The organism is Variovorax sp. FW301-JW7, assembly GCF_058788795.1.
Genome location: NZ_JBYTBC010000002.1, coordinates 273181 through 499256 on the forward strand (window position 1 = coordinate 273181; position 226076 = coordinate 499256).

General features: G+C 67.5%; 208 protein-coding genes (2 of these 208 only partly in view). 105 read left to right on the forward strand and 103 right to left on the reverse strand.

Going from position 1 to position 226076, the window contains the following annotated elements:
• The 4 genes from AC3WQM_RS06310 to AC3WQM_RS06325 form a co-directional block, all read right to left on the reverse strand.
• A protein-coding gene (locus AC3WQM_RS06310) for a hypothetical protein (RefSeq protein WP_492677363.1) crosses the window boundary here: on the reverse strand, window positions 1-388 show its 5' portion. It extends 128 nt beyond the left edge of the window; the window shows 388 of its 516 coding nt (coding positions 1-388); the start codon lies at window positions 386-388; its stop codon lies off the left edge, out of view.
• 72 nt (window positions 389-460) lie between these two features.
• On the reverse strand, window positions 461-1336 hold the full coding sequence (locus AC3WQM_RS06315; RefSeq protein ID WP_492677364.1) for a PIN domain-containing protein: 876 nt from the start codon (window positions 1334-1336) through the stop codon (window positions 461-463).
• A gap of 5 nt (window positions 1337-1341) precedes the next feature.
• Window positions 1342-3078 carry a UvrD-helicase domain-containing protein gene (locus AC3WQM_RS06320; RefSeq protein ID WP_492677365.1) on the reverse strand — a complete coding sequence of 579 codons (1737 nt, stop codon included), beginning with the start codon at window positions 3076-3078 and terminating at the stop codon, window positions 1342-1344.
• On the reverse strand, window positions 3075-4991 hold the full coding sequence (locus tag AC3WQM_RS06325) for an ATP-dependent nuclease (RefSeq protein WP_492677366.1): 1917 nt from the start codon (window positions 4989-4991) through the stop codon (window positions 3075-3077). The genes AC3WQM_RS06320 and AC3WQM_RS06325 overlap by 4 nt, the downstream gene beginning before the upstream one ends.
• A gap of 585 nt (window positions 4992-5576) precedes the next feature.
• Here AC3WQM_RS06325 and AC3WQM_RS06330 point away from each other — a divergent pair.
• Window positions 5577-7601 (forward strand): AAA family ATPase, encoded by a 2025-nt coding sequence (locus AC3WQM_RS06330; RefSeq protein WP_492677367.1) that lies wholly within the window; start codon window positions 5577-5579, stop codon window positions 7599-7601.
• Window positions 7602-7747: 146 nt separating this feature from the next.
• Window positions 7748-8494, forward strand: a complete 747-nt coding sequence (locus tag AC3WQM_RS06335; RefSeq protein WP_492677368.1) for a hypothetical protein — start codon at window positions 7748-7750, stop codon at window positions 8492-8494.
• Between the two features lie 1115 nt (window positions 8495-9609).
• Here the strand turns inward: AC3WQM_RS06335 and AC3WQM_RS06340 are convergent.
• The 10 genes from AC3WQM_RS06340 to AC3WQM_RS06385 all read right to left on the reverse strand — a co-directional run bounded on the left by AC3WQM_RS06340 (window position 9610) and on the right by AC3WQM_RS06385 (window position 24488).
• Window positions 9610-10182, reverse strand: coding sequence for a hypothetical protein (locus tag AC3WQM_RS06340; protein WP_492677369.1), 573 nt, complete (start codon window positions 10180-10182; stop codon window positions 9610-9612).
• 146 nt (window positions 10183-10328) lie between these two features.
• Window positions 10329-11210 carry a phage Gp37/Gp68 family protein gene (locus tag AC3WQM_RS06345; protein ID WP_492677370.1) on the reverse strand — a complete coding sequence of 294 codons (882 nt, stop codon included), beginning with the start codon at window positions 11208-11210 and terminating at the stop codon, window positions 10329-10331.
• A gap of 122 nt (window positions 11211-11332) precedes the next feature.
• Window positions 11333-12529: a phage/plasmid replication protein, II/X family gene (locus tag AC3WQM_RS06350; RefSeq protein ID WP_492677371.1), complete on the reverse strand. Its 1197-nt coding sequence runs from the start codon at window positions 12527-12529 to the stop codon at window positions 11333-11335.
• Window positions 12530-12860: 331 nt separating this feature from the next.
• Window positions 12861-14150, reverse strand: a complete 1290-nt coding sequence (locus AC3WQM_RS06355) for a hypothetical protein (protein WP_492677372.1) — start codon at window positions 14148-14150, stop codon at window positions 12861-12863.
• A 216-nt stretch (window positions 14151-14366) separates the two neighbouring features.
• Window positions 14367-14765, reverse strand: a complete 399-nt coding sequence (locus AC3WQM_RS06360) for a helix-turn-helix transcriptional regulator (protein WP_492677373.1) — start codon at window positions 14763-14765, stop codon at window positions 14367-14369.
• A gap of 196 nt (window positions 14766-14961) precedes the next feature.
• Complete coding sequence (locus AC3WQM_RS06365; protein ID WP_492677374.1) at window positions 14962-15930, reverse strand: transcriptional regulator domain-containing protein; 969 nt, start codon at window positions 15928-15930, stop codon at window positions 14962-14964.
• 18 nt (window positions 15931-15948) lie between these two features.
• Window positions 15949-17196, reverse strand: a complete 1248-nt coding sequence (locus tag AC3WQM_RS06370) for a tyrosine-type recombinase/integrase (protein ID WP_492677375.1) — start codon at window positions 17194-17196, stop codon at window positions 15949-15951.
• Window positions 17197-17452: 256 nt separating this feature from the next.
• A complete protein-coding gene (locus AC3WQM_RS06375; protein ID WP_492677376.1) occupies window positions 17453-20467 on the reverse strand; it encodes a transglycosylase domain-containing protein in 3015 nt (1004 codons plus the stop codon).
• Window positions 20468-20863: 396 nt separating this feature from the next.
• A complete protein-coding gene (locus AC3WQM_RS06380) occupies window positions 20864-23668 on the reverse strand; it encodes an ImpA family metalloprotease (protein WP_492677377.1) in 2805 nt (934 codons plus the stop codon).
• 277 nt (window positions 23669-23945) lie between these two features.
• Entirely contained in the window at window positions 23946-24488 is a 543-nt protein-coding gene (locus tag AC3WQM_RS06385; protein ID WP_492677378.1) for a helix-turn-helix domain-containing protein, read from the reverse strand.
• A 96-nt stretch (window positions 24489-24584) separates the two neighbouring features.
• Here AC3WQM_RS06385 and AC3WQM_RS06390 point away from each other — a divergent pair, with 96 nt between their 5' ends.
• Genes AC3WQM_RS06390 through AC3WQM_RS06405 form a run of 4 tightly spaced genes read left to right on the forward strand, consistent with a single transcriptional unit; the run spans window position 24585 to window position 28035 of the window.
• The gene (locus AC3WQM_RS06390) at window positions 24585-25601 is read left to right on the forward strand and encodes a Bug family tripartite tricarboxylate transporter substrate binding protein (protein WP_492677379.1); all 1017 of its coding nucleotides are present in this window, start codon (window positions 24585-24587) and stop codon (window positions 25599-25601) included.
• A gap of 5 nt (window positions 25602-25606) precedes the next feature.
• Entirely contained in the window at window positions 25607-26254 is a 648-nt protein-coding gene (locus tag AC3WQM_RS06395; protein WP_492677380.1) for a glutathione S-transferase family protein, read from the forward strand.
• Between the two features lie 33 nt (window positions 26255-26287).
• Window positions 26288-27085 (forward strand): aldolase, encoded by a 798-nt coding sequence (locus AC3WQM_RS06400; protein WP_489059626.1) that lies wholly within the window; start codon window positions 26288-26290, stop codon window positions 27083-27085.
• A 44-nt stretch (window positions 27086-27129) separates the two neighbouring features.
• Entirely contained in the window at window positions 27130-28035 is a 906-nt protein-coding gene (locus tag AC3WQM_RS06405) for a dihydrodipicolinate synthase family protein (protein WP_492677381.1), read from the forward strand.
• Between the two features lie 362 nt (window positions 28036-28397).
• Here the strand turns inward: AC3WQM_RS06405 and AC3WQM_RS06410 are convergent, their stop codons facing one another.
• The 5 genes from AC3WQM_RS06410 to flgA all read right to left on the reverse strand — a co-directional run bounded on the left by AC3WQM_RS06410 (window position 28398) and on the right by flgA (window position 31329).
• Window positions 28398-29222 carry a response regulator transcription factor gene (locus tag AC3WQM_RS06410; protein WP_492677934.1) on the reverse strand — a complete coding sequence of 275 codons (825 nt, stop codon included), beginning with the start codon at window positions 29220-29222 and terminating at the stop codon, window positions 28398-28400.
• 123 nt (window positions 29223-29345) lie between these two features.
• Window positions 29346-29777: a YadA-like family protein gene (locus tag AC3WQM_RS06415; protein WP_492677382.1), complete on the reverse strand. Its 432-nt coding sequence runs from the start codon at window positions 29775-29777 to the stop codon at window positions 29346-29348.
• An 8-nt stretch (window positions 29778-29785) separates the two neighbouring features.
• Window positions 29786-30241, reverse strand: a complete 456-nt coding sequence (locus AC3WQM_RS06420) for a flagella synthesis protein FlgN (RefSeq protein WP_492677383.1) — start codon at window positions 30239-30241, stop codon at window positions 29786-29788.
• Window positions 30238-30534, reverse strand: a complete 297-nt coding sequence (gene flgM / locus AC3WQM_RS06425; protein ID WP_492677384.1) for a flagellar biosynthesis anti-sigma factor FlgM — start codon at window positions 30532-30534, stop codon at window positions 30238-30240. The genes AC3WQM_RS06420 and flgM overlap by 4 nt, the downstream gene beginning before the upstream one ends.
• A gap of 96 nt (window positions 30535-30630) precedes the next feature.
• Window positions 30631-31329, reverse strand: coding sequence for a flagellar basal body P-ring formation chaperone FlgA (gene flgA / locus AC3WQM_RS06430; protein WP_492677385.1), 699 nt, complete (start codon window positions 31327-31329; stop codon window positions 30631-30633).
• A 221-nt stretch (window positions 31330-31550) separates the two neighbouring features.
• Here flgA and flgB point away from each other — a divergent pair, with 221 nt between their 5' ends.
• The 18 genes from flgB to AC3WQM_RS06520 all read left to right on the forward strand — a co-directional run bounded on the left by flgB (window position 31551) and on the right by AC3WQM_RS06520 (window position 50462).
• Window positions 31551-31958 (forward strand): flagellar basal body rod protein FlgB, encoded by a 408-nt coding sequence (gene flgB, locus AC3WQM_RS06435; protein ID WP_492677386.1) that lies wholly within the window; start codon window positions 31551-31553, stop codon window positions 31956-31958.
• Entirely contained in the window at window positions 31955-32350 is a 396-nt protein-coding gene (gene flgC, locus AC3WQM_RS06440; protein WP_492677387.1) for a flagellar basal body rod protein FlgC, read from the forward strand. Before flgB ends, flgC begins: the two co-directional genes overlap by 4 nt.
• A gap of 44 nt (window positions 32351-32394) precedes the next feature.
• Window positions 32395-33081 (forward strand): flagellar hook assembly protein FlgD, encoded by a 687-nt coding sequence (locus AC3WQM_RS06445; protein WP_070061527.1) that lies wholly within the window; start codon window positions 32395-32397, stop codon window positions 33079-33081.
• Between the two features lie 82 nt (window positions 33082-33163).
• The gene (flgE, locus tag AC3WQM_RS06450) at window positions 33164-34378 is read left to right on the forward strand and encodes a flagellar hook protein FlgE (protein ID WP_095747489.1); all 1215 of its coding nucleotides are present in this window, start codon (window positions 33164-33166) and stop codon (window positions 34376-34378) included.
• A gap of 13 nt (window positions 34379-34391) precedes the next feature.
• Window positions 34392-35138, forward strand: coding sequence for a flagellar basal body rod protein FlgF (locus AC3WQM_RS06455; protein WP_492677388.1), 747 nt, complete (start codon window positions 34392-34394; stop codon window positions 35136-35138).
• A 23-nt stretch (window positions 35139-35161) separates the two neighbouring features.
• Window positions 35162-35944, forward strand: a complete 783-nt coding sequence (flgG, locus tag AC3WQM_RS06460) for a flagellar basal-body rod protein FlgG (RefSeq protein WP_070061530.1) — start codon at window positions 35162-35164, stop codon at window positions 35942-35944.
• A complete protein-coding gene (locus AC3WQM_RS06465; protein ID WP_492677389.1) occupies window positions 35944-36639 on the forward strand; it encodes a flagellar basal body L-ring protein FlgH in 696 nt (231 codons plus the stop codon). The genes flgG and AC3WQM_RS06465 overlap by 1 nt, the downstream gene beginning before the upstream one ends.
• Window positions 36639-37760: a flagellar basal body P-ring protein FlgI gene (locus AC3WQM_RS06470; protein WP_492677390.1), complete on the forward strand. Its 1122-nt coding sequence runs from the start codon at window positions 36639-36641 to the stop codon at window positions 37758-37760. The genes AC3WQM_RS06465 and AC3WQM_RS06470 overlap by 1 nt, the downstream gene beginning before the upstream one ends.
• A gap of 10 nt (window positions 37761-37770) precedes the next feature.
• Entirely contained in the window at window positions 37771-38763 is a 993-nt protein-coding gene (gene flgJ, locus AC3WQM_RS06475; RefSeq protein ID WP_492677391.1) for a flagellar assembly peptidoglycan hydrolase FlgJ, read from the forward strand.
• Between the two features lie 70 nt (window positions 38764-38833).
• On the forward strand, window positions 38834-40399 hold the full coding sequence (locus AC3WQM_RS06480; protein WP_492677392.1) for a methyl-accepting chemotaxis protein: 1566 nt from the start codon (window positions 38834-38836) through the stop codon (window positions 40397-40399).
• Between the two features lie 9 nt (window positions 40400-40408).
• The gene (locus tag AC3WQM_RS06485) at window positions 40409-40690 is read left to right on the forward strand and encodes a hypothetical protein (protein WP_492677393.1); all 282 of its coding nucleotides are present in this window, start codon (window positions 40409-40411) and stop codon (window positions 40688-40690) included.
• 177 nt (window positions 40691-40867) lie between these two features.
• Window positions 40868-42448, forward strand: coding sequence for a methyl-accepting chemotaxis protein (locus AC3WQM_RS06490; protein WP_492677394.1), 1581 nt, complete (start codon window positions 40868-40870; stop codon window positions 42446-42448).
• A 16-nt stretch (window positions 42449-42464) separates the two neighbouring features.
• Window positions 42465-44087 (forward strand): methyl-accepting chemotaxis protein, encoded by a 1623-nt coding sequence (locus AC3WQM_RS06495; RefSeq protein ID WP_492677395.1) that lies wholly within the window; start codon window positions 42465-42467, stop codon window positions 44085-44087.
• 16 nt (window positions 44088-44103) lie between these two features.
• Window positions 44104-44631, forward strand: a complete 528-nt coding sequence (locus AC3WQM_RS06500; RefSeq protein ID WP_492677396.1) for a chemotaxis protein CheW — start codon at window positions 44104-44106, stop codon at window positions 44629-44631.
• Window positions 44632-44641: 10 nt separating this feature from the next.
• Window positions 44642-46360, forward strand: coding sequence for a methyl-accepting chemotaxis protein (locus AC3WQM_RS06505; RefSeq protein ID WP_492677397.1), 1719 nt, complete (start codon window positions 44642-44644; stop codon window positions 46358-46360).
• Between the two features lie 124 nt (window positions 46361-46484).
• On the forward strand, window positions 46485-48437 hold the full coding sequence (gene flgK, locus AC3WQM_RS06510) for a flagellar hook-associated protein FlgK (RefSeq protein WP_492677398.1): 1953 nt from the start codon (window positions 46485-46487) through the stop codon (window positions 48435-48437).
• Window positions 48438-48466: 29 nt separating this feature from the next.
• Window positions 48467-49678, forward strand: coding sequence for a flagellar hook-associated protein FlgL (flgL, locus tag AC3WQM_RS06515; RefSeq protein WP_492677399.1), 1212 nt, complete (start codon window positions 48467-48469; stop codon window positions 49676-49678).
• 160 nt (window positions 49679-49838) lie between these two features.
• On the forward strand, window positions 49839-50462 hold the full coding sequence (locus tag AC3WQM_RS06520) for a pentapeptide repeat-containing protein (RefSeq protein WP_492677400.1): 624 nt from the start codon (window positions 49839-49841) through the stop codon (window positions 50460-50462).
• Window positions 50463-50559: 97 nt separating this feature from the next.
• Here the strand turns inward: AC3WQM_RS06520 and AC3WQM_RS06525 are convergent, their stop codons facing one another.
• Window positions 50560-51216 carry a dihydrofolate reductase family protein gene (locus AC3WQM_RS06525; protein ID WP_489059588.1) on the reverse strand — a complete coding sequence of 219 codons (657 nt, stop codon included), beginning with the start codon at window positions 51214-51216 and terminating at the stop codon, window positions 50560-50562.
• A 199-nt stretch (window positions 51217-51415) separates the two neighbouring features.
• Between AC3WQM_RS06525 and AC3WQM_RS06530 the strand changes: the two genes are divergently transcribed.
• Window positions 51416-51787: a hypothetical protein gene (locus tag AC3WQM_RS06530; RefSeq protein ID WP_489059587.1), complete on the forward strand. Its 372-nt coding sequence runs from the start codon at window positions 51416-51418 to the stop codon at window positions 51785-51787.
• A 73-nt stretch (window positions 51788-51860) separates the two neighbouring features.
• On the opposite strand, the gene AC3WQM_RS06535 is transcribed toward AC3WQM_RS06530, so the two are convergent.
• Both AC3WQM_RS06535 and AC3WQM_RS06540 read right to left on the reverse strand, forming a co-directional pair.
• Entirely contained in the window at window positions 51861-52808 is a 948-nt protein-coding gene (locus AC3WQM_RS06535) for a Bug family tripartite tricarboxylate transporter substrate binding protein (protein WP_492677401.1), read from the reverse strand.
• 94 nt (window positions 52809-52902) lie between these two features.
• A complete protein-coding gene (locus AC3WQM_RS06540) occupies window positions 52903-53739 on the reverse strand; it encodes an IclR family transcriptional regulator (RefSeq protein WP_492677402.1) in 837 nt (278 codons plus the stop codon).
• Between the two features lie 348 nt (window positions 53740-54087).
• Here AC3WQM_RS06540 and AC3WQM_RS06545 point away from each other — a divergent pair, with 348 nt between their 5' ends.
• The 4 genes from AC3WQM_RS06545 to AC3WQM_RS06560 are packed head-to-tail and all read left to right on the forward strand — an operon-like array spanning window position 54088 to window position 58859.
• Window positions 54088-54924, forward strand: a complete 837-nt coding sequence (locus AC3WQM_RS06545) for an alpha/beta fold hydrolase (protein ID WP_492677403.1) — start codon at window positions 54088-54090, stop codon at window positions 54922-54924.
• Window positions 54915-55850, forward strand: coding sequence for a VOC family protein (locus AC3WQM_RS06550; RefSeq protein ID WP_492677404.1), 936 nt, complete (start codon window positions 54915-54917; stop codon window positions 55848-55850). The genes AC3WQM_RS06545 and AC3WQM_RS06550 overlap by 10 nt, the downstream gene beginning before the upstream one ends.
• A gap of 9 nt (window positions 55851-55859) precedes the next feature.
• Window positions 55860-57689, forward strand: coding sequence for a gamma-glutamyltransferase family protein (locus AC3WQM_RS06555; protein ID WP_492677405.1), 1830 nt, complete (start codon window positions 55860-55862; stop codon window positions 57687-57689).
• A gap of 42 nt (window positions 57690-57731) precedes the next feature.
• On the forward strand, window positions 57732-58859 hold the full coding sequence (locus tag AC3WQM_RS06560; RefSeq protein WP_492677406.1) for an FAD-dependent monooxygenase: 1128 nt from the start codon (window positions 57732-57734) through the stop codon (window positions 58857-58859).
• A 19-nt stretch (window positions 58860-58878) separates the two neighbouring features.
• Here the strand turns inward: AC3WQM_RS06560 and AC3WQM_RS06565 are convergent, their stop codons facing one another.
• The 14 genes from AC3WQM_RS06565 to fliF all read right to left on the reverse strand — a co-directional run bounded on the left by AC3WQM_RS06565 (window position 58879) and on the right by fliF (window position 70919).
• On the reverse strand, window positions 58879-59757 hold the full coding sequence (locus AC3WQM_RS06565) for a hypothetical protein (protein ID WP_492677407.1): 879 nt from the start codon (window positions 59755-59757) through the stop codon (window positions 58879-58881).
• A gap of 110 nt (window positions 59758-59867) precedes the next feature.
• Window positions 59868-60665 (reverse strand): flagellar biosynthetic protein FliR, encoded by a 798-nt coding sequence (gene fliR, locus AC3WQM_RS06570; RefSeq protein WP_492677408.1) that lies wholly within the window; start codon window positions 60663-60665, stop codon window positions 59868-59870.
• Window positions 60662-60931: a flagellar biosynthesis protein FliQ gene (gene fliQ, locus AC3WQM_RS06575; RefSeq protein ID WP_062469313.1), complete on the reverse strand. Its 270-nt coding sequence runs from the start codon at window positions 60929-60931 to the stop codon at window positions 60662-60664. The genes fliR and fliQ overlap by 4 nt, the downstream gene beginning before the upstream one ends.
• The gene (gene fliP, locus AC3WQM_RS06580; protein ID WP_062469318.1) at window positions 60928-61686 is read right to left on the reverse strand and encodes a flagellar type III secretion system pore protein FliP; all 759 of its coding nucleotides are present in this window, start codon (window positions 61684-61686) and stop codon (window positions 60928-60930) included. The genes fliQ and fliP overlap by 4 nt, the downstream gene beginning before the upstream one ends.
• Window positions 61683-62153: a flagellar biosynthetic protein FliO gene (gene fliO, locus AC3WQM_RS06585; protein ID WP_492677409.1), complete on the reverse strand. Its 471-nt coding sequence runs from the start codon at window positions 62151-62153 to the stop codon at window positions 61683-61685. Before fliO ends, fliP begins: the two co-directional genes overlap by 4 nt.
• Window positions 62150-62578 (reverse strand): flagellar motor switch protein FliN, encoded by a 429-nt coding sequence (gene fliN, locus AC3WQM_RS06590; RefSeq protein WP_354343156.1) that lies wholly within the window; start codon window positions 62576-62578, stop codon window positions 62150-62152. Before fliN ends, fliO begins: the two co-directional genes overlap by 4 nt.
• The gene (fliM, locus tag AC3WQM_RS06595; RefSeq protein WP_095946623.1) at window positions 62571-63572 is read right to left on the reverse strand and encodes a flagellar motor switch protein FliM; all 1002 of its coding nucleotides are present in this window, start codon (window positions 63570-63572) and stop codon (window positions 62571-62573) included. The genes fliN and fliM overlap by 8 nt, the downstream gene beginning before the upstream one ends.
• A gap of 30 nt (window positions 63573-63602) precedes the next feature.
• On the reverse strand, window positions 63603-64118 hold the full coding sequence (fliL, locus tag AC3WQM_RS06600; protein ID WP_070061553.1) for a flagellar basal body-associated protein FliL: 516 nt from the start codon (window positions 64116-64118) through the stop codon (window positions 63603-63605).
• Between the two features lie 117 nt (window positions 64119-64235).
• The gene (locus AC3WQM_RS06605) at window positions 64236-65570 is read right to left on the reverse strand and encodes a flagellar hook-length control protein FliK (RefSeq protein WP_492677410.1); all 1335 of its coding nucleotides are present in this window, start codon (window positions 65568-65570) and stop codon (window positions 64236-64238) included.
• Between the two features lie 19 nt (window positions 65571-65589).
• Window positions 65590-66048 (reverse strand): flagellar export protein FliJ, encoded by a 459-nt coding sequence (fliJ, locus tag AC3WQM_RS06610; RefSeq protein WP_062469337.1) that lies wholly within the window; start codon window positions 66046-66048, stop codon window positions 65590-65592.
• Window positions 66045-67472, reverse strand: coding sequence for a flagellar protein export ATPase FliI (fliI, locus tag AC3WQM_RS06615; protein ID WP_062469466.1), 1428 nt, complete (start codon window positions 67470-67472; stop codon window positions 66045-66047). Before fliI ends, fliJ begins: the two co-directional genes overlap by 4 nt.
• A 4-nt stretch (window positions 67473-67476) precedes the next feature.
• The gene (gene fliH, locus AC3WQM_RS06620; protein ID WP_492677411.1) at window positions 67477-68241 is read right to left on the reverse strand and encodes a flagellar assembly protein FliH; all 765 of its coding nucleotides are present in this window, start codon (window positions 68239-68241) and stop codon (window positions 67477-67479) included.
• Entirely contained in the window at window positions 68228-69229 is a 1002-nt protein-coding gene (gene fliG / locus AC3WQM_RS06625; protein WP_062469343.1) for a flagellar motor switch protein FliG, read from the reverse strand. The genes fliH and fliG overlap by 14 nt, the downstream gene beginning before the upstream one ends.
• Entirely contained in the window at window positions 69222-70919 is a 1698-nt protein-coding gene (gene fliF / locus AC3WQM_RS06630; RefSeq protein ID WP_492677412.1) for a flagellar basal-body MS-ring/collar protein FliF, read from the reverse strand. Before fliF ends, fliG begins: the two co-directional genes overlap by 8 nt.
• Window positions 70920-71199: 280 nt before the next feature.
• Here fliF and fliE point away from each other — a divergent pair, with 280 nt between their 5' ends.
• The 24 genes from fliE to AC3WQM_RS06750 all read left to right on the forward strand — a co-directional run bounded on the left by fliE (window position 71200) and on the right by AC3WQM_RS06750 (window position 95173).
• Window positions 71200-71517, forward strand: coding sequence for a flagellar hook-basal body complex protein FliE (gene fliE / locus AC3WQM_RS06635; protein WP_095744078.1), 318 nt, complete (start codon window positions 71200-71202; stop codon window positions 71515-71517).
• Between the two features lie 166 nt (window positions 71518-71683).
• Window positions 71684-73330, forward strand: coding sequence for a flagellin N-terminal helical domain-containing protein (locus AC3WQM_RS06640; protein ID WP_489059560.1), 1647 nt, complete (start codon window positions 71684-71686; stop codon window positions 73328-73330).
• 163 nt (window positions 73331-73493) lie between these two features.
• Entirely contained in the window at window positions 73494-73859 is a 366-nt protein-coding gene (locus tag AC3WQM_RS06645; RefSeq protein WP_492677413.1) for a flagellar protein FlaG, read from the forward strand.
• Window positions 73860-73913: 54 nt separating this feature from the next.
• The gene (gene fliD / locus AC3WQM_RS06650) at window positions 73914-75362 is read left to right on the forward strand and encodes a flagellar filament capping protein FliD (RefSeq protein WP_492677414.1); all 1449 of its coding nucleotides are present in this window, start codon (window positions 73914-73916) and stop codon (window positions 75360-75362) included.
• 14 nt (window positions 75363-75376) lie between these two features.
• Window positions 75377-75796, forward strand: a complete 420-nt coding sequence (gene fliS, locus AC3WQM_RS06655; protein WP_062469360.1) for a flagellar export chaperone FliS — start codon at window positions 75377-75379, stop codon at window positions 75794-75796.
• Entirely contained in the window at window positions 75796-76161 is a 366-nt protein-coding gene (locus AC3WQM_RS06660) for a flagellar protein FliT (protein ID WP_223301366.1), read from the forward strand. The genes fliS and AC3WQM_RS06660 overlap by 1 nt, the downstream gene beginning before the upstream one ends.
• Before the next feature lie 31 nt (window positions 76162-76192).
• Window positions 76193-77413 (forward strand): flagellar hook-length control protein FliK, encoded by a 1221-nt coding sequence (fliK, locus tag AC3WQM_RS06665; RefSeq protein WP_492677936.1) that lies wholly within the window; start codon window positions 76193-76195, stop codon window positions 77411-77413.
• On the forward strand, window positions 77410-77694 hold the full coding sequence (locus AC3WQM_RS06670; RefSeq protein WP_489059556.1) for an EscU/YscU/HrcU family type III secretion system export apparatus switch protein: 285 nt from the start codon (window positions 77410-77412) through the stop codon (window positions 77692-77694). Before fliK ends, AC3WQM_RS06670 begins: the two co-directional genes overlap by 4 nt.
• 350 nt (window positions 77695-78044) lie before the next feature.
• A complete protein-coding gene (flhD, locus tag AC3WQM_RS06675) occupies window positions 78045-78413 on the forward strand; it encodes a flagellar transcriptional regulator FlhD (RefSeq protein WP_370680118.1) in 369 nt (122 codons plus the stop codon).
• Window positions 78410-79000 (forward strand): flagellar transcriptional regulator FlhC, encoded by a 591-nt coding sequence (gene flhC, locus AC3WQM_RS06680; RefSeq protein ID WP_070061562.1) that lies wholly within the window; start codon window positions 78410-78412, stop codon window positions 78998-79000. The genes flhD and flhC overlap by 4 nt, the downstream gene beginning before the upstream one ends.
• 62 nt (window positions 79001-79062) lie before the next feature.
• Window positions 79063-79923 carry a flagellar motor stator protein MotA gene (motA, locus tag AC3WQM_RS06685; RefSeq protein ID WP_492677415.1) on the forward strand — a complete coding sequence of 287 codons (861 nt, stop codon included), beginning with the start codon at window positions 79063-79065 and terminating at the stop codon, window positions 79921-79923.
• A 13-nt stretch (window positions 79924-79936) separates the two neighbouring features.
• Window positions 79937-80845, forward strand: coding sequence for a flagellar motor protein MotB (gene motB, locus AC3WQM_RS06690; RefSeq protein ID WP_062469377.1), 909 nt, complete (start codon window positions 79937-79939; stop codon window positions 80843-80845).
• Window positions 80846-80908: 63 nt separating this feature from the next.
• Window positions 80909-82924, forward strand: a complete 2016-nt coding sequence (cheA, locus tag AC3WQM_RS06695) for a chemotaxis protein CheA (protein ID WP_492677416.1) — start codon at window positions 80909-80911, stop codon at window positions 82922-82924.
• Window positions 82925-82946: 22 nt separating this feature from the next.
• On the forward strand, window positions 82947-84233 hold the full coding sequence (locus AC3WQM_RS06700; protein ID WP_492677417.1) for an EAL and HDOD domain-containing protein: 1287 nt from the start codon (window positions 82947-82949) through the stop codon (window positions 84231-84233).
• 91 nt (window positions 84234-84324) lie between these two features.
• Window positions 84325-85152, forward strand: a complete 828-nt coding sequence (locus tag AC3WQM_RS06705) for a CheR family methyltransferase (protein WP_492677418.1) — start codon at window positions 84325-84327, stop codon at window positions 85150-85152.
• On the forward strand, window positions 85149-85742 hold the full coding sequence (cheD, locus tag AC3WQM_RS06710; RefSeq protein ID WP_095946640.1) for a chemoreceptor glutamine deamidase CheD: 594 nt from the start codon (window positions 85149-85151) through the stop codon (window positions 85740-85742). The genes AC3WQM_RS06705 and cheD overlap by 4 nt, the downstream gene beginning before the upstream one ends.
• A 2-nt stretch (window positions 85743-85744) precedes the next feature.
• A complete protein-coding gene (locus tag AC3WQM_RS06715; RefSeq protein ID WP_487850382.1) occupies window positions 85745-86836 on the forward strand; it encodes a protein-glutamate methylesterase/protein-glutamine glutaminase in 1092 nt (363 codons plus the stop codon).
• A gap of 37 nt (window positions 86837-86873) precedes the next feature.
• Window positions 86874-87266: a chemotaxis response regulator CheY gene (cheY, locus tag AC3WQM_RS06720; protein ID WP_056582361.1), complete on the forward strand. Its 393-nt coding sequence runs from the start codon at window positions 86874-86876 to the stop codon at window positions 87264-87266.
• Window positions 87263-87907 carry a protein phosphatase CheZ gene (gene cheZ, locus AC3WQM_RS06725; protein ID WP_062469395.1) on the forward strand — a complete coding sequence of 215 codons (645 nt, stop codon included), beginning with the start codon at window positions 87263-87265 and terminating at the stop codon, window positions 87905-87907. The genes cheY and cheZ overlap by 4 nt, the downstream gene beginning before the upstream one ends.
• A gap of 134 nt (window positions 87908-88041) precedes the next feature.
• The gene (flhB, locus tag AC3WQM_RS06730; protein WP_095744088.1) at window positions 88042-89184 is read left to right on the forward strand and encodes a flagellar biosynthesis protein FlhB; all 1143 of its coding nucleotides are present in this window, start codon (window positions 88042-88044) and stop codon (window positions 89182-89184) included.
• Window positions 89181-91283, forward strand: coding sequence for a flagellar biosynthesis protein FlhA (gene flhA, locus AC3WQM_RS06735; RefSeq protein ID WP_492677419.1), 2103 nt, complete (start codon window positions 89181-89183; stop codon window positions 91281-91283). Before flhB ends, flhA begins: the two co-directional genes overlap by 4 nt.
• Window positions 91280-93604, forward strand: coding sequence for a flagellar biosynthesis GTPase FlhF (flhF, locus tag AC3WQM_RS06740; RefSeq protein WP_492677420.1), 2325 nt, complete (start codon window positions 91280-91282; stop codon window positions 93602-93604). The genes flhA and flhF overlap by 4 nt, the downstream gene beginning before the upstream one ends.
• A 5-nt stretch (window positions 93605-93609) precedes the next feature.
• The gene (locus tag AC3WQM_RS06745) at window positions 93610-94413 is read left to right on the forward strand and encodes a MinD/ParA family ATP-binding protein (protein ID WP_492677421.1); all 804 of its coding nucleotides are present in this window, start codon (window positions 93610-93612) and stop codon (window positions 94411-94413) included.
• A 25-nt stretch (window positions 94414-94438) separates the two neighbouring features.
• Window positions 94439-95173, forward strand: coding sequence for an RNA polymerase sigma factor FliA (locus tag AC3WQM_RS06750; RefSeq protein ID WP_070061574.1), 735 nt, complete (start codon window positions 94439-94441; stop codon window positions 95171-95173).
• A 6-nt stretch (window positions 95174-95179) separates the two neighbouring features.
• Here the strand turns inward: AC3WQM_RS06750 and AC3WQM_RS06755 are convergent, their stop codons facing one another.
• The 5 genes from AC3WQM_RS06755 to AC3WQM_RS06775 are packed head-to-tail and all read right to left on the reverse strand — an operon-like array spanning window position 95180 to window position 101485.
• Window positions 95180-96043: an isocitrate lyase/PEP mutase family protein gene (locus AC3WQM_RS06755; RefSeq protein WP_492677422.1), complete on the reverse strand. Its 864-nt coding sequence runs from the start codon at window positions 96041-96043 to the stop codon at window positions 95180-95182.
• Window positions 96044-96072: 29 nt separating this feature from the next.
• The gene (gene prpF, locus AC3WQM_RS06760) at window positions 96073-97263 is read right to left on the reverse strand and encodes a 2-methylaconitate cis-trans isomerase PrpF (RefSeq protein ID WP_492677423.1); all 1191 of its coding nucleotides are present in this window, start codon (window positions 97261-97263) and stop codon (window positions 96073-96075) included.
• Between the two features lie 2 nt (window positions 97264-97265).
• Window positions 97266-99860, reverse strand: a complete 2595-nt coding sequence (gene acnD / locus AC3WQM_RS06765) for a Fe/S-dependent 2-methylisocitrate dehydratase AcnD (protein ID WP_492677424.1) — start codon at window positions 99858-99860, stop codon at window positions 97266-97268.
• 60 nt (window positions 99861-99920) lie between these two features.
• A complete protein-coding gene (gene prpC / locus AC3WQM_RS06770) occupies window positions 99921-101078 on the reverse strand; it encodes a bifunctional 2-methylcitrate synthase/citrate synthase (RefSeq protein ID WP_062469421.1) in 1158 nt (385 codons plus the stop codon).
• The gene (locus AC3WQM_RS06775) at window positions 101075-101485 is read right to left on the reverse strand and encodes an acyl-CoA thioesterase (protein ID WP_492677425.1); all 411 of its coding nucleotides are present in this window, start codon (window positions 101483-101485) and stop codon (window positions 101075-101077) included. Before AC3WQM_RS06775 ends, prpC begins: the two co-directional genes overlap by 4 nt.
• Window positions 101486-101605: 120 nt before the next feature.
• Between AC3WQM_RS06775 and AC3WQM_RS06780 the strand changes: the two genes are divergently transcribed.
• Together AC3WQM_RS06780 and AC3WQM_RS06785 are read left to right on the forward strand one after the other, a co-directional pair.
• The gene (locus tag AC3WQM_RS06780; RefSeq protein WP_492677426.1) at window positions 101606-103033 is read left to right on the forward strand and encodes a short-chain fatty acyl-CoA regulator family protein; all 1428 of its coding nucleotides are present in this window, start codon (window positions 101606-101608) and stop codon (window positions 103031-103033) included.
• A 58-nt stretch (window positions 103034-103091) separates the two neighbouring features.
• Window positions 103092-104147 (forward strand): hypothetical protein, encoded by a 1056-nt coding sequence (locus AC3WQM_RS06785; RefSeq protein WP_492677427.1) that lies wholly within the window; start codon window positions 103092-103094, stop codon window positions 104145-104147.
• A 28-nt stretch (window positions 104148-104175) separates the two neighbouring features.
• Here AC3WQM_RS06785 and AC3WQM_RS06790 read toward each other — a convergent pair whose 3' ends face one another.
• From AC3WQM_RS06790 to AC3WQM_RS06805, 4 genes are all read right to left on the reverse strand, one after another.
• Window positions 104176-105627, reverse strand: a complete 1452-nt coding sequence (locus tag AC3WQM_RS06790) for an efflux transporter outer membrane subunit (RefSeq protein ID WP_492677428.1) — start codon at window positions 105625-105627, stop codon at window positions 104176-104178.
• Window positions 105627-108791: an efflux RND transporter permease subunit gene (locus AC3WQM_RS06795; protein ID WP_492677429.1), complete on the reverse strand. Its 3165-nt coding sequence runs from the start codon at window positions 108789-108791 to the stop codon at window positions 105627-105629. Before AC3WQM_RS06795 ends, AC3WQM_RS06790 begins: the two co-directional genes overlap by 1 nt.
• A 9-nt stretch (window positions 108792-108800) precedes the next feature.
• The gene (locus AC3WQM_RS06800) at window positions 108801-110027 is read right to left on the reverse strand and encodes an efflux RND transporter periplasmic adaptor subunit (protein WP_492677430.1); all 1227 of its coding nucleotides are present in this window, start codon (window positions 110025-110027) and stop codon (window positions 108801-108803) included.
• A gap of 197 nt (window positions 110028-110224) precedes the next feature.
• On the reverse strand, window positions 110225-111175 hold the full coding sequence (locus AC3WQM_RS06805) for a LysR substrate-binding domain-containing protein (RefSeq protein ID WP_492677431.1): 951 nt from the start codon (window positions 111173-111175) through the stop codon (window positions 110225-110227).
• Between the two features lie 182 nt (window positions 111176-111357).
• Between AC3WQM_RS06805 and AC3WQM_RS06810 the strand changes: the two genes are divergently transcribed.
• Window positions 111358-112725 (forward strand): amidohydrolase, encoded by a 1368-nt coding sequence (locus AC3WQM_RS06810; protein ID WP_492677432.1) that lies wholly within the window; start codon window positions 111358-111360, stop codon window positions 112723-112725.
• 10 nt (window positions 112726-112735) lie between these two features.
• On the opposite strand, the gene AC3WQM_RS06815 is transcribed toward AC3WQM_RS06810, so the two are convergent.
• The gene (locus AC3WQM_RS06815) at window positions 112736-113497 is read right to left on the reverse strand and encodes a glucose 1-dehydrogenase (RefSeq protein WP_492677433.1); all 762 of its coding nucleotides are present in this window, start codon (window positions 113495-113497) and stop codon (window positions 112736-112738) included.
• Window positions 113498-113676: 179 nt separating this feature from the next.
• Between AC3WQM_RS06815 and AC3WQM_RS06820 the strand changes: the two genes are divergently transcribed.
• Together AC3WQM_RS06820 and AC3WQM_RS06825 are read left to right on the forward strand one after the other, a co-directional pair.
• On the forward strand, window positions 113677-114630 hold the full coding sequence (locus tag AC3WQM_RS06820) for a 2-hydroxyacid dehydrogenase (RefSeq protein WP_492677434.1): 954 nt from the start codon (window positions 113677-113679) through the stop codon (window positions 114628-114630).
• 14 nt (window positions 114631-114644) lie between these two features.
• Entirely contained in the window at window positions 114645-115712 is a 1068-nt protein-coding gene (locus AC3WQM_RS06825; RefSeq protein WP_492677435.1) for an L-idonate 5-dehydrogenase, read from the forward strand.
• Between the two features lie 118 nt (window positions 115713-115830).
• Here AC3WQM_RS06825 and AC3WQM_RS06830 read toward each other — a convergent pair whose 3' ends face one another.
• Window positions 115831-116742, reverse strand: coding sequence for a LysR family transcriptional regulator (locus AC3WQM_RS06830; protein ID WP_492677436.1), 912 nt, complete (start codon window positions 116740-116742; stop codon window positions 115831-115833).
• Between the two features lie 142 nt (window positions 116743-116884).
• On the opposite strand from AC3WQM_RS06830, the gene AC3WQM_RS06835 reads away from it, so the two are divergent.
• Window positions 116885-118087: an MFS transporter gene (locus tag AC3WQM_RS06835; protein WP_492677437.1), complete on the forward strand. Its 1203-nt coding sequence runs from the start codon at window positions 116885-116887 to the stop codon at window positions 118085-118087.
• A gap of 36 nt (window positions 118088-118123) precedes the next feature.
• Here the strand turns inward: AC3WQM_RS06835 and AC3WQM_RS06840 are convergent, their stop codons facing one another.
• Window positions 118124-119134 carry a LacI family DNA-binding transcriptional regulator gene (locus AC3WQM_RS06840; RefSeq protein ID WP_492677938.1) on the reverse strand — a complete coding sequence of 337 codons (1011 nt, stop codon included), beginning with the start codon at window positions 119132-119134 and terminating at the stop codon, window positions 118124-118126.
• Between the two features lie 76 nt (window positions 119135-119210).
• Window positions 119211-119612: a phage holin family protein gene (locus AC3WQM_RS06845; protein ID WP_492677439.1), complete on the reverse strand. Its 402-nt coding sequence runs from the start codon at window positions 119610-119612 to the stop codon at window positions 119211-119213.
• 203 nt (window positions 119613-119815) lie between these two features.
• On the opposite strand from AC3WQM_RS06845, the gene shkS reads away from it, so the two are divergent.
• Window positions 119816-121231 carry a surface-behavior sensor histidine kinase ShkS gene (gene shkS / locus AC3WQM_RS06850; RefSeq protein WP_489059525.1) on the forward strand — a complete coding sequence of 472 codons (1416 nt, stop codon included), beginning with the start codon at window positions 119816-119818 and terminating at the stop codon, window positions 121229-121231.
• A gap of 103 nt (window positions 121232-121334) precedes the next feature.
• The gene (locus AC3WQM_RS06855) at window positions 121335-122525 is read left to right on the forward strand and encodes a hypothetical protein (RefSeq protein ID WP_492677441.1); all 1191 of its coding nucleotides are present in this window, start codon (window positions 121335-121337) and stop codon (window positions 122523-122525) included.
• Between the two features lie 91 nt (window positions 122526-122616).
• Here AC3WQM_RS06855 and AC3WQM_RS06860 read toward each other — a convergent pair whose 3' ends face one another.
• The 8 genes from AC3WQM_RS06860 to AC3WQM_RS06895 form a co-directional block, all read right to left on the reverse strand.
• Window positions 122617-123219, reverse strand: a complete 603-nt coding sequence (locus AC3WQM_RS06860; RefSeq protein WP_056578680.1) for a LuxR C-terminal-related transcriptional regulator — start codon at window positions 123217-123219, stop codon at window positions 122617-122619.
• A 76-nt stretch (window positions 123220-123295) separates the two neighbouring features.
• Window positions 123296-124627: a tryptophan--tRNA ligase gene (locus AC3WQM_RS06865; protein ID WP_492677443.1), complete on the reverse strand. Its 1332-nt coding sequence runs from the start codon at window positions 124625-124627 to the stop codon at window positions 123296-123298.
• Between the two features lie 17 nt (window positions 124628-124644).
• Window positions 124645-125316, reverse strand: coding sequence for a site-2 protease family protein (locus AC3WQM_RS06870; protein ID WP_489059521.1), 672 nt, complete (start codon window positions 125314-125316; stop codon window positions 124645-124647).
• 43 nt (window positions 125317-125359) lie between these two features.
• Window positions 125360-125995, reverse strand: a complete 636-nt coding sequence (locus tag AC3WQM_RS06875; protein WP_492677445.1) for an L-threonylcarbamoyladenylate synthase — start codon at window positions 125993-125995, stop codon at window positions 125360-125362.
• Between the two features lie 18 nt (window positions 125996-126013).
• A complete protein-coding gene (locus tag AC3WQM_RS06880) occupies window positions 126014-126991 on the reverse strand; it encodes a DMT family transporter (RefSeq protein WP_492677447.1) in 978 nt (325 codons plus the stop codon).
• Window positions 126988-127845: a 3',5'-nucleoside bisphosphate phosphatase gene (locus AC3WQM_RS06885; protein WP_062482136.1), complete on the reverse strand. Its 858-nt coding sequence runs from the start codon at window positions 127843-127845 to the stop codon at window positions 126988-126990. Before AC3WQM_RS06885 ends, AC3WQM_RS06880 begins: the two co-directional genes overlap by 4 nt.
• 120 nt (window positions 127846-127965) lie before the next feature.
• Window positions 127966-129540 carry a GMC family oxidoreductase gene (locus tag AC3WQM_RS06890; protein ID WP_492677449.1) on the reverse strand — a complete coding sequence of 525 codons (1575 nt, stop codon included), beginning with the start codon at window positions 129538-129540 and terminating at the stop codon, window positions 127966-127968.
• A 7-nt stretch (window positions 129541-129547) separates the two neighbouring features.
• Window positions 129548-130534: a Bug family tripartite tricarboxylate transporter substrate binding protein gene (locus AC3WQM_RS06895; protein WP_492677451.1), complete on the reverse strand. Its 987-nt coding sequence runs from the start codon at window positions 130532-130534 to the stop codon at window positions 129548-129550.
• Between the two features lie 106 nt (window positions 130535-130640).
• On the opposite strand from AC3WQM_RS06895, the gene AC3WQM_RS06900 reads away from it, so the two are divergent.
• Window positions 130641-131582, forward strand: a complete 942-nt coding sequence (locus tag AC3WQM_RS06900; protein ID WP_492677453.1) for a LysR family transcriptional regulator — start codon at window positions 130641-130643, stop codon at window positions 131580-131582.
• 13 nt (window positions 131583-131595) lie between these two features.
• Here AC3WQM_RS06900 and AC3WQM_RS06905 read toward each other — a convergent pair whose 3' ends face one another.
• Both AC3WQM_RS06905 and AC3WQM_RS06910 read right to left on the reverse strand, forming a co-directional pair.
• Window positions 131596-132636 carry a transporter gene (locus AC3WQM_RS06905; RefSeq protein WP_492677455.1) on the reverse strand — a complete coding sequence of 347 codons (1041 nt, stop codon included), beginning with the start codon at window positions 132634-132636 and terminating at the stop codon, window positions 131596-131598.
• Window positions 132637-132645: 9 nt separating this feature from the next.
• Window positions 132646-134289, reverse strand: coding sequence for an inorganic phosphate transporter (locus tag AC3WQM_RS06910; RefSeq protein ID WP_492677457.1), 1644 nt, complete (start codon window positions 134287-134289; stop codon window positions 132646-132648).
• A gap of 157 nt (window positions 134290-134446) precedes the next feature.
• On the opposite strand from AC3WQM_RS06910, the gene ppk2 reads away from it, so the two are divergent.
• The 12 genes from ppk2 (at window position 134447) to AC3WQM_RS06970 (ending at window position 147384) form a co-directional block, all read left to right on the forward strand.
• On the forward strand, window positions 134447-135373 hold the full coding sequence (ppk2, locus tag AC3WQM_RS06915) for a polyphosphate kinase 2 (RefSeq protein WP_489059508.1): 927 nt from the start codon (window positions 134447-134449) through the stop codon (window positions 135371-135373).
• Window positions 135374-135422: 49 nt separating this feature from the next.
• Window positions 135423-136457, forward strand: a complete 1035-nt coding sequence (locus AC3WQM_RS06920) for an extracellular catalytic domain type 1 short-chain-length polyhydroxyalkanoate depolymerase (RefSeq protein ID WP_492677459.1) — start codon at window positions 135423-135425, stop codon at window positions 136455-136457.
• 71 nt (window positions 136458-136528) lie between these two features.
• Complete coding sequence (locus tag AC3WQM_RS06925) at window positions 136529-137962, forward strand: MFS transporter (RefSeq protein WP_492677461.1); 1434 nt, start codon at window positions 136529-136531, stop codon at window positions 137960-137962.
• Between the two features lie 43 nt (window positions 137963-138005).
• Window positions 138006-138338, forward strand: coding sequence for a nucleotide pyrophosphohydrolase (locus tag AC3WQM_RS06930; protein WP_492677463.1), 333 nt, complete (start codon window positions 138006-138008; stop codon window positions 138336-138338).
• A gap of 127 nt (window positions 138339-138465) precedes the next feature.
• Complete coding sequence (locus tag AC3WQM_RS06935; RefSeq protein WP_492677465.1) at window positions 138466-139149, forward strand: hypothetical protein; 684 nt, start codon at window positions 138466-138468, stop codon at window positions 139147-139149.
• A gap of 117 nt (window positions 139150-139266) precedes the next feature.
• The gene (gene urtA / locus AC3WQM_RS06940; RefSeq protein WP_176659534.1) at window positions 139267-140535 is read left to right on the forward strand and encodes an urea ABC transporter substrate-binding protein; all 1269 of its coding nucleotides are present in this window, start codon (window positions 139267-139269) and stop codon (window positions 140533-140535) included.
• A 193-nt stretch (window positions 140536-140728) separates the two neighbouring features.
• Window positions 140729-142276, forward strand: coding sequence for an urea ABC transporter permease subunit UrtB (gene urtB / locus AC3WQM_RS06945; RefSeq protein ID WP_492677467.1), 1548 nt, complete (start codon window positions 140729-140731; stop codon window positions 142274-142276).
• Complete coding sequence (gene urtC, locus AC3WQM_RS06950; RefSeq protein ID WP_492677469.1) at window positions 142273-143496, forward strand: urea ABC transporter permease subunit UrtC; 1224 nt, start codon at window positions 142273-142275, stop codon at window positions 143494-143496. Before urtB ends, urtC begins: the two co-directional genes overlap by 4 nt.
• Window positions 143493-144371 carry an urea ABC transporter ATP-binding protein UrtD gene (gene urtD, locus AC3WQM_RS06955; RefSeq protein ID WP_095744117.1) on the forward strand — a complete coding sequence of 293 codons (879 nt, stop codon included), beginning with the start codon at window positions 143493-143495 and terminating at the stop codon, window positions 144369-144371. The genes urtC and urtD overlap by 4 nt, the downstream gene beginning before the upstream one ends.
• A gap of 263 nt (window positions 144372-144634) precedes the next feature.
• A complete protein-coding gene (gene urtE / locus AC3WQM_RS06960; RefSeq protein WP_492677471.1) occupies window positions 144635-145327 on the forward strand; it encodes an urea ABC transporter ATP-binding subunit UrtE in 693 nt (230 codons plus the stop codon).
• 109 nt (window positions 145328-145436) lie between these two features.
• Entirely contained in the window at window positions 145437-146693 is a 1257-nt protein-coding gene (locus AC3WQM_RS06965) for an MFS transporter (RefSeq protein WP_492677473.1), read from the forward strand.
• Window positions 146694-146766: 73 nt separating this feature from the next.
• Entirely contained in the window at window positions 146767-147384 is a 618-nt protein-coding gene (locus tag AC3WQM_RS06970) for a hypothetical protein (protein WP_492677475.1), read from the forward strand.
• An 82-nt stretch (window positions 147385-147466) separates the two neighbouring features.
• On the opposite strand, the gene AC3WQM_RS06975 is transcribed toward AC3WQM_RS06970, so the two are convergent.
• The gene (locus AC3WQM_RS06975; RefSeq protein ID WP_492677477.1) at window positions 147467-148144 is read right to left on the reverse strand and encodes an anti-sigma factor family protein; all 678 of its coding nucleotides are present in this window, start codon (window positions 148142-148144) and stop codon (window positions 147467-147469) included.
• Entirely contained in the window at window positions 148131-148709 is a 579-nt protein-coding gene (locus tag AC3WQM_RS06980; RefSeq protein WP_492677479.1) for a sigma-70 family RNA polymerase sigma factor, read from the reverse strand. The genes AC3WQM_RS06975 and AC3WQM_RS06980 overlap by 14 nt, the downstream gene beginning before the upstream one ends.
• A gap of 154 nt (window positions 148710-148863) precedes the next feature.
• Here AC3WQM_RS06980 and AC3WQM_RS06985 point away from each other — a divergent pair, with 154 nt between their 5' ends.
• The 4 genes from AC3WQM_RS06985 (at window position 148864) to AC3WQM_RS07000 (ending at window position 153957) form a co-directional block, all read left to right on the forward strand.
• Window positions 148864-150108 carry a YVTN family beta-propeller repeat protein gene (locus AC3WQM_RS06985; RefSeq protein WP_492677481.1) on the forward strand — a complete coding sequence of 415 codons (1245 nt, stop codon included), beginning with the start codon at window positions 148864-148866 and terminating at the stop codon, window positions 150106-150108.
• A 115-nt stretch (window positions 150109-150223) separates the two neighbouring features.
• Complete coding sequence (locus AC3WQM_RS06990) at window positions 150224-151768, forward strand: alkaline phosphatase D family protein (RefSeq protein ID WP_492677483.1); 1545 nt, start codon at window positions 150224-150226, stop codon at window positions 151766-151768.
• A gap of 89 nt (window positions 151769-151857) precedes the next feature.
• The gene (locus AC3WQM_RS06995) at window positions 151858-152868 is read left to right on the forward strand and encodes an aldo/keto reductase (RefSeq protein ID WP_369631804.1); all 1011 of its coding nucleotides are present in this window, start codon (window positions 151858-151860) and stop codon (window positions 152866-152868) included.
• Between the two features lie 150 nt (window positions 152869-153018).
• Window positions 153019-153957, forward strand: coding sequence for a VTT domain-containing protein (locus AC3WQM_RS07000; protein WP_062472168.1), 939 nt, complete (start codon window positions 153019-153021; stop codon window positions 153955-153957).
• A gap of 16 nt (window positions 153958-153973) precedes the next feature.
• On the opposite strand, the gene AC3WQM_RS07005 is transcribed toward AC3WQM_RS07000, so the two are convergent.
• The 3 genes from AC3WQM_RS07005 to AC3WQM_RS07015 form a co-directional block, all read right to left on the reverse strand.
• Window positions 153974-154282: a hypothetical protein gene (locus AC3WQM_RS07005; protein WP_492677485.1), complete on the reverse strand. Its 309-nt coding sequence runs from the start codon at window positions 154280-154282 to the stop codon at window positions 153974-153976.
• A gap of 116 nt (window positions 154283-154398) precedes the next feature.
• Window positions 154399-155142 carry a LysM peptidoglycan-binding domain-containing protein gene (locus AC3WQM_RS07010; protein ID WP_492677487.1) on the reverse strand — a complete coding sequence of 248 codons (744 nt, stop codon included), beginning with the start codon at window positions 155140-155142 and terminating at the stop codon, window positions 154399-154401.
• A 174-nt stretch (window positions 155143-155316) separates the two neighbouring features.
• A complete protein-coding gene (locus AC3WQM_RS07015; RefSeq protein ID WP_492677489.1) occupies window positions 155317-155742 on the reverse strand; it encodes a hypothetical protein in 426 nt (141 codons plus the stop codon).
• A 214-nt stretch (window positions 155743-155956) separates the two neighbouring features.
• Here AC3WQM_RS07015 and AC3WQM_RS07020 point away from each other — a divergent pair, with 214 nt between their 5' ends.
• From AC3WQM_RS07020 to AC3WQM_RS07040, 5 genes are all read left to right on the forward strand, one after another.
• Window positions 155957-157321, forward strand: coding sequence for a cache domain-containing protein (locus AC3WQM_RS07020; protein WP_489059478.1), 1365 nt, complete (start codon window positions 155957-155959; stop codon window positions 157319-157321).
• Between the two features lie 5 nt (window positions 157322-157326).
• Window positions 157327-158004 (forward strand): response regulator transcription factor, encoded by a 678-nt coding sequence (locus AC3WQM_RS07025; RefSeq protein WP_492677491.1) that lies wholly within the window; start codon window positions 157327-157329, stop codon window positions 158002-158004.
• Between the two features lie 766 nt (window positions 158005-158770).
• Window positions 158771-160798 (forward strand): DUF262 domain-containing protein, encoded by a 2028-nt coding sequence (locus AC3WQM_RS07030; RefSeq protein ID WP_492677493.1) that lies wholly within the window; start codon window positions 158771-158773, stop codon window positions 160796-160798.
• 127 nt (window positions 160799-160925) lie between these two features.
• Window positions 160926-161573, forward strand: a complete 648-nt coding sequence (locus AC3WQM_RS07035) for a DUF938 domain-containing protein (RefSeq protein WP_492677495.1) — start codon at window positions 160926-160928, stop codon at window positions 161571-161573.
• A 105-nt stretch (window positions 161574-161678) separates the two neighbouring features.
• Window positions 161679-162236, forward strand: a complete 558-nt coding sequence (locus tag AC3WQM_RS07040) for a C40 family peptidase (protein ID WP_492677497.1) — start codon at window positions 161679-161681, stop codon at window positions 162234-162236.
• A 22-nt stretch (window positions 162237-162258) separates the two neighbouring features.
• Here the strand turns inward: AC3WQM_RS07040 and AC3WQM_RS07045 are convergent, their stop codons facing one another.
• From AC3WQM_RS07045 to AC3WQM_RS07085, 9 genes are all read right to left on the reverse strand, one after another.
• Complete coding sequence (locus AC3WQM_RS07045; protein WP_492677499.1) at window positions 162259-163551, reverse strand: FAD-dependent oxidoreductase; 1293 nt, start codon at window positions 163549-163551, stop codon at window positions 162259-162261.
• A gap of 106 nt (window positions 163552-163657) precedes the next feature.
• Complete coding sequence (locus AC3WQM_RS07050; RefSeq protein ID WP_492677501.1) at window positions 163658-165043, reverse strand: DUF5666 domain-containing protein; 1386 nt, start codon at window positions 165041-165043, stop codon at window positions 163658-163660.
• Entirely contained in the window at window positions 165040-165888 is an 849-nt protein-coding gene (locus tag AC3WQM_RS07055; RefSeq protein ID WP_492677503.1) for a DUF6502 family protein, read from the reverse strand. The genes AC3WQM_RS07050 and AC3WQM_RS07055 overlap by 4 nt, the downstream gene beginning before the upstream one ends.
• Before the next feature lie 114 nt (window positions 165889-166002).
• The gene (locus tag AC3WQM_RS07060) at window positions 166003-166527 is read right to left on the reverse strand and encodes a GspH/FimT family pseudopilin (protein ID WP_492677505.1); all 525 of its coding nucleotides are present in this window, start codon (window positions 166525-166527) and stop codon (window positions 166003-166005) included.
• 17 nt (window positions 166528-166544) lie between these two features.
• Window positions 166545-169613 carry a pilus assembly protein gene (locus AC3WQM_RS07065; RefSeq protein WP_492677507.1) on the reverse strand — a complete coding sequence of 1023 codons (3069 nt, stop codon included), beginning with the start codon at window positions 169611-169613 and terminating at the stop codon, window positions 166545-166547.
• A 26-nt stretch (window positions 169614-169639) separates the two neighbouring features.
• The gene (locus AC3WQM_RS07070) at window positions 169640-170260 is read right to left on the reverse strand and encodes a pilus assembly PilX family protein (RefSeq protein WP_492677509.1); all 621 of its coding nucleotides are present in this window, start codon (window positions 170258-170260) and stop codon (window positions 169640-169642) included.
• The gene (locus tag AC3WQM_RS07075) at window positions 170257-171402 is read right to left on the reverse strand and encodes a PilW family protein (protein ID WP_492677512.1); all 1146 of its coding nucleotides are present in this window, start codon (window positions 171400-171402) and stop codon (window positions 170257-170259) included. Before AC3WQM_RS07075 ends, AC3WQM_RS07070 begins: the two co-directional genes overlap by 4 nt.
• On the reverse strand, window positions 171399-171959 hold the full coding sequence (locus AC3WQM_RS07080; protein WP_492677514.1) for a prepilin-type N-terminal cleavage/methylation domain-containing protein: 561 nt from the start codon (window positions 171957-171959) through the stop codon (window positions 171399-171401). The genes AC3WQM_RS07075 and AC3WQM_RS07080 overlap by 4 nt, the downstream gene beginning before the upstream one ends.
• The gene (locus tag AC3WQM_RS07085) at window positions 171953-172357 is read right to left on the reverse strand and encodes a type IV pilin protein (protein WP_492677516.1); all 405 of its coding nucleotides are present in this window, start codon (window positions 172355-172357) and stop codon (window positions 171953-171955) included. The genes AC3WQM_RS07080 and AC3WQM_RS07085 overlap by 7 nt, the downstream gene beginning before the upstream one ends.
• A 220-nt stretch (window positions 172358-172577) precedes the next feature.
• On the opposite strand from AC3WQM_RS07085, the gene AC3WQM_RS07090 reads away from it, so the two are divergent.
• Together AC3WQM_RS07090 and AC3WQM_RS07095 are read left to right on the forward strand one after the other, a co-directional pair.
• Window positions 172578-174650: a carbon starvation CstA family protein gene (locus AC3WQM_RS07090; protein WP_095744137.1), complete on the forward strand. Its 2073-nt coding sequence runs from the start codon at window positions 172578-172580 to the stop codon at window positions 174648-174650.
• A gap of 17 nt (window positions 174651-174667) precedes the next feature.
• Window positions 174668-174874, forward strand: coding sequence for a YbdD/YjiX family protein (locus AC3WQM_RS07095; RefSeq protein WP_492677518.1), 207 nt, complete (start codon window positions 174668-174670; stop codon window positions 174872-174874).
• Window positions 174875-174928: 54 nt separating this feature from the next.
• Here AC3WQM_RS07095 and AC3WQM_RS07100 read toward each other — a convergent pair whose 3' ends face one another.
• Complete coding sequence (locus tag AC3WQM_RS07100; protein ID WP_492677520.1) at window positions 174929-175813, reverse strand: LysR family transcriptional regulator; 885 nt, start codon at window positions 175811-175813, stop codon at window positions 174929-174931.
• Window positions 175814-175883: 70 nt separating this feature from the next.
• On the opposite strand from AC3WQM_RS07100, the gene AC3WQM_RS07105 reads away from it, so the two are divergent.
• The 3 genes from AC3WQM_RS07105 to AC3WQM_RS07115 all read left to right on the forward strand — a co-directional run bounded on the left by AC3WQM_RS07105 (window position 175884) and on the right by AC3WQM_RS07115 (window position 178017).
• Window positions 175884-176936, forward strand: coding sequence for a YeiH family protein (locus AC3WQM_RS07105; protein ID WP_492677522.1), 1053 nt, complete (start codon window positions 175884-175886; stop codon window positions 176934-176936).
• A gap of 114 nt (window positions 176937-177050) precedes the next feature.
• Window positions 177051-177470: a sel1 repeat family protein gene (locus AC3WQM_RS07110; protein ID WP_492677524.1), complete on the forward strand. Its 420-nt coding sequence runs from the start codon at window positions 177051-177053 to the stop codon at window positions 177468-177470.
• A 91-nt stretch (window positions 177471-177561) separates the two neighbouring features.
• Entirely contained in the window at window positions 177562-178017 is a 456-nt protein-coding gene (locus AC3WQM_RS07115) for a hypothetical protein (protein ID WP_492677526.1), read from the forward strand.
• Window positions 178018-178037: 20 nt separating this feature from the next.
• On the opposite strand, the gene AC3WQM_RS07120 is transcribed toward AC3WQM_RS07115, so the two are convergent.
• Genes AC3WQM_RS07120 through AC3WQM_RS07130 form a run of 3 tightly spaced genes read right to left on the reverse strand, consistent with a single transcriptional unit; the run spans window position 178038 to window position 180443 of the window.
• Window positions 178038-178868 carry an urease accessory protein UreD gene (locus AC3WQM_RS07120; RefSeq protein ID WP_095744141.1) on the reverse strand — a complete coding sequence of 277 codons (831 nt, stop codon included), beginning with the start codon at window positions 178866-178868 and terminating at the stop codon, window positions 178038-178040.
• 22 nt (window positions 178869-178890) lie between these two features.
• The gene (locus AC3WQM_RS07125; protein WP_492677528.1) at window positions 178891-179418 is read right to left on the reverse strand and encodes a nucleoside deaminase; all 528 of its coding nucleotides are present in this window, start codon (window positions 179416-179418) and stop codon (window positions 178891-178893) included.
• Complete coding sequence (locus AC3WQM_RS07130) at window positions 179415-180443, reverse strand: ABC transporter substrate-binding protein (protein WP_492677530.1); 1029 nt, start codon at window positions 180441-180443, stop codon at window positions 179415-179417. Before AC3WQM_RS07130 ends, AC3WQM_RS07125 begins: the two co-directional genes overlap by 4 nt.
• A gap of 350 nt (window positions 180444-180793) precedes the next feature.
• Here AC3WQM_RS07130 and AC3WQM_RS07135 point away from each other — a divergent pair, with 350 nt between their 5' ends.
• A complete protein-coding gene (locus tag AC3WQM_RS07135) occupies window positions 180794-181867 on the forward strand; it encodes an aromatic ring-hydroxylating dioxygenase subunit alpha (RefSeq protein WP_492677532.1) in 1074 nt (357 codons plus the stop codon).
• Window positions 181868-181878: 11 nt separating this feature from the next.
• On the opposite strand, the gene AC3WQM_RS07140 is transcribed toward AC3WQM_RS07135, so the two are convergent.
• The 8 genes from AC3WQM_RS07140 to AC3WQM_RS07175 all read right to left on the reverse strand — a co-directional run bounded on the left by AC3WQM_RS07140 (window position 181879) and on the right by AC3WQM_RS07175 (window position 190922).
• Window positions 181879-183378: a carotenoid oxygenase family protein gene (locus AC3WQM_RS07140; RefSeq protein WP_492677534.1), complete on the reverse strand. Its 1500-nt coding sequence runs from the start codon at window positions 183376-183378 to the stop codon at window positions 181879-181881.
• 12 nt (window positions 183379-183390) lie between these two features.
• On the reverse strand, window positions 183391-183828 hold the full coding sequence (locus tag AC3WQM_RS07145; RefSeq protein ID WP_159278020.1) for a DUF2141 domain-containing protein: 438 nt from the start codon (window positions 183826-183828) through the stop codon (window positions 183391-183393).
• A gap of 145 nt (window positions 183829-183973) precedes the next feature.
• Window positions 183974-185083 (reverse strand): AI-2E family transporter, encoded by a 1110-nt coding sequence (locus tag AC3WQM_RS07150; RefSeq protein ID WP_492677536.1) that lies wholly within the window; start codon window positions 185081-185083, stop codon window positions 183974-183976.
• Window positions 185084-185244: 161 nt separating this feature from the next.
• On the reverse strand, window positions 185245-185952 hold the full coding sequence (locus AC3WQM_RS07155; protein WP_192195479.1) for a GntR family transcriptional regulator: 708 nt from the start codon (window positions 185950-185952) through the stop codon (window positions 185245-185247).
• 5 nt (window positions 185953-185957) lie between these two features.
• Window positions 185958-187289 (reverse strand): C4-dicarboxylate transporter DctA, encoded by a 1332-nt coding sequence (locus tag AC3WQM_RS07160; protein WP_492677538.1) that lies wholly within the window; start codon window positions 187287-187289, stop codon window positions 185958-185960.
• A 172-nt stretch (window positions 187290-187461) separates the two neighbouring features.
• On the reverse strand, window positions 187462-188661 hold the full coding sequence (locus tag AC3WQM_RS07165; protein ID WP_492677540.1) for a dihydrolipoamide acetyltransferase family protein: 1200 nt from the start codon (window positions 188659-188661) through the stop codon (window positions 187462-187464).
• Window positions 188662-189675 carry an alpha-ketoacid dehydrogenase subunit beta gene (locus tag AC3WQM_RS07170; RefSeq protein WP_062472230.1) on the reverse strand — a complete coding sequence of 338 codons (1014 nt, stop codon included), beginning with the start codon at window positions 189673-189675 and terminating at the stop codon, window positions 188662-188664.
• 5 nt (window positions 189676-189680) lie between these two features.
• Window positions 189681-190922, reverse strand: a complete 1242-nt coding sequence (locus tag AC3WQM_RS07175; RefSeq protein ID WP_492677542.1) for a 3-methyl-2-oxobutanoate dehydrogenase (2-methylpropanoyl-transferring) subunit alpha — start codon at window positions 190920-190922, stop codon at window positions 189681-189683.
• A gap of 184 nt (window positions 190923-191106) precedes the next feature.
• Here AC3WQM_RS07175 and AC3WQM_RS07180 point away from each other — a divergent pair, with 184 nt between their 5' ends.
• Window positions 191107-192081: a metallophosphoesterase family protein gene (locus AC3WQM_RS07180; protein ID WP_492677544.1), complete on the forward strand. Its 975-nt coding sequence runs from the start codon at window positions 191107-191109 to the stop codon at window positions 192079-192081.
• Here the strand turns inward: AC3WQM_RS07180 and AC3WQM_RS07185 are convergent.
• The gene (locus tag AC3WQM_RS07185) at window positions 192050-192664 is read right to left on the reverse strand and encodes a DUF308 domain-containing protein (protein ID WP_492677546.1); all 615 of its coding nucleotides are present in this window, start codon (window positions 192662-192664) and stop codon (window positions 192050-192052) included. The genes AC3WQM_RS07180 and AC3WQM_RS07185 overlap by 32 nt on opposite strands.
• A gap of 149 nt (window positions 192665-192813) precedes the next feature.
• Between AC3WQM_RS07185 and AC3WQM_RS07190 the strand changes: the two genes are divergently transcribed.
• Window positions 192814-194283 carry an HD domain-containing phosphohydrolase gene (locus AC3WQM_RS07190; RefSeq protein ID WP_492677548.1) on the forward strand — a complete coding sequence of 490 codons (1470 nt, stop codon included), beginning with the start codon at window positions 192814-192816 and terminating at the stop codon, window positions 194281-194283.
• Window positions 194284-194299: 16 nt separating this feature from the next.
• On the opposite strand, the gene AC3WQM_RS07195 is transcribed toward AC3WQM_RS07190, so the two are convergent.
• Window positions 194300-197845, reverse strand: coding sequence for an indolepyruvate ferredoxin oxidoreductase family protein (locus AC3WQM_RS07195; protein ID WP_492677550.1), 3546 nt, complete (start codon window positions 197843-197845; stop codon window positions 194300-194302).
• A gap of 263 nt (window positions 197846-198108) precedes the next feature.
• Between AC3WQM_RS07195 and AC3WQM_RS07200 the strand changes: the two genes are divergently transcribed.
• Both AC3WQM_RS07200 and AC3WQM_RS07205 read left to right on the forward strand, forming a co-directional pair.
• On the forward strand, window positions 198109-198996 hold the full coding sequence (locus AC3WQM_RS07200) for a LysR family transcriptional regulator (RefSeq protein ID WP_062472076.1): 888 nt from the start codon (window positions 198109-198111) through the stop codon (window positions 198994-198996).
• 494 nt (window positions 198997-199490) lie between these two features.
• Complete coding sequence (locus tag AC3WQM_RS07205; RefSeq protein WP_492677552.1) at window positions 199491-199763, forward strand: hypothetical protein; 273 nt, start codon at window positions 199491-199493, stop codon at window positions 199761-199763.
• Window positions 199764-200104: 341 nt separating this feature from the next.
• Here the strand turns inward: AC3WQM_RS07205 and AC3WQM_RS07210 are convergent, their stop codons facing one another.
• Entirely contained in the window at window positions 200105-201055 is a 951-nt protein-coding gene (locus AC3WQM_RS07210; RefSeq protein ID WP_492677940.1) for a class I SAM-dependent methyltransferase, read from the reverse strand.
• 228 nt (window positions 201056-201283) lie between these two features.
• Here AC3WQM_RS07210 and AC3WQM_RS07215 point away from each other — a divergent pair, with 228 nt between their 5' ends.
• The 7 genes from AC3WQM_RS07215 (at window position 201284) to AC3WQM_RS07245 (ending at window position 205918) form a co-directional block, all read left to right on the forward strand.
• A complete protein-coding gene (locus AC3WQM_RS07215) occupies window positions 201284-201631 on the forward strand; it encodes a hypothetical protein (RefSeq protein ID WP_492677554.1) in 348 nt (115 codons plus the stop codon).
• A 3-nt stretch (window positions 201632-201634) separates the two neighbouring features.
• Window positions 201635-202348 (forward strand): energy transducer TonB, encoded by a 714-nt coding sequence (locus tag AC3WQM_RS07220; RefSeq protein ID WP_492677556.1) that lies wholly within the window; start codon window positions 201635-201637, stop codon window positions 202346-202348.
• Window positions 202323-202973: a hypothetical protein gene (locus tag AC3WQM_RS07225; RefSeq protein WP_492677558.1), complete on the forward strand. Its 651-nt coding sequence runs from the start codon at window positions 202323-202325 to the stop codon at window positions 202971-202973. The genes AC3WQM_RS07220 and AC3WQM_RS07225 overlap by 26 nt, the downstream gene beginning before the upstream one ends.
• Before the next feature lie 84 nt (window positions 202974-203057).
• A complete protein-coding gene (locus AC3WQM_RS07230; protein ID WP_492677560.1) occupies window positions 203058-203318 on the forward strand; it encodes a hypothetical protein in 261 nt (86 codons plus the stop codon).
• 578 nt (window positions 203319-203896) lie between these two features.
• Window positions 203897-204718: a S1 family peptidase gene (locus AC3WQM_RS07235; protein ID WP_492677562.1), complete on the forward strand. Its 822-nt coding sequence runs from the start codon at window positions 203897-203899 to the stop codon at window positions 204716-204718.
• A gap of 219 nt (window positions 204719-204937) precedes the next feature.
• The gene (locus AC3WQM_RS07240; RefSeq protein WP_492677564.1) at window positions 204938-205612 is read left to right on the forward strand and encodes a tRNA-uridine aminocarboxypropyltransferase; all 675 of its coding nucleotides are present in this window, start codon (window positions 204938-204940) and stop codon (window positions 205610-205612) included.
• A 72-nt stretch (window positions 205613-205684) separates the two neighbouring features.
• On the forward strand, window positions 205685-205918 hold the full coding sequence (locus AC3WQM_RS07245; protein WP_354348206.1) for an ATP-binding protein: 234 nt from the start codon (window positions 205685-205687) through the stop codon (window positions 205916-205918).
• Between the two features lie 129 nt (window positions 205919-206047).
• Here AC3WQM_RS07245 and AC3WQM_RS07250 read toward each other — a convergent pair whose 3' ends face one another.
• From AC3WQM_RS07250 to AC3WQM_RS07265, 4 genes are all read right to left on the reverse strand, one after another.
• On the reverse strand, window positions 206048-206428 hold the full coding sequence (locus AC3WQM_RS07250) for a cupin domain-containing protein (protein ID WP_492677566.1): 381 nt from the start codon (window positions 206426-206428) through the stop codon (window positions 206048-206050).
• Between the two features lie 529 nt (window positions 206429-206957).
• Entirely contained in the window at window positions 206958-209087 is a 2130-nt protein-coding gene (locus AC3WQM_RS07255) for a tripartite tricarboxylate transporter substrate-binding protein (protein WP_492677568.1), read from the reverse strand.
• Between the two features lie 144 nt (window positions 209088-209231).
• Window positions 209232-209645: a hypothetical protein gene (locus tag AC3WQM_RS07260; RefSeq protein ID WP_492677570.1), complete on the reverse strand. Its 414-nt coding sequence runs from the start codon at window positions 209643-209645 to the stop codon at window positions 209232-209234.
• Window positions 209646-209844: 199 nt separating this feature from the next.
• Window positions 209845-210168, reverse strand: a complete 324-nt coding sequence (locus tag AC3WQM_RS07265) for a winged helix-turn-helix transcriptional regulator (RefSeq protein ID WP_492677572.1) — start codon at window positions 210166-210168, stop codon at window positions 209845-209847.
• 58 nt (window positions 210169-210226) lie between these two features.
• Here AC3WQM_RS07265 and AC3WQM_RS07270 point away from each other — a divergent pair, with 58 nt between their 5' ends.
• The 4 genes from AC3WQM_RS07270 to AC3WQM_RS07285 all read left to right on the forward strand — a co-directional run bounded on the left by AC3WQM_RS07270 (window position 210227) and on the right by AC3WQM_RS07285 (window position 212832).
• Window positions 210227-210769, forward strand: coding sequence for a carboxymuconolactone decarboxylase family protein (locus tag AC3WQM_RS07270; RefSeq protein ID WP_492677574.1), 543 nt, complete (start codon window positions 210227-210229; stop codon window positions 210767-210769).
• Window positions 210770-210829: 60 nt separating this feature from the next.
• Window positions 210830-211156, forward strand: a complete 327-nt coding sequence (locus AC3WQM_RS07275) for an EthD family reductase (RefSeq protein WP_492677576.1) — start codon at window positions 210830-210832, stop codon at window positions 211154-211156.
• Between the two features lie 26 nt (window positions 211157-211182).
• A complete protein-coding gene (gene pyrF, locus AC3WQM_RS07280; RefSeq protein WP_492677578.1) occupies window positions 211183-211908 on the forward strand; it encodes an orotidine-5'-phosphate decarboxylase in 726 nt (241 codons plus the stop codon).
• Between the two features lie 528 nt (window positions 211909-212436).
• The gene (locus tag AC3WQM_RS07285) at window positions 212437-212832 is read left to right on the forward strand and encodes a hypothetical protein (protein WP_139702724.1); all 396 of its coding nucleotides are present in this window, start codon (window positions 212437-212439) and stop codon (window positions 212830-212832) included.
• A gap of 53 nt (window positions 212833-212885) precedes the next feature.
• On the opposite strand, the gene AC3WQM_RS07290 is transcribed toward AC3WQM_RS07285, so the two are convergent.
• The 9 genes from AC3WQM_RS07290 to AC3WQM_RS07330 all read right to left on the reverse strand — a co-directional run bounded on the left by AC3WQM_RS07290 (window position 212886) and on the right by AC3WQM_RS07330 (window position 223176).
• A complete protein-coding gene (locus tag AC3WQM_RS07290) occupies window positions 212886-213776 on the reverse strand; it encodes an NAD(P)-dependent oxidoreductase (protein WP_492677580.1) in 891 nt (296 codons plus the stop codon).
• Between the two features lie 9 nt (window positions 213777-213785).
• On the reverse strand, window positions 213786-215234 hold the full coding sequence (locus AC3WQM_RS07295) for an aldehyde dehydrogenase family protein (RefSeq protein WP_492677582.1): 1449 nt from the start codon (window positions 215232-215234) through the stop codon (window positions 213786-213788).
• A 35-nt stretch (window positions 215235-215269) separates the two neighbouring features.
• Window positions 215270-216670 (reverse strand): amidase, encoded by a 1401-nt coding sequence (locus AC3WQM_RS07300; RefSeq protein ID WP_492677584.1) that lies wholly within the window; start codon window positions 216668-216670, stop codon window positions 215270-215272.
• A gap of 7 nt (window positions 216671-216677) precedes the next feature.
• Window positions 216678-218171, reverse strand: coding sequence for an ABC transporter substrate-binding protein (locus AC3WQM_RS07305; RefSeq protein WP_492677586.1), 1494 nt, complete (start codon window positions 218169-218171; stop codon window positions 216678-216680).
• Between the two features lie 52 nt (window positions 218172-218223).
• Window positions 218224-219051, reverse strand: coding sequence for an ATP-binding cassette domain-containing protein (locus AC3WQM_RS07310; protein WP_492677588.1), 828 nt, complete (start codon window positions 219049-219051; stop codon window positions 218224-218226).
• Window positions 219048-220040: an ABC transporter ATP-binding protein gene (locus tag AC3WQM_RS07315; protein WP_070061677.1), complete on the reverse strand. Its 993-nt coding sequence runs from the start codon at window positions 220038-220040 to the stop codon at window positions 219048-219050. The genes AC3WQM_RS07310 and AC3WQM_RS07315 overlap by 4 nt, the downstream gene beginning before the upstream one ends.
• Window positions 220041-220046: 6 nt before the next feature.
• Entirely contained in the window at window positions 220047-220931 is an 885-nt protein-coding gene (locus AC3WQM_RS07320) for an ABC transporter permease (RefSeq protein WP_159274476.1), read from the reverse strand.
• The gene (locus AC3WQM_RS07325) at window positions 220928-221878 is read right to left on the reverse strand and encodes an ABC transporter permease (protein ID WP_070061679.1); all 951 of its coding nucleotides are present in this window, start codon (window positions 221876-221878) and stop codon (window positions 220928-220930) included. Before AC3WQM_RS07325 ends, AC3WQM_RS07320 begins: the two co-directional genes overlap by 4 nt.
• Window positions 221879-222084: 206 nt before the next feature.
• A complete protein-coding gene (locus AC3WQM_RS07330) occupies window positions 222085-223176 on the reverse strand; it encodes a tartrate dehydrogenase (RefSeq protein ID WP_492677590.1) in 1092 nt (363 codons plus the stop codon).
• 273 nt (window positions 223177-223449) lie between these two features.
• On the opposite strand from AC3WQM_RS07330, the gene AC3WQM_RS07335 reads away from it, so the two are divergent.
• Window positions 223450-224307 (forward strand): aldo/keto reductase, encoded by an 858-nt coding sequence (locus AC3WQM_RS07335; protein WP_492677592.1) that lies wholly within the window; start codon window positions 223450-223452, stop codon window positions 224305-224307.
• A gap of 17 nt (window positions 224308-224324) precedes the next feature.
• Here AC3WQM_RS07335 and AC3WQM_RS07340 read toward each other — a convergent pair whose 3' ends face one another.
• Both AC3WQM_RS07340 and AC3WQM_RS07345 read right to left on the reverse strand, forming a co-directional pair.
• Window positions 224325-225815: a nucleobase:cation symporter-2 family protein gene (locus AC3WQM_RS07340; protein ID WP_492677594.1), complete on the reverse strand. Its 1491-nt coding sequence runs from the start codon at window positions 225813-225815 to the stop codon at window positions 224325-224327.
• A gap of 233 nt (window positions 225816-226048) precedes the next feature.
• Window positions 226049-226076, reverse strand: partial view of a GntR family transcriptional regulator gene (locus AC3WQM_RS07345; protein WP_489061959.1) — the final stretch only. The gene runs 731 nt beyond the window's last position; the window shows 28 of its 759 coding nt (coding positions 732-759); its start codon lies beyond the right edge, outside the window; its stop codon occupies window positions 226049-226051.

Sequence of the window (226076 nt, forward strand, 5' to 3'; positions counted from 1 at the left end):
GGAGACCATTGCGAGAAAGGTACTGCGCATCCTCCTCACGCGTGAGGGTGGCTCGTAGGCCGAATTGGCGCAGAGTTGTCTGCAGATACTCAAACGTGACATTCGGCTCCGCACAGATCATCTTGTAGACGAACGCGTCGAGTATGACGTGTTCATGCGCGAGCTGAGTCTTGCAGGAGCTCTGGTATTGTGCCCTGGTTTTTGGCGCGGACTCCCGAATGCGAGCGGCCGCCGCCTGAGACTGAAAGTGCGTCGTGAGATTCCAGTGATTGGTCTCCGACGCGTTTCGGATGAAACGAGTTACGGGCTCCTTGAAATCGATGTCCTTGAGGAAGCCTTTTTCATGGAGCGCGAAAAGTGCTTGTGCCGTCTTGTCGACATATGGCATGCCGAGTGCCCTTTGAATGCGCCAGATTGCAGGGCAATAAATCCGTGTCGCTAATGGGCTGCGTCCCTGCAGTCAGTTTTCATTGTCGATCTCAATCTCCGTGGTTTCGATCATCGCCGCATCAGCCTTGTTCTGGAGGTTGATGTCGCCAGTCACCAGAATCACATGGTCTGATGGAAAGGCCGACTGGAGCTGGAGCACACTGGCAACGATGCGATCGTCGGCATTGTCTGCATCGAGCCATGACAAACTCTCTGCGATTTTGGGTTCCGCGTGAACTGCGCGCACCCTGATCGTCTTGTCGACGACAACCCCGTTCAATAGTGGGCCTTGGGCGCGCCAGCCCTTGATACGGGTGATGACCTTCTTCGCTTTTTCGCGAACGTCCTGGTTCCGGTGCAGTATCTTGAGCTGGTCGAGTTCCGCAAGCACCGTTGGCAATAAGACGAACTCGAAAGCCCTTCCCGCAGAAATGCTTCGATAGGCGATCGGATCGGCGCTGGCGATCAGCGAGTTGGTATCGGGGATGAGAACAAGCTTGTCTCGCCGTCCGGCCGCTAGAACCGAGACGACGGCATGCAGGCCGTCGGCGGCCTTGCGCATTTCCGTTTCATTACTTTTCTTGTTGGACGTGAGCGACCAGTTTGAGCCGAGTTCCAGCCATGTCAGAAACTCTTTGTCCGCATCCTCCAGTTGCTGGGCCAAATCCGGCGGCGCGCCTTTGATCAAAACAGAGATCAGCTCGGCGACCTGCCTGTAACGACGCATCAGCCCAAGGTGCTCGTGCTGCTGGCTTGACGTGCGCTCGCTCCAGTGATGGTCAGGTGCAACTACAAAGAGACCGTGGCTGCTGTAGTTCACGTAGCGAACATCGAGTGACTCGCAAAGAATCACCAGATCCTCGACAACAGCGTTGAGGGCATTCGTGAGCCGATCGGTTATTGGCATGAGTGCTAGAGTTGCACGATGGCAAGCATGTTGGGTTCGGCGCCGCTCGAAATAATCCGGGTCAGCCGATTGCGTTGTGAGTTCGGTGCAGCGATCGCCAGTAGTCGCTGAGCACGAGACGCACCGACATAGACCTTGCGAAGTTCCTCCGCTGCATCGATTGGAGAGCCTGCTTCCAGGAAGTCAAAAGTGGATTTCGCCGTCGCTGGAGAAATCACGAGGCAAACCGCCGGAAATTCGGCTCCCTTCACGCTGTGGATGGTGCGTGCTGGATGACCATGGCAAAAAGGTACCGACAGCGCGCCCTTGAGTGTTGCGTGGTTTCGCAGCACCTGCCCAATCGTCCGATTGCCGTCTTTCGGGAGCCGAGGTGCCAGGAGGGCTCTTGCCTTGGTCAGCCACATGTCCGCCGATGCATAGACTTCAGGGTCGTAGCGTAGTTGTTGTCCCAGTGCGAGGATCGGTGGGCGCCACGTCAGACTGGCGTCTCCGAGTCCTTCCATGTGTTGACGGTAACTCTTGTTCGGCAGATGCCCTTCTATGCGTAAGACAACTTTGTGAAGGTCTTCAAGCGCCTCTCGTCGACCGCCAAGTTCGAACGACGCGTGGAATGCCCCCACGGCAGCCGCTAGGCGACATACCAAATGATCCGAGTCGTCGTCGATCGGAATGCCCAATGCCCTTGCACTACTTTTTCTTGTCGCCGCGACGATTGGGCAATCTTCGGGCTTGATGTCTAACTTGCCCACCAGTGCGCGAAAGTAGGCGCCCACAGTTGCAGGCACGCTGGAACCCGGATAGAACAGAAGGTGCACGGGATGAGGCGTACTTCGATGGCGCCCTAGTGCTTCATCAGTTGGCTCGGGTCCGTCGTCTCGCTTCAACCGATTGACAGCGTGAACAATGGCTTGGCTCGAACGAAAGTTTCCTGACATCGAGAACCTCTCGTGCTCGGGAAAGGTTTTGGCAAACGCCGCAAGCTCGTCGGTAACTCCGCCACGAAAGCCATATATCGACTGATGGGGATCGCAGATGACCTTCACTGGCATGCCAACCTTGCGAAACCAGTTGATGATCTCTAGGTCATCCGGATTGCAATCCTGCGCCTCGTCTACGATAAGTTCAGCGAATCGTGCGCCCAGTGCCTTCGCCAGGGCCGGTGAAGCGTCTGGACTCCTGAGGCGCGAAAGAGCGATGGTGCGCGCATCGGCGTAATCGATCTCGCCACGGCCGCGAAAGCGACGCCACATCTCGAGCGCAGTCTTTTGATGTTTGCGAACGTCGTCGGGCGTCAGCTTCCCTCTCCGCAACTCCTGCGCGTCGGCCACTCCGGTGACTCTGTCAAAGACTTTCAATGGAAGCGCTCTTGCATTCGGGTAGGGAACGACGTCGCGAGAATCGAGGTCAGGAATCAGGCGCGGCTTTATGTCTGAGCCCGGGATGCCGAATGGCGCGATGAAAAAACGCCAGAGAAAGCTATCAAACGTTCCGACAAAGCTCGGCATCGTAGGTGGCAGCAGTAGTTTTTCGTGACGCAGCCGCTCGTCTAGTTCCGAGATTGCCACCTCCGTGAACGAAAGGAACGCAATACCCCGACGCGTTTCACGAGTTCTCAGCAGGTACCGTGCTCTCTCGACGAGCACTCGAGTTTTTCCGGCGCCGGGGCACGCAGTTACGAAGGCAGAACCGTCTCGCTCAACGACGGCCTTCTGCTCGGCTGTCGGGAGAAATTCGTGGCTCATCGGACGACTGCCCTGATAGCGGCGCTTAGATATTCAGGGACCTTAAAGTCCGTCGATTTGAGTATCGCCTCAGCAAGCATCTGTGCAAAGTCGCCTTTTGGGGTGTCACCAAAGAGCTGCTGTATTTCCCATGCTTTGTCTTCTTGCGTGGTGGCGGCCATGGCGGATGACCATTTGGCCTCGGACCTGCTATGAAACTTTAGATAAACGTCCTTGAGCAATGCTTCATTGCCCGCGAGGACCAGCTCGGCCTCCAACGAGAAATTGTTGACCGCAACGTAGAGTTGCGAGGATGCATCTTCCTTTTTTGCGAATGCGTCCAGGCTGGTCTTTCGGCGCGCTCCGGGGCTGTGCTCGCCGGCTTTCAGATTCCAGCCATCTCCATCGGTAATGACAACAACGCGGTCTGCGATCCGAGTGCCACCGTACAAAGTGAGCAAGAGTTTGACGTAGGGTTCGAAATCAACGCCATCGATAGGCACAAACACCGAAGAACGAAAAATGCGCAGCTTGTTGGCTTCGCCGCTCAAGACGTATTTCTTGGCGATGACCGGCAATAGAAGCGCTTCGGCAATACCCTCTACTAGTAGAGCCCGTCCGCCGAATAGCAGTGCCGATTTGGTCACATCGAGATAACGGTCCACCTTTCGTCGATCGGCGGGGTCGAGAGCCAAGGCCGCTAGCGGAATGCACTTGGTCGCACGACGTTCCGGGGTAGCCGCAGCGTTCCCCCTTACCTCCGATAGGTTCGCTTCCACCACCTCGTGCGCCGCCTTGGCCACGGGTGTGACGATTCTGGGCGGTGGGTGAACTTCCGCTGTAACGGGCCCTAGTTCGGAAGCCGTTATCGCCGAAATCGCCGCTTCGGTAGAGCCGGCCGCAGCGACGATGGCCTTGAAAAAAATCATCTTCTCACTGGACACCCATGCGGAAAGATTTGGGGAGTGCGTCGCAACAACGACTTGAACTCTCCCAGCCGGTGCATGTTCTTCAACCTGCCGGGCTTTTGACTTTTCCGCTTGGTCTTCCAGAAAACCCAGCACGGCGGCTTGCAATTGGGGGTGAAGATGGGCTTCTGGTTCTTCAACCAGGAAGAGTGTGAGGTCCACACCATTTGCGCGCTCAAGCTCGATCGCAATCGTCGCCATGAACAGCAAGTTTGCGTAGCCGTGGCCTGAATACCTGAGATCCTCCGGCTCAATGCCGTGGTCGGCGAGCTTGAATCGCAGGTCGCGGGCGATGTCGATGAGCTTCTCGTCGGTGGAAAAGCCCAACGACGTTCCTTGTCGCCGAACTCCTGCGGTTAGGTCGCCGAGGTTACCTTCGACAGCTTTACTCACTTTGGTCAGCACTTCAGATGAAGAAGTGCGGCTCAGCTCTTTCGCGACATCCTCGGATCCCAGGTCGCCGAGGAAATGCTTGAGGAGGGCATGGATTCTTGTCGGATTTCCTGACGCCAATGCTCTCCTTGCATCACGCAATGGTGGCAAATAGACGTGGCGAACCATGTCGTGGCTGCCCGGTTCAGGTGATTCCTTGTGTGTGCCCGCCCAGAGTCTTGGACGAATGGGAAATCGTCCGCCGCTCTCGTCGTACTGCAGACCGAAAATGCAGTTGGTCAGGGTATGGCTCGTCACTGCACTAAGCATGCGGCCTGACTGTGCTGGACTCAGGTCACCGAATTCCGCCTCCAGTTCGAATTCTGGTTTGGCGCTTCCGAACCTGATATCCGTAGTTTCGCAGTAAAGCTCTCGACGACCACTGAGCGGCACGGTGAGGAGACGCATCGCGTCTATAGCGTTGCTTTTACCGCCATTGTTTTCCCCCACGAAGATGGTGAGGTCCTCATATAGAGGGACGTCTATCTGATCGAAAGAACGAAAATTTCTCGCCGAAAACCGCTTCAAAAACATCTTCTTTTCCTCGATCTTTTTGTTCTTTGCTTCTGCTTTTCTCTTGACTTGATGCCGTGATCTAAGCGTGTTCGCTCGACAAGACTCGCTGCGACGCCCCCTGGTGTCTGGTCTATTTTTGTTCTACAGCATCTTTGCCCGCGCTCAACTTTCACAGCCTGCCAACAGTTTGCTTCAGTTTGAACCTCGGCAGACAAGATTCGGCATTGCATTCTTGTATGGTTGGCGGGAATGTGATCTTGCTGTATCCCCCGATTTGGGGAGGTCAGTGCCCCTGGCGAAGGCGCGGCATGTAAAGGCCGACGGCCGCGAAGGTGGCGCGCGCACGAGCTGGTTGGCCGGAGAACTTGTGCAGGGCTCTGTAGCGTACCCCGTTAGACTTCGCTTCCAAAAGAGGAGCGGAGCAGCGTTGTGAGGAAAGTGACAAGAAAGCCGGCATCGATTCCAGAAACCCTGCATAGCGCCGATGCGCGCGCAGCGAGGGAGGCACTGGCGAGCCACTTTCGAATTCCCCCTGAGGAGCGCGCTCGTAGGCGTCCACCGCTGAACTCGAAGATCTGGTCTTCTGAGCTTGTGCGGGCACGATTGACCGAGGTCTTCCACCGGAAATGCGCGTATTGCGAAACGCCATTGAGTGAGTATCAGCCCGGCGATGTGTCGCACCATCGACCAACCGGACAAGCGGCGGGAATTTCAGAGCGTGTACCGCCAAGCCCGGATCACTATAGTTGGTTCGCGTACGAATGGGAAAACCTGTTCCTCGCTTGCCCGGAATGCAACCGAGCGAAGCGCAACTTGTTCCCGGTGGATGGCCCTCGCGCAAGGGTGCGTTCCACTTGGTTGGAGGCGGAGGCGGGCGAGCAGGCGCTCATCGTCAATCCCTGTCGCTCGGAGCCACGCAAACATCTACGCTTCTGGATGGATGGCGCGATCACGGGCGTCGATGACATCGGCCACATCACGATCGAGGCCCTGTCGCTGGATCGACCGGAACTGACCGCCCAGCGAGCGCGGAAGTTTGAACGTTGCTTAAGTGCATTGGAGCGGGGACGTGAAGATCGCCGCGTGTACGAGGACTTTCGGGAGGAGCTTCTAGACCATGCACCATTCGCTGGCGCCGCGCGCATCGCATTCTTCTATCTGCTGTCGCAGGTCGCGATCTTGGACAAGCTCCCGAGACCCTTGTTTAAAAACATCATAGAGGACGCGATTCGAATCGCAACGACTGCCGATGGTGGACATTGGGCGCAGCTGCGGGGATTGATGGCGGCCGCTGTCGACACTCGCGGCGAGTATGTTGCAGAGTCGATCGCAAGCAACTTGCGGATGGGACCGAGAAGATTGCAGTCAAAGCCGCGAACTTCTCAACTTCGGCATATCCGCATTCAAAACTTCAAGGGTATCTCTCGGCTCGAGCTTGAGATGCCGTCAGTACGATCCGATGATTACGGCGTGCCCTGCATGATGCTGCTCGGCGAAAACTCCACCGGCAAAAGCTCGACACTGCAGGCGGTCGCGCTTGCCCTCATGAGCGAGCCCATGCGCGCGCGCATGGGGGTTTCGCCCGAGGATTTCCTGCCGCGCGAGGTCTCCGGATGGCAGCTCAACGACACCGTAGAACCCGAGGTCACGCTCGAATTCGATACTGGTGAACCCATCTCGCTTCGGATCGACCCAGTGACACGGCGCTTTATCGGCGAGGCGCCCGATATGGTGGTGTATGCGTTTGGCGCTCGCCGCTATTTTGGCAAGGAAAGTGCTCCACGGCTGCTGGCTTCGACCTTCAAATCCCTATTTGATCCTTTTGCTAAGCTAGGTCATCCAGGTCGCTGGCTTGAAGGGCTCGGAAACAACGCTTTCGACGCATTGGCTCGCGCGATGCGGGAAATTCTGGTCCTTCAGGCGCAGGACGCTATTGGGCGCGATGAGCATGGACGCCTTTTTGTGCGCGCTCACGGACGCGATACGCCGCTAGAGCGCCTGAGTGACGGCTATCGCTCGCTCATGGCGATGGTCCTCGATATCGCGCGCGGCATGATCAGGACGTGGGGTGACCTAGAGAATGCACGGGGACTGGTGTTGATTGACGAGATTGAGACGCACCTGCATCCGCGATGGAAGCTGCGAGTTGTATCGGCGCTACGCCGCGCAATGCCGAACGTGCAGTTCATCGCGACCACGCACGACCCACTGTGCCTCCGAGGCATGCGCAGTGGGGAAGTCCAAGTTCTTGTGCGAAACGACGACCACCGCATCGACGTCCTCAGCGACTTGCCGGACGTGCGCGGGCTGCGAGCGGAACAGTTACTAACCTCCGACTATTTCGGTCTATCGAGTACCGCCGACCCGGATGTGGAAGCGGCACTTCAGCGTTTAGCCTTGCCTGCCAATGCCCGCGAAGGATCATTTGGCGGCGCCGATCAAGGAGCGCTTCGGGCGTTTAAATGGCTCGGAGACACGCCATTCGAGCAGGTGGTCCACGAGGCGTTGCGGCGATTTGTCGCAGAAGCTTCGGAAGTGCCCCCGCCTGACCGAAGTCGGGTGAGGGAAGAGGCTGTCAATGACGTTCTGGCGCGGTTGCGTGCAATGCGGGTGGAACGCCGCTCATGAGGCGCGTGGACAGAGTCACGATCGCGATCCCTGCGTCGCTCGATGGGCCGGGCAGTCCAGCGGCTCGGGAACGTACGCGGGCGGCGCAGCATTTCCAAGTCACTCCGACTCTGGCTTTCACCTTCAGTGCGTACAAGCGAGACGACGTGGCCGGCGCGCTGAACGCATTGTTTCATGGCAAGTGTGCGTACTGCGAGTCGAGCATCCAGGCGGTGCAACCGACTGATGTTGAGCATTTCCGGCCGAAGGGCCGTGTGGCCGAGTGCCCCGAGCATCCGGGCTATTGGTGGCTCGCCGGTAGTTGGGACAACCTGCTCGCGAGTTGCATTGACTGTAACCGTAGGCGCTACCAGGATGCACATCAGTTGGCTCACGATCCGCTGGGCAATGAGGTCGGCGGTCAGTTCTATCTCGGTAAAGGGGATCTGTTCCCTATCCTGGGTCCAGATTACGCGCGAGCAGAGGCTGATGATCTGGAGGCGGAAGACGCCGCTTTGATCGATCCGACACGGCGTGATCCGAAAGACCATCTGACGTGGCTGGAGGAGCAGGGATGGAGCCTGATTGGTCCCCGCGTGGAGGGGCAGGCGCTCGATCCCTACGGCCGACATACTTACCGCGTGTTCGGCCTGAACCGCCAGGGCCTCGTGGAGGCGCGCACCATGCGGCAGCTGGAGATCAAAGCGCAGCTGGTGCTCATTGAGAACAGAATTAACAAGGCGATCGAGATCCCCGAGCCGTACTCGTCCGAACTGCGCCACGTCGCGTTTGATGAGTTTCAGTCGCTCTACCGATATGCCGAGCCTGATCAGCCCTATTCCGCGATGGTGGAGGCCCTGTTGGACGGCGAGGCGTTGCGCTTGCTAGCTAAGTACGAGGGGCTGGCACCCTAGGTCACGCAATAGCCGCGGATGACAGTTTGTGGCTATTCAGGGAAATCATGACCGGCCGTGCCGGGCTATCACTACCAAGCATTCTGCTGGGGCGTGACTGATGATTCCAGGTTCAATGTGACAGATTTCTGGAAGGTCCGGAATCACTGGCCGTCGTTTGTGGCTCTATCCACGATGGCGTCAACAATCTAAGGGGAGAACTATGGACGGATGTGGGGCGCGAGCTGGCCGAAGCTCACAAGCGCATCGACAGGTGGTCCCTTCGTCTCCAACGCCTAGGGTGTATGTTTGCGTCTATCGCCAGTTCCTCCCTGAGAACAAGCGACTGCTGCGAATCGCTGCGGAAGCCGCCACCAAAAATCCCGACCTCGGGTCGTTGCTGGACAAGCTTCATGCGGGGAATACTGCATACGACTGGGGCGACGATCCCTCATTCTTCAGCGCTACCTACCATCAAGGTCGGCCGACCCTTGCGGGATGGGGAGTATGTCGAGCCAACGTCCGAAGGTATTTGTATCCAGGCGACATGGTGATCTACTTCTGTGCGCGACGCGGGAACAAGCAGTCGGGGATCCAATATTTGTTTGTTGGCTACGGCACGGTGGGCCAGAGGATCGATGATCGTCGTTTGATCTGGACCGACCCTTCGCTCCATTCTTACCGAAGTCACTTGAACGTCTTGGTGCGTTACGAAGCGGGTCAAGCCTTACAGCATGAGCGCTTCGAACCAGGGCATGATGATTGGGAGCATCGTGCTCGAAGTCCGTATTTGATCTTTGATGAGGGGGCGTCGAGCTTCAATTTGATAACCCCTTTGCATGTTGCGACCGCGGCGCCTGGCGCTAAGAAAGAAACTTGGCATCGTCGCAAAAGTCAGAAGGTGCGCGCGCTGCATGACTTACTTTTTAGAGACCTAGGAGTCCAGCGAACCCTTCGGACGAGCTTCATCGGGACTGCACATCCACCCATTAATCTGACTGCGCGTTTGATGCAGCGATCAATCAGCATTGGACAGCTTCGCACCTCTCTGCATCCTTTCACAGTGGCTCGATGAGCCTCTCATCTCATCACGTGTCTCGATTTTGTCTAATTGAGAATCCCGATGAACTGGACCGCTATTTAGGTCGCGCAAGGTAGGCTACTTCGTGCACCCTTTGCTTGGCCAAGAGGTCTTCCGCCTCCACCGTCAGCTCAGAGAGGCCTTTGTATGCTTCGCATAAGAGCAGCATCAGCTCGATGGTTGGAGGACCCGACTGAATGCCCGCGAGGAACTCGTCCAATGCCATCAAGATTTCGATCGCAAGTCCCTGAAACTTCAGTTTGTCGCTGGAGCAAAGAAGCTCGTTGTGATACGTCGAGAGAATGGCGGGGCGTTCTCCACATCCCATCTTCCGCAACGCGTCGACAACGAGATCGAGTTCAGCTTCTGACGGCGCGCGCCAGCGCATGTCACCCTTTGGGTCGCATCGCAAAAACTCCGCGTTCCAAGGTAGTACGCGCCCAGCGCCCCAAAAGAAGTACGGCGCTTCGACTGGATAGATTCCTCGGAAAAACAGCGACGCTGCGTAGGCAAGTCCCTCCACTTCGCAGAGGATATCGTGCTCGGAAGAGCTGATTGACGGATTCGTAAAACGCGGGCTCAGGCAAACAAGTTCGCCTGACGGGGCGATATATTGAAAGTGCTCCATGTCGTTATCCAATCTAAGAAAATGTGTGGTTGAGAAATCTTGGTGCTGAGTCGGAATCGGTCCGCGACTCGGAACATCGATAGGCCCGCAGAAGTCAGGTCGATGCGGAGGAGTGCGGCCGAAGATCGGGTCGTCGCTGGTGCTCTTTACACGGCCCGTTCGAGCTCAGGGAACTGCATCCAGGTCTGCCCGTTCAGCTTGCAGCCTGCAACCTTCTTGCTGACGCGGACCATCTCCTCTGGGCGGCCGTCATACCGCCACATGTCAATCACTTCACGGTTGCCGACGGCCGCTAAGCCGACGTTTTCGACCGGAGCCCAGATGCCCCACTGCTTGAAGAAGAACGGCACGCCGGCTTCCTGGCACTGCGCGAGCAGGTTCTCGGCCCATTCAGGGTTCATGGGGCGGGCGCCGTGCTCGGACTCGCCGCCGCAGATGACCCAGTCGATGCGCACGCCGTTGCGACCAGGCTGCAGGTAGCGACGAATGTCGATGGGTCCAAGCAAAGGCTCGCACGACAGAAAGCGCACGGCCGGAGTGGGAAAGGCTTGGAGGTAGGGGATGCGCTTGTCGGCGCGCTCCTGGTCTTCGACGCTGACGCCAAGCCAGACGTTGCGCGGGAACTGGTAGTCCACCGGGAGCAGCTTTTTGATCGAGTGCGGCCGCTTCGTCAGCAGCAGCCAGTCGAGGTTACGGGTGCCCTTGATCAAGGTGAGGAGCCGCAAGCGATGGCGAGCGAGGTCGTCGCGCACCTCGAACACATCCGCCATCGACGCGCAGAAGACGCGTTCGCGTTGGTTCCGAGCCGCCGCCTCGTTGTTCCACACGATGGGCGTGTCCCAGTGTGCATGGCTCATGAAGCGGCGCTTCGCGTGCGGCCCCCAAATTTCTTCAGAGTGGTACCGCTTCGACAGGTTCGCCGCGTAGCAGTTGTCGCAGCCGGCCGAGATCTTGGTGCAGCCCCACCAGGGGTTGAAGGTGTGGTGGGTCCATTCGATGGATGAATTCTTCGACATATGTTCTTTCATGCAGTAGCGTTGGCCGTGCGCCAACACGGAGCCTTTACAGCTCGGGTCTGGGGAGAGGGGAGTGCGAGGGGGTCGCGGTCTAGGCCAGGGCAGTCCGCACGATGTGACCGCAAGCGACAACCTCAAATGGTCCAGGGGCGCGACCAGCGAGGGCCGGGGTGCTTGCGCTCAAGTGCCATGTCGCACTGGAAGAACAGCTCGCGGTCTGCCGCGATCTCGGCCGGCACCGGCATGAAGTTCTTCGGCGAGAGGATGTCGCCCAGCTCGACGCGGTCTTCGATCTCCCGCGGAGGAGGGCCGTCGATGTTGAGTGAGTGCTCGCGGGCGAGGTAGGTCTTCGCGCGGGAGTACTCCGTCGGGTCCTTCGCCTGAAACTGCTTCATATCGTGGCCGTGTTGCCACAGCAGTGCGAAACGCTGAAACCTAGCGGGAATCGCCATCAGCGCGTCGTGATTCAGCGGCCTACGGATGTCGCGGCGCAGGTCGTATTTGTCGAGCAGGCCGGCGAGCATGTGCGCCAGCACCCCGGGCGACAGTTCTGCAGGCGTGGGAGGACGACCCTTAAACCTGCGTTCAAGCCACTTCAGGCGGTACACGGGCTCGAGGCGAATAGTCGCTGCAGCCAAGTCCAGCAAAGCTGCCGTTTGAGGCGTCTCGGGGACTTTCAGCTTTCGCTTCTTCTTGAGTTCGGCGTCCTTGTCGTAGGCCTTCAACGCTGCAAGCTGAGCCTGCTGGTCGAAGTACACCGTCTCGTTGACGTACAGGCTGGTGTTGAGGCCGGCAAGGACGCTGGAGAGCGCAATGCCGTTGATAACTGCGGCACTCGAAAGTCCTGCAGGCTTGCGCAGCAGAACTGGCGTGTCGATGCGCGTCACCTCCATACCGGCGCCTTGCAAGAAATCCTTGGCCCGGTCAGTTTTGAGACCGAGCTGCAGCCCGAGGTTGCAGTCTTTCGCCATTGCGTAAGCCAGCATGGTGACGTCGCCCGAGGAGACGATGTTGTGACCCTGTCGGAGGAGCGCGGGCGAGCCCTCGATCTCGAAAGCCTTACGCGCCTTGTTCGCCTTCACTTTCAGCGACTTCTTGCCGGCGGCCGTTTGCAGGCTGCCCTTGGCCCATTTCTTCTCATCGCCGCCGCCCACCAAGGCGTACTTGTTGGGAAGCTTTGTAGGGTCTACGTTGTGAATGCGCAGGCCGAGCGTGTCGACCATCATGCAGTGGGAGAAATCAACGCCATCGAAATTCATGTCTGTTCCAGTGTTTTCGGGCGCACCGATCCACACCATGACAACCACGCAGTTTTCGCTGCCGGCGTACACGGTGAAGACAGTGCTACGTGAGAAAGGTCGATCTACCGAACTAATCGGCTGTATGGCTGGTAAGCCTGCTGGCTGTGCATGGCACAAGCAGCACGGTCTACCGGCGTAGAGGGCGTAGTCGGCATGTATCAGCTAGGCCTGCACCAGTTAGGCTGATCAACAGTTAGTACGGTCTACGGCTATGTCGGCTGGGTAGACCATGTAGCTGTTGCCACTGGTGGGCTGGTAGGCCTAGTACTGTTTACAAGCTGTACGGTATTACGCTTAGCCCGCGCCGCCGGTCGGCACACACGACCCCCTCGGGCCGAATGTGCCTCCTGCGTGTGCCGAACTACGCCTCCGGAGCCTCTGCGGAGCCCTCTTGGGCCATCGGGAAGGTGGCCGGCCAAGGATCCTCCTTCATGACGAACGGCGGCAGTTTTTCCAACAGGGCGTCAATCTTTTCATCCACATTGAGCGCCGACAGGCAATGCGGCTGCAGCACTTCATCCTCACTCGGGCGGAAGCGGTTCTCATAGGTGAGCTGTTCGCTCAGTTTGCTGCTTTTGTTGAGCTTGGCGATGGACCACGGCACCAAGATATCGACTTGAACATTTGCCAACAGCTTCTTGCGGTATTGAAGGAGCGACTCGGTCCCTTCGATCCACTCGTTGTGACGCAGGTTCTTTTCCTTGAAGTAATCGGCCAAGACCTCGCGCTCGCCCTGATCCAGCTTGTCCAAGTCAATATCCTCTTCGGAAGTGGGCGTCACGTGGTTGAGGAAAGTGGCGTACCTCGTTGCCTCGAAGGCAATCCAGAACGGATCGTGCGGCAGGTTTTCTTGCGTCCACTTGCGGTAGTCCGTGGGCAGTTGGTAGTTCTGGTTGTCGCCGAAGTGCAAGTTCTTGCTGACATCGACGGTGACCTCGAAGCGGAGAAGGCGACGCGCACTCGCGCGCAGCAGTTCTCGCTGCGAAGGGGTTTCGGATGCAAACCCTGCCGGCTGATCTTCGATGTCTCGCATCAATGAGACGCGCGCTTCTCCGAATTTTTCCTGTGCAGGCAGATGGATGAGGTCCACGGAGAGTGCATGGCTAGCGTCTTCAGCCGTGCGAATACGAGGCGCAATGACCTTGCCACGACTTTTCGAGCCAGGGTACAGATCACTGCTGTTCAGGCAGACGAGGCCATGCTCAAAGAAGTCGCAGAAGGCTTTGAATGCTTGCGTTTCGGAGGGATAGGTGAAGTAGTAGGACGCGGTAATCTCGCGAATTTCGCAGTCATCCGCGGTGATGCCTGAAAGCACGTCGAGAGGCAGGCCCGGCATGAGTTCGTGCAGCCAGGCTCGGAACAGCGCAAGCACGCGTTCGGACGGCTTGAAGAACGTGTTTTCGACCAGCGCAGATCTGCCAACAAGCACCGATTCCATGCGAACCCGGAGGGTGAAACTGATATCCTGAGCGCCCGACTTCTCGCCGGGCTGATTCACGATGATTTCCATCGGTGCGCGAGTCAGGGGCGTCGGCCAGGTGAACGACGTGCGACGCATCTTCGAGCCAGGATCGCCGGGCATGACTTGCGAGAGGTACCGGGCCAACTGTTGCGACGTTGCTCGGTTCGGTTTGATGTCTACGGTCAGCATGTAAGCTCCGTTTGGTTAATATGCGGCAAAGAGAAGTCCTCCGGGCTGCTGCTGCAGTTCGGATTGCGGAGGTTGGATCCGGCGACGGAAGCTCCTGAGGCGAGCCTCCAGTGCCGTGTGAGGCGGCACCGAACTGTTGGGCTTTCGGTGTTGCCTACGCGCAAGCTCTTCGTTTGACGGATCGACCTGCGACAGCTCAGTTGGGATGGAGGGCGGCTAGTTCATGCGGCCTCCCTGATTCACCGCCGGTGCCGTCAGAGGCAGGTTGCGTTCGGCGATGCGCTGTGCGATCCAGTCGGAAACTTCGCCGTCCACAAAACGTGCGGCGGCGCGACGGCTTTTGCTCGCACCGAGCTTTACGGGCCTGGGAAAGCGGCCGGCTGCAATCTTTGCATGGATGAACGAAGTTCCCATACCAGTGCGCTCGCAAACTTCTTGAATCGCGATGAGTTTCTGGCGCTGAGCGAACGCGACGGCCAGCAAAAGATCGTCGATGAGCGCGCCGAAGTCTTGTCTGAGGGCAACCTCCAGCGACGCGCGGCTTTTCGCCAAGCTTTTCTCGTTTGAGCGGCTTGAGGCGAAAACCTGCGGGTCGGGGGGGGCTACCTGTTCCATCTTCGTGCATCTGCATTTGTGTGCGATAGCCGAATTAGAAAATGGAACTCAAGATCGCCGTTTTCCCTTACCGGAGATACGAATTTATTTAAGGAGATGAGGACGAGAAATCAGCATCTATCAAGGGGGATTGTTGATTTCTAATCTCGCGAGATGCGAAAAATATGAGGCTCCATCTCGGAACCTCCAGCTCGCCCTACCACGATGGCCCGGAGATGTAGTCGCCGACTTGCTCGAAGATCCCTTCGCCTCGCGCTCGCTTCTTGGACGGCGAATATGTCTTCTTTCTTGCGGAAGGCCGGATGCCTGATACGGTCAACAATCTGTAGCCGTTTTCGTAGACGAGCGAGTACGCCCGTTCGATCTGTGAGCCGACTTCTTTGCTATAGCGCTTTGCGAGTTGCCTCCAGCGCTCAGCCTGAATTTCTTTCTCGGCCTCGATCAAGGCTTTTACTTCCTTGGGATCACGGTCGCGATATCGTGCGCCAGCTTTTGCAACGATTTCTTTCTCGGACCAAGCGAGTTGATGTTCGGCGAGGATGAGCCCCTCCTTGTGGAACTGCTGGCCGATTTCTTGACGAGAGACGGGTGAGGCTTGACTGAGCGCGTCTATTACTCTGAGGTGCCTTCCGATCTTGCCCGTCCATACGCCACGCCGTTGAAGGCTGCGCTGCTCGAATTTCTTCGGTACGTACTGCTGGACAACTTCTCGTAGCGAGAGAAAATTTTCGTCGTCGTGCGTCATCGACTGCCCAAGCATTCCTAGGTTCAGTTCTAGAACTAAACGATTGGGGCCAGCTAGACGACTTGCCGCAACGAACAACGAGGAGTTCTTACTCGAAGGTTTAGTCATCTCTTCTTCAAACAGCTGCTCGGTCGCGTTGTGTGCCTTCCAAAACGGCTTGAAGCGACGCAATCCCCAAGTCTGGACAAGGGCGGCCTGTGCGGTAGGCGAGTCGACGGCGTTCATGCAGTCTTGCTGGAAATGGCGGTTTCTCCTCAGGAGTTCCCAGGCTAGGTGGGCGTTCGTTGCAGCCTCATCTGGATACGCAGAACTGTCCTTCCAATCCGGAAGCCATTTCATATGCCTTCGAAGAGGAGGCACGCTGTCTTTTGGATGAAACTCCGAAGGGATTGGGCTGGACTTGAGTTTTGTTGAGGTCATACCGTTAACCGTCACCGGCTAGTCCTTGAGTCCACTCGAAGTGGTGCAGTAGGTTTCCCAATCCCGCATCATTGCAAAGCGTTTCTCAAACAGGTCGGAGCGAGCGTAGGCTGCGGCAACCCTGTCTGGCAACTGATGTGCCAAGGCCGCTTCAGCCGTGCGGAAGTCATGGGTGGTTTTCTCGCCGACCCAGTCACGGAACGTGCTCCGCATGCCGTGCACGGTGATATCGCTGCGGCCCATCCGCCTGAGAAGCGCGGTCATGGTCATGTTCGACATGGGCTTGTCTTTGTTCTGACCGGGAAAGATGAACGTCTTGCCGCTGAATGCTTTGACCGTTCGGAGGATGGTCAGCGCGCGGGCGGTCAGCGGGACGCGGTGTTCCTTGCGGGCTTTCATGCGTTCGGCCGGTACGGTCCACAACTGCGCGGTTTCATCGATCTCGTCCCATTGCGCGCCGGTGATCTCTGAAGTGCGGGCTGCGGTCAAGATGAGGAACTCAAGCGCCCACCGAGCCATGCCCTCTTGAGCAGCCAGTTTCGCCATGAACGCCGGAATGTCCGCGTGTGGAAGGGCTGCAAAATGCTTGTCCGCACGCTGTTCGGGTGTGGTCTTGGCCAGAAGATGCTCGAGGTGCCCTTTCCAGCGGGCAGGATTCTCGCCGGTACGCAGTTCGTGGGCTGTTGCCCAGTCAATGATCGATTCGATGCGGCCGCGTAGGCGTGACGCTGTTTCGTTCTTGGTCGACCAGATCGGGTTGAGGATGCGTTTTAGGTCGGCTGTGGTGATTTCACCGATGGGGCGTTGGCCAATGATCGGCGATGCGTAGGTCTTGAGCGTGTTTTCCCACTGCTGAATGTGCTTCGGGTTCTTCCATTCGGCGCGGTGGTCATCAATGTATTCAGTTGAGCAATCGTCAAAGGTCTTGCCTTTGGCGCGAGCCAGCTTGGCCGCGGTCTCGGCGGCGCGCTTGTCGGTCAGAGGATCACGACCCTCGGCAAGCATGCGCCGGCATTCTTCCGCCTTGGCGCGCGCCAGCTTCAAGCTGACTTCGGGGTAGCCGCCAAGCCCCAGGCCAACTGCCTTGCCCAAGCGCATGTAGCGGTGCAGCCAGGAAGCGGCGCCGGTCTTGCTGATCTGTAGGGTCAGACCACCGCCGTCGCCAAGCAGGATGGGCTTGCCTTGTCCGGCGACAACTGCTTTGCGAGCGGTCTTCAGCGTCGCTTCGATCTTGGTGTCGGATAGTTTATTGATGGGGCCGCGCACGGCTCACCTCCTCGTTGAGCCTGCAAGCATACTGGGCGTCGACTATCGACAACGCTATCGAAAGCGGTGCGGTTCCCGGCGGCGAATGATGGACATTCACGGCCGTTTTATCTGCGCTAAGCTATTGTCAGTGTTGAAGAAACGGTCATTGGCGGGCAATGATGGGCATTTCTCAAACTGACTCCCTCTCCTCCAGATTCAAGCCCCTGTAGCAGCCCTGCTACAGGGGCTTTGTCTTTGGGCCGCCCATGTCGCCTCATGGCGCCCGCTGCGGTTCCCCACACCCCCTGCGCTGCAGCACCGGCAGCAACTGCGGCCCCAGCGACTTCAGCAGCTGGGTCGGCAGCGCGCTCGTGAACCGATAGCGAGCGGCATGGGGTTCGCGCACATACGCCAGGATGGTGCCGAAGTAGCGGTCGCCGATCATGAACACGAAGGTGGCCGAGCGGCTGATCTTGCGCTCCGAGAGCATCCGTCCGCCGCGGCCGGTGTGTCCGTAGCGATGGTCGCCGGTGCCGGTCTTGCCGCCGATCTCGAGGGCGCGGCCGTTCTCGTCCACCAGCGCGCCCTTCAGTCGCCGTGCGGTGCCGTCGTTCACCACCTCGACCAAGGCACGGCGCACCGTGGCGGCCACCTCGGCGGGCAGCACCTGCTGTGCGCTCGCATGGCGCGGCTCCAGCCTTGTCTCGTAGGGCGTGTCGCGCGCGAAGTGCAAGGCGCCGACCCGTTGCGTGGGCAGCCGCACGCCGTTGTTCGCGAGGATGCCCATCAGCTCCGCCAGTGCGGCCGGCCGGTCGCCCGACGCGCCGATCGCGCTCGCGTAAGACGGCGTGAGCGACGCGAACGGGTAACCCACGCGCTGCCATGAGCGGTGAATCTGCGCAAAGGCGTCGAGTTCGATCAGCTCGCGCAGGCGCCTGTCTTGCGCGCTCTTGTGGCGCGTCTTGAAGAGCCAGGCGTAGACCTCCTGGCGTTCGCGCACGCTCGCGTCCAGCACCTCGGTCAGCGAGGCGCCGGGGTGGCGCCGCAGGTAGCCGACCAGCCAGAGCTCCAGCGGATGCACGCGCGCGACGTAGCCGCGATCGGCCAGCGACAGGCCGGCGTAGGTGCGGCGCAGCGCCCCCAATGCGCGCGGCGAATCGGCGCCGCGGCCCAGCCGCTGCAGCAGGAGCGCGTCGAGCCGTGCGTCGTCGGCCTCGGGCTCGATCGTGAAGAGCACGCTCGCCAGGCGCGGTGCCGATGGCCTTAGGCCGCGCAGCAGCAGCGCTTCGGCGTCCGCGGCCGGCAGGTGCTGGTACTTGCGATGGAAGCGGGTGAGGAAGGCCGAGCCTTCGCGGTCGGCAAAGCGCGCGAGCAGCTCGCGCCGGCCCGGGTCGGCAGGGTCCTTCAGCAGGCGCTCGGCGCCCGACGCGCCGCCGAACATGCGGTGGCGCACCAGGTCGCGCATCAGGCGGATGAACACCAGGTTGACCGAATGCTTGAAGCCTTCGCGCACCGTCATCGAACTGCTGTTGCGTGAGCGCTCGAAGTTCTCGAACTGGTGCAGGCCGCCGCCGGTGAAGAAGGCCTCGCCGGGGTTCGCCGAGTACTTGCGCTCCATGGCCGCCTCCAGCATCGGCGCAAGACGGCGATCCTTGGCGCGCAGGAGGTACTGCCGCGCCCACGCGCCCAGCGGGTCGCGCGGGTTCGGCGCCAGCGCCGACAGCTGGGCCGGGCTCAGGTCGACCCAGCCCGCGTGCAACTCGGCCACGAGCTCCAGGTAACTCACCAGGGTGCGCAGCTTGGCGGTCGAGCCCAGGTCCAGCCGCGCGCCCTGGTTCACGTCGAACGGCTGGTCGATGTTGTCGGCCTGGATGCGCAGCAGGTTGGTTCCGGCGCTGCGCTCGAACAGCGTGAAGCTGTAGATCAGCGGGCTGGGGTCGGCACCCGGGTCGAGCATGTGGGAGCCCACCAGCCCCGCCGCCTTCGTCGCGGCGGGCGTGCGCAGGCCGGCCAGCACGCGCGCCACGAGCGCCTGCGCCTCGCCGTCCAGGCTGGTTTCGGCCTCGAGGTCGAGGCGCTCCAGGTCGTAAGCCCTCGGCACGTCGAGCAGCGTGGCGATGTGGGTGCGCAGCGCGGTCGCGGCCTTGCGCTGCACGAAGTCGGGCCGGGGTGCTGGGGGCAGGTCAGGCTGCAGGTGCAAGGGCAGCGGCAGCGCCGCGTCGCGCAGCGTGGGCGTGATCAGGCCGGCCTCGGCCATCAGCCGCAGGTAGCTGTCGGTCAGCCGCGCCAGGCCGGCGCCGTCGCCGAGCAGGTGCTGCGATGGGCGGCGCTGCGCGATCATCAGCGACAGCGCCTGCTTGAAGGCCTCGGCCTGCTGACGGAGCGCCTCGTCCGTGGGCGCCGCCGCCTCTTCCGCGGGGTCGGCGAGCAGGCGGTTGATTTCACCGAAGTCGCGCCCGTACCAGGCCCACAGGCCGTCGCCCAGCCCGTGCACCTCGCCCATGCCCGGTCGCGCGGCCAGCGGCACGGTGTCGAGGTAGTCGACGACGATCTGGCGGCGCCGCGCATGCGTGTCGTCGCCGTCCTGGTAGGCGCGCAGCGAGGCCGACGCCATCTGGCGCAGCTTGTCGCCGACCGACCCGGTGCGGCCCTGCGGCGAATGGCGGTACTTCTCGATCTGCGTGGCCAGCGTGCTGCCGCCCGTCGCCGTCTGGCCCAGGCCGACCGCGCGCAGCGCCTGCTCGAGCGTCGCCTTGGCAAAGCGTTCCGGATCGATCGCGGGGTTGCGCTGCAGTGGCTGCGCGTCCAGCAGGTGGCGGTCCTCGACGAACAGCAGGGCGCTCACCAGCAGCGGCGGTACCTCCTCGAAGCGCTCGTAGGCGCGCTTCGGCACGCGGGTGTGCAGCAGCGCCGCGTCCCGGCAGTCGCGCACGGTCAGGCCGGCCTGGTTTTTCTCACGGTAGGGCGCGAAGAGCCCGTAGTCCTGCAGTTCGAGCAGCCGCGGCGACATGCGGGCCTGGCGGGTGACGACATAGCCCTGCGGCGCCAGGCGCTCGATGTAGTCCGGCAGCTGGTGATAGCCCAGCCGCTCGTCGTAGGGCCCGGTCCGGGGAAAGCGGATGGCGTCGCTGGCACCGTCTTCGACGCTGAAGCGGGCGCCCTCGGCCAAGTCGCGCCACAGGGCCGATTGCAGCCGGGACGTCTTCAATTCGTCCAGCACGAACACGGCAAGCCCGCCTCCCACGGCGAGTCCCGCGCCGATCCAGAAAAGCTTCTTGAACCAAGTCATGCTCTGCCTCGCGAACAGTCTGCACCGTGGGTTCGTCAGTGAAGATGATGCGCTTTTTGAGGCGATTTGGCTTGCGTGCGACGGGGCCGTCGGTCGCATGTCTGGGCGGATGCACAGAGCGCAGGACGACGATCGCAACGTGGAAAGGCAAAGCAGGCGCTCGCGGATGGAACCGCCACACACGTGCCGGGAGCGAGGCTTGCGCGGGAACGCGGCGCATCGCGGACCCTGCACGCTCATCGTGTGGCAGAAAGAAGGCGTGCCTCGGTCCCCTGGCGCATGTCGATCTGTACGGACGTGCGGGTCGCTCGACGGCCATCAACGACCTGCAGTTTCCGAGTGATGCTGAAGACAAGGCATGGTCACGACGGGGCGCCGTGACCATGCCCCGCCCGCTCAGAACGGATACACCGGCGTCTGCCCCTGCACCGACAGCCACTGCCCCGTCGACAGCTGGTTGGCCTTGTTGGCGCCCAAAGCATAGAACCGTTGCGGTGCTATCGGCAGCGTCAGCGCCGCCACCGAATTCAGCGCGGTCTGCGTGAGCGGAACGCCGTACATGGCGAAGACATTGCGCAGGTCCTGGCCGATGATCTTCGAGCTCAGCACGTACAGCAGTTCGTGGTTCGAAATGTCGTTGCTGGCGTAGCCGCTCATGCCGTAGTTGCCCGCCGTGTTGGTGCTCCACTTCTTGGCGACCAGGCGCCCGCCCTTCGACAGCAACGTGAGGAACTCGATCGTGCTCGCGGCGGTGGGCTGGGCTTCGCTGTGGCGGGCCTGCGTGTAGAGAAACGCCAGCTGGAAGTACATGGCGAGCATGGGGCTTTGCTCCGGGCCGCCCCACAGCCGCGCCTGCATGTCCGCGCGCTGCGGCTCACCGCTGAGCGCGAGCGCCCGGTTGTCCTGGATCATCCTGTACAGGGCCGCGTGGGCGGTGCGGGTGCCGCTGTCGTCCTCGCCGAGGACGGCGTAGCGGCGCAGCATGTGCGCGCTGGACAGCGTGTTGTTGTCGCACTCGGTGCTGCAGCCCTTGCCGTCGATCACGATCTGCATCCAGGGCTGCACGGTGTTGTGGCCCAGCTCGTGCGGCCAGCCCCAGCCGATGTCCATGGCCCAGTTGTCGGAGTCGATCGGGTGGCCCGAGCAACCGCTGCCGCACCTCGGCAGCCAGCTCACGAAGTGCTGCACGCCCGGCGCGTTGTGCACGGCGTCGTCGCAGGCCCACGCGAAGCTGGTGCACAGGGTCGACACGGTGCTGGGCATCTTCATGTCGTTGTAGCCGTTGGACATGTGGTTGGTGTCCATGAGGATGCCTTCGATGCGCCGCGTGACGAGGTCTTGCGGCGTGCGCAGCGTGCCTGACGGCATGCCCGACTTGAAGCTCTTGAGCGCCACGGCGATGGTCTGCTGCAGCTCGCCGCCGCGGAACTTGAAGGTGGACCAGCCGTAGTCCTGGCGCTGCAGCGCGGCCATGGCGGCGTCCAGCTCGGCCTGCGCGGGCGTGCCCTGGCTGAAGTCGAAGTGGGCGTACCTGACCGTGCCCTTCACGCGCAGCTTGACCTTCTGCCCGGCCGTGGCGCCGCTGTAGCTCAGGAACAGCGGGCCTCCGAACGGCGTGACGAAGTCGTTGACGGCATCGCGCTGCAGCGGCACGGTCCATGACGGCGCCTGGCGCGGGCGGAGGTAGTTGCCGGCGTCTGTCAGCGGGTTGCCGTAGGTGCGGATGTGGCTGGTCTGCACGCCGAGGTTCACGCCGACGGGTGCCTCGGCGATCTCGAGTGCCACGGCCTTCGCCGGAATGGCGCCCCGGCCGATCGCCGTCTTGCCGCTGCCTTGCGGGAGCGTGAGCTCGATGGTTTCGTAGTCGCTGCTCGTGGCGAGCTTCTGCGCGCCGGCGGGCATGTAGTCGCCCTGGCCGCCCGGTTGCGTCGTGGTCGCGGTGCGGCCGAAGGCCTGCCACGAATCGGACGCATAGGCGCGCAGGAAGTTGGCGGCATCGCTGGTGCGGCTGATCTTGCCGTAGGCGATGTCACGGCGCCATTCATCGGCCCACAGCACCAGCAGGCGCTGCAGTTCGGTGTTCTCCGTCTTGAAGAGCGGCCGGCCTGCCAGCTCGGTGCTCGACAGGTCACGGCGCGCCGCATCGATCCCGACGATGGGTTGGTTGTCGACGGCGAAGTCCTGCGTGTACGTGTCCCTGGCGAGCCACTCGAGCGTGTGCACCAGGCTGCCGAGCTGGTCGCCGCGCGCCAGGGCGTCGACGGCGGTGCGGCCTGCGGTCACTGAATAACCCGAGGCGGGCGCAAAGAAGTTGCCGGGGTCGGCGGCGAGGTCCATGCCCAGGCTGGACAACAGCCGCGTGCCGCCCGGGGCGGTCCACCAGCTGCTGTGCATGTAGATCACGGCCTTGCCGGCCTTCACGTAGCTTCGCACCAGCTCGCCCAGCGCGGGGTTGTCGGCCACGCTGGCGCCGAAGACGAGCAGGTCGGCGTCGCGCCAGCAGGTGTTGGTGGGCGAGGCGATGTCGCACGCGATCTCTTGTGTCTTCTTCTGCAAGCGGGTCGCGAAGTTCTTGATGGCGCCCGCGTTGTAGCCCGCCTGGCTGAACTTGAGCGTGGCCGGCAGCGTGCCTTCGGCCTGCCCTGTCATCACCCACGTGAAGGCGCGCGTGAACAGCGGCAGGTGCTGCTGCTCCTTCGTCGTGCCGGCCATCCAGCCCAGCACGTCGGCACCGTAGGCCAGCGCGCGGCCGTCGCCCAGTTCGGCGATGGCCGCGATGCCTGAACCGTCGTCGGCAACGATGAACGGAATCGCCTGCGTGAGGCTGGCCGGGGTCAGCGCGGCGCTGTTCTTTCCGATGTCGAGCGCGAGGTTCGGCACCTGGCCCTTCGTGTTGTAGATGTCGGCCAATACCTGCTGCGGGCGCGCACGCAGTTCGATGGCTTTGCGCGTCGCACGCTCCAGCAGCGTGGCGCGGTCCTCGGGCCGCAGGCCACTCGGGTCTCCGCTGTCGAGTGCAGCGTCGATGGGGCTCGCCGGCGGGGTGGTCGTGTCATCGTCCGGCGCACCGGTGGACGTGCCCGGCGTGCCGGGCATGCCCATCCCGGCAAAGCCGCCGCCGCCGGAGTCCCCGCCGCCGCCACCACAGGCGGACAGGACGAGGCAGGCGATCAGGGTCACGAGCTTGCGCGCGTGCGTCATGGTTCTTCTCCTTTGTAGTTCTGGCTTCTTGGGTATGAGGCCGGAGGCGCGAGCGGGGTCGCGCCTCCCTGTCGCGATGAGACGCGACGCGCTGCGGTGGCGTGTGTGTACTGCCGGCGGCGGGCGACGGATTGTCGCCAGCACAGGCTGGTTTTCGACAGGTCTTTCAGCGACTGTCGGCTGGAAGAAACAGGCGGATGTGTGTGCGCTCGATCGTCAGGCGCATGAAGCGCATCGCGTGCAACGCGACAGGCTTCGTCGCTGTAAGCACATCGCCTTACGAGGCGGTGGAGGGGCTCGCAATCACCAACAGAACTTGCGCCGCTTTCTTGCTCGTGCAGATCAGTCGGTGCGGCACGGAGGCGTTGAAATGCACGCAGTCTCCGGCGACCAGATCTTCGGTCTTGTCGTCGAGTTCGAGGCTGACCTCGCCGCTCAGGACATAGATGAGCTCTTCGCCCTCGTGGTCGCTCTTCAGGTGCTTCGCGCCTTTGTCACGACCGGGCTGCAGCACGAATGCGACCACGCGCTGACCGGGTGCCGTGCCCGCGACCAGCCGCGGGGCGCCTTCGTCTTTTTGCTTCGCCTTGGCGTCGGCGGCGCGCGTGATCGTGACCGAGCTGCTCGTCGATGCCTGGCCGAACAACTCGTCCACCGGCAGCTTCAACGCCTTGGCGAGTTTCAGTGCAACACCCACCGATGGGTTCGCCAACCCACGCTCCACCTTGGAGACATAACTGCGCGTGAGCTCCGCTGCTTGCGCAAGCTCTTCCAGCGTCATTCCCGCCTGGGTGCGCAGGAGTTTCAACTTGATCGTCATGGTTTCTTGCAGGACACATGAGTCCTATCGTACATTTGAGTCCTGAGCCGCGACACCGATTTGTCGCCGCACCGTTGGGTTCTTTTGGAGTATGTCATGTCGAATTTCCCGTCTTTTCGCTGGAAAAATCCATTTCTCACTGCCGCGGCCCTGCTCGGCGCGGTGCTGTGCGCGGCCACGGTCGTGGCCCTTCCCCGGCCCGCTTTGGCGCAGGCGGCCTACCCGGCCAAACCCATCAAGCTGATCGTGCCGTTCGGTGCCGGCGGCATCACCGACGTCGTGGCGCGGCTGGTGGGACAGAAGCTGGGCGAAGAGCTCAAGCAGTCGGTGATCATCGACAACCGCGCCGGCGCGGGCGGCAACATCGCGGCGCAGGCGCTTGCCCAGGCCGCGCCCGACGGCTACACGCTGCTGCTGGGCACGGTCGGCACGCAGGTCGTCAACAAGATGATCTACAGCAAGCTCGCCTATGACGCGAGCGCCTTCGCGCCCGTCTCGCTGGTGAGCAACTCGCCGTACGTGCTGGTCGTGAACGACGCGCTGCGCGTCGACGATGTGAAGGGCCTGGTGGCCTATGCCAGGGCCAACCCCGGCAAGCTCAACGCTGGCTCCGCGGGCAACGCCAGCTCGCCGCACCTGGGGCTGGAGCTTTTCAAGATCGCCACCCACACCGAGATCGTCCATGTGCCGTTCAAGAGCGGTGCCGAAGCCATCAACGCCGCGTTGGGCGGGCAGGTGCAGATCGTGATCGACGCCATTCCCGTCATCCGAAGCCAGGTCCAGGCCGGGCGCCTGAAGGCCCTGGTCATCGCCGACGACGCGCGCAGTGGTGCCATGCCGAAGGTGCCGACCAGCGCCGAAGCCGGTGTGCCCACTTTCCTGATCGGGTCGTGGAACGCCTTGCTCGCGCCACCGGGCACGCCCAAGCAACAGACCACGCTGTTGTCCGAAGCCCTGGCGCGCGCCCTGGCCCGCCCCGAGCTGCAGGCCAAGCTGGCCGAGATCGGCGTCGAGCCGCTGCCCACGGGTGAAGCGGCCTACCTGAAGCATGTGCGCAGCGAGACCGACAAGTGGACGCGCATCACCAAGGCCGCCGGCACCAAGGTGGACTGACCGCCATGCGCATCATCGACACGCAACGCTCCGGCAACTGCTGGAAGGTCCGGCTCCTGGCGAGCTTCGTGGGCATCGATCTGCAGCGAACCACGCTGTCGATCGACCGCGGCGACCTGCAGTCCGCAAGCTTCCTCGCCCACGCGCCGATGAAGCGGGTGCCCGTGCTCGAACTGGACGACGGCCGCATGCTGAGCGAGTCGGGCGCCATCCTTTTCTATCTGGCGCAGGGCACGCCGTGGTGGCCCCAGACGCTCCACGAGCAAGCGCAGACGCTCGCATGGATGCACTTCGAGCAAGAGCAGCACATGCGACCGTTGGCCCAGCTGCGGCTGCACCTGGCCCTGCGCAAAGACCTCACGCCTGCCGACGCCCCAGTGCGCGCGTGGCTGCAGGAAGGCCACGACGCGCTGGCGATTCTCGAAGCGCGCCTGGCAACAGGCCGGCAGTGGGTCTCCACGGAAACGGCGCCGAGCATTTCGGACATCGCCTTGTATCCGTACACCCGCATGGCGCCGATGGGCGGCGTCGATCTTGCGCGCTACCCGCAGGTGCAGCGCTGGATCGATCGCATCGAAGGCCTGCCGGGCTACGCGCCGCTGTTCCCTGGGCAACCGGACCTCACCCTTTCCACGCTCGAGACCTCGGGCTGACTTTTTCTCAACGCTGATACGGGAGCGATTGCTATGTCAGAAGACACTTTTTCCCTCAACAAGGAAGCCTTGATCGACAAGGCGAATGCCGAGATGGAAACGACCCTGTTGCCATCGGAGTACACGCTGCGCCAGAAGCTGGCGCTGACGTGCCGCATCCTCTTCGAGAACGGCCACGACTCCGGCCTCGCGGGCCAGATCACCACGCGCACCGAGGTCCACGGCACCTACCTGACGCAGCGCCTGGGCCTGGGCTTCGACGAGATTTCGGAAGACAACCTGCTGGTCGTCGATGAAGACCTGAACGTCAAGTCCGGTTCAGGCATGGCCAACCCCGCCAACCGCTTCCACTCGTGGGTCTACCGCGCGCGGCCGGACGTCAACTGCATCATCCACACGCACGCACTGCACGCGGCGGCCCTGAGCATGCTCGAGGTGCCGCTGGAGGTTTCCCACATGGACAACTGCGTGCTGTACGACGACGTGGCTTTCGTTCCGAAGTGGCCCGGCGTGCCGGTCGGCAACGAGGAGGGCGAGCTCATCTCGACGGCATTGGGCAGCAAGCGCACCTTGATGCTCTCGCACCATGGCCTGCTGGTGGCGGCTGAAAGCGTCGAAGCCGCCTGCGTGCTGGCGATCGCGTTCGAGCGTGCGGCCAGGATGCAGCTGCTGGCCGCCGCTGCAGGGGCGATCCAGCCCATCGATCCGGCCCTGGGCCGTGAAGCGCACGACTGGATCCTGCGTCCCAAGCGCAACGAGGCGGCCTTCGCGTACTACGCGCGCCGCACGCTGCGCACCGGTCGCCACGCGGACTGCCTCCGTTCGCGCTGAACGGCGTGCATTCGATCCCTTCACCGAAAGATTCCCAAGCCATCATGAGCACTCCCTTCAAAGGCATCATTTCCTACCCCGTCACGCCGTTCGACAAGGCCTCGGGCCGTGTCGACCTCGCGGCTGTGCGCGGCCTCATCGACCGTCTCGTCGAACGCGGTTCGCACGGCATCGCCCCGCTGGGCAGCACCGGCGAAAGCGCCTACCTGGACGACGCCGAGTGGGACGCCGTCGCCGAAGCGTCGATCCAGCAGGTCAACAAGCGCCTGCCGGTCATTGTGGGCATCTCCGACCTGACGACGCGCAATGCGGTGCGCAAGGCGAAGTTCGCGGAAGCGGCGGGCGCCGATGCCGTGATGGTGCTTCCGGTGTCGTACTGGAAGCTCTCGGACGACGAGATCTTTCGCCACTACGCCACGATTTCAGAGGCCGTGGGCGTGCCGATCATGGTCTACAACAACCCGGCCACCAGCGGCGTCGACATGAAGCCGGAGCTGATCGTCCGCATCGTCAAGGACATCGCGAACGCCACGATGGTCAAGGAAAGCTCGGGCGACATCCAGCGCATGCACACGCTGATGCAGCTGTCCGATGGCCGCATTCCGTTCTTCAACGGCAGCAATCCGCTGGCGCTCGAAGCCTTTGCGGCCGGCGCCGTCGGCTGGTGCACCGCTGCGCCCAACCTGATCCCCGAGTGGCCCCTGGCGCTCTGCGACATCTGCGCCGCAGGCGACCTGGACCGCGCGCGCCGTGTGTTCTACGCCCAGCTGCCGATCCTGCGCTTCATCCTGCAGGGCGGCCTGCCCACGACGATCAAGGCCGGCCTGGGCCTGCGCGGCTTCGAAGCGGGCGTGCCGCGCGCGCCGCTGCTCGGACTCGACAGCCAGGGCACCCAGACGCTGCAGGCCCTGCTGAAGGCCATCGACGCGAAGCCGCTGGCTGCGCTGTAGTCCTGCGCAGCCGCGCAAGGTCTCCCGACGGCTTACTCCGGGTCGTCGGGGTGTTGCGGACCGGCCAGCAGCCCGAGCACCAACCCGCCGAGGGCGATGGCCAGGGCCAGAATCAGCGATGCCTCTGCGAGTAGTCTCATGGTGTCCTGCAATGAATCTCCCCCCTCACCGTGTGTCCTGTCATTGAACCCACGTTCGCTGACCGGCGGCTGAGTACGGAAGCAGAAGGGTTTTATGTGGGGCTTCAGCCTGTCTTCAGCCAAGGCGCGGATACTGGCGGCGACGGTCTTCTGGCGTTGGTAGAGGTCGCTTCGGCACCCGCCCTTCGGGGTGGTTCCTCGAGGCCGGAGGTCGTCACAGTTTCATGCCCGCGCGCTTTCGCCGAGCCACACCGGCTCGTTCGAGGTGTCCGGGAAATCCGCGGTGTCGATCAGCGGCGCTTCGTCGACTTCGGACGCCGCCGGCGCCATGTGCCGCAGCTCGTAGCCACGCCCGTACACCGAGACCAGCACGAACTCGCCGCCCTTGTGCAGCGACAGCTTGCGACGGATGCTGGCCACGCAGCAGTCCAGCGTGCGGCTCGTGCGTTCGATGCGCGCGTCCACCCACAGCGAGGCCAGCAGCCAGTCGCGCTCCAGCAGCCGGCCGGCGTTGCGAAACAGCAGCAGCGCCAGTTCGAACTCGCGCGGCTTCAGCCGCACGTCGACGCCGTGGCACACCACCACGCGGCGCTCGCCGAGGAACTGGTAATCGCCGAAGCACGCGGCCGTGGCCTGCGGCTGCAGCAGCGTGCGGTTGCGCCGCAGCGATTCGCGCACGCGCAGTTCCAGCTCGAACTCGTCGACGGGCAGCACCGCGAAGTCGATGCTCGCGCCCTGCGTCTCGCCGCCCGCGGCCGACAGCACATCGACCAGCAGGTTGCGCTGCGAGGCGCGCGCCACCAGAAAAATGGGAATGCGCAGCGCGCGGCACATCGCCGTGAGGATCGGCCAGGCGCCTTCGTCCTTCAGCACGACCAGCAGCAGGCCGAATTGCTGGCCCTGGGTGACGGCCAGCAGGAACTGCGTGCTGTCGCCGAAGGACACGGGCTCGCAGCCCATCAGGCGCAGGCGGTTGCCCCAGCCGGCCTGCTGCGCCTCGTCGCAGCCCACCATCGCGATGCGGCGCGCGCCCTGCTGCGCGGCCATCACGCGCGGGCTCCTCGGGGTGCGACCTTCTGGTGACGGGACGTTGGCGTGGAAGGAAGGGTCTTCATGTCGGTGGCATCCATGCGAAGGTGGTGAAGGGCGTCCCGGGGCAATGGCATGGGCTCAGGGGCGGGCGGCGCCGGTGCTGCGCGGCAGCTTCCAGCCGATGCCCGCGTTGAAGCCCCAGTCCCGGCCCGTGCTGGACACGCCCATGCCCCAGGCCGTGTCGCCGTCGTCCGACGTGCGCTTGAAGCCCAGCGCCGCGGCCGTGTAGCCCTGGTAGGTGCCGAAGGCCAGGCCGAGGGACTGTTCGCCGGGCCGGTACGACGGCACGTAGGCGGCCGACATGGCGATGGCCATGGCCGCGCCCGAGTACGCGATGCGCGCCGTTTCGCCGACGGCCGTGCGCACCGGGTGCAGCTGCCCCAGGTTGATGGCGTCGTCCGAGCGCACGGCGGGGGCGAGCTCGAAGGCATGGGCGCCGGTGCACGCGAGCCACAGCAGCACCAGCGGGATCGCGGTGCGTGCGGGGGCGAAGCGTGCGGATGCGTTCACGAGACGGCTCAGCCGGCGGCCAGCCGGGTGCCCGCGCCGGCTTGCGTCTTGCGCACGCCGTCGGGGCCGTAGAAAGGTTGGGCGCGGGCCTGCAGGAAGTGCAGCGCCTGCTGCGTGAAGTCGAGGTGCGCGTACACCAGCGTGCCGTTGTGCAGGTTGCGGTTGCGCGCGTCTTCGGCGAGCGCGAGCAGTTCGCGCCAGGCCTGGCGCGTGGGTTCACCGCCTGCTGCAGCGGCGGCATCCGCGCCCGCTCGACCGGGCCCGAAGCCCAGCGCTGACTGCAGCGATTCGCGCTGCCGGTCGAGTTCGGCCATGCGGTCCAGCAGCGTGGTCTTGCGGCCGGCGATGGCGTTCAGCGCGTCGAAGTCGCTGGCGGACATGGCCTGCGCCTCCTGGTCCAGCGCCACGAGAAACTCCCCGATGCAGCCCGCTTCCGCGCGCAGGTGCGCCAGCAAGGTGCTCATGCCTGGCCCTTTGGTGCGAGCAGCTCGCGCACGCTGGCCAGCAGGCCGTCGGCGATGCGCTCGGGACGGATCTCGTAGCGGCCGGCGCGAATGTCCTCGCGGATCGCGGCCACGCGCGCCGCGTCGAAATCGCTGCCGCCCACGGCGGCGGGCATCGCATGGACGAGCGCGGAAACGGGCGCCGCTTCCTTCGGGCGCTGCACGGCCTCGGCGGACGTCGACGGAGCCGGCGCGCCCGGTGCGGGCGTGCGGTGCAGGGGCGTGGCCGAAGGGGCGGTGGGATCGATTTTCAAGGTGATTCCTCAGGGGCTGACCCGTATATCGGCAGCCGGTGCAAGAACTTTAGGAAGGGCGTGCATGAAGTGAAGCCTGCGCCGACGCGGCGGCCGCTACTGCACCAGCCGGACCTGTCCTTCCTCGTCGGCCACGCCGCGGATCACCCGGCCGTCCAGCGTCCTGGCCTGCACCACCGCGCCCACCGCGGCGCCGCTCAGGGCCTTGGCTTCGGTGCTGACGACAAAGCCCGGCCCCTGCGCCACCACCTTCACGGCCTGGCCCTGCTGGATCACGGCGACGCCGCGCAGCAGCTCCTTGCGGATCGGGGCGCCGGGCGCGACGCGGTTGGCGCTCACCACGCCGACCAGTTCGGCCGCGCTGGTGACCACCGAGCGCGGCAGCCGCGTGAGGTCGCCGGTGCGCTCGACCACGTCGCCGGCGCCCAGTGCCCGGCCCGCGTCGATGGCGCGCGCCGCCACCAGGTAGCGGCCTTCCACCGCGACACGTGCCTGCACGAAGCGCGTCCACGGCCGTTCGGCATGACAACGCACGCCCACCGAGATGCGGCCCCACGGCGTGACGCCCGGCGGCAGGAACACCTCAGGCGCTTCGCACGGGGGCAGGGCCTCGGTGCCGCGTCCTTCGAGGCTGACCGTCACCTGGCCCGGCAGGCCGGCGCTCTGCACCTGGAGGTAGGTCTCGACCGCCTTCGCGGCCACGTCGCTTGCCATTGCACCGGTCGACATCGCGCACGACAGCCCCACCGCGCAGGCGGTGCGCAGCAGGCGTTGGCGAAGCGGCGAGAGGGTCATCGAAAGCGAAAGAAGAGGGTCAGAAAAATGAGGGCGCCGGTGCAGGAAGGCCGCAACCGGCGCCCCTGGATTCTTATGAATTCACCCCGCCGGCGAAGGTGCGAGCAGCAGGCGAAACCCCCCTTTGTTCGGGCGATTGCCAACGCGCCGCATGCATAGACTTGCTTTCCATCGGTCGCTGCGCCCCGTGCACTGGCGACGCCTCAACAGATGGAACAAAGATGATCGACAAGCTGGATGCGGCGTTTCGCTTCCACCGCGAAGCGCTCCATCTCCGGGCCCAGCGCCAGGAGGTGCTCGCGGCCAACATCGCCCATGCCGACACGCCGAACTACAAGGCGCGCGACTTCGACTTCGGCGCGCGCCTGAGCGAGGCCGTCGAGCGCGGCCGTGCATCGTCGTCGGTGTCGATGGCCACCACCTCGTCGCGCCACCTCGCGGGCCAGGCGCAGGCCACGGCCGGCGACGCCCTGCTGTACCGCGTGCCGCACCAGTCCAGCCTCGACGGCAACACGGTCGAGATGGATGTCGAGCGCGTCGCGTTCGCCGACAACGCGCTGCGCTACGAGTCGAACCTCACCCTCATCAACGCCAAGATCAAGTCGCTCCTGTCGGCGGTACAGCCATGAACATCTTCGACGTGGCGGGCTCCGCCATGACCGCGCAATCGCAGCGCATGAACGTGACCGCGAGCAACCTCGCCAACGCCGAGAGCGTGGCCGGCCCCGACGGCCAGCCCTACCGCGCCAAGCAGGTGGTGTTCGAGGTGGCGGCTTCGGGCCGACGCGACATCGGTGGCGTCAAGGTGTCCGGTGTCATCGAAGACCCGTCGCCCGCCAGGCTGGTGTTCGACCCGAAGAGCCCGCACGCCAACGCCGAAGGCTACGTGGCGATGCCCAACGTCAACGTGGTCGAGGAGATGACCAACATGATCTCGGCCTCGCGCAGCTACCAGGCCAACGTCGAGGTGCTCAACACCGCCAAGACGCTGATGGTCAAGACACTGACCATCGGCCAGTAACCCCCGCACGCCCACGCGCCTCCCGCAGGAAGAACACCGACCCCATGGCCCTTTCCGACACCTCGTCCATCAGCGGGCTGAACGCGCCCACGGCGGCGAACAGCAACAACAACGTCTCCAGCGCCGACAGCGAGCAGCGCTTTCTCAAGCTGCTGGTCACGCAGCTGAACAACCAGGACCCGCTCAACCCGATGCAGAACGCCGAGCTCACCTCGCAGCTCGCGCAGATGAGCACCGTGAGCGGCATCGAGAAGCTCAACGCCACGCTCTCGGGCCTGGTCAACCAGACCGGTGCCAACCAGCTGCTGCAGGCCACCTCGCTCATCGGCTACAACGTGCTGTCGCCCGGCGACGTGCTCACCACCAAGAAGCCCGAGGACGGCAAGGACCCCGCCACGCAGGCCTTCGCCGTGCAGCTGCCGGGCACCGCCGCCGACGTCGAGATCAAGATCGTCGACAGCACCGGCAAGGTGATCCGCACGCTCGACGCGGGCGCCATGAAGGAAGGCGTCAACGCCGTCACCTGGGACGGCAAGGACGACCTGGGCGTGGCGGTGCCGCCGGGTGCCTACCGCTTCACGGTCGATGCCAGCAACAACGGCACCACGGTGAAGGCCACCGCGCTCACCTTCTCGCAGGTGGCCGCCGTGAAGCAGGGCGCCGGCGGCGTCACGCTGGAGCTGGCCTCGGGCGCCAGCATCGGGCTGGGCGACGTGCGCCTGTTCCTCTGAGCTTTCGTCTTCGTCTTCGACGCGGCCCGTGCGGGCCGCGCCCTTCGCACTCTTCTTCCTCGCACCGAACAAGGACCCCCTCATGAGTTTCTCCCAAGGCATCAGCGGACTCGGCGTGGCCGCGGCCAACCTCGACGTCATCGGCAACAACATCGCCAACTCGGGCACGGTGGGCTACAAGTCGGCCGCCGCCACCTTCCAGGACGTGTACGCCGGCTCGCGCGTGGGCCTGGGCGCCTCGGTGTCGGGCGTGACGCAGAACTTCACGCAGGGCGTGACGCAGTCGAGCACGCGCCCGCTGGACGTGGCCATCCTCAACGGCGACGGCTTCTTCCGCCTGGCCAGCCCCAGCGGCGAGGTCTTCTACTCGCGCAACGGCCAGTTCACGCGCGACAAGGACGGCTACATCGTCAACGCGCAGGGCCTGCAGCTCACCGGCTACGGCGCCAACGCCAGCGGCGGCATCAGCGGCGGCACGCCGGGCCCGATCCAGGTGCAGGGCGGCATGATGCCGCCCAAGCCCACGGCCAACATCGACGCGCAGTTCAACCTCGACGCGCGCAGCACGGTGCCCGCCAAGACGCCGTTCAACCCCACCGACGCCGCCACCTACAACTACCCGAACGCCATCGGCCCCATCTACGACTCGCTGGGCAACCCGCACGACGTGGCCGTGTACTTCGTGAAGACCGCGGCCAACACCTGGAACGTGTACGGCACCTCCGACGGCGCGCCGCTGAACGGCGGCGCCGCGCTGTCCAACGTCACGTTCGACGCCAAGGGCGTCATGACCGCACCGGCCTCGGGCGCGTTCAACATCGGGCCGCTCACCTTCACCAACGGCGCCTCGCCGCTCACCGCCTCGGTCGACCTCACGGGCACCACGCAGTTCGGCAGCGCCAACGGCATGAGCAAGCTGGGCCAGGACGGCTACAAGTCGGGCGAGCTCACCGCGTTCTCGATCAACCCCGACGGCACCATCACCGGCAAGTTCTCCAACGAGCAGACGCGCCTGCTGGGCCAGGTCGTGCTGTCGTCGTTTGCCAACCCGAACGGCCTGGAGCCCAAGGGCAACAACGTGTGGGCCGAGACGCAGGCCTCGGGCAATGCGCTCACCGGCACGCCGGGCGAAGGCACCAAGGCCGGCTCGCTGGCCTCGGGCGCGCTGGAGTCGTCCAACGTCGACCTGACTTCCGAGCTGGTGAACCTCATCGTCGCGCAGCGCAACTACCAGGCCAATGCGCAGACCGTGAAGACGCAGGACCAGGTCATGCAGACGCTCATGAACATCCGCTGACCGGGAGCATCGCGTGGATCGAATGCTGTATGTCGCCATGAGCGGCGCCAAGCAGGCCATGGAGCAGCAGGCCGTGGTCGCCAACAACATGGCGAACGTCTCGACGCCGGGTTTCCGTGCGCAGATCGCGACCTTCCGCGCCGTGCCCGTGGTCGGCGAAGAAGCGCCCACGCGCGCCTTCGTGGCCGCCACCACGCCCGGTGCCGACTTCACCCACGGCCCGCTCACGCAGACCGGCCGCGCGCTCGACGTGGCCGTGGGCGGCCAGGGCTGGCTGGTGGTGCAGGCGGCCGACGGCAGCGAGGCCTACACGCGCGTCGGCAACCTGCAGGTCGGCGCCGACGGCCAGCTCACGACGATGGGCGGGCGCCCCGTGGTGGGCGACAACGGCGCGCTCACCGTGCCGCCGGGTTCGGCCGTGAGCATTGCGTCGAACGGCCTCGTGGGCTCGCGCGACGCGGCCTCGACCACGCTCACCGGCATCGCCGAGGTGGGGCGTCTCAAGCTCGTCAACCCGCCCGCGACCGACCTCGTGCGCGGCGACGACGGCCTGTTCCGCATGCGCGCCGACCTGCCGCCGGCCGAGGCCGACGAGGCCGTCACGCTCATCTCGGGCGCCATCGAGGGCAGCAACGTGCAGCCGGTCGATGCCATGGTGGCCATGATCGCCAACGCCCGCAGCTTCGAGATGCAGATGAAGTCGCTGCAGACCGCCGACATCAACGCGCAGACCGCCAACAAGCTGCTGGCCTACGGCTGACCCTCTTCCAGGAACTCCTTTCAATGATCCGCTCCCTCTACATCGCCAAGACCGGCCTGGACGCGCAGCAGACGCAGCTCGACGTGGTCTCCAACAACCTGGCCAACGTCGGCACCACCGGCTTCAAGCGCAGCCGCGCCGTGTTCGAAGACCTGGTCTACCAGAACCTGCGCCAGGTCGGCGGCCAGAGCTCCGACCAGACGCGCCTGCCTTCGGGCCTGCAGGTGGGCACCGGCGTGCACGTGGTGGCCACCGAGCGCATCCACTCGCAGGGCAACCTCACCAAGACCGACAAGCCGACCGACGTGGCCATCAGCGGCAGCGGCTTCTTCCAGGTGCTGATGCCCGACGGCACCACCTCGTACACGCGCGACGGCTCGTTCCAGACCGACCGCGACGGCCAGCTGGTCACGGCCAGCGGCTTCCCGGTGCAGCCGGCCATCACCATCCCGGCCAACGCCACCAGCATCACCGTGGGCCGCGACGGCATCGTGTCGGTGGTGCAGGCGGGCGGCACCAACACCGTGCAGGTCGGCCAGCTGCAGCTCGCGACCTTCGTCAACCCGACGGGCCTGCAGAGCAAGGGCGAGAACCTGTACGCCGAGACCGACGCCTCGGGCGCACCCAACCAGGTGAACCCCGGCGTGGACGGCGCGGGAACGCTGAGCCAGGGCTATGTGGAGGCCTCCAACGTCAACGTGGTGGAAGAGCTGGTCAACATGATCGCCACCCAGCGTTCGTACGAGATCAACAGCAAGGCGGTCCAGACCTCGGACCAGATGCTGCAGCGCCTGGCCCAGTTGTGATGCGGGCGGGGGTGCATCTTCTTCGCCGGGCGGCGGCGCTGCTGCTCGCGGCCACGTTGGCCGCCGGCTGCGCGCAGGTGCCGCGCGAGCCGCTGGTGCACCAGCCGATGACGGCGCGTGCCGACCAGTACGCGGCGGTGCAGGCGCGGCGTGCCCCGGGCGCGATCTTCCAGGACGGCCCCGGCGCCAACGCGCTGTTCGAAGACCGCCGTCCGCGCAACGTCGGCGATATCCTCACCATCCTCATCAGCGAGAAGGTCAACGCGACCAAGAACTCGGGCGCCAATGCCAGCCGCACGGGCAACACGACCAGCGTGTTCGCGGCCATTCCCAAGCTCATCGGCGGCCTGCTCGACGGGCAGGACACCAAGCTGTCGGGCACCAACACGCTCAACGCCAAGGGTGGCGCCAATGCCAACAACACCTTCAACGGCGTGATCACCGTCACCGTGACCGACGTCATGGCCAACGGCAACCTGCTGGTGAGCGGCGAGAAGCAGATGGGCATCAACCAGGGCACCGAGTACATCCGCTTCTCGGGCGTGGTGAACCCGCGCACCGTGTCGGGCAACAACACCGTGCCCTCGACGCTGGTGGCCGATGCGCGCATCGAGTACTCGGCCAAGGGCTACATCGATGAGGCCCAGCACATGGGCTGGATGCAGCGCATCTTCTTGAACGTGATGCCGTTCTGATGACACACCTCCAGGCTTCACCTAATTCGAATCGCTGGCGCATCGCGGCGTTGTGCGCGTTCCTGTTCATCGCGCCCGCGCACGCGGAGCGCCTGAAGGAGCTCGCCAGCATCCAGGGCGTGCGCGACAACCCGCTCATCGGCTATGGCCTCATGGTCGGCCTGGACGGCACGGGCGACCAGACGATGCAGACGCCGTTCACCACGCAGAGCCTGAACAACATGCTGCAGCAGCTGGGCATCACGATCCCGCAGGGCGTGAACATGCAGCTGAAGAACGTGGCGGCCGTCATGGTGACGGCCACGCTGCCGTCGTTCGCGCGGCCGGGGCAGAACATCGACGTCACCGTGTCGTCCATGGGCAATGCCAAGAGCCTGCGCGGCGGCACGCTGCTGATGACGCCGCTCAAGGGCGTGGACGGCGCGACCTACGCGGTGGCGCAGGGCAACATGGTGGTGGGCGGCGCGGGCGCCGCGGCCAACGGCAGCAAGGTGCAGGTCAACCAGCTGAGCTCGGGGCGCATTCCCGCCGGCGCGCTGGTGGAGCGCACGGTCGAGGCGCCGGTGGGTGCGGAAGGCGCGTTCACCCTCGAGCTGAACCGCTCCGACTTCGGCACCGCGCAGCGCGCCACGGACGCCATCAACCGCCAGTTCGGCGCCGGCACCGCCGAAGCCATGGACGCACGCGTGATCCGCGTGCAGGCGCCCGAGCCGCAGCGCCGCGTGGGCTTTCTCGCGCAGCTGCAGGAGCTCGAGGTCACGCCCACGCAGGCGGGCGCGCGGGTGGTGGTGAATGCGCGCACGGGCTCGGTCGTGATGAACCAGGCGGTGCGCGTGAAAGACTGCGCCATCGCGCACGGCAACCTGTCGGTGGTGATCAACACCGAGCCGGTGATCAGCCAGCCGGGCGCGTTCTCGGGCGGCAGCACGGTGGTGGCGCAGACCTCGCAGATTTCCGTCAACCAGGGCGGCGGCGCGATCCAGATGGTGCGCGGCGGCGCCTCGCTGGCCGATGTGGTCAAGGGGCTGAACAGCCTGGGCGCCAACCCGCAGGACCTGGTGTCGATCCTGCAGGCCATGAAGTCGGCCGGCGCCCTGAGCGCCGAGCTCGAGATCATCTGAGGCCGCCGTCATGACCATCTCTGCCAACACCGCATGGAGCGGCGCCGACGCGGCCAGCCGCAGCGGCGCGCTCGACCAGCGTTTTGCGCTCGACGTGCAGGGCGTCGATGCGCTGCGGCGCACCGTGCGCACCTCGCCCGAAGAGGGCCTGCAGCAGGTCTCTCGCCAGTTCGAGGCGCTGTTCATGAACATGGTGCTCAAGAGCATGCGCGAGGCGACGCCCTCGAGCGGCCTGCTCGACAGCCAGGACCAGAAGGTCTACCTGTCGATGTTCGACCAGCAGCTCACGCAGAACCTCTCGGGGCGCGGCGTGGGGCTGGCCGAGGCGATGCTGGCGCAGCTGCGGCGGCAACTGCCTTCGGCGGCGACCGAAGCCGATGAGGGCATCGGCACGCGGCCGATGTCGCTGGAGCCGCCCCCCGGCTTGCCGTACGGCCCGCGCGCGGGCATTCCCATCGGCTCGTCGCCTGGTGCGCGCGTGTCGACGGCGGCCGACCTCGGTGTCTATCAAGTCAGGAGCAGCCCCGCACCCGCCGCGAACGCCTCGCTGCAAGGCCAGGTCGATGCGTTTGTGGACCGCATGGGCACTTCGGCACAGGCGGCCAGCGCCGCCAGCGGCGTGCCTGCGCCGCTGATCCTGGCGCAGGCCGCGCTCGAATCGGGTTGGGGCAAGCGCGAGATCCGCGCCGACGACGGCACGCCCAGCTTCAACCTCTTCGGCATCAAGGCCGACAAGGGCTGGAAGGGCGCGACCGTCGAGACCACCACCACCGAATACATCGACGGCGAGCCGCAGAAGGTGCGCGCGAAGTTCCGCGCCTACGCCTCCTACGAGGAGGCCTTCACCGACTACGCGCGCTTCATCACGCGCAACCCGCGCTACGCGAATGTGCTGGCCACCGCCGACCCGGCGCAGGCCGCGCACGGCCTGCAGCGCGCGGGCTATGCCACCGACCCGAAGTACGGCGAGAAGCTGGTTCGCATCATGCAGAAGTTCGGCTGAGCCCTTCGCACAGCCTGACTGCCCGGACCCGAGAACAACGACACGAGAGGCCCCGAGAGGAGACAAGCGAATGACGGTAAAAAATTGGACGATCGGAATGCGGCTGGGCGCCGGCTTTGCGCTGGTGCTGGCGCTGCTGGTGGCCGTGGCGGGCATCGGCGTGCTGCGGCTGCAGGACGTGGGCGAGGCCACGAAGGAGCTGGCTTCGCGCACCTTGTCGAAGGAGCGCCTGGCCACGGCCTGGCAGCTGGGCACCGCCACCAACAGCGTGCGCACCTTCTCGCTGCTCAAGAGCGACGACGCGCAGGTGCAGGCGCACCTGCAAAAGCAGATCGTCGCCACCAGCGCCACCATCTCCGAGACGCAGAAGGCGCTCGAGGCGCTGCTCACCACGCCGGAAGAGCTGGCACTGAGCGCCGACATTCAGAAGCGGCGCGGCGAGTACGTCGCGCTGCGCCAGCAGATCCTCCAGCTGAAGACCGAAGGCCGCAAGGACGAGGCCGCGACGCGCACCGACACGCAGCTGCTGCCGATGCTCGACGGCTACGACGCGGGCATCCGCGCCATGGTGGCGCACCAGCAGAAGCACATCGACAGCACCGCCGCCGCCATCGACGCGCAGTACCGTGCGGGCCTCATCTACATCGTCGCGCTGGCCGTGGCCGCGCTGGCGCTGGGTGCGGTGCTCGCATGGCTGCTCACGCGCAGCATCGCCGATCCGGTGGCCGAGGCGCTGCTGATCGCCGAGACCGTGGCCTCCGGCGACCTGAGCCAGGAGTTCGAGACTGAGCGCGGCGGCGACTTCGGCCGGCTGCTGCGCGGCATGGGCGAGATGGAAGACACGCTCACCGACCTCGTGACGCGCATCAAGGCCTCGACCGATTCGATCGCGGTGGCGTCGCGGCAGATTGCGGCGGGCAACCAGGATCTTTCTTCGCGCACGGAAGAGCAGGCGAGTTCGCTGGAGCAGACGGCGGCGTCGATGGAAGAGCTGACTTCGACCGTGAAGCAGAACGCGGACAACGCGCGGCAAGCCAATCAATTGGCGGTGTCGGCTTCGGAAGTGGCGGTGAAGGGCGGTGCAGTCGTGTCGCAAGTGGTGGACACGATGGGCTCGATCAACGCCTCGTCCAGGAAGATCGTCGACATCATCGGCGTGATCGATGGCATCGCGTTCCAGACCAACATCCTTGCGCTGAACGCTGCTGTTGAAGCAGCGCGTGCGGGTGAGCAAGGCCGAGGCTTTGCCGTCGTGGCTTCCGAAGTTCGCAGCTTGGCTCAACGCTCGGCCGCAGCAGCCAAGGAAATCAAGACCCTGATCGGCGACTCGGTAGAGAAGGTCGAAGAAGGCAGCAAGCAGGTCGCAGAAGCGGGCCGCACGATGGAAGAGATCGTGGGCAGCGTGAAGCGCGTGACGGACATCATGGGCGAGATCACGGCCGCCAGCCAGGAGCAGACCTCGGGCATCGAGCAGATCAACCAGGCGATCACGCAGATGGACCAGGTGACGCAGCAGAACGCGGCGTTGGTCGAAGAAGCCTCTGCGGCGGCGCAGTCGCTGCAGGAGCAGGCGGGCGCCCTGGTGGAGGCCGTGAGCACCTTCAAGCTCGAAGCCGACGAAGCCGTTGCGGCCTGAGAACGCCCCGTGTCCACGCATTTCCATCCGAAAGCTCTGCGCCGCGTCGGCATGGGCTTCGCCGCATTGCTCCTGCTGCTGGCCGTGGCGCTCTTCCTCGGCTTTCACATCGGCACCGGCTGCGCCTGGGCGCTCCATGCCGTGTGGGCGCTGGCGGGCGCCGCTTGCCTGACGGGCCTGGGGCTCGCAGGCCTCGCAGCGCATGCACGGGCCCATTCGAGCCGTCACGACGCGAAGGTCGCCGAGCGGTTGGACCGGGTGTTCCAGCACGTCAACGCCACCGACGCCTGACAGAGCACGCATGCGCCCGCGCCCCGATTCGCACCGATATTCAGAAAAAAGACTCAAGTCTGGCGGCGCGCTGCCGATAACAGGGAGACGGGGTGGCGCAGGCCGCCGTCCCGCCATGCCGGTGGCCCGCCGCGCGATGCGGCCACCGCTCCCCGTTATTGAAGGAAGAAAAGCGCAATGAGTTTGAAGGATCTGAAAATCGGCACCCGCCTCGGGCTCGGCTTCGCGGTGCTGCTGCTGCTGATGGCGTTCATTGCGGGCACCGGCGTGCTGCGCCTGACGAACGTGGGCGAGGCCACCGACGAGATGGTGCAGGGCGCGCTGGTCAAGGAGCGCCTGGCGGCCGAATGGCTCAGCCTGCTCAAGTCGAACACGGTGGCCAACTACGCGATGGTCAAGACCACCGACCCCGAGGTGGCGGCCTATTTCGCCAAGCTCCAGGCGGCGGGTTCGGCGCGCATCACGCCGGCGCAGAAGCAGCTGGAAGCCATGCTCGCCACGCCGGAAGAAAAGGCGCTCTATGCCGCGGTGGTCGCGGCGCGCGTCGTCGTGCTCGAGACCGTGGGCATGCTCAACAAGCTCAAGGACGAGAAGAAGATCGACGAAGCCAATGTGCTGGTCGACACCAAGTTCAGCGCGGCGCTCGCCGTCTATGCAGGCGCCGTCGAAAACCTGGCCAACCACCAGCGCGAGAAGATCGACGCCGCCGCCAAGGGCATCGCGGCCGACCACACCGAGGGCCGCACCACGCTGCTCGTGCTGTCGGCCATCGCGCTGGCGCTGGGCGCGCTGTTCGCCTGGCGCCTCACGCTGGGCATCGTGCGTCCGCTGGGCCATGCACTCGAAGTGGCCGAGACCGTGGCCGCCGGCGACCTGAGCGCGAACATCCGTGTGGACAGCCGCGACGAAGCGGGCCAGCTGATGCAGGCGCTGAAGGACATGAACGCGAATCTCGCGAAGGTGGTGGGTGAAGTGCGCACGGGCACGGAGACCATTGCCACGGCCTCGGGTCAGATCGCCTCGGGCAACCAGGATCTGTCGTCGCGCACCGAAGAGCAGGCGAGTTCGCTGGAGCAGACGGCGGCATCGATGGAGGAGCTGACTTCGACGGTGAAGCAGAACGCGGACAACGCGCGGCAAGCCAATCAACTGGCGGTTTCTGCTTCTGAAGTGGCAGTGAAGGGCGGTGCCGTGGTGTCGCAGGTCGTGGACACGATGGGCTCGATCAATGCGTCGTCCAAGAAGATCGTCGACATCATCGGCGTCATCGATGGCATCGCGTTCCAGACCAACATCCTGGCGCTGAACGCTGCTGTTGAAGCTGCGCGTGCCGGTGAACAAGGTCGCGGATTCGCCGTCGTGGCTTCCGAAGTTCGCAGCTTGGCTCAACGCTCCGCAGCCGCCGCCAAGGAAATCAAGACCCTGATCGGCGACTCAGTGGAAAAGGTCGAAGAAGGCAGCAAGCAGGTCGCCGAAGCCGGCCGCACGATGGAAGAAATCGTGGGCAGCGTGAAGCGCGTGACCGACATCATGGGCGAGATCACCGCCGCGAGCCAGGAGCAGACCTCGGGCATCGAACAGATCAACCAGGCGATCACGCAGATGGACCAGGTGACGCAGCAGAACGCGGCGCTGGTCGAAGAAGCCTCGGCCGCCGCGCAGTCGCTGCAGGAGCAGGCGGGCAGCCTGTCGCAGGTCGTCGGCGTGTTCCGCCTCGGCGGCAGCAGCAGCCACGGCAACGCGCTGGCCCTGGCCTGAAGGCGACGCACCGGCCATGCGTGTCAACCTGCCCGTCACCGACATCGAATACGAACTCTCGAAGGAAGAGGCCCTGGTGTCCCGCACCGACCTCAAGGGCCGCATCACCTACGTCAACCCGGCCTTCGTCGCGGCCAGCGGCTTCACGGCCGCCGAACTCCTGGGCAAGGCGCACAACATCGTGCGCCACCCCGATGTGCCGCCCGAGGCCTTCGCTGACCTGTGGCGCACGCTGGACCAGGGCCTGCCCTGGACCGGCCTGATCAAGAACCGGCGCAAGAACGGTGACTTCTACTGGGTGCTCGCCAACGTCACGCCGATCCGTCACCAGGGCCGCGTGGAGGGCTACATGTCCGTGCGCAGCCGCCCCGCGCGCGAGGACGTGGCCGCCGCCGATGCCCTCTACCGCCGCATGCGAGAAGGCGAGGCCAAGGGCCTCGAGCTGCTGCAGGGCGAGGTGGTGCGCAGCGGCTGGGCCCATCCGTTGGCGCGGCTGCGGCGCATCCCGGTGCGGCGCCGCGTGTTCGGCGTGACCGTCGCGGCGGCTGCGCTGTCAGCGGGCCTGGGCGTGATGGGCTGGATGGAAGCGTCCCGACTGGTGGCAGCGTCCGGCGCGCACAGCTGGCTGCCCACCGCCGTGGCGGCGGGTAGCCTCGGCGCCGCGCTGGCATGGCTGGGCCTGGGTGCGTTCCTCGGGCGCACGGTGTTCCGTCCGCTCGACGAGGCCATCGAGGTCGCGCGCACCATCGCGGGCGGCGACCTCGTGCGCTTCACGGTGCGGCCCGGCGACGAGATCGCGGGGCTGCTGCGCGCGTTGAACCAGATGAGCGCCAACCTCTTCGCCATCGTCGCGGACGTGGGCGCGAACGTCGCGGGCGTGATGTCGGCGTCGAGCCAGATCGCCTCGGGCAACGAGGACCTGTCCTCGCGCACCGAGCAGCAGGCCAGCTCGCTGGAGCAGACGGCGGCATCGATGGAAGAACTGACCTCGACCGTGAAGCAGAACGCGGACAACGCGCTGCAGGCGAACCAGCTGGCCGTTTCCGCTTCGGAGGTGGCAGTCAAGGGCGGCGCCGTGGTGTCGCAGGTCGTGGACACGATGGGCTCGATCAACGCCTCGTCGAAAAAGATCGTCGACATCATCGGCGTGATCGACGGCATCGCGTTCCAGACCAACATCCTCGCGCTGAACGCGGCCGTCGAGGCCGCGCGCGCGGGCGAGCAGGGCAAGGGCTTTGCCGTGGTCGCGTCGGAAGTGCGCAGCCTGGCGCAGCGCTCGGCCGCTGCGGCGAAGGAAATCAAGACCCTCATCGGCGACTCGGTGGAGAAGGTCGAGGCGGGCAGCAAGCAGGTGGCCGAGGCCGGCCGCACCATGCAGGAGATCGTCGGCAGCGTGAAGCGCGTGACCGACATCATGGGCGAGATCACGACCGCGAGCCAGGAACAGACCTCGGGCATCGAGCAGATCAACCAGGCCATCGCGCAGATGGACCAGGTGACGCAGCAGAACGCCGCATTGGTCGAGGAAGCGTCGGCCACGGCGCAGTCGCTGCAGGAACAGGCGCAGGGCCTGGTCCGGGCCGCAGGGGTATTCAGGACCGGGGCGGGCGAGGGTGCCGGCGCCCGGGATGCGTATTGAACGAGGAGAAGAACACATGCTGAACAACACCAGAGACACCACATCACCGCGATCGAATGGCGCGGCGCCGTCCGCGTCCGCCGCGGCCAACCGCCTGGAGGTCGTGACCTTCAAGCTCGGCGACGAGGAATACGGCATCGACATCCAGAAGGTGCAGGAGCTGCGCGGCTACGACGCCGTGACGCGCATCGCGAACGCGCCGGACTACATCAAGGGCGTGGTCAACCTGCGCGGCATCATCGTGCCGATCATCGACATGCGCATCAAGTTCGAGCTGGGCGCACCCACCTACGACCAGTTCACGGTGGTGATCGTGCTGAACATCTCGGGCCGCGTGGTGGGCATGGTGGTGGATAGCGTGTCGGACGTGATCACGCTCACGGCCGAGCAGATCAAGCCGGCGCCCGAGATGGGCTCGGTGCTCGACACCGACTACCTGATCGGCCTGGGCACGCTGGACGAACGCATGCTGATCCTGGTGGACATCGACCGGCTGATGTCCAGCGAAGAAATGGGCCTCATCGAAGCCGCCGCCACCGTGTGAGGACCACCCCATGACATTCTTTTCGAACCTTCGCATCGGCACCCGCCTGACCCTCGCCTTCGGCATCGTGCTCGGGCTGTCGGTGATCTCCAGCGCCGTGGCCCTGATCTCCGCGCACAGGAACGCCGAAGCCACGCGCATCATGATGCAGAGCCCGCTGGCCAAGGAGCGGCTCATTGCCGACTGGTACGTGCTGACCTACTCGGCCATTGCGCGCACCTCGATGATCGCGCGCACCACCGACGAGGCGCTGCCGATGCTGTTCGCCGACGTGATCTCCGAGAGCGTGAAGAAGGGCACCGAGACCATGGCCAAGGTCGAGGCGCTGCTGGTCACCGACGAAGAAAAGGCGACCTACAAGTCCATCGTCGAGCTGCGCGCCAAGTACCAGGCCGCCAAGGACGACGTGACCCGCGCCAAGGCCAGCGGCAACACGGTCGAGACCGTGCGCGCCTACCAGCTGTCGTTCCAGCCGGCGGCCAAGGCGTATGAGAACCGCGTGCTCGAGCTGCTGGCCATCGAACGCCGCGCCATCGACGACATGAGCCACGCCATCGACGCGGCGAATGCGAAGAGCTTCAACCTGCGGCTGCTGCTGACGGCGCTCACGGTGCTGCTGGGCGGCCTGTTTGCCTTCTTCATCTCGCGCAGCATCGTGCGCCCGCTGGCCAAGGCCGTGGGCGTGGCCGAGACGGTGGCGGCGGGCGACCTGAGCGCGAACATTCGCGTGGACAGCCGCGACGAGACGGGCCAGCTCATGCAGGCGCTGAAGGACATGAACGCGAATCTCGCCAAGGTGGTGGGTGAAGTGCGCACGGGCACGGAGACGATTGCCACGGCCTCGGGGCAGATCGCTTCGGGCAACCAGGACCTGTCGTCGCGTACCGAAGAGCAGGCGAGCTCGCTGGAGCAGACGGCGGCGTCGATGGAAGAACTGACTTCGACGGTGAAGCAGAACGCGGACAACGCGCGGCAGGCCAATCAATTGGCGGTGTCGGCCTCTGAGGTCGCCGTCAAGGGTGGCGCTGTCGTGTCGCAGGTGGTGGACACGATGGGTTCGATCAATGCATCGTCCAAGAAGATCGTGGACATCATCGGCGTGATCGACGGCATCGCGTTCCAGACCAACATCCTTGCGTTGAACGCTGCTGTGGAAGCAGCACGCGCTGGTGAGCAAGGTCGCGGCTTCGCAGTCGTGGCCTCCGAAGTTCGCAGCTTGGCTCAACGCTCCGCAGCCGCTGCCAAGGAAATCAAGACCCTGATCGGCGACTCGGTAGAGAAGGTCGAAGAAGGCAGCAAGCAGGTCGCCGAAGCAGGCCGCACGATGGAAGAGATCGTGGGCAGCGTGAAGCGCGTGACGGACATCATGGGCGAGATCACCGCCGCGAGCCAGGAACAGACCTCGGGCATCGAGCAGATCAACCAGGCGATCACGCAGATGGACCAGGTGACGCAGCAGAACGCGGCGCTGGTCGAAGAAGCCTCGGCCGCCGCGCAGTCGCTGCAGGAACAGGCCGGCAGCCTCGTGCAGGCCGTGAGCGTCTTCAAGCTCGACGCGAACGCGGTCGCAACGACCCGCGCCAGCTTCACGCGCATCACGCCGATTCCCAAGCCGCCGAAGCCGACGCCCAAGCCACGTGCCAAGGCGCTGCCTGCACGCCGCGAACCGACGGGCACACCACAGCTCGCCATGGCCGGCGACGCCAAGGGCGACTGGTCCGAGTTCTGAGCCAGGCGCAATGACACCGCGCGCCCTCAACTTCGGGCGCGCGCTGCCGATAACCATGGGGAGGCATCGTGCGATGCCGCTCCCCCCACACCCCTTTGACAGGTAAAGCCTTATGTCCGGAAGCATGTTCTACACAGGTCTGAGCGGCCTCGCGGTCGCCCGCACCGCGCTGATGACCACGGCCCACAACACCGCCAACGTGTACACGGCCGGCTACAGCCGCCAGATCGCGCAGATCGCCTCCGCCGGCGGCATCGCCAGCGGCTCGGGCTTCATCGGCTCGGGCGCCAACGTGACGACCGTGTCGCGCAGCTACGACCGCTACCTCACGGCGCAGCTGGCCACCGCGCAGTCGCAGTCGGCCGCGCTGGCCACCAACGGCGTGCAGGTCAACCGCATCGACCAGCTGCTGGCCGACAAGACCTCGGGCATCGCGCCGCTGATGCAGAGCTTCTTCACCAGCGTGCAGGGCGTGGCCAACACGCCGGCCGACCCGGCGGCGCGCCAGCAGATGATCAGCGCGGCGCAGTCGCTGGCCAGCAAGTTCCGCGCGACCGACCAGTACCTGTCGGACCTGAACACCTCGGTCAACGAGCAGATCGTGGGCAGCGTGAGCCAGATCAACACCTACGCCGCCAAGATCGCCAGCCTGAACCAGCAGATCAGCCAGATGAGCGCGGTGGCCGGCGGCCAGGCGCCCAACGACCTGCTCGACCAGCGCGACCAGCTCGTGAGCGAGCTGAGCCAGGTGGTCGACGTGCGCGTGCTGCAGCAGGACAACGGCAAGTACAACGTGTTCATCGCCACCGGCCAGTCGCTGGTGGTGGGCGACCACGCCTCCAAGATGGCGGCGGTGACGTCGTCGGCCGACCCCACGCGCCAGGTGGTGGCGCTGTCGGGCTTTGCCGGCAACACCGTCGAACTCGACGACAGCGCCTTCACCGGCGGCGTGCTCGGCGGCCTCATGGCCTTCCGCAAGGACACGCTGATCCCCACGCAGAACGCCGTCGGCCGGCTCGCCATGTCGGTGGCCGACGCGGTGAACGCACAGCACAAGCTCGGCGTGGACCTGAACGGCGCGCTGGGCCAGAACTTCTTCTCGCAGGCCGTGCCGGGCACGATCGCCAACGCCGGTAACAGCGGCAACCTCGAGCTGGGCGCCACGCTGACCGATGCGTCCAAGCTCACCACCAGCGACTACAACGTGAGCGTCACCGACGTGGCGGGCACGCTCACCTACACGGTCACGCGGCTGTCGGACAAGACGCCGATGGGCAGCTTCACCACCTTCCCGATCAGCTTCGACGGCGTGAGCCTCACGGCCGCGAGCGGCACGGCGCAGGCCGGCGATTCGTTCCTGGTGCAGCCCACGCGCACCGGCGCGCGCGACCTCGAGGTGCTGGTGCGCGACCCGGCCAAGGTGGCCGCCGCCTCGCCTGTGATCACCGGCAACACCGCGGGCAACAAGGGCAGCGGCGCGCTGGGCGCGGCCACGGTCGATGCGGCCTACCCGGGCTCGCCGCTGGCCGGCAACGTCACGCTGAGCTTCAACGCGGGCACCGGCACGCTGTCGGGCTTTCCGGCCGGCTCGGCCGTGACCGTCACGCTGGCCAACGGCACCGCCACCAGCTACCCGGCCGGCACGCCCGTGCCGTACACGGCCGGCGCGAAGATGAGCTTCGACGGCATCACCGTGGCCATGACCGGCGCGCCCGCGCAGGGCGACACCTTCACCATCGGCAAGAACACCGGCGGTGTCTCCGACGGCGGCAATGCGCTGCTGCTGGGCGCGCTGCAGCGCAAGACCACCATGTCGAACGGTACCGCGACCTTCAACGGCGCGTACTCGCAGCTGGTGAGCGATGTCGGCAACCGCGCCATGTTGATCAAGGTGGCCGCCGTCACGCAGGACAGCGTCACCGGCCAGATCAAGGCCAGCCAGCGCGCGATTTCGGGCGTGGTGCAGGACGAGGAAACCGGCAACCTGCTGATGTTCCAGCAGATGTACCAGGCCAACGCCAAGGTGATCCAGACCGCCTCGGCGATGTTCGACGCCATCCTCGGCATCCGCAGCTGAACCCTTTTGTACAGATTCCAGGACCCGCGATGCGCATCAGCACCCAATCCTTCTTCGAACAGAGCCTGCAGTCGATGGGCCTGCAGCAGCAGAAGCTGTTCAAGGTCCAGCAGCAGCTGGCGACCAACTCCAAGTTCCTGTCGGCCGGCGACGACCCGGTGGGCGCGGCGCGCGCGTTGGGCGTGGGCCAGACGCTGGCGGAGGGCGCCCAGTTCGCCACCAGCCGCCAGCGCGCGGCGCTGGCGCTGTCGACCGAAGAGAACGCGCTCGACTCGGTGACGTCGATCCTGCAGCACGTGAAGACGCTGGTCGTGCAGGCCGGCGGCGGCGGCCTGTCGGACGCCGATCGCGGCTCGCTTGCCACGGCCATCCAGAGCAGCCTGGAGCAGCTCGTGGGTGTGGCCAACAGCGACAACGGCAGCGGCCAGTACCTGTTCGCCGGCTACAAAAGCGGCAGCCCGCCCTTCGTGATGGCGGCCGGCGGCGGCGTGCAGTACGTGGGCGACCAGGGCGAGCGGCTGATGCAGATCGACGTGGCGCGCCAGATGTCGACCTCGGACGACGGCCGCAGCATCTTCCAGTCGGTGCAGGGCGGTGCGGGCTACGTGACCTCGGGCTCACCCGCCAACACTGGCTCGGGCGTGTTCGGCGCCGTGAGCATCACCGACGCCACCGCACCGAACTACGGCCGTGACTTCACCATCCGCTTCACCGGCACCGACTACACGGTGATGACCAAGGACACGCCGCCCGTGGTGGCCGCGAGCGGCCCGTTCACCGCCGGCACCCCGATCTCGTTCGGCGGCGTGCAGATTGCGATCAGCGGCACGCCGGCCAACGGCGACAGCTTCGACGTGTCGACCGCGCAGAACGCCGGCACCGACATCTTCGCGGCCCTGGGCGAGCTGGTGAGCGCGCTGCGCGCGCCGCTCAACGGCGGCGGCGCGGCGGCCCAGGCGCAACTGCGCAACGCCTTGAGCACCGCCAACGTGAAGGTCACGAACGCGCACGACAACGTGCTCACCGTGCTGTCGTCGGTGGGCTCGCGCCAGGTCGAGCTGCAGGCGCTCGACAGCGCGGGTGCGATGAACAAGCTGCAGGAAGAAAGCTACCTGTCGTCGATCGAGGACCTCGATCCGTACACGGCGATTTCCGAGTTCTACCAGCGGCAGTCGTCGCTGCAGGCGACGCAGATGACGTTTGCCAAGTTGAACAGCATTTCGCTTTTCAACTACCTGTGAGGGTGGGGTAGCGCCTGGCCATTGGAGGAGGAGCCGATCGTCACGATGGACGCGAGCGGAATGCGCTGACTGGCGGTTGTCGGGCCGGTTCCGAACGTAGGAATGGGTGGTCCGTTTAGCATTCGCGGATTCACACCCACCTTCCTCGGAGAATCGATCCATGGCCGAACGTGCATATGGGGCACCGGCACCTGCGACCCAGACCACGCTGGCTGGAGAACGCTGGTACGGCAAGGACATCGACCGGCAAACCTACACCGCCGTCCTGTTCAGCGACCTGGACATGACAGAGGCCAGAAACACCGGTTCGGTGTTCACCGATTGCACGTTCCGGCGCGCGCGCTTCAATTCGTCGGTCCATACGGATGCGGCCTTCGTCAATTGCACGTTCGTCGCCTGCAAGTTCTTCGATGCCAGCTTCATCGATTGCAAGTTCGTCGGCAGCATGTTCGATGGCTGCATGTTCGAGGTGATGAAAGCGGTCGGCGGCGACTGGTCATTTGCCGGCCTGCCGGGTGCCGACCTGCGCAAGGCGTCGTTCACCGGCACACGGATGCGAGAGATCGACCTCACGGGCGCACGGTGCGACGGCGGCGTGCTTCGCGACGTCGATCTGTCGGGTGCCTGGCTGCACAGCGCCAACCTCTCGCGATGCGACCTGCGTGGCAGTGACCTGAGTGCACTGGAGCCGCAGCACGTACAGCTTCAGGGGGCAATCATCACGGCCGTGCAGGCGCTGACCATCGCCGAGGCGCTGGGCATGGACGTCAGGCCGGAGGAATAGACACGAGACAGCGCGGGTGCGATGAACACGCTGCAGGAAGAAAGCGGCCTGCCGTGGTGGGTTGCGTCATGGCGGTGCCCCATGCCCCGGCGTGACGTCAGGCTGCGGTGCGGCTCAGGAACATGTGCGTGGCGCGCTCGCCTGCGATCTGCCGTTCGCAGCGGTAGCCCAGTGCCGGCAGGTCCAGGCCTGCGAACAGGGCCTCGCCCTGTCCCAGCAGCACCGGTCGCACGGCCAGGTGAAGTTCGTCGATCAGCCCGGCCTTTAGATATTCGCGCACGGTCGCCACGCCGCCGCCCAAGCGCACGTCGCGCGCACCCGCGGCGGCCTTCGCCTGCGCCAGCGCATCGTGGATGCCGCCGGTGACGAAGTGGAAGGTGGTGCCACCCTGCATCGTCAGGGGCGCGCGGGCATGGTGGGTCAGCACGAAGACCGGCACGTGATAGGGAGGCTCGTCACCCCACCAGCCTTTCCAGCTGTCATCGGGCCAGGGGCCGCGTACCGGGCCGAACATGTTGCGACCGAGGATCCAGGCGCCCATCTCGGCGAAGCCTTGTTCGGCGATCTCGTTGTCGATGCCGGTCTCGCCGTTGGTCTCGCCCGTCTTTTGCATCTGCTGCCAGATGCGCGTGGGAAAGAACCAGTCCATGAGTTCCGGGCCGCGAACGCCCAGCGGATGCGCCAGGCTCTGGTCCGGGCCGGCGGCAAAGCCATCGAGCGAAACGCCGAAGCTGCGCACGAGCAATCGGGTCATGGCGGGTCTCCTGAAAAACGGAGCCGCAGTTTAGCGCCGGGCGCGCCCGCCACGGGGGAGGGGCAGCCGCGTCAGGCCCTGGTGTGCCCGTTGACCGTGTGACATTTGGGAACGTTCTTCACCGTGGCGATGTACGCGGCGCCGCAAGGCCGGGCGTTGGTGATGCATCAGGGCGATTTCTTGCCCTCCAGGAGATGAAATGACTTTTCCCCGAATCGCTCTCAAGCTGGGTGCCGCAGGTCTTGTTGCTGTCGGCGCCTTGTTCACCGCCGCATCGGCCAACGCGGGCACCAGCTGGTCCATTGGCGTCAACGTGCCCGGCGTGGTCGTGAGCGAGCCCGCACCGGTCTATTACGAGCCGGCGCCTGTCTATTCGAGGCCGGCCCCGACCTACTACCAGCCCGCCCAGCCGGTCTACTCGAGCCCGGCACCTGTCTACTACGAGCCCGGGTCGCGTTGGGAGGAGCGTCGCGCGCAACGCTGGGAAGAGCGCCGCGCGGAGCGCCGTGAATGGCGTCGCCGGCAATGGGAGCGTGAGCAGCACCGCCGTTATTACGAAGACCGCGACTGATGCAGGCAACGGCTGTGCGCGAGGGGGTTGAAGGGCCGGTATCGATGCGACGCGGTCTGCCCGAAGCACGCACTCAGTCGAGCTGGATGCCCAGCGGTTCAAGGCGCCGCTTGTAGTTCGCGATCTCCGCAGACACCGTGTCCGAGAACTGCTGCGGGGTGGTCACGACCGATGTGCTGGCGAAGGTCTTCAGCGATGCCTGGAACGCAGGCTCCTGCACCGCCTTCGCCACGTCGTCCCGGATGGCCGTGGCCAGTGCCGGCGACATGCCCTTGGGCCCCCACAGCCCTGACCACGCCGGGATGTCCACGCCCTTGAGGCCGAACTCCGAGACGCTGGGCACCTCGGGAAGGTAGGAGATGCGGGAAGCCGACGTGATGGCCAGGCCGCGCGTTTTTCCCTCATGAATCAAAGGCAGGCCGCTCGAGGTGCCGATGAACAGAAAGTCCACATGGCCGCCCAGCAGGTCCGGGATCGGCGAGGCCTTGTACGGCACATGCACGAGCTGAAGGTTGGCGGCGCGCGCGAACAGCTCTCCCACCAGGTGCGTGGTGTTGCCGGTGCCGTAGGAGGCGAAGGTGACGGTGCCCGGCTTGGCACGCGCCGCCGCCATCAGGTCGTTGAGGGTCCGGTACGGCGCGTCTGCGCGAACGAGCATGACGAAGCCCGGGGAACTCGTCACCTGCGAGATGGGGGTGAAGTCTTTTTGCGAGTCGTAGGGCAGCTTGCCGTAGAGCACCGCATTGGTCGTGTGGCCCCCGGTGGTGAAGAGCAAAACGGACCCGTCGGGCCTGGCGCGCGCCACCTCGGCGCTGCCGATGATCGCGCCGGCGCCGGGCTTGTTGTCGACGATGTGGTTGCGGCCGGTGGTGCGTCGCAGCGCCTCGGCCAGCTGGCGTGCGGAAGCATCCACGGCATTCCCGGGTGCGAACGGCACGACGATGCGGGTCACGGCGGGGCGGTCCTGCCCAAAGGAGAGCGACGGCGCTGCCAGGGCCACCGCACCCAGCGTCTGGAGCAAGGCTCGGCGATTCGTGGACGACAGCTTCCGGTGGGGGATCGATTTCACAAGGCTCTCCTGCAGTGGATGGGGTGGGGTGGGAAGAAAGAACGGATCACCAGAACACGGCGCCGCCCGGACGTTGGCTCGCCGGTGCGTGCAGGTGCTTGAAGAACTCCAGCTTGGCGATGCGGCTCGCTGCCGTGCGCAAGTCCTTGGCGACCGTGGCCTGCCTTTGTGGGTCCAGTCGCTCGGCGATGGCGGACAGGCTGAGGCCTGCCTGAACGTGCTGCCGGTTGGCCGGAACGGCGACACCCACGCTGTGGATGCCGGGGAACGTGCGCCCGTCCATCAGTGCGTAGCCTTGCGCCTCTGCGCGGGCCATCAGCTCCGTCACATCGCTCATCTTCAGCCGGTATTCGGGCACCAGCGGCGCGACGCGCTGCAGCACCTGCTCGCGCTCCTCGTCGGGCAGCGTCGACAGGATGGCCATGCCCGCGGCGCCCACGCCGAGAGGCACATGCGTGCCGACGTCGACCGTCACCGCCCGGATGGGAAAGGAGCCGGAGGCGCGGTACACGAACACGGCCGACAGGCCCTGGCGCACGCACAGGTAGATCGACTCGCCGGTCTTGTCCGCCAGGTCGTCGATCAGTCCGCGAATCTCGGCATTCACCTGGAGGCGCGACGCTGTGGCCGCACCCAGCAGGGCCGCACCGAAACCCAGCCTGTAGCGCCGCGTGACCGGGTCCTGTTCCACGAAGCCCAGCTGCTGCATCGCGCGCACCATGCGCGATGAGGTCGCGACGTGCAGTCCGGTGGCTTGCGAGATGGTCTTGATGCGCAAGCCGTCGGCAGGGCGAAGCGCCAGCAGCCGAAGGATCGACAGGCTTCGCTCGACGGCTTGCGCGCCGCTGCGTGCATCCGAGGGCTCATGGCGGGAATCGATCATGGGCAGGTCCGTTTCGTTCAGAGGTCAGTCAGGTCGTGAGGCAGACAGGCAGATGAACCCGGGAATCCAGCAAGGACGTCGTTGAACTTGCGGCAATGCTAGGGTCGAAGGGCACCCGAAGTCATCCGTGTCGGCTCACATGGTGAGAATCAAATTCTGACCGCTGTTCTGAATGAAGAATGAGCGAGGAGGTCGGGCCCCTATTCATGCGCCGTGGATTCTCACGATGTGATCGATCCAGGAGAAATGAGGCTTCTGCGGGGGCGCGTTCGTGCCTAGACTTCATTGCAAGGACGCACTGCGCCACGCACCCCTCCACTGCACTGAATTCGCTGAAAGACTGTCTCCATGGCCGACCCGCTGCAACGATCCACGCAAGGCTTCTTCGATCACGAGGGCGTGCGGACGGCCTACGCGCTGCAAGGGCAGGGGCCGGCACTCCTCCTGATGCATGGCGCCGAGGCCACGCGGCAGATGTTCGCTGAGCTGGTGCCCTTGCTGAGCCCCGCCTTCACGGTCATCTCCTACGACCAGCGCGAGTGCGGAGAGACCACGGCACCTGCACACGCCGCCAGCCTGGACGCGCTGGCGCACGATGCCCATCGCCTGATCGTCCATCTCGGATTCCAGCGCGCCCATGTGTTCGGCTCCTCGTTCGGCGGCCGGGTCGCGCAGGCGCTCGCGCTGCTGCATCCTGACGTGGTCGATCGGCTGGTGCTGGGAAGCACCTGGCCGCTTCCTCACGCGATGGCAGAACTCAACCCTGCGGGCGTGGCCCGGCTGTCGCAACTGCGCGCGGCCTTGCCCGAGAGCGCCGAGGCACTCGCGACCCTGTTCTTCACCGCGCCCTTGCTGGCCGAGCGACCCGAGCTGCGCGGCTTCTTCTTGAAGGTCAGGCCGGCGGATGACAGCACCCGACGGCGCGCCGCAGCCGTCGCGTCGAGCCTCGATGCCGACCTCGGTGCGATCGCCGCGCCCACCCTGGTGCTCACGGGCGATGCCGACGCCGTGGTTCCGCCGGCGGTGGCGCTCTCGATTGCGCGCGCGATTCCCGATTGCCGTTCTGTGGTGCTGCCGGGCGTGGGGCATGCCACGGCCATGCAGGCCCCCGCGCAGCTCGCCGCGGCGCTCACGCAGTTTCTTCTTCTGTCCGACGCAGCCCGGGGACACGCCACATGCCCTTGACCGACCTGAACCACTTCCTCGTGCTCACCAAGGACATCGAGGCCTCCCGGCACTTCTACATCGAGGCGCTGGGCATGCGCGATGCCCCGAGGCCCTGGGCACCCTTTCCGGGAGCCTGGCTGGCCATCGGCTCGCAGGTCTGCCTGCACCTGGCGCAGGCCAATGACGATCCGGCCATGCTCCATCACTTCGGACGCAGCCCGGGCGAGACGCTGCACGGCAGCGGCGCCGTCGACCATATTGCCTTTTTCGCCAGCGACCTGCAGGAGTTCGAGCAGCGGCTCACGCGGCAATCGATTCCGTACCGACGCCGAAGCATCCCGAGATCCAGTCTGGAGCAGATCTTCGTCAACGACCCAGATGGGGTCACGATCGAACTGAACTTTCCTGCCGATGCGCTCGGCAGTGCCCAGGGCACCCTGCCGGATGGCGCGTACGCCGATCTGACAACCGCATTCAGCGACGCCCCGGACGCGGCGACCCGGTACCGAAAGGTCGCCAGGATCGTGGACAAGCATCTGCGCCCCGTGCTGTTCAGCATCAATGCGCGCGTCGGCCGCTCCATGCGCCTGCAGCGTGTGTATTCCAGCGACGAACACGCGTATCCCGTGGGGGGAACGAAGGACAAGGAGGGCACCCACTTCGGCGAGACCGTGTTGCTGGGGGCCCAGGTCCTGAGCAGCGATGGCGTCGACGCCATCCGGCAGAACTTCGATGACCACCAGAGGATCCTGGACCTCGGCGGAATGTCGCTGCTGAACGTGCCCATCGTCGCCGACGGCGTGTGCATCGGCGTGCTGAACGCCGTGCTGCGCGAGCCCGCCGTGCAGGCGCAGCAGGTGGAACTCCTGCAGGCCGTGGCCGGCATCCTGGCTCCCGGCCTTCGCATGCATGCCGCGCCTGCACCCGATTCAGACCCCGCCTGACGCACCGCCATGAGCTTCACCACCCGCCCTGAACTCAAGGGCACGTTCGGCGCTGCCGCGTCGACACACTGGCTCGCCACGGCCAGCGCCATGTCCATCCTCGAACGAGGCGGCAATGCCTTCGATGCGGCCGCCTGCGCGGGCTTCGTGCTGCAGGTCGTCGAGCCTCACCTGAACGGGCCGGGCGGCGAAGTGCCGATCCTGTTCTGGGACGAGTCGGGCCATCGCGCCCAGGTGCTGTGCGGGCAGGGCGTGGCGCCGGCGGCGGCCACCATCGAGCATTTCCAGTCGCTGGGCCTGCAGCTGGTCCCGGGCATCGGCCTGCTGCCGGCGTGCGTGCCCGGCGCGTTCGGTGCCTGGATGACGCTGCTGCGCGACCACGGCACGATGCCCTTGCGCACGGTGCTGGAGCCGGCCATCGGGTACGCGCGCGACGGCTACCCGCTCGTGCCCCGCATCGTCCAGGCGATCGTCGCGGTGCGCACGCTCTTCGAGACGCAATGGCCGACGTCGGCGGCCATCTATCTGCCGGGGGGCGACGTGCCCTCGCTGGGGAAACTGTTCACCAACCAGGCGCTGGCTGACACCTACCTGCGCCTGCTCGAAGACGCCGAGAAGGCGAGCCACCGGCGTGAGCAGCAGATCGATTCGGCATTGCGCGGCTGGTACCAGGGCTTTGTGGCCGAGCGCATCGACGCCTTCTACCGGACGGAAGTCATGGACTCTTCGGGCGAGCGGCAACAGGGGCTCTTGCGCGGGGAGGACATGGCGCGTTGGCGGCCCACCTATGAAGCGCCTCGCATCTGCGACTACGGCGACTTCGCGATCGCCAAGTGCGACGCGTGGAGCCAGGGGCCCGTGATGCTGCAGCAGCTCAATCTCCTGCAGGCCGATGCCCTCGAGGGGCTGGACCCCACGGGCGACGAACTCGTACACCGCATGGTGGAGGCGGCCAAGCTGGCCTTTGCGGATCGCGATGCCTGGTATGCCGATCCCCGTGCGATCGATGTTCCGTTGGACGAACTGCTCTCGATGCCGTACGCGGCTGCGCGCCGCCCTCTGATCGACGACAGGGCGTCGTCCCTGATCCGTCCCGGCAAGCCCGGTGGCCTGGCCCCGCAGCTGTCGCTGCACGAAGACCATTCGCGCGCATTGGCCGCAGGCGGCTTTCTCTTCGGCGCCGGCGAACCCACCTTCGCGGCACTGCCGGCGCAGGCCTGGCGACCGACCGAAGAGATCGTCGTGGGCGACACCTGCCACATCGATGTCGCCGACCGCTGGGGCAACCTGGTCGCGGCCACGCCCAGCGGGGGATGGCTGTCCAGCAGCCCCGTGGTGCCGGGGCTGGGCTTCTCGTTGAACACTCGCCTGCAGATGACGTGGCTCGACCGGCGCATGCGCAATGCGCTGCGGCCGGGCTTCCGGCCGCTCACGACACTCAGCCCATCCCTGGCGTTCAAGCAAGGCCAGGCCTACGCCGCTTTCGGCACGCCGGGCGGCGACCAGCAGGACCAATGGCAGACCGCGTTCGCCGTGCGCCATCTGCGCATGGGCATGAACATGCAGGAAGCCATCGACGCGCCGGCCTGGCACATGAACCATTTCACCGCGTCCTTCTGGCCGCGCCTGGTCGAAAGACAGCGCCTGACCGTCGAGAGCCGCTTTCCTGCGCAGAGCATCGAGGCATTGCGCCGCCGCGGGCACGAGGTGGTCGTCGGCGATGCCTGGTCCGAGGGGCGGCTGTCGGCTTGCGCGCGTGAACGCATCGGCCCCGGCCGCTTCATGTTCAAGGCCGCAGCCAATCCGCGCGGCATGCAAGGCTACGCGGCGGCGCGCTGATTCCCTACTGGCACCACCATTCACTACATCTGGAGCTATTCGATGAACGTCCTGATTTCCGGCGCCAGCATGGCTGGCCTTTCCGCAGCCCACTGGTTCGCCCGCCTCGGCCACAAGGTCACCGTGGTCGAGCGCTCGAACGGATTGCGCGCGGGCGGCGCGCCCATCGATGTGCGCGGCGATGCGATCGGAACCGCCGAGCGCATGGGCATCCTGCCGCAGATCCTTGCGGAACGCGTGGTGCCGGGCGACCCCACGCCCATCCTGGATGGCACCGGCGCGCAGGTGGCCTCCTTCGACATGCGCTGGTTCGGCAACCAGACCGATGACGACGTCGAAATTTCGCGAGATCGCTTGAACCTGATCCTGCGTCGGTCGATTCCGTCAGACGTCGCGTTCCACTTCTCGTCTTCCATTGCCTCCATCAACGACAGCGACGCCGGAGTGGACGTGACCTTGGCCGATGGCACGCAGCACCACTGCGACCTCGTCGTGGGTGCCGACGGGCTCCATTCGAACGTGCGCAGGCTGGCATTCGGACCCGAGCGCGACTACGTGAAGCACTTCGGGCACTACGTGGCGCTCGTGGACCTTCCGAAGGACAGGACCTGGCAACGGGCCATGCTGAACGTTCCAGGCCTGAAGATCTCGGTGCGGGATTCGGGTGACGGCCCGCAGGGCATGATGATCGTGGCGAGCGAGGAGGTCGACTACGACTTCCGCGATATCGAATCGCAGCGCCGCCTGGTGGACCGTTTCATGTCGCGCGTCGATGCCTGGCAGGTGCCGCAGATGCGCGCCGCCTTCACGGCGCCCGACGCCGAGGGCTTCTACTTCGACTCCGTGAGCCAGACGCGTATGCCAAGCTGGATCAACGGCAATGTGGCGGTGATCGGCGATGCCGGTCACTGCGCCGCACTGCTGTCCGGCCTGGGAACCACCCTGGCGATGGTGTCCGCAGAGATGCTGGCCACCACGTGGACCGAGTGCGGCGGCCAGATGGCGCAGGCGAGCCCGCTGTACCACGAGCGCCTTCGCCCCTATGTCGAGCACTGCCAGCAATTCGCAACGGTCGGGGCACCGCTGATGGTGCCCGCCACGCAGGACGCGTTGGACGAGCGCAATCAGAATCTGCGTGACTGCGCTGCGAAGTTCGCCGAAGCCACCTAGTTGTTTCTCGTGTGCGCGATCAGCGCCTCGGGGAACGCAATCTTGCAATGCCGAAGCCCAATGCCACGGCGACGCACAAGAAGGCCAGCACGGCCAGCCAGGTGGATTGGGTGAAGTAATAGGCGCCCAAGGCGGCACCGGCCGCCACGAAGGCGCCCAGCCATTCCAGGGCGGGGTCGAGCCAGCTCTTCGCAGCGTGCGCCTTGGGTTCCGCGAACGCGCGATCGTGTTCGTCGATCTGCTGTGTGGTTGGCGGTCTGCGGGCCTTCCGTTGTCGCGGATCGGGGAAGTGTTCTCGCAACGCCGGTGTGGGCCAGGCGTCATCGCTGGATGACGCGATGCCGCTCAAGGTCCAGATCGGGTCCGCATCGTGCCTCGCAAGATCCGACATCAGGCTGTCGAGCGCCTTGCCGTCGTGGAGACCGTCAATGTCCCCAAGATCGGCGCGCAGCCATGGCTCGGCGTCGGCCGCATCCGGCAAGCCGGAGGTGCGCAGCAGGAGGTAGTCCCCGAAGTGCTGCGCAATCAGTGCTTCAAAGGACGCATAGATCGGGCGGTAGCGTTCTCCGACGGCGCCGAGGATCGCTTCACGCCGTATCGTCAACCGCGCAACCGCTGCGGCCTTGTCAATGACGAGGTAGGGGTAGGTCGCGTCGGCGCCGAAATCCTCGATGCATTCCTCGCGGTCGACGGCCGAGGCTTCGTCGTTCATGTCGTATTCGTCGATGAAGCGCGCGTACCGGATGTCGCTGGGGCTGAAGAGTGCCCGCCAGAACAACGGGAAGAACGCGTTGGCCTCCAGCTCCGCGCCATGGCCGAAGAAACTGCGCCATTCGTTGCGGCTGCCTTCCGGCATCCGGGGCAGGGAGGAGCTGGACAGGTAAATGGGGTGTGACATGCGCGACCTTCCGTGTTGCGGCCGGAATCATCTTAGTGGGAGCGGCGCGCCATCCCGTGACCCTGCTGTCCTTCAAACCAGCCGACTGGCCGCAAGCAGCCCTTCACCCCTCAGCGCCGCAACCCCTGCGTGAACCGCAGCATGTTCGAGAGCGACTCCGCAAACCGCGGCTCCAGGAACGCCGCCAGGTGCGGCATCAGCAACTGCAGCATCACCAGCCCTGCCAGCAGCGTCAGTGGAAAGCCCACCGCGAAGATGCTGAACTGCGGCGAGGCGCGGTTCAGGATGCCCATGGCGAGGTTGAGCGTGAGCAGCGCGGTGATCAGCGGCAGCGCCAGCAGCAGGCCGCTCGCGAAGATGTCGCCGGCCGCGAGCACCAGGAACATCCAGCCGCCGGCCGCCAGCGGCGCGTCGGCGATGGGCAGCGTGTGAAAGCTCGCGGCCAGCGCCTCCAGCATGAGCAGGTGGCCGTCCAGCGCCATGAAGATCAGCATCGCCAGCATGTTCAGCAACCGCGACACCACCATCGTGCTGCCGTGGCTCATGGGGTCGAAGAAGGATGCGAACGACAACCCCATCTGCAGGCCGATGTACTCACCCGCGGCCAGCACGGCCGTGAACACCAGCCGCATCGAGAAGCCCATGGCGGCGCCGATCAGCACCTGCTGCACGATGATCCAGAGGCCGCCTGCCGACACCACGGGCACTGCGGGCAGCGGTCCGAGCGTGGGTGAGATCACCAGCGTGAGCACGGCGGCGATGCCCACCTTCACCTGCCGCGTCGCCCAGGGCTCGCCGAACACCGGCGCGGTGGAGACCATGGCCAGCATGCGCACGAAGGGCCAGAGGAAGGCCACCAGCCAGGCCTCGAGCTGGCCCGAGGTGACGGAGAAAACCGAGGGCGTCATGCCAGCATCTGCGGGATGCTGGCGAACAGGGCGCGCATGTAGTCGAGCATGCGGTCGAGCATCCACGGCCCGGCGATGACCAGCGTCGCGAACACCGCGAGCAGCTTGGGAATGAAGGACAGCGTGGCCTCGTTGATCTGCGTGGCCGCCTGGAAGATGCTGACCACCAGGCCGATCACCAGCGCCACCAGCAGCAGCGGCGCACCGAGCAGCAACGAGATTTCCATGGCCCGGTGGCCCATGGTCATGACGGATTCGGGCGTCATAAATAGAAGCTCTGCGAAAGCGCGCCGATCAGCAGCTGCCAGCCGTCGGCCAGCACGAACAGCATCAGCTTGAAGGGCAGCGCGATGGACGCGGGCGGCACCATCATCATGCCCATCGACATCAGCACGCTCGCCACCACGAGGTCGATGATGAGAAAGGGAATGAAGATGGTGAAACCGATCTGGAACGCTGTCTTCAGCTCGCTGATGACGAAGGCCGGCAGCAGGATGCGCAGCGGCACGTCTTCGGGCCCCTGCATCTCGGGCGCCTTGGCGAGCCGCGCGAACAGCGCCAGGTCGGTCTCGCGCGTCTGCTTGAGCATGAAGGTCTTGAAGGGCGCGATGCCGCGCTCCAAGGCCTTCTCGGCGCTGAGCTTGCTTTCGGAGAAGGGCACGTAGGCCTCGGTGTAGGCCTTGTCGAACACCGGCGACATCACGAAGAAGGTGAGGAACAGCGACAGCCCCACCAGGATCTGGTTGGGTGGCGAGGTCTGCGTGCCGATGGCGGTGCGCAGCAGGCCCAGCACGATGAGGATGCGCGTGAAGCTGGTCATCGACAGCAGCAGCGCGGGCAGGAAGGTGAGCGAGGTCAGCAGCACCAGCGTCTGCACGCTCAGCGACCAGGTCTGGCTGCCGCCGGGGCCCGGCGTGCTGGTGAGACCGGGCAGCCCCTGCGTCCACGCGGCGGCGGGCAGCGTGGCGGCGAGCAGCAGCAAAGCGGTGCGCAGGCCGCGGTGCAGGGCAGGGCGCGTCATGGGGCGGTGCGCGCCTTGCCCGCGAGGGAATCGCGCAGCTTCTGGGCGAACAGGCCCACCGGGTTCTGTGGCGACGTGGGTGTGACTGCCGCAGGCGTTGCCTGGGCCGGCAGCGTGTGCAGCGTGCGGACCTGGCTGCTGGTCACGCCGAGCACCAGCCACTGGCCGGCCACGTCCACCACGACCACGCGCTCGCGCGGGCCGACCATGGAGGTGGACACCACCTTCACCACCTGGCCGCCGCCCAACCGCTGCAGGCCGAAGCGCCGGGCCAGCCACGCGCACAGGAAGATCAGGCCGACGACCGCCGCCATGCCGAAGCCTGCCTGCAGCAGGCCCGCGCCGCCGACCGCAACGGGCGGCGCGGCTTCGCGCACCGGCGTGGGCACGGTGGGCAGCGCGGCGTGGACCGCATGCGCCGCATGCAGGCCCAGCGCAAGCAGCGAAGACACCCGCGCCAGGTTCATGCGCGCGCGAGCTTCTGCATGCGCTCGGAGGGCGTGACGATGTCGGTCAGGCGGATGCCGTACTTCTCGTTCACCACCACCACCTCGCCTTGCGCAATGAGGTAGCCGTTGATCAGCACGTCCAGCGGCTGGCCGGCCAGGCCGTCGAGCTCCACCACCGAGCCCTGCGACAGCTGCAGCAGGTTCTTGATGGTGATGCGCGTGCGGCCGATCTCGGCGGTGAGCTGCACGGGCACGTCGAGCACGCGCGCGATGTCCACGGGCGTCGCGGATGAGGCAGCTGGCGCGTCCTGGATCTGCTGGAAGACCTGCGCCGTTGCGGGGGCCACGGCCGGGTCGGGCGTAGGCGCGCTGGCCGCGGTCTGCTCGGCCAGTGCGCTGGCCCAGTCGTCCGCGTCGCTGGCGGCAGAGGTGTTGTCAGTCATGGTCGTTCTTCGAATCGCTGTCTTGGTGGGAGATCATGTGTTGCACGCGCAGGGCGTAGCGCTCGTTGGAGGTGCCGTAGCCGCAGGCCATCACGGGCACGCCGCCGACCTTGGCGACCACCGTCGCCGGCAGCTCGATGGGAATCACGTCGCCCACGCGCAGCTTCATCACCTCGCCCAGCGTCGAGGGCATGGTCACGAAGTCGGCGGTGAGCTCGACGTCGGCGGCCTGCATCTGGCGCGACATCTGCGTGACCCAGCGCTTGTCGACCTCGACCTCGTCCTGGATCGGGTTGGAAAGCAGGTCGCGGATCGGCTCGATCATCGAATAAGGCAGGCACACGTGCAGGAAGCCGCCGATGGGGCCGAACTCGATCTGCAGCGTGGTGTTGATCACCACCTCGTTGGGCGCCACGATGTTGGCGAGCTTGCCGTGCATCTCGGCGCGCACGTAGTCGAAGGCCAGCGGATACACCGGCTGCCACGCGTCGCCATAGCACTGCAGCGACAGGTCGAGCAGGCGCTTGATGATGCGCTGCTCGGTGCGCGTGAAGTCGCGCCCTTCCACGCGCACGTGGTAGCGACCGTCGCTGCCGAACAGGTTGTCCACCACGAGGAACACCAGCTTCGGGTCGAACACGAAGAGGGCGGTGCCGCGCAGCGGCTTCATGTGGACCATGTTGATGTTCGCGGGCACCGGCAGGTGCCGAACGAACTCGCCGAACTGCTGGATCTGCACGGGCCCCACCGAGATGTCGGGGCTGCGGCGCATGAAGTTCAGCAGCGCGCTGCGCAGGCCGCGCGCAAAGCGGTCGTTGATGACCTCCAGCGTGTGCATGCGGTTGCGCACCACGCGGTCGGGCGCGCCGAGGTCGTAGGCCGGCAGGCCGTCGGGCGGCGGCGCGGGCGCGGCGGCCTGGTCGAGGTCGCCGCCGGTGACGCCCTGCAGCAGCGCATCGACCTCGTCCTGGGAGAGCACCTGTTCATACGCCATGGATCGCGGGTCCGCAAACGGGCATCGTCGTCACTGCACGACGAAGGAGTTGAAGGACACGCTCGCAATGCCCAGCTCGGGCAGGCCCTCGGCCAGCGGTGCGTTCAGCGCGCTGTGGATCTCCGTGGCCAGCCGGGCCTTGTCTTCCGAGGTGACCAGCGACTCGGGCGGGCGGTTCGACAGCAGCACCAGCAGGCGGCTGCGCAGCTCGGGCATGAACTCCACGATCTGCGCCTTGGCCTGCTCGTCGCGCAGCTTCAGCGCCAAGCCGATCTGCAGGAAGCGCGAGCGGCCTTCGGACTGCAGGTTGACGGTCAGCGGCTCCAGCATGAGGAAGATGGGCTTCTCGGGCACAGGCGCCTTGGCCGTCTCGGCGGCGGCGTGCTCGGTGAAGCGAGGAAGCACGAAGACGTACGCCGCCGCGCCGGCCGCGGCCAGGCCGAGGACGGCCACGAGCCCGATCAGCAGTTTCGAGGTGCGGCGCGAGGCCGGTGGGTCGGTCGCGACCGACGCAGCCGCGGTGGCGGCGGGAGAAGAGGTAGCCATGGTGAAACGGTGGACGGGTCCGATCTATTCTTTGCGAAGTCGCCCGCCGGCGAACGGCCGAACAAGCGCACAAAGGCGCTTCACATCCGTTCATTGCGGGAGGCGGGTGGGGCGGTTTCAGGCGAAGGTGTCGACGCCCGGGCCCGTGCGTGGGGTGGCAACGAGGCGGGGTGCTGCGGTTGCCGTGCGGGCGATGTCGGTGGCAGCGGAAGTGCCCTGCGGTCGCCAGGCGCCCTGTCGCTGGTTGTGTTGCTGCTGTTGCTGCTGCGCGAACGCCGCGTCCTGCCCGAACGGCGCGCGCGTGTCCGCGCCCACCGAGGTCTGGCCCAGCGTGATGCCCTGCTCCGACAGGCTGGTGCGCAGCTGCGGCAGCGCGGCCTCGACGGCCTTGCGCACGCTCTCGTGCGCCGACACGAACGCGGCCTGCGCCTGGTGCTCGCCGATCGACAGCGTGACCTTCAGCGGGCCGAGGCCGGCAGGGTTGAGGTTCAGTTCGGCCGTGTGCGTGCCGCCGAGGCTCATGCGCGCGAGCTGCTGGCCGAGTGCGGGCGCCCATTTCTCGCTGCCGACTTCGGGGGCGAGCGTGTGCACGAGGGGGCGTGCGACGGGGCTTTCGGTCGTGCGTTCGGTGGAGACGGTAGCAGGCTGTTGAAGTGCGAAGGGCGCGACGGATGGAGCCGCCGCGTCGTCGCCCGAGGGGCCGGCCGACACTGCGGCGACGGGGGCGGCTTCCGTTGTGGCCGGCTTCGCCTCACCGGCAGGCTGGGCTTGCGCCGCGGCTGCGAGCTGTTCGGTGGTCGTGGTGCTCACGGTGCGCGGTGCGCCGGCGCGGCCTGATGCGGCGGTGCCGACGGGCGGGCCGGCGGGTGCGGCCGCCGGCTTCTTGCCATCGACAGCCATCGGCTGCGCAGCGACGGCGGCGCGCACGATCTCGTACAGCGAAGGCGGTGCTGCGCTGTCGGCTTCGGGCGTCGCGCCCTGTGCGGCGGCGGTTGCGGCGGGGGCGGAAGCATCTTCGGTGGCGATGGCGGGCGCGGGCGTGGCGGGGGCTTCGCTGCTCAGGCGGACTGTGCCTGCAGGCAGGCCGGCTTGCGCGTCAGGCGTGACCGGCGCCAGCGAAGTTTCTGGCGCACTGCTGCCCTGGCTGGCCGCACCTCCCGCAAGCACCAATGCCTGTTGCGGCGTGACGGCTGCTGCAAGAAAAGCAAGATCCGGCTCCGCAGGCTGCGCATCCCGCATCTTTTCAGCAAGCTCCGTCTTGCGCAGCGGCTTGGCATCCGCCACCACGGTGTCGGCATCCGACGCCTTCTCGGCCTGGCTCGCGCGCGAACGTTCGAGCGCGGCACCGAACGCGCGGCCCTGCGCCTCGTCGGCGCTGCGGCCACGTGCGCCGCCCTGCGCGACCGGCGAGGTGGCGGCAGGCGTGACGGACGGCGGGATCATGGGAGGCATGTCGGTTCCTGGAGGAGATTCAGTGGGTGGGGTGCGAGGCGCGGTCGAAGAACTGGCGGGCGGCGCGTTCGTCGCTGTCGCGCTGTTCGCGCTTGGCCTGCGCCATCAGCTCCTGCGCGCGCACGCGATCGGCCAGCGTGTCGAAGGAGCTGAGGCGGCGCTTCTCGCGCTGCCAGTCGGTGCGGCCCCGGTCGAGCTGGTGCCCGGCCCGCTCGGCGATGGCGCGCTGCTGCGCGATCGCGTGGTCGAGCGTGCCGAGGAAGTTGCGGTAGTTGCGCCACTGCGACGACGGCAGGCCGCCGCGCATCAGCGTGTCCAGCTGCGCGTGGTAGTCCTGGCGGTACTGCAGCAGCAGCTCGAGCTTCTGCTGCGCGCTCAGGTGCGCGCTCTGCAAGGCGCCCAGGCGGCGCGCGGCGTCGTCGGTCTGGCTCTGCGCCAGGTCGATGAGCATGCCGAGGGGGAGCTTGCTGCTGCTCATGGGCGTCCTGGGGAAGGTGTGTTCGTGAACAGGCTGTCCATGTGGGCGATGGCCTCCTCGTAGCCGGTGCGCTCGTGCATCGACTGCTGCAGGAAGGCCTCGATGCGCGGGTACATCGCGATCGCCTGGTCCAGTTGCAGGTCGTGCCCCGGCGCGTAGGCGCCCACGCTGATCAGGTCGCGGTTGCGCTGGTAGCGCGACAGCATCTGCTTGAAGCGGCGCACGGTGTCGAACTGCGCGGGCGCAATCAGCGACGTCATCGCGCGGCTGATCGAGGCCTCGATGTCGATGGCCGGGTAGTGCCCGGCCTCGGCCAGCGTGCGCGAGAGCACGACGTGGCCGTCCAGGATCGCGCGCGCCGAATCGGCGATCGGGTCCTGCTGGTCGTCGCCCTCCGAGAGCACGGTGTAGAAGGCCGTGATCGAGCCGCCGCGCCCCTGCGCATCGCGCGCGCCGTTGCCGGCACGCTCCACCAATGCAGGCAGCCGCGCGAACACCGAGGGCGGGTAGCCTTTGGTGGCGGGCGGCTCGCCCACGGCCAGCGCGATCTCGCGCTGCGCCATCGCATAGCGCGTGAGCGAATCCATGATGAGCAGCACGTCCTTGCCCTGGTCGCGAAAGTACTCGGCCAGGCAGGTGGCGTAGGCCGCGCCCTGCAGGCGCAGCAGCGGCGAGTTGTCGGCCGGCGCGGCCACCACCACGGCGCGCGCCAGGCCCTCTTCGCCCAGCGTGTTCTCGATGAAGTCCTTCACCTCACGCCCGCGTTCGCCGATGAGGCCGACCACGATCACCTCGGCGCTGGTGTAGCGCGCCATCATGCCCAGCAGCACACTCTTGCCCACGCCCGAGCCGGCAAACAGGCCCATGCGCTGGCCGCGGCCGACGGTGAGCATGGCGTTGATGGCGCGCACGCCCACGTCGAGCACCGAGTCGATGGCCGCGCGCGACAGCGGGTTGATCGGCGGCGCCGCGAGCGGCACCTGGCGTGCCACGTCGAGCGGGCCCAGCCCGTCGAGCGGGCGGCCGGCGGCATCGACCACGCGGCCGAGCATGCCTTCGCCGACGGGCAGGCGCTTGGTGTGGGCGTCGCCGGTCGCGCCGGGCTCGCGCAGGCCGGGCCGCGCAAACACGCGCGCGCCGGGCAGCAGGCCCGCCACTTCGGTCTGCGACATGAGGAAGAGGCGGTCGCCGGCGAAGCCGACGACCTCGGCCTCGGCATGGCGCTGCGGATGGCCGGGCGGCAGTTCGATGAGGCAGTCGCTGCCCACGGGCAGTTGCAGGCCCACGGCTTCGAGCACGAGGCCGACGGCGCGCGTGAGGCGGCCCGAAGCGGTCGTGGTCGTGCTGCGGGCGACGTCGGCGCGCGCCTGTTCCAGCACGGCGCGCACGCTGTTCAGATGAGGGTTGGTGGGCGCGGTCTGCATCGGCTCAGGAAGCGTCGCCACGCAGCGCCGCACCCACGCGCTCCCAGCGCGTGGCCAGGCTGGCGTCCAGCTCGCCGGTGGCCGACTGCACGCGGCAGCCGCCGCGCGCCAGGCTGTCGTCGGCGCGCAGCTGCCAGCCGGCCACCTCGATCTCGTTGCCCAGGCTGTTCTTCACCAGCGCGAGGTCGTCGGGGTGCAGCAGCAGGCGCGGTTCGCCGCGCAGCGCGGGTTCGGCGTGCAGCAGGTCGCGCACCAGCGGCAGCACCCACTCGGGTTCGGCCTGGTAGGTGCGGTGCACCACCTGGCGCGCCACGTCGAGCGCGAGCGCGAGCACGGCTTCGGCCAGCTCGGCCTCGGCGCCGCGCAGCGCTTCGGGCAGCGAGCGGGCCAGCGCACGCAGGCGTTCGGCGTGTACGCTGGCGGCGGCGAGGCCGGTGGCCAGGCCTTCGGTGTGGCCGACCTGGCGGCCTTCGGCCAGCCCGGCGGCGCGGCCCTCGGCTTCACCCGCGGCGCGCGCTTCCTTGCGGATGCGGGCCAGCTCGGCGAGGTCGACCTTGGGCGCGGGAGGTGCAGGCGGTGGAGAAGGGCGCTGCGCCGTGTGGCGCGAGAGGGCCGTGCCCGACGGCGCCTTGCCATCGAGCGTGCCCATCTCCCAGCGCTCCCACGCCGAGAGCGCGGGCGTGCCGGCGCCGGCCTGGCGCGCGGCCGCGTGGATGGCGGCGAGGCGCTCGCGCGAGCCGCCGAAGGCGCCGGGGTCAGACGAAGTCATCGGTGCCAGGCGCCGCGATCACGATCTCGCCGGCGTCCGCCAGACGGCGGGCGACCTGCAGGATGGCCTTCTGTTCGGTCTCGACCTGCGACACGCGCACGGGACCGCGCAACTCCATGTCCTCGCGCAGCGTTTCTGCGGCGCGCTGCGACATGTTGCTGAGGAACTTGTCGCGCAGCTCCAGCGGCGCGCCCTTGAGCGCGATGATGAGCGAGTCGCTCTCGATGTCCTTGAGCAGGCGCTGGATGCTGCGGTCTTCCAGGCCCAGCAGGTTCTCGAACACGAACATCTCGTCGACGATGCGCTGGGCCAGCGCCTCGTCCTGTTCGCGCACATGGGCGATGGCTTCTTCTTCCACCGTGGTGCTCATCAGGTTGACGATCTCGGCCGCGGTGCGCACGCCGCCCAGGCGGCTGCGGCGCAGGCCCTGGCCCGCGAGCATCTCGGTCAGCACCTCGGTCAGCTCGTTCAGCGCCGACGGCTGCACGCCGCCGAAGGTGGCCACGCGCATGATCACGTCGTGGCGCAGGCGCGCGGGCAGCTTCTCGAGCACCTCCGAGGCCTTCATGCGGTCCAGGTGCACCAGCAGCGTCGCAAGGATCTGCGGGTGCTCGTCACGGATGAGCTCGGCCACTTCGCCGGCCTCGAGTTCGTTCAGGCGCTCGATGCCGCCGTGCGGCTCGTCGGGCTGCAGGATGTCCTCGAGCAGGTTGCTCGCGCGATCGTCGCCTAGCGCCTTCTTGAGCACGGCGCGGATGTAGCTGGTGGAGCCCAGGTGCAGCGCCGACAGCTGCTCGGTCTCCTGGCGGAACTCGGCCAGCACCGAGGCCAGCTCGTCGCGCGAGACCGCGCTCAGCTTGGACATGGCCAGGCCCAGCGCCTGCACCTCGGAGGTGGGCAGCAGGTGCAGCGCGGCGGCGGCGCGGTCTTCGCCCAGCGCCATGAGCAGGATGGCGCTCTTGCGGGTGCCTGCTTCGCTGCTAGTCATCGGTGTGCATCCAGTGCTGGATCAGGGCGGCCACGAGCTTGGGGTCCTTGTCGGCGGTCTGCTGGGCGTAGTCCATGTCGGCCTTCTGGCGTGCGGACTCGCGCTGCTGCAGTGTTTCTTCGGGTTCGGCCGGGGCCGTGCCGGTGGGGGCCATGGCGCTCGCATCGGCCACGGGCGGCGTGGGCGGTGGCGCGGCCAGGTGCCGCCGCATCAGCGGGCGCCCCACGGCGAACCAGGCGAACAGTGCGAGCAGGCCGATGAGCAGGTAGGGGACCAGCGTCTTGCCGAACGCGAGGGTGTCGCGGTCGCGCCAGAACGGCACGTCGGGCGCGGGGCCGGCCTCGCTGTCGCCGTCGCGGGCGAAGGCGCTGTTGACCACGTTGAGCGAGTCGCCGCGTTCCTGGCTGAAGCCCATCGCTTCCTTGGCGAGGTTGCGGATCTGCTCCAGCTCGGCCGGCGCGAGTGCGCGGGCGCTGGTCTTGCCGGCGGCATCGACCGTGTCGCGGTGGTTCACCACCACGGCGACCGACAGGCGCTTCACGCCCCCGGCGGCCTGCTGCACGTGGCGGATGGTGCGGTCGAGCTCGTAGTTGGTCGTGACGTCCTTGCGCGTGTTGCTCGGGCCGGCCGGTGCGGCTGCGGGTGCGGCGGGCGTGTTCGGTGCGCCCGGTGCGTTCGGCGGCTTGGGCGCCGTGATCGGCGCCGTCGGGTTCACCGGCGGCTGGTTCGACAGCGCACCCGGCACGCCACCGGGCGGCGCGCCGTTGTGCTGCGCCGATTCGCTGGACTGCTGGCTGCGGATCGCGGCCTGCGCCGGGTCCTGGTTGGGCCGGTACTTCTCGTCGGTGTGCTCCACCACCGAGAAGTCGATCTCCGCCGCGACTTGCGCGCGCACGTTGCTCGCGCCCACCAGCGGCTGAAGAATGGCCTCGATGCGGCGCACGTAGCCCTGCTCGATCTCCTGTGCGTACTTGAGCTGGCTCACGTCCAGCCCCTGGCTGGTGCCGCGCGCCGACGACAGCAGGTTGCCACGCTGGTCGACCACCGTGACGCTCTTGGCGTCCAGGTCGGGCACGCTGCTCGACACCATGTGGACGATGGCGCTGACCTGGCCTTCGTCGATGCTGCGCCCGCGCATCAGCGTGAGCACCACCGACGCCGAAGGCTTCTTCTGGTCGCGCACGAACAAGGATGGCTTGGGCAGCGCCAGGTGCACGCGCGCCGCCTCGATGCTGCCGATCGATTCGATGGAGCGCGCCAGCTCGCCTTCGAGCCCGCGCTGGTAGTTGACCTGCTCGGCGAACTGGCTGGTGCCGAACTTCTGGTTGTCCATCAGTTCGAAGCCCACGCCGCCGGCCTTGGGCAGGCCCTGCGCCGCGAGCTTCAGGCGCGTTTCCGCCACCTTGTCGCCCGCGATCAGGATCGCGCCGCCGCCCTCGGCGAACTTGTAGGGCACGTTCATCTGCTGCAGCGACGCGATGATCGCGCCGCCGTCGCGGTCCGACACGTTGGTGTAGAGCACCTTGTAGTCCGGGCCGCGGCTCCACAGGAAGAAAGCGGCCGCCACCGTCACCAGCGCCGCGGCGCCGAGGATCAGCGGCAGCCGGGGCTGCGCGCGCATGCGCTCCAGCATCGGGGGCAGGCCGTTGGCGCCCGCCGCCAGGCCGCCCGTGGGCGCGGCCGTGCTCATCGGCGCGCCTTCGCCTGGGCCGTTGCGCCGCGCAGGGCCGGCGCCGGTGTGAGAGAGGGAATTCGGTGTTGGGATGTCATGCCGGTGGCCGGCGACGTCGTGCGCGGCCTGTGGTTTCGCGAACGATTGTCAGCAGGCGATGTGGAATTCGATCGGTCGAACAGCCGGGGGTTTTGCCCTCAGTTGCGCGTTTGAATGGGGGTCTTCCCTTGATACGCTGCCTGCCGGTTGGAGCGCTCGCGCGCTCCGTGTCAAGTCAGCTGGAAGTGAACTTTTCCCCATGTCCATCAATGCCATCGAATCCGTCCTGCAGCAGATGCGCGCCACCGCGCTCGCCAGCGGCATGGGGCCCACGACGACTGCGCCGGCCGGCGCGGGCGGCTTCGCGGCCGAGCTGCAGCGCTCGCTCGCCAACATCAGCGGCGCGCAGCAGCAGGCCTATGCGCAGGCCGAATCGTTCGAGCTGGGCAAGCCCGGCGTGGCGCTCAACGACGTGATGGTCGACCTGCAGAAGGCCAACGTGGCGTTCCAGACCGGACTGCAGGTGCGCAACCGGCTGGTGACGGCCTACCAGGAAATCATGAGCATGCAGGCATGACGAGGCAGGGGTCGGCAACGTAGAACTTTTTTCGTTGCGACCCTAAAGGTTTGCGGACACCCGCCGATATCCCCTTCAACGATGGCTTGAGTCTCACCGTGGAAGCGGGTCCAGCGTTACGGCCGATGGCCGGAGTCCACAACCTTTTGTCAATCAGGAGTCGAACATGGCGCAAGTCATCAATACGAACAGCCTTTCTCTTCTCACGCAGAACAACCTCAACAAGTCGCAATCGGCCCTGAACACGGCCATCGAACGCCTGTCTTCCGGCATGCGCATCAACAGCGCCAAGGACGACGCGGCCGGCCAGGCCATCGCCAACCGCTTCACCGCCAACATCAAGGGCCTGACGCAAGCCGCGCGAAATGCCAACGACGGCATCTCGATCGCGCAGACCACCGAAGGCGCGCTGACCGAAGTCAACAACAACCTGCAGCGCATCCGCGACCTGTCGGTGCAAGCCGCCACCGGCACCAACTCGGCCACCGACCTGGACTCGATCCAGTCGGAAATCGGCCAGCGCCTGGACGAAATCAACCGCGTGTCGGAGCAGACCCAGTTCAACGGCGTGAAGGTCCTGTCGGCCAACGCCGGCAAGCTGACGGTGCAAGTGGGCGCGAACGATGGCGAAACCATCGACATCGATCTGCAGGAAATCAGCGCCAAGACCCTGGGTCTGGAAAGCTTCAACGTGAACGGCACGGGCACGCTGAACAAGGCCGCCACCAAGGACGACCTGACGCTGGCTGGCGCTGTCGCCAACGGCGCACCGGTCAACGGCACGCAGAAGTACGACGTCACGGCCACCAACACGCTGGCCACGCGCTCGCAGCTGCTGGCGGGCGCCAAGGCGGGCGACTCGGTCGTCACCGCAGGTTCCACCTACACCTACAACGCTGCGAAGTCCGCCTTCACCTTCGGTGAAACGGGTCGCACGAACGCTGCCACGATCGCTTCGCTCCAGCCCGCAGCGGGCTCGAGCAAGACCGCCACGGTCACCATCGGCGGCACCTCGCTGGACGTCAAGATCGACAGCGCCGGCACGATCACGGCGACCGACGGCTCTGCATTGTTTGTCGACAACGTGGGCAACCTGACGCAGAACAGCGCTGGCGCTGGCGTTCAGGCAGCCACGCTGACGAGCCTGACGACCAGCATGGCGTCGGCTACCGGCACGGGCGGCACCATCAAGGTCGGCGGCACCACCTACACGGCAACCGCCGGTGCAGCCAACTTCAACGTGACCGGCGACGAAATTTCGGCCGCTGCGCTGAACGACAAGCTGGCCGCAGGTGCTGGCACCGCCGTGACGGCAGCGACCCTCGGCGGCGTGGCAGGTGTCACGATCGCTGCCAACGGCACGGTGACCGGCGCCTACGTGGGCGCCGACGGCTCGCTCGGCAACTCGCTCACCACCGTGTCGACCTACAGCGTGCACAGCAACGGCGCAGTGACCGACGGCGCTGGCAACACGGTCTACGCCGATTCGGCCAAGTCCGGCGCCTTCACGCTGAACGCCCGCAGCGGCAAGACCTCGACGGTCGATCCGCTCAAGGCCCTGGACGCCGCCCTGTCGAAGGTCGACAAGCTGCGCTCCTCGCTGGGTGCGGTGCAGAACCGTTTCGACTCGGTGATCGCCAACCTCGGCACCACCATCACCAACCTGTCGTCGTCGCGTTCGCGCATCGAAGACTCGGACTACGCCGTGGAAGTGTCGAACATGACGCGCGCGCAGATCCTGCAGCAAGCCGGTACCTCGGTGCTGGCCCAGGCGAACCAGACCACGCAAGGCGTGCTGTCGCTGCTGCGTTGATTCGCTGAGACCGCCGGGCGCCCCTCACGAGGGCGGCGCCCGGTGTCTTGCTTTTTTGCTCGCAGGCCTTCGGGGCGACTCGAAGCCGCCTGCGTTGTCCTGTGCGGCCACGCTCGTGGCGAGGCCGCACAGGACAACGAACTCCAGAAGAAGAACGCAGACCATGTCCCAGCCCGTACCCGCCGCCTCCGCCGTGGAAAGCCCCTGGCTGCAGCAACTGCTCGCCGGCCGCACCGGCGGTGCCGCTGCGGCCGCCGCCGAGGCCGCCGCACTGCGCAAGGCCGAGGCCGAGGTCGAGGAGGCGACGCCGGTGCAGATCGAGATGGCGGTGAAGTCCGTCAACGCCTCGCTCGAGAGTCGCTCGATCAGCCTGCAGTTCGAGGTCGACCGCGACACCGACAAGCTCATCGTCAAGGTGGTCGACCGCAGCAACGGCGAAGTCATTCGCCAGATTCCGACCGAAGAGGTCGTTCGCATCGCCAAGGTCATGGACCGGCAGGCCGGGCTGCTCGTGCGCCAGCAGGCCTGACCTTCATCCCCTCCCTGGCCCTCCATTTCATTCGCATTTCAGGACACCCCCGACATGGCATCGATCAGCAGCATCGGCGTTGGCGCCAACCTTGACCTGGGCGCATTGCTCACCCAGCTGCAGACCGCGGAGAACCAGCCGCTGGTGGCCCTGAAGGCCAAGCAGACCAGCTACAACAGCAAGCTCTCGGCCTACGGCACGCTGCAAAGCGCGCTCACCGGCATCCAGGCGGCCGCCAAGAAGCTGGGCGACCCGGCGCTGTTCCAGGCCATCACCGGCACGCCCAGCGTGAGCGGCATCATGGCGGCCAGCGGCACCGACCCGCGCTCGGTCGGCACCTATGCCATCGACATCTCGCAGCTCGCGCAGGCGCAGTCGGTCATCGCGAAGGGCCAGGCCAGCACCACCGCCGCGATCGGCAGCGGCAAGATCACCATCGACTTCGGCAAGGTCTCCGGCGGCACGCTGGACCCGGCCACCGGCCAGTACACCGGCGCCACCTTCGACAAGGACGCCACGCGCACGGCCAAGCCGATCACCATCGATGCGACCAACAACACGCTGGGCGGCATCCGCGATGCGATCAACGCGGCCAACGCGGGCGTGTCGGCCACCATCGTGAACGACGGCAGCGGCACGCCCAACCGGCTGGTGCTCACCTCCACGCAGACCGGCGAGGCCTCGGCCATGCGCATCTCGGTGGACGGCGACGCCGCGCTGCAGAACCTGCTGGGCAACGACCCCGCCGGCACGCAGAACCTGAAGCAGACCGCCGCGGCGCAGAACGCCAAGCTCACCGTCAACAACATCGCCGTCACCAGCACGAGCAACTCGGTGACCGACGCCATCCAGGGCACCACGCTCACGCTGGTGCAGACCGGCAAGCTCAGCCTGGTGATGAAGGCCAACACGACGTCGGTGAAGACGGCCATCACCGATTTCGTGAAGGCCTACAACGCGCTGCAGAGCACCGCGAAGTCGCTCACGGCCTTCGACACCGACGCCAAGGCCGCCGCGCCGCTGGTGGGCGACTCGACCTTGCGCAACCTGCAGACGCGCATCCGCCAGGCGCTGGTCGCACCGCAGGTGGGCGGCCCGAACGACCTGAAGGTGCTCACGTCCATCGGCATCTCGTTCCAGAAGGACGGCACGCTGGCGATCGACAACGACAAGCTCGACAAGGCCATCGACACCAACCTGGAGGGCGTGGCGAAGTTGTTCTCCAGCGGCACCGGCAGCACCGCCGGCTACGGCAAGCAGCTGACGGCGCTGGTCGACGACCTCACCGGCACCAAGGGCGCGCTCAAGGTCGCCACCGACGGCGTGACGAGCTCGCTCAAGCAGCTCGACACGCAGTACACCGCGATGAAGGAGCGCGCCGACGCGACGGTGGAGCGCTATCGCAAGCAGTTCGTGCAGCTGGACGTGGCGATGAACAAGATGAACGGCACGCTGAAATACCTCGCGCAGCAGTTCGACGCGATGAACGCCAGCAAGGGCTGAGGACAGGAAGCGACATGTACAGCTCTCACCACTCCCGCACCGGTGCCGGCGTCTACGCGCGCGTCGGCGTGGAGACGCGCGCCATGAGCGCGTCGCCGCTGCAACTGATCCACATGCTGTTCGACGGCGCGAAGACCGCCATCGGCGCGGCGCGCCTGCACATGACGGCCGGCGACATCGGCGCCAAGGGGCAGGCGATTTCGAAGGCGATCAACATCGTCGACAACGGCCTGAAGGCCAGCCTCGATGCCGAGGCGGCCGGCGAGGCTGGCACCGAGATCGTCGGCAACCTCTCGTCGCTGTACGACTACGTGGTGCAACGCCTGCTGCTGGCCAACCTGCGCAACGACGTGCAGGCGCTGGACGAGGCCGACCGCCTGCTCGACCACCTGGCGTCCGCCTGGCGCGAGATCGACGACAGGCCTTCCAACTGATGATGCAGAGCGTGACCTGGGGGCAGGAACAGATGGCCGTGCGCAGCGAGATCGTTCATTGCTACGAGCAGCTGGCCGCGTGCATCTCGACGATGCTGGCGCTGGCCCGTGCCAAGGAATGGGGGCAGCTGCCCGAACTGGAGGCCCGGTGCTCGGCATCGGTCGAGCGCCTGAAGGCGATCCAGCCGCTGGCGTCGCTGGAGCCCGCGCAGCGCGACCTCGTGCTGCGCCTGCTCGAGCGCATCTGCACCGAGCAGGCCGAGCTGTCGGGGCTCATCAAGCCGCAACTCGACGACCTGATCCGCCGCATGGATTCGCTCAACCACCAGAAGAACCTGGGCAAGGCCTACGGCCTCGCGCACTGACGCGCGACCACAGGACGACACCACCGTGGCCATGCTGGGACTCACCGGACTGATCGATGCACTGAGGGCCGCGCGCCTGACGCCGCCGCTCGACCTGCTCGGCCTGCGGCCCGAGACCACGGTGGGCGCGCCCGGTGCGGCGGTGGCCGTGCCGAAGACGGCGAACGACGTGCGCCTGCCGTCGCGCGCGGCGCTGGACCGGCTGGTGCCGTCGGGCGCGTCCGGTGGCGAGGTGGCTGCGCCGCCCGCCGGCGGCGCGCCGCCTTCGATCGACACCCGCCTGTCGCTGGCCGCGCGCGTGATCGGCGCGGTGCTGGCCGACCTGCAGGCCGCGCCGGGACCGGTGCGGGGCGAGGCGCCGTTGCTGCTGCCCGTCGCGCGCCAGGGCACGAACACCGCCGCGCTCGCGGGCACGCTGGCGCAGACCGTGACGGACAGCGGGCTCTTCTACGAATCGCACCTCGCCGAATTCGCGGCCGGCACGCGCACGCTTGTGCAGATGGTGCGGGAGCCGCAGGCGCGCTGGGCGAGTCCGGTGATGGCGATGACGACAAACACAACGGGGCAGGGCGTGGTGGCTGCGGCGACAGTGCTGACTGCGGTCGATGCTGCAACGCCGCCCGCGCCGAATGCGCTGGCTCAGGCCCCGCAGGTCGACGCGCCGGAAGCCGACATCGCACAAGCTGCGCGTGGGGTCGTACGCAGCGAGACCACCGCCGCGCCCGCACCGGATGCGGCGCGTGTGCAGGCGGCCTACGGCCTCTCCGATGCTGCGCCGGAAATGCCCGCGCCCCGCATCGCAGAACACGCACGCGCTGCAGTCGACACCGCTAGCACGCCGGCCCCGCGCAGCACCGAAGTGATCCACCCGCAAGCCGTCACCGTCGTGCACCAGCAGCTCGACCTGCTGGCCAGTGCCGCCTTCCGCTGGAGCGGCCACGCCTGGCCCGAGGTGCCGATGGCGTGGACCATCGAGGAAGAGCCCGCCAGCTCCAACGCACGCGAAGGCGAACCCGCCGAGGAAGAAGGCGCGCGCCGCTGGTCGACCACCGTGTCTCTCGTGCTGCCGCGCCTGGGCGAAGTCGACCTGCGCCTGAGCCTCAGCGGCCCGACCGTGCAGGCGCAGTTGCAGGCGCGCGAGCACGCCACCGTGGCCCGCCTGCGCGGCGACGCCGGCCGGCTCGCGCAGCGCTTCGAGGCGGTCGGTCTTCAGCTGCAGCAGCTGCAGGTCACGGAGAAGGCGGCGGCATGAGCAACGAGCTTCGCAACCGCCACAGCGCCGTCGTGCTCTCGCATGCGGACACGCGCAAGGCCCCCGTCGTCGTCGCCAAGGGCTACGGCGTGGTGGCCGAATCGATCCTGCGCGAGGCGCGCGCGCACGGGCTGTATGTGCATGCGTCGGCCGACCTCGTGAAGCTGCTGATGCAGATCGACCTCGACCGCCAGATCCCGCCGCAGCTGTACCAGGCGGTCGCGGAAGTGATGGCCTGGATTCACCGGCTGGAAGGCGGCGCCGAGGCGGCGGCACCCTGAGTGGCGGTTGTTCTATGGAAAGTCATTGACCTATTGAAAGACCCTGAATAAAGCCGCCGATTAACGCCCGGAGGTGTTCGATAGTCTTTATAAATTCAATTGACGAGCGGATTGCCAATTGCCGGAATACGCATGCTCGTAACAATTGCTTGCGCTCCATGAACGCGCGCCTGCGTCGGGAATGAAACCGTTTCTCCAGAGGGAGTTTCGAAGTTCACCGTTGGCAGCCACGTCAAGACCCTATTACTTTTTGGTCTACTTTGTCTTCGAAGTGTAAATAAGTGTGTATATAATGTATACATGTTGGATGGACGTGCGGAGTCGACATGGAATCGGAAATGGAAGTAGACGTGGAAAATTGCAATGTCAACGCAGGCGGCGTGATTTCGAAGGAAATCGGCGAGATCAATCTGGCCTACATGCTGCTCGCGCAGAAGCTCGTGAAGCGGGACCGGGCGGAAGCCATGTTCCGCCTCGGCGTGGGGCGCGAGCTGGCCGATCTGCTCATGAACATGTCGCTCAGCCAGATCGTGAAGCTGGCCGCGTCCAACTTCCTGCTGTGCAGCTTCCGCCTGGACGACCGGCCCATGTTCGCGGTGGTCGGCGAGGGCAAGGAGCCCGCGCTGCAGCAGGCCCACATGTCGATCCTGATGAGCGCGCGCCAGGCGCAGGCCCAAGCCCAGCCGCAGATGCGCAAAGCAGGTTCGGCCAGCGCATGACTGCCAAGAGCATCCTGGGCGAGGTCCGGCAGGTGCAGCTCGCGGTCGAGCTCATCGGCCTGGGTGCGCGCCTGCAGTTCCTGGAGGCCGTGGTCGCGCTCAGCCGCGAACGCCTGATCCGCCTGTACAAGGAACTCAAGGGCGTCTCGCCGCCCAAGGGCCTGCTGCCGTTCTCCACCGACTGGTACATGACCTGGCTGGCCAACATCCACTCGTCGATGTTCTACAACATCTACCGCTTCATGCGCGACGAGGCCGGCGAGGGCGAGCTGCCCGCGCTCATCAAGGCCTACCGCCTGTACGCCGAGCAGGTTGAGTCGCAGGGCAGCGAGGTCGTGCTCGACTTCACGCGCGCCGAGACCATGGTGCGTTTCTTCGACAGCGACATGCTGCAGCTGAGCCCGTGCAGCCGCTGCGGCGGTCACTTCGTGGCGCATGCGCACGACCACAAGCACGGCTATGTGTGCGTGCTGTGCCGCCCGCCCTCGCGCGCGGGCAAGGCGCGCAAGCCCAAGCTCGAACCGGTGCGCCGCGGCGGCCTGATTGCCGGCGGCCCGGTGCTCGACATCGGCGGCGCCGTCTCGTGAAAGTGCCCCGGCGCCCGGCGCGGGTTTTTTGTTTTGGACGCCTCAGGGCATAGGGGAAGCGCGTGCTGGTACTGGTGGGATATCTGGTGGTGATCGGCGCCGTCTTCGGCGGCTACGGCCTCATGGGCGGACATTTCGGCGTGCTGTTCCAGCCCGTGGAGCTGCTCATGATCGGCGGCTCCGCGCTCGGCGCGTTCATCGCGGGCAACAACGGCAAGACCATCAAGGCGACCATCCGGGAGCTGCCGCTCCTGCTGCGTTCGTCCAAGCACAACCGCCAGCTCTACATGGACCTGCTGGCGCTGCTGTACGAGCTGCTCGCCAAGGCCCGCAAGGAGGGCATGATGAAGCTCGAGTCCGACGTCGAAGCGCCGGAGCAAAGCGAGATCTTCGGCCGCTACCCGACCATCCTGGCGCACGAGGGCATCACCGTGTTCCTGTGCGACTACCTGCGCCTGGTCATCAGCGGCAACACCGACGCGCACGAGATCGAGGCCCTCATGGACCACGAGATCGACACCGTCCGCCACGAGGCCGCCGTGCCCGGCCACAGCCTCTCGCGCGTGGGCGACGCGCTGCCCGCGCTGGGCATCGTCGCGGCCGTGATGGGCGTGGTGCATGCGCTGGGCTCGGCCCACCTGCCACCTTCGGAGATGGGCGCGCTCATCGCGCACGCCATGGTCGGCACCTTCCTGGGCGTGCTGCTGGCGTATGGCTTCGTGTCGCCGCTGGCCTCGCTGATCGAGCAGAAGGTCGAAGAGGGCATGAAGATCTACCAGTGCGCCAAGGTCACGCTGCTGGCCAGCCTGAACGGCTACGCGCCGCAGCTGGCCGTGGAGTTCGGCCGCAAGGTGCTGTTCTCGACCGAGCGCCCCTCGTTCACCGAGCTGGACGACCACGTGCGCGAAGTCAAGGCACGCTGATTCCCCGACGGCCATGAGCGACGCGAAGCCCCGCATCATCATCAAGCGCGCCCACGGCGGCGGGCACGGCGGCGGCCATGCGGGCGGCGGCTGGAAGATCGCCTACGCCGACTTCATGACGGCCATGATGGCCTTCTTCCTCGTGATGTGGCTGCTGTCGATCTCCAGCCCCAAGCAGCGCGAAGGCATTGCCGAGCACTTTCGCATGCCGCTGCGCGTGGCGCTGGCCGGCGGCGACAAGAGCAGCATGAGCACCAGCATGATCCCCGGCGGCGGCGCCGACGTGATGCACGCCGAGGGCGAGGTGCGCCACACCGAGGCCGACAGCGAAGACGCGGCCGACGCCAGCCGCCTGGCCGAGATGAAGAAGAAGCTCGACGAGCTGATCGAGAAGAGCCCGGTGTTCCAGCAGTTCCGCTCGCAGATCCTCATCGACATCACCACCGAAGGCCTGCGCCTGCAGATCGTGGACAGCGAGAACCGTCCGATGTTCGAGCTGGCCAGCGCCCGCGTGGTGCCGCACATGCGCGCCATTCTTCGCGAGCTGGCGCCGGTGCTCAACGGCCTGCCCAACAAGCTCACGCTGTCGGGCCACACCGACGCCATCGTCTACACCAACGACCGTTCGTACGGCAACTGGGAGCTCTCGGCCGACCGCGCTAACGCCTCGCGCCGCGAGCTGGTCACGGGCGGCATGACCGAGGACAAGGTGCTGCGCGTGATCGGCCTGGCCGACAGCATGCACCTGGACCGTGCCGACCCGCGCAACCCCATCAACCGCCGCATCAGCATCATCCTGCTGAACCACCGCACGCAGGAGCGCATCGAGCGCGAGAACAGCAACGACGCCGGCGCCACGCGCATCGGCCTGCCGCCACCGGCCGCGCAGGCGCGCACCGCGGCAGGACACACGGCGGGATAACAAGAACAAGGAAGCGGCCTGCGTGCGTGAATGTGCGCGAGCGCGGGCCCCGGAGCACCACAGATGGACCTCAGTCAATTCACCCAGGCCTTCTTCGTCGAAGCCATCGAGCTGCTGGCGGAGATGGAGCAGCTCTTGCTCGACCTCGACGTCGAGGCGCCCGACGGCGAGCAGCTCAACGCCATCTTCCGCGCGGCGCACTCCATCAAGGGCGGCGCGGCCACGTTCGGTTTCACCGCCTTGACCCACACCACGCACGTGCTCGAAACGCTGCTGGACAGGGCCCGCCACGGGCAGCTGCACCTGAGCGCTCCGATGATCGATGCCTTTCTGGAAACGAAGGACGCCTTGCAAGAACAACTCACCGCCTACCAGGCCGGCAAGGAGCCGGACGCCGAGAGGGTCGCCCACATCTGCGGCGTGCTGCAGCAGCTGGCGATGGAGAACAATGCCGTCGCACCCGTGGCGGTGCCCGCGCCTGCACCGGCGCCTGTCGTGCAAGCCGCTGCGCCGACCGAGGAAGGCGGCAGCAGCGACGGCGTGCTGGTCGTGCGCTTCGCGCGCCTGTCCGACAGCGAATGCGATCTGCTCGCCGGCGAGCTGGCCAACCTGGGCACCGTGCTGACGCGCACGCGCAGCAACGACCAGCTGACCGTGCGGCTGGCCACCACCTGCGACCCCGACGACATCGTGGCCGTGTGCTGCTTCGTCATCGACGAGTCGCAGATCGACATCACGCGCGAAGTGGCCGACGTTGCCCCACCCGTGGTCGCAGTGGCAGAGCCCGTCGTGCCGCCACCCGCCGCACCGGCCCCTGCATCGGCCGCCGCCGCGTCTGCGCCCGCCAGCGCCAAGGAGTCCAGCTCCATCCGCGTCGACGTCGAAAAGGTCGACCAGCTCATCAACCTCGTGGGCGAGCTCGTCATCACGCAGTCGATGCTCACGCAGGCCGCGACCGTGCTGGACCCCGTGGCCTACGAGCGCTTCCTGAGCGGCCTGGGCCACCTGGAGCGCAACGCGCGCGACCTGCAGGAATCGGTGATGTCCATCCGCATGATGCCGATGGACTACGTGTTCAGCCGCTTCCCGCGCGTGATCCGCGACGTGAGCGCCAAGCTCGGCAAGCAGGTGCGCCTGGACACCTACGGCAAGGAAACCGAGCTCGACAAGGGGCTCATCGAACGCATCGTCGATCCGCTCACGCACCTGGTGCGCAACAGCCTGGACCACGGCATCGAGGCCCCCGAGGTGCGCCTGGCCAAGGGCAAGGACGCCACCGGCCAGCTGCTGCTGTCGGCACAGCACCACGGCGGCAACATCGTGATCGAGGTGAGCGACGACGGCGCGGGCCTGAACCGCGAGCGCATCCTCGACAAGGCGCGCCAGCAGGGGCTGCCGGTGAGCGACGCCATGCCCGACGAAGAGGTGTGGCAGCTGATCTTCGCGCCCGGCTTCTCCACGGCCGAGCAGGTCACCGACATCTCGGGGCGCGGCGTGGGCATGGACGTGGTCAAGCGCAACATCCAGGAGATGGGCGGCCATGTGGAGATCCATTCGCGCGGCGGCCAGGGCACGTCCACGCGCATCGTGCTGCCACTCACGCTGGCCATCCTCAACGGCATGTCGGTGCGGGTGGGCAGCGAGGCCTACATCCTGCCGCTGAGCTACGTCATCGAGTCGCTGCAGCCGCTGCCGGAGCACCTGCATTCCATCACCGCCGACGGCCACGTGATCCGCGTGCGCGGCGAGTACCTGCCGCTCATCGAGCTGCACCGCGTGTTCGACGTGGCCGGCGCGCAGACGCAGCCCACGCAGGGCATCCTGGTGATCGTGCAGGCCGACGACAGCCGCTTCGCGCTGCTGGTCGATGAGCTGCTCGGCCAGCACCAGGTGGTGGTGAAGAACCTGGAAACCAACTACCGCAAGGTGCCGGGCATCTCGGCCGCCACCATCGTGGGCGACGGCAGCGTGGCCTTCATCGTCGACGTGGGCGCGATGCCGCGCATCCAGCGCGCGCAGGCCGCCAGCGCGGCGGCCCTGGCGGGCGCGGCGCGCCGCACCGACGCGTTGGCGTCCTGATCCCGACGCGAGGGACGGCCGCATGAGGTTCGATTTCTTCCGGCGCCCCGGCGTCGACGGCAACGGCGCGCAAGCCGACGCAACGCCCGCCATCGCGCCTGCAGTGGGTGCCGACGGTCACGTGGCCTACGCCATGCTGCTGGACGGCAAGCGCCGCGTGGTCGGCTACCGCATGGCCTGGCGCGCGGCCGGGCAGGGCACCGACGCGGGTGCGGCGGCGGGCGTCAAGGCGCTCATGGACACGCTGGGCCTGCACCTGAACCCGGGCGGCCACGGCTGGCTGCTGGGCGCGCAGAGGGTGTTCGTCGACGTCACCGTCGATGCGCTGTTCCAGAGCGAGCTGCAGTCGCTGCCGCCGCGCAACGTCGTGCTGTGCATGAAGGCCGACGAGCTGATGGACGCCGACATGCGCTCCATCCTGCTGTTCCTGCGCGAGCAGGGCTTCGGCTTCATGCTGTGCGGCGGCGTCGCGCTGCCGGACGACGACGAGCTGCGCGCCATCGTCACGCACCGCGAGGTGCTGCCCTCCCTGCTGGCGGACGTGTCGCCCGCCGGCCCGGCGCCCATCGCCGCGCGCGTGGCGAACTGGGCCGAGTTCGAGGCCTGCGCCGCACGCGGCGTGCAGGTCTTCGTCGACGGCGCCGTGCGCCTGCCGCCGGCGCGCGACAGCGCCGACGCGCTGCAGCCCGAGTCGCAGCTCATCGTGCACCTGATGCAGATGATCCTGCGCAACGAGGACGTGCGCGCCATCGAGGGCGCGCTCAAGCACGACGCCGCGCTCACCTACCGGCTGCTGCGCTACATCAACTCGCCTTCGGTCGGCCTGGCGGTGGAGATCCACTCGCTGCGCCATGCGGTCGCCATGCTCGGCTACTCGCCGCTGTACCGCTGGCTGTCGCTGCTGCTGGCCACCAGCAACAAGGTGAGCTCGCCCTTCATGATGAAGAAGGCCATCCTGCGCGGGCGTTTCGTCGAGCTGATGGGGCAGGGCATGCTGCCGCCCGGCGAGGCCGACAACCTGTTCGTGGCGGGCATGTTCTCGCTGCTCGACCAGCTGCTGGGCGTGCCGATGGAAGGCGTGCTGCGCAAGGTGCAGCTCACCGAGGCGGTGCAGCAGGCGATTCTGTCGCGCAGCGGCGTCTACGGCCCCTTCGTGGCGCTGGCCGAAAGCTGCGAGACCGACGACGGCCGCGCCGCGCGCCTGTCGGAGGCGCTCTTCCTGAGCGCCGCGCAGGTCAATGCCGCGCAGCTGTCGGCGCTGGTGTGGGCGCTCGACGCCGGCCCGGCCGTGACCGCGCCGCCCGCCTGACCCCCGGAAATGCAAGGCTTTTGCGCGTCTGATCGGCCGATTGGAAACGGCGGTTGCTGTGACCATTGAAAGTCACGCTTCCAGGCTGGCTGTGACGACCGAGTTCCACTTTACCGACCACGACTTTTCCAGAATCCGGACCCTCATCCATCGCCGCGCCGGCATCGCCCTGGGCGAGCAGAAGCGGCAGATGGTGTACAGCCGGCTGTCGCGGCGCCTGCGCGAGCTGCAGCTGCCGGCGTTCACGCCGTACCTGGACCAGCTCGAGGCGCGCCACGACGGCGACGAGTGGCAGCTGTTCATCAACGCGCTCACCACCAACCTGACCTCGTTCTTTCGCGAGGCGCACCACTTTCCCACGTTGGCCGACCATGTGCGCAAGCGCCCGGGCCCGGTCACCGTGTGGTGCGCCGCCGCCTCGACGGGCGAGGAGCCGTACTCGATCGCCATCACGCTGATGGAGGCGCTGGGCGAGCGCGCGGGTTCGGCCCGCGTCATCGCCAGCGACATCGACACCGCGGTGCTGGCCAAGGCCGCCACCGGCGTCTTCACCACCGAGCAGGTGCGGCGCCTGTCGCCCGAGCGGCTGCGTCGCTTCTTCAACAAGGGCACCGGCACCAACGCCGGCAAGGTGCGCGTGCGCCCCGAGGTCGCCACGCTGGTGAAGTTCTCGCGCGTCAACCTGCTGGACAGCGCCTGGTCGGTGAAGGAGCCGGTGGACGCGATCTTCTGCCGCAACGTGATGATCTATTTCGACAAGCCGACGCAGAAGAAGGTGCTCGACCGCTTCGCGCCGCTGCTCAAGCCGGGCGGCCTGCTGTTCGCCGGGCATTCCGAGAACGCCTCGCTCGTCAACCCGGCCTTCCGCCCGCTGGGGCAGACGGTGTACGAGCTGTCGCGCACGCCGGGCACCGCATGAGCCTGGCGAGCCACCACTACTTCGACCGCGATGTCGGGCGCATGGCCGTCAAGCTGCTGCCCTCGGAGTACTACGTGACCACCGACCACACCGTGCTGAGCACCGTGCTCGGCTCCTGCGTGGCCGCTTGCCTGCACGACGCGCAGGCGGGCGTGGCCGGCATGAACCACTTCATGCTGCCCGACGACGGCGAGCCCGGTGGCGGCTCGATGCGCTACGGCGCCTACGCCATGGACGTGCTGGTGCGCGAACTGGTGCGCGCGGGCGCGCGGCGCGAGCGGCTGCAGGCCAAGGTGTTCGGCGGCGGCGCGGTGCTGGCCGGCATGACCACGCTCAACATCGGCGACCGAAATGCCGACTTCGTGCTGCGCTACCTGGAGGCGGAACGCATCGAGGTGGCGGCGCAGGACCTGCGCGGGCCGCACGCGCGCCGCGTGTGCTTCCTGCCCGAGAGCGGCAAGGCCGTGGTGCGCCGCCTGCGCGCGCAGACCGAGGTGCTGCGGGTGCGCCGCGACGAAGGCGAGCTGCTGCGCCGGCTGTCGGTGCCCGCCGCGCCGCACGAGATCGACAGAACCAAAGGAAGCCGGTGAGCCTGCCAAGCAAGAAAAAGATCAAGGTGCTCTGCGTCGACGATTCGGCGCTGATCCGCAGCGTGATGAGCGAGATCATCAACAGCCAGAGCGACATGACCGTGGTCGGCACCGCGGCCGACCCGCTGGTGGCGCGCGACCTCATCAAGGTCACCAACCCCGACGTGCTCACGCTCGACGTGGAAATGCCGCGCATGGACGGCCTGGAGTTTCTCGAGAAGCTCATGCGCCTGCGGCCGATGCCGGTGGTGATGGTGTCCTCGCTCACCGAGCGCGGCTCGGAGATCGCGCTGCGCGCGCTGGAGCTGGGCGCCATCGACTTCGTGACCAAGCCGCGCCTGGGCGTGCGCGACGGCCTGCTCAACTACACCGAGCTCATCGCCGGCAAGATCCGCACGGCCGCCAGTGCGCGGCTGCTGCCCGCGCGCCCAGCGGCCACGGCGACGCGGCCCGCCCACGAGGCGGCGCCCGAGGCACTGCTGCGCAGCCCGCTGCTGAGCACCGAGAAGCTGCTCATCATCGGCGCCTCCACCGGCGGCACCGAGGCCATCCGCGAGGTGCTGCAGCCGCTGCCGCCCGACGCGCCCGCGGTGCTCATCGCCCAGCACATGCCGGCCGGCTTCACGCGCTCCTTCGCGCAGCGCCTGGACGGCCTGTGCCGCATCCGCGTGAAGGAGGCGGAGCAGGGCGAGCGCGTGCTGCCGGGCCATGCCTACATCGCGCCGGGCGGCTTTCACCTGTCGCTGGCGCGCAGCGGCGCGAACTACGTGGCGCACCTGGACCAGGAGCCGCCCGTGAACCGCCACCGGCCGTCGATCGACGTGCTGTTCGATTCGGCCGCGAAGCACGCGGGCAAGAACGCCATCGGGATCATCCTCACCGGCATGGGAAAGGACGGCGCCGAGGGCCTGCTGCGCATGCGGCGCGCGGGCGCGCACACGCTGGCGCAGGACGAGGCCAGCTGCGTGGTCTTCGGCATGCCGCGCGAGGCGGTGGCGCTGGGCGCGGTGGACGAGGTGTCGCCGCTGAACGAGATCAGTCGCCGCGTGATGGCGCACCTTCGCACGTTCGGTGAACGTGCGAACCGGGTATGACGAGTTTGAACAACGACCTGTGGAGCTGGAAAAAATCGTGATCGACAAGAGCATCAAGATTCTGGTGGTGGATGACTTCCCGACCATGCGGCGCATCGTGCGCAACCTGTTGAAGGAGCTGGAGTTCCTCAACGTCGACGAGGCCGAGGACGGCGTGGCCGGCCTGGAGAAGCTGCGCGGCGGCAGCTTCGGCTTCGTGGTCTCCGACTGGAACATGCCCAACATGGACGGCCTGACCATGCTGCAGACCATCCGCGCCGACCCTGAGCTGAAGACGCTGCCGGTGCTGATGGTCACGGCCGAAGCCAAGAAGGAAAACATCGTCGCGGCCGCGCAGGCCGGCGCCAACGGCTACGTGGTGAAGCCCTTCACCGCGGCGACGCTGGAAGAGAAGATCACCAAGATCTTCGAGAAGCTGGCCAAGGCATGAGCCAGGACACCGCCGGCGCGGCAGACGCCACCAACAACACCACCGAAGAGCTGCTGGGCCGCATCGGCCACCTCACGCGCCAGCTGCGCGAAGGCCTGCGCGAGCTGGGCCTGGACAAGCAGGTGGCCAAGGCCGCGCAGGCCATTCCCGATGCGCGCGACCGCCTCAACTACGTGGCGGCCACCACCGAGCGCGCGGCGCACCGCGCGCTCAACGCCATCGACGTGGCGCAGCCGCTGCAGGAAGCCCTGGCCACCGACGCCAAGGCCCTGACGCAGCGCTGGGACCAGTGGTTCGAGAACCCGATCGAACTCGACCAGGCGCGCGAGCTCGTGCTGGACACGCGCGGCTACCTGAACGACGTGCCCCAGCGCGCCAGCGCCATCAACACGCAGCTCATGGAGATCCTGATGGCGCAGGACTTCCAGGACCTCACCGGCCAGGTCATCAAGAAGATGATGGAAGTCGTGAACGACGTCGAGACGCAGCTGCTGCAGGTGCTCATCGACAACTCGCCGCCCGAGAAGCGCCACGAGGCCGTGCAGAGCCTGCAGAACGGGCCGCAGGTGAAGCCCGGCAACCCCGACGCCGTGACCGACCAGGCGCAGGTCGACGACCTGCTCGAAAGCCTCGGGTTCTGAGCCTTTCCCGAGCCTCTTGATTGGCCGAATTGCAGGGCGATACCGGCCCTGATCGGCAGATTGTTCCGCACCACCGGATCCAATAATTTGGTTCTGGGCAAGGCGTACTTCGCCAGTGCTGGTTCGGAGCATGAATGGCTGAGGAAAGCGATCTCGAGAAAACGGAACCCGCCTCCGAGCGGCGCCTGGAGAAGGCGCGCGAGGAAGGCAACGTGGCCCGTTCGCGCGAGCTCACCACCTTCGTCATGCTCGCCACCGCGAGCGCCGGCCTGTGGCTGGCGGCCGAGTCGCTCGGCGCGAGCCTGAGCGGCGCGCTGCGCCGCGGCCTGCAGTTCGAACGCGCCAGCGCCTTCGACCCCGCGCACATGCTCTCGCAGAGCGGGCTCATGGTGCTGCATGCACTCATGGCCATCGGGCCGCTGTTCGCCATGATGGTCGTGGCCGCCGTGGCCGCGCCGCTGATGCTCGGCGGCTGGATGTTCTCCGGCAAGGCCGTCGCGCCCAACTTCGGCAAGCTCAATCCCCTGGCCGGCATCGGCCGCATGGTCTCGGCGCAGGCGCTGGCCGAACTCGTGAAGGCGCTGGCCAAGTCGGCGCTCATCGGCGGCGTGGCATGGTGGGTCATCGTGGACGACATCGAGGCCGTGATGGCGCTCATGTCGCAGCCCGCGCACGAGGCGCTGCCGCATGCACTGGTGCTGGTGGCCAAGCACTGTGCGCTGATCGCCGCCACGCTCTTTCTCGTCGCGCTCGTCGACGTGCCGTTTCAACTCTGGAACTACTACCGCAAGCTGCGCATGTCGCGCGAGGACGTGCGCCAGGAGCACAAGGAAAGCGAAGGCGATCCGCACATCAAGGCGCAGATCCGCCGGCAACAGCAGCAGATGGCACGCCGCCGCATGATGGCCGAGGTGCCCAAGGCCGACATCGTGCTCACCAACCCGACGCACTTCGCCGTCGCGCTGCAGTACCTGGACAGCGACATGCGCGCACCGCGCGTGGTCGCCAAGGGCACCGAGCTGGTGGCCGCGCGCATCCGCGAGATGGCCAAGGAACACAAGGTCGCGATCCTCGAAGCGCCGCCGCTCACGCGCGCGCTGTACCGGCACACGAAGCTGGGCGAGGAAATTCCCGCAGGGCTGTACACCGCCGTGGCCGAGGTGCTGGCCTGGGTGTACCAGCTCAAGCGATGGAACAGCGAGGGTGGCGAGGCGCCGCGCACGCCGACCGACCTGCCGGTGCCGGCCGACCTGCAGTATTCGCCGGCGGTCGCATGAACGGATTGAACGACCTGATGCGCCTGCCGGCGCGGATCTTCTCCGGCTCGCAGTTCAAGGGCCTGGCGGGCCCGATCCTCATCATCCTCATCCTGAGCATGATGGTGCTGCCGCTGCCGCCCTTCCTGCTCGACCTGCTGTTCACCTTCAACATCGCGCTGTCGGTGATGGTGCTGCTGGTGAGCATGTACACGATGAAGGCGCTGGACTTCGCGGCCTTCCCTGCGGTGCTTCTGTTCTCGACGCTGCTGCGCCTGTCGCTCAACGTGGCCTCCACGCGCGTGGTGCTCATGCACGGCCACACCGGGCCCGACGCGGCCGGCAAGGTGATCGAGGCCTTCGGCCACTTCCTGGTGGGCGGCAACTTCGCGGTGGGCGTGATGGTGTTCATCATCCTCGTGCTCATCAACTTCATGGTGATCACCAAGGGCGCGGGCCGCATCGCCGAGGTGGGCGCGCGCTTCATGCTCGACGCCATGCCGGGCAAGCAGATGGCGATCGACGCCGACCTCAACGCCGGCCTGATCGGCGAGGAGATCGCCCGCAAGCGCCGCGCCGAAGTGGCGCAGGAGGCCGATTTCTACGGTTCGATGGACGGTGCCAGCAAGTTCGTGCGCGGCGACGCGATCGCAGGCCTGCTCATCATGGTGATCAACATCATCGGTGGGCTCGTGGTGGGCATGCTGCAGCACGGGCTCGACTTCTCCACGGCCGGCAAGACCTACACGCTGCTGGCCATCGGCGACGGCCTGGTGGCGCAGATTCCGGCGCTGGTGATCTCCACTGCCGCCGGCGTGATCGTCTCGCGCGTGACCACCGACGAGGACGTGGGCAGCCAGCTCACGGGCCAGCTCTTTTCCAACCCGCAGGTGCTGTTCCTCACGGCGGGCATCGTCGGCCTGCTGGGCATGATCCCGGGCATGCCGAACCTGGCCTTCCTGCTCATCGCGGGCGGCCTGGTGTGGCTCGGGAAGCGGCTGGTGCAGCGCAAGCCGCAGGCCGCCGCGCAACAGGCCGCCGCCGCGACGCAAGGGGCGGGCGTGCCCGCCGCGGCCGAGCAGGCCGAAGCCACCTGGGACGACGTGGCGATGGTTGATCCGCTGGGCATGCAGGTCGGCTACCGGCTGATCCCGCTGGTGGACCAGTCGCAGCAGGGCGAGTTGCTGGGCCGCATCAAGAGCATCCGCAAGAAGATCGCGCAGGAGCTGGGCTTCCTGGTGCCGGTGGTCCACATCCGCGACAACCTGGAGATCAAGCCCAACGCCTACGTCATCAGCCTGAAGGACGTGGAGATCGGCCGCGGCGAGGCCTTCCCCAACCAGTGGATGGCGATCAACCCCGGCCAGGTGACGGGCACGCTGACGGGCACGCCCACGCGCGACCCGGCCTTCGGCCTGGAGGCCACCTGGATCGACGCCAGCCTGCGCCAGCAGGCACAGGTGTACGGCTACACCGTGGTCGATGCCTGCACCGTGATGGCCACGCACTTGAACCACCTGATCCACACCCACGCGGCCGAACTGCTGGGTCGCCAGGAAGTGCAGCAGCTGCTCGACCAGATCGCCAAGACCGCGCCCAAGCTCACCGAAGACCTGGTGCCCAAGGTGCTGTCGCTGAGCACGCTGCACAAGGTGCTGCAGAACCTGCTCGACGAGGAGGTGCCGATCCGCGACATGCGGACCATCCTCGATGTGATGGCCGAGCACGCGCCCACGGTGAAAGATCCGACCGAGCTCACCACGCTCACGCGCCTGGCGCTGGGCCGCGCCATCACGCAGCAGCTGTTCCCGGGTGACGAGGAGATGCAGGTGATCGGCCTGGACGGCTCGCTCGACAGCGTGCTGCAGCAGGCCCTGAACAACAGCAGCGGCATCGAGCCGGGCATTGCCGACAACCTGCTCAAGCAGGCGCAGGCCGCCATGGTGCGCCAGGAGCAGATGGGGCTGGCGCCGGTGCTGGTCGTGCAGCACGCGCTGCGCGTGCTGCTGTCGCGCTTCTTGCGGCGCAGCCTGCCGCAGCTCAAGGTGCTCTCGCACGCCGAGATCCCTGACGCCCGGACCATCAAGATCACCGCCGCCATTGGAGGACGAGCCGTTTGAATCCACAGACCGACGTGCGCACCACCGCACGCAAATTCGTCGCCGCCACCGGCCGCGAGGCCCTGCGCCTGGTGCGCGAATCGCTCGGCGCCGAGGCCATCGTGCTCACGCACCGCGCCACGGCGCAGGGCGTCGAGATCGTCGCCATGGCCGAGGGCGATGTGCAGCAGACGGTGCAGGCCGCGGTGCCCGCAGTCGTGCCTGTCACGGCCGCATCCGCCGACCCGACCGTGCTCAGCGAACTCCATTCGATGCGCGGCATGATCGAAGAACAGCTCGCCAGCGTGGTCTGGAGCGACAGCCAGCGCCGCGACCCGGTGCGCGGTCGCCTGCTGCGCACGCTGCTGGGCGCCGGCTTCAGCGCGCGCCTGTCGAAGGCCATGCTCGAGAAGTTGCCCACGGGCCAGAGCTACGCCGACGGCATGGCCTTCGTGCGCTCCGAGCTCGTGCGCGCGGTGCCGGTGCATGAAGACGAAGACGCGCTGTTCGCGCAGGGCGGCGTCTATGCCTTGATGGGCCCGACCGGCGTCGGCAAGACCACCACCACCGCCAAGCTGGCCGCGCGCTGCGTGATGCGCTTCGGCGCCGACAAGCTCGCGCTCGTCACCACCGACAGCTACCGCATCGGCGCCTACGAGCAGCTGCGCATCTACGGCCAGATCCTCAACGTGCCGGTGCATGCCGTGAAGGACGCGGCCGACCTGCAGCTGGTTCTGCACGACCTGCGCGACCGCCACATGGTGCTCATCGACACCGTCGGCATGAGCCAGCGCGACCGCGCCGTGCCCGAGCAGATCGCCATGCTCGGCAGCAGCCAGCGGCCGGTGAAGCGGCTGCTGCTGCTCAACGCCACCAGCCACGGCGACACGCTCAACGAGGTGGTGCACGCCTACCGCCAGGGCCATGCGCTGGCGGGCTGCATCTTCACCAAGGTCGACGAGGCCACGCACCCGGGCGCGCTGATCGACACCGTGATCCGCCACCGCCTGCCGGTGCACTACATCTCGGGCGGCCAGAAGGTGCCCGAGAACCTGCTGCGCGCCGACCGCGTGCAGCTGGTGGACAGCGTGTTCCAGCCGCGCCAGCACAGCCCGCTCTTCGTGCCGGCGGAAGCCGACCTGCCCGACGAGGCCGCGCCTTCGCCGCAGGCACAGGGCGAGACCGATCGCCTGCGCCTGCGCTACCAGAGCCTGATCCGTGCGATGGCGCACGACGCGCAGGAGCTGGCGACGACGGCCGGCGCGCTGGCTGGTGCGCACATCGGCTTCGATGGCGCGCGCACGCTGTGGCGGCAGGCCGGTGACGAGGCCATCGATGCCAAGGCTGTGCTGCACGACCTGTCGGCGTTCGCGCGTGGCGAGGTGGCTGCGGGATGCGACACCCACGTCCTCGCGCTGGCCGGGCAGGTGGGCCTGCGTGCGACCGACAGCGGCGATGCCTACGTGTGCCACGGCAGCCTGCTGCTGTCGGACCGCAGCGGCCTGCCGCTGGCTGCGCCGAACCAGTGGCTTTCGACCGCCGCGGCGCGCCAGTCGGCCGCACCGGGCCAGCGTCAGGCGCAGTGGTTGCAGCAACAGGATCTTGGCAAGCGACTCGTGCATGTGCTGGGCAAGCCGCCGGCGGTCGAACAGATGCTGGCGTGGCAGGCCGAGGGCTCGAAGTGGCTGGCGCGTGCGCCCGGCGGCACGGCCGTGACGGACGTACACACCGGCGCTGCGACCACGCTCGCGCGCCTGGCCGTCGTGTTCGACGATGCGACCGAACGGCCCGTGCGCTATCGCGGCAAGGCCGCGCTGCAATGCGAAGCGCAGGTCGAGGTGCTGCCACGCACCACCATCGACCGCGACACCCTGCCCACGCTGCGTTGCGTGGCCGTGCGCGTGGTCGATGCGCGCAGCCGCAAGCTGCTGTCGCAGACCTGCGTGCTCACCAACCTGGGCGACGAGGTCGGCGCACCGCAGCTCGCGCAATGGCAGGGCTGGGCCGCCGACGCCGAGCCGTGCTTCCGCCTGCTGCGCGACGGCGTGCAACTGGTGGGCGGCATGGGCGAGCCCGGCGATCCGCACATGATGAAGCGCCTGCTCGTTGCCGGCCAGGTCACGACCACCGTGTGGCGCCTGCTGCAGGCCGAGGGCGAATGGGCCGACCGCACGCGCCTGCTGCTGGGCCAGCTCACGGGCCGCGCCACGCGCGCCGGCCGTGCGCTGACGGGCGGCGCGCTGTACGCGGGCGTGGGCAAGCTGTTCCTGCTGCTCGATGCGCTGGGCACCGAATCGGCAGCGCCTGCGCAAGCGCCGCGCGCGTTGGAGCGCCTGGGCTGAAGGCGATGAGCGCACGCGTCACGGACCAAGCCGACGGGCTGCGCCGGCTGCTCGGGCAGGCGCCGGTGCGCGTCGTCGCCGTCGCGGGCATGGGCCCCGGCGCGGGCGCGACCACGGCCGCGATGAGCCTGGGCGCGGCGCTGGCGCAGCAGGGCAAGGACGTGCTGCTGCTCGACGAACACCATCCGAAGTTGCGCTCGGTGTGCGATGTGTGGGCGCTGGCCCCGCGCGGCACGCTGGCCGATGTGGCGAGTCGGCGGTTGCGCATCGATCAGGCCGCTGCGAGCGCGGTGTGCGGCGTGCAGGTGCTGCCCGCATCGCCCGGCGCGACCCTCGACCCGCGCACGCTGTGGCCGCGCGGCATCGTGCTCGTCGATGCGGCCTTCGACGACGAAGGCCGCCTGTCGCCACTGGCGGAAAGCGCCGACGAACTGCTGCTGGTGCTGCAACCGCACCCGGCGGCCATCACCTCGGCCTACGCGGGCATCAAGCGCCTGCACCGCGCGCATGCGCTGAAGCAGCTGCGCTTCCTGCTCAACGGCGTGGCCGATGCGGGCACCGCGCAGCAGGTCATGCACAACCTCGCGCAGGCGGCGAGCCGTTATCTTGCGCTGTCGCTGCTGCCCGTGGGCTGGGTGCGCACCGACCCGTGGCTTTCTGATGCGGCGCGGCTGCGCCAGACCGTGGTCGAGGCCTTTGCGGCCAGCGCGGCGGCGGTCGATTTCCGCGCCATCGCCGACGACATGGGCCGCTGGACCTGGCGCACGCCCGCACGGCCGGCCGTGTTCCCGCAGGCGCTCGCGGCCTGAGGCACGACCACGAGGACGGACGGCCGTGTACACCGCACAGGGCACCATCGAGAAATCGCATCTGCTGGAACAGCACCAGCCGCTGGTGCGCCGCATCGCGCTGCAGATGATGGCGCGGCTGCCGGCCAGCGTGGAGCTGGACGACCTGATCCAGGCCGGCATGCTCGGCCTGCTCGATGCGTCGAGCCGCTACCAGGACCACCGCGGCGCGCAGTTCGAGACCTTCGTCAGCCAGCGCATCCGCGGCGCCATGCTCGACGAGCTGCGCGCCAGCGACTGGGGGTCGCGCGGACTGCGCCAGTCGGCGCGCGGCATCGAGAAGGCGATCCAGGCACTGGGCCACCGGCTGGGCCGCGCACCCACCGAAGGCGAGATCGCGAAGGAGCTGAAGGTCGACCTGGACACCTACCAGTCGATGCTGCAGGACATCCAGGGCTGCCAGCTGCTGTACGTGGAAGACTTCGCCAAGGGCGACCCCGACAACCCCTTTCTCGATCTGCATGCGCAAGAGGCGCGCAAGGGGCGCGGCGACTTCGACGACCCGCTGGCGCGCCTGCTCGAAAGCGGCTTTCGCCACCAGCTGGTGGACGCCATTGGCGCGCTGCCCGAGCGCGACCAGTTGCTGCTCAAGCTCTACTACGAGGAAGAGCTGAACCTGCGCGAGATCGGCGCGGTGCTCGAGGTGAGCCAGTCGCGCGTGTGCCAGCTGCACGGCCAGGCGGTGAGCCGGCTGCGCGCGAAGCTGAAGGATTCTCTGTAGAGAAACTCAGCTGGCGTAGCGCGCGTCGAGCGCATCGAGCTCGGGCTTGCGCACCAGCCGCTGCCGTTCGGCGAAGGGCGCGACCAGCGACGGGTCTTCGTCCATGCGCCGCGTGTCGCGCAGCACCGTGAGCGCCTTCTGCATGCCGGCCAGCGCGCCCTGCAGCGCGGCGTTGGCGTACAGCACGATGCCGTAGCCGAGGCCGCCGAGTTCCTCGGCGCCGAAGATCGGCGTCTTGCCGCCGATCACCATGTTCATGAGCTGGGGCTTCGCCAGCCGCTGCGGCAGCGCGCGGATCTCGTCGGCCGTGGTCACGGCCTCGACGAACAGGATGTCGGCGCCGGCCTCGCTGAACTTCTGTGCGCGCTCGATCGCGGCCTCGAAGCCCAGCGTCGCCGCCGCGTCGGTGCGCGCCATGACGAGCAGGTCGGGGTCGGTGCGGGCATCGACGGCGGCCTTGATCTTGTTGACCGCTTCCTCGGTGGAGATCACCTCCTTGCCCGAGAAATGGCCGCAGCGCTTGGGCGCGACCTGGTCCTCGAACTGGATGCAGTCGGCGCCCGCGCGCTCCAGCACGCGCACCGTGTGGCGCACGTTCAGCGCATTGCCGAAGCCGGTGTCGGCATCGACGATCAGCGGCAGGTTCACCGCGTCGCGGATGCGCGCCGTGTGGTCGGCGATCTCGTGCAGGCCCATGAAGCCCTGGTCGGGCAGGCCGAACCACATGTTGGTGACGCCCGCGCCGGTGACGTAGAGGGCCTCGAAGCCCAGGTCTTCGATGACACGCGCCGACAGCGCGTTGAAGGCGCCCGGCACCAGCACGCCGCGGCGGGCCTCGGCCAGGGAACGGAGGGTCTTGCGAGTCGACATCGGGATTTCCTGTGAATGGATCTGAAAGCTCAAAGGGTGTCGCCGGGCACACGGACCCAGCCTTCCATCAGTACGCGGGCGCTGCGGCTCATCACCGCCTTGGTCACCTGCCACTCGCCATCGACCTGGCTGGCCTGCGCGCCCACGCGCAAGGTGCCTGAAGGGTGGCCGAAGCGCACGGCCTCGCGCGCGCCGCCGCCGGCCGCGAGGTTCACCAGCGTGCCGGGAATGGCGGCGGCCGTGCCGATGGCCACAGCCGCCGTGCCCATCATGGCGTGGTGCAGCTTGCCCATCGACAGCGCGCGCACGAGCAGGTCGATGTCGCCGGCCGCCACGGCCTTGCCGCTCGATGCGGTGTAGCCCGCCGGCTTCGCCACGAAGGCGACCTTGGGCGTGTGCTGGCGGCTGGCCGCTTCGTCGAGCGTGCGGATGAGGCCCATGCGCAGCGCGCCGTGTGCGCGGATGGCTTCGAAGCGAGCGAGCGCGGCGTCGTCGCCGTTGATCGCGTCCTGCAGCTCGGTGCCTGTGTAGCCGAGCGCCTCGGCGTTCACGAAGACGGTGGGGATGCCGGCGTTGATCATCGTGGCCTGCAGCGTGCCGAGGCCGGGCACGTCCAGGTCGTCGACGAGATTGCCGGTCGGAAACATCGCGCTGCCCGCGCCGTCTTCTTCGGCGGCGGGGTCCATGAATTCGAGCTGCACCTCGGCCGCGGGGAAGGTCACGCCGTCGAGTTCGAAGTCGCCGGTCTCCTGAACCGCGCCGCCGGTCATCGGCACGTGCGCGACGATGGTCTTGCCGATGTTGGCCTGCCAGATGCGCACGACGGCCGCGCCATCGCGCGGCACGCGAGCCGCATCGATGAGGCCGTTGCTGATCGCGAACGGGCCCACGGCCGACGAGAGGTTGCCGCAGTTGCCGCTCCAGTCGACGAAAGGCCGGTCGATCGACACCTGCCCGAACAGGTAGTCCACGTCATGGCCGAGCCGTTCGCTCTTCGAGAGGATGACGGTCTTGCTCGTGCTCGACGTGGCGGCGCCCATGCCGTCGATCTGCTTGCCGTAGGGGTCGGGGCTGCCGATCACGCGCAGCAGCAGCGCATCGCGCGCCGGGCCCGGCACCTGCGCGGCCTCGGGCAGGTCCTGCAGGCGGAAGAACACGCCCTTGCTGGTGCCGCCGCGCATGTAGGTGGCGGGGATCTTGATCTGCGGAAGGTGCGGCATCGTCAGTCGGCTTTCGTGGCGGCGAGGAAGTCCTGCGCGAAGCGCTGCAGCACCCCGCCGGCTTCGTAGATGGAGACCTCTTCGGCGGTGTCGAGGCGGCAGGTCATGGGCACGTCGAGCCGTTCGCCGTTGCGGCGGTGCACGACCAGCACGAGGTCGGCGTGCGGGGTGCGTGCGCCGGTCACATCGTACGTTTCGGTGCCGTCCAGGCCCAGCGTGAGGCGGTTGGTGCCCGGCTTGAATTCGAGCGGCAGCACGCCCATGCCGATGAGGTTGGTGCGGTGGATGCGCTCGAAGCCCTCGGCCGCGATCGCTTCCACGCCGGCCAGCCGCACGCCCTTGGCAGCCCAGTCGCGCGACGAGCCCTGGCCGTAGTCGGCGCCAGCCACGATGATCAGCGGCTGCTTGCGCAGCATGTAGGTCTCGATGGCCTCCCACATGCGCATCACCTCGCCCTCGGGTTCCACGCGCGCCAGCGATCCGGCGCGCACCGTGCCGTCGGCCTTGCGCACCATCTCGTTCTTCAGCGTGGGGTTGGCGAAGGTCGCGCGCTGCGCCGTGAGGTGGTCGCCGCGGTGGGTGGCGTAGGAATTGAAGTCGTCCTCGGGCAGGCCCATGCGGTGCAGGTACTGGCCGGCCGCGCTGTCAAGCAGGATCGCGTTCGATGGCGAGAGGTGGTCGGTCGTGATGTTGTCCGGCAGGATCGCCAGCGGGCGCATGCCCGTGAGCGTGCGTTCGCCCGCCAGCGCGCCTTCCCAGTAGGGCGGGCGGCGAATGTAGGTGGAGGCGGGGCGCCAGTTGTACAGCGGCGCGACCTGCTCGCCGGTGTCGGGCTGGATCGCGAACATCGGCTCGTACACCTGGCGGAAGTGCGCGGGCTTCACGCTGGCCTTGACGATGGCGTCGATCTCTTCGTCTCTCGGCCAGAGGTCCTTGAGGCGAATCTCCTTGCCGTCGATGACGGTGAGCACGTCCTTCTCGATGTCGAAGCGCACCGTGCCCGCAATCGCGTAGGCCACCACCAGCGGCGGCGAAGCGAGGAAGGCCTGCTTCGCATACGGGTGGATGCGCCCGTCGAAGTTGCGGTTGCCCGAGAGCACGGCGGTGGCGTACAGGTCGCGCTCCACGATCTCCTGCTGGATGGCCGGATCGAGCGCGCCCGACATGCCGTTGCACGAGGTGCAGGCATAGGCGACCACGCCGAAGCCGAGCTGTTCGAGTTCGCCCATCAGGCCGGCATCTTCCAGGTACAGCGTGACCGCTTTCGAGCCGGGTGCCAGCGAGGTCTTGACCCACGGCTTGCGCGCCAGCCCCACGCGGTTGGCGTTGCGCGCGAGCAGGCCCGCGGCGATCACGTTGCGAGGGTTGCTGGTGTTGGTGCAGCTGGTGATGGCCGCGATGATCACCGCGCCGTCGGGCATCTGGCCAGGCACGTCGTCCCACGGGGCGGCGATGCCGCGTGCCGCGAGGTCGGCGGTGGCCACGCGCGCATGCGGGTTCGACGGGCCGGCCATGTTGCGCACGACGCTCGACAGGTCGAACTGCAGCACGCGCTCGTACTCGACTTCGCTGAGCGTGTCGGCCCACAGGCCCGCCTGCTTCGCATAGCTTTCGACCAGGCGCACCTGCTCGTCGGCACGGCCCGTGAGACGCAGGTAGTCGAGCGTCTGCGTGTCGATGGCGAACATCGCAGCGGTGGCGCCGTACTCGGGCGCCATGTTGGAGATGGTCGCGCGGTCGCCCAGCGTGAGGCTGGCCGCGCCTTCGCCGTGGAACTCCAGGTAGGCGCCCACCACCTTCGCCGCGCGCAGGAACTCGGTGAGCGCCAGCACGACGTCGGTGGCCGTGATGCCCGGCTGCGGCCGGCCCGCCAGGCGCACGCCGACGATGTCGGGCAGCCGCATCCACGAGGCACGGCCGAGCATCACGTTCTCGGCCTCGAGCCCGCCCACGCCCACGGCGACAACGCCCAGCGCATCGACGTGCGGCGTGTGGCTGTCGGTGCCCACCAGCGTGTCGGGGTAAGCCACGCCGTCCTGCGCATGCACGACGGGCGACATCCGCTCCAGGTTGATCTGATGCATGATCCCGTTCCCCGGCGGGATCACCTCCATGTTGCGGAAGGCCCGCTTCGTCCATTCGATGAAGTGAAAGCGGTCTTCGTTGCGCCGGTCCTCGATGGCGCGGTTCTTCGCGAAGGCATCGGGGTCGAAGCCGCCGCACTCTACCGCCAGCGAGTGGTCGACGATGAGCTGCACCGGCACCACGGGGTTCACCTGCGACGGGTCGCCGCCCTGTTCGGCGATGGCGTCGCGCAGGCCGGCCAGGTCGACCAGCGCGGTCTGGCCGAGGATGTCGTGGCAGACCACGCGCGCGGGAAACCACGGAAAGTCATGGTCGCGCCGGCGCTCGATGAGCTGCGTGAGGCTTTGCACGAGGATCGCCGGGTCGCAGCGGCGCACGAGGTTCTCGGCATGCACGCGCGCGGTGTAGGGCATCGGGGCCCAGGCGCCGGCTTGGATGGTTTCGACGGCTTCGCGCGCATCGAAGTAGTCCAGCGCGGTGCCGGGAAGGTTCTTGCGGTAGTCGGTGTTCATGGGGCGCTTGTCGCTCGGCACCCGCGCGCAGGCACGGGCGCTTTTCTTCTTCTCGTGTTTTTACTTCCGATCCTGGATCGGCGCGAACTTCAGGTCTTCGGGGCCCGTGTAGTTGGCGCTCGGCCGGATGATCTTGTTGTCGATGCGCTGCTCGATGATGTGCGCCGCCCAACCCGAGGTGCGCGCGATGACGAACAGCGGTGTGAACATGGCCGTGGGCACGCCCATCATGTGGTAGCTCACGGCGCTGAACCAGTCGAGATTGGGGAACATCTGCTTCACGTCCCACATCACGGCCTCGAGCCGCTCGGCAATGTCGAACATCTTGGTCGAGCCGGCCTCCTGCGACAGCGTGCGCGCCACGCCCTTGATGACCACGTTGCGCGGGTCGCTCACGGTGTAGACGGGGTGGCCGAAGCCGATCACGACCTCCTTGGCGGCGACGCGGCGGCGGATGTCGGCCTCGGCCTCGTCGGGCGCGTCGTAGCGCTTCTGGATCTCGAAGGCCACCTCGTTCGCGCCGCCGTGCTTGGGGCCACGCAGCGCGCCGATGGCGCCGGTGATGGCCGAGTACACATCCGAGCCCGTGCCCGCGACCACGCGCGCCGTGAAGGTGGAGGCGTTGAACTCGTGCTCGGCATAGAGGTTGAGCGAGGTGTGCATCGCGCGCTCCCACTGCGCGCTGGGCTTGCGCCCGTGCAGCAGGTGCAGGAAGTGCGCGCCGATGGAGTCGTCGTCGGTTTCCACTTCGATGCGCCGGCCCTGCGTGGACCAGTGGTACCAGTACAGCAGCATCGAGCCGAGCGAGGCCATCAGGCGGTCGGCGATGTCGCGCGCGCCGGGCAGGTTGTGGTCTTCCTTCTCGGGCAGCAGGCAGCCCAGCGACGAGACGCCGGTGCGCATCACGTCCATCGGGTGCGCGCTGGCGGGCAGTTGCTCCAGCGCCTCCTTCAGGCTCGCGGGCAGGCCGCGCATGGCCTTGAGCTTGGCCTTGTAGGCGCGCAGTTCGGCGGCCGTGGGCAGCTTGCCGTGCACCAGCAGGTGCGCGATTTCCTCGAACTCGCAGACCTCGGCGATGTCCAGGATGTCGTAGCCGCGGTAGTGCAGGTCGTTGCCGGTGCGGCCCACGGTGCACAGGGCGGTGTTGCCGGCGGTCACGCCCGACAGGGCGACGGATTTCTTGGGCTTGAAGCCGGTGGGGGTGGCGGTGTCGTTCATGCGGGTTCCTTGTCTGTGGGCACGGGGTGCAGGTAGGTGTTGCGCAGGCGCGCGGGACGGCCGCGGCCATCGACGGCCACCATCTCGAACAGGCCTTTCAGCGAAGGGCGGGCTTCGCCGTCGGGCGGCTCGGCCGCGCCGGTGACGCAGACCGTGAGCGAGCTGCGCCCGGCGCGCGTCACCCAGGCCCGCAGGCGCAGCACATGGCCGACAGGCACGGGTGCGAGGAACTGCGCGTCGCCCAGGCTGGCCATCACCACGTCGGATTTCGCGAAGGTGCGCGCGGCGAGGAAGGCGGCCTTCGACATCAGCAGCAGGGCGTTGCCACCGAACAGCGTGCCGTAGTGGTTGGCGTGCTCGGGGAACACGATGTCGGTCAGCTCGATGGCGGCGGATCGGTTTGTCATGCTTCGCAATTTACGCAATCGAACCTACATAATGAAGGCCTGAATTGGCAAATCATTGCGAATGAAGACGGCTGATTTTGCAAATATTGCGAATATCGCAAAGACCCACGAGGTGACCCGATGAGCAAGACCTTCATGGGCGTGCGCCTGCGCACGCTGCGCGCCGAACGCGGCCTCACGCAGGTGGCGCTGGCCCAGATGCTGGGCCTGTCGCCGAGCTACCTGAACCAGATCGAGCAGAACCAGCGCCCGCTCACCGTGGCCGTGCTGCTGCGCATCAGCAAGACGCTCGGCGTCGACGTGCAGCAGTTCTCCGAGGACGAAGAGGCGCGGCTGGTGGCCCGCATGCGCGAGGCGCTGGCGGACAACCCCGGCGGCGAGGCCGTGGCGCTGCCCGAGCTGCGCGAGGTGGCGTCGCAGATGCCGGCCGTGGCGCGTGCGCTGCTGGCCTTGCACCGCCGCCACCAGGAGGCGCAGGAGCGGCTGGAGCTCATGGCCGCCGAACTCGGCGACGGGCGCGGCGACATCTCGCGCAGCCGGCCCATGCCCTTCGAGGTGGTGCGCGATTTCTTCTTTGCGCACCAGAACCATTTCGACCCGCTCGACACCGCCGCCGAAGCGCTCGCGGCGCAGGCCCATGCGCAGGGCGGACCGCTCGCCGAATGGCTCCAGCAGCGGCTTCTTTCGGCCCACGGCGTGCGCGTGGTGCCGGGCGACGAAGCGGAGGGCGCGCTCGACAGCCAGCGCCGCTACGACCCGGCCCGCCGCGTGCTGCGCCTGTCGGCCGGCCTGGAGCCGGGCCAGCAGGCCTTCCAGCTGGCCACGCAGCTCGCGCTGCTGGAGCAGGCCGCGCTCATCGAATCGCTGGTCGTGCAGGCCGATTTCGGCGACGCCCCGGCCCACGCGCTCGCACGCATCGGGCTGGCCAACTACTTCGCGGCCGCGGTGCTGTTGCCGTATGGGCCGTTCCTGCAGGCGGCCGAGGCGCTGCGCTACGACATCGACCTGCTCGCGCGCCAGTTCTGCGTCGGCTTCGAAACCGTGTGCCACCGCCTGAGCAGCCTGCAGCGCCCGGGCGCATCGGGCGTGCCCTTCTTCTTCATCCGCGTGGACCGGGCCGGCAACATCTCCAAGCGGCAATCGGCCACGCACTTCCACTTCTCGAAGACCGGCGGCACCTGCCCGCTGTGGAACGTGTACGAGGCCTTCGCGCAGCCCGGGCGCGTGCTGCCGCAGCTGGCGCGCATGCCCGACGGCCGCGCCTACCTGTGGATCGCGCGCACCGTGTCGCACGGCCAGCGCGGCTTCGGTTCACCGAGCAAGACCTTCTCGATCGGCCTGGGCTGCGACATCCGCCACGCCCCGCGCCTGGTCTACGCCAAGGGCCTCGACCTGAAGGACCCCGACGTGCCCACGCCCATCGGCATGGGCTGCAAGGTGTGCGAGCGCGTGGCCTGCCCGCAGCGGGCGTTCCCGTTCATCGGGCGGCCGCTGGATGTGAACGAGAACGAAAGCCGGTTCACGCCGTATGCAGTGGCGGGGGCATAAGTAGAAACAAGGCACGAACTGCTGCGCCGATTCCAAGCAAAGAGGGAAGGATCTCCAGATGTTGAAACCGCATCACCACCGCTCGTTGGCAAGCGCCTGCAAGGCCATCGCATCCCTTGGCGTTCTCTTGTGCCTTGCGGGATGTCCGCCGGTCCTGATCCCCTCTGTCTCGCGCGATGTGGAGACCCAGAGGATGGTCGAGATGAAGTTGATGAGTCTCGATGCCAATGAGGATCTGCATCTCTTGAAAACATGCCGACTGTCCAGCAGGGCAACGGTCGAAGGCTGCAGCGGCCCCCTCGACGTTTCTTTGCTGGTCCGCCCTGTGGGCTGGTCTGCCAAGAAATTTGCCCGGCAAGATCCTTCGAGAATTGCCAAGGTCACAGAGGGCCGTTTCGGGTTTTCATTGCGATCGCATTTCTCCGGCGTCCATGGTTTTGGCCGGCCGACGATCGCGAAGCACAACGCGCCGGACACCTTCATCGGTTACTTCGTCGACGCCTACGGTGGGACGTCCCTGGTCTGGCTTGGCAAAGACGCCTTGTTTCCCGACGAATCGGATCCGAAGCCATCGTTCCCGGAGCGACAGTTCCTGCATGTGACCCTGCCGAAGAAGAACGCGAACGCATCGCCTGCGTTGGTCCTTCAAGAGGGGGACAAGGTCTGGCTCTTCATGGATGCCGGTGATCAATGTCTGTCCGAGCATTGCTTCGCAGTCGACGAGGTGCTGCAAGCGCGTGTCGACCCAGTGCCCGAGCGATTCAGGAATCGCCGGTTCGAGCTCTACTTCGCTCGCGACCTGAGGTACGAGGCGAACGAGGTCACCACGAAAAACTTCGATGCGGTCGTCAAAGTGAGAACGGGGACAGGAAGTGAAAGATTGCTTCTGATCGGACAGCTTCCAAAGCCGAAGGGAGACTTCACATTCGATGAGCGGGTGATTCCGGCGTCGCGTTTCTCCGACGCATCGCCATCGGTCGCTTGCGAATGGGTGTCCTACGCAGCGGGGACGGTGGTGATGCTCACCGCGGAGAACCGCGTGAAGAGCGAGATGCGGTTTTCGGGATGTACCGTGCTCGAGCCGTCCGTCCCATGGACCCTCGAGGCACGCTAGCGCGCCTCGAGGGCTCCTTCCGACAGAGTCAGAGCGAGGAGGGAGGCGTGCCCGATGCCTCGCTCCACCCGCCCCCCAGCGCCTTGTAGATCGCCAGCCGGTTCGTCTGCTCCGTGAGCCGCAGACCGATCAGCGCCTGCTGCGCCGCATAGTCGTTGCGCTGCGCGTCCAGCACGTCGAGGTAGTTGGCGGCGCCGCTCTTGAAGAGCGACTGCGAGAGTTCGAAGCTGCGCGAGGTCGCGCTCCGCAGCGAGCGCTGCGCGTCGAGGCGTTCGGCCAGCGTGCGGCGCTCGGCCAGGGCGTCGGCCACTTCGCGGAAGGCGGTCTGTACGGCCTTCTCGTAGGTGGCGATCTGGATCTTCTGCTGCGCTTGCGCCACCTGCAGGTTGGCGCGGTTGGCGCCGCCGTCGAAGATCGGCACGCTGATCGACGGCGCGAAGCTCCAGGCCTTGCTGCCGCTCGCGAACAGGCCCGAGAGCGTGCTGCTCGCGGTGCCGGCCGAGGCGGTGAGCGCGATGCGCGGGAAAAAAGCCGCGCGCGCCGCGCCGATGTCGGCGTTGCTCGCGCGCAGCGCGTGCTCGGCGGCGCGCACGTCGGGCCGCTGCTGCAGCACGCTCGAAGACAGGCCGGCCGGGGGCACGAGCAGCTGTGCCACGTCGGCGGTCGTCGCGGCGCTTGGCAACAACTCGGGCGGCGGCGTGGCGCCGACCAGCAGCGCCAGCGCATTGCGGTCCTGTTCGACCTGGCTGTCGAAGGCCGCGGCGTCGGCGCGCGCGGCGTCGACGGTGCTCTGCGCCTGCGCCAGCGCCAGGCCCGACTGCGCGCCGAGCGCGTGGCTGCGCTGCACCAGCTCGAAGGACTTGCGCTGGCTCTCGAGCGTGCCGCGTGCGAGCTGCAGGCGCTGCTCGTCGGCGGCCAGTTGCAGCCACGCCGTGGCGACGGAGGCCACGAGGCTGATCTGCGTGCTGCGCTGCGTCTCCTCGGTCTGGAAGTAGCCCTGCAGCGCCGATTCGCCGAGGTTGCGCACGCGCCCGAACAGGTCGAGCTCGTAGGCCGTCATGCCGAGGTTGGCGCTGTACTGCGAGGCGATGCGCGATTCGCCGCTGGTCGACAGGCTGCCCGGCGTGCGCGAGCGCGTGCCGGCGGCGCCGGCGTTGACGGTGGGGAACAGGTCGGCCCGCGCGATGCCGTACTGGGCGCGCGCACGCTCGATGTTGAGCGCCGCCACGCGCAGGTCGCGGTTGTTGGCGAGCGCGAGTTCGATCACGCCCTGCAGCTGCTTGTCGACGAAGAAGTCGCGCCAGCCGATGTCCAGGGGTGTGGCGGTCGTGACACCGGCCGAGGGCAGGGTCGATGGGACCGGCGAGGCCGGTGTTTCGTACGCGGGCGCGAGGTTGACGCAGCCGGCGAGCACGACCGAGGCCAGGGCGGCGCAGGCCAGTGCGCGCAGGGGACGGCGGGGCAGGGTGGTGCGCTTCATCATTGCGCTCCCTGTTCCGCGGGCAAGGCGTCCGGCGGCGTGTCGGCCGGCTTGCGGCGGCTTTCCAGCCAGCCGCGGATCATCGCGAAGAACAGCGGCACGAAGAAGATGCCCAGCGCCGTGCCGACCACCATGCCGCCCAGCACCGCGGTGCCGATCGATTGGCGGCCGCCCGCACCTGCACCCGTGCCGATGGCCAGCGGCAGCACGCCGAAGCCGAAGGCCAGCGAGGTCATGAGGATGGGCCGCAGCCGCAGCCGCACGGCCTCCAGCGTCGCCTCGATCACGCCCTTGCCCTGCTCCTGCAGCTGCTTGGCGAACTCCACGATCAGGATCGCGTTCTTCGACGACAGCCCCACCGTGGTCAGCAGGCCGACCTGGAAGTACACGTCGTTGCTCAGGCCGCGCAGGCTGGTGAACAGCAGCGCGCCGACGATGCCCAGCGGCACCACCAGGATCACCGAGAACGGCACCGACCAGCTCTCGTACAGGGCCGCAAGGCACAGGAACACGAACAGGATCGAGATGGCGTAGAGCACCGGCGCCTGCGCACCCGACAGGCGCTCCTGGAACGAGGCGCCGGTCCATTCGTAGCCGATGCCGGCGGGCATCTGCTTCATCACTTCGTCGACGGCGGCCATGGCGTCGCCCGAGCTCACGCCCGGTGCGGCATCGCCGACAAACTCGTAGCTCGGGCTGCCGTTGTAGCGCTGCAGCTGCGGCGAGCCGTAGGTCCAGCGCGAGCTGGAGAAAGCCGGGAACGGCACCATCTGGCCCAGGCTGTTGCGCACGCTCCAGCGGTCGATGTCGGTGGGCAGCATGCGAAAGGCCGTGTCGCCCTGCATGTACACGCGCTTGACGCGGCCGTTGTCCAGGAAGTCGTTGATGTAGGTGCCGCCCATGGCGCTCGACAAGGTGCTGTCGATGTCGGACGTGGCCAGGCTGGCCGCGCCGGCGCGTGCGTCGTCGATGTCCACCGCGAACTGCGGCGTGTCGTCCAGGTTGTTGCTGCGCACGTTCGCCACCTCGGGGCGCTTGGAGAGCAGGTCGATGAGCTGGTCGCGCGCCTTCACCAGCGCGTCATGGCCCAGCCCGTTGATGTCCTTCAGGTGGAAGTTGAAGCCCGCGTTGGCGCCGAGCCCGCGCACCGCCGGCGGCAGCAGCACGAAGATGCGCGCGTCGCGGATGGTCGAGAGTTCCTTGTTGGCGCGCCGCGCGAGTTCGGCGGCCGACTGGCCGGCGCCTTCGCGCTCGGCCCAGTCTTTCAGCTTCACGAAGGCGCGCGCCGAGCTCTGGTCGCCGTTCTGCCCGGTGATGACGTTCACGCTCACCACCTCGGGCTGCTTGGTGAAGTAGTCCTGCATTTGCGTGACCACCGGCTGCAGCCGCGCGTCGGACGCACCCGGCGGCAGCGTCACCTGCACCTGCAGGAAGGCCTGGTCTTCATCGGGCAGGAAGGAGGTGGGCAGTCGCATGAACAGCAGCGCCATCACGGCGGCGATGAGCAGGTACACCACGAGGCTGCGCTTGCCGCGCCGCACGATGCCGCCGACGATGCCCTGGTAGCGGTCGGCGCCCTGGTCGAAGCGGCGGTTGAAGCCCGCGAAGAAGCGGTCGACCGCGCCCAGCACGCCCTTGCGCGGGGCCGCGTGGCCGCCCTTGGCGACCGGCTTGAGCAGCGTGGCGCACAGCGCCGGCGTGAGCGTGAGCGCCACGAACACCGACAGCGCCATGGCCGAGACGATGGTGATCGAGAACTGGCGGTAGATCACGCCGGTCGAGCCGCCGAAGAAGGCCATCGGGATGAACACGGCCGACAGCACCAGCGCGATGCCCACCAGCGCGGGCGTGATCTCGGCCATCGACTTGCGCGTGGCCTCCTTGGGCGACAGGCCCTCTTCGTGCATCACGCGCTCGACGTTCTCCACCACCACGATGGCGTCGTCCACCAGCAGGCCGATGGCCAGCACCATGCCGAACATGGTGAGCGTATTGATCGAGTAGCCCGCCACGGAGAGCACGCCGAAGGTGCCCAGCAGCACCACCGGCACGGCAATGGCCGGGATCAGCGTGGCGCGGAAGTTCTGCAGAAAGATGTACATCACCAGCACGACCAGCACCATGGCCTCGGCCAGCGCCTTCACCACCTCGTCGATCGACGCGCTCACGAAGGGCGTGGTGTCGTAGCTCACGAAGGTCTGCATCTGGTTGGGAAAGAGCGGCTGCAGCTCGGCCACCTTGGCCTTCACGGCCTCGGCCACCTGCACCGCGTTGGCGCCGTCGGCCAGCACGATGCCCATGCCGGCGCCCGGGCGCCCGCCGAGCACCGAGCGCACCGTGAGGTTCTCGGCGCCCAGCTCGACACGCGCCACGTCGCGCAGGCGCACCACGGCGCCGTCGGGCGTGGCGCGCAGCACCACGTTCTCGAACTCCTCGACCGTCTTCAGCTTGCTGCGCGCCGTGATGGTGGCGTTGAGCTGCTGCTGCGCACCGGCCGGCAGCGCGCCGAGCTGGCCGGCCGAGACCTGCGCGTTCTGCGCGGTGATGGCGCTGCCCACGTCGGAGGGCATGAGCGCGTACTTGCGCAGCTTGTCGGGGTCCAGCCACAGGCGCATGGCGTAGCCGGTGCCCAGTGTCTGCACCTCGCCCACGCCGTCGACGCGGCTGATGACGTCGACCAGGTTGCTGCTGATGTAGTCGCCCACGTCCACCGCCGAGGCGCTGCCGTCGCCGGAGAACATCGAGACGATCAGCAGGAAGTCGTTGCCGCCCTTGGTCACGGTGACGCCGCGGCTTTGCACCTGCTGCGGCAGGCGCGACATGGCCTGCTGCAGCTTGTTCTGCACCTGCATCTGGGCCACGTCGATGTTGGTGCCCGCGTTGAAGGTGAGCGACAGGCGCGCCACGCCCGACGAGTTGCTGGTCGACTGCATGTACAGCAGGTTGTCCAGCCCCTTCATCTGCTGCTCGATGACCTGGGTGACGGAGTCTTCGACCGTCTTGGCCGAGGCGCCGGTGTAGGTGGCGTTGATGGACACGCGCGGCGGCGCGATGTCGGGGTACTGCTCGAGAGGCAGCGTGCGGATGGCCATCAGGCCGGCGAGCATGACGACGATGGAAAGCACCCACGCGAAGATGGGGCGGTCGATGAAGAACTGGGCCATGGCGGGGCCTCAGCGCGCGAGGGTGGTGGAAGCAGCGTCGGGCGTGGCGCTCGCGACGGCAGCGCCGGCCGGCTTCGCGCCCAGGTCGACCGTGCGCACCTTGTCGCCCACCTTCACGCGCTGCGAGCCTTCCATGAGCACGCGGTCGCCCGCGGCCAGGCCGTCGATGACTTGCCAGCGCGTGCCGATGGCGCGGCCGATGCGGATGGGCCGCTTCTGGACCTTGTCTTCGGCGTCGATCACCAGCGTGGAGGCGCTGCCGTCGGGCGCGCGCGTGACGGCCTGCTGCGGCACCAGCAGCGCGGCGTCGTTCACGCCTTCCTGCAGCACGGCGCGCACGTACATGCCGGGCATCAGCAGCTTGTCGGGGTTGGGCACCACGGCGCGCAGCGTGACGCTGCCGGTGCCGGCATCGACCGTCACGCCGCTGAAGGTGAGGCGCCCCGCGTGCGAGTAGGGGCTGCCGTCTTCCAGCAGCAGCTGGATGCGCGCCTCGGCGTCGCTGGCGCGCTGCAGCCGGCCGCTGGCCAGCTCGCGCTTCAGGCGCAGCAGCTCGCTGCTCGATTGCGTGACGTGCACGTGGATCGGGTCGAGCTGCTGCACGGTGGTCATGGCCGCCGCCTGGTTGGCTGTGACCAGCGCGCCCGGCGTGACGGTGGACAGCTCGGCCCAGCCGGTGATCGGTGAGGTGATGCGCGTGTAGCCCAGCTGGATGCGCGCAGTCTGCTCGGCGGCGCGGGCCACGCCGAGGTCGGCCTCGGCCTGCTGCTCGGCGGCTTGCGTTTCGTCGAACACCTGGCGGCTGATGGCGTCGATCTTCACCAGCTCGGCATTGCGCTTGGCCACGGTGCGGGCCGTGGCCAGGGCCGACTCGGCCTTGCGCACGCTGGCCTGCGCGCTGGCGTGGGCCGCCTGCAGCGAGGCAGGGTCGAGCTGGTAGAGCACCTGGCCGGCCTTGACCTGCGAGCCTTCGGTGAAGAGCCGCTCCTTGAGGATGCCGCCGACCTGCGGGCGGATCTCGGCGATCACCGGGGCCGCGGTGCGCCCGGGCAGTTCGGTGCTCAGGGCCAGCACCTCGGACTTGAGCGTGACGATGCCGACTTCTTTCGCCGGAGCGTTGGCCGCCTTGGCTGCGCCGGGAGCCTCCACATGGGTGCGCGAGCACCCCGCGAGGGCGGCGGCGATGCACAGGGCCGTGAGGAGCGGGGCGGAGCGGGAGGCGAAGTGGACGGGCATGGACAGGCAGAAGTAACGAAAGCCAAAGATGGAGCGGGCTCGCGCCGTCGAGTTCAATGCCGCGGCGCGGGGGCGGCGAACTTTACAGAGCGGAAACCGTGCCATGTCCCGAGGGGACTGGCGGGTGGCGTCGAGTGTGCGGTCCCACAGTTAAGCGGGTGTGAAGCGGGGCATTGCCCGCATGAAAAACCCGCCCGCTACGGTTTCTTCCTGGCCTGCGCGACCAGGAAATCGACCAGCAGCTGCAGCGGGCCGACCTCGTTGTCGGTGCGGTAGAGGATGCCCAGCGGCGCGATGGGCGCGTTCATGCGCAGCGGCAGCTCGGCCACGGCCGCGCGGTCGAGCTGGTCGAGCACGGTGCGCGGCACCGGTACCACCACGTCGGGCTGCGAGAGCAGGGCGCGCACCAGGTGCGGCGTGAGCACCTGGATGGCGTGCGGGCGCGGCACGATCCGCTCGGCGGCCCAGGCGGCCTCCATCACCTGGCGCACCGCGAAGTGCGCGGGCGGCAGCACCCAGCGCGAATCGGCGAGGTCGCGCAGCCGCAGGCGCTTGCGCTGCACGGCCGGGTGGCCGATGCCGGCGATGACCACCACCTCGTCGCTGCGCAGCGGCACGAAGCGGTGGGCGTCGGGCACGCGCGCCGGCTGGCGCAGCAGCACGGCGTCGAAGGCGCCTGCGCGCAGGCCGATCGTGAGCCGTTCGATGTTGCCTTCCTCGATGAACAGGCGCAGCTTGGGGTGCTTCGCATGCAGCAGGTTCAGCGCGGGCTGCAGCACGCTGGCGATGGCCGCCTCGATGGCGCCGATGCGCAGCGCGCGCGTCTCCTGCGCGGCCAGCGCCGCGAGGCCGTCGCTGGCCACCTGCATGGCGTCGATCACCATGCGCGCGTGCAGCGCCAGCAGGCGCCCGGCCTCGGTGATCCGCATGCCGCGCGCGTGGCGCTCGAACAGCGGGGTGTCGAGCAGGCCTTCGACCTCCTGCAGCATCTGCGTGGCCGCCGGCTGGCTGATGTGGATCGCCTCGGCCGCGCGGCGCAGGTGCGAGTGCGCGGCCAGCGCGTCGATGAGCTTCAGGTGGCGCAGGCGCAGGCGCGCGAGCAGCCGCTCGTGCAGCACGGAAGACGGGGTGGGGGTGTCGGCGGCCATCGATAGGCAATCATTATCGGTCGATGCAAAAGCGATTGGACGCCAATCGGTGGCCTTCCTACGCTCATGGGGTCGGGCGGCAGACAAGGGCGCATCGGCTGCCGGCCCGACGGGGCCGTGCGGACGAAGGGCTCCCGCCTGGCGGGTCCTTCCCTTTCTTGCTTTTCTCACAACACATCACCATGTCCCACCGATTCCGTCCGGCCGCGCGCCTGTGCCTGCCCATCGTCCTTGCCGTCTCGTCCCTGTGCGCCTCGGCGCAGGAGGCGCCTGCTGCGGCCACGCCGCCCGCGCCGGCCGCCGCCGTGCCGCTGTACCCGCTGATCGCCGAGCGTTCCAAGGCCATCGAGCAGAAGGTGATCGACTGGCGCCGTGACATCCACCAGCACCCCGAGCTGGGCAACCAGGAAAAGCGCACCGCCGCGCTGGTCGCGGCCCACCTGAAGGCGCTGGGCTACGAGGTGCGCGAAGGCGTGGCCGTGACCGGCGTGGTCGCCACGCTGCGCGGCGGCAAGCCCGGCCCGGTGGTGGCGCTGCGCGCCGACATGGACGCGCTGCCCGTGAAGGAACAGGTCGACGTGCCCTTTGCCTCCAAGGCGCGTGCCCAGTGGGGCTTTGCCACGGTCGACGTGATGCACGCCTGCGGGCACGACGGCCACGTGGCGATCCTCATGGGCGTGGCCGAGGTGCTGGCCTCGATGAAGGCGCAGCTGCCGGGCACCGTGAAGCTGATCTTCCAGCCGGCCGAAGAGAAGCTGCCCAATGCCGAGATCGGCGGCGCGCGCCGCATGCTGGCCGAAGGCGCCTTCGACGCGCCCAAGCCCGACGCGGTGTTCGGCCTGCACCTGGTCTCGGCCCTGAACACCGGGCAGATCGGCTACAAGCCCGGCCCCATCACCGCGAGTTCGGACACCTTCAAGGTCAGCGTGAAGGGCCGCCAGACGCACGGCTCGCAGCCCTGGAGCGGGGTCGACCCGATCGTGCTGGGCTCGCAGATCGTGCTGGGCTTCCAGACCATCGCGAGCCGCCAGGTCAACGTGACCAAGGAGCCCTCGGTGCTCAGCGTGGGCACCTTCAACGCGGGCACGCGCTACAACATCATTCCCGACTCGGTGGAGATGAGCGGCACGCTGCGCACCTACGACGACGAGATGCGCCAGTTCATCATCCAGCGCATGGGCGAGACCGCCTCGCACATCGCGCAAAGCGGCGGCGGCACGGCCGAGGTCCGCGTCGAGGCCGACGGCTACGCCCCCACCGTGAACGACCCGGCCCTGACCGCGAAGATGGTGCCCAGCCTGCAGCGCGTGCCCGGCGCCACGCCGATCGTGATCCCGAAGGGCACGGGCGGCGAAGACTTCTCGTTCTTCGCGCAGAAGGCCCCCGGCCTGTTCGTGATGATCGGCGCCACGCCGCCCGGCCGCGACGCGAACAAGGCCGAGCCCAACCACTCGCCGCGCTTCTTCGTCGACGAGGCCAGCCTGCTGGTGGGCGTGCGCACGCTGACGCAGCTCACGGTGGACTACATGGCGGGCGCGCAGCAGCGCTGAACCGCGCCGGCTACAGGCTGGCGGTGATCCCGCCGTCCACGTACAGGATGTGGCCGTTGACGAAGCTCGAGGCGTCGCTGGCCAGGAAGATGGCCGCGCCGCCGAGTTCCTCGACCTCGCCCCATCGCCCGGCCGGCGTGCGGCCCGAGAGCCAGCCGGTGAAGGCCTCGTCGGCCACCAGCGCCTGCGTCAGCTCGGTCTTGAAATAGCCGGGCCCCAGGCCGTTGACCTGGATGCCGTATGGGCCCAGGTCGATGGCCATGCCCTTGGTCAGCATCTTCACGGCGCCCTTGGTGGCGGCGTAGGGCGCGATGCCGGGGCGGCCCAGTTCGCTTTGCACCGAGCACACGTTGATGATCTTGCCGCGTCGGCGCTCGATCATGCGTTGCGCCACGAAGCGGCCCACCAGGAACACGCTGTCGATGTTGGTGGTGGTGATCCGGTGCCAGGCGTCGATCGGGAATTCGGCGAAGGGCCCGCGGTGCTGCATGCCGGCGTTGTTGACCAGGATGTCGATGGGGCCGATGTCGGCTTCCACTGCCGCCACGCCGGCTTCCACGGCCGCAGCATCGGTCACGTCGAAGGCCGCCGCCTCGGCCGCCAGGCCCTTGGCGCGCAGCGCGTCGCGGGCCGCCGCCAGCGGGGCGGCGTTGCGCGCGTTGAGCACCACGCGCGCGCCGGCTGTGGCCAGCGCTTCGGCCAGCGCGTAGCCGATGCCCTTGCTGGCGCCGGTGACGAGGGCGGTGCGGCCCGAAAGATCGAACAGTTTCATCCAGCGCAGCTCCTGCAGGCGGGCCCCTGCCGGGCCCGGTGGATCGGTGTGTGACAGCGTGAATAAGTTACCGGTATCTATTTGGCGCGTCAACCGGGCGAATCCGGTCTTGCGGCCATGCCGGGCGGGTGGATAGAGTTACCGGTATCCACCGTTTCATCCCTTTGCAGGAGACCCGCTTGACCGCCGACGCGACACCCCCTCACGTGCTCATGACCGGCGCGTACCCCGACTGGGACATGGCGCCGATGCAGGCGGCCTACACGCTGCACCGCCTTTGGGAGGCGCCCGACCGCACCGCTTTTCTTGCCGCCCACGGGCCGCAGGTCCGCGCCATTGCCACGCGCGGCGACCTGGGCGCGAGCGGCGAGCTGATCGCCGCGCTGCCCAACCTCGAGCTGGTCGCCTGCTACGGCGTGGGCACCGATGCCGTCGACTTCGCCGCCTGCCGCGCGCGCGGCATCCAGGTGAGCAACACGCCCGACGTGCTCAATGGCGACGTGGCCGACCTCGCCGTGGGCCTGGCGATGGCGCTGCAGCGGCGCGTGCCCGCGGCCGACCTGTTCGTGCGCGGCGGCGCCTGGGTCCAGGGCGCGATGCCGCTGGCCACGCGCTTCTTCGGCCAGCGCGTGGGCATCGCCGGCTTCGGGCGCATCGGCCGCACCATCGCGCAGCGGCTGTCGGGCTTCGAGATGGAACTGGGCTACTTCACCCGCACGCCGCAGCCGGACAGCCCGCACCGCCACTTCGCGAGCCTGGCGGCCATGGCCGACTGGTGCGATGTGCTGATCGTCATCCTGCCGGGCGGCGAGGCCACGCGCGGCATCGTCGATGCGCAGGTGCTGCAGGCGCTGGGGCCGCGGGGCTGGCTGGTGAACGTGTCGCGCGGCTCCACCGTGGACGAGGGCGCGCTGCTCGATGCGCTGGAGCGCAAGGCCATCGCCGGCGCCGCACTCGACGTGTTCCTGAACGAGCCGCGCATCGACCCGCGCTTCGCGCTGCTCGACAACGTGGTGCTGCACCCGCACAACGGCAGCGGCACCGAGCAGACCCGCCGCGCCATGGGCGAGCTGGTGCGCCGCAACCTCGAGGCCCACTTCGCGGGCCGCCCCCTCGTCACGCCCGTGGCCTGAAAGGAAAAAATTCCATGCGTCTACGCTGCATGTGCCTCGTGATCCACGCGCCCGACGATCTGCGGCTCGACGCGCAGGAGGTGGAAGAGATCGGCCCCGGCCAGGTGCTCGTGAAGGTCGGCATGGGCGGCATCTGCGGCTCCGACCTGCACTACTTTCGCCACGGCGGCTTCGGCACCGTGCGCATCCAGGAACCGATGGTGCTGGGCCACGAGGTGGCCGGCACGGTGGTGGCAGTGGCGCCCGGCGTGCAGAACGTGCGCATCGGCGACAAGGTGGCGGTGAACCCGAGCCGCCCCTGCGGCGCCTGCAAGTTCTGCCTCGAAGGCCTGCCCAACCAGTGCCTGGAAATGCGCTTCTACGGCAGCGCGATGCGCACGCCGCACGTGCAGGGCGCGTTCCGCGACATGCTGCTGTGCGAGGCCACGCAATGCGTGAAGGTGGACGCGCACGTGCCGCTGCGCCTGGCCGCGCTGGCCGAGCCGTTCTCGGTCGGGCTGCATGCGGTGTCGCGCGCCGGCTCGCTGCTCGGCAAGCGGGTGCTGGTGTCGGGCTGCGGGCCGATCGGCGTGCTGGCCATTGCGGCGGCGCGCGTGCATGGCGCGGCCGAGATCACCGCCACCGACGTGGTCGACGAGCCGCTCGCGGTGGCGCGCGCGATGGGGGCGGACCACGCCATCAACGCCGCGAGCGACACCGGCTGGGTGGCGGCGCACGCGGCCGGCAAGGGCAGCTTCGACGTGATGCTCGAATGCTCGGGCAACGAGCGCGCGCTGCGCGACGGGCTGGAGACGATGCGCCCGCGCGGCGTGGTCGTTCAGCTGGGCCTGGGTGGCGATGTGCGCATTCCGCAGAACCTCGTGGTGGCCAAGGAGCTCAGCATCTGCGGCTCGTTCCGCTTCCACGCCGAGTTCGCGCTGGCCGTGCGCCTCATCAACGAGGGCCGCGTCGACCTGTCGCCGGTGGTGTCGCACACCTTCCCGATGCTGAAGGCGCGCGAAGCCTTCGAGCTGGCGAGCGACCGGAAGCAGGCGATGAAGGTGCTGATCGACTTTGCGGATACCGCGGCCGTCTCGCAGTGAGCGAATGCCGGATGTCTTGATCGGTCAGCGAACGGACTTGAAACAGACCCGTTCGGGGTCGTCCTCGTCGAGGTTCTTGCCTCCCGCGTCGATGTGACGGGGCTCGCTTCACTGCGGTTCACAGCAGCGGCTGCAGCGCATCCGAAAGCGGAAACAGGTGCTGCGCGATGAAGTCCACGAACACACGGATCTTGGGCGACAGCTGCCGGCTCGACGGCCACAGCACGTGGAAGATCATGTGTTCGCGGTTGTGGTCGTCCAGCACCGTGACCAGGCGGCCCTGTTCCAGTTGCGGGCGCACGGCGATCTCCGGCACGCAGGCAATGCCCAGCCCCTGCTCGGCAAAGCAGACCTGCGGATCGAGCGTGTTGGTCACCATGCTGGCCGGCAGGTCGATGGCGGGTGCGCCGGCCGCCAGGCCCAACGGCCACACGTCCAGCTTGCCGGTGCTGGGAAAGCGATAGAGCAGGCAGGCGTGGCTTGCCAGGTCTTGCGGTTCGCGCGGCACGCCGGCCCGGCGAAAGTAGGCCGGCGCACCGACGATCACCTTGCGGCAGGAACCGATGCGGCGCGCCATCAACCGTGAATCGCTGGGCTCGCCGGTGCGGATGACCGCGTCGAAGCCTTCCTCGATGACGTCCACCAGCCGGTCGGCGTAGTCGATGTCCAGTTCGATGTCGGGGTAGAGCCGCTTGAACGCCGCCAGCTTGGGCATGAACAGCGTGCCCACCGACGGCAGACTGATGCGCAGCTTGCCGCGGGGTGCGCTCTGTGTCTGCAGCAGTTCCGCTTCGGCCGATTCCACCTCGCAGAGGATGCGCCGGCAGCGCTCCAGGAACAGCGCGCCTTCCGGCGTCAGGTGGACGGTGCGCGTGGAGCGATGGAACAGCCGCACGCCCAGCCGTTCTTCGAGCCGCACGATGGCCTTGCTGACGGCCGAGGCCGAGATGCCCAGCTGCTGCCCCGCGGCGGTGAAGCTGCGCGTTTCGCCAGCGCGAACGAAGACGTTCAGCGAACCCAGGTTTTCCATCGGCAGACTTTGATTGATGACTCGAGAGTCACAGGTATTTGAAACTTTAGCCCATTTTTCATTGGTGGATTCCCGTCCACACTGCGGCAAATGCCAACGCGGGCCACCCGGCCACGCAGGCACAGACGATGGAAACAACTGAATGACCACCACAACCGCCACCGTGGGCCAGCGCGCTGAACGACTGCCCGTGGCCGCCCTGCTGGCCCTGTCGATGACCGGCTTCCTGGCACTGCTGACGGAAACGATGCCGGCCGGCATGCTCTTGCGCATCAGCCAGGACCTGGGCGTGTCGGAAGCGCTCGCGGGCCAGTTCGTGACCCTCTATGCCATCGGCTCGCTGGTCGCGGCCATTCCGCTGACGGCGGCCACGCTGGGCTGGCGGCGCCGGCCGTTGCTGATCGCGGCGCTGGTCGCCGTGCTGGCCTTCAACACGCTCACGGCGCTGACGTCGAGCTATGCCGTCGCGCTGGTTGCGCGCTTCATGGCCGGCATGGCGGGCGGCCTGATCTGGGGAATGCTGGCGGGCTATGCGCGGCGCATGGTGCCCGAGCACCTCAAGGGGCGCGCACTGGCAGTGGCCGGGCTGGGCGCACCGCTGGCGCTGTCGCTGGGCGTGCCGCTGGGGACGTTGATGGGCGCCACGCTGGGCTGGCGCACCGCGTTCGGTGGCATGTCGCTGCTCACGCTGGCGGTGATGGCCTGGGTCTTCCTGCAGGTGCCCGACTACCCGGGGCAGACGGCCGAAAAGCGCGCGCCGGTGCGCCGGATCTTCGTCACGCCCGGCGTGCGACCGGTGCTGGCCGTGCTTGCGCTGTGGGTGCTGGCGCACAGCATTCTCTACACCTACGTGATGCCGTTCCTGGCGCCGGCCGGCCTGTCTGATCGGGTCGATGCGGTGCTGCTGGTCTTCGGCGTGGCGTCGCTCGCGGGCATCTGGATCAGCGGGCTGCTCATCGACCGCATGCTGCGCTCGCTGGTGCTGCTCGCCCTCGCGGGCTTTGCGCTGGCGTCGCTGGCCCTGGGCGTCGCCGGCACGCAACCGGTGGTGGTCTATGTCGCGGTGGCCGCGTGGGGGCTGACCTTCGGCGGCTCCGGGGCCTTGCTGCAGACCGCGTCGGCCGAAGCAGCCGGCCCCGGCGCGGACGTGGCGCAATCCATTCTCGTGACGGTGTGGAACATCGCCATTGCGGGCGGCGGCATCGTCGGTGGCGTGCTGCTGGAGACATCGGGCGTCGGCGCTTTTCCATGGGCACTGCTGGTGCTGTTGCTTCCCGGCCTTCTGATTGCCTGGGCATCGCGTGCGCACGGTTTTCCCGCGAAGCCGCACCGGTCGTCCCACTGATTCCGAAGGGCGCGGCGCATAGCGCGCGCAACCGCCTCAGGAGCTTTCGCGCTGCTCGATGTGGAACGGGATCATCACCGTCTCCATCGGCGGCCGGTGCCCGTCCCGCGCACCGTCCATCACACGCAGCAGCAGTTCGCCCGCCGCCTTGCCGAGACCCACGCAGTCCACCGCCACGGTGGTGATGCGCGGATGGCAGGCGCGCGCGACTTCGAAGTCGCCGAAGCCCGCGATCGCGATGCGGCCCGGCACGTCCCAGCCCTGGCGCTGGCATTCCATCAGCGCACCGAAGGCCGAGAGGTCGGACACGCAGAGCACCGCGTCGACGTCGGGCCATTGGCGCATCAGCTGCCGCACGGCCTCGCCGCCTTGCACCATCGAGATCGGCGGTTCGCCGAAGCTGATGACTCGCCCGTCGGGCAGCCCGAGTTCGCGGATCGCGCGGGCGTAGCCGCGCTGGCGGTCGGCGCCGCGCGTGTCGCGCCCGGAGGTGCCGCCGATGAAGGCGATGCGCCGGTAGCCGCGCCCGTGCAGGTGGTGCACCATCGCCGCCGCCGCGTCGGCATTGGAAAAGCCCACCGTGTGCCCGAGCGGCTCGGCCGGCAGGTCCCAGGTCTCGACCACCGGCACGCCGGCGGCCTGCAGCATGGCGCGCGCGGCGGGCGTGTGGCTGCCGCCCGTGAGGATCACGCCCTCGGGCCGGCGCATCAGCATGGAGCGGATCAGCCGCTCCTCGGTGTCCTGGCGGTAGTCGGTGTGGCCCAGCAGCGGCTGCAGCCCGCGCGCCTCGAGCGCGGCGGTGATGCCCTGCGCGGTGTCCGAGAAGTTGGAGTTGTTGAGCGACGGGATCAGCACCGCCACGAAGCCCGAGCGCTTGCTCGAGAAGGTGCGCGCGGTCTGGTCGATGACGTAGCCCATCTCCTCGCAGGCCGCGAGGATGCGCGCGCGCAGCGCCTCGGAGGCCAGGCGCCCGCTGCCGGGGTGGCGGTTGAGCGCGCGCGAGACCGTCATCTTCGACACGCCCACGCGCGCGGCCACGTCGGCCATCGTCACGGGGCGGGCGGGGGGCGCGGCGGCCTGCGGGCGCGGGGGCAAGGTGCGGTCTCGCGGGGGAGGGGCCGGCTCAGAGCCAGTTGCCGCCCTGCGGCATCTGGATCTGCTCGGCCGGATCGCCGCCCGTCACGAACGAGCCGATGACGATGCTCAGCAGCGAGATGAAGATGCTCGCGAACAGCGCGGTCCAGAAGCCCGACACCTTGAAGCCTTTCACCAGCGCCGCCACCAGCAGGATCATCAGCGCGTTGATGACCAGCAGGAACAGCCCGAAGGTCAGCAGCGTCAGCGGCAGCGTGAGCACGATCAGCAGCGGCTTGACGATGGCGTTGGCCAGGCCGAGCAGCAACGCCGACACGATCAGCGCCGAGGTGCTCTCGAACTTGAGGCCCTTGAAGAGATGGCTGGCGACCCACAGCGAGATGCCAGTGATGGCCCAGTGGACGAGGAAAGGGGTGATGTTGTTCAGCATAGGGTGCGGTGTGTGGCGGCAGGCGCCATGGTAATGCGGGGCGCCGCAGTGGATGGGCCACGGGCAGGCGCGGGCGGATTTTCTGCGCGGGGTGGCTCGAACAGCAGGGGGCGGCCCGTTAAGATCGCGACCTTCCGGCGCCTGCGCAGGCGTTTGTCTCCATCCTTCTTTGGTTTGGCCGAATCCACCACGGTCATGCACCCATGGCGAATGCGTCAATCGCAAGCGTGACACCCGCTCCGGCGTCGGCCGACGAGGCCGAGTCGTGGGTGCGCGGGGAACTCATCCGCAGCCTGATGCGCTCGGCGCGCGGCTCCTACCTCGTCTCGGCGGCGCTCATGCCCGCCATGGTCGGCCTGAGCTGGGGCCACGTGCCCCGCTGGGAGCTGCTGACCTGGCTGGCCGCCGGCCTGATCGCCACCGCCTGCCGGGCCTGGGGTGCGCGCGTGTACGCCGTGCGCTACGCCGGGCGCAGCGCTGTTGCACAGCAGCAGTTCACCGACCGCTACGGCTTCGTGTGGAGCACCAGCGCGGTGGTGTGGGGCTGCTCGGTGCTGCTGTTCTTCGAGCGCACACCGCAGGTCAACCAGTTCATGAGCTGGCTCATCGTGGCCGGTGTGGGCACCTTCCCGCTCAACGGGCTGGCGCTGCACCCGCCGCTGCTCAAGCGCTACGTCAACACGCTGTTCATCACCATGCTCGGCGCGGTGCTGGTGCGCCTCGTGGCCGTGACCCTGCAGAGCCCGCAGTTCCAGTACGGCTACCTGATGCCGCTGCTGCCGATCCTGCACTGGTTCCTGCTGCTGCGCGCCGGCCGCAACATCCATGAGACCGCGCGCAATAGCCTGGAGCTGCTGTTCCACAACCACATCCTGATCAAGTCGCTCACGCAGCAGCGGCAGGCGGCGGTGTCGGCCGTGGCCATGAAGAACCGCTTCCTGGCCAGCGCCGCGCACGACATGCGCCAGCCCGTGCTGGCGCTGTCGCTGTACGCCGACTGGCTGCGCAACGAGCCCGAGCTGGTGCTCGAGCTTGCCCCGAAGATCGTGCGCGCCACCCACGCGGTGAACGCGCTGTTCGACTCCATGTTCGACCTGGCGCGCATCGACGCGGGCCAGGTGCGCCTGCACATCGAGCGCGTCGACGTGGCCGAGCTGCTGCACGACCTGGAGCTGCAGTACCGCCCCGTGGCCGAGAGCCGGGGCCTGGACTTCCGGGTGCACGTGACCGAGGGCTCGTTCCTCACCGACCCGATCCGCGTGCGCCGCATGATCGGCAACCTGCTCGCCAACGCCATCAAGTACACGACCGAAGGCGGCGTGCTGCTGGCCGCGCGCCAGACCCGCGAGGGCATGCGCGTGGAGGTGTGGGACACCGGCATCGGCATCGCGCCCGAGCACCTGCGCGACGTGTTCCTGGAGTTCTACAAGGTCGCCGACCACGCCGGCACCTCCGACGGCTTCGGCCTCGGCCTGGCCATCGTGGCTCGCCTGTCGCACGTGCTGGGGCACCCGGTCAGCGTGCGTTCGCGCCTGGGCAGCGGCAGCGTGTTCCGCGTGGCGCTGCACGACGCCGACGAGGCGGTGGCGCAGGCGCGGGTGAGTGCGTCGGGCGGCTGAGCGGCGCGCGATCACACAGGTGCCGCAAAGCCGCGACGAGCGCGCGAATGCGTCGCCGGCTCTGCTATCTTCCCTGTCAATACACAAGGGAGGATCAGGCGATATGGCGATTCAGTTCAAACATGCGTTGGGCGTTGCGGCGCTCGCATTGCTGACCGCATGCGGTGGCGGAGGTGGTGGCGGCGGAGGGCCTGTGTTCGGTCTGCCTTCGCCAAATTCGGGCACGGGCACGGGCGGGCCTTCCGGCCCCTCGGAGCCGGAGACGCCGGCTCCCGTCGGGGATGAACCGCCGCAAGCCCGCGTGGCGAAACCCGCCGACACGACCCTGGGGCTGGTCCTCAAGCTCGATGGCCGCACGAGCCAGGCGGCGCAAGGGCGTTCGCTGCGCTACGTGTGGGTGCTGCAGTCCAAGCCCTTGAACAGCAAGGCGGTGCTCGCTGGCGCCGACAGTGCAACTCCTTCTTTCCTCCCGGACGTTCCCGGCGAGTTCGTGGTTCGCCTGGTGGTGAACGATGGGGTGAAGGACAGCGAGGCGGCCTACCTGACGGTCACGCCCACCGCGCCGGCGGCGGCGGGGCCACATCTGAAGTTCGCGTTGATCGAGACGCTTGCCGCGCCGGACAACGGAAGCAGGTACACCCCCGATGTGGGGTGCAATGGCTATCGGCTCGAGACGTACTTCAAGGATTTCTGGCCATCGGGGTTCGATGTCGGAAGTTGCTCCATCCCCATGCCAGGCTTTGAACTTCGCGGCTATCTGTCCGGATCGGGTGGAAGCTTCAATGGCGCCAGTCCACATCGCATGGGCGAATTGGTTCTGGCGACCCCCGGAACGTTTCCTGCGGATACGCCGGTCACGTCGGTCAGCACGGCCTATGACATTGGCGCAAATGCCGTGGTGTTGGCGCAGACCCCGATCGGCAAGAGTGCGGGATTCGCTTTCCGCTACAGCCTGGAAGGGGCCCGGATGATCTACTGGCCGGATGATCCGCGCGTTGCCATCCAGCGGCCCAAGGCGCGATATCGCATTACCGGAACGGTGGTGCCGACCAATGCACCTCGCGGGTGGGAGGTCACGGGACAGACCTCGGTTCGCATCGTGGTCACCTTGATCACCGATCGGGACAGTCCGTACGTCAAGGTCCCCGTCTATTCAAAGACGTTCGACACGGAGTTTTCCGAGAACGTCGAGCTCGACCTCAATGCGGCGGTCTATCAAGTGGTTCCGAACACGCAGGGGATCTACACCGTCGAGGTCGTGCATCAGCTCGTGTACCGGCGAAAGCCCTCCTGAGCGGATGAACGGAGGCGCCTGCAGGGGGCGCCTCCATGAAAAAAACCGCGCACGAGGCGCGGTTCCTGATCAAACCAGCAGCTTCGCGGGCTCAGCCCGACAACAATCCATTCGTCCGTGCATAGTGAAGGGCCTGCGTACGGCTCTTCACGCCCAGACGGCGGAACAGGCGCCACAGGTGCACCTTCACCGTGTGTTCGCTGATCTCCAGGTCGGTGGCGATGTCGCGGTTGCTCATGCCCTTGTCGAGCATGGCGATCAGCTGGGTCTGGCGCTTGGAGAGCTTGCCGCTGTTGGCGGCCGGCATCTCCTCGGTGTCGTCTTCCGACCCGGCCATCAGCAGGCCGCGCAGGGCGGCTGCCAGCTCGTTGGAGCTGGCCGACTTCTCGATGTAGGTGTCGGCGCCGGCCTCGATGCAGGCGTCTTCCATGTCGGCGGCCGGGGCTGCCGAGTACACGGCGATCGGCACGTTCGGATAGACCTGCTTGACCGCGATCACGCCCGAGACGCCATTGGTGTCCGGCAGCTTCAGGTCCAGGCAGAAAAGAGTGGGCGCGCCACGCTGCTGGACCGAACTGGCGAGCTTGTCGAGCCGCTCGAGCTCGACGATGTTCTCGGCGGGGCGCAGGCGTCGCAGGACCATCACGATCGCGTCGCGCATCAGGGGGTGGTCGTCGATGACATAAATGCTCATGTTTTCTTCCTTTGTGATCGCACCGTCTTCTCTCTTGTCACACCCGCCGGCGGATGGCCCGCGGGTTGTTGCCGGATCAATGTCCCTGGGTGGTGGACGTTGCCTCCGCCAGTGCCTCCAGCGCCTCGGTGGCGGCGCGAGCCTGTTGCGCGTCGACCGGTTCGAGCTGCGCGGCCAGTGCCGTGAGCGCCGCGCCGCGTTGCACCTGCAAGTCGGCGATGGTACGGCCCGCTTCCTGCGGCGACGCGAATCCACGGCTTTGCAAAAGGGTTTCGCCGCGCGCATCGAGCAGCTTGAAATAGAAGAGGCCGTCGGCCTTCTCGCGGTATTGCTTGAAGCTGGGCTTCGCCACCTTGGCGGCCTTGGCGCCGGCGCCGTCGCGGCCCGCCGCGAGGTTGCGCAGGCCGACCGCATGGCGCAGCGAGGTCATGAAGGGGCGCGACAGCTTGCGCGCCTTCTCGGCGCCCAGCAGCAGGATGCGCTCGATCTCGGCCGGGTCGTTCATGAGCGCCTCGTAGCGCGCGCGCAGCGGCGCCACTTCGCGGTCGATGCGCTCGAACAGCACCTGCTTGGCGTCGCCCCAGGCGATGCCGTCGGCATACGCCTTGCGCAGGGCTTCGGTTTCCTCGGCGCTGGCGAAGGCCTGGTAGATCTGGAACAGGGCCGAGCCCTCGGTGTCCTTGGGCTCGCCGGGTGCACGCGAGTCGGTGACGATGCTGGCGATCTGCTTTTGCAGCTGCGCGCGCGGCGCGAACAGCGGGATCGTGTTGTTGTAGCTCTTGCTCATCTTGCGGCCGTCGAGGCCGGGCAAGGTGGCGACCGCATCGTCGATCTCGGCGTCGGGCAGCGTGAAGTGCTCGCCGTACTGGTGGTTGAAACGCTGCGCCATGTCGCGCGCCATCTCGATGTGCTGCACCTGGTCGCGGCCCACGGGCACCTTGTGGGCGTTGAACATCAGGATGTCGGCGCCCATCAGCACGGGGTACATGAACAGGCCCGCCGTGACGTCGGCATCGGGCTCCTCGCCCTTGGCGATGTTCTTGTCGAGCTGGGCCTTGTAGGCATGCGCGCGGTTGAGCACGCCCTTGCCGGTGACGCAGGTCAGGAACCAGGTGAGCTCGGTGATCTCGGCGATGTCCGACTGGCGATAGAAGGTGACGCGTTCGGGGTCGAGGCCGCAGGCCAGCCAACTGGCCGCGATTTCGAGCGTGGAGCGCTGGATGAGCGCAGGCTCCTGCACCTTGATGAGCGCGTGGTAGTCGGCCAGGAAGAAGTAGCTCTCGACGCCGGCCGCGACACTCTGGCGCACCGAGTGGCGGATGGAGCCGACGTAGTTGCCGAGGTGGGGCGTGCCCGACGGCGTGATGCCGGTCAGGACGCGCAGGGGAGCGGGAGAAGACGAAGCCATGTGACGGAAGGAGAGACTTAGAGCAGCATTGCCTTGAGCGGCGTGATGAGCAGGTTGACCACGAAGTAGCCGGCATCCATCAGCGGGCGCAGCCAGTAGTTGCTGACGATGCCGGCGAGCACCAGCGCCATCACGATGAAGAAACCGTAGGGCTCGATGCGCGCCAGGAAATTCTGCGCCGGGCCGCTGGGCAGCAGGCCGGCCAGCACGCGGCCGCCGTCGAGCGGGGGCAGCGGGAACAGGTTGAAGGCCCACATCACGAGGTTGACCAGCACGCCGCCCTGGCACATCTTGATGAAAAAGGTTTCATTGACGCCGGCCGCGACGATCACGATGAGCAGCACGGCCCACAGGATGGCCTGGATGAAGTTGGAGGCCGGGCCTGCGAGCGCGACCCACACCATGTCGCGCTTGGGATGGCGCAGGCGGTTGAAGTTGACCGGCACCGGCTTGGCATAGCCGAACAGGAAGGCGCCCGAGGTCGCGAAGTACAGCATCAGCGGCATCAGGATGGTCCCGATGGGGTCGATGTGCTTCAGTGGGTTGAGCGTCACGCGGCCCATCATGGCCGCGGTGTTGTCCCCGAAGTGGCGTGCCACGTAGCCGTGCGCCGCTTCGTGCACGGTGATCGCGAAGATCACCGGCAGTGCGTAAATCAGAACGGTCTGTATCAGATTGGAAATATCCACTGCGCGATTGTGTCAGAGAGGAATGAGGCGGCCGAGCCGTTTGTCAGAGGCCAAGCACCGCGAGTGCACCGCGGCCCTGGCGCACCACGACCGGGTCGTCGCCCGTGCCCATGGGCGTGAGGTCGACCACGGTGGTCGGCTGCGACGGGCAGGCGCCGGCGTCGATGACGGCGCCGATCTGCTTCTCGAAGCGCTCGCGGATTTCCTGCGCGTCGTTCAGCGCCTCGGTCTCACCGGGCGCGATGAGGGTGGTGGCCAGCAGCGGTGCGCCGTGCAGTTCCAGCAGCTCCAGCAGCACCTTGTGGTCGGGCACGCGCAGGCCGATGGTCTTGCGCTGCGGATGGCTCACGCGGCGCGGCACTTCCTTGGTGGCTTCGAGCAGGAAGGTGTAAGGGCCGGGCGTGGCGGCCTTGAGCAGGCGGTACTGCTTGTTGTCGACGCGCGCGTAGTTGGCCAGCTCGCTCAGGTCGCGGCACAGCAGCGTGAGGTGGTGCTTGTCGTCGACCTGGCGGATGCGGCGCAGCTGGTCGACCGCGTCCTTGTCGTCCAGGTGGCAGGCCAGCGCGTAGCTGGAGTCGGTGGGCACCGCCACGATCTCGCCGCGCGCGAGCAGCGCGACGGCCTGCTTCAGCAGGCGCTGCTGGGGGTTCTCGGGATGGACTTCGAAGTACTGGGCCATGGTGTGGGTTGCTCCTGATCAGGATTCCGCCGGTTCGATCGGCACGCGCCGCTCGCGCACGGTGAGCCACGCGCCGGCGGCGCCGCACACGGCGATCATCGCCATGCCGATCAGCGAGAAGCGGTCAGGCACGTGGGAAAAGATGAGCCAGCCGCCCAGCATCGCGAAGGCGATCTGCGCGTACAGGTACGGGGTGAGGGTGGAGGCCGGCGCGCGCTGGTAGGCCAGGATCAGCATGAAGTGTCCCACCGTGCCCATGAAACCCATGAGACACAGCAGCGCCCACCATTCCCACGAGGGCAGGGCGGTCCAGGCGAAAGGCACGGCCACCGAGGCCAGCAGCGTGCCGACCCAGCCCGTGTAGAAGTGCATGGTCAGCGGGTTCTCGGTCTGCGCGAGCTTGCTGGTGAGCACCTGGAACCAGGCGTTGGTCAGCACCAGCCCCAGCGGCAGCAGCATGGCCCAGCTGAAGCTGCCGCCGCCCGGACGCAGGATGACCAGCGTGCCGATGAAGCCGCCGGCCACCAGCGTCCAGCGCAGCGGCGACACCTGCTCCTTGAGGGTGGTGGCGGCCAGCAGCGTGATCACCAGCGGCGCGATCAGCACGATCGACGTGAACTCGGCCAGCGGCATGTAGCGCAGGCTCAGGAAGGCAAAGAGGCTCGAGCCCAGCAGCAGCGCCCCGCGCAGCGCCTGGTAGCGCGGGTGCTGCGTGCGCAGCAGGGCCGTGCCGCGCAGCGGCAACAGCACCAGCGTGGTGGCCACGGCCTGGAAGGCATAGCGGAACCACACGCCCATGAGGATCGGCACGGCGAGCGTCGAGTACTTGGTGGCGGTATCGAGCGTGGCGAAGCAGGCCACCGCCAGGATGACCAGCCCGATGCCCGCGAGGATGCGTTCGGATTCGGTGCGGCGGCGGGTTTGCGCTGCGGCGCGTGCCTGGGCGAGCGCGGCGGTGGCCGCGCTGTCGATGCCGGGCCCGGGGCTCTGGCTCACTGCTGGATGCGGTGGCCGAGCAGTTCCCACACCGGCGTGAGGCTGCCGGGCAACGGTGGCAGCTTGCCGAGATCGCAGTGGCTCTCGTCGGGGCTGTGGAAATCGCTGCCGCGCGAGGCGGCGAAATCGAACTCGAGCGCCTTGTCGGCGTACTCGACGAATTCGGCCGGCGTGTGGCTGCCCGTGACGACCTCGATCGCCTGGCCACCGTGCGCCTTGAATTCGAGGAACAGCGCGTACTCCTCGTTGGCCGTGAACTTGTAGCGGCCCGGGTGCGCGATCACGGCCATGCCCTTGGCGGCGGTGATCCAGTGCACGGCATCCTTCAGCGAGGCCCAGCGGTGCGGCACGTAGCCCGGCTTGCCTTCGGTGAGGAACTTGCGGAACACCTCGGGGGTGTCGCGGCAGTGGCCCTGCTCGACCAGGAAGCGCGCGAAGTGCGTGCGCGAAATGAGTTCGGGGTTGCCGACGAACTTGAGCGCGCCTTCGTAGGCGCCGTGGATGCCGACCTTGGCCAGCCCCTCGGACATTTCCTGCGCGCGCTTGCCGCGCCCGCCGCGCGTGTCGTACAGGCCCTGCGACATGGCGGCGTCGTCGGGGTCGAAACCCAGGCCGACGATGTGCACGGTTTCGTTCGCGAAGGTCACCGAGATCTCAGTGCCCGTGAGGTAGCGCATGCCGTTTTCGCGCGCGGCCGCGGCGGCGCGGTGCTGGCCGCCGACCTCGTCGTGGTCGGTGAGGGCCCAGAGCTCGACCCCGTTGGCGGCGGCGCGGGCTGCCAGCGCTTCGGGCGTCAATGTGCCGTCGGAGACCACGGAGTGGCAGTGAAGATCGGCATTGAGAGTAGAAGACACCGGCCGATTCTAGGCGCTCTCGCCCGCCGACACCGGCGTGTGGATGCTTCGCGGTGCTACTAGATAAATAGCATTAACCTCATCGCCCAAGCGGCTTGGCGCGCGCCGTCCCCTGGGCGCTCAGGCGCGCAGGTCGTGCTTGACGAGGTCGGCGGCGCGCTCGGCGATCATGATGATCGGCGCGTTCGTGTTGCCCGACACCAGCCGCGGCATCACCGAGCCGTCCACCACACGCAGCCCCTGCAGGCCGTGGACCCGCAGGCGGGCATCCACCACCGCAGCGCCATCGTCGGCGGGGCCCATGGCGCAGGTGCCCACCGGATGGAAGATGCTGCCGCCGCGGCGGCGCACCCAGTCCAGCAGCTGCGCGTCGCTGGCCAGCGCGGGCCCGGGCTCGTGCTCCTGCGCCAGGTAGCGCGCCAGCGGCGGCGCGGCGGCGATCTCGCGCATCTTGCGCACCAGCCGCACGGCCAGCGCGCGGTCGGCTTCGTGCGACAGGTAGCGCGGCTGGATCGACGGCGCCGCCAGCGGATCGGCCGAGCGCAGCATGATCTCGCCGCGGCTGTGCGGGCGCAGCAGGCAGGCCGACAGCGTCACGCCCGGGAACGGATGCGGCGGCTGGTGCGGCCGCTCGAAGCTCACCAGCCCGAAGTGGATCTGCGCATCGGGCCACCCCGCGGCCTCGTCGCCTGCCGGAAAGAAGGCGCCGGCGCGGTAGACGCCGCCGTTCAGCGCGCCGCCGCGCGTCAGCAGGTAGCGCATGAACTCGCGCGCGCTGCGCCAGCGGCTGTGGGCGATGTCGTTGAGCGTCTCGATGCCGTGGCAGCGGTAGCTGGGCCGCACCTGCAGGTGGTCCTGCAGGTTGCGCCCCACGCCCTCGAGCGGCGCCACCACCGGCAGGCCCAGGCGGCCCAGCAGCCCGGCCGGCCCCACGCCCGAGAGCTGCAGCAGCTGCGGCGACTGGATGGCACCGGCGCTCAGGATCACCTCGTGCCGCGCCGAGACGCGTTCGGCCTTGCCGTCGCGCACACAGTCCACGCCGACGGCGCGCCGCCCCTCGAAGCACACGCGGGTCGCCTGCGCGCCCGACAGCACGCGCAGGTTGGGCCGGCCCCGCGCCGGCGCCAGGAAGGCCCGCCCGGTGTCCATCCGCTGCCCGTGGCGCGTCGTCATCCGGAAGTAGCCGGCGCCGCTGTTGTCGCCGCCGTTGAAGTCGGCTGTGGGCGCGATGCCGGCGTGCGCCGCCGCGGCGATGAAGGCGTCGGACAGCGCATCGCGCGGCAGCGCGGACACCCACAGCGGCCCATCGGCCGCGGGCTGCGACCGGTCGAAGTAGGGGCGCACGCTGTCCCAGTCCCAGCCCGGGTTGCCCAGCGCGGCCCACTGGTCGTAGTCGGCGCGGTGCCCGCGCAGGTACAGCATGCCGTTGATGAGGCTGGAGCCGCCCGGCCCCCGTCCGCGCGGCCAGGGCAGGCGGCGCTGCGCCATGTCGGGCTCGGGGTCGGTTTCGAAGCGCCAGTCGTGCCGGGGGTGGCCCACCGTCTTGAAGTAGCCGATGGGAATCTTCAGCCACGGGTTGCGCGAGGGCTGCCCCGCCTCGACCAGCACCACCTGCAGCGCGGGGTTTTCGCTCAGGCGGGCGGCCAGCACGCAGCCCGCCGAGCCACCCCCGACGATCACGATGTCTGCCTGCATCGCGCGCTCAGTCGGCCTTGATGCCGGCGCCGCGGCCCAGGCGCAGCCACTTGTCCGACTCGGCCGCCAGCACGGTGCGAAAGCGCGCCGGCGTCATCGGCTCCGGCTCGAGCGCCAGCGTGGCCAGGCGCTCGCGCACCTCGGGGGCGGCCAGCGCCTTGGCGAGCGCGTCGCCGAGCCGCTCGACGATCTCGCGCGGCGTGCCGCTGCGCACCGTCATGCCGTCGAAGGAGCGCAGTTCGAAGCCCGCGTAGCCCTGCTCGATCATCGTGGGCACCGCGGGCAGGGCCGGCAGGCGGTGCGCGCCGGTCACCGCGAGCGCGCGCAGCTTGCCGGCCTGGATGTGGGGCAGCGCCGCCGACGCGGTCAGGAACATGGTGTCCAGGCGCCCGGCCAGCAGGTCGCCCACCGCCATCGGGAACTGGTTGTACGGCACGTGCGTGAGCTGGCTGCCGGTCTGCTGGGCGAACAGCGCGCCGGCCAGGTGCGCCGGCGTGCCGTTGCCGCCGGAGCCGAAGCTCAGCGTGCCCGGCCGGGCCTTGGCCGCGGCCTCCAGCTCGCGCGGCGAGCCCAGCGCCGAGGCGGCGGGCGCCACCAGCACGTTGTAGCTCCAGGCCGTCATGCCGACCGGCTCCAGGCTCTTGAGCAGATCGAGCGACTGGCTGGGGAACAGCAGCGGCGCCACCAACGAGGCCGACGACAGCATGTAGACCGTGTAGCCGTCGGCCGGCTGGCGCAGCACCTCGCCCAGGCCCACGGTGCCGGCCGCGCCCGGCCGGTTCTCGACGAACACGGTCTGGCCCAGCCCGCCCGCCATGCGCTCGGCCACCACGCGGCCCGCCACGTCCGCCGGCGTGCCGGGCGCCCACGGCACGATCAGGCGCACGGGCCTGGTCGGGTACGCCTGGGCCGCGGCGCCGGCGGGCAGCAGGCCGGCCAGCAGGGCGGCAGCTATGAGGGCGGCGCAAAGGGATCGCTTCGTCGGTTCGGTCATCGCGGGTCTCCGGGGTGCCAGGGGGTGGGCGGATTCTGGGCAGGCTGGGGGAGGGCGACAAATGAGAAATCCGAGCGTACTCATACCGTTGCCGATATAAATGGCCATGGCCTCCTTCCTGGAACGAAACCTCACGCTGCGCCAGCTGCGGCTGCTCAGCCAGCTGGGCCGCACGCTCAGCCTGAGCAAGTCGGCCGAGCTGCTCAACACCACCCAGCCCGCGCTGTCGCGCACGCTGGCCCAGCTCGAGGCCACGCTGCAGGTACGCCTGTTCGAGCGCACCACCAAGCGCATCGCGCCCACGGCGGCGGGGCTGAGCATGGTCCGGCACGCCGACCGCGTGCTGGGCGAGCTGATGCTGGCCGAGGAGTCGCTGCGCGACCTGCGCGTGGGCGTGAGCGGCGAATTGCGCCTGGGCGTGCTGCCCGTGTTCTCGGCGCAGCGGCTCGCGGTCGCGCTGCTGCAGGCCTCGCAGATGCTGCCCCACGTGCGCCCGATGGTGCAGACGCTGGAGATCGAGGACCTGCACGGCGCGCTGCAGGACGGGCGCATCGACCTCATGCTCGCGCACGCGGAGTGGACGGTCGACCTCAACCGCGTCGAGGTCACGCCGCTGTACGAGGAGTTCAGCAGCATCGTGGCGGCGCCGCGGCACCGGCTGGCGCTCAAGCGCGCGCCGACCTGGGCCGAGGCCGCCAACGAGCGCTGGGTGCTGCCGCCGCACCGCACGCCGCTGCGACCCAAGCTGGACCGCATGCTGTCGGTGCACCGCCGCCCGGGCGGGCCGCACCCGGCCGACATCCAGGCCGACTCGGCCCCGCTCGCGCTGCACCTCGTGCGCAGCTCGGGCCTGCTGTGGGCCACCGCCAACCACTACGCCGAAGACTTCGAGCGGCGCGGGCTCGTGCGCCGCATCGCCATGCCGGGCGAACTGCTGCGCGGCCCCATGTGCGCCTTCCGCCTGCGCAGCGAGGCGATGAACACACCCACGCGCGTCTTCCTGCAATGCATGCAGGACGCGGCCGTTGCGCCGCTGCCGTCGGATTGAGTGCGACCGCGCCTCAGCGCTTCTTGCGAAACGCCGTCCAGGCGGCCACGGCGGTGAAGGTGGCGACGATCGCCACCACGATCCAGAACCCGTGCTTGTGCTCCGCCAGCGGAATGCCGCCCACGTTCATGCCGAACAGGCCGGCCAGGATGTTGATCGGCAGCGCCAGCACCGTGACCACCGTCAGCACGAACAGGCTGCGGTTGTTGTCCTCGTTGACGTTGGCGGCGATTTCTTCCTGCAGCAGCTTGATGCGCTCCTGCAGCGCCTGCATGTCGCGCAGCACCACCGAGAACTCCTCGGTCGAGCCGCGCAGCTCCTGCACGTCGGGCTCGGCCATCCAGGCCGGCGGGCCCTGCAGCAGGCGGAACAGCGCGGCCGGCTCGGGCGCCAGCAGCCGCTGCAGCCGCACCAGCAACCGGCGCAGCACACCCAGCCGCGCGCGCTTGTGGTCCAGGCGCCCGGCCAGCAGCTCGTCCTCGATGCGGTCGATGCGCGAGGTGACGCCGCGCACGATCTTCACCAGCACGTCGGCCTGCGCGCGCAGCAGGTGCTCGAGCAGCTCGGTGCTCGAGCGCGGCGCCTCGCCCGCCTTCACGGCCGTGCGCAGCGCGTCGACCGAGCGCAGCGGCTTGGTGCGCGCCGTGACCACCAGGCGCGGGCCGACGCTGATCCACAGCGTGGAGATGTCCGAGGGCTCGAAGCTGAACTCGAAGTGCACGTCGTTGATGACCGCGATCAGCGAGTCGTCCGCGCGTTCGATGCGCGTGGAGGGCAGGCCTTCGTGCAGCGTCTCGTAGAAGGTGTCCGACAGCGCCGCGTGCCGCGTCAACCAGCGCTCCGCGTGCGCGTGGCTGAGGTTGAAGTGCAGCCACACGTAGGCGCCACTGTCGTCCTCCGTGCTGTTGTGCGCAGCCAGCCACGCGGCGGCCTGCGCCGAATCGATCGCGCGCGCCGGCTCCGGCGCCGCGGCATCGAACAGGTAGCCGCAGATCAGCCCGGCTTCGTCACCGCCGTAGGTCTGGGCGGACAGGTCATGGAATACCGACGACAAGGTGTGTGATCAGAAAAGACGGGTGAACAGCCAGTACAGCGAGCCCGACAGCGCCATGGCCACCGGCAGCGTCAGCACCCAGGCCAGCGCGAGGTTGCGCAGCGTGGACATCTGCAGGCCCGAGCCGCTGGCCGTCATGGTGCCGGCCACGCCCGACGACAGCACGTGCGTGGTCGACACCGGCAGGCCGTACATGTCGGCCGCGCCGATGGTGCACATCGCCACCAGCTCGGCCGAGGCGCCCTGCGCGTAGCTCAGGTGCGTCTTGCCGATCTTCTCGCCCACGGTGACCACGATGCGCTTCCAGCCGATCATGGTGCCCAGGCCCAGCGCGATGGCCACCGCGATCTTGACCCACAGCGGAATGAAGCGCGTGGCGCTGTCCAGCTCCTGGCGGAACGTGTTGACGCGCAGCTTGGTCTCGTCGTCGAAGGCCGCGGCCCCGCTCTTGTCGAGGTGGCGGATGGCCTCCGAGGCCAGGTACATGTCGTTGCGCACGTTGGCCACCGCCTCGGCCGGCACCGCGGCCAGCGAGCCGTGCTGGCGCACCTGCTGGCCGATGCTGCCGGCCGTGACGGCGAGTGCCGGTACGACGCGGTCGTTGAACTCGCGGGTGCGCACATAGGTGGAGAGCGTGTCGCGCGCGGCGGCGGGCTCCAGCGCGGGCAGGGTGGCGGGCGCCTTGCGGTTCAGCGCGTTCTGCGCCATCTCGGCCACGGCCACGAACTTCACGGTTTCGTTCGCGGGCATCGCGCGGTTCAGCGCGTAGGCCATGGGCACCGTGCCCACCAGGATCAGCATGATCAGGCCCATGCCCTTTTGCCCGTCGTTCGAGCCGTGCGCGAACGACACGCCGGTGCAAGTGAGGATGAGCAGGCCGCGAATCCACCACGGCGGCGGCGTGCTGCCCTTGGGCTCTTCATACAGCGCGCGGTTTTTCACGAAGGCGCGCAGCACCAGCAGCAGCAGGGCAGCGCAGCCGAAGCCCACCATCGGCGACAGCAACAGCGAATAGCCGACCTTGGTGGCCTGCGCCCAATCGACCCCGCTCGTGCCGTCGCGCCCGTGCATCAGCGCATTGGCCACGCCCACGCCGATGATCGAGCCGATGAGCGTGTGCGACGACGAGGCCGGCAGGCCCAGCCACCAGGTGCCCAGGTTCCAGATGATCGCGGCGATCAAGAGCGCGAACACCATCGCGAAGCCCGCGCCCGAACCCACCTGCAGGATGAGCTCCACCGGCAGCAGCGCGATGATGCCGAAGGCCACCGCGCCGCTGGACACCAGCACGCCCAGGAAGTTGAAGAAGCCCGACCACACGACCGCGAAGTTGGGCGGCAGCGAGTGCGTGTAGATCACCGTGGCCACGGCATTGGCCGTGTCATGGAAGCCGTTGACGAACTCGAAGCCCAGTGCAATCAGCAGCGCCACGCCCAGCAGGATGTAGGGCACCCAGGTCGTCACCGGCGCGCCCGAGGCCGTGACGTCGCCCACCAGGCTCCAGGCCGTGAACAACAGGCCCGCGGCCAGCAGGCCCACGAAGGTGATCAGCGTGATCGCGCCGGGCTTGGCGTCGAGCTGGGGCCGGTGCGCCGCGCTGGGCGCGGCCGGCATCTCCGGTGCCTGCGAGGGCGGGGCGGCGAGCGTGTTCATGGACGGTTTTTGGGCTGTTGTAGTGCCCCGGATGGTGTTCGCGCCATGTGACAACGGCGTGTCGGCTGACAGGAACCCGCCGCAAAACCGTCACGCCGCCGTCATGCGGCGGGTGCAGCATGCTTTTTGTCTACCCGCCACTCTTTCCTCTTTCATCATGCTGACGAGCGCACTTCCCGACCACGAAGACCTGATGCAACGCATCGCCCGCGACCTGATCGACAGCTACGACGAAGAGCTCGAACTGGAGATCGAAGACCGCAACCTCGACGGGCTCGACCCCGCATCGGCGGCGTCTTCCGTGTCCGACAAGGCGGCGCGCCAGGCCTATTTCAAGGAACTCTTTCGCCTGCAGGGCGAACTGGTCAAGCTGCAGGACTGGGTGCAGCACAGCAAGCAGAAGGTGGTCATTCTTTTCGAAGGCCGCGACGCGGCGGGCAAGGGCGGTGTCATCAAGCGCATCACCCAGCGCCTGAACCCGCGCGTGGCCCGCGTGGCCGCGCTGCCCGCGCCCAACGACCGCGAACGCACGCAGTGGTACTTCCAGCGTTACGTGGCGCACCTGCCGGCCGCCGGCGAGATGGTGCTGTTCGACCGCAGCTGGTACAACCGCGCCGGCGTCGAGCGCGTGATGGGCTTTTGCAGCGACGACGAGTACGAGGAGTTCTTCCGCACCGTGCCCGAGTTCGAGAAGATGCTCGTGCGCTCGGGCATCAAGGTCATCAAGTACTGGTTCTCCATCACCGACGACGAGCAGCACATGCGCTTCCTGGGCCGCATCCACGACCCGCTCAAGCAGTGGAAGCTCAGCCCCATGGACCTCGAAAGCCGCCGCCGCTGGGAGGAGTACACCAAGGCCAAGGAGATCATGCTGGAGCGCACCCACATCCCCGAGGCCCCGTGGTGGGTGGTGCAGGCCGTCGACAAGAAGAAGGCGCGCCTGAATTGCATCAGCCACCTGCTGGGCCAGCTGCCCTACCAGGAAGTGGCGCACGCGCCGGTCGAGCTGCCTGCGCGTGAGCGGCATGACGACTACCTGCGCCAGCCCGTGCCCGCCACCATGATCGTGCCGGAAATCTACTGAAGGCTTCGCGGCCGTTTGGCCGCATGGCGCTTTGCCTGCACACTGCGCCATGGCCCGTCGCTCCACCGCTTCCTTCTTCGCCCGCGCTTACGAGCGCAACCTGAAGGCGCTCACCAAGCTCACGCTGAGCAACGGCCAGCGCGTGGCCGGCCGGGTGCGGCGCGCCACCGCCGAGCGGCTCAAGCCGCCGCCCGGCAAGGGCGACTGGCTCAGCGGCATGGCGCTCGGCCCCGGTGGTGCGCGCGGCTTTCATCTGTTCCGTCCGGCCGGCCTGGAACTGCAACCCGGCGAGAAGCTGCCGCTCATCGTCATGCTGCACGGCTGCGGCCAGACCGGGCGCGACTTCGCGGCCAGCACGCGCATGAACGCGCTCGCCGTGCGCCAGCGTTTTCTCGTGCTCTACCCCGAGCAGGACCGCATCGCCCATCCGCAGGGCTGCTGGAACTGGTACGAGCGCCGCTCCGGCAAGGCCGACGCCGAGGCCGCCACGCTGATGGCTGCCGTCGACCAGGCCTGCATGCTGTACCCCGCCGACCGCGACCGCGTGGCCGTGGCCGGCCTGTCGGCGGGCGCGAGCATGGCGGCGCTGCTGGCCACGCGCTACCCGAACCGCTTTCGCGCCGTGGTCATGCACTCGGGCGTGGCGCCCGGCGCCGCGAAGTCGCCGGCCACCGCGCTCGGTGCGATGCGCGGCGAGCACGTGCCGCCGATGCCCGTCACTGCGGTCGGCAAGGCGATGGGCGCTGCCGCCGTCTTTGCGACGCTGCCGCCGATGCTGGTGCTGCACGGCGACGCCGACACCGTGGTGGCGCCCAGCAACGCCGTGAGCAGCGCGGCCGTCTGGGCCACCGCCCTGGGCGCGCGCCCCGGCACGCCGCGCGACCTGCAACGCGGCAAGCGCCACGCCATGCGCGTGACCGACTTCAAGCGCAAGGGCGCCACGCTGGTCACGCTGTGCGAGATCGCGGGGCTCGGCCACTCGTGGAGCGGCGGGGCGCGCGGGCAGCTGTTCAGCGACCCGATCGGGCCTGATGCGACGCGCATGACGTGGGCCTTTGCGTCCGCGCAGTTCGACAAGCGCTGAGCGCCCGCGCCTTGCGCGCATGACCTTGGAGGTCATTGCCGCGATGCCCGCTGGTGCCGACAGTGGGGGCCATGACATCGTCGAACCCCGCCGCTTCTATCCCGTCGATCACGTCCGCCGCGCCCGGCCCGCTGGGCCTGTGGGTCATGCTCAGCGGCACCTTCCTGGTGGTGCTCGATTTCTTCATCGTCAACGTCGCGCTGCCATCGATGCAGCACGACCTGCAGGCCAGCGCGGGCACGCTGCAGCTGGTGGTCGCGGGCTACGGCCTGGCCACCGCTGCGGGCCTGGTCACGGGCGGTCGGCTGGGCGACCTGTTCGGCCGCCGCCGCATGTTCATGCTCGGCCTGCTGCTGTTCACGCTCGCCTCGGCCGCCTGCGGCGTGGCGCCCAACGCCGAGTTGCTCGTGGCCGCGCGCGTGCTGCAGGGCCTGGCCGGCGCGCTGCTGCAGCCGCAGGTGCTCGCGATGATCGGCCTCGCCTACACGGGCGAAGACCGGGCACGGGCCTTTGCAGCCTACGGACTCACGCTGGGCCTGGGCGCCACGCTGGGGCAACTGGTGGGCGGCGTGCTGATCCATGCCGACCTCGCGGGGCTCGGCTGGCGCAGCTGCTTTCTCATCAACGTGCCCATCGGCCTGCTGGCGCTGGTGCTCGCGCCGCGCGTGGTGCCGCCTTTGACGCAGGGCGGTGGCAGCAGCCGGCTCGACCTGGCGGGTGTTGCACTGGTTGCGGCCGGCTCGGTGGCCGTGGTGCTGCCGCTGGTCGAAGGGCGCCAGCAGGGCTGGCCGCTGTGGAGCTGGCTGTGCCTGGCCGCCGCGGTGCCGCTGTGGGGCCTCTTCGCGGGGCAGCAGCGCCGCCTTGCGGCACGCGGCGGTGCGCCGCTGGTGGCGCCGGTGCTGCTCGCCAACCGCCGCTTCGTGACCGGGCTGCTCACCACGCTGGCCTTCTATGCGGGCAACGCCTCGTTCTACTTCGTGCTCGCGCTGTACCTGCAACAGGGGCTGGCGCTGGGGCCGCTCAGTTCGGGCATCGTCTTCACCGCGCTGGCCGTCGGCTTCTTCGCGACCTCGATGGCCGGCGCCCGCATCGCCCGCCGCTTCGGCGGCACGCCACCGATCGCGCTCGGCGCCCTCGTGCTCGCGGCGGGGCATGCGTTGCAGTGCGCCAACGTGGCCGGCTGGCCGGGCCATGCGCATGGCGTGGCGTGGATGGTGCCGCTGCTGTTCGTGCAGGGCGCGGGGCTCGGCATGGTGATGGCGCCGCTGGTGTCCACCGTGCTCGCCGGCCTGCCGCCGCAGCATGCGGGCGTGGCGTCGGGCGTGCTGTCGATGGTGCAGCAGGCGAGCAATGCGCTGGGGGTGGCGTTGATCGGGATCTTGTTCTATGGGCAGTTGGGGCGCGAGGCGGATTACACGGCGGCATTCGGTGTGGCGCTGGTGTACCTGATGGTGTCGGCGCTGCTCGTGGCGGTGCTGCACCGGCGGGGCAGCCGCATCGCGTAGCCGTGCGGCCATGCCAAACTCCCGGGGACTTTCCAGGAGCGACATGGCCGCCGACGATCTTCAAGACCTGACCCAGGCGCTGCGCGCGTTCGCGAGCGCGCGGGGCTGGGAGCCCTTTCATTCACCGAAGAACCTGGCATCGGCGCTGTCCGTCGAGGCCGCCGAACTGCTGGAGCATTTCCAGTGGCTCACCGAAGCCCAGAGCCGGACGCTCGCGCCGGAAAAGCGCGAGGAGGTGGCCGCCGAGATGGCCGACGTTCTTCTCTACCTGCTGCAACTGGCCGACCAGCTCGGCGTCGATCTGGCCGATGCAGCGCGGCGCAAGATGATCGTCAACGCGCGCAAGTACCCGGCCGAGACCCCGCGCGATCCTTGAGCCCGGCGTCGCCCGGCGATGTCCCTCGGGTATCGCACGGCGATGCTTTCGCGATTTGGCGGCCCGTGCCGCAAGGCGCTCACTAGCCTGCCCTGTCCATTCACCAAGAACACACAGGGAGACTCGAATGAAACGTCTTTGGATCGCCATCGCAGCCTCGTTGCTGCTCACCGCAGCTGTCGCATCCGCCGACCCGCTGCCGATCAACCAGTTGCCGATGTACGGCGATCGCGCGAAAACAGAAGCAATGAAGAACGCCGATGCCGACTTCATCGCGTCGATGGAGAAGCAGGGCCTCTCGCGCGCCGAGGGCGCCCGGCAGGCCATCCAACGGGGCTGGACGGCCTGGGGCAAGAGAGACCTCACGACGGCCATGGCGCGCTTCAACCAGGCGTGGCTGCTGGACCCTGAGAACGGCAATGCGTACCACGGCTTCGCTTTGGTGATGGCCGTTCGCGGCGACGCGTCGCCCGACCTGGAGCGCTTCTTTCGGTTGTCCACGTCGAAGCCGGTGGTCGATGCCGAGGCGTTCGTCGACTACGGCCATTTCCTCTGGCAGGAGAAACGCCTGGACGAGAGCCAGGTCCAGTTGAACAAGGCCCTTCAGGTCTCGGCGACGGCGCGCAACGCCCGCGCCAACATGGCATTCGTGTACTACCTGAGGAACGACTTTGCCCCCGCCTGTACCTGGGCGCGGGATGCAAAGGCCAATGGCGACAGGCTGGAGAGAGGCTTCCTCGACGAGATGTGCACGCGCGCCGGCCAGCCGCAGGGCGGGGCGCCGGCAGCCCCGGCCCGTCCCCCCGCCTGAGTACCTCCGTGTACGCCACCCGGCGTATTTCCCCTTTGTGGTGCGTTCCGCAGACTCCTCTCCATCGCCAGCCCCGCGCTGTCGACAAGGTTCAACCCAACCGGAGCAGGAGTCCACATGCAACGTCGTTTCACACTCAAGGCGCTCACCGCCGCCGTCGCGCTGGCCAGCATTTCTGCTGCACCCGCATTTGCCGCCGACACCATCAAGGTCGGCGTGCTGCACTCGCTGTCGGGCACGATGGCCATCTCGGAAACCGTGTTGAAAGACACGGTGCTGATGGCCATCGACGACATCAACAAGAAGGGCGGCGTGCTGGGCAAGCAGCTCGAACCGGTGGTGGTCGACCCGGCCTCCAACTGGCCCCTGTTCGCCGAAAAAACCAAGCAGCTGCTCGGCCAGGACAAGGTCTCGGTGATCTTCGGCTGCTGGACCTCGGTGTCGCGCAAGTCGGTGCTGCCCGTCGTTGAAGAAATGAACGGCCTCCTGTTCTACCCCGTGCAGTACGAGGGCGAAGAGCTCTCCAAGAACGTGTTCTACACGGGCGCCGCGCCCAACCAGCAAGCCATTCCGGCGGTCGACTACCTCATGAGCAAGGAAGGCGGCGGCGCCAAGCGCTGGGTGCTGCTGGGCACCGACTACGTGTACCCCCGCACGACCAACAAGATCCTGCGCGCCTACCTCAAGAGCAAGGGCGTGAAGGACACTGACATCGACGAGAAGTACACCCCCTTCGGCCACAGCGACTACCAGACCATCGTCGCTGACATCAAGAAGTTCTCGGCCGGCGGCAAGACCGCTGTGGTGTCGACCATCAACGGCGATTCCAACGTGCCCTTCTACAAGGAACTGGGCAACGCGGGCCTGAAGGCCAAGGACGTGCCGGTCGTCGCCTTCTCGGTGGGTGAGGAAGAACTGCGCGGCGTGGACACCAAGCCGCTCGTGGGCCACCTTGCGGCATGGAACTACTTCATGTCGATCAAGAACCCGACCAACACGGCCTTCATCAAGCAGTGGAGCGACTACGCCAAGGCCAAGAACATCGCCGGCCATAAGGACAAGCCGCTCACCAACGACCCGATGGAAGCCACCTGGATCGGCATCCACATGTGGAAGCAGGCGGTAGAGAAGGCCAAGTCGACCGACACCGACAAGGTGATCGCCGCGATGGCCGGCCAGACCTTCACGGCGCCGTCGGGCATCGTCTCGAAGATGGACGAGAAGAACCATCACCTGCACAAGAGCGTGTTCATCGGCGAGATCAAGGCCGACGGCCAGTTCAGCGTGGTGTGGAAGACGCCGGGTCCGGTCAAGGCCAAGCCGTGGAGCCCGTACATCGAAGGCAACGACAAGAAGCCCGACTACCCGGCCGGCAAGTCGATGTAAGTCTTCGACAAGTCCCTTGCCTTGCTCCCTCTCCCCCTGGGGAGAGGGCGGGGGTGAGGGCAGCGGCGGTCGATCCGGTCGCCGTGTTTGTTTGAAGGCCGCAAGCCCTCACCCCAACCCTCTCCCCCAAGGGAGAGGGGGCAACACGAATCTCATGATGCTTCGACGAACCCTTCACTGCGCCTTCGCCGCCATGCTCCTCGCAGCGTCGGCCGCCCACGCGCTGACCGCCGACGAAGCCCGGGCCATCGCCTCCGGCGAGTCCGAAGCCCGCATCGCCGCGCTCAACAAGGCCGTCCTCACCGCCGACGACAAGACCGCCGCGTTCATCCAGGCGATGTCCGACGACGCCGTGAAGTACACCGAAGACAAGGTCTTCGTGATGAAGGACGACAAGGGTTTCGACCCCGTCACCGGCGCCGAGCTCAAGGTGCCCGACACCGCCGAAGACGTCGTCAACAACAACCTCATGCGCGGCGCACTCGACGCCGCGCAGGCCGCACTCAAGCTCACGAGCACCGACGACGCGGTGCGCGCCGAAGCCGCACAGGCGCTCTTCAAGGAGCCCGACGAGTCGCGCATTCCGATGGTCGAGAAGGCGCTGGCCGCCGAGGCCAACCCGAAGATCAAGGCGCAGCTCGAACTCGTGCGCGCCGCCAGCATGCTCACCAGCGCTGACAAGGCCAAGCGCCTGGCGGCGGCCAAGGAGTTGGGCAACAACCGCAGCCCCGACACCAAGCTGCTGCTCAACCAGCGCCTGGCCGACGAGACCGAGGCCGACGTGAAGGCGGCCATCACCGCATCGATCGCGAACATCGACGGCGCGCTGGTCTGGGGCGACCGCATCAACGCCGTGTTCAGCGGTATCAGCCTGGGCTCGGTGCTGCTGCTCGCCGCGCTCGGCCTGGCCATCACCTACGGCCTCATGGGCGTCATCAACATGGCGCACGGCGAGCTGATGATGATCGGCGCCTACGCCACCTACGTGATGCAGGGCATCTTCCAGAAGTACATGCCCGAGGCGGCGTTCGGCTGGTACCTGGTGGCCGCGATTCCCGTGTCCTTCCTCGCCTCGGCGCTCGTGGGCGCGGTGCTGGAGCGCGGCGTCATCCGCTTCCTCTACGGCCGGCCGCTCGAGACGCTGCTCGCCACCTGGGGCATCAGCCTGATGCTGCAGCAGCTGGTGCGATCGCTCTTCGGCGCGCAGAACGTCGGCGTGGAAAACCCCGGCTGGATGAGCGGCGGCTTCACGATGCTGAGCAACGTCACGCTGCCCTGGAACCGCATCTGCATCATCGTCTTCGCGGCGCTCGTGCTGCTCGCGATGGGCTGGCTCATCGGCCGCACGCGCCTGGGCCTGTTCGTGCGCGGCGTCACGCAGAACCGCCCGATCGCCTCGTGCATGGGCGTGAACACCGCGCGCATCGACACCTACGCCTTCGCGCTCGGCTCCGGCATCGCGGGCCTGGCGGGCTGTGCGCTGAGCCAGATCGGCAACGTCGGCCCCGACCTGGGCCAGAGCTACATCGTCGACAGCTTCATGGTGGTCGTGATGGGCGGCGTCGGCCAGCTCGCGGGCACCGTGTATGCGGCGCTGGGGCTGGGCATTCTCAACAAGTTCATCGAGGGTTGGGCGGGCGCGGTGCTCGCGAAGATCGCGGTGCTTGTCTTCATCATCATCTTCATTCAAAAGAGACCTCAGGGCATCTTCGCCATGAAGGGCCGGAGCGCAGAAGCATGAGCAAGGTCGCATTGCCAACCAAGGGGCCGCTGCTGAGCGGCAAGGGCTGGACGGCCTTCTTCGTCGCGCTCATCGTGGTGTGCGCCGTGGCGCCCGTGCTCAACATGTGGGTGCCGGCCGACAGCCCGCTGCACATGAGCGACTACGCCGTGGCGCTGGTCGGCAAGATCATGTGCTACGCGATCTGCGCGCTGGCGATGGACCTGATCTGGGGCTACACCGGCATCCTGTCGCTGGGCCACGGCCTGTTTTTCGCGCTGGGCGGCTACATGATGGGCATGTACCTCATGCGCCAGATCGGCCGCGACGGCAACTACAAGAGCGACCTGCCCGACTTCATGGTGTTCCTCGACTGGAAGGAACTGCCCTGGCACTGGACCTTCAGCGGCAGCTTCGGTATGACGCTGCTGCTCATCGTCGCGGTGCCCGGCCTCATCGCCTTCGTGTTCGGCTTCTTCGCCTTCCGCTCGCGCATCAAGGGCGTGTACTTCTCGATCATCACGCAGGCCATGACCTTCGCGGCCATGCTGCTGTTCTTCCGCAACGAGACGGGCTTCGGCGGCAACAACGGCTTCACCGACTTCAAGCGCATCCTGAACATCCCGATCGCCACGCAGGAGATGCGAATGACGCTCTTCGCGCTCACCGGCCTCACGCTGCTGGGCTTCTTCCTGTTCGCCAAGTGGCTCATCGGCAGCAAGTTCGGCCGCGTGCTGCAGGCCATTCGCGATGCCGAAACGCGCGTGATGTTCTCGGGCTACAACCCGTTGCCCTACAAGCTCACGATCTGGGTCATCTCGGCCGTGATGTGCGGCGTGGCCGGCGCGCTGTACGTGCCGCAGGTCGGCATCATCAACCCGGGCGAGATGAGCGCGGCCAACTCCATCGAGATCGCGGTGTGGGCCGCAGTCGGTGGGCGCGCCACGCTGATCGGTCCGATCCTCGGCGCCTTCATCGTCAACGGCGCCAAGAGCTGGCTCACCGTGGCCTACCCCGAGTATTGGCTGTACTTCCTGGGCGCCTTGTTCATTGCTGTCACGCTGTTCCTGCCGAACGGCATCGTGGGGTTGGTGCGCCAGTGGCTGTCGCGCGAGAAGACGCAGAAGGCCGCGGCGCCGGCCGCGAAGGAAGCGCGGCGCGAGCCCGCGGCCGCGCATGCCGAGCCCGAAGCGACGGTGCAGGCGCCCCTGGTCGCCGATGTGAAGGGAGCTCGCGCATGACGCCCGACCTGATGGAAGCCGGCGCCGAGCGCGCCGCACGCGCAGCCGGCCTGCACGCGGCCACGGGCCAGACCGAATCGGGCGGCCGCACCGCAGGTTTCAGCCGCATCGCGACGCCAGGCGAGGTCGACATCACCCACGGCCGCATCCTGTACCTCGAAGACGTGAGTGTGAGCTTCGACGGCTTCAAGGCCATCAACAAGCTCTCGCTCGACATCGCGCCGGGCGAGCTGCGCTGCATCATCGGCCCCAACGGTGCGGGCAAGACCACGATGATGGACATCATCACCGGCAAGACGCGCCCCGACTCGGGCACCGTGTTCTTCGGCAGCACCATCGACCTGCTGCGCCACCGAGAGGCCGACATCGCGCAGCTGGGCATCGGCCGCAAGTTCCAGAAGCCGACGGTGTTCGAGCACCTCACCGTGTTCGAGAACCTCGAACTCGCGCTCAAGACCGACAAGGGCGTGCGCGCGTCGATGCTGTTCAGGCTCGACTCGGCGCAGAGCGACCGCCTGGCCGAGGTGCTGGAGACGATTCACCTGGCCGACAGCGTGTCGCGCCTGGCTGGCAACCTGAGCCACGGTCAGAAGCAGTGGCTCGAAATCGGCATGCTGCTGATGCAGGACCCGAAGCTGCTCCTGCTCGACGAGCCCGTGGCCGGCATGACCGACGAGGAAACCGCCCGCACGGCCGAGCTGTTCCTCACGCTCAAGGGCAAGCATTCGCTGATGGTGGTGGAGCACGACATGAGCTTCATCCGCACCATCTCCGAGATCGTGACCGTGCTGTGCGATGGCTCGGTGCTCGCGCAGGGCACGCTCGACGAAGTGCAGGCCGACGAACGCGTGATCGAGGTCTACCTTGGCCGGTGAACTTGTCGCCGCGGCCAGAGCCGCCGGCATCAACGCCACGACCAGCGTCCGGTGTGCGGTGCGGCGTGGGCGGCCCCTCTGTGCCGCCGAGGAGCGCAGCGTTTCGCGGATCAGGGCTCGCAGCTGTTTGAGCGCGGCGAGTTCTGCGAGACCCCGCGAAACGCGAGCACCGCAGGGCAGCCCGAAGTGCCGGCACAGTGGGGCCGACCGCGCCGTGCCGCACACCGGGTGCCCCCGATAAAGACCAAGGAAGGCGTCCCACCATGCTGACAGTCAAGAACATCCACCAGTACTACGGCGGCTCCCACATCCTCAGAGACGTGAGCTTCGAGGCCACGCTCGGCAAGGTCACGGTCCTGCTCGGCCGCAACGGCGTAGGCAAGACCACGCTGCTGAAGTCGCTGATGGGGCTCGTGCCCATCAAGAGCGGCAGCATCGAGCTCGAAGGCAAGCCGATCCACAAGGCCACGCCGTACGACAGGGCCAGGGCCGGCATCGGCTTCGTGCCGCAGGGCCGCGAGATCTTCGCGCGGCTCACGGTCGAGGAGAACCTGCGCATGGGCCTGGCCTACAAGAGCGGCGGCACGCCGATTCCTGCGGAGCTGTTCGAGCTGTTCCCGGTGCTCAAGCAGATGATCAACCGAAGAGGCGGCGACCTCTCCGGCGGGCAGCAGCAGCAACTGGCCATCGCCCGCGCCCTCGCGCCCAAGCCCAAGCTGCTGATCCTCGACGAGCCCACCGAAGGCATCCAGCCCAGCATCATCAAGGACATCGGCCGCGTCATCCGCATGCTCGCCGACCGCGGCGACATGGCGATCGTGCTGTGCGAGCAGTACTACGACTTCGCGCAGGAGCTGGCCGACGACTACCTCGTGATGGAGCGCGGCGAAGTCATTGCGCGCGGCCCGGGCAAGGACATGGAAGCGCAGGGCGTGCGGCAGTTGGTTGCCATCTGAATTGCAAGATGGTACCGACGCGGCGCACGAGAGCATCTTCACAATTTAAGGGTTTACCCTAGAATCGGGCCTTGCCCGCGTCCGCCGGGCACCCCCCAGGAGCCCGGCCTTGAACGCCTCACCGTCCGCCCGCGAAGGCGCGGAAACCACCGCCATTGCACCGTCCGTCTCGTCCGCCCAGTTCCTGCGCGCGGTGCTCGCATTGGGCGTCGGCGGCTTTGCCATCGGCACCGGCGAGTTCGTCATCATGGGCCTGCTGCCCGAGGTCGCGAAGGACATCGCCGTCACCATCCCGCAGGCCGGCCACGTCATCAGCGCCTACGCGCTGGGCGTGGTCATCGGCGCGCCCGTGCTCGCGGTGCTGGCCGCCGGCTGGGGCCGCCGCGCGCTGCTGATCGCGCTGATGGCCGTGTTCGCGGCCGGCAACTTCGCCAGCGCGATGGCGCCCGGCTACCTGTCGCTCAACCTGCTGCGCTTTGCCACCGGCCTGCCGCACGGCACCTACTTCGGCGTGGCCGCGCTCGTGGCCGCCACGCTCGCGCCACCGGGGCGGCGTGCGCGCGCCGTCGGCCTCGTGATGCTGGGGCTCACCGGCGCCACGTTGGTCGGCGTGCCCATCGCGGCGTGGCTGGGCCAGCTGTTCGGCTGGCGCGCGGCCTTCGTGTTCGTGGGCGTCATCGCGCTCGTCGCCGTGGTGCTGTTGCGCCGCAACGTGCCCGATATCGCACCCGCCGCCGGCGCCAGCCCCTGGCGCGAACTCGGCGCGCTCAAGCGCAAGCAGGTGTGGTTCACGCTGGGCATCGGCGCCATCGGCTTCGGCGGCATGTTCGCCGTGTTCAGCTACATCAAGCCCACGCTGATCGAGGTGGCCGGCCTGCCGCTGGGCGGCGTGCCCTTCGTGCTCGCGCTGTTCGGCCTGGGCATGGTCACCGGCAACCTCGTGGGCTCGCGGCTGGCCGACAAGTCGCTCATGCGCACCATCGGCGGCGTGCTCGTCTACGCGGCGCTGGTGCTCGCCAGCTTCACCTTCGCGGCGCACCACGTCGTGACGGCGGCCTTCGCCGTGTTCCTGATCGGCACCACCGTCGCCATCGGCCCGGCCCTGCAGATCCGCCTGATGGACGTGGCCGGCGACGCACAAACGCTCGCCGCCGCGCTCAACCACTCGGCCTTCAACATGGCCAACGCCCTCGGCGCCTGGCTCGGCGGCGTCGCCATTGCGGCCGGCCTGGGCTGGACCTCGACCGGTTGGGTCGGCGCGCTGCTGGCGCTGGCGGGCGTGGGCATCTTTGCCTGGGCGGTCGCGAGCGCGCGTGCGGATGCGCGGCGGCCGGTGGCGGTGGTTTGCGAAGGGTCGGCGGGCTGAGACGCCGTTCTGCGGCAGCGGTGCCGCAGGAGAAAGACGCCAGAATCAGGCACGTTCCTGACGACTGGAGTTCATGCAGATCCTGCGAGTGTTTGTGGCGGCGTGCCTGGCGGCGATGGGCGTGGCCATGCTGTGTGTCGCGCTGTTGTCGGCGTCTGATGCCGTGGCCATTCTTTTTTCTTACGACAAGGTCGATGGTGTCATCACCGGCACCAACGATAAACAGGTCTGGGTCGACTACGTCCGGCCCGATGGGCGACGCGGTGTCCTGCAGGCAAGAAGTGGCGGCAAGTTCGATGCACGCCCCGTGGGCAAGAAGGTCGCGGTCCTGCTGCCTCCGCAAGATCGGTTGGACGGCACGCTCAAGCCGATCCTCAAGGACGACCTGAACCACGTCGTCGGGGAATTCATGATCGCGCTGCTTCTTCTCGGAATCGCAGTGGCGATCTGGGTGGGCCCCTCCGGCGGTGCTTCTGGTGCTTCTTCGCAGTCGAGCAAAGACCTGCGCACGACGGGCGTCGACGCCCCGCGGGAAGACCCCGAGCGGCTAGCGCGTCTGCAGGCGTTGATCGACCGCGAGTACCCGAGCAGCTTCGACACTCGGCAGAGGGAGCTCGAACGGCAAGCGCGCCTGCAGGCATCGATCGACCTCGAGATCGCCGAGCGACGCGCCAAGAAGAACGCCCGATGAGCACTCCGTTTTTCACCCGGCTACGCCTGCTGCACACCGGCCTCGCCGCCGCCGGTGGCCGTCGCGTACTGAACCGAGCCCGCTACTTCGGTGAAGCCGCCGGCGCGGTGCGTTCGCGCAGCAGCGCCGCAAAGTTCTGCAGCTCGGCTGCATTGAGGTCCGACACCGCCCAAACCTGCATGCCGCCTTGGGCCCAATGCACCAGCTGGTAGCCCTGCCGCGCGGAGCGCACGGTCGGCTGGGTCTGGGCATCCGGCGCCGGCCACACGAACAGGTTGATGACGTGCGGGCCCGAGCGGTAGACCAGCGCCGCCACGGTGCGGCGGTCGAGGTAGTCGAGCCGTCCGCCCGTCAGCGGAAAACCCTCCGCCGCCAGGTCGACCACCGGCGGTGAGAAGTCGAGCTTGCCGGCGAACCACGGCTTCACCGTGTGCTGGTCGGACGAGGTCACGTCGGCCAGGTGCGAGGCCATCAGCGAGCGCACGTGGTTGGCGGTGACGCCTTCGGCGAGCGCATCCGCAGGCGGCACCGGCGTGGCGAGCAGCACCAGCGCCAGGCCCCAGGCCGTGGCCGCGCCGGTGGCGAACCATGCCAATCCCTGCCACATGCCGCGGCGCCGCCGTACCGGGGGCGGTGCCGGCGCAACGACCGCTTCGGCACGCACCGCGCGCGCGACGCGCCCGGCCAGCCCCTCGGGCGGGGCGTGCCGCGTGGCATGGCGCCGGACCAGCGTGCCCAGTTCCTCGTCAGACATTGACATGGTGTGTCCTTCCTCCCGCGTCGCCGGGACGTTCGTCGCGCAGGCTCTCGCGCAGCATCGCCCGCGCGCGCGACAGCCGCGACATGACGGTGCCCAGCGGCACGCCCGCGATGCGCGCGATGTCCTCGTAGCGCATCTCTTCCAGCTCGCGCAGCACGATCACCTCGCGGTACACCGGCGGCAGCGCGTCGATGGCGGCGTTGATGCGCTCGCCCTGCGCGCGCTGTTCCCATTGCCGCGCCGGATCGCCCGCGTTAGGCGAGGAAGAGGGCGCCGCGGCGGCCTCGCTGTCGCGCAGTTCGTCGAACTCGACCTGGTCGGCCAGCTGACGGTTCTGCCGCATCCAGTCGTAGCAGGCGTTGCGCACGATGCCCAGCAGCCACGGCCGCGCGCTCTCGCCGCGCAGCCCGTCGAAGAAGCGGAACGCGCGCAGGTACGCCTCCTGCACCGCGTCGTCGGCCAGCTGGTCGTCGCGCAAGAGCCAGCGCGCCAGGTTCCATGCCGCATCCAGATGCGGCAACGCGGCGGCTTCGAACTGGCGTGTGCGGTCGGTCGACAGGCTCAAGGGCTCCTTCTTCCTGCATGACGTGGCAGCCCGGCGCTTTATTCCAGCGCTTTCCGGATTTTTTTGCGGCCCGACTGGAATAAGCAGGGCATGCCATGCGTCATGCCCCTCAGGGATTCTGCTTGTTTCGCTTCTTCCCCAGGAGGTTTTCACCATGATCGCCATACCCGGCTTCGCACGCATCCTCGTCGTTCTTTCGGCCCTGGCGGCTTCGGCGGGCCCCGCGCTCGCCGCGGGCCCCAAGGCCTATGTCGGCAATTTCAAGGACAGCACGGTCAGCGTGATCGATACGGCTTCGGAGCGCGTCGTGGCCACGCTGCCGGTGGCGGCGGGGCCCGACGGCATCGTCCTCACGCCGAACGGCCGCACCGTGTACGTGAGCGGCTCCGGCGCCGCCGCCGTGAGCGAGATCGACGCCGCGAGCGACCGCGTGACGCGCGCCATCGACGTCGGCAAGGGCCCGCAGGGCCTGGCCATGACCGCCGACGGCAAGTGGCTGCTGGTGGCCGTCAACGGCGACGACCGCGTGGCCTTCGTCGACACCTCGGCGCACGGCGTGAGTGCCACCGTGCCGGTGCCCAAGCCGCACACCATCGCCATCCGGCCCGACGGCCGGCAGGCGTACGTTGCCTCGCAGGAGCCGGGGCACTTCGCGCTGGTGGTCATCGACATGGCGACGCGCGCCGTGGTCACGCAGATCCCGCTCGACAAGCCGCCGCGCGACCTGGAGTTCGGCCACGACGGCAAGGCGCTGTACCTCACGCTGGCCGGCGTGCCCGCGGTGCAGGTGCTCGACGCGGCCACCAACCAGTGGGGCGCACCGATTCCCACCGGCGTGTCGCCGCACATCGCGCAGCACTTCGCGGGCATGGCGAACGGCGCGGTGGTGGTGCAGGGCCCGGGCGAGGTCTTGCTGTTCGATCCGGCCACACACGCGGCGGTGCGCAGCATCGCCGTGGGCAAGCAGCCGCACTGGCTCGACCTGTCGGCCGACGGCAAGAAGCTGTGGGTCAGCAACGAGGGCTCCAACGACGTGAGCGTGGTCGACCTGGGCGGCGGCGCCATGCACACCGTGGCGGTCGGCAATGCGCCGCGCAAGATCGCCGTGCAGCATGTGGCCGCTTCGCAAGGCGCGCACGCGGGGGCCTCGACGCACGTGGCCATCCGCAACTTCGCCTTCGAGCCGGCGCAGATCAGCGTCAAGGCCGGCGAGCGCGTGACCTGGCAGAACGATGACGGCGCGCCGCACGGCCTGGTCTTCAAGGACGGTTCGACGGGCGTCGACCTGCTGCTGCCCGGCAAGAATTTCTCCCGCGCCTTCGACAAGCCGGGCGTGTACGACTACGTCTGCTCGGTGCATCCGTACATGACGGCCCGGGTCACGGTGGCGGCGCGGTAGTGCCGAGTGCCGGTCGCAGCCAGGCCGATTGACAGGGGAGCGCGAACCGGACGACATTGCCGGGGATGATCGATGTCGATGTGAACCCCACCGCGTGCGAATGAAGAATGCGGCAATGAAACTCCCCCGCCGGCACCTGCTGCTCGGCGGTCTCGCGGCCGCGTCGCTGGGCCATCCCTTCCTGAGGCTGAATGCGCAGCCCGCGTCCCGGGCGCTGTTCACGCTGGGCGTGGCCTCGGGCACGCCGAGTGCCGACGGCGTCGTGCTCTGGACGCGGCTGGCGCCCGAGCCGCTGCAAGGCGGCGGCATGGGCGATGCGCCGGTCGAGGTGCGCTGGGAAGTCGCCGACGACGAAGACTTCAGGCGCGTGGTGGCGAAGGGCACGGCCCACGCCACGGCCGACCTCGCGCACTCGGTGCATGTCGAGGTGCGGGGCCTGCGCCCGGGCCGTCCCCACTGGTACCGCTTCACCGCCGCCGGCACGCGCAGCCCCGTCGGCCGCACGCGCACCGTGCCGGCCGACGATGACGCCGCCGTGCAACCGCTGCGCTTCGCCTTCGCCTCGTGCCAGCAGTACGAGGAGGGCTACTACGCCGCCTACCGCGACATGGCCGCGCAGCCGCTCGACTTCGTCGTGCACCTGGGCGACTACATCTACGAAAGCACGCGCGGCTCGCACAACGTGCGCCGCCACGAGGGCGGCATTCCCACCGACCTGGCCGGGTTTCGCAACCGCTACGCGCTCTACAAGACCGATCCGCACCTGCAGGCCGCGCACGCCGCCTTTCCGTGGCTCGTGACCTGGGACGACCACGAGGTTGCCAACGACTACACCGACGACGTCTCGCCGCGCACGCCCGACCCGGCGCAGTTCCTGGCGATCCGCGCCGCCGCCTACCAGGCCTGGTACGAGCACATGCCCGTGCCCGCCTCCATGCGCCCGCGCGGCGCGAGCGCGACCATCTACGGCCGTCACCGCTTCGGCCGCATGCTCGACGTGATGCTGCTCGACGGGCGCCAGTACCGCTCGCACCACGCCTGCCTTCCGGGCCGCAGCACCAAGCCGCTGGTCGACTGCGCCGACCGGCTGGCCCCGGAGCGCAGCCTGCTCGGCATGCAGCAGGAAGCCTGGCTCGCCAACGAACTCGCCACGCCGCCGGCGCGCTGGACTGTCATCGCCCAACCGACCTTGCTCGCCGAAGCCGACCGCCAGCGCGGCCCCGGCCACGGCCACGGCTACTGGATGGACGGCTGGGACGGCTACGCCGCCGCGCGCACGCGCCTGCTCGACGCGCTGACTGCCCACCCGTCGCGCGGCGGCGATGCGCTGGTGCTCGGCGGCGACGTGCACGCCTTCTGGGCCGCCGACCTGCGCCGCGCGCCGCAGGGCCCCGTCGTCGCGACCGAGTTCGTCGGCGGCGCCATCACCTCCGAAGGGCCCAGCGCCGCCAGCGTGGCCCACATGCGTGCGAAGAACGAACACCTGCGCTACGGCCGCGCCGACAAGCGCGGCTACGGCCTCATGACGCTCGACGCGCGCGGCTGCGCCGTCGAGTTCCGCGCGGTGGACGACGAGAAGAACGCCGATTCGCCCGTCGCGACCATGGCCCGCTTTTCTGTCGAACGCGGCGCGCCCGGCGTGCACCTCGAATCCACCTGAATCTCCAGCGCCTGCAGGAATGCGCGGCCGTGCCTATGATGGCCGCCGCCTCTTTCCCTCCCTCTCTCACTTTCTCGGAGCGAGCCTGCATGAGCATCCCCACCACCCGCCTGGGCCGTACCGGCCTCACCGTGTCCCGCCTGGCCCTGGGCACCATGACCTTCGGCCTGCAGACCGACGAGGCCGTGTCGCACCAGATCCTGGACAAGGCCGCCGACGCCGGCATCAACTTCCTCGACACCGCCGACGTGTACCCGCTGGGCGGCACCATCGAGACCACCGGCCGCACCGAAGAGATCATCGGCAACTGGCTCGACAAGCAGGGCCCCGCGGGCCGCCGCCGCTTCGTGGTCGCCACCAAGGCCGTCAACAAGGTCGGCCCCAACCCCTGGGACCAGGGCGCCTCGCGCAAGCACCTGCTCGACGCCATCGACCTCTCGCTCAAGCGCCTGAAGACCGACCACGTCGACCTGTACCAGCTGCACATGGACGACCGCGAGACGCCACTCGAAGAAAGCCTCGAGGCGCTCGACGTCATCGTCAGGTCGGGCCGCGCGCGCTACATCGGCGTGTCGAACTTCCTGGCCTACCGCCTGGCCCGCGCGCTGGGCAAGGCCGAGCTGCACCGGTTCACGCGCTTCGTGTCGGTGCAGCCGCGCTACAGCCTGCTGTTCCGCGAGATCGAGCGCGAGCTGCTGCCGCTCGCGGCGGAAGAGGGCCTGGGCGTGATTCCCTACAACCCGCTGGCCGGCGGCCTGCTCACCGGCAAGTACAAGCCTGGTGCCAAGCCCGAGGAGAACACCCGCTTCACCCTCGGCACCGCCGGCGGCATGTACCAGGACCGCTACTGGAACGACCGCAGCTTCGACACCGTGACCCAGCTGCACGCGCTGGCCGACGAAGCCGGCGTGCCGCTGGCCACGCTGGCCGTGGCCTGGGTCATGGCCAACCCGCTCATCACCGCGCCGCTGCTGGGCGCCAGCCGCCCCGAGCAGCTCGACGCCACCGTGGCCGCCGCCAGCTACGTGCTCGACCCGGCGCTCAAGCAGAAGCTCGACGCGCTCACCGCCGAGTACCGCAAGGGCGACGCGCCCCGCTGAGCGAACGGGCGTGCGGGCGCCCCGGATGGCCTGCGCGCAGTACGTGCTTGGGCCATGCGGGAGAATCGCGCCCGGCATGAGCACATCCCACACCCCCTCCCGGCGCGCCGCCCTGCGGCCCCCGGCAACGACCGAACGGCGGCCTGCAGCATGGCGCAGCTGATGTCGCTGCTGGTGCAGAACGCGATCCTGGTGGTGTTTGCCGCCAGCTTCGCCGCGCGCCTGGGCCTGCCTGTGCCGGCCGCGGCCGTGCTGGTCGTCACCGGCGCGCTGCTGGCGGCGGGCGACGTGTCGGTGGTCGGCGTGGTGCTGGCCGCCGTGGTCGCCAACCTGCTGGGCGACGGCGCGTGGTTCTATGCCGGGCGCCGCTTCGGCTACCGATTCATGCGGCTGCTGTGCCGCATCTCGCTGTCGCAGGACTCCTGCGTGCGGCGCGGCGAATCGCTCATTTCCGACTGGGGCGGCATGTCGCTCGTGGCCGCCAAGTTCGTGCCCGGCGTCTCCGTGGTGGCGCCGCCCATGGCCGGCGCGCTGGGCATGTCGGTGCGGCGCTTTGTCGGCTTCGACATCGTGGCCGCGCTGGTCTGGACGGGCCTCTTCCTCGGCCTGGGCTGGCTCTTTCGCGACCAGATCCAGCAGGTGCTTGCCGTGCTGGCCCAGGCCGGCGGCATCGCCACCGCCGCGCTGGGCGTGGTGCTGCTCGTGATGCTCGCTGTGCGCTACTGGCGCCGCCGTGCCTTCGCGCGGCTCACCGGCATGCCGCGCATCAGCGTCGACGAACTGTTCGACCTCATGAGCGGCGACGTGCCGCCGCTGGTGATCGACGTGCGCGGCGAAGCCGGCGTGCAGGTCGACCCGCGCCGCATTCCGGGCGCGCTGTCGTACACCCTCAAGGCCCTGCAGCAGCGCAACCTCGACCTCACCATCGACCCCGACCGCGACGTGGTGCTGTACTGCAACTGCCCCAACGAAGTCTCGGCCGCGCAGGCCGCGCGCGTGCTGCTGGCGCGCGGGGCGCGGCGGGCGCTGCCGCTGACGGGGGGGCTCGATGCGTGGGTGGCTTCGGGGCGGCCGACGAGCCTGCACTGACCCGCTTCGCAGCTACTCATCGCAGCTGTTGTGTCATCGGGCACTGCAGAACGAGCCGGGCGGGCAGGGGGGAGTCCTGCCAGCCGGGGACGTCCTTCTTTCGGTAGGCCTCCAGCGAGGGATAACCGTCCGCCGTCCAGTCGGTGCCGTCCACCTGTTCGAGCGCGACCACTTCGTACAGGCACTTGGCGTCGCGTGCCTTGAAGCGAAAGGCCATCCGTCGGGGTTCGCCGGGGCGGCTCATGTCCAGCACCTCGTAGCTGCTGCGTGCGCAGCGGCTGAAACTCGATCGCCATTCGATGGTCTGGCTGCGCACGTGGAGCACACCGTTGCATGCCCGGCCTGTGCCGCTGAACTTGCCGGTGAATGTGTGGGCGTGCGCGGGACCAGCCACAACCACTGAGCAGGCGAGTGCCAGGAGGCGCCGCCCGATGCTTCGGCCTACTTGCATGCGGCCGCCTCGGAGCCTCTGCGAACGGCCGCCAAGGCATAGCCGAGCTTGTCTGCATACGTCGCATCGCCATCCACGTTGTAGTAAGTTGCCGCTCCCGATACCGTGATGGGCTTCCAGCCTGTGATGACCCTCTGAACCGAGGCCTTCTGGTAGTGCAGCACCTCGCCGGGCCGCAGCATGTGTGCGGACGGATTGAGCCGATTCATCACCTCTGGCGTGCTGCCTTTCGCTCTGGCGATGCTGTTCAGGGTGTCACCAGCTTTCACGACGACCTGATGGGTGCGGGTGTCTGCATCGGGCACGCTCTGAAAAGAGAAATTGGCCATGCGCAGCAGCAGGTAGCCGATGCCAGCCCGGATGTTGTCGGCAGGCGCGCGGCGCACGCCGTCGACGGAGAGGCTTCTGCGGTAAGAGGGCGGAAGGATCAGGTCGCCGCCGTCCTTGCCTCCCAGCAGCGCCTGGAGGCCCAGATCGCCTGTGTTGCCGATCTGCATCGGGCGGGTCTTCCATTGCGGCCGTTTGGCGCCCGTCTCGACCCACAGCATGGCCTTCACCAAGCGCCAGTCCAACGGGACGTAGCCCTTGGTTCGAGAGAGGTGCATGTCGTATTCATGGACGGCCGAGCGGATCTCGCAGTCGTGGCTGTCCCACTTGTCGTCGGCGTTGTCGATGCCGCGCTTCCAGCCTTCATTGTCTGTCTCGGCTGCCGTCGTCTTTTGCGTCTTGCGCATACGTGCTCCCTCTTCCGTTTGTTGATGTCCCCGTGTTGTAGGCCGGTTCGGCACCGCACACTGTCACCCAACGTCACCCGGTCTCTGCTTCTACGGAATTTCTCCGCGAACCTGCGAGGGCGGTTCGCTGTGCACCTCCGGTAGTAGTCATCCCTCCCCGACGAACCTCCGCACTCACTCCAGGCGCGTCATGGGACACGACAGGATCAGCCGCTCTTCCAGCGGCGAATTGGCCCAGTCGGGCAGAGCACGGTTGCGGTACGACTCCATCGACTGATAGCCCCGCACATCCCAGGAATAGGTGCTCAGCCGTTGCACCTCGATCACGGGGTACAGGCATTGGCGGCTGGGAGACTGGAGGCGAAAGGCGATCCGCTCGCCTTCTTCCTTGTCCAGCTCGTTGTCGAGAACCTCATAGCGCGCGGGCTTGCAGATGCTGAAGCTCGAGTTCCATTCGATGGTCTTGGTTCGCACATACAGGCCGCCCGAGCATGCGCGGCCTGTTCCGCTGAACTTGCCTGTGAACGGTGCGTCTGCAAGGGCGGTGCATGGACCGGCCAAGGCAAGAGCGATGAGCGCGAATGCCCGGCTCATCTGCATACCGCCTCCTGTGTCTTGCGCACTGCAGACAGTGCATGGTCCATCTTCTGTGCGTGGTCTGGCGCGTCCATCTGCTTCTCCCTTGTGTATTGCAGGTCCGGCTTTGTAATCCGCCCCGTCAAGACACACTCGTATCGATCGTTACCCGAATGGGATTCCTCCACGGTCGGCCAGCCGGAAGCCCGCGCCGCCCCGGTGGTAGTCTCCCTCCCCGATGAACCTCCGCACCAAGATCGTCGCGCTGGCCGTTGCGCCCCTGCTGGTCGCGCTGGTGCTCGTGGCCCTGGCCGTGCGCCACCAGGAGCACGACCTGGCCCAGCGCGAGCGGGCGCTCATCGAGCGCAGCTACATGGCCCAGCGCCGCAGCGAGCTGCGCAGCTACGTCGACCTGGCCGTGAGCAACCTGCTGCCGCTGTACGAGTCGGGCCTGGACGACGAGGCCACGCGCAACGAGGCCCTGCGCCGCCTGGCCACGCTCAACTACGGCGACGACGGCTACTTCTTCGTCTACGACATGGACGGCAACTCGCTCATGCATTCGCGCCAGCCCGAGCTGGTGGGCCAGAACCTGTGGAACCTGCGCGATTCGCATGGCCGCTTCACCATCCAGGAGCTGATCAAGGGAGCGCGCGACAAGGGCGGCGCCTACGTCGAGTACGAATGGCGCAAGCCCTCCAGCGCGCAGATGGCGCCCAAGCTCGGCTACGTCACCGCGCTGCCGCGCTGGAACTGGATGGTCGGCACCGGCCTGTACCTGGACGACATCCAGTCGACTATGGACACCCTCGACCGGCAGATGAACGCCAACGTCACCGCCACGCTGCTGTGGATCGCCGGCATCGCCGCGCTGTGCCTGGGTGTGGTCAGCGCGGCCGGGCTGCTGCTCAACCTCAGCGAGCACCGCACGGCCGAAGCCAAGCTGCGCCTGCTCGCGCGCCGCGTGGTGCAGTCGCAGGAAGAAGAGCGCGGCCACCTCGCGCGCGAACTGCACGACGGCACCAGCCAGACGCTGGTGTCGGCCAAGCTGCTGATCGAATCGGCCGTGGAGCAGCTCGACCGCGCGCACCAGTCGCCGCCGCCCGCGCTCGGCAAGGCGCTGCAGCGGCTGAACGATTCGCTCACCGAGGTGCGCCGCATCTCGCACCGGCTGCGCCCCGCGCTGCTCGACACCCTGGGCCTGCCCGCCGCGCTGGAGCGCCTGGGCGCCGAGTTCGGTGAAGAAGGCGGCGTGGACGCATCCATCATGGTCGAGGGCGAACCCTTCGAGCTGTCGCAAGAAGCCAAGACCGCGCTGTTTCGCGTCACGCAGGAAGCGTTGACCAATGTGCATAAACACGCCCGTGCGCAACAGGTGCACATTGCACTGAGCTTCGACGAAGAGGCCGTGCGCCTGGAGATCAGCGACGACGGCGTCGGCTTCAACGTCGAGGCCATGCAGCTCGACCCGCAGCGCGGCATCGGCCTGCGCAACATGCGCGAGCGCATGGAGTCCATCGAAGGCCGGCTGCGCATGCGCTCGGGCCGGGGCCACACCTCCATCGTGGCCGAAGTGCCCGTGCGGCGCGCAAAGCCAGAATAGCGGCCATGAAAGAAGACCCCGCCGCTGCCGCTGCTCCCGTTGTCGTGCGCCTGTTCCTGGTCGACGACCACCCGCTGGTGCGCGACGGCCTGCGTGCGCGCCTGGGTGCCATGCCCGGCCTGGAAATCGTGGGCGAGGCCGGCAGCGGGGCCGAGGCGCTGGCACTCATCGGCCCCGCGCAGCCGCACCTCGTGCTCATGGACGTGGGCATGAAGGACATGAACGGCATCGAGCTGGCGGCGCTGCTGCTGCAACAACAGCCGCAGCACCAGAAGCCCGCGCCGCACATCGTGATGCTCAGCATGTACGACAACCCCGAGTACGTGCAGAAGGCCCTGCAGGTCGGCGCGCGCGGCTACGTGCTGAAAGATGCGCCGGCGGCGGAGATCGTGGCTGCCATCGAGGCCGTGTCGGCGGGCGGCACCTTCCTGAGCCCGGCCGTGTCGAAGAAACTCTTTCGCAACCAGACCCCGCGCCCGCTGCTCACGCCGCGCGAGGGCGAAATCTTGAGCGCGCTCGGCCGCGGCGAATCGAGCAAGCAGATCGCGCGCGACCTCGGCCTGAGCGTGCGCACCGTGGAGGCGCACCGCCAGAGCATCAAGCGGCGCCTGGGCATCGAAGGGCAGGCGGAGCTCATCAAGTACGCGGTGGAGCACGCGCGGGAGTTCGGCGGGCAGGGCTGAGGCGCTGCTGTCGATGCGGGGCTCGCGCCCTGCTTTCAGGGCCTGACTGTCAGGGCTCTGTGAATCGCCGCTGCCGCAGCGCGATTACTTGCGCGAACCGCGCATTCCTCGGCGAAATTTCTCTCTGTGCCGGGCAGGACTTCTCTACAGTGAATGCCCCTGCGATGAAACGACCCGCTATGGGGGCGAGGAGGGCAGCACACACCACACCACCGACCACTGACTGATTGAGTGAATGAATGAACTGCTTCGCCTCACGGCGGGCCATCGATGCAGATCGATCGATGCGAACGTGAGGCACAAAAGGCGACGGCCACGGTGCGCGAACACCATGACCGTCTAACCAAATGACGTGCAATAACTTTGGAAAGCGAGCACACCAATGGCTGATCGAATTATGGCCCGGGCTACCGGGGCGACTTCTACCCACACGACCACCCCCAGCGCAGCAGACCTGCTGGAATGCAAGCTGGAACAACTGAACTCACTGTTGTGGTGCTGCCACGGCGCCGGCGACGGATGGTTTGAAGATGCAGGGGCAGGGCATCGGGACAACCTGCTTTGGATCGCTTCGGATTTGGCGCGGGATGCGGCGGCGTTGTTTCAGGAGAGTGGGGGAGGGTGAAATTTTTGACGCTGCGATGGCAGTTTGCCAAGAACAGCTCTCGGCCTATGGCGGCTGCGTGGTCGTTGAAAAATCCTGATCTTTACCGGTTATGAATCAATGGGGTACCGATCGAAAAGTGGTTCATCTAAGACCGAGAAAATGCACTGGGTTGTGCAGAGTTCGCTCGGGGTATGCTCCTTCGAGTTTGGCTCCGCACTATTTCGAGTCGCGGCTCTGTATCTTTTGGTTGGCGTGGGATCGTCAGCTGGCAAATGCATAGATGCCTTGGGAGGGCGTCAAAAAATGGACTCAAGAACATTCACCGTTCAGCAAATCTTTCAAGATAGGCGGCAGTACCGCGTACCTTTCTATCAGCGGCCTTATGTGTGGAACCGTGACGACCAGTGGGGGCGATTGTGGGAAGACATTCGCGACAAAGCGGATACGCGTCTTCAGGGGGGAAAGACCTTCCCGCACTTCATGGGCGCGGTGGTTCTGGAGCCGCAGAAGAAGATGGGTTTGCTCGGTGTCGAGCGCCACCACATCATTGACGGGCAACAGCGATTGACAACGCTGCAGTACGTGATGACGGCATTGGTGCATGCGCTGCGCTCAGTCAAGAACGAAAAGTTGCTTCCTCTTATCGATGCATGCCTGAGTAATTCCAACCCTGAAACGATGGAGGAGGTGGCTGTCGAGCGCTTTAAGTTGTGGCCCACCTTCCGGGACCGTAAGCAATACGAGCAGGCTATGACGGCGGGCTCGCTTGAAGACCTTCGACTCCGCTTCCCGGCCAGTTTTACTCAGAGCGGAAGCTTGCGCAAGATTGGTGTGATGCATCCACCTGCACTGGAGGCGATCGTTTTCTTTCACGATCAAATGGTCGAATGGGTGAATGACAACACCGAGGGCGATGTAGACACTCGCTCGATGGCTCTGGCTTCAGCGGTGCTGACAGACCTTTCTATCGTCTGCATTTCGCTGGGTGAAGATGACGATGCGCAGGTGATCTTCGAGACATTGAATGGTCATGGTGCGGAACTGCACGCGACGGACCTTATCCGCAATTTCATTTTCATGCGCGCGGGTACGAACGCGGACGACCTGTATAACAACCTTTGGAGTCAGTTTGAGGCTCCGCTGTGGTCGGAGGCTCAGTCCAGGGGACGATTGAATCGACCTCGTCTAGAGTGGTTTGTTCAAACTTCCGTACAAGCTCAGACCGGGGACGAGATTGATGTTGGCCGTTTGTACGCAGGATATCGCCGTTTTGTCGATGGCACGGCTGGTTTGCACGAAGCCGGAGCGCAGTTGGAGATGCTCAATCGATACGCTGAGCACTACAAGGCACTGGTGACCGGTGCGGGCTGTACGCCAATCGCTGCCTTTGGTCGTGGCGTGGCGGTATGGGATGCGTCGCCCACGCACGCGCTTGCCCTGCGCGTAGCGGCATCGTCGTTGTCGCAGGTCGAGCAAGAGGAAATCTTCGGGTGCATCGAGTCATATCTGGTTCGACGCGCTGTTTGCGGCCTATCCCGCAAGAACTACAACAAGGTATTTGCGCAGCAGTTACGACGTTTGATTGAATCGGATCTAAATGCGGCGTCTTTTCGGAAGGCGCTGACCGCGCTTGCTGGCGATGCGTCGCGCTGGCCGAGTGACGAGGAGTTTCGACGGCAGTGGCTTGACGGAGGAACGTATCCAGGGCGTCTTGACGCCCCGAAATTGCGAACTGTGTTCCATCGCCTGGAAACGGAGATTCGCACCGAGAAGACCGAAGAGCCGATACCACTTGCTCTGGACTCTCTGGACATAGATCACATCCTGCCCCAGTCGTGGTACGCGCACTGGTCGCTCGCAGATGGAACAAAAGTCGGTATTGACGAGGCGTTGGCGGCCGCACCGATGCGATACCTGACCGAAGGCGTGGACGCGAGAACGCAGTCGATCCTGAAGCGAGAGGATGTGGTGCCTCGTATTGGCAACCTAACACTGGTTCACTACGGGGTGAATCGCGCGCTTCAGAACCATGGGTTCGAGGCGAAGCGAAAGGCACTGTTCGAGCATTCAAATCTCCAGTTGAACCGTGGAGTGATGCAGCGCACTGCGTGGGATGAGTCCGCGATTGAGGCACGAGGCGAAGAGCTACTGAAGGCTGCATTGCGTATCTGGCCTGGACCAATTTGACGAAGCGGAGTTCGAGTCCGAAATCGCTGCGAATGTCAACTTCGCATGTCCACAACAAGCGTCCGTTTTGCGTGCTTCCAGTGAGTAGATCGGACGCCTGCTTAAGTCGCTTAGGCGGCCTCCCTAAATGCCAGATCTTCGTTTCAGCCCCGCCGCAGACCGCAACAAACAACCCATCCTAGATGCCCTGACCCGCATCCTCGATGTGCGCGGCACCGCCTTGGAAATCGCCTCCGGCACCGGCCAACACGCCGCCTGGTTCGCCGATGCCATGCCTTCATGGACCTGGCAGCCCACCGACGCAGACGCCCGCTCGCTCCCCGCGATCGCCAGTCGCGTCGAGCAAGCCGCGCAGCCCAATCTGCGCCCACCGCTGCTGCTCGACGTGATGGCGTCGCAGTGGCCCTCGCAAGGCCCCGCGTTCGCTCAAGAAGGCAAAGAAGAAGAAAAGTTCGACGCCATCTACTGCGCCAACATGCTGCACATCGCGCCCTGGCCCACCTGCGCCGCGCTCATGGCCGGTGCCGCGCGGCATCTGCGTGCCGGCACCGGCGTGCTGATCACCTACGGGCCCTACTTCGAAGACGAAGCGCAGCACGGCCCCACGGCACCGAGCAATCTGGCGTTCGACGAAGACCTGCGCGCACGCAATCCAGCATGGGGCATTCGTCGGCTGGACGACGTGGTGGCAGAGGCGTGCCGCGTTGGCCTCGCATTGCGCGAGCGGCACGCGATGCCTGCGAACAACCTGCTGCTGGTCTTCGGCTTCAGCTGATGATGAGGACGGGCGAGGGCGTTGTCGCCCACCAAGGGGCTCTGCATTGCGATCCGGCCCACTCGCGCTAGAGTCGGGCCACGTCCACAAGACCGGCCTGCGCCCATGCTCGACACACCATTGCCGACGCCTCCTCATTCCCCCGCATCCTTGTCGCTGCAGCAGCAGCGGCTCCTGTTCCGACTGATCCCCGCCGTCACCGCCTGCCTCCTGGCCGTCGGCTGCGCGAGCCCGCCGCCTGCGCGCGCGCCCGGCGGGTCGGTGCCCAGCAGCAACATCCCACCGTTGACGTCGGAGCAGTCGAACAGCATCACGATCCATGCGCTGGGGCTGGTCGGCACGCCGTACCGCTATGGCGGCAACTCGCCCGAGGGCGGGTTCGATTGCAGCGGGCTCATCGGCTACGTGTACCGCCACAGCGTGGGGCAGGTGCCGCCGCGCACGGTGTCGCGCATGGCGGGCTTCGGCCGGCCGGTGCCGATGTCGGAGCTTCGCTCGGGCGACCTGGTGCTGTTCGGCTCGGCGTCGCCCACGCATGCGGGCATCTATGTGGGCGACGGGCGCTTCGTGCACGCGCCGTCCACGGGCGGCGAGGTGCGGCTCGACCGGCTCGACGGCGTGTACTGGTCGCGCCAGCCGACGCAGGCGCGCCGGCCCGGCTGATCCGGCGAATCCGATTCGCGCGTTACGCGCGCGGCGACCGCACGTGCTCGGGCCGCACGCCGATGCCCACGGCGCGCGCGGGCAGGGTGCGCAGCCACGGCCAGCGCCCCAGCAGGCGCAGGGGCCAGGGCATGGGGCGGGGCGCGGTCGATGCAGCCGTCTTGCGGCTGAGCACGGGCATCAGCACGCGGTCTTGCACGAGCCGCTGCGCGGCCTGGGTGACGCGCACGGGCCATTCGCGGCGGCGCTGCAGCTGGGGCAGGAGGTTGTCGATTTCCTTGTCGGTGGCGCTGCCGGCCAGCGACGCGGCCAGCAGGTTGGCGGCGGCCACGGCGTCCTGCACGGCGAGGTTGATGCCGACGCCGCCCACGGGCGACATGGCGTGCGCGGCGTCGCCGATGCACAGCAGGCCGGGGCACGACCACGATTCGAGCCGGTCGACGCTCACTTCGAGCAGCTTCACGGCCTCCCAGTCGGGCAGGGCCTCGGGCAGGCGGGTGGCGAAGAAGGGCGCGATGCGCGCGATCTCGGCGTGGAAGGCGGCAATGCCGCGCGACTGCAGTTCGGCGCTGCCGCCTTTGCGGATGACGAAGGCGCATTGCCAGTAGTCGCCGCGGTTGAGTGTCACCAGGAGGTGGCCCGCGGCGATGTGGCCGCCGGTGGCTTCGGGGTCACCGGGGCGCTTGGGAAGGCGCATCCACAGCACGTCGATGGGCGCGCCGTAGCTGATGTGCGGCAGCGCTGCCGCGTCGCGCAAGGTGGAGTGGCGGCCGTCGGCGGCCACGATGAGGGAGGCGTGCAGCTCGATGTCCTTCGGGCCGCCGCTGTCGGGGCTGCGGGCGCCGACACGCACTTTCACGCCGTTGACGCGGCCCTTGTCCTGCAGCAGGCCGATGGCCTCGGCGTCGGTCCACAGCTCGAAGCCGGGGTAGCGCCGCGCCTCGTCGCACATGAAATCCAGGAACTCCCACTGCGGCATGAGCACCAGAAAGCGGGCGTGCGTGGGCAGCCGCCTGAAGTCGGCAATGGTCACGCCGCGGCCTTCGTAGGTGCCGCGCAGCTCTTCGATGCGGTTGTGCGGGCGCTGCAGGAAGGCGTCGAGCAGGCCGAGTTCGTGCAGCACTTCGAGGGTCGAGGGGTGCACGGTGTCGCCGCGGAAGTCGCGCAAAAAGTCGAGGTGTTTCTCGAGCACGACGACGGGCACGCCCGCGCGCGCAAGCAGCAGGCCCAGCACCATGCCGGCCGGGCCGCCGCCGGCGATGCAGCAGCGGGGCGACGGGGTGGGCGCGGGCGCAGAGGTGGTGTGGGTGTCCATGGCTCCGATCGATCCGGTCGCGCCATGGGTGGCGTGGCCTGTGGGGTGCGCGGTGCGTGCACCCTGGGTGCATGCACTGCGCGGCCGGACCGCCGGGGCCCGGACCTCAGGGCAGCGTGAAGCTCACGCGTTGGGCGATGAGCACGCCGTCGACCACATGGTCGCCGACGACGGTCACGCGCTTGCCGTTGCCCAGGTCTGCGGCGGTGCCGTTTTCGAAGATGGTACCGGAGCCGCTGGCATCCACGCGCTGGCCGCGCACGGTGAAGTCGGCGGCCGACCGGTAGCCGCCGATGGCGCCGATCACGGTGAACGACACGGGCCCGCCGGTGCCGGGCACGTGGCGGATGCGCAGTTTCTTGACCACGAGCACCTGGCTCGAGAGGAAACCGTCGACCTCGACCTTCACGCCGTTGCCGATGGAGCCGCTGGGCCCGCCGGTGATCTGGGCGTTGCGCGCGTCGATCTTGTTGCCCAGCACGCGGAAGTCGCCCAGCGCGGCGAAGTCGGTGACCACGCCGGCCAGCTGCAGCGCGATGCCGTCGGCCGAGGGAATGGCGTACCAGCCCTGCACCTGGGTGGCGGTGAAGCGGCCGGCGGCCGGTGCCGCCGTGCCGCGCACGCGCACGAGGGCGCCGTTGGCCAGGCTCGCGGCATCGATGCCGGGGCCGAAGGCAGCGCCGCCGAAGTCGACGGTCAGCAGGCCGAGGGTGAACTGCTGGCCGCCGCGGTCGAGGTTCTGCACGGTGCCGGTCGCCAGCGGGGCGGTGGTGGCGGGCGCCACCAGCACGCGCGTGGCGCGCAGGATGCCCGGCGCGGCGGGCAGGCCCCACACCTGCACCACGGCGCCGTCGACGAGGTCGCCGGTGCCCTTGGCGTCGCCCCAGACGGTGGCGTTGTCGGTGGTCACGCGGGCGCCCATGACGGTGAAGCTGCCGTCCTTCAGGTCGATGGCCGACACGGCGCCGCGCAGCTCGGCGGCCGAGACGACGGTGGCGGCGATGCCGCTGGTGAAGTTGGCGTCGACCTTGCCGGCGATGCGCGCGCTCATGCCGATCTGCAGCTCGGTGGTGTCCTCGAGGCTGAAGGTGGCGCTGTCGGTGTTGTAGCGCAGGCCGTTGAGGATCACGCTGCCCAGGCCATCGGCCGCGCCGATGCCGGCGGCGTCCGCGGTCACGCCGGTGCCGCCGGAGCCCACGCCCGAGCCGTCGCCGTTGGTGTTGCTGGCGGTGCTGTCGCTGCCGCCGGCGTTGCCCGTGCCGTTGCTGCCGCCGGAGCCTGCGGCGTCACCCGAACCGGCGCTGCCGTCGCCGCCACCACCGTTGCTGCCGGTGCCGTTACCGGTGCCGGTGGCCGTCGTGCCGGGCACGCCGAAGCCTGTCGTGCCACCGCCACCGCCACCGCCGCCGCCTCCGCAGGAGAGAAGCAGGGCCATGGCGCCCGCAATCAGCAGGCCGCGCGCCAGTCGCAAGGAGGGGGAGATCGTGGTCATCGGGCAGGCTCGTTGTTCTTTGGCGCGCGAGGGGCGGGCGCGCCTTCTTCGTCTTCGTAGTACGTGTAGATGCCGACGCGGATGCGGGCCTTCGTGGTGGCCTTGGCCTCGGGGGGCACGCGGTCGACGGCCTCGGTCATCTCGCGGGCCAGCTCGTGGTGCAGGACGGCCCAGCGCTCGCGCACGAGGCGCTCGATGGCCGTGCAGTCGGCCAAGGAGAGCCCGCGCGCGTACACGGCGCGCTCGAGCATGCGGGGCTTGTCGCCCAGGGTGTTGGAGACGGCGGCCAGCAGGTGGTCGCGGCCGTTGTCGCCCAGGAAGGCGAGCATCGATTGCAGGTCTTCCACCGGCACGAAGCCGTCGGCCGTGAGTTCGGCGTTGCCGTCGCTCTCGGCCACCATCTGCAGGCGCACCAGCTCGTCGAGGATGGTGCGGTGGTGCACGTTGCCCCGGCTGGCCAGGCGGGCCACGCGCTCGAACGACGGCCCGTCACCCTCGGTGACGACGGGCAGGCGGCGCAGGGTGTCGTCGTCGGTGGTCATCTGTAACCACAACGTAAAAGTCTTGGCCGCCGCTGACAGCTCGGTGTGGGGCAGCGGATCGACGGTGGCGCGGACCTTGGCGGTGACGACCTTGCGGTTCAGCCCGGTGGTGACCGAAATCTGGCTGAGGTTGGGTTTGGTCACGCCCTGGCCGCGCCAGGTGCGCTGGGCTTCCTCGATGAGCAGGTCGCGCAGCAGGGCTTCGAGGTGCGGGTGCTTGACGCCCATGGCCAGCGCCAGCCGGACCACGGGCCTGAGGATGCGAGCGCAGGCGGCAAGGGCCCAGTCCAGCCGGTGTTCCATGAATGCGGGAGCGTTGTTCCTGGTGAAGGTCGTCGAGGCAAGAAAGGCGGGACCGGCGCCCGGGCTTGCCACAGGGCCCTATTGTCGTTGGTCCGGTGGACCCGCTCGGCCGGGTCAGGTCGCGGCGCAGGTGCCGCCGCTCGACCGGGTGACGGTGGTGCGTCCCGTGGCGCTGATGCTCACGGCGCGCGATGGGTCGGCGCTCGGGGTGGCGCGGCAGATGGTGATGCGGCTCTGGCCCGCGCCCAGGCCGGTGGCCTGGAACACGACGGCGCTGGCGCCGCCGGCCTCGCGCAGCCGGTAGCCGCTGGCGGCCGCGGGCTCGACGCGCAGCACCTGCGTGTCGCTGCGCACGATCCAGCCGGCTTCCCACTGGCCGTTGGTGCTGCAGCTGGTGCCGTCGGCCGAGGCGCACAGGGTGATGGGGGCGTTGCGCTTGATGGCCTCGCTGCGCGCCAGCTGGGTGCCCGCGACCAGCGCGGCGGCGTAGCTGCTCAGCCGCGTGGACAGCCGGATACTGTCGAACGAGGGCACGGCGATGGCGATCAGCACCACCAGCACGGCCAGCGTGACCATCAGCTCGATGAGCGTGAAGCCGCGCGCATGGGCGCGTGCTGGGGCAGGACGAACGTTGCGCATGCGGAACGGCTCGGCGTTTACTTCTGGATGAACCAGTAGACCCGGCCCTTGGGCTGCTTGAACGCGGCCTTGGGCGCGGTGCCCTTGGGGCTGAGGAAGGAGTCGGGGTTGGCGCCGATCACCACGTCGCGCATGCCGCCGCTGTCGAGCTGGACGCGGCCCACGACGGGCGTGGGCGCGAGGCCGCCGCCCACCACGTTCTGGAAGCGTCCGTTGGTGCCCTGGGCGGCCGCGTTGACGTACGACACGTTGTAGACCCGCGCGGTGCCGAGGTCGGCGCGGCACGACTGCGTGTTGGGATTGGTGGGCGTGTGGGTGTTGAAGGTGGTGGTGCCGTAGGCGGTCACCGAGCCGGTCACGACCTGTTCGCCGGCGGCGAGCCCGAGGTACCAGCCCTTCCTGGTGGCGAGGTCGGAAGAGGTCGGCGTGCTGGCGTCGGTGATGGCCTGCAGCGAGGCGTGGCACAGCAGCCCGTTGCCGGTGCCGCAGCGGTCGACCTCGCTGGTCAGCCAGGTGGCGTCGGTGGGCTTGTCGACCAGCATGTAGAAGCGGTTGGCCACGCCGAGCGCGGCGCTGTAGTAGCGCAGCGGCTTCTCGCGGTCGCCCGAGCCCAGCAGCACGACGTAGGCGCCGTTGTCGGTCACCACGTCGGGGCCGAACATGAACTTGCGGTTGGGCGTGCAGGTGGTCACGGTGTCGCAGCCGAGCGAGGCGATCTGCGTCATGGTCCAGGCGGACGGCGCCGCGCTGCCGATGGCGATGCGGTACACGTTGCCGCCCAGGTCGGCGGCATAGGCGATCTTGGCGACGCCGAGCGTGTCGGTGACCACCGTGACTTCGCCGGCCACGGGCCGCGCGGTGGTGAACACCTGGAGCTGCGCGCCGGTGTCGGCGTCGAGCACGTAAATCCGGTTGCCCTTCACGCCGGTGCCGCAGGCCTGGGCGGCGGTGCTGGCGTCGACGTCTTCGCACTTGTCGTAGCCGCCACCGAAGACCAGCACCGGGCTGTTGCCGCTGCCGTAGCCGCTGGCGCGCAGCACCTTCGGCGCCGACCAGGTCTGGCCGATGCCTTCGAAGCCGGTGTCGCAGCCGGTGTCGTCGTTCTGGTTGGGGCAGCCCTTGCGCCACTTCAGCGTGGGTGCGGCGGGCGACGAGACGTCGAAGGCGTACACCAGCCGGCCGCCGCGGCGCATGCTGGCGTAGAGCCAGGCGGTGCTGCCCTGGCGGTAGGCCGCGACCGCGCCGTCCATGCCGTAGGGCTTGGGTGCCACGGCGCCCACGCTGACGGGCAGGCCGGGGAAGTTGACGCGCGTGGTGTTGTCGTACAGCCGCTTGAGGCTGCCGTAGAACTCGGGCGGCATGAACGACCACAGCTCGGAGCCGGCCGCGGCTCCGCCGATGGCCGTGTTGCGGTTGCCGTTGATGGCGCGCAGCACGCCGTCGTTGCCGCCGTAGAACACCACGACCTGGGGCGCGGCGTCGGTGCCGTAGTTGATGGCCACCGGGCGCGAGTGCACCACGTCGCCGTGCACCGAAGGCCGCATGGCGCTCGAGGGCACCGGGTTGCCCTGGGCGTCGGGCTTCTCGTCGCCCTTGTTGTCCAGGCCGCGCGCCCAGTTGATGAGTTTGGTGCGGTCGGCGGTTGCGGCGACACCGAGTGCGGCCATGGTGATGGCCGTGTTGCCGTCGTCGAAGGTGGTGAGCGCGGTGCAGCTGCCCGCCGCACAGGTCTTCATGTTGCGCACGGCCGGCACGACGCCGCGCAGCATGTAGCCCTGCGCGCCTTTTTCCACCACGTTGCCGTCGGGGCTGTCCGCGGCTTCCTTCTTGAGGCAGTCGCCGGACGGCCGGAAGCTCCAGTAGGCGTCGCTGTCGCTGGCGGCCGGTGTCCAGAAGCTGCGCGCGCAGGGCGCGATGAAGCCGGTCTGGTTGTTGACCGCGTTCTTGTCGTCCGCGTCCTGCAGGATCAGCTGGCTGCTGCTGTCCAGCCCGAGCTTGTACTGCTTGAGGTTGCCGTTCCAGCGCGGAAAGGCGTTCTCGTCGGGGCGGAACATGCCGACGAACACCTGGTTCAGGTAGGTGCCCTGGGTGTTCACGCTCACCGGCAGGCTCACGGAGGAGAACACGCTGTTGACCGACTGGATCTTGCTGAAGATGTCGTCCAGCGCCTCGCCGAGCGCAGCGCCCAGTTGGGGCTTGGTCGTGAGGTCGTAGTACTCGCCCTTGCTCTGCGTGGCCATGCTCTGCAGCAGTGCGCTCCAGCCCGGGCCCTGGCCCTGCGTGGCCTTGGCGGCCTCGATGGTGTAGACCTTCACGCCCATGCTGGTCTGCAGGAAGCGCGCCCATTCGTCGGCCATGCTGTCCTGCGAGCCGCTGGGGGTGAGCGTGATCTGCGTCGTGTCGCCGCCGGCGGCGCGCAGGGCGTCGCTGGAGAGCTTGCTGTCGTTGTTGTTGTCCTGTGCCGCGCCGTTGCTGATGTAGATGACGAAGGTGCCGACGCAGTTCTCGGTGCTCGGGCCGACGTAGGTGCTGGCGTTGACGCTGGCCAGGGCGTTGCGCGTGAGCGCGTAGATGGCCTTCGAAGCCGCGGTGCCGCTCACGTTGCCGGTGTAGTCGGCCTTGACCTTGCCGTTGCCGGCGATGGGTGCGGCGCTGGCCAGGTAGCGGTAGACCTCGGCCATGGTCTTGCCGGCCTTGCCGCCATTGGACTTGTCGCCGAGCTTGTCGAGGCTGCGGATCATGGCGCCGTACTTGAGCTTGGTGCCGTCGTCGAGCGTGCGCACCGCGGCGCGCACGTAGCCGCCGTCGCTGTTCGAGTTGCCCTGGCCGGTCTCGGTGAACATCATCAGGCCGACCTTGAACTTGTCGGCTTTCAGGCTTTCGAAGGCGTTGGCGAGCGCGGTGAGTTCGGCCGTGAAGGGCTGGTTCCAGTTGGCCGTGTTGTCCAGCACGAACAGCACGTTCGGGGCCTGCGTGGCGCTGGGGTTGTAGCCCACGAAGAGGTCGATGTCCTCCGCCTGCGCGGCCTGCAGCGGCAACGCGAGCAGCACGGCGGCCCACAGCGTGGTGAGTAGTTTCCTTGTCATGGCGGGGACCCGTTCATCGTCGTGGTTCAAGAGGGGGCCGCCGCGGGCGCGGCCGGCGTGGTGGGCGCCGGCGGCGCGCACAGCGCATCGAACTGCGCCTTGTTGAGCAGTGCCCGCACGCCCTGGCGCACGGAGGTCGAGATGCCGGTGGCGCCAGAGGTGACGTCGGTCACGGTGGTGCTGATGTCCCACACGGCGTTGTATTGGTCGGGCAGGGCGCCCAGGCCCGAGCCGCTGCTGGACGCGCCGCCGGTGATGCCGCCGGGACCCGTGCTGCCGCCGCCCCCGCTGTCGACCGCCTTGGTGGCGCGCACGCACACAGGCGGGGCGACGACGACCTTGTAGTCGTCCACGCCGTCGTTGTTGATGTCGACCATGCTCACGGTGCCCTGCGGCGGCGCGATCGACGGGGTGCCGTCGCTGCCGGGCACCAGCAGGCTGGCCGCGACTTCCTCGATCGCGCGGTTGGCGGCGGCCACGGCTTCGTTGCGGGTCTGCAGGTTGCCCACGGCCTTGAGGTTGGCGCCGCTGAGGTTGAAGGCGGCGGTGACCACGAGCGTGATCAGCAGCAGCATGATCATCCCGATGATCAGCGCGGCGCCGCGCTGGGTTGGGGTAGGGCGGCCGGCGTGCGCGCGTGGCTTCATGGCGTTTCCCTGCGGCCGGTGACGTTGGTCAGGCGCACGGTGGTCGCGAACGCGTGCCGCTTGTAGTGGTCGTTGAACGGCCCGAGCGTGGCGGCGCCCATCTGATAGGTGCGCGTGTCGGTGTGACCCGGCGAGATGGCGGCGGCGCGCGCCAGCACGTGCAGCTTCACGGCCACCACATTGACCAGCTGGTCGGCGGTGCAGGCCGAGGCGGTGCTGCAATGCACGAAGGCGCCGTCGGGGCTGCCGTCGCCGCGGTTGGACGGCGTCGACTTGTTCGCCGGGTCGGCCCAGGCGATGGCCTGGGCGTAGTTGACGGCGGCGCCGGTCTTGCTCAGCGTGTCCAGGCCGAGCTCGACGCGAAAGCCTTCGACGCCTTCGATCAGCGGCGTGGGCGGTTGCTGCGCGAGCGTGCCGCCCACCAGGTCGAAGCGCGAGCGCGACAGCGTGGGCACGCCGTCGCCCACGGCCTCGGCGTAGTCGCGCACGTAGTAGATGTCGGTCACCAGCTTGCGTTTGGGCGAAGGGGTGGTGCAGTCCTTGAGGAACATCTGGTCGAAGGCGCCGGTCGAGAGGTCGAACGACGAGGGCTTTTGCGTGCCGCACAGCGACGACTGGAAGTACATCGCGCCGGCCACGTCGGCGTCGCAGTGGGGTGTGCCGGGCAGGCAGGTGTCGGCGTGGCGCACCACGAGGACGTCGGTGTTGGCCTTCTTGTGCGTGAGCAGGTCGGTGCAGGTGGCGGGCACGCTGTCGTAGACCTGCACGGGCAGGTCGAGCAGCTGGCGCTTGTAGTCCTCGGTCCAGTTCGCGGCCGAGTAGGCCAGGCACGGGTCGGGCACGGCGCCGGTGGGCACGTGCGTGGGCGCGGCGCTGACGGTGAGGTCGTCGAACTCGGGCATGTAGTTTTCCCAGAAGCCCGCGTGGGAGATCTCGTTCTCGAGCACGAAGATGCTCAGGCGCCCGGTTTCGATCTGGCGATTGACGCGTTCCATCTCGCGCTGGGAGCCGCTCACGTTGAGGAACAGCGTGAGCAGCGCGGCCATCACGATGAGCATGATGGTGATGGCCACCATCAGCTCGATCAGCGTCAGCCCGCGCTGGGCGCGGCGTGCGGTGGGGTGCGGGCGCCTCGGGTTCATGAGAGCGAGCCGATGCGCACGAGCGTGGTCACGGTGCGGCGGCACAGGTCGTTGATGCACTTCGAACCGGTGCCGCCGTCGTAGAGGTCCTTGCCGCAGGCCACGCCGGCCGGCGGCGCCGAGATCGGTCCGAGGCCTTGCCAGGCGACGGTGACGAGGTACTCGTTATTGCCCATGTCTTCCACGCAGCCGCGCCCGCCGATCACGGTACCGAGCTTGTCGTTGCCCGAGAACTCGGCGGCGCCCTGCAGTGCGTTGCACCATTCCCTGGCGTCGATCTGTTGGCGCGTGCCGGTGCCGGTGGGGCAGGCATCGGTTCCGCCCAGCGGTGCGCTGGTCGCGTAGCTGGCCGCCACCCGGCGGTTGATGGCGATGCGGCTGGCCATGTCGTTGAGCAGGATCAGCGCCTGCGAGCGCTGGTACGACTCCATCTCGGAGGCCTGCAGCCGGGCCTGCAGGCCCACGAGGCCGAACAGGCCGAAGGCCAGCACGAGCAGGGTGACCAGCACCTCGATCAGCGTGGTGCCGCGCTGGTGCTGCAAGGTGGCGCTCACCATTTGTTGGCCGGCGTCTTCACGCCTTCGCTGGTGAGTCCGAGGTTGCCGTCGCTTTGCTGGTCGCCGATCGCGGTGAAGGTGATCGTGAAGGTGGGCGGGCCGGAGGCCTGAAGCGTGACGTCGTAGCTGTAGTTGCCGCTGACCTCGGGGGGCAGGCTGTAGCCGCTGGTGGTCAGTGCCGTCTTGTCGGCGTAGCTGCGGTTGGCAATGAGGAACTGCTGCTGCCGGTTGGCGATGTCCATCATCTGCGCCTGGGCCGCCGAACGCTTCGAACGGATGACGTACTGCCGGTAATTGGGCAGGGCGATCGACGCCAGGATGGCCACGATGGCCACCGTGATCATGACCTCGATCAATGTGAAGCCGCGGCTTGTGCGCGCCTGCGAATGCTGGGTCATCGTGGACTCGTCAGAGTTGTTTCACATTGTTAGTGAATGTGAATTTATCACATTTAACGTAAACACAAACGCTTCATGGCACCGACGATGCCGACCCCGCAAGATGGGTTTAGGGGTTATCCATTAGGCAATTCCACCCGCCCGGCCCGCGCAGTGCGACGGATGCGGCCCGGCGGCGGGCGGGGAACACTCGCCCGGTTCATATCGAGGAGACATCCGCATGCCCAACATTCGCCGCCATCTGGTGTGGCTGGCCGTGGCCGTGCTCGGCGCTTTTGCGCTGGGCACCGTCGCCCTGAGCCGGGGGGAAAGCATCAACGCCCTCTGGGTCGTGACCGCCGCGCTCTGCACCTACCTGATCGCCTACCGCTACTACAGCCTGTTCATCGCCGACAAGGTGCTGGGGCTGGACGCCAACCGCAAGACGCCCGCGCACCGTCACAACGACGGCCTGGACTACGTGCCGACCGACAAGAATGTGCTGTTCGGCCACCACTTCGCGGCCATTGCGGGCGCCGGCCCGCTGGTGGGCCCGGTGCTCGCCGCGCAGATGGGCTACCTGCCCGGTTTGCTGTGGGTGCTGGCGGGCGTGGTGTTCGCGGGGGCGGTGCAGGACTTCATCATCCTGTTCATCTCCACGCGCCGCGACGGCCGCTCGCTGGGCGACCTGGTCAAGCAGGAGATGGGCGTGGTGCCCGGCATGATCGCGCTGTTCGGCACCTTCATGATCATGATCATCATCCTGGCGGTGCTGGCCCTGATCGTGGTGAAGGCGCTGGCCGAATCGCCGTGGGGCAGCTTCACGGTCGCCGCGACGATTCCGGTGGCGCTGTTCATGGGCGTGTACCTGCGCTACATCCGCCCGGGCCGTATCGGCGAGGTGTCGGTGATCGGCTTCGTGCTGCTCATGGCGGCCATCTTCGGCGGCCAGTGGGTCAGCCAGCACCCGGTGTGGGGCCCGGCCTTCACCTTCGACGGCAAGGCGCTCACCTGGATGCTCGTGGGCTACGGCTTCGTGGCCGCCAGCCTGCCGGTGTGGCTGCTGCTCGCACCGCGCGACTACCTGTCGACCTTCCTGAAGATCGGCACGATCATCGCGCTGGCGATCGGCATCGTGGTCGTGATGCCCACGCTGCAGATGCCCGCCATCACGCAGTTTGCGCAGGGCAACGGCCCGGTGTGGTCGGGCAGCCTGTTCCCGTTCCTGTTCATCACCATCGCCTGCGGCGCCGTCTCGGGCTTCCACGCGCTCATTTCTTCGGGCACCACGCCCAAGATGCTCGACAACGAACGCCACGCGCGCTTCATCGGCTACGGCGGCATGCTGGCCGAATCCTTCGTCGCCGTGATGGCGCTGGTGGCGGCCTCGTGCATCGAGCCGGGCATCTACTTCGCGATGAACAGCCCGGGCGCGCTGGTCGGCACCACGGTGCAACAGGCCGCGGCAACGATCTCCGGCTGGGGCTTCGTGGTCACGCCCGAGATGCTGCTGCAGACGGCCAAGGACGTGGGCGAGACCACCATCCTCGGGCGCACCGGCGGCGCGCCGACGCTGGCCGTGGGCATGGCCCACATTCTTCACCAGGTGATCGGCGGGCAGGCCATGATGGCCTTCTGGTACCACTTCGCGATTTTGTTCGAGGCGCTCTTCATCCTCACGGCGGTGGACGCCGGCACGCGCGCCGGCCGCTTCATGCTGCAGGATCTGCTGGGCAGCTTCGTGCCCGCGCTCAAGCGCACCGACTCGCTGCCGGCCAACCTGATCGCCACCGCGCTGTGCGTGGCGGCCTGGGGCTACTTCCTGTACCAGGGCGTGGTCGATCCGCTGGGCGGCATCAACACGCTGTGGCCGCTGTTCGGCATCTCCAACCAGATGCTGGCCGCGGTGGCGCTGATGCTGGGGGTGGTCGTGCTGTTCCGCATGAAGCGCGAGCGCTACGCCTGGGTGGCGGCGGCGCCGGCCGTGTGGCTGCTGGCCTGCACGCTGACGGCGGGTTGGCAGAAGATCTTCTCGAGCGATCCGAAGATCGGCTTCCTGTCGCACGCCGCCAAGTACGCCGACGGCCTGGCCAACGGTGTGCTGATCGCGCCGGCCAAGACGCCCGAAGCCATGTCGCGCATCGTCTTCAACGACCGGCTCGACGCGGCGCTGTGCGCGCTGTTCATCTTCGTGGTGCTGAGCGTGCTGGTCTACAGCATCAAGGCCTGCCTGGCGGCCCGCGCGGCCAACCGGCCGACCACGCAGGAGACGCCGTTCGAGGCGATGGGCGCGGCCTCGTCCGCCGCCCACTGAACGAACGCAAGCACGCCATGGGCCTCGCCATGCCGGAAGCCGGGCGCTACATCGCCCGCTCGATCAAGCAGTCGCTGCGGCTCATGGTCGGGCTGCCCGACTACGACGTCTACCTGACGCACATGGCGGCCACCCATCCCGACCGGGCGCCGATGAGCTATGAAGAGTTCTTCCGCGAACGGCTCGAGGCGCGCTACGGCACGGGCAAGGGCCGCTGCTGCTGACGAGGCAGCGACTGACAGAGTGAAAGGGCGCACACGGTGCGCCCTTTTTTCGTTTCAGGAGGCGTCGAGGATCTGCGCCATCCGCAGCGCCGCCGGCGAGAGCGGCCGGTTCTTCAGCGCCAGCCGGTACAGCGGCCGCGACAGCACCGCGCCCGGCAGCTTCAGCTCGCGCAGCGTGCCCAGCGCGAGCATGTCGGCCACCACCACGCGCGGCAGCATCGAGACGCCGACCCCGCTGGCCACGGTGCGCGCAATGGCTTCGTTGCTCGCCATTTCCATCCACGGCGGCGCGTCGATGCCATGCGCCGCGCACAGCGCCTCGGTGGCCTGGCGCGTGCCCGAGCCGGGCTCGCGCAGGATCCAGTTCTGCCGGCCGAGCAGCGCGGCCGTCACGCCGCGCCGGGGCAGCGCGGCATCGGGCGGCGCGACGATGGCGAGCGGGTCGGTGGTCCATTCGCGCACTTCCACGCGCTCTTCGTCCACCCGGCCCTCGACCAGCGCGAGGTCGATGCGGCATTCGAGCAGCTGCTCGCACACCCACTGCGTGTTGCCGACCGTGACGCGCGGCACCACCGCCGGGTAGGCGGCGCAGAAGGCCGCGATCTGCGGCGGCAGCCAGTAGCTGGCCACCGTGGTGCTGGCGCCCAGCGTGAGGCTGCCGCGCTGCACGCCGACGCGCGCGCGCACGTCGTCCAGCGCCGCGCGCTCCATCGCGAAGATGCCGCGCGCATGTGTGAGCAGCGACGCGCCGGCCTCCGTGAGCCGGAAGCCCTTGCCCGCGCCGCGCTCGATGAGCGTCAGGTCGAGCTGGTGCTCCAGCTCACGGATGCCCTTGGACACCGCCGGCTGGCTGATCCACAGGCCCTCGGCCGCGCGCGAGAAGCTGCCCGCCTCGGCCACGGCGACGAACAGGCGCACCAGGTGCAGGTTGAGGGTCATAACTTAACTTCATGCATCGGTGAAGTTTATGTCTTTGACTCATGGGGTGTCGATTCCTAAGCTCGGGTCCATGTCCTCCCTTGCCGCCTCCCTGCCCTGTTTCTCCTTCGTTCGCCGCTGCGGCCCCGGCGTGTTGCTGTCTGCATTGCTGGCCGCCGCCGCCGCGCTGCTGGCCGAGTGGCCGCCGATGGTGCACCTGGGCCTGAGCGCGCTCACGCTGGCCATCGCGCTGGGCATGGTGGCCGGCAACACGGTGTTCCCCGCGGTGTCGCAGCGCACCGGCGCGGGCGTGGACTTTGCGCGCAGCGCCTTGCTGCGCGCGGGCATCGTGCTCTACGGCTTTCGCATCTCGCTGAGCGACATCGGCGCCGTCGGTTGGCCCGGCGTGCTGATCGCGATGGCGATGGTGGCGCTGACTTTCGGCCTCGCCGTGCGCATCGGCACACGCTGGTTGGGGCTCGACCGCGAGACCGCCGCGCTCATCGGCGCGGGCAGCGCCATCTGCGGCGCCGCCGCCGTGATGGCGACGCAGCCCGTGGTGCGCGGCGAAGAGCACAAGGTGTCGATCGCCGTCGCCACGGTGGTGGTGTTCGGCACGCTGTCGATGGTGGCGTACCCGCTGGTCTATCCGTACCTCGGGCTCACGGAGCATGCCTTCGGTCTCTTCGCGGGCTCCACCATCCACGAGGTGGCGCAGGTGGTCGCGGTCGGCGAGGCCGTCGGCCCGGGCGCGGCCAACGCGGCCGTGGTCGAGAAGATGCTGCGCGTGATGATGCTGGCGCCGTTCCTCATGGGTCTGTCGTTCCGCGTGGCGGCCTCGACGCCGGGCGCGGCGAGCCTGGGCGCGTGCTGGCGCCAGGTGCGCGTGCCATGGTTCGCGGTGCTGTTCATCGCCGTGAGCGCCGTGCATTCGCTCGACGTGCTGCCGCACGCACTCGTCGCCGGGCTCGTGCAGCTCGACACGCTGCTGCTCGCCACCGCCATGGCCGCGATGGGCCTGCGCACCAGCGCCGCGAGCCTGCGCAAGGCCGGGGCGCAACCGCTCAAGCTGGGGGCGCTGCTGTTCGTTTTTTTGACTGCCGGCGGCTATGCGGTGAACGCGGCCGTGCTGGCGATGTTCTGAACGAATTTCGCGCAGGGCTCAGGCGGCGCCTGAGGCGTCCTGCGTGAATTCCAGTTTCTCCTGCGCGCGCCTTCGCGGGACCATCGGTGCCACGCAACCCGTGGAGAAAAACCGATGTCATCCGAACTCAACCAGATCGCCAGTTGGTCGCTGCGCTGGCGCATCTTTCTGTCAGGCGCGCTGTGCCTCGTTGCCGCCATCGCTGCAGCGAAGCCTTTCGATGTGAACACCGATCTGCAGACCGAGCAGCGCTACCAGCTCGCCCTCGAAGCGCAGGCCGCACGCGACTACCGCACGATGCTCGAGCAACTGCGCCAGGCCGCCACCGAAGGCCATCCCGAGGCGCAGGAGATGCTGGGCATGGTGCTGTTGACGGGGCCCACGCTGTACGGCCCGGCCGTGAAGGCCGACCGCTGCGAAGCGCGCACGTGGATGCTGCGCGCCGCCGGGCAGGGCAGCGAAACGGCCAGGGTGCAATTGGCGTTTCTCAACAGGTTGCGCAGCGCGCCGTCCGGAAAGATCGCCTGCGGTTGATGGCGGGTGCGGTGCGGCCATACTCGGCGCTCCTTCATGAGCGCGCCGTTGCATGCCCACTCCTTCTCCCGCGGACCAACTCAGGCGCACCGTGTCTTCGCTCCTGTTCGTGCTCGCGCTCGCCGGGTGCACGGCAACAGGCAACAAGCCCGACGCGACTGTCACCCGGACCGCCGACGGGTACGAGGTCACGCTCTACGCCACCCGGGGCCTGATGGTGCATGACCCTGTGTCGCTGATCTTTCACCGCAGCTACGAACTCGAATCCCGCATCCGGGTGCCGTCGATCGAAGGGCGCGTCGACGCAGCCGACGCCTCGGTGTACGAGGTGAGCGAGTTCGACAAGGCGGCCGAGAAGAAGGCGCCTTCCAGGCACCCTCGCGACCTCCGGCTGCGGGAGCACTACGAGAAGGAGCGCAGGCCGCGTCTCACGGGCGCGCTCGTTTTCTCGGGCCACACGCTGACGGTCGACGTGCAGGCGGTGGGGCAGAACGGTTCGTCCCCGTATCCGTTCAACGGCACCTACCGTCTGAAGACACGACAGTAGCGGCGACGGCCGCCTGCGTCTCAGGTCGCCCAGATGCGCGGCGTGGCCGCGGGCAGTTGCCACAGCTCGCTGCGCCACGCCTGCCAGACCTGCCGCAGCAGCTGCATCGCGGGCTCGACCACCGGCGCGAGCACGCGCAGCACCACCACTTCCGCATGCGGGCTGGTCGCGCCCGCGCTCTCGTGCAGTTCGTGCACGTCGAGCAGCCCGCGCGCCTGCGCCAGCAGGGCCTCGCGCCGTGCCTTGGCCATCGGCGAACCCGCCACGACGAACAGCGAGGCCAGGCAGCGGTGGCCGCCCAGGCCCAGCGGGCTTTGCAGCAGGCGGTGGTCGCTCGCGTCGATGCGCCCGCGTTCCAGCCACACGCCGGGGGCCTCGATGTGCTGCAGGTAGGTGCCGCGTTCGAAGGGCTGGTGGGCGTTGGGCAGGCCGAGCGCGCACACGTCCCAGCCGATCATCTCGGCGCCCGGTGCGACCTCGAGCGTGAGCCGGTTCTCGGCCTGGCAGCCGCTGTAGCAGATGGCTTCGAGCGGGAGCCATTCGAGCCGCGCGCCCGGTGCAAGGCGGATGCGCGTGCGCTGCAGCGCGGTCTCGCCTTCGGAGCGGTAGAAGCGCGAGGCGCCGGGCGTGGTGATCAGGCCGTGGCTGCCGTCGGCGGCCTCGATGTCGATATCGAGCGTGTCGCCGCCCACGAGGCCGCCGGGCGGGTGCACCAGCACGTTGTGGCACACGGCATCGCCCTCGGGGTAGAGGCTCTGCAGGATGCGCAGCGGGCCGTCGTGGCGGAAACGGGCGACGCTGCGGTCGGCTTCTTTTTGGTAGGCGAGGTGGAGACGGGCGTGCCAGGGCATGCGGCGAGTCTAGTGCGCCGGCTCAGGTCTTCCAGGCGCCGTCGTGCGCGGCAGCCGCTTCATCGATGAGCGCAGGCCCGATGCACTCGATCGGATGCGGCGACGCACGGAACACATCGCGGCACGACAACTCCGCATCGCGCTGGTCCTGCCGTTCGCCACGGAACACGCGCAGCCGCTGCGCGTCGATGCCGAACACCACGCGGCCGATGTTCGACCAGAAGATCGCGCCCGCGCACATCACGCACGGTTCGCCCGAGGCATAGAGCGTGGCGCCGGCCAGCTCCTCGCGCGTGAGGCCGCGGCCGGCCAGTGCGCGCAGTGCGTTCACTTCGGCGTGGGCGGTGCAGTCGCCGGTTTCGGCATTGATGTTCGCGGCCTCGGCCAGCACTTCGCCGGCGGCCGAGACGATGACCGAGCCGAAGGGTCGGTTGCCGCGTCGGCGCGCGGCGTGCGACCACACGATGGCCTTGCGCAGGTAGCGGCCGTCGCGCTCGTCGAGCGTGGTTTCTTCGGGGAGGGTGGGAATGGAAGGGTCAGGAAGGTTCATGCCTTGGGTGCGGGAAGAAGGCGCTCGCTGCGCGCCGGCAGCATCGCGCCGTTGAAGAGGGCATCGGCCGAAGGCCGCATCTTGAGGCCGAAAGTGTCGGCCACCTCGTCGACCTGCTGTTCGAGCGTGAGCTTGCGGATGTCGCCCAGCCCGTGGCCGCGCGTGTCCGCCGCGCCCACGTACTGCGCCGTGAGGCCCCAGCGTTCGAGTTCGACCTTCTCGTCCAGGATCGGTTCGCGCTGGCGCATGGCCGCGATGCTGGGCACGGGGTTGGCAAAGGTCTCGACGATGGCGCGGTTGGTGGCGCGCAAGAAAGCCGCCACCACCTTCGGGTTCTGCGCGATGAGGTTGCTGCTCGCCAGGATCGCGTTGCCGTACAGGTTGACGCCCGCATCCGAATACTTGAGCACCGAGAGCTCGTCGGCCTTCATGCGCGCGAAGAGCGAGACGGCCGAATCGTGGAAGTAGGTGGCGGCATCGACGTCGCCGCGCACCATCACGTTGTCGCGCGCGCTGAAGTCGGTGGTCTGCCACTGGAAGGCGTCGCCGCGCATGCCTTGTTTGCGCGCCACCATCGGCCACGCGCGGCGCGTGGACTCGACGGCGGCGGCCGCCACCTTCTTGCCGGTGAGGCTCTTGAAGTCGCTGGTCACGCCGCGGTCCTTGCGCCCGATGATCACGAACGGTGCACGGTTGTAGTACTGGTACACGGCCTGCACCACCGGCGTGCCCGGGTTCTGTGCGTTGAACTCGACCAGCGAGCTGATGTCGCCCAGGCCCAGCTGGTAGACGCCGCTGGCGATGCGGGTGATCGACGCGACCGAGCCGGCGCCGGTGTCGATCGTCACGTCCAGCCCCTCGTCGCGGTAGTAGCCCTTGGCCTGCGCCAGGAAGAGGGGCGCGGTCTGGCCGTTGATGCGGAAGTCGAGCGTGAACTTGAGCGGTGTGAGCTTGCCGCCCTGCGCGAACACGGCAGGGGCGGCGAGGGTGGCGGCAGCGGCGGCAAGAAAGGATCGGCGTTGCATGGTGGGGCCTCGGAGTCGGTGGTCTTGACGGATGCCTCCCACCGCGGGCGGGAGGCGCCTCAAGAGCAATTTCCGGGCGGGCGCACGGGGTTGGTGCGTGCGCTGCTGAACGCTTCTACTCTTGCTCGCTGTCTTGCATGAGGCATGCCAGGGTGCGGCGCTCGGGCATCGCGGCGCGGGGCTTGGACGCGCGACAAGGGCGCGCCACAATCCGGGCGCGCTAATTGCAAGTCGATCGGCGCAGAGTAGAAGCGTTCAGCCTCGCGCATGCCTTTCGTCAGGCATGCCGACGAAGCAGGAAATTGCTCTTTCACGTTCGTTCCCCCACGCAACAACGAAGGAGTTCGCCCATGCTCGTCACCCGACAACCCGTCTTCCGCAAGTTCTGGCATGCCGTCATGCCGCTCACCGAACTGGCCCACGGCCCCAAGCCTTTTCGGCTGCTGGGCGAAGACATCGTTCTGTTTCTCGACGCCGACGGCCAGCCGGCTGCGCTGCGCGACCGCTGCTGCCACCGCACCGCGAAGCTCTCGAAGGGCTGGTGCGTGGATGGCGAAGGCAAGGCCTGCGGGCAGGGCGCGATCCAGTGCGGTTACCACGGCTGGACCTACGACCGCAGCGGCCAGGTGGTGCGCATTCCGCAGTACGAGCCCGACCGCAAGATCTCTCCCGAGTACAAGACCACGGCCTACCACTGCACCGCGCGCTACGGCTACGCCTGGGTGGCACTGGAAGAACCCATTGCCGACATCCCGGCCATTCCCGAGTTCGACGACCCGGGCTACCGCGCGATCTTCCAGTTCTACGAAGAGTGGCAGACCAGCCCGATGCGCGCGCTCGAAAACTCCTTCGACAACTCGCACTTCAGCTTCGTGCACCGCGCCACCTTCGGCGTGGCCGCAAGCCCGAAGCCGAGCAGGTACGAGCTGGTGGAAAACGAGTCGGGCTTCCATGCCGAGACGGTGATCGAAGCGACCAACCCGGTGAAGTTCCACGCGATCAGCGGAGTGACCGATGCGATCACCACGCGCCACATGCGCAATGCCTACTTCCTGCCGTTTGCGCGTCGGCTCGACATCGAGTACCCGAGCGGCATCCGCCACATCATCATCAACTGCTTCACGCCCATCGACGACGGGCGCATGCAGCTGTGCCAGTGGCTGTTCCGCAACGACACCGAGGCCGACTGCGCGGCGCAGATGCTGATCGACTTCGACGAGGAGATCACGCGCGAGGACAAGGACATCCTCGAATCGACCGACCCCGACGCGCTGGTCGACACGCGGCGGCGCGGCGTGGAGTACTCGATGGAGTCCGACCGGCCGGGCATGCTGATCCGCAAGCACCTGATGCAGCTGCTGGCCAGGCACGGCGAGGCGGAGGTGCACCGGGGCCTGACGATCCCGATCGCGAAGGCCGCCTGAACGGGCGGCGTTCAGGCCTTCACGAAGGCGCCGTGCAACCCCAGCGGCAGCGCGTAAGGCAGCGTCGCCTGCGCCACCGGCCCGGCGGCCAGGTGGTCGGCGGCGAAGCACGACAGCACTGTCCGCTGCCGAGCAAAGTCCAGCGCGGTGCCCAGCACCCAGCCGGGCTTCGCGCCGTCGGGCACGAAGACGTGCTCTTCCACGATGGCCTGCGCGCCGTAGCTGAAGCGCTGGCTGCGTCCGCTCTCGATGTCGGTGCGCGCGACGGCGCCGAAGCCGGGCACGTCGGCGCGCGTCTGCGTGGCGTGCAAGACCTGGCGGTGGCGCAGGCCGACGCGGCGCGGGTCGATGCGCGGGAACTCGGCTTCCAGCGGCAGTTCCCGCTGCGTGGCCTTGCCCGTTCCCAGGTCGAGCGTGGCGACGGTCAGGCGCGGTTCGTTGCGCCGCACGCGGCGCGCGCGCATCACCTCGCGGTTGCTGGTGAACACCGACTCGGCGTTCTGCGTGCGCACGTAGTCGATGTGGATGCGCGCACCGCGCGGCGTGTCTTCTTCCCACGCATTGCCGACGTGGAACAGGAAGCCGGCCGGCAGCTCCAGCAGCTGGCGCTTGTCCCAGTCCTGCTTGTCGACCACCAGCGCGCGCATGCCGAGTTCGGGCCGCCAGACGTGGGCGTCGAGAAAGCTCGCGCCGGCCTCCTTGCGCTTGCTGTCGTACACCAGCGGCGGCATGAGGAACACCAGGTGCCGCGCGGTCACGGCGAAGTCGTGGACCATGGGCAGCTCGGGCACCGGCACCACGGCCGCGCGGCGCAACGCGCCGCCGGGCGCGATCTCGTACAGCGCCAGCAGGCTCTGGCCCGAGCTCACGCCGAAGTTCCACACCGTGCCGTCCGGGTCGACCTTGGGGTGGGCCGAGAAGGGCATGCCCGCGAGGTCGGCGCGCCAGGTCTTCACGCCCAGCGTGTCGAGCGTGCGCGCGTCGATGCGCGTGGCCGAGCCGCCTTCCCACAGCGCCAGTACTTCGCCCTGCATCGGCAGCACGCTGGTGTTGGCGACGTTGATGGCGTCGGCCGAGGTGGGCGGCTCCACGTCCGGCGGCATGGTGCCGAAGGCTTCGGTGAGGTGGCGGCCGGCCTTCACCTCGGCCACGCGCTTGGGCGTGGCGACGTAGCGGCCCTGGTGGCGCACGTCGGCGCCTTCGATCACGAAGCGGTGCACCATGCCGTCGCCGTCGAACCAGTGGTGGTAGCGCTCGCCGCCCAGGTCGTGGCCGGCCGGGCCGATGCGAAACAGCGTACCGGCGACGGCGTCGGGAAAGCGCCCGCGCACGGTGGCGCGGGTCAACGGCAGGTCGCTCGGGGGCGTGGCGAAGCCGATCTTCCAGGGGGCATCGGCGGCTTCGAACTGGGCTTGCCAGTCGTCGGTGGTGCCGGCCGCGCGTGCGAGCGGGGCGAGCAGGGGCAGGGCGCCGGCCGTGGCCAGCAGGCGCAGGAGTTCGCGTCGTTCCATGGCCGTGTCTCCTCAGCGCAGGTGGATGACGGCTTGGGCGTCGGCGTCGATGCGCAGCGCCGCGGCCTCGAAGTCGGGCGCGCCGCGGTTGCCCTTGGCGTCGTTCGAGAAGCCGTAGCGTTCGATCGGCATGCCCACCAGGTTGGTGTCGAGCTTGCCGTTGCCGTTCTCGTCGGCGAACACGCGCAGCGCGTAGCGGCCCGGCGCCAGGTCGGTGAAGACGAAGCGAGCCTTGCCTTCGCGCAGGGGCGCGGTTTGCGAGGCTAGGGCCTTGCTCTCGGCGTAGCTGGCGGCGTCGTTGTACAGCGCGACGTAGAGCGTGGCGCCGGCGGCCGGGCCGTCGGCGATGCGCAGGTTCAGGTCCGCGGCCAGGGCGCCGAGCGGGGCGAGCGCGGCAGCGGCGATCAGGCCGCGCGCGGCGGGGCGGGAGAGGAAAGCGGGAAGGTGCATGGCAGGCCTCGTGGTGGGTGGAGGGCCCGACGATCCCGCAGTCGCCGGGCGGTGCCCAGCGTCATGCGACGGAATGCATGAATGCGCGCGTGAAATGCGCGCAGAAGGAGCGAACGCCGCGGCTCGAGAGAGGCCCGGCGCCGTGTCAGGCCTTGTCCTGCCCGTCCTTCGGCGCCTGCGCGGCGTCTTCGACCGCGTGCCCGGTGCCGACATGGCCCGAGTCCGCAAACAGGCTCCAGGCCGCCATGAACAGCGCCGCGATCACCGGTCCGATCACGAAGCCGTTGATGCCGAAGATCGCCATGCCGCCGATGGTGGACATCAGCACGATGTAGTCGGGCATCTGCGTGTCCTTGCCCACCAGCACGGGGCGCAGGATGTTGTCGACCAGGCCGATCACGAACACACCGATGAAGATCAGCACGCCGCCCTGCCAGAAGTGGCCGGTGGCCAGGTAGTAGATGGCCACCGGCCCCCAGATCAGCGCCGCGCCCACGGCCGGCAGCAGCGACAGGAAGGCCATCAGCACCGCCCACAGCAGCGCGCCCTGCACGCCCAGGAACCAGAAGGCCAGCCCGCCGATGGTGCCCTGCGCGATGGCCACGGCCACGTTGCCCTTCACGGTGGCGCGGATCACGGTGGTGAACTTGTTCAGCAGGTAGTGCGTGTGCGGCTTGGCCAGCGGCAGCGCGTCGCGCATGGTCTTCGACAGCGACGTGCCGTCGCGCACCAGGAAGTACAGCAGGTAGAGCATCACGAAGAAGCTCACCACGAAGTCGAAGGTGTTCTGCCCGATGGCCAGCGCCTGGCTGGCGATGAGCTGGCTGGCCTGGCCCGCGATGGCCGAGACGCGCGCCTGCCAGGCGGCCATGTCGCCCAGGTTGAAACGCTCCACGATGTTCAGCAGCCACTGCGGCGTGGCGTCCAGGATCTGCTGGAAGTAGGCCGCGAAGTTGATCTGGCCCGAGCGGATGCTCTGCGTGATCAGCGCCACCTCCTGCACCAGCGACACGCCCACCATCGCCAGCGGCAGGATCACGATAAAGAGGCAGATCGCCAGCGTGGACAGCGCGGCCACGTTGCGCCGGCCGGGCATCTTCTTGAGCAGCCACTTGAACAGCGGCGTGAACAGGATCGCCAGCGCCACCCCCCAGAGCACCGCGCCGAAGAACGGCATCAGCACCCACAGAAAGGCGACGGTGACAGCAGCAAGCAGGGCGAGGAAGACGCCGCGCTGGAGTTGGGGAGAGTTCATAAGTGTCTCGGACTGTAGCCGAGCCGGAACCCGCCGCCGTGTCAGCCGGCGCGCCCTTGTGCGATGCAGCAGGCTTGCCAAAGAAAAACGCCGCGGGCCTAAGGCCGGCGGCGTGTGTCAGCTACTCAATTGATAGCTGGCGGCGGCACAAATGCACAGCGCTAACGCTTGGCTGCGCGCGGCAACGCCACGGGTGCCAGCGTGGCGCGCAGCCGGCTCGGCGCATCGGGCTCGGTGGTGGCGTCGACCTCCAGCGCCCGTTCGACATTGCCGATGTGGTCGAGCATGAGCTGGCGCGCCTGCTCGATGTTGCCGGCCTCGAGCGCCTCAACGATGGCGCCGTGCTCCGCGCACGACTGCCCGGCCTCGTGCTTCGATTGGTAGAGCGTGGCCGCCAGCGTGGTGCGCGCCGTGAGGTCGCGCAGCACGTCGACCAGCAGTTGGTGGCCCATCTGCTCGGCCAGGCAGACATGGAAGTCGGCCAGCAGGAAGGCGCGCGTGGCGGCGTCGGCGCCTTCGATGGCGCGCTGCTCGTCGGCGATGTGGTCGCGCAGCTTGCGGATCACCTGGCCCAGCGGCCGGCCTTCGCTCGCGGCCAGGATGCCGGCCTCGACGATGCGGCGTGCCGAGAAGGCGTCGCGCGCTTCTTCGGCCGAGGGCTCCACCACGTACCAGCCGCGGCGCGACTGCACCTCGACGAAACCGCGCGCCTGCAGCTGCATCAGTGCCTCGCGCACCATGGTGCGGCTGACCGAGAAGTTCTCGGCCAGCGCCTGCTCGCCGAGCCGGTCGCCGGGCGCGAGCTTTTGCGCGAGGATGGCCTCGACGACGCGTTCGGCGATGGCGGTGGGGCTGACGTCGGCGGGCATTTTTTTCAGTGGGCGGTGGAAGCGGCGGTGCCGGTGTTTACCACGGGCGCCTCGGCCAGCGGCTCGTCGTCGGGCGAGTAGGTGCCGTTGAGCACCGCGTGTGCGCGCTCGCGGTCGATGTCGCCTTCCCACGCGGCGATCGCGACGGTGGCCACGCAGTTGCCGATCAGGTTGCCCAGCGCGCGGGCGATGCCCATGAACCAGTCGACCGACAGCACCAGCACCAGGCCGATGGCGGGAATCGCCGGAATCGCATGTAGCGTGGCGGCCAGCACCACGATGGCCGAGCCCGGCACGCCGTGCGCGCCCTTGGAGGTGACCAGCGCGATCGCCAGGATGGTCAGCAGGTCGGCCATCGAGATCGGCGTGTTGGTGGCCTGCGCAATGAACACGGCCGCCAGCGTGATGTAGATCGAGAACGCGTCGAGGTTGAACGAGTAGCCCGTGGGAATCACCAGGCCCACCGTCGAATCGCGGATGCCCATGCGGCGCAGCTTGGCCATGATCTGCGGCAGCACGCTGTCCGACGAGGTGGTGGCGAACACGATGGCCAGCTCTTCGCGCAGGTAGCGCAGCAGCTTCCACAGGCTGAAGCCCGACATGCGCATCACCAGCCCCAGCACCACGAACACGAAGATCAGCACCGCGCCGTAGAAGAGGGCGACCAGCATGCCCAGCTGCTTGAGCGAGCCGATGCCGTACTTGCCGACCGTGAAGGCAATGGCGCCCAGCACGCCCAGCGGCGCCAGCTTGATGATGATCCCCATGATCTTGAACAGCACCAGCGAGAGCGCATCGACCACCGCCGCCACCGGCGCGCCGCGATCGCCCAGCAGCGACAGCGCGCAGCCGAACAGCACCGCGAACAGCAGCACCTGCAGCACGTCGCCGGTGGCGAAGGCGGCGACCACCGTGGTGGGAATGAGCTTCATCAGGAACTCGACCGTGCCGCCGCTCGTGAGCTTGTCGGCGTTGGAGGCATAGGCGCTCATCGCGCTGGCGTCGAGCGTCTTGGGGTCGACGTTCATGCCCACGCCCGGCTCGAACACGAAGGCCAGCACCAGGCCCATCGCCAGCGCGATGGTGGTCAGCACCTCGAAGTAGATCAGCGCCTTCACGCCGACCCGGCCCACGCGCTTGAGGTCGCCCGCGCCGGCGATGCCGTGCACCACCACGCAGAACACCAGCACGGGAATGATCATCTTGATCAGCTTGATGAAACCGTCACCGAGCGGCTTGAGCTTGGCGGCGAACTCGGGGGCAAAGAGGCCGACGAGCACGCCGATCACCAGTGCGATGACCACCTGTCCGAAGAGCGATTTGGCAAAGCGAGGCATGGAAATCTCCTGTCGTTGTCGTGTCGAGGTTTTGCATGCAAGGATCGCTTTTTCTTGCATACAAGAACTGTAGGCAAGAAGATTGCAGGGGGTTCAGAGGGTATTCCCGGGGCGTTCCGGTCGAGCGGGGCCCCCGCCGCACGTCGGGGCGGGAGAGGTCTGTGCGGGGCTGCTACTCGACGAAAAGCAGCGCCGGGCATTCGAGCGACGCCCGCACGGCCTGCACGAATTCGGCCGCCAGCTGGCCGTCGACCACGCGGTGGTCGAAGGAGGAGGACAGGTTCATCATGCGGCGCGCGACCACCGCGCTGCCCAGCATCACCGGGCGCTGCACGATGCGGTTGACGCCGACGATCGCCACCTCGGGCGCATTGATGATCGGCGTGGAGGCGATGCCGCCCAGCGCGCCCAGGCTGGTGACGGTGAGGGTCGAGCCGCTCAGCTCGTCGCGCGTGGCCCGGCCAGCGCGCGCGGCGTCGGCCAGGCGGGCGATCTCGGTCGCGCTCGACCAGAGGTCGCGCGCCTCCGCATGGCGCAGCACCGGCACCATGAGGCCGGCCGCCGTCTGGGTGGCGATGCCGACGTGCACCGCGCCGTGGCGCGTGAGCACGCCCGCCTCGTCGTCGAAGCGCGCATTGATCTGCGGGAAGCGCGGCACCGCCAGCACCACCGCGCGCACCAGCAGCGGCAGCAGCGTCAGGTGCGCCCGCTCGCCGCCCCAGCGTTCGTTGATCCGGGCGCGCAGCAGCTCCAGCTCGGTCACGTCGACCTCCTCGACGTAGGTGAAGTGCGGAATGCGGCGCATCGCGTCCTGCATGCGCTGCGCGATGCGGCGGCGCACGCCGGTCACGGGCACGGCCTCCTCGTCGTGGCGCTCGGCGTAGCGCGCGGCATCCGGCGCCGGCGGACCGGGCCGGCGCAGCAGCCAGGCGTCGAGGTCCTCGTGCAGGACGCGGCCGTCCGCGCTGCTGCCCGGCACCTGCCACAGATCGATGCCGAGGACCGTCGCCCGGTGGCGCACTGCGGGTGAGGCGAGCGGCTTGTCGGCCGGGGGACGCGCGTGTTCGGCCGGTGCCGGTGCAGGCGCCGGCGTCGACACGGCCGGCACCGCCTCCTGCATCTCGCCGCCAGCCGCCACATCGATCCGGATCAGTTCCGCGCCCACCGCGATCTGCTGCCCCACCTCGCCGCCGAGCGCGACCACCCGGCCCGCGACCGGCGAGGGAATCTCGACGGTGGCCTTGTCGGTCATCACGTCGGCCAGCACCTGGTCTTCGGCCACCGTGTCGCCGGGCTGCACGCGCCACGCCACCAGCTCCACCTCGGCAATGCCTTCGCCCAGGTCCGGCACCTTGATCGTGAGCGTGCCCATTCAGTTCTCCATGGCGCGGCGCAAGGCCGCGCCGACGCGCGCCGGGCCGGGGAAGTAGGCCCACTCCTGCGCATGCGGGTAGGGCGTGTCCCAGCCGGCCACGCGCCCGATCGGCGCTTCCAGGTGGTGGAAGCAATGCTCCTGCACCAGCGCCGTCAGCTCGGCGCCGAAGCCGCTGGTGCGCGTGGCCTCGTGCACGATCACGCAGCGGCCGGTCTTCTTCACCGAGGCGACCAGCGTCTGCAGGTCCAGCGGCCACAGGCTGCGCAGGTCGATGATCTCGGCGTCGATGCCGGTCTCGCGCGCGGCCGCTTCGCAGACGAAGACCATGGTGCCGTAGCTGATCACCGTCAGGTCGGCGCCGGGGCGGAACACCGTGGCCGACTCCAGCGGCACCGTGTAGTAGCCCTCGGGCACCTCGCCCAGTGGATGGGCCGACCAGGGCACCAGCGGCCGGTCGTGGTGGCCGTCGAAGGGGCCGTTGTACAGCCGCTTGGGCTCCAGGAAGATGACCGGGTCGTCGTTCTCGATCGAGGCGATCAAGAGGCCCTTGGCATCGCGCGGATTGGAGGGCATCACCGTGCGCAGCCCGCACACGTGCGTGAACAGCGCTTCCGGGCTCTGGCTGTGCGTCTGGCCGCCGTAGATGCCGCCGCCGCAGGGCATGCGGATGGTGATCGGCGCGGTGAAGTCGCCCGCCGAGCGGTAGCGCAGGCGCGCCGCCTCCGACACGATCTGGTCGTAGGCCGGATAGACGTAGTCGGCGAACTGCACCTCCACCACCGGGCGCAGGCCGTAGGCGCCCATGCCGATGGCCGAGCCGACGATGCCGCCCTCGTTGATCGGCGCATCGAACACGCGCGAGCGGCCGTACTTGGCCTGCAGGCCTTCGGTGCAGCGGAACACGCCGCCGAAGTAGCCCACGTCCTGGCCGTAGACGATCACGTTGTCGTCGCGCTCGAGCATCACGTCCATGGCGGAGCGCAGGGCCTGGATCATCGTCATCGAAGCCATGGCCGTCACCCCTCGGACGCCAGCTGTTCGCGCTGGCGCTTCAGGTGCTCGGGCATGTCCTTGTAGACGTCCTCGAACAGGGCGGCGTCGCCCGCGACGTGGCCGTCGGCCATGGAGCCGAAGCGTTCGGCCTCCTTCACCGCGGTGTTCACCTGCGCCTGCATGTCGGCCTGCGTCTGCGCGTGCTCCTGCTGCGACCAGGCGCCGATGGCCGTCAGGTGCTGCGCCAGGCGCGCGATCGGGTCGCCCAGCGGGAAATGCGCCCAGTCGTCGGCCGGGCGGTAGCGCGACGGATCGTCCGAAGTCGAATGCGCGCCGGCGCGGTAGGTGACCCACTCGATCAGCGTCGGCCCCAGGTTGCTGCGGGCGCGCTCGGCCGCCCAGCGCGAGGCCGCCAGCACCGCGAGGAAGTCGTTGCCGTCGACGCGCAGCGACGCGATGCCGCAGCCCACGCCGCGCGCCGCGAAGGTGGTGGCCTCGCCGCCGGCGATGGCCTGGAAGGTCGAGATCGCCCACTGGTTGTTGACCACGTTGAGGATCACCGGCGCGCGGTAGACGTGCGCGAAGGTCAGCGCCGTGTGGAAGTCGGACTCGGCGGTGGCGCCGTCGCCGATCCAGCCCGAGGCGATGCGCGTGTCGCCCTTGATCGCCGAGGCCATGCCCCAGCCCACCGCCTGGATGAACTGCGTGGCCAGGTTGCCCGAGATCGAAAAGAAGCCGGCCCGCTTCATCGAATAGCACACCGGCAGCTGCCGCCCCTTGAGCGGGTCGCGCTCGTTGGACATCAGCTCGCAGGTCAGCTCCAGCAGCGTCACGTCGTCGCGCGCCAGCAGCAGGCCCTGCTGGCGGTAGGTGGGAAAGCACATGTCGCCCTGCTGCAGCACCAGCGCGTGGCCGGTGGCGATGGCCTCTTCGCCCAGGCACTGCATGTAGAAGGAAATCTTCTTCTGCCGCTGCGCGATCAGCATGCGGGCGTCGAAGGCGCGTGTCTTCATCATCGCGCGCAGGCCGCGGCGCAGCAGCTCGGGATCGGCCGGCGGCGCCCACGGGCCGACGGCGCGGCCGTCGTCGTCGAGCACGCGCACCAGCGTGTAGGCCAGGTCGCTGGTGTCGGCCGGCGATGCGTCGACCGGGGGTTTTCGCACCTCGCCGGCACGCGACAGGTGCAGGTAGGAGAAATCGGTCTCGTGCCCCGGCCGCCCGGTGGGCTCCGGTACATGCAGACGAAGAGATGTGCCTGGGCTCATCGCGTTGTCTCCGCGCTCGATGGCATCGCGCGCCACCACAGCCTAGCGAATTTCGGGTGCGGGCGCAGCCGGTCAATCGCGTAATTCGTTTGTCTCCCGAGACGCATGCGCCTCCCATGGATGGGGGAGGCGGCGTTCCGGGGCGGCTCCTAGCATCCGCGCACCCACAACGAGGAGCCTCCCGATGAAGATCGCCTTTACTTCCTGCTTCAGTGCCCAGACCTTCAAAGAACAACCTGTCTGGGCCCAGGTCGGCGCGTCCGGCGCCACGCACCTGGTGCTGCTGGGCGACTCGGCCTACTACGACGCGGACGGCTCCAGCATGGGCGCCATCAAGGCCATGGGCGCCAACGACTTTGCGATCCACGCCTTCGGTCGGCTGCGCGACCAGCTGAACCAGAAGGAGTTCGCCAAGCTGGTGCGCAACACTGACTTGCGCATTCATCCGATCTGGGACGACCACGACTTTCTGTGGAACGGTGCCTGCGGTGCGCAGATCGAGGGGCAGCCTTCGTACCGGCACCTGCTGGACCCGACCCGCGCGGCGTTCCAGGAATACCGCAAGGCGCTGGATTCGCACGACCCGAAGACCTTTCCCAAGGCCGGCGATCCCTGGGCCTCCGGCGTTTCCGAACCCGGCTACCGGCCCCTCATGCTGAGCAATGCCAATGATCCAGACGGCGCCGTGATGCTGCACCTCACGGACGGACGCAGCTACAAGACCAAGGGCGGCGAGGACGCCGTGCTCGGCAAGAAGCAGATGAGCAAACTGAAGAAGGCCATCGAAGACTCGGACGAGAAGACCGTGCACCTGATCGCCAGCGGCCTCGTCTTCGAAGCCCGCCACGGCGAGACCTGGATGGACTGCGCGGCGGAGCACGCCGCGATCCTGGCGCTCGCGGAGAAGCGCCGCATCCTCATCCTCAGCGGCGACGTGCACGAGAACCGCTTCGCCGTGCCGTGGCCGGCGGGCCCCTGGAGCCTGTTCGAAGCCACGTCCTCCGGCGCCGCGCTGCGCACGGCCGTCACCGTCGGCGCGCTGCAATGCAACTGGGGGCTGGTCGACATCACGAAGGACCAGGTGAGCATCGAGCTGTCGCAGCTGAACATGGACACGCGCCGCCGCGTCATCGACCGCAAGAAGTGGAAGATGCTGTAGGCGTGGCGGTGAGCGAGTTCACGGGCCGCTCCTGCGGCCTGCGAAGCAGGATCACGAGACCGGAGATCAGGAAATACACGGCGCCCACCGTCGCATAGCCAGCGAGCGTCTGCAGGACCGGGGCATCGGTGCCTTGCCGTGCGACGAAGAGGCCGCCGGCCAGCGCGGACTGCGCGCCGCTCAGCATCATCACCCACTGTCCCCGATGGCGCTTTCGGCGGCGAACGGCCGTCGCCAGCTGCAGCAGGCCCGACACGATGGCCCAGGCGCCGAAGATCGCCAAGCCGATCTGGAGCCCGAGCACCAGGGAGGCCACCACGGCCACGGTGACCAACGCGCTGATCCACGTGTTCAGCATCTGGCTCGGGTTGGCCCGGGCGCCGCCCGTCATCCGGGCGTCCACCAGGTTCGCCAGCGCGTCCCACGCCGGATAGACGACCAGCAGGATCGTCGTCAGCACCGGCGACTGCCTGGCGACGGTGAAGGCCAGCGCCACCCAGACGAAGGAAAAGGCCGCGCGGGTGAGGTAGAGCTTGCGCAGCCAGGCGGCTGATTGGAGAGGGGGTTGGATGATGTCGGACATGAAGGGGTGTGGGTAGGAGGAGGGGCGCGCCTCGCACGAGGCGGGTGCAACGATTCTTCTGCGCTCCCCCGGACCACGGTATCGGTCGAATGACCGACACGCGCCCAACCGACGGCTGTGCGATGCTGTGCGCTCGCCCCCGCGATCCCATGCCCGAAGACACCACCCTCACCGCTTTCGACGCGGCCCGCGCGCTCGCCTTCATCGGCGACCTGAGCATGGGCCAGCCCATCGACCATTCGCTGCGCACCGCCTGGCTGGCCGGCATGATCGCGACACAGGCCGGCTGCAACGCCGCGCAGGTCGAGGTCGCGCAGCACGTGGCGTTGCTGCGCTGGTCGGGCTGCACGGCGAACGCGCAGGAGTTCGCGGACTTCCTGGAAGACGACGTGCTGGGCCGGCGAGCCCTTCTGGCCTCCGCGCAACCGCGCCTGCGCCAGCCCCACCAGGCGTCCATCCCCGGGGCCGTCGTGGCGATGGCCCAGATCCATTGCGAGATTGCCGGCGACATCGCGAACATGCTCGGCCTGGGGCCCGAGGCCGAAGCCGCACTGCGCGCCGTCTTCGAGGCCTACGACGGCAGCGGCGTCCCCGGCCTGCTGCAGGGCGAGGGCGTGCCGCTGGCCACCTACGTCGTGGCCCTGGCGAGCGATCTGGAAATCTTCAGCCGCCTCTACGGGCTCGACGAAGCCCTCACGCTCGCGCGGAGGCGCGCCGACAGCCTCTACCCCGGCTTCCTGGTCGACGCCTGCGCACCGCACGCTGCGGCGTGGATGAAGCGGCTGGACGCTTCGCCCGCGCCGTGGACCGATGCCGCCGATCCGCCGGTGTCGATGCGCCGGCGTGTCGGGCTGGAACTCGTCGGCGACGTGAGCGACCTCAAGCTGCCGTGGATGACGGGCTACTCGCGGCGTGTGGCCCGCCTGGCGCGCGACTGCGGCGCTCAACTGGGCCTGAGCGAAGCGATGTGCCATCGCATCCACCGGGCCGGCCTGATCCACGGCATCGGGCGGGCCGCGGTGCCCAACGCCATCTGGAATGCGCCCGAGCCGCTGCCGGCCGCGTCGATGGAGCGCCTGCGGCTCGTGCCGTACTGGACGTCCCGCGCGGCGGGGCAGATCGACGGTCTCGCGGCAGAAGCAGAGATCGCCTCGTTCGCCTTCGAGCGGCGTGATGGCTCCGGCTACTTCCGTGGCCGCTCCGGCGCGTCGATGCCGCTCGAAGGGCAGGTCGTCGCGGCGGCCGAGCAGTGGGTGTCGCACCGTACCCGTCGTCCGTGGCGACCCGAACTGACCAACGACCAGGCGCGTGATCGCATGCAGGCAGACGCCGAGGCCGGCCGCTTCGACGCGGAGGTCGTCGGCGCGCTGCTCACCTGCGCGCTCTCGGGCACGCCCGCGAAGCCCGTGGTGCCTGCGCAGGACGATGCTTCGCTGTCCCAGCGCGAGCTGGACGTCCTGCGTTGCATCAGCCAGGGCGACAACACGAAGCAGGTCGCGCGTGCGCTGGGCATCAGTGCGAGCACGGTGCGCACGCACGTCGAACGTGTGTTCCGCAAGCTGGGTTGCTCGACCCGCGCGGCCGCCACGCTGAAGGCCTCTGCCAGAGGCCTGCTGTAGCGGGCCGCGCTATCGTTCAAGCCGCCACTGGTTCTGCTCGGGCGGCCCGTGCAGGCGCTCCAGCATCGAGCTGTCCGCGCAGCATCTCCCACCGCACGCGCGCCGACACGATGCTTTCTTCCTTCACATGCCCGAAGCCGCGGATCTGCTCCGGCAGGCGCGCCAGCGACAGCGCGGTGTCGAAGTCGATGCGCTCGAAGCGTGCGAGCAGGTCTTCGACCATCGCGCGGTAGTCGGCCACCAGCTGGCGCTCCATGCGGCGCTCGGCGGTGCGTCCGAACGGGTCGAGCGCCGTGCCGCGCAGGCCGCGCAGCTTCGCCAGCACACGGAACGCGCCGAGCATCCACGGACCGAAGCTGGTCTTCAGCGCGCGGCCTTCCGCATCGCGACGGCCCAGCACCGGCGGCGCCAGGTGAAAGCGCAGCACGGGCTTGCCTTCGAACTGCTCGCCGAGCTTCTCCATGAAGCGCGGATCGGCATACAGGCGCGCCACCTCGTACTCGTCCTTGTAGGCCATGAGCTTGAACAGGCCCGAGGCCACGGCCTTGGCCAGCACGGTGCTGCCGCGCGTGCGCTGTTCGGCGTCGCGCACGCGTTCGACGAGGTCCGCGTAGCTGCGCGCGTAGGCCGCGTTCTGGTAGGCCTTGAGGAACGCGGTGCGGTCGGCCACCAGCGCTTCGAAGCTCTGGGGCTTTTGCAGCGACACCACCTGCGCCGGCGCGGCCTGGCGCGTGACGGCCGCGAGGTCGAGCGCTGCCTTGCGGCCCCAGCGGAACGCGGCCTGGTTGGCCTTCACGGCCACGCCGTTGATCTCGATGGCCTTGTCGAGCGCCTGCGCCGACAGCGGCACGAACCCCTTCTGGAACGCGAAGCCCAGCAGGAACAGGTTGGCCGCGATGGCGTCGCCCATGAGGCGCGTGGCCAGCTGCGTGGCGTCGATGAAGTCGGCGCGGCCTTCCACCGATTCCTCGATGAGCGCACGCACCTGCGTCGCTGGAAACTGCCAGTCGGGCTGCTGCGCGAAGTGCCCGGTCGGCTGCTCGAAGGTGTTGACCAGCGCGTAGGTGCGGCCCGGCCGCATGCGCGCGATGGCGTCGGGCGCGCCGGCCGTGAGCATGTCGCAGCCCAGGATCAGGTCGGCCTCGCCGGTGGGAATGCGCTGCGCCTTCAGCTGCGCCGCGTCGCGCGCAATGCGCACATGCGACGTGACCGAGCCGTTCTTCTGCGACATGCCCGTCATGTCGAGCACGCTCACGCCCTTGCCTTCGAGGTGCGCCGCCATGCCGATCAGCGCGCCGATGGTGATCACGCCCGTGCCGCCGATGCCGGTGATCAGGATGTTGTGCATGCCTTCGAGCGCGAGCGGCGCCGGCGCGGGCAGGGCGGGCTCCTCGGCGGCCTTCACGGCCACGGGTGCGTGCTTGCGTGGCTTCACGCCTTCGACCGTCACGAAGCTCGGGCAGAAGCCCTTGATGCACGACTCGTCGGCGTTGCACGCGCTCTGGTCCACGCTGCGCTTCAGGCCGAGGTCGGTTTGCTTGGGCAGCAGGGCGGTGCAGTTCGATTGCTCGCCGCAGTCGCCGCAGCCTTCGCACACCGCGTCGTTGATGAACACGCGCCGCGCGGCGGGCGGGAACTCGCCCTTCTTGCGGCGGCGGCGCTTCTCGGCCGCGCACACCTGGTCGTAGATCAGCACCGACACGCCCTCGAAGCCGCGCAGCTCGCGCTGCACCGCGTCCATGTCGTCGCGGTGGTGCACGCTCAGCGCAAAGAGGCCGTCGCGGTCGGGTGGCAGCAGGCTGCGGTCGGCCCAGCGCGTCGGGTCTTCGGCCACCAGCGCGATGCGCTTCACGCCTTCGGCCGCCACCTGGTGCGCGATGCGCGGCACAGTGATCGGTCCGTCGACCGGCTGGCCGCCCGTCATCGCGACCGCGTCGTTGTAGAGGATCTTGTAGGTGATGTTCACGCCCGCCGCCACGGCCGCGCGAATCGCCAGCGAACCCGAGTGGTAGTAGGTGCCATCGCCCAGGTTCGCGAACACATGCTTGCGCTTGGAGAACCACGCCTGCCCCAGCCACGGCGCGCCTTCGCCGCCCATGTGCGTGGTGGTGCGGTTGTGCTCGGGGTAGATGGCAGTGGCCATCACGTGGCAGCCGATCCCCGCGAGCGCCAGGCTGCCTTCGGGCACCTTGGTCGAGGTGTTGTGCGGGCAGCCCGCGCAGTACCAGGCCGGGCGCGAGGGCGTGGCCACGGCCTTGCCGAGCACCACGTCTTTCGCGTCGAGGATCGCCAGCCGCATGCGGATGCGGTCGCTGGTGTGAAAGCGCGCCACGCGCCCGGCGATGACGCGCGCGATCTGCGCCACCGAGAAGTCGGCCGTGGCCGGCAGCAGCCACTGGCCGCGCGGGTGCGCGCCCCATTCGCCCTGTTCGTCGAACTTGCCGATGACGCGCGGGCGCACGTTCTCGCGCCAGTTGTACAGGTGCTCCTTGAGCTGGTATTCGACGATCTGGCGCTTCTCCTCGACCACCAGGATTTCTTCGAGCCCGTCGGCAAACTCGCGGATCGAGTCGGGCTCCAGCGGCCAGGGCATCGACACCTTGAACAGCCGGATGCCGATGCGCGCGGCTTCGTCGGCGTCGATGCCCAGCTCTTCCAGCGCTTCGAGCACGTCGCGGTACGACTTGCCCGAGGCCACGATGCCCAGCCGCGCCTGGGGCGAATCGATGGTCACGCGGTTCAGGCGGTTCTCGCGCGCGTAGGCAATGGCGGCGTAGATCTTGTAGTCCTGCATCAGCGCCTCCTGCTTGCGCGCCTGCACGCCGAGCGTGTCGGTCGACAGGCGCGCATGCACGCCGCCGGGCGGGAACACGAAGTCCTTCGGCAGGCGCGTGTGCACGTCGAGCGCGCCCGCGGCAATCGAGCCCGACGACTCCACCGTGTCGGCCAGCGCCTTGAAGCCGACCGGCAGGCCGGCGAAGCGCGACATCGCAAAGCCGTGCAGGCCCAGCTCGATGTACTCCTCCACGCTCTGCGGGTAGAGCATGGGAATCATCGAGGCCGCGAACAGGTGGTCGCTCTGGTTGGGCAGGGTGGACGACGACGCGCCGTGGTCGTCGCCCGCCACCAGCAGGATGCCGCCCTGGGGCGACGTGCCCGCGTGGCTCATGTGCTTGAACACGTCGCCGCAGCGGTCCACGCCGGGCGCCTTGCCGTACCACATGGCAAACACGCCATCGACCGCGCTCTCGCCGGTCAGGTGCACCTGCTGCGTGCCCCACACGGCGGTGGCGGCCAGCTCTTCGTTCACGCCGGGCAAAAACTTGACGGCGTTGGCTTCGAGCTGCGGCTGGGCTTTCCACAGCGCTTCGTCCAGGCCGCCGAGCGGCGAGCCGCGGTAGCCCGAGACAAAGCCCGCGGTGTTCAGGCCGGCCTGCTGGTCGCGCCATTTCTGCACGAGCATGAGGCGCACCAGTGCCTGGATGCCGCTCAGGTAGATCCGGCCTTCGGTGGCCGTGTATTTGTCGTCCAGCGCAACGCTGGCGAGTTCGTGGGTTGCCATGAGAGAAAAGACTCCGGGTAGGACTCGTGGAATGCGGGCGTGGCCCCGGTAGAGGGCCGGCCCGCGAAACGCCTCGCCGGGGTTGCCGCCGAGACAGCGACGATTCTTTCGCACCCCGGCCCGAAAGTGCTTCTTCGTTTCGACGGGGAAACCCGCATTCCGGAAGAACCATCGCCGGCGCCGTCGATTCGCCGAAAGGCCTTCGGCTGCGCGTTCGCAACCGCGCAGGCCCGACAATGTCCGCCCGATCGACCGAGGACCCGATGAGACCCGACCTGGATTCGCTGGCGCTGTTCCTGCGCGCCATTGAGCACGGCAGCCTGTCCAAGGCGGCCGCCGAGAGCCACATGGTGCTGTCGGCCGCGAGCCGGCGCCTGGCCATCCTCGAGAGCCAGCTCGGCGTGGGGCTGCTCAACCGCACCTCGAAGGGCGTCACGCCCACGGGCGCGGGCGAGTCGCTGGCCATGCATGCGCGCCAGATCCTGCGCGACGTGGACCGCATGCGCGCCGACCTGTCGGACTACGCGCAGGGCGCCACCGGCCGCGTGCGGCTGCACGCCAACGCGTCGGCGATGGGCCAGTTCCTGCCCGACGATGTGGCGAGCTTTCGCCTGCGCTACCCCGAGATCCGCGTGAGCGTGGAAGAGCACCGCAGCGTCTACATCGTGCAGGCGATTCGCGACCGCCAGGCCGACGTGGGCGTGATCACCAGCGAGGCGGTCGATCCGGCGCTGCACTTCATTCCGTACCGCACCGACCGGCTCGTGGCCATCGTGCGCCAGAAGCACCCGTGGCGCGGGCGCGAGGTGTCGTTCGAAGAACTGCTCGACTTCGACTTCGTGGGGCTCGAAGACGACTCGGCCATCTCCCGCACCATGGAAGACGCCGCGATGAGCGCGCGCAAGGTGCTGCGCCTGCGTGTGCGCGTGAAGAGCTTCGAAGCCGTGTGCCGGATGATCGAAGCGGGCATGGGCGTGGGCATCTTGCCCGAGGGGGCGGCGGTGACCTACCGCAAGGAGATGAAGCTGCGCTTCATCAACCTCACCGATGCGTGGGCTTCACGACGGATGTACCTGTGCACGCGGCAGGAGGCGTTGAGTTTTCCGCAGCGTCGGTTGGTGGACCATTTGTTGGCGCGAGGGATGCCCTAGTTTTTTCGGCGTGCCTTTGCGCTGCAATCGCTGCTGTCCAGGGCGACGCCCACGCCGACGGCGTACTCCCCTCCGCGAATGTCCCCCGGCCTGCGGCCTCCTCCTTGATTTCGCTGCGGGGAGCACGCCATCGACGTGAGCGTGTTCAGCGCTGCTGCGAACTGGCACGGCGCTGCCTATAAGGCCGGCGCGCGGCACATCGCGGAAGCTGCATTTGTTGGCGCGCTTCGAGACTTCGTGCCGCACGAAACCGGCACTGCGCCGGGCTCTTCTCTAAAGTAGCTGCCCCTGCCACTCAAAACCCCACCAAGGGGACCCGGAAGACGCCACACACAGCCATTGAAATGTTGAAAGGCTGCTTGCCTCGCGGCAGGTTGTCGGTGCGAAAGCAGCGATGCAAATGCGAGGTATCAAAAGGCGACGGCCAGGGTGTTAGTAGCACCCCAGCCGTCTAACCAAGTTCGTGCAACCACCTTGGAAGGAACCGCACAAAAATGGCTACCAAGACTATAGCCCGGCCTCGCACGCCGGTACCTCCCGCCGGAATCACTCACGAAGACCCGGCGAATCTCCTCGAAAACACACTCGCCCAACTCGAAGCCCTGCTGTGGGTCTGCCACGGGGAAGACATCGACTGGTGCAGCGGCGAAGGCCCCCGGCAACTGGACAACCTGCTTTGGCTTGCGGCGGAACTGGCACGCAAGGCGGGGGAGTTGTTTCAGGCGAGTGAGAAGGCGCGGCGTGGGGCGCTTGAGACTGGAAGTTAGCGGTGAGGCTGCGGGCTGCGGATCTCGCGGCCCGCCTGACGGGCCGGGTTCTTCCGGGCACGATTTGCGCCGCCATGCCGCCCGGGCTGAAGTCTTCGCGATGGACCAAATTTGGCCCGGTCGAGGTTGCTCGTGGAGAGGTCTTGGTGGCAGTTATGCGCTCCACTGCTGATCGTCGGCAGACAAGGCAGGCGCCCGCTTTGCAGCGGTTGCCGACATCCCCTCGGCCCAGCGCGAATGGGTACTATCGGCCGGGACCAGTCATTCGACAGCTTGCTTCAATTCACACGAAGGCGCTCCATGAGGCCGTCCGCCCGTGGCGCTAATGCGTAGCGCACCCTTCAGACCTCGGGTTGAACACCCGGCGGTGCCCGGTACACCAACACCTTCAACGACCGCTCGTCGGACACGTCGGGAAAGGTGCTTGGATTCGCCAGTCTTTCCACGAAATCCAGCTCCGGCGCCAGTGCGCTCATTTGCTCCTGCAGGAATTTTGGTCCCAGTTCTGGGGCATTGAGGCATAGCAGGACAAGGCCGCCGGGCTCCAGCAGGTCAGGCAAGCGCTTAATCAGCCGGGCGTAGTCCTTGGTGGCAACGAAACTTCCCTTTTGATAGCTTGGTGGGTCAACGATGACCAGCCCGTAAGGGCCTCCGCGCGCGATTTTTCCCCACGAACTGAAAAGGTCATGAGGGAGGAAGCTCGCGCCGGCGAGCACGCCGTTGGCGCGGTGGTTCTGTTGTCCCACGGCCAGAGCGCCCTTGCTCATGTCCAGGTTGGTGACGTGCCGGGCCCCTGCCTGCAATGCGACCACCGAAAACGCGCAGGTGTAAGCAAACAGGTTGAGCACCTTGACGCGCGACCGGGCGTCTGGGCGCGCCTTCACAAACGCACGAACCCAGCGCCGTCCTTCGGCCATGTCGAGAAACAGCCCGTGGTTCTGGCCCCGGCCCACGTTAACGCGATAGCGAGCGCCGTCCTCGGTGACCCAATGCGGGTCGGGCACCGAACCGCCCATGAGTTGTGTGCTGCTCTGGCCTTCATGCCGGCACTGAAACACCCACTGCAGCGTTTCACCCGGTGCCAACTGTGACCAGCGACGCTCCAGTGCGGCGCCAATTGCAGCCAGTTCGCCGTCGGTCACAGGCTTGAAGCTGGTCAACACCCAAACCGGCGGGAAAAAGTCGAGCGACAAGCGAGCGCACGCTGGATGAAGCCCACCGCGGCCGTGGAAGATGCGCTGCGCATCCACCGGTGCGGACATTGAAGCGATTGCGTCGAACAGAGGCTGCATAGGCATATGCTCCCATTCTGACCGGATATCGCGGTGGTCCTGGCCAAGACTTCAATGGGCGAACTGGACCGCCAAGCCTCGGAAGAGAGGTGACGTAGGCAGTCGACGGGAGGAACTATGGGGTTTCGAAAATGGCTCAGCTCCGCTGGAGGAGCATTGCTCGGCGCCATACCAGCTTGTTCGGCGGCATGCAGCCTCGCGCCATCCGCGTATGACCTAGAAGCATTCTTGACGCAACGGGACTCATTGCAAGTGGTCATACTTGCAAAAGTTGTTGCGGTTGAGGACCTACCACCTCGCCCGCAGATGGTCTCTGAGCAAAAAGTCGAGTTTGAGGTGCTGCGTTCGTGGCGCGGAGGGAATCAACCGACGATAGTCGCGACTATCGGCGTCGGCGAACCAAGTGGTACCAGTTGCAACGGCATTGGCGACCTACGCGTGAAGCTGAGGCAAACATGGCTCATGGTGGGAAGCTACGACAATACCGGCTTTAGGCCGTCGGCGCTCAAAAGCAAGCTTCTTCCCGATGGTGTACTTCCCGCTGAGACATTGAAGCTGCTGGAGTCCAGCAAATAGCCGATGACGGCCACAAGCATCCCTTCGCTGACGCGAAAGAACGTCCCTCGAGCGGGATCCCAATCCGTCGAAGAAGCGCGGAATCTTGTTTCATCTTCCCCCTATCCCGCCGCCTTCATGCCTCGACATTCAAGCTACGGTCTCTTGCTGGCTTTGTTCTTGCCATTCGCTTCTATGGCGAACTGGGTCACTGATAGTGGTTCAGGCTGCCTTGTCTTCGCCGAGCACGCAAGGGCCGAAGACCATGTGAACTGGGCGGGGCCCTGCGAGAACGGAAAGGCCCACGGTTTTGGGGTTCTGAGTTCGTCAAGCGGCGCGAACGTTGAAGGTGAGTTTCGCGAAGGACGCCCGTTCAATGCGCGCGGCCGCGAACAACTTCTAGCTCTGAGCCGCGGCCGAAACTTCATCGCAGACGTCTTTTACGTGAATGGGGTCGGTACGCGCTATGGTTCCGCCGCAAAGCAGAAATCGCCGGAGGAAGTCACTGCGTATGCGGCGCACATCGCCAACGCGGTGCGTAAAAACATTGCTCACAGTGCCCCAATTGAGGGCAACCCGGCAAGCACTGTAGACGTGCGAGTTGACCGTCGTGGAAAAATTCTCTCGGCCACGCTTGTGACGTCAAGTGGGGTGCGTTCATGGGATGAAGCAGTCGTGGAGGCGATTGTTCAAACCGGCTCGTTGCCACTTGATGCTGATCAAAGAATTCCGCCTTGACTGGAACTTGTGTTTCGGCCGCACTGAGATGAGCAGAGGAAGAGTGGTAAAAGCGACGCAGTTTTTTGGGGATGCTCGGCGAACATTGAGTGACTGCTATAGAGCAGGAGCGATGGCCGTTTCGGGCCCCTCCGCGACGGTATCTCGAACGGCAACAGTCGGCCAAAAGCGGAAATCCAAGTACGGTCTCATCATGCAACCTGAAACGCCTTCATCTGAAGGATTCGATGTTTTCTGGATAGCGTCTGATTCGCTGCGGCAAGTCGGCATGTTTGCGACTGGCGGTGATGGCCCTATTCCCTGGACTGCACGGCCTTGGATTTACAACGCGGAAGAACAGGCACTAATGTTGTCTGTTGTGTGTGCGGTCGAGTTGAAAATTCCCTATCCCCGACCCGATGATTTCGTGGCGTTGGCTGAGCGAGGATTCTTTTCGTTCGACTGGACGGATGTGCACAAGACTTCCATCCAGGCAACGTCCGCGTACGAAATGGTTTGCCGACCTGTCAGTCCTTTGACAGTTGACCAGTTGCCGCCGTCCCTTCGGGTTGCTGCGCTGGCCACGAAGATTATTGGCAAGACCTTAGACGCCGGGCGTATAGATCGGATGGCCTTGGGCAGCTAGGATGGCCGCCGTCGGCCAAGAGCGGTCGGTCGCGGCGCCGACATAATTTGGCCAAGAACTGCTGTTGGATGCAGAAGCCCATGCATGGAAGGAAGTGATGTGTCGGACTCGGCGATTCCTGATGTGTTGAAGCACGCGCTTGCTCGAAGCGTTTCAAAGAATGGCGACTTCTTCTTGGCTCAGTCGGAACTGGCTTCACTTGCCGGCCGACTTGGTGACGCGGAGGTCGTTTCCCTATATGAATTCATCCGCGAGACGAGCATGCGCTTGGAACGGGAATGGCGCCCTGAGTTTGTGGCGGCATTCCCGCTCCAACGGGGCGTGCTTCCCGCCCCTCTCATATGACCGTCTTGCTGAGCCACTTCGCCAGCAGTCGGCCAGAACCTGCCACTCGCGGCGCCAGCACAATTCAACTGGAGGCCGACCTCGCACACCGAACAGACCTATGTTGTATCGCCTCTACTGCTCAAGCGGGAATACCTTAGGAGTCGACGAGTACGTGTGCTACTCGGAGATCGGAGCGGACGGTACTTGGGTGCGTTACGTAGAAGTCAAGTCAGACGGGACGGCGCTCAGATATGACAGAGAGCGTGCGGCCGATCAGTATGGCGTTCTTCCAGAAGGCGAATGGGAGGAAGCGGAAGCAACGAAGAGGGAATACGGCACCGTGGCAACGATTTCCGCAGATCTTTTTCAGGCGGTCTGGTCGGTGACGCGCTGTGTCAACGGCGATGGCCGCAGAGGCGCGAGACCCACTTGAAAAGCCGCCGCCCGCCATCGGCCAAGACTAGACGGTCGCCGGGACCACAGAATCTGCGGGAAAGCGGACCCTCAGGCCCTATTCCTATTGAAAAGAGCCTGAACATTGAAAGCCGCACCCATCACTGCGCTTAATAGCGCGTTAGCTTGCACAATTCACTACCATGTTTGTCCCAGATGAAGTTCGGAAGTGCGTAGTTTTCGTCGGCTTCCAGATGGCGAGCGGAGAGTTTCGGCTCGCGGGCTCGGCGTTCTTTTTAGGTCGAGACACTGGGACTGACAGGGCCGAGGACGTTGTTCTCGTCACCGCGCGTCACGTGATCGAAGGAGTCCGGAAGCTCGGCATCGAGGACATCTATATCCGTGCGAATACGAAAAGTGGCATGTCCGTTTGGGCGAAGTGTTCGAGTTCCGATTGGCGTTTTCATCCCACGGACGAAAGCGTCGATGTCGCATCGTTGAAAGTCGGCATTCCCGAGGGTTGGGATCACCTCGTCATCCCACTCTCCATGTGCGCCACTCCAGACAAGATGCTGGCAAACGAGGTCGGACTAGGGGACGAAGTGTTTGTGGTCGGGCTATTCCGTCATCACCACGGAAGCCAAAAGAACATTCCGATTGTGCGTGTGGGAAATCTTGCAGCGTTGGCGGAGGAGAAGATTTCAACCAAGGCCTTTGGGTTGATCGACGCCTACCTCATCGAGGCACGTTCCATTGGCGGGCTCAGTGGCTCGCCCGTCTTCCTGAATCTGGGCGTGGTGAGATACGTAGGGAAGTCTGTGAAGCAATCAACGGGCGGGCCAATTCAACTTCTTCTGGGCATCATTCACGGCCATTTTGACGTATCCACAAGTGCAGTTGATGACGTGGAAGTCGATGCCCGGACGGGCCTTTCGGTCGAGCGGGTCAACACTGGTATCGCTATCGTAGTGCCCATCGAAAAAGTGATCGAAGCAATCGAGGCGCATGCGCCCACTGCTTCCTAAACGATCGATAGACACGTGCGTCCGGCCGGCTGGCTTCGCCACTCAGCCTGCCGCCGATCATTTGTGACGTTGAGCGTCTGCTATCGGCGCTGAGCGACTTCCGCTTTGGGCCCACTGCGGTCTTCCGACATTGTCCAAAGCTGCCGGTCATCGCGCCAAGGCTAAGAGACATCTCCTTCCACGCAATGTCTAGCCAGGCACGCTGAATAAAATCCAGCCATGTCCGCCGCTTTAGTCCCGCGCCCCCAGTGCACCGCTTGCCTGCGCCCGCTCAGCGCCTGCATTTGCCGCTGGGTCGCGCCCACCGCCCACGCGGTGGAGGTACTAGTGCTGCAGCACCCGCTGGAGGTACACCAGGCCAAAGGCAGTGCCCGCCTGCTGCACCTCAGCTTGGCGCACTGCCGCTTGGTGGTGGGTGAGGCATTTGCCGTGCCCGTCTGGCCGGTGGATGGCAAGCACACGCTGCTGCTGTACCCGGACAGTCTGCAAGATAGCGCCCCGGACCTGCGGGTCCCACCTCCGCTACCGCCCGAGTGGTCGCAAGCCCCGTCGCGCCTGCGCCTGGTCGTGCTGGACGGCACCTGGCGCAAAAGCCGAAAGATGCTCTACCAAAGCCCGCCACTGCAACAGTTGCCCCGCTTGGCCCTGCACAACCTGCCGCCTTCGCACTACCGGATCCGCAAAGCCCATGGGCCCGACCAACTGTCCACGCTGGAGGCGACCTGCTACGCCTTGGGCCAACTGGAAGGCGGTGCGGCGCGGTTCCAGCCCTTATTGAATGCCTTCGACGGGTTTGTAGAGTACTTGGAGCAGGCTGGTGGGCAGCGAAACGCGCAAACCGACAAGTCCTGCCCTCGACCAAGGGCTACGGGGTTCATTGAAGTGACCGGCTAAATGGCTGGTTTTGGCCGACTGGAGCCGTCGGCATGCTACCTTCCGGGCCGATACGGCTCGTTGGAATCAGAGATGGACGTACATCAGCCTCGCCGCCCGCACCGACCCGGTTGGCTGCCCGTTGTCGACGCCGCGCGTTGCACGGGCTGCGGCTGGTGCGTCGCCGCGTGCGACCTTCACCTTCTCAGTCTCGAAGTCGAGCAATGGAAGAAGTCGTCGACGCTTCAAGACGCGGATCGGTGCACGGGCTGCAGCGATTGCGCAGTGACTTGCCCTTTTCATGCGATCACCATGCGAAAGGGCTGAAACGTCCTCGGCGCCCGGCTCGCCGCTCACGCAATCCGCAGACCCGGGCGCGTGAGCCGGACGGTCGCGAGTGTCACGCCCCGTTCGACCATCCCGAAGAAGTCCCTTCCCGAGGCCTCTCACCTCGGGTCAGCTTTTGGACTTTGCGTATTCCTCTGCGCTCATCATCTCCAGGCCGACGAACGGAGTGTTGCCTTCGACCCATGCGTCGTGACCCGGCGGAATGGTGTACGACATGCCTTCCTCGATGACGGTCTGCGAGCCGTCATTCATTTGCACGGTGATCCGGCCGGACACCGCATACCCGACGTGAGCCACCTGGCAACTGTCCGTGCCCACGACCGGCTTGATGCACTTCGACCAGCGCCACCCGGGCTCGAACTTGAAGCGTCCGAGCGTGTAGCCCTCGAGGCGGACCACTTCGACCCGGGTCTTTTCGGGCGCTCGAACCTCATCCGGTTCGTTATGGGATTTCGTCTGAAGCTTGCTGACGTTCATCGGGCTTGCCATCGCGACTCTCCTTGCGGCACGAGTGAGCAAACAGTCCGCGGCAGTCTCGTGCCGAACCGCACGTGAACGATGGAATGGTAGTCCTGGGCCAGGCTTGCGATGATCTGCTTCTTGCACGAAAGTGCCGCTCTTGCAGCGGGTTTCATGTGGCAGTTTGCGTAAGCCGGGTTACAGAAAATCTTCGTCCACCACCAGCGACAGCACGGACCCGCGCAGTCGTTGGGCCCAGTGCGATTCGGGCTCCCGGCGCAACGCCTCGGGATGGACGACTGGAGTGGATACCCGGCCTCGCAACGCGCGCTGCTCGAACTGCTGCCGTTACTGGTTCAGGAACGAAAAAGACGGTGCCATTGCGAATGCCAGGACCAGGGCGCTGAATGCGCCTGCCGTGGCCGAGATACGGTTCGAGTGATGGTGCGAGATGGGGTGGTTCAACCTGCGATGGACGAAGTCCGGCAAACGCTTCGTGTGGCCCGCGCCACATCGCCGACGTGCGTGACGTTCTCGGCAAGGCAACGCAGCAGCGCCCTCAACGCACCGGTGATGAAAGCGCACGCATCCAGCGTTCGCGCTCTTCGTCTTCCAGCGCCAGCAGGCTCTCTGGCGAACCGCCTCCGCCGACGACGCGAAGATCTTGCAAATGCTTCTGCACCTCGGGCTCGGCAAGCACCTGGGCCACGGCTTCCTGCAGGGTGCGATTGGACGCGGCCTCCGAATTCGCGGGCGCCCAGAGGCTGAAGTGGTCGTACGCCGTGTAGCCGCTCAAGGGCGCACTCGAAGCCAGCGTCGGCCACGGCACACCCTCGAAGCTTTGCGGGTGCGCCGGGTCGGCGGTGGTGCCCAGCACGCGCAGCTGGCCGCGCCGCACGGCGACCGCCACGCCGTTCACGGGCGCGAACAGCAGGTCTGCCGCATGCTCCTTCGTGATGACGTCCGAGTCGGGGTACATGCCCTTGAAGACCACGCGCTGCACATCGACGCCGCTGCGTGCGCGGAACTGGCCGAAGGCGAGGTGGCCCGTCCAGCCGTCGTCGCCCGTGCCGATGCGCAGGCTGCCCGGGTGAGCCCGTGCGTAGGCCAGCAGGTCGTCCGTGCTGTGAATGCCCAGCGTGTCGGCCTTCGTGCTGTCGATGGCCAGCACCAGAGGTTCCGATGCCAGCAGCGTGACGGGGCGAAGGGAATGCATCAGCGCATCGATCGGCGCGGGCTGGTGCACGCCCTGGATGCCTCCGCGCGGCAGCCGCAGTGCCGCGAGCAAGACCTTCTCGTTGCCGCCCTCCGTCATCAGCCGGCGATAGTCGGCCTCGGTGGCTTTCGGCACGTGATCGACCTGCACGCTGCGTCCCAGCAGGTGGGGCAAGTGGCTGGCCAGCATCTCGGCATAGTGGCCGCTGCGGCCACCGGGCGGAACCAGCACGGTGACGTGCAGCGCGGGTTGCGGCACGGCGGCAAGCCATTGCCCCGCATCGTTCATCAGGCCATAGCGTATTTCCCATGCGCCGCCCGTGGACGTGTTGCGCACCAGGGCTTCGGCCACCCAATGGCGGCCCATGCGGTGGAACTGCCGGATGATCGGCCGCTCGTCCTGCCACCCGGGCGGCCGCCAGTCCTCTGGGAACGCGCCTGAGACGACGGCGTAGCCATGACGGAACCGGCGCGCCGATTCGAACTGCGGCGCGATCGCCCATTGGCCCCGCGCGTTCTGGTAGCCCCATCGGCCGGTGGCCGCGTCCTTGACCGGCCGCAACGCGGCGCCGGCATGGCTGCTGCCGTGCAGTCGTTGCCAGCGGCACACCTGCGGCGTGCTGGCGTTGCGCTGGAGGTCCAGCCCGGCGGCGGTGCACAGCCGGATGCGCCGCTGGGCGGTTGCGTCGGGCCGCTCGCCGAAGATGAACGGAATCACCATGCGTCCTCGCGCGTCGATCAGGCCCGAGCCGGTGGAGCCGGGCGTCACCATCTGCCGCTTGTAGTCCATCCACTGTGCGGTGGTGATGTCCCGCGGCGGCGGTGGCGTGCGCCACTGTCCTCGTGCATCGCGCAAGCCGGGCTGTGCGAACACCGTGTCCACCTGCAGATCGGAAGCCACTGGCCTGGATCCATCGGGCATCAGGTAGGAGAGGGCCGCGGGGGAGTCGGCGGAGATCGTGTCCTGGCCATCGCAACTCACGGGCGGAACGGCCCACTGGCCTTGCGCATCGATGCGCCCGTTGGCCGTGGTGGTGCGCAGTCCGCCGCCGGGCTTTCGCTCCACCAGCCACACCCGGTGCAGCGGCTGCAGCGCGGGATTGAGGGAGATGTATTCCTGCCGCACGACCTGCCAGCGGCCGTCGCAGAAGCTGCGCGCCGTCGGTGACAGGAAAAGCACGCGCCCGTCGAGGCCGTCGAACAACGCGGGGGCGCGCTCGCTGTGCTTGCCCGGATTCAGGCTCAGCCAACGCGCCCGTTCGATCAGGTTGGGGGCGATGCCGATGGTGAAGGTGAAGATGTCGTCCCACGGCGGCGCTTGTGCATCCACCGGCTGCAATTGCCAGGCCGGTTGCATCGGCAACGCGCGTGCCGGGTTGGCATACAGCGCCTGGTAGGTCGGCGGCGCTGCGTGGGCCGGGCCCAGGGCAAGGCCGAGCCACAGCAGGGCGGCGAAGAGACGCAGGCGCTTCATCGGGCGGGCAAGATGCAAGGGCTCAGCCTCGGGTCGTGGCCGTAGATGGATGCCGTTGCATCGCAGGCATCGCTGTTCGCCGAGGCGCTCGCGGTTGAACGCGCAGCGGCTATGTGCCTGGTTGAACGACGTGTTGGCCCTCGCTCAAACTTCGTATGCATAGATGCAACTGAGCTCAGCCCCTTTCAGCGCGGATTGAAAGGGTTCGGGCGCACTCTTGAGGATGGCGACAAAGCTGGCGTTGAGTCTGCCGGCACCCGTGCTGCCCTTGTATTTGATGCTCTTGGGCTTGGCTTGAAGCTGGAGCCTGTTCGAACCGGACAGCGCAGCCTCCAACCTGAAGATGCCATGACGGAAATCAGTGGACTCGGAGGTTCTTGCCTGTGGTGAAACCAGGCGCATGGTTTGCCCGCGGTAGGAGAGTTTCAAATCGACCTCCACCATGGAGGCGGGCACATCACCTACCAAGGTGAGTGCATGCCCCGCGCGAGTCCCCGTGCAGTTCAGTCGCGCCGTATTGGCACCTGCAATGGCCTGACCCGAGAGGGCGAACAGCAACGCGAGGGAGCAGAGAGGAAAAGTTTTTCTCATAGGCCTTCCATGGGACTGAGGCGATGTGTCCCGCACGACCTGCGAGACAAGCTGGGCAGCGCGAATATGCCGGTCACGGTCTCCTCCACAAAAACGTTTCTGATCATAGGCGGAGCCATTCGCCGCTGATGCTCAGCGGTGGTACGCCATGGCGCGAGTCACCTTCTCATCGCTTTCCATGCCCCCACTGGTCCGCCCAGGCTGACAACGGCTTCAGCGCCTTCGAAAGCCGCCGTCCTTCGTCCGTCAGTCGATAGCCACCCTCGGCATGTTCGACAAGGCCGACCTCCCTCAGTTCAGTGAGCCGCGTGTTGAGCAACCGGGTGTTCGTCTCGCAAGCGTCTTGCAAGGCTCTGAAGGTCAGCGAGACCTCCCGAAGTTCCCAGAGCACGCGCAGCGCCGTGCGCCGGCCCAGCAGGTCCAGCGCGACCATGAGGGGGCGGCCGGTGGTGGAGCCGCGAACGGGTTGGCCGATGCGAGGTGTCGTCATGCTTTACTTTATACAGCAACGTGCCTACGATGGCGTGGCCCTTGAATCAGGAGTCTGCATGCCCGCACGCATCGAACCCGCAACGCCACCATTTGGCGAAGACATTTCCAGGTCACTCGACAGGGTGATGAAGGGACAGCCTCCCTTGCGGCTGTTCACGACGTTGGCACGCGACGCGCGTCTGTTTCAAAAGTTCTTTGCCGGCGGTCTGCTGGACAAAGGCCACTTGAGCATCCGACAGCGCGAAATCGTGATTCATCGCACAACGGCATTGTGCAAATCCGAATATGAATGGGGCGTCCACGTCACGGCCTTCTCAAGGTTCGCCGGCCTGACGCCGGAGCAGGTTCAGGCGACCGTCACGGCTTCGGAGAACGACGCCTGCTGGTCGGCCGAGGATCAGGTGCTTCTGCGCCTGTGTGACGCCTTGCACGCGCACGCCGACATCGACGATGGGCTGTGGGACGCGTTGCGAACGTACTTCAGCGAAGAAGCCATCATCGAACTGCTGATGCTGGCTGGCTTCTATCGCACCGTCAGCTACCTCACGAACGGGCTGCGCCTGCCCCTGGAAGCGTCAGGTGCGCGATTCCCCGCTTGAGGCTGCTTCTGGCCGAGCTGTCGGCGTACCAACCAACGTGCAACCACAGGAGAAATCTCGATGATCAAGGTCAGTGTCATGTACCCCTACGCCGCAGGCGCGCGATTCGATCACGCGTACTACCGCGAGCGGCACATGCCCATGATGAAACGACTGCTCGGCGCAGCGTGCCTGTACTACATGGTGGACAAGGGCATCTCCGGGCGCGGTGTGGGCACCGACCCTGCGTACATCGCCAAGTGCGACTTCGTCTGCACTTCTGTCGAAGCCTACCGGGCAGCCTCTGCCCCGCACCAGGAGGAGATCCGGGGCGACATTGCCAACTACACGGACATTCAACCCATGGTGCAGATCAGTGAGGTGGTCGTGGAGCGTTCGGAGGCCTGAGTTTCCTTCGAGCACGGGGCGTCGGCATGGAGAACAAATCAATGGGTACGGACAGCCGCATCATCGTTTCGCTCGACTTCCCTGCCGCCGCATTGGCGGCGGACCTCGTGAAGCAGCTGGGCGCAGCGACCACGCACTACAAGGTCGGCCTGCAGCTGCTGACGGCGGCCGGACCTTCGGTCGTCCGCGAGCTCGTAGAGGCAGGGAAGCGCGTTTTCCTGGACCTCAAGCTGCTGGAAATTCCAAGCTCGGTGGCGGGTGCGGTCACCGCAGCCGGACACCTGGGTGCGTCGATGGTGACTGTGCACGCCTCAGGCGGTTCCGCCGTGCTTCGCTCGGCGGTCGAGGCCGCGAGCCCGTTCCCTCAACTGAAGGTTCTGGCGCTCACCGTCATCACCAGCATGAGCGACCAGGATCTGGAAGAAGTGGGCGTCGCCTCGACGGTTCCAGAGCAGGTCGCACGGCTGGGCCGCCTGGCCGCTGCGGCCGGTTGCCATGGCGTTGTGTCGTCGCCATTGGAGGTGAGGCTGCTTCGCGAGATCCTGCCGCCCGATGCCTTGATCGTGACGCCAGGCACGCAGCTTCCAGGCGATGAAAGGAATGACCACGCGCGGGCTGCGACGCCCTCGCAGGCCATCGGGGCTGGCGCGACGCACGTGGTCATCGGCCGCCCCATATCGCGTGCCCCCCATCCTGCTGCCGTGTTCGCTGCTGTGCGCGCTGAGCTGGCGACCGCCATCCAGCAACGCTGAAGCGGTCAGGCTGCCTTGAACTGGCGGTCGCGCAAAGTGATCGACGGTTGCCCAGCGCCAACCCTGTCGATGCGACCCTCGACGTGGGTCACGCCTGCGCGGAAATCAACAGGCCGTTTAAAAGCGCGGTACCCACGACACAGCGCCATACAAGCAACTGCACAGTTGCCTTCACAGTGCTCTTTCGCCGTCGTCGGCGCCGTTGCCACGGAGTTGGCGCAGGCCACCCCACAACGCCCTCCGGCCACCTTGCCGAGGGGCCATCGGAGCACAAGCCGTGTCGTCGCAGAAAAAGAACGCCGCCTTCCTCGTCTCGATCTTGGGCCAACGCCTCCTGGCGTGGCTGTGGCGCGCAGGAAGAAGCAGGCCTCGTTCGCGTACGCCGGCCGGATCTGGCGCGCAGAAAAGTAGCGCTTTTTAGTTAATGCCATGTAACGCCATCGGGCGTTGCTGACAGGCCAACCAGGCGCTTGGACGCACGCGCACGGCTGAACGCATGCCGATTGCGTGACGTCAGAGGGGCATGTCATGTTCACCCGCTACGCCATCCGCGCGCTGCTTTGCATCGCCGTCGTGCCCGCCATCTCCGAGGAGCCCCTGCCCATCCGGGGCCGCGTGTTCCTGAGTAAAGCCGAGGTCGAGAGCACCTTGATCGGCAAGCCCATCGTTTCAAGCAATCTCTCGACCGGCATGGTCTCGCGCTGGCAGTTCCATGCGGATGGCCGCGTCGACTTTGTCAACCAGAGCGGGCCCGGCAAGGCGTCGGGCAAGTGGGTTCTCAACGCCGACGGCTCGATGTGCGTGACGATGATTTCTCGAACCGGGTGTCGCTACTGGTTCAGGAACGAAAAGGACGGCGCCCTTGCGAATGCCACCACCAGGGAGCCGAATGCGCCGACCGTGGCTGAGATACGGTTCGAGTGATGGCGCGGGATGGGGCGGTTCAGCTCAGCGCTTCGCACGCGCCCCGAAGAATTTCAGCGCAGCGCTTCGACCAGGTCCAGCACCATGCGATCCGGCCCGAAGGTTTCGACCCCGTGCGCCAGCAAGGCATCGACAGCCTGCGCAATGCCATGGCTCGAAGACGACTGCTCCGCCATGTCGTTGTAGTACCCCAGGTCCTTCTTCGCATTCGCCATCGAGAACTTCAGCGAATCGGTGCTGCCCGTCAGCAGCTTGGGCTTGAGGCGTTCCAGCGCCACGCCGTTGCCGCCGCCCTTGGCGAGCACGTCGACGAACACCTCGGGCTTCACGCCGGCGCGTTGCGCGCAGGCTGCGGCTTCGCACAGCAACGCCACGGTGCCCAGCGACACGAAATTGTGCAGCAGCTTCATCGCATGGCCCGCGCCCACATCGCCGACGTGCGTGACGTTCTCGGCAAAGCAGCGCAGCAGCGGCAGGCACGAGGCCAGCACCTCGGCGTCGCCGCCCACCAGCAGGTTCAGGCGGCCTTCGGCGGCCTCCTTGGCGGTGCGGGTCATCGGCGTGTCGAGGAAGAGGCCGCCCTTGGCGTGCACGGCCTGCGCCACCTTGGCGGTGGAGGCGGGCACGGCGGTGGAGCAGTCGATCACCACGGTGCCGGGGCGCAGCGTGCTCAGCGCGCCGTTGTCGCCCAGCATCACGGCCTCGACCTGCGGCGTGCCGGTGACGCACAGGATCAGCACATCGACCCCGGCGGCCAGCGTGGCCACGTCTTTCACCGAGGTGGCGCCGGCCTTCAGCAGGTCGTCGATCGGCTGATTGCCCGCGTGCTCCAGCACCGTGAGCTGGTGGCCGTGCTTGACGATGTTGCTGGCGATGCCGTGGCCCATGAGGCCGACGCCGATGAGGCCGACTTTGCGCGGGGTTTGTTGTTCAGTGGTGGTCATGGGTTGTCTTCATCCGTGCTTGATGGCGATGGTCTTGAGGGTCGTGAAGCCGAGCAGGGCCTCGAAGCCCTTCTCGCGGCCGAAGCCACTCGATTTCACGCCGCCGAAGGGCAGTTCTACACCACCCGCCGCCCCGTAATTGTTCACGAACACCTGGCCGCAATGCAGCTTGTGCGCCATGCGCAGCTGGCGCCCGCCGTCGCGCGTCCACACGCCGGCCACCAGGCCGAAGTCCGTGCCGTTGGCCAGGCGCACCGCCTCGGCCTCGTCGGCGAAGGGCATCACGGCCAGCACCGGGCCGAAGACTTCGCGCTGGGCCAGGTCGCTGTCATGCGGCACGTCGCGGAACAGCACGGCTTCCTGGTAGTAGCCGGTGGACGGTGCCTGCGGCGACACGGTGCCGCGCGCCGCCACCTTCATGCCGCTCGCCTCGGCGGTCGCGACCATGTCGCGCACCTGGCGGAACTGCTTCTCGTTGATGAGCGGGCCCATGTCCAGGTCTTCGGCGGGCGTGCCCGCGCGCACGGCCGTGAAGCGCTTGGCGAGGCGCTGCACGACTTCTTCATAGATCGACTGCTCGACCAGCACGCGGCTGCCCGCCGAGCAGGTCTGGCCGGCGTTCTGGATGATGGCGTTGAGCAGCACGGGCTCGGCCGCGTCGAGGTCGGCATCGGCGAACACGATCTGCGGCGACTTGCCGCCCAGCTCCAGCGTCACCGGGCAGTGGCGCTCGGCCGCGGCCAGGCCCACGCTGCGACCGGTCATGGTCGAGCCGGTGAACGAGATGTGGTCGATGCCCGGGTGCGCGCACAGCGCCGCGCCGGCTTCCTTGCCGTAGCCCGTCACCACGTTGAGCGCACCGGCCGGAAAGCCGACCTCGGTGGCGATCTCGGCCAGGCGCAGCAGCGACAGGCTCGCGTCTTCCGCCGGCTTCACCACGCAGGCGTTGCCCGCGGCGAGCGAGGCGCCCACGCTGCGGCCCGCGATCTGCATCGGGTAGTTCCAGGGAATGATGTGGCCCGTCACGCCGTGCGGAATGCGCACCGTGAGCACGGTGTAGCCGCGCTCGTAGGGCAGGGTGTCGCCGTGCAGCTTGTCGCAGGCGCCGGCGTAGTACTCGAAGTAGCGCGCCAGCGCGGTCGCGTCGTTGCGCGCCACGCGCAGCGCCTTGCCGGTGTCGCGCGCCTCGAGCTGGGCCAGCTCTTCGTGGTGCTGCATCACGGCGGCGCCGAGCTTGGCGAGCAGCCGGCCGCGTTCGAGCGCGGTGGTGGCGCCCCAAGGGCCGTCGAAATGCTCGCCCATGGCCTGGCGCGCGGCGCGCACGGCGGCGTCGATGTCGGCCGCGGTGCCGCGCGCGATCTCGCCGAATTTCTGGCCGTCGCTCGGGTCGATCACGTCGATGGTGGCATTGCCTTCGGACGCCGCGCGGCGGCCGTCGATGTAGTGGGTGGCGTTCATGGAAGGTGTGTCTCCGTGCGGCGGATCAGGTCGGATCAGATGGGTTCCGGCCAGGGTTTCTGTGCGTCGCGAATCTGTTCGAAGGCGCGGCTGAACTGCAGCACGCCCAGGTCGTCGAAGCGGCGGCCGGCCACCTGCAGGCCGATGGGCAGGCCTTCGGCCGAGTAGCCGCAGTTGACCGACGCGGCCGGCTGCTCCGACATGTTGTAGGGCACCGTGAAGCCGATGTGTTCCAGCGGCCGCATCGGGTCGTTGGTGGGCGAGGCATGGTCCGCGGGCGCGGGCATGTTGGGCGACACCGGCGAGATCACGAAGTCGTAGGCCTTGGTGGCGGCGACCGTGGCCGCGCGCGTGGCGACGAACTGGCTGTAGCCGTCGAAGACGTGCGCGCCCGAGAAATCGGCCGCGCTTTCGGCCCATTCGCGGATGTACGGCAGGATCTTCGCGCGCTGCTCGGCGCTCATGGCCTGCATGTCCAGGCATGAGCGCATGCGCCAGAAATGGTCCATGCCCTGCAGCATCTGCGGCGTCATGAAGGCCGGGATTTCCTCGACGTGCGCACCGGCCGCCTCGATGCGTTTGGCGGCATCGCGCACGGCTTGCGCGATCTGCGGATCGAGCGGCAGGCCGCAGCCCGCGTCCATGTGCAGCGCCACGCGCTTGCCCTTGAGGAACGACGGATCGACCTCGAAGGCGTTCCAGTCGATCGCGGGCGGCGGCAGTTCCGAATAGTCGCGGTCGTCGGGCTGCGCGACCGAAGCCATCATCAGCGCCGCATCGGCCACGGTGCGCGTCATCGGGCCGGCGCAGCGGCCCATGTAGGGCGAGCTCAGCGGAATGCGGCCGAAGCTGGGCTTGAGCGTGAAGATGCCGCACCAGCTCGCCGGTAGGCGCAGCGAGCCGCCGATGTCGGTGCCCACGTGCAGCGGGCCGTAGCCAGCCGCAGCAGCCGCGCCGGCGCCCGCGCTGGAACCGCCCGGCGTGCGCGAGGTGTCCCAGGGGTTGCGCGAAAGGTCGTGAAAGCTCGACAGGCCCGACGACAGCATGCCCAGGTCGGGCATCGTGGTCTTGGCCACCATCACCGTGCCGTCGGCCTTCAGGCGCGCGGCGGGCGGCGAGTCGTAGGTCACCGGCACGAGCTCGTAGGCGGCGGTGCCCAGCGGCATCGGGTCGCCCTCGGTCGCGAGGTTTTCCTTGATGGTCACGGGCACGCCGTCGAGCGTGCCGCGCGGCGTGCCGGCGCGCCAGCGCGCTTCGGAAGCGCGCGCTTGTTCGAGCGCGGCTTCGGGGCGGAACAGCCAGGTGGCGCGCAGCTGCGGCTCGCAGGCCGCGATGCGCTCGTTGACCGCGCGGGTCACCTCGACCGGCGAGAGTTCCTTGGTGGCGTAGGCGGCGTGCAGTTCCTGCACGCCCAGGGCGTAAAGAGGCTTCGTCATCGCCGCATCAACCCCACGAGATGGCAGCCAGGTCGTTCGCGACGATCGGCATGTTCGGCCACAGGCCCTTCACTTCCTTGCGCGCGACCGTGGGGAACACGGCCTGGAACAGGAAGCCGTTGACGGCGTCGTTCGCGAGCATCTTCTGCGCCTCGCCGAGCAGCGCGTTGCGCTTCTTCTCGTCGGGCTCGCTCTGCACCGAGGCGTACAGGTCGCGGAACTTCTTCGAGTCGTAGCCCCAGTAGTAGTCGGGCTCGGTGTACTTCACGAGGTCGAAGGGCTCCACGTGCGCGACGATGCTCAGGTCGAAGTCGTGCCCGCCGCCGAAGGTGCCGCTGAGCCACTGGGCCCATTCGACGTTCTGGATCTTCACGTGGATGCCGATGGCCGCGAGCTGGGCTGCGATCACCTCGCCGCCCTGGCGCGCGTACGAAGGCGGCGGCAGCGTCATGCGCAGTTCGAGCGGCGTCTTCACGCCCGCGTCGGCCAGCAGCTTCTTCGCCTTGGCGATGTCGAAGGGGTTGATGCCGGTGGTGTCGACATAGCCCGGCGCGCCGATCGGGTAGTGGCTGCCGATGGCCTTGCCGAAGCCGTCGGCCGCGCCCTGGATCACCACGTTGCGGTCCACCGCGGCCAGGATGGCGCGGCGCACGCGCACGTCGTCCAGCGGCTTGCGCTTGTTGTTGATCGCCAGGATCACCTTGCTGCGCGTGCCCACTTCGAGCACACGGAAGCGCGGGTTGGCGCGGAACTGGCCCACGCTGCGCGTGCCGGCGCGCGGGAAGATGTCGATGTCGCCGGCCATCAGCGCCGCGGTCTGCGCGGCCGAGTCGGACATGAACTTGAAGACGAACTTGTTGACCTTGGCCAGCGCCGGGTTGCGGTACGTCGGCGACTTCACCAGCGAACAGGCCGAGCCGCGCTGCCAGCTGTCGAGCTTGTAGGGGCCGGTGCCCACGGGCTTGGTGGCGTTGGTGTCGGCGCTCTTGGGCTCGACGATGCAGGCGGTGGCCTGGCCGAGCATGAAGAGCAGGTCGGGGTTGGGCTGCGCGGTGGTGATGACCACCGTGTCGGCGTCGGGCGTCTTCAGGCTGATCTCGCTGAAGAAGCGCTTGTCCTTGTTGGTGCTCTTCTCGCCGGCCGCGCGCTCGAAGCTGAACTTGACGGTGGCCGCGTCGAAGGCCTCGCCGTTCTCGAACTTCACGCCTTTGCGCAGCTTGAAGGTGTGGGTCTTCAGGTCGGGCGACACGGTCCAGCTTTCGGCCAGGAGCGGCGTGACGCTGCCGTCGGCGTTGATCTTGGTCAGCGTCTCGAAGATGTTGTAGTGCGCGATCTCGGCGATGGCCGAGGCGGCGGCGGTGGTCGGGTCCAGGCCCGGCGGTTCCAGCGGCATGCCGATGGTCAGCATGTTCTTGCCGGTCTGGGCCTGCGCGAACAGCGGGAAGGCGCCGGGGATCGCGGCGGCGATGGCGGTGCCCATGAGGGTGCGTCGCTTCAACATTCGGGGGTTCTCCTGGAAGAAAAAAGGGGCTGCCGGTTCGACCCGTTCGGGCCTACCGCGATGGCGTGTGCAGCACGGCCGACAGCAAGGTGCGTGTGTATGGGTGTTGCGCGTGGGCAAAAAGTTCGGCGGGCTGGCCGCGTTCCACGATCTGGCCCTTGAACACCACGCACACCTCGTCGCACAGGTGGTTGACCACGGCGAGGTCGTGGCTGATGAGCAGGTAGCTGATGCCGAACTGCTGCTGCAGGTCCTGCATGAGGTTGAGCACCTGGGCCTGCACGGACACGTCGAGCGCGCTCACGGGCTCGTCGGCGACGATGAGCTTGGGCCGCGTGATGAGTGCGCGCGCGATGGCGATGCGCTGGCGTTGGCCGCCGGAGAACTCGTGCGGGTACTTGTCGAGGTCGGTGGTGCGCAGGCCGACGGCGGCGAGTGCTTCGGCAGCGCGTTCGCGCTGCTCGGCGCGGCGCGTTTCGGCGAGCGCCTCGAGCGGCTCGGCGACGATGCGTGCGACGGTCTGGCGCGGGTCGAGCGAGCCATACGGGTCTTGGAACACCATCTGGAAGTCGCGCCGCGCGGTGCGCAGCTCGGCCTTCGAGAGCGCGTGCAGGTTGCGGCCTTCGAGCGCGACGCTGCCCGAGGTGGGCGTGTCCAGCGCCATCACGAGGCGCGCGATGGTCGACTTGCCCGAACCCGATTCGCCGACGATACCCACGCTCTTGCCGGCCTGCACGCTGAAGCTCACGCCGTTGAGCGCCTTCACGGTGGGCGGCGGGCCGAAAAGCTTTTCGCGCGGCAGGGCGTAGTGCCGGACGAGGTCGGTCACCTGCAGCAGCGGGGTCGAAGAGGAAGACGTCGAAGTCATCGGGGTGCTCATGCGGCGGCCAGCGTGGCGTGCGCGGCGACGGCGTCTAGGTGCAGGCAGCTCACCGCATGGCCGTTGGGTTGGCGGGCCACCGGCGGTTTCGTGGTGTGGCAGGCGTCGGTCGTGAAGTCGCAGCGGCCCGCGAAGCCGCAGCCGCGCGGAATGTCGACCAGCTCGGGCACGCTGCCGCGGATGGTGGGCAGCCGGCCCGCGCGCACGGCGCCGAGCGCGGGGCGCGCCGCGAACAGGCCGCGCGTGTAGGGGTGGGCGCGGTCGGCAAAGACCGTCTCGGTCGGGCCGCTTTCCACGGCGCTGCCGCCGTACATCACGAGCATGCGCTGCACGCTGCTGGCGATCACGCCGAGGTCGTGCGAGATGAGGATCAGCGCCATGCCCATTTCGGCGACCAGGCCCTGGATCAGGTCGAGCACCTGCTTCTGGATCGTCACGTCGAGCGCGGTGGTGGGCTCGTCGGCGATCAGCAGGTCGGGGCCACAGGCCAATGCCATCGCGATGCCGATGCGCTGGCGTTGCCCGCCGGAGAACTGGTGCGGGTAGGCGTCGAGGCGCGAGGCAGCGTCAGGAATGCCGACGCGGTCGAGCAGGTCGAGCGCTTCCTTGCGCGCCTGCGCCTTGGTGAGGCCGCGGTGCAGCATCAGCGGCTCGCCGACCTGGCGCGCGATGGTGTGCACGGGGTTCAGCGCCGTCATCGGCTCCTGGAAGATCATGCCGATGCGGTTGCCGCGCAGCTGGCACATCTGCTTCTCGGGCAGGCCGACGAGTTCCTGTCCGTCGAGCTTGATGCTGCCGGTGACCTTGGCGGTGGACGGCAGCAGGCCCATGAGCGACATCACGGTGATCGACTTGCCGCAGCCCGACTCGCCGACGATGCCCAGCGTTTCGCCGCGCTCCAGCGAGAAGGAAATGCCGCGCACGGCTTCGGCCGGCCCGCGTTGCGTCTGCAGGCCGATGTGGAGGTCGTTGACTTCGAGAAGGGGCATGGCGGTCTACCTTGCGCGGGCCAGGCGCGGATCGAGCAGGTCGCGCAGACCGTCGCCCAGCAGGTTCAGGCCGAGCACCGCGAAGGCGATGGCCATGCCGGGGAACACCGCGAGCAGCGGCTGCTGGAACATGAGGGTCTGGGCTTCGCTGAGCATGCGGCCCCATGACGGTTGCGGTGGCTGCGTGCCGAGGCCGAGGTACGACAGCGCAGCCTCGGCCAGGATCGCGATGGCGAAGCGGATGGTGATCTGCACGATCAGCACGGCCGAGATGTTGGGCAGCACGTGCTGCATCGTGATCGCGAACGATCCCTTGCCGCAGGCGCGTGCGGCGGCCACGTACTCGCGCGACCAGATCGCGTTGGCCGAAGCGCGCGTGATGCGTGCAAACGTCGGGATGTTGTAGATGCCGATCGCGATGATGGCGTTGACGATGCCGGCACCGAACACGGCGGTCATCATGATCGCGGAGAGGATGGCGGGGAAGGCGAGCGTGAAGTCCGACAGGCGCATCACCGCTTCCTCGACCCAGCCGCGTCGGGCTGCAGCCAGCAAGCCCAGCGCCGTGCCGACCACGAGGCCGATGCCGACGGCAATCACGCCCACGAGGATGGAGGCGCGTGCGCCCACCAGCAGCAGCGAAGCCACGTCGCGCCCGAAGGCATCGGTGCCGAGCCAGTGCGTGGCCGAAGGACCCTGCATCTTGTTCGCCATGTCCATCGCGTAGGGCGACCAGGGCGTCCAGACGAAGGAGATCAGTGCCGCCAGCAACAGCAGCAGCGCGAACACGCCGCCGATGACGAAGCTGCGGTGCTTGACCGCGCGGCGCCAGAAGCCGGGCGCGAGGGGCGCGGCGGATGCGGGCACGGAAGGGGAGAGGATGGCGCTCATATGTCGCTCGCCTTGATGCGCGGGTCGATGACGGCATAGAGCACGTCGACCACGAAGTTCACGATGACCACCATGGCCGCGAGCAGCATCACGCAGTTGCGCACCACGATCAGGTCGCGGTTGCTGATGGCCTGGAAGATCAGGCGGCCCAGGCCCGGCAGGTAGAACACGTTCTCCACCACGATGGTGCCGGCCAGCAGCTCGGAGAACTGCATGCCCATGACGGTGATGACGGGGATCATCGCGTTGCGCAGCACGTGGGTCCACAGCACCATGCGCTGCGACACGCCCTTGGCGCGCGCCGTGCGCACGAAGTCTTCGCGCATCACCTCGAGCACGGCCGAGCGTGTGATGCGCGCAAGGATCGCGGCTTGCACCACTGCGAGCGACAGCGCCGGCAGCAGCAGCGATTTCAATCCCGCGAAGATGCCTTCGCCCCAGCCTTCGAAGCCGCCGGCAGAGAACCACTGCAGCTGCACCGAGAACACGAGGATCAGCAGGATCGCGAACCAGAAGTTGGGGATGGCGATGCCGACCTGGGCCATGCCCATGAGGCCGACGTCGCCGAGCTTGTTGTGGCGTGCGGCAGCCGTCACGCCTACGAGCAGGGCGATGACGACGGTGAGGGCCATGGCCATCACGGCCAGCGGCACGGTGAGGGCGAGGCGCTCGAGGATCAGGTCGATGACGGGCGAGCTGTAGGCATAGCTGTCACCCAGGTTGCCAGTGAGCAGGCCACCGATCCAGTGCCAGTAGCGCGTCCAGGCGGGCTGGTCCAGGCCGAGCTTGGTGGCCAGGGCGGCGACGGCGTCGGGCGAGGCGTCGGGGCCCATGAGCATCTGCGCGGCATTGCCGGGGAGAATTTCGAGCACCAGGAACACGATGACGGACGCGCCGATCAGCGTGCCGATGAGCGTCAAGGTGCGCTTGAGCAGGAACAGGCCCATGGTTCAGTGGCTCCGTTGTTTGTCGCTGTTCAGGGCGTGTGCCCAGGCCACCGGGTACTTCCCTCCGCGAATGTCCCCCGGCCTGCGGGCTTTCGCCCCTCCTCCTTGGTTTCGCTGCGGGAAGCACCCAGTGCCCTGAGCACGGGGGCACGCTGCGGGTGTGCGCAGCGCGTTTCGCTTCCTGCGAAAAAGAGGGTCGGGAGGCGTCATGCCGAAGCGATGCACTCGGCAATCGCGCGGCCCACGTCCACCGTGTTGGCGGTGCCGCCCATGTCGCGTGTGCGCGGGCCTTCGCTGAGCACGGTCTCGATCGCCGAGAGCACGGCCGCCGAGGCCTGTGCGTACACGGGGTCGTTGTCGCCCAGGTGGTCGAGCATGAGCGCGGCCGACCAGATCTGGCCGATGGGGTTGGCGATGCCCTTGCCCGCGATGTCGGGTGCCGAGCCGTGCACGGGCTCGAACAGCGAGGGGAACTTGCGCTCCGGGTTCAGGTTGGCGCTGGGCGCGATGCCGATGGTGCCGGTGCAGGCCGGGCCCAGGTCGGAGAGGATGTCGCCGAACAGGTTGGAGGCCACGACCACGTCGAACCAGTCGGGGTGCTGCACGAAGTGCGCGCACAGGATGTCGATGTGGTACTTGCTGGTGGCCACGTCGGGGTAGCGCGTGGCGATCTCGGCCAGGCGCTCGTCCCAGTAGGGCATGGTGATCGAGATGCCGTTCGACTTGGTGGCGGCCACCAGGTTCTTGCGCTTGCGGCGGTTGGCGAGCTGGAACGCGTAGTCGATGATGCGGTCCACACCCACGCGGGTGAACACGGCTTCCTGGATCGCCATCTCGCGCGGCGTGCCTTCGAACAGGCGCCCGCCCACCGAGGTGTATTCGCCTTCGGTGTTCTCGCGCACCACCAGGAAGTCGATGTCGCCGGGCTTGCGGTGCGCCAGCGGGCCGGGCACGCCGGGCATCAGGCGCACGGGGCGCAGGTTGACGTACTGGTCGAAGTCGCGGCGGATCTTGATGAGCAGGCCCCACACGGCGATGTGGTCGGGCACCTTGGCGGGGTCGCCCACGGCGCCGAAGTAGATGGCGTCGTGGCCCTGGATCTTGTCGGCCCAGTCGGCCGGCATCATCAGGCCGGTGCGCACGTAGTGGTCGGAACCCCAGTCGAAATGGTCGTACACGAAATCGATGCCGAAGCGCCGACTGACCGCGTCGAGCACGCGAAGGCCCTCGGGCATGACTTCGACGCCGATGCCATCTCCGGGAATGACGGCAATCCTGTGCTTTTGCTTCTGCTGCATTGACTCAACCTGTTCCTGAACCGTTTCGATAAGAGCGCCGACGCTTGTGGCGCCGGGCCGTCAAAAAATTCTAGGAGCGGGTGGGGCGTGCGCGATGGGGGTTGGCACCCACCGGGCATTGACAAAAAGCGAAGGCCAAAACGCCAGAACACGGCGGAAGATAAGCAATTGATGGTCATCGAACTGACTTGAGCTTCGAAAAATTAGAAGGCATCGGGGGCTGAAAACCCGCACCCGGGCACCCGCCGAAAGGGCCTGCGTACCATCGTGCCCATGCGAACACTTCCACTCCCCACCGGCGGCGAGATGCCGGTTCTCGGTCTCGGCACCTGGCGCATGGGCGAAGACGCCACCCGCCACGCGGCCGAGGTGGCCGCGGTGCGCGAGGCCATCGGCCTGGGCTACCGCCTGATCGACACGGCCGAGATGTACGGCGAGGGCGGCGCCGAGACCGTGGTCGGCCAGGCCGTGGCCGAGGCGCTGCGCGGGGGCGATGTGCAGCGCGAAGACCTCTTCATCGTCAGCAAGGTCTACCCGCACAACGCGAGCCGCCGCGGCACGGGGCAGGCCTGCGAGCGCAGCCTGGCGCGGCTCGGGCTGGAGCGCATCGACCTGTACCTGCTGCACTGGCGCGGCAACCACCCGCTGGCGCACACGGTCGAGGCGATGCACGAACTGGTCGCGGCCGGCCGTATCGCCCACTGGGGCGTGAGCAACTTCGACACCGACGACATGCAGGAGCTGGCGCAGGTCATCGGCCAAGGCCCGGCCTGCGCGGCCAACCAGGTGTACCTGTCGCTCGGCGAGCGCGGCCCCGAGTTCGACCTGCTGCCCTGGCAGCGTGAACGCGGCATGCCGCTCATGGCCTACAGCCCGATCGACCAGGGCGCGCTGGCGGGCGACGAGGCGCTGGGCCGGCTGGCGGCCGACCTCGGCGTGAGCGCCGCGCAACTGGCGCTGGCCGCGGTCATCGCGCGCCCGGGCGTGGCGGCGATTCCGAAGGCGGTGCGCCGCGCGCACCTGAAAGAAAACAGGGCCGCCGCCGAGCTGCAGCTCGATGCGACGACCCTGGCGGCGCTGGACCGGATCTATCCGGTGCCGAAGCGCAAGACGCCGTTGGCGATGATTTAGTTAAAGCACGGTTCGGCTTAGTGCGCGTCGGCGTGCTTGGCCGCCGCGATCACCGCCTCTTCGTCGTGCTTCGCACCGTTGAGGAACAGGTTCAGCAGCACGGCCGTGATCGACGCCAGCAAAATGCCCGACTCGATCAGCGAGTGGATCGAGTGCGGCATCCACTGCTTGAAGTTGGGGGCGATGAGCGGAATCATGCCGACGCCGATGGCCACGGCGACGATCATGGCGTTGTGGCGGTTGGTCTTGAAGTCCACGCCCGACAGGATGCGGATGCCGGTGGCGGCCACCATGCCGAACATCACGAGGCCCGCGCCGCCGAGCACCACGGTGGGCAGCGACTCGACCAGCGCGGCCATCTTCGGCAGCAGGCCCAGCACGATCAGGATCACGCCGCCGGCCACGCAGACATAACGGCTCTTGATGCCGGTGACGGCCACCAGGCCCACGTTCTGCGAGAAGCTCGTGTACGGGAAGGTGTTGAAGATGCCGCCGATGAGCGTGCCCAGGCCGTCGGTGCGCAGGCCCTTGGCCAGGTCCTGCTGGCTGATCTTGCGCTCGGTCATTTCGCCCAGCGCGAGGAACATGCCGGTCGATTCGATCATCACGACGATCATGATGAGCGTCATCGTGAGGATCAGGATGGGGTCGAACAGCGGCATGCCGAAGTGGAAGGGCAGCACGATGTCGACCCAGGCGGCCTTGCCGACCTTCTCGTAGGTCATGAGGCCGGTGATCGACGCCACCACCGCGCCGATCACGATGCCCAGCAGCACCGAGATGTTGGCGATGAAGCCCTTGGCGTACTTCACGATCAAGAGGATCGACACCAGCACCAGCGCGGCCACGCCGAAGCCCGACAGGTCGGCGTACTTGGGGTTGGGCACGGTGGGCATGATCGCGAAGCCCTTGGGCACCGCGGGGATCGAGCTGCCCGGCGAGGTGACCTCGGCCAGCCACTTGGCGTACACCGGGTCGACCAGCGCAGGCGCCGTCGGGCCCACGGGGTTGCCGAAGATCCAGTTGATGCCCACGCGCATCAGGCTGATGCCGATGACCGCGATGATCGTGCCCGTCACCACCGGCGGAAAGAACCGCAACATGCGGCTCACCAAGGGCGCGATCAGTATCGATATGACCCCCGCGCCGATGATGGCGCCGAACAGCAGCTGCGCCCCGTTCTGCCCGGGGTTGGCGTTGGCGATGGCGACCATGGGCGCCACCGAGGCGAAGGTCACGCCCATCATCACGGGCAGCTTGATGCCGAACCACTGCGTGGCGCCCAGCGCCTGGATCAGCGTGGCGATGCCGCAGCAGAACAGGTCGGCCGAGATCAGCAGCGCGACCTCGTCGGGCGAAAGCTTGAGCGCGCGGCCCACGATGAGCGGCACCGCGACGGCGCCTGCGTACATCACGAGCACGTGCTGCAGGCCGAGGGCCGCGAGCTTGCCCGAAGGCAGGCGCTGGTCCACGGGATGGACATTGCTGGAAAGGGAATCTGCCGTCATCGTTGTCTCCTGGCGCGGCGAGGGGAACGGGAGCAGTGATGCGCGTCGGAGGGCCGTCGCGCACACCAGTTGTGTACGCGAAACTGTATACAATTTATGCGGCAATCCAGATTCAGGTAAACCCGAATCCGGCGAAGAAGCGCTGTGGGAGGCGCGCGCCGGGGCATCCGGCGGTTCGGCCGGCGCTCAGGTCGTGGGGGTGGAGCGCATCAGCGACGCGCGGGCTCAGCGGTTCAGGCCAGCAGCGCCTTGACCAGGTCG

Excerpts from the sequence above, each read along its gene's own strand:
- AC3WQM_RS06315 (WP_492677364.1), bottom strand. The coding sequence starts at position 1,336 with ATGCCAATAACCGATCGGCTCACGAATGCCCTCAACGCTGTTGTCGAG.
- AC3WQM_RS06320 (WP_492677365.1), bottom strand. The coding sequence starts at position 3,078 with ATGAGCCACGAATTTCTCCCGACAGCCGAGCAGAAGGCCGTCGTTGAG.
- AC3WQM_RS06325 (WP_492677366.1), bottom strand. The coding sequence starts at position 4,991 with ATGTTTTTGAAGCGGTTTTCGGCGAGAAATTTTCGTTCTTTCGATCAG.
- AC3WQM_RS06340 (WP_492677369.1), bottom strand. The coding sequence starts at position 10,182 with ATGGAGCACTTTCAATATATCGCCCCGTCAGGCGAACTTGTTTGCCTG.
- AC3WQM_RS06345 (WP_492677370.1), bottom strand. The coding sequence starts at position 11,210 with ATGAAAGAACATATGTCGAAGAATTCATCCATCGAATGGACCCACCAC.
- AC3WQM_RS06355 (WP_492677372.1), bottom strand. The coding sequence starts at position 14,150 with ATGCTGACCGTAGACATCAAACCGAACCGAGCAACGTCGCAACAGTTG.
- AC3WQM_RS06360 (WP_492677373.1), bottom strand. The coding sequence starts at position 14,765 with ATGGAACAGGTAGCCCCCCCCGACCCGCAGGTTTTCGCCTCAAGCCGC.
- AC3WQM_RS06365 (WP_492677374.1), bottom strand. The coding sequence starts at position 15,930 with ATGACCTCAACAAAACTCAAGTCCAGCCCAATCCCTTCGGAGTTTCAT.
- AC3WQM_RS06375 (WP_492677376.1), bottom strand. The coding sequence starts at position 20,467 with ATGACTTGGTTCAAGAAGCTTTTCTGGATCGGCGCGGGACTCGCCGTG.
- AC3WQM_RS06380 (WP_492677377.1), bottom strand. The coding sequence starts at position 23,668 with ATGACGCACGCGCGCAAGCTCGTGACCCTGATCGCCTGCCTCGTCCTG.
- AC3WQM_RS06385 (WP_492677378.1), bottom strand. The coding sequence starts at position 24,488 with ATGACGATCAAGTTGAAACTCCTGCGCACCCAGGCGGGAATGACGCTG.
- AC3WQM_RS06390 (WP_492677379.1), top strand. The coding sequence starts at position 24,585 with ATGTCGAATTTCCCGTCTTTTCGCTGGAAAAATCCATTTCTCACTGCC.
- AC3WQM_RS06395 (WP_492677380.1), top strand. The coding sequence starts at position 25,607 with ATGCGCATCATCGACACGCAACGCTCCGGCAACTGCTGGAAGGTCCGG.
- AC3WQM_RS06400 (WP_489059626.1), top strand. The coding sequence starts at position 26,288 with ATGTCAGAAGACACTTTTTCCCTCAACAAGGAAGCCTTGATCGACAAG.
- AC3WQM_RS06405 (WP_492677381.1), top strand. The coding sequence starts at position 27,130 with ATGAGCACTCCCTTCAAAGGCATCATTTCCTACCCCGTCACGCCGTTC.
- AC3WQM_RS06410 (WP_492677934.1), bottom strand. The coding sequence starts at position 29,222 with ATGGCCGCGCAGCAGGGCGCGCGCCGCATCGCGATGGTGGGCTGCGAC.
- AC3WQM_RS06420 (WP_492677383.1), bottom strand. The coding sequence starts at position 30,241 with ATGAGCACCTTGCTGGCGCACCTGCGCGCGGAAGCGGGCTGCATCGGG.
- flgA (WP_492677385.1), bottom strand. The coding sequence starts at position 31,329 with ATGACCCTCTCGCCGCTTCGCCAACGCCTGCTGCGCACCGCCTGCGCG.
- flgB (WP_492677386.1), top strand. The coding sequence starts at position 31,551 with ATGATCGACAAGCTGGATGCGGCGTTTCGCTTCCACCGCGAAGCGCTC.
- flgC (WP_492677387.1), top strand. The coding sequence starts at position 31,955 with ATGAACATCTTCGACGTGGCGGGCTCCGCCATGACCGCGCAATCGCAG.
- AC3WQM_RS06445 (WP_070061527.1), top strand. The coding sequence starts at position 32,395 with ATGGCCCTTTCCGACACCTCGTCCATCAGCGGGCTGAACGCGCCCACG.
- flgE (WP_095747489.1), top strand. The coding sequence starts at position 33,164 with ATGAGTTTCTCCCAAGGCATCAGCGGACTCGGCGTGGCCGCGGCCAAC.
- flgG (WP_070061530.1), top strand. The coding sequence starts at position 35,162 with ATGATCCGCTCCCTCTACATCGCCAAGACCGGCCTGGACGCGCAGCAG.
- AC3WQM_RS06465 (WP_492677389.1), top strand. The coding sequence starts at position 35,944 with ATGCGGGCGGGGGTGCATCTTCTTCGCCGGGCGGCGGCGCTGCTGCTC.
- AC3WQM_RS06470 (WP_492677390.1), top strand. The coding sequence starts at position 36,639 with ATGACACACCTCCAGGCTTCACCTAATTCGAATCGCTGGCGCATCGCG.
- flgJ (WP_492677391.1), top strand. The coding sequence starts at position 37,771 with ATGACCATCTCTGCCAACACCGCATGGAGCGGCGCCGACGCGGCCAGC.
- AC3WQM_RS06480 (WP_492677392.1), top strand. The coding sequence starts at position 38,834 with ATGACGGTAAAAAATTGGACGATCGGAATGCGGCTGGGCGCCGGCTTT.
- AC3WQM_RS06490 (WP_492677394.1), top strand. The coding sequence starts at position 40,868 with ATGAGTTTGAAGGATCTGAAAATCGGCACCCGCCTCGGGCTCGGCTTC.
- AC3WQM_RS06495 (WP_492677395.1), top strand. The coding sequence starts at position 42,465 with ATGCGTGTCAACCTGCCCGTCACCGACATCGAATACGAACTCTCGAAG.
- AC3WQM_RS06500 (WP_492677396.1), top strand. The coding sequence starts at position 44,104 with ATGCTGAACAACACCAGAGACACCACATCACCGCGATCGAATGGCGCG.
- AC3WQM_RS06505 (WP_492677397.1), top strand. The coding sequence starts at position 44,642 with ATGACATTCTTTTCGAACCTTCGCATCGGCACCCGCCTGACCCTCGCC.
- flgK (WP_492677398.1), top strand. The coding sequence starts at position 46,485 with ATGTTCTACACAGGTCTGAGCGGCCTCGCGGTCGCCCGCACCGCGCTG.
- flgL (WP_492677399.1), top strand. The coding sequence starts at position 48,467 with ATGCGCATCAGCACCCAATCCTTCTTCGAACAGAGCCTGCAGTCGATG.
- AC3WQM_RS06520 (WP_492677400.1), top strand. The coding sequence starts at position 49,839 with ATGGCCGAACGTGCATATGGGGCACCGGCACCTGCGACCCAGACCACG.
- AC3WQM_RS06525 (WP_489059588.1), bottom strand. The coding sequence starts at position 51,216 with ATGACCCGATTGCTCGTGCGCAGCTTCGGCGTTTCGCTCGATGGCTTT.
- AC3WQM_RS06530 (WP_489059587.1), top strand. The coding sequence starts at position 51,416 with ATGACTTTTCCCCGAATCGCTCTCAAGCTGGGTGCCGCAGGTCTTGTT.
- AC3WQM_RS06540 (WP_492677402.1), bottom strand. The coding sequence starts at position 53,739 with ATGATCGATTCCCGCCATGAGCCCTCGGATGCACGCAGCGGCGCGCAA.
- AC3WQM_RS06545 (WP_492677403.1), top strand. The coding sequence starts at position 54,088 with ATGGCCGACCCGCTGCAACGATCCACGCAAGGCTTCTTCGATCACGAG.
- AC3WQM_RS06550 (WP_492677404.1), top strand. The coding sequence starts at position 54,915 with ATGCCCTTGACCGACCTGAACCACTTCCTCGTGCTCACCAAGGACATC.
- AC3WQM_RS06555 (WP_492677405.1), top strand. The coding sequence starts at position 55,860 with ATGAGCTTCACCACCCGCCCTGAACTCAAGGGCACGTTCGGCGCTGCC.
- AC3WQM_RS06560 (WP_492677406.1), top strand. The coding sequence starts at position 57,732 with ATGAACGTCCTGATTTCCGGCGCCAGCATGGCTGGCCTTTCCGCAGCC.
- AC3WQM_RS06565 (WP_492677407.1), bottom strand. The coding sequence starts at position 59,757 with ATGTCACACCCCATTTACCTGTCCAGCTCCTCCCTGCCCCGGATGCCG.
- fliR (WP_492677408.1), bottom strand. The coding sequence starts at position 60,665 with ATGACGCCCTCGGTTTTCTCCGTCACCTCGGGCCAGCTCGAGGCCTGG.
- fliQ (WP_062469313.1), bottom strand. The coding sequence starts at position 60,931 with ATGACGCCCGAATCCGTCATGACCATGGGCCACCGGGCCATGGAAATC.
- fliP (WP_062469318.1), bottom strand. The coding sequence starts at position 61,686 with ATGACGCGCCCTGCCCTGCACCGCGGCCTGCGCACCGCTTTGCTGCTG.
- fliO (WP_492677409.1), bottom strand. The coding sequence starts at position 62,153 with ATGAACCTGGCGCGGGTGTCTTCGCTGCTTGCGCTGGGCCTGCATGCG.
- fliN (WP_354343156.1), bottom strand. The coding sequence starts at position 62,578 with ATGACTGACAACACCTCTGCCGCCAGCGACGCGGACGACTGGGCCAGC.
- fliM (WP_095946623.1), bottom strand. The coding sequence starts at position 63,572 with ATGGCGTATGAACAGGTGCTCTCCCAGGACGAGGTCGATGCGCTGCTG.
- fliL (WP_070061553.1), bottom strand. The coding sequence starts at position 64,118 with ATGGCTACCTCTTCTCCCGCCGCCACCGCGGCTGCGTCGGTCGCGACC.
- AC3WQM_RS06605 (WP_492677410.1), bottom strand. The coding sequence starts at position 65,570 with ATGCCTCCCATGATCCCGCCGTCCGTCACGCCTGCCGCCACCTCGCCG.
- fliJ (WP_062469337.1), bottom strand. The coding sequence starts at position 66,048 with ATGAGCAGCAGCAAGCTCCCCCTCGGCATGCTCATCGACCTGGCGCAG.
- fliI (WP_062469466.1), bottom strand. The coding sequence starts at position 67,472 with ATGCAGACCGCGCCCACCAACCCTCATCTGAACAGCGTGCGCGCCGTG.
- fliH (WP_492677411.1), bottom strand. The coding sequence starts at position 68,241 with ATGACTTCGTCTGACCCCGGCGCCTTCGGCGGCTCGCGCGAGCGCCTC.
- fliG (WP_062469343.1), bottom strand. The coding sequence starts at position 69,229 with ATGACTAGCAGCGAAGCAGGCACCCGCAAGAGCGCCATCCTGCTCATG.
- fliF (WP_492677412.1), bottom strand. The coding sequence starts at position 70,919 with ATGAGCACGGCCGCGCCCACGGGCGGCCTGGCGGCGGGCGCCAACGGC.
- fliE (WP_095744078.1), top strand. The coding sequence starts at position 71,200 with ATGTCCATCAATGCCATCGAATCCGTCCTGCAGCAGATGCGCGCCACC.
- AC3WQM_RS06640 (WP_489059560.1), top strand. The coding sequence starts at position 71,684 with ATGGCGCAAGTCATCAATACGAACAGCCTTTCTCTTCTCACGCAGAAC.
- AC3WQM_RS06645 (WP_492677413.1), top strand. The coding sequence starts at position 73,494 with ATGTCCCAGCCCGTACCCGCCGCCTCCGCCGTGGAAAGCCCCTGGCTG.
- fliD (WP_492677414.1), top strand. The coding sequence starts at position 73,914 with ATGGCATCGATCAGCAGCATCGGCGTTGGCGCCAACCTTGACCTGGGC.
- fliS (WP_062469360.1), top strand. The coding sequence starts at position 75,377 with ATGTACAGCTCTCACCACTCCCGCACCGGTGCCGGCGTCTACGCGCGC.
- AC3WQM_RS06660 (WP_223301366.1), top strand. The coding sequence starts at position 75,796 with ATGATGCAGAGCGTGACCTGGGGGCAGGAACAGATGGCCGTGCGCAGC.
- fliK (WP_492677936.1), top strand. The coding sequence starts at position 76,193 with ATGCTGGGACTCACCGGACTGATCGATGCACTGAGGGCCGCGCGCCTG.
- AC3WQM_RS06670 (WP_489059556.1), top strand. The coding sequence starts at position 77,410 with ATGAGCAACGAGCTTCGCAACCGCCACAGCGCCGTCGTGCTCTCGCAT.
- flhC (WP_070061562.1), top strand. The coding sequence starts at position 78,410 with ATGACTGCCAAGAGCATCCTGGGCGAGGTCCGGCAGGTGCAGCTCGCG.
- motB (WP_062469377.1), top strand. The coding sequence starts at position 79,937 with ATGAGCGACGCGAAGCCCCGCATCATCATCAAGCGCGCCCACGGCGGC.
- cheA (WP_492677416.1), top strand. The coding sequence starts at position 80,909 with ATGGACCTCAGTCAATTCACCCAGGCCTTCTTCGTCGAAGCCATCGAG.
- AC3WQM_RS06700 (WP_492677417.1), top strand. The coding sequence starts at position 82,947 with ATGAGGTTCGATTTCTTCCGGCGCCCCGGCGTCGACGGCAACGGCGCG.
- cheD (WP_095946640.1), top strand. The coding sequence starts at position 85,149 with ATGAGCCTGGCGAGCCACCACTACTTCGACCGCGATGTCGGGCGCATG.
- cheZ (WP_062469395.1), top strand. The coding sequence starts at position 87,263 with ATGAGCCAGGACACCGCCGGCGCGGCAGACGCCACCAACAACACCACC.
- flhB (WP_095744088.1), top strand. The coding sequence starts at position 88,042 with ATGGCTGAGGAAAGCGATCTCGAGAAAACGGAACCCGCCTCCGAGCGG.
- flhA (WP_492677419.1), top strand. The coding sequence starts at position 89,181 with ATGAACGGATTGAACGACCTGATGCGCCTGCCGGCGCGGATCTTCTCC.
- AC3WQM_RS06745 (WP_492677421.1), top strand. The coding sequence starts at position 93,610 with ATGAGCGCACGCGTCACGGACCAAGCCGACGGGCTGCGCCGGCTGCTC.
- AC3WQM_RS06755 (WP_492677422.1), bottom strand. The coding sequence starts at position 96,043 with ATGTCGACTCGCAAGACCCTCCGTTCCCTGGCCGAGGCCCGCCGCGGC.
- prpF (WP_492677423.1), bottom strand. The coding sequence starts at position 97,263 with ATGCCGCACCTTCCGCAGATCAAGATCCCCGCCACCTACATGCGCGGC.
- acnD (WP_492677424.1), bottom strand. The coding sequence starts at position 99,860 with ATGAACACCGACTACCGCAAGAACCTTCCCGGCACCGCGCTGGACTAC.
- prpC (WP_062469421.1), bottom strand. The coding sequence starts at position 101,078 with ATGAACGACACCGCCACCCCCACCGGCTTCAAGCCCAAGAAATCCGTC.
- AC3WQM_RS06775 (WP_492677425.1), bottom strand. The coding sequence starts at position 101,485 with ATGACAAACCGATCCGCCGCCATCGAGCTGACCGACATCGTGTTCCCC.
- AC3WQM_RS06780 (WP_492677426.1), top strand. The coding sequence starts at position 101,606 with ATGAGCAAGACCTTCATGGGCGTGCGCCTGCGCACGCTGCGCGCCGAA.
- AC3WQM_RS06785 (WP_492677427.1), top strand. The coding sequence starts at position 103,092 with ATGTTGAAACCGCATCACCACCGCTCGTTGGCAAGCGCCTGCAAGGCC.
- AC3WQM_RS06790 (WP_492677428.1), bottom strand. The coding sequence starts at position 105,627 with ATGAAGCGCACCACCCTGCCCCGCCGTCCCCTGCGCGCACTGGCCTGC.
- AC3WQM_RS06795 (WP_492677429.1), bottom strand. The coding sequence starts at position 108,791 with ATGGCCCAGTTCTTCATCGACCGCCCCATCTTCGCGTGGGTGCTTTCC.
- AC3WQM_RS06800 (WP_492677430.1), bottom strand. The coding sequence starts at position 110,027 with ATGCCCGTCCACTTCGCCTCCCGCTCCGCCCCGCTCCTCACGGCCCTG.
- AC3WQM_RS06805 (WP_492677431.1), bottom strand. The coding sequence starts at position 111,175 with ATGGCCGCCGACACCCCCACCCCGTCTTCCGTGCTGCACGAGCGGCTG.
- AC3WQM_RS06810 (WP_492677432.1), top strand. The coding sequence starts at position 111,358 with ATGTCCCACCGATTCCGTCCGGCCGCGCGCCTGTGCCTGCCCATCGTC.
- AC3WQM_RS06815 (WP_492677433.1), bottom strand. The coding sequence starts at position 113,497 with ATGAAACTGTTCGATCTTTCGGGCCGCACCGCCCTCGTCACCGGCGCC.
- AC3WQM_RS06825 (WP_492677435.1), top strand. The coding sequence starts at position 114,645 with ATGCGTCTACGCTGCATGTGCCTCGTGATCCACGCGCCCGACGATCTG.
- AC3WQM_RS06830 (WP_492677436.1), bottom strand. The coding sequence starts at position 116,742 with ATGGAAAACCTGGGTTCGCTGAACGTCTTCGTTCGCGCTGGCGAAACG.
- AC3WQM_RS06835 (WP_492677437.1), top strand. The coding sequence starts at position 116,885 with ATGACCACCACAACCGCCACCGTGGGCCAGCGCGCTGAACGACTGCCC.
- AC3WQM_RS06840 (WP_492677938.1), bottom strand. The coding sequence starts at position 119,134 with ATGGCCGACGTGGCCGCGCGCGTGGGCGTGTCGAAGATGACGGTCTCG.
- AC3WQM_RS06845 (WP_492677439.1), bottom strand. The coding sequence starts at position 119,612 with ATGCTGAACAACATCACCCCTTTCCTCGTCCACTGGGCCATCACTGGC.
- shkS (WP_489059525.1), top strand. The coding sequence starts at position 119,816 with ATGGCGAATGCGTCAATCGCAAGCGTGACACCCGCTCCGGCGTCGGCC.
- AC3WQM_RS06855 (WP_492677441.1), top strand. The coding sequence starts at position 121,335 with ATGGCGATTCAGTTCAAACATGCGTTGGGCGTTGCGGCGCTCGCATTG.
- AC3WQM_RS06860 (WP_056578680.1), bottom strand. The coding sequence starts at position 123,219 with ATGAGCATTTATGTCATCGACGACCACCCCCTGATGCGCGACGCGATC.
- AC3WQM_RS06865 (WP_492677443.1), bottom strand. The coding sequence starts at position 124,627 with ATGGCTTCGTCTTCTCCCGCTCCCCTGCGCGTCCTGACCGGCATCACG.
- AC3WQM_RS06875 (WP_492677445.1), bottom strand. The coding sequence starts at position 125,995 with ATGGCCCAGTACTTCGAAGTCCATCCCGAGAACCCCCAGCAGCGCCTG.
- AC3WQM_RS06890 (WP_492677449.1), bottom strand. The coding sequence starts at position 129,540 with ATGCAGGCAGACATCGTGATCGTCGGGGGTGGCTCGGCGGGCTGCGTG.
- AC3WQM_RS06895 (WP_492677451.1), bottom strand. The coding sequence starts at position 130,534 with ATGACCGAACCGACGAAGCGATCCCTTTGCGCCGCCCTCATAGCTGCC.
- AC3WQM_RS06900 (WP_492677453.1), top strand. The coding sequence starts at position 130,641 with ATGGCCTCCTTCCTGGAACGAAACCTCACGCTGCGCCAGCTGCGGCTG.
- AC3WQM_RS06910 (WP_492677457.1), bottom strand. The coding sequence starts at position 134,289 with ATGAACACGCTCGCCGCCCCGCCCTCGCAGGCACCGGAGATGCCGGCC.
- ppk2 (WP_489059508.1), top strand. The coding sequence starts at position 134,447 with ATGCTGACGAGCGCACTTCCCGACCACGAAGACCTGATGCAACGCATC.
- AC3WQM_RS06920 (WP_492677459.1), top strand. The coding sequence starts at position 135,423 with ATGGCCCGTCGCTCCACCGCTTCCTTCTTCGCCCGCGCTTACGAGCGC.
- AC3WQM_RS06925 (WP_492677461.1), top strand. The coding sequence starts at position 136,529 with ATGACATCGTCGAACCCCGCCGCTTCTATCCCGTCGATCACGTCCGCC.
- AC3WQM_RS06930 (WP_492677463.1), top strand. The coding sequence starts at position 138,006 with ATGGCCGCCGACGATCTTCAAGACCTGACCCAGGCGCTGCGCGCGTTC.
- AC3WQM_RS06935 (WP_492677465.1), top strand. The coding sequence starts at position 138,466 with ATGAAACGTCTTTGGATCGCCATCGCAGCCTCGTTGCTGCTCACCGCA.
- urtA (WP_176659534.1), top strand. The coding sequence starts at position 139,267 with ATGCAACGTCGTTTCACACTCAAGGCGCTCACCGCCGCCGTCGCGCTG.
- urtB (WP_492677467.1), top strand. The coding sequence starts at position 140,729 with ATGCTCCTCGCAGCGTCGGCCGCCCACGCGCTGACCGCCGACGAAGCC.
- urtC (WP_492677469.1), top strand. The coding sequence starts at position 142,273 with ATGAGCAAGGTCGCATTGCCAACCAAGGGGCCGCTGCTGAGCGGCAAG.
- urtD (WP_095744117.1), top strand. The coding sequence starts at position 143,493 with ATGACGCCCGACCTGATGGAAGCCGGCGCCGAGCGCGCCGCACGCGCA.
- urtE (WP_492677471.1), top strand. The coding sequence starts at position 144,635 with ATGCTGACAGTCAAGAACATCCACCAGTACTACGGCGGCTCCCACATC.
- AC3WQM_RS06970 (WP_492677475.1), top strand. The coding sequence starts at position 146,767 with ATGCAGATCCTGCGAGTGTTTGTGGCGGCGTGCCTGGCGGCGATGGGC.
- AC3WQM_RS06975 (WP_492677477.1), bottom strand. The coding sequence starts at position 148,144 with ATGTCAATGTCTGACGAGGAACTGGGCACGCTGGTCCGGCGCCATGCC.
- AC3WQM_RS06985 (WP_492677481.1), top strand. The coding sequence starts at position 148,864 with ATGATCGCCATACCCGGCTTCGCACGCATCCTCGTCGTTCTTTCGGCC.
- AC3WQM_RS06990 (WP_492677483.1), top strand. The coding sequence starts at position 150,224 with ATGAAACTCCCCCGCCGGCACCTGCTGCTCGGCGGTCTCGCGGCCGCG.
- AC3WQM_RS06995 (WP_369631804.1), top strand. The coding sequence starts at position 151,858 with ATGAGCATCCCCACCACCCGCCTGGGCCGTACCGGCCTCACCGTGTCC.
- AC3WQM_RS07000 (WP_062472168.1), top strand. The coding sequence starts at position 153,019 with ATGGCGCAGCTGATGTCGCTGCTGGTGCAGAACGCGATCCTGGTGGTG.
- AC3WQM_RS07010 (WP_492677487.1), bottom strand. The coding sequence starts at position 155,142 with ATGCGCAAGACGCAAAAGACGACGGCAGCCGAGACAGACAATGAAGGC.
- AC3WQM_RS07015 (WP_492677489.1), bottom strand. The coding sequence starts at position 155,742 with ATGCAGATGAGCCGGGCATTCGCGCTCATCGCTCTTGCCTTGGCCGGT.
- AC3WQM_RS07020 (WP_489059478.1), top strand. The coding sequence starts at position 155,957 with ATGAACCTCCGCACCAAGATCGTCGCGCTGGCCGTTGCGCCCCTGCTG.
- AC3WQM_RS07025 (WP_492677491.1), top strand. The coding sequence starts at position 157,327 with ATGAAAGAAGACCCCGCCGCTGCCGCTGCTCCCGTTGTCGTGCGCCTG.
- AC3WQM_RS07030 (WP_492677493.1), top strand. The coding sequence starts at position 158,771 with ATGCACTGGGTTGTGCAGAGTTCGCTCGGGGTATGCTCCTTCGAGTTT.
- AC3WQM_RS07035 (WP_492677495.1), top strand. The coding sequence starts at position 160,926 with ATGCCAGATCTTCGTTTCAGCCCCGCCGCAGACCGCAACAAACAACCC.
- AC3WQM_RS07040 (WP_492677497.1), top strand. The coding sequence starts at position 161,679 with ATGCTCGACACACCATTGCCGACGCCTCCTCATTCCCCCGCATCCTTG.
- AC3WQM_RS07045 (WP_492677499.1), bottom strand. The coding sequence starts at position 163,551 with ATGGACACCCACACCACCTCTGCGCCCGCGCCCACCCCGTCGCCCCGC.
- AC3WQM_RS07050 (WP_492677501.1), bottom strand. The coding sequence starts at position 165,043 with ATGACCACGATCTCCCCCTCCTTGCGACTGGCGCGCGGCCTGCTGATT.
- AC3WQM_RS07055 (WP_492677503.1), bottom strand. The coding sequence starts at position 165,888 with ATGGAACACCGGCTGGACTGGGCCCTTGCCGCCTGCGCTCGCATCCTC.
- AC3WQM_RS07060 (WP_492677505.1), bottom strand. The coding sequence starts at position 166,527 with ATGCGCAACGTTCGTCCTGCCCCAGCACGCGCCCATGCGCGCGGCTTC.
- AC3WQM_RS07065 (WP_492677507.1), bottom strand. The coding sequence starts at position 169,613 with ATGACAAGGAAACTACTCACCACGCTGTGGGCCGCCGTGCTGCTCGCG.
- AC3WQM_RS07070 (WP_492677509.1), bottom strand. The coding sequence starts at position 170,260 with ATGAAGCCACGCGCGCACGCCGGCCGCCCTACCCCAACCCAGCGCGGC.
- AC3WQM_RS07075 (WP_492677512.1), bottom strand. The coding sequence starts at position 171,402 with ATGAACCCGAGGCGCCCGCACCCCACCGCACGCCGCGCCCAGCGCGGG.
- AC3WQM_RS07080 (WP_492677514.1), bottom strand. The coding sequence starts at position 171,959 with ATGGTGAGCGCCACCTTGCAGCACCAGCGCGGCACCACGCTGATCGAG.
- AC3WQM_RS07085 (WP_492677516.1), bottom strand. The coding sequence starts at position 172,357 with ATGACCCAGCATTCGCAGGCGCGCACAAGCCGCGGCTTCACATTGATC.
- AC3WQM_RS07090 (WP_095744137.1), top strand. The coding sequence starts at position 172,578 with ATGCCCAACATTCGCCGCCATCTGGTGTGGCTGGCCGTGGCCGTGCTC.
- AC3WQM_RS07095 (WP_492677518.1), top strand. The coding sequence starts at position 174,668 with ATGGGCCTCGCCATGCCGGAAGCCGGGCGCTACATCGCCCGCTCGATC.
- AC3WQM_RS07100 (WP_492677520.1), bottom strand. The coding sequence starts at position 175,813 with ATGACCCTCAACCTGCACCTGGTGCGCCTGTTCGTCGCCGTGGCCGAG.
- AC3WQM_RS07105 (WP_492677522.1), top strand. The coding sequence starts at position 175,884 with ATGTCCTCCCTTGCCGCCTCCCTGCCCTGTTTCTCCTTCGTTCGCCGC.
- AC3WQM_RS07110 (WP_492677524.1), top strand. The coding sequence starts at position 177,051 with ATGTCATCCGAACTCAACCAGATCGCCAGTTGGTCGCTGCGCTGGCGC.
- AC3WQM_RS07120 (WP_095744141.1), bottom strand. The coding sequence starts at position 178,868 with ATGCCCTGGCACGCCCGTCTCCACCTCGCCTACCAAAAAGAAGCCGAC.
- AC3WQM_RS07125 (WP_492677528.1), bottom strand. The coding sequence starts at position 179,418 with ATGAACCTTCCTGACCCTTCCATTCCCACCCTCCCCGAAGAAACCACG.
- AC3WQM_RS07130 (WP_492677530.1), bottom strand. The coding sequence starts at position 180,443 with ATGCAACGCCGATCCTTTCTTGCCGCCGCTGCCGCCACCCTCGCCGCC.
- AC3WQM_RS07135 (WP_492677532.1), top strand. The coding sequence starts at position 180,794 with ATGCTCGTCACCCGACAACCCGTCTTCCGCAAGTTCTGGCATGCCGTC.
- AC3WQM_RS07140 (WP_492677534.1), bottom strand. The coding sequence starts at position 183,378 with ATGGAACGACGCGAACTCCTGCGCCTGCTGGCCACGGCCGGCGCCCTG.
- AC3WQM_RS07145 (WP_159278020.1), bottom strand. The coding sequence starts at position 183,828 with ATGCACCTTCCCGCTTTCCTCTCCCGCCCCGCCGCGCGCGGCCTGATC.
- AC3WQM_RS07150 (WP_492677536.1), bottom strand. The coding sequence starts at position 185,083 with ATGAACTCTCCCCAACTCCAGCGCGGCGTCTTCCTCGCCCTGCTTGCT.
- AC3WQM_RS07155 (WP_192195479.1), bottom strand. The coding sequence starts at position 185,952 with ATGCCCGCCGACGTCAGCCCCACCGCCATCGCCGAACGCGTCGTCGAG.
- AC3WQM_RS07160 (WP_492677538.1), bottom strand. The coding sequence starts at position 187,289 with ATGCCTCGCTTTGCCAAATCGCTCTTCGGACAGGTGGTCATCGCACTG.
- AC3WQM_RS07165 (WP_492677540.1), bottom strand. The coding sequence starts at position 188,661 with ATGGGCACGCTCACGATCAAGGTGCCGGACCTGGGCGAAGGCATTGCC.
- AC3WQM_RS07170 (WP_062472230.1), bottom strand. The coding sequence starts at position 189,675 with ATGGCTTCGATGACGATGATCCAGGCCCTGCGCTCCGCCATGGACGTG.
- AC3WQM_RS07175 (WP_492677542.1), bottom strand. The coding sequence starts at position 190,922 with ATGAGCCCAGGCACATCTCTTCGTCTGCATGTACCGGAGCCCACCGGG.
- AC3WQM_RS07180 (WP_492677544.1), top strand. The coding sequence starts at position 191,107 with ATGAAGATCGCCTTTACTTCCTGCTTCAGTGCCCAGACCTTCAAAGAA.
- AC3WQM_RS07185 (WP_492677546.1), bottom strand. The coding sequence starts at position 192,664 with ATGTCCGACATCATCCAACCCCCTCTCCAATCAGCCGCCTGGCTGCGC.
- AC3WQM_RS07190 (WP_492677548.1), top strand. The coding sequence starts at position 192,814 with ATGCCCGAAGACACCACCCTCACCGCTTTCGACGCGGCCCGCGCGCTC.
- AC3WQM_RS07195 (WP_492677550.1), bottom strand. The coding sequence starts at position 197,845 with ATGGCAACCCACGAACTCGCCAGCGTTGCGCTGGACGACAAATACACG.
- AC3WQM_RS07200 (WP_062472076.1), top strand. The coding sequence starts at position 198,109 with ATGAGACCCGACCTGGATTCGCTGGCGCTGTTCCTGCGCGCCATTGAG.
- AC3WQM_RS07205 (WP_492677552.1), top strand. The coding sequence starts at position 199,491 with ATGGCTACCAAGACTATAGCCCGGCCTCGCACGCCGGTACCTCCCGCC.
- AC3WQM_RS07210 (WP_492677940.1), bottom strand. The coding sequence starts at position 201,055 with ATGCAGCCTCTGTTCGACGCAATCGCTTCAATGTCCGCACCGGTGGAT.
- AC3WQM_RS07220 (WP_492677556.1), top strand. The coding sequence starts at position 201,635 with ATGACGGCCACAAGCATCCCTTCGCTGACGCGAAAGAACGTCCCTCGA.
- AC3WQM_RS07225 (WP_492677558.1), top strand. The coding sequence starts at position 202,323 with ATGCTGATCAAAGAATTCCGCCTTGACTGGAACTTGTGTTTCGGCCGC.
- AC3WQM_RS07230 (WP_492677560.1), top strand. The coding sequence starts at position 203,058 with ATGGAAGGAAGTGATGTGTCGGACTCGGCGATTCCTGATGTGTTGAAG.
- AC3WQM_RS07235 (WP_492677562.1), top strand. The coding sequence starts at position 203,897 with ATGTTTGTCCCAGATGAAGTTCGGAAGTGCGTAGTTTTCGTCGGCTTC.
- AC3WQM_RS07240 (WP_492677564.1), top strand. The coding sequence starts at position 204,938 with ATGTCCGCCGCTTTAGTCCCGCGCCCCCAGTGCACCGCTTGCCTGCGC.
- AC3WQM_RS07245 (WP_354348206.1), top strand. The coding sequence starts at position 205,685 with ATGGACGTACATCAGCCTCGCCGCCCGCACCGACCCGGTTGGCTGCCC.
- AC3WQM_RS07250 (WP_492677566.1), bottom strand. The coding sequence starts at position 206,428 with ATGGCAAGCCCGATGAACGTCAGCAAGCTTCAGACGAAATCCCATAAC.
- AC3WQM_RS07255 (WP_492677568.1), bottom strand. The coding sequence starts at position 209,087 with ATGAAGCGCCTGCGTCTCTTCGCCGCCCTGCTGTGGCTCGGCCTTGCC.
- AC3WQM_RS07265 (WP_492677572.1), bottom strand. The coding sequence starts at position 210,168 with ATGACGACACCTCGCATCGGCCAACCCGTTCGCGGCTCCACCACCGGC.
- AC3WQM_RS07270 (WP_492677574.1), top strand. The coding sequence starts at position 210,227 with ATGCCCGCACGCATCGAACCCGCAACGCCACCATTTGGCGAAGACATT.
- AC3WQM_RS07275 (WP_492677576.1), top strand. The coding sequence starts at position 210,830 with ATGATCAAGGTCAGTGTCATGTACCCCTACGCCGCAGGCGCGCGATTC.
- pyrF (WP_492677578.1), top strand. The coding sequence starts at position 211,183 with ATGGAGAACAAATCAATGGGTACGGACAGCCGCATCATCGTTTCGCTC.
- AC3WQM_RS07285 (WP_139702724.1), top strand. The coding sequence starts at position 212,437 with ATGTTCACCCGCTACGCCATCCGCGCGCTGCTTTGCATCGCCGTCGTG.
- AC3WQM_RS07290 (WP_492677580.1), bottom strand. The coding sequence starts at position 213,776 with ATGACCACCACTGAACAACAAACCCCGCGCAAAGTCGGCCTCATCGGC.
- AC3WQM_RS07295 (WP_492677582.1), bottom strand. The coding sequence starts at position 215,234 with ATGAACGCCACCCACTACATCGACGGCCGCCGCGCGGCGTCCGAAGGC.
- AC3WQM_RS07300 (WP_492677584.1), bottom strand. The coding sequence starts at position 216,670 with ATGACGAAGCCTCTTTACGCCCTGGGCGTGCAGGAACTGCACGCCGCC.
- AC3WQM_RS07305 (WP_492677586.1), bottom strand. The coding sequence starts at position 218,171 with ATGTTGAAGCGACGCACCCTCATGGGCACCGCCATCGCCGCCGCGATC.
- AC3WQM_RS07310 (WP_492677588.1), bottom strand. The coding sequence starts at position 219,051 with ATGAGCACCCCGATGACTTCGACGTCTTCCTCTTCGACCCCGCTGCTG.
- AC3WQM_RS07315 (WP_070061677.1), bottom strand. The coding sequence starts at position 220,040 with ATGCCCCTTCTCGAAGTCAACGACCTCCACATCGGCCTGCAGACGCAA.
- AC3WQM_RS07320 (WP_159274476.1), bottom strand. The coding sequence starts at position 220,931 with ATGAGCGCCATCCTCTCCCCTTCCGTGCCCGCATCCGCCGCGCCCCTC.
- AC3WQM_RS07325 (WP_070061679.1), bottom strand. The coding sequence starts at position 221,878 with ATGGGCCTGTTCCTGCTCAAGCGCACCTTGACGCTCATCGGCACGCTG.
- AC3WQM_RS07330 (WP_492677590.1), bottom strand. The coding sequence starts at position 223,176 with ATGCAGCAGAAGCAAAAGCACAGGATTGCCGTCATTCCCGGAGATGGC.
- AC3WQM_RS07335 (WP_492677592.1), top strand. The coding sequence starts at position 223,450 with ATGCGAACACTTCCACTCCCCACCGGCGGCGAGATGCCGGTTCTCGGT.
- AC3WQM_RS07340 (WP_492677594.1), bottom strand. The coding sequence starts at position 225,815 with ATGACGGCAGATTCCCTTTCCAGCAATGTCCATCCCGTGGACCAGCGC.